This window comes from Martinezella sp. CNPSo 3964 (assembly GCF_057784375.1).
The window spans coordinates 1-227,799 of record NZ_JBXSOW010000009.1 but is presented as its reverse complement, the minus strand read 5'-3'; the positions used below and the strand labels follow the sequence as shown (position 1 = coordinate 227,799).

The window sequence follows — 227,799 nt, the reverse complement described above, 5'->3', positions numbered from 1 at the left end:
GGCCCTGATAATCGATGATGGTGTAATCCTCCGCGCCCCTGGCGTTGATGACGTGACCGCCAACCCGGATTGCTGCGTCGAATATATTCTTGGCCGTCAACTGCCGTGTCAGGCTGCGCCCGCCGTGCAGGAGATAGAGGAGGCGCATTTCTCGCCAAAGATCCTGATCATCGTCCAGCCCGGTGCCGTCGAGGCCTATGGCGAAGGCGGGGCCGTCGCGTTCGACCGCCGATGCGATCGGAGCGACGCCTGAGCGAAGACGCAGATTGGCCGTGGGGTTGCTGACGAGCCGCACGCCGCGTTCGGCCAGCAATTCCAGCTCATCGGGACGCAATTGGACGCCATGAGCGACCGCGAGTCGAGGCGACAGGAAGCCTATCCTATCGAGATAATTGACGACGCCCTCAGGAAAGCGGCGGTCGAGCCACAGGCGTTGGCGCGGGCTTTCGAGCAGGTGCATATGAATGCGCCGATCATGGCGCTCCGAGGCCTCGGCGATGGCCTCCAGTAGCGCATTGGAGCACCATTGCGGCCCGATCGGCCCATACTGCACATCGATCAGCGGACTGGCATTGGCAGCAGCAACCGCCTCGACGGCGGCTAGCTGTGTAGAGATCGGCGCGTAGATCGGAATGGTCTGCTCCAACGCCTGCCAGTCGCCCGCCGAGAGAAAGGGCTTGAGGCGCTGCGGCCCACCATCATAGGCCCAGGCATCGTGGTCGAGTAGTGGACAAGAAAGCCCAAGCCGGATGCCGATATCGCCGGCGGCCCGCATGACGGCGCCTGCCTCGTCGACAAGACGATCGACATTGAGCGAGTTATGGCAGTGCATGGTCGCGCCGACGCCGGTTCTGGCAAGCCGGCCGAAGGCGACGAGCGCTTCAAGATAGGGATCCGTGCGTGGCCGCAGCCTCAGGCCCGGTATCCACACTTCCAGCGCGTCATCGACGGCGCCAAAATCGAGCGTGCGGATGCCATAGCCATGATCATGGGCGTTGACGGGCGAGGGGAGAATGAGATCGCCGGGCTGCGCAGCTATGACGCCGAATTGCGGTGGCAGGTCTGCCAATCTGTCGAAGCGCGTAGCCGGACCATGGCCAGGAGATTCCAGAAGGCGGATCTTTGACATGCTTTCCTCATCTGCCGGCAATGGTTCTTAAATTCTCACCGAGCTTGCGCAATTCGGTATCTAGAAGCGTGATGACTGCTTGGCTGGCATGAGTCAGATGCCGGTCGCGTGGCACGAAAATGCCGATATCCACAGCGCTGAGCTTGAAGTCCCGGATCGGGATGGCAACGATTTCGCCCGTCTGGATTTCCGGCCAGAGTCCCACCGGGGTAAAAAAGCCAACGCCGTCACCTGACATGATCAGCGGTTTGAGGAGGATCGGATTGTTGGATGCGACCAGCGTTCGCCCCACGCGATTGAGCGCTGCAAGTTCGATTGCTATTGCCGAACTGACGACTTCGCTGTCGAGCGCCAGAAGGAGCTTGTATTGGGCGCATTCCGGCAGAGTCACGGATTTCGCCCGCGCCAGTGGATGCGATGAGGCGACCATGGCCATGAAGGCCGTGCGGATCGAGCCGACAAGCTTCAGATCATGCGGGGTCGCAAGGTCGAAGCTGATGCCGATATCGATGTCGCCGGCCGCCATGAAATGGAAAATATTGTTGTAGGCTCCTGCTCGGACGCGAAAATCCACCGCGGGATGCAGCCTGTGAAACTTCTTGATGAAATCGGGAAGAAACGTGATGAGTAGACTGTCAAGGGCCGCGATATGGACGCGACCGGTATTCTTTCCCTGAAGGTCGCCGAGATTGGACTTCATTACCTCGAAGTCCTGCAGCGTCTCCCTCGCATGCCGTAGCACGATTTCGCCGGCTGATGTCAGCCGCAGCCCGTCGGAGAAGCGCTCGAACAATGGCGTCCCGAGCTCGTCTTCCAATTTCTTGATCTGACGACTGACGGCGGAGGTCGCAACGTGCAGTTCATCGGATGCCTTGCGGATCGATCCGGAGCGGGCGACCTCGGCGAAATACTTCAGAATGCTGGCATGCATGAAAAGCCCTCGGCAATCTCGAAGCTATAGCATGCCTATCTGCCCTGCCAAACCGGCGCCCGCTTCTCGCGGAATGCCGCGACACCTTCCATCGCATCCTCGCTTTTCAAAGCCTTGATCAGGGCCGGCGTCCTTAGCGCCTGCGCCTCGGCCGGGCTCAGATGCGCCGTGCGATTGACCGTCTGCTTGATTGCCCGCAGCGACAGCGGTGCACAGGCGACGATGTCTGCAACCCAGCGATCGACGACAGCGTCGAGTTCGCCGGCGGAGACGACTTCGTTGACGATGCCATAGCTCGCCATTTCCTGCGCGCCGAACTGCCGTCCCGTCAGCATCACGGCCATGGCACGATTGAAGGGAATCTTGCGCTGCAAAAGTACCATGCCGCCATCAAGCGGCATGCGTCCGACGCGCGCTTCCGGCAGGCCAAAACGTGCCGTCTCCACGGCAATGACGATATCGCAGCCAAGCACCATCTCGAAGCCGCCACCCAGCGCATAGCCGTTGACGCGCGCGATCACCGGCACGTCGAGCGAGCGGCGGAAGGCGAGGCCGCCAAAGCCATTTTCGCGCCCGACCGTCCAGTAGTCGACACCGGAGCTACCACTTCCGCCCTTCAGATCGGCACCCGCGCAAAAGGCTTTCTCGCCGGAACCGGTCAGGACAACGCAGCTGATGTCGTCGCGCTGTTCGATCTCCGTCCAGATTGCCTCGAGCCTCGCTTCGGTCTCGGCATCGACAGCGTTCATCCGCTCCGGCCGGTCGAGCGTGACGCGGGCGACGCGATCCTCTACGGTGAAGGAGACGCTCATGCGGCGTCTCCCTGCACCTCGGAAAGCGAAGCCAGAATTTCCTCGTTGTGCTGGCCGAGCTGGGGCGGTGCGATCCGCACGGTGACGTGGGCGGCCGACATGTCGATCGGCGAACCGATGAGGCGGATCGGGCCGGCGGCCGTCTCGCCGGCCTCGAGGATCATCTTGTTGATGATCGTCTGTTCGTCCTTCAGCGCCTCGGGGAGTGAACGGACCGGCGCGCAGAGAATGTCGACGCCTTCCAGCCGCGCGATCCAGTGCGCGGTGCTGTTCTTGGCGAAATTCTCGCGGAAGATCGCCTGCAATTCCGGCCGCCGCGCCATCTGCGCATCGAAATCCTTGTATTGCGGATATTGCGAGAGGTCTTCGATCTCAAGAGCCTCACAGATATCGCGCAACGGGTTCGGCTTGAAGGCGCCCACCATGACGATTGCGCTGTCCGTCGTCTCGAAGACGCCCGTCAGCGGGAAGGCGCCCCAGTTCAGGTCCTTCTGACGCATCAGATGCGTCGTGCCTTCCTGCATTTGCATGGCGATCATGGAGTTGTAGAGGCTGACGGCGACCTGCTGTCCCTCTCCCGTCTTGTCGCGTTGCAGAAGTGCAAGGAGAATGCCCTGGACGAGGTGCATGCCAGCCGAATAGTCGGCCAGCGGCGTGGCATAGATCGAGGTGGGGTGGCTGTTGTCCGACTTGCGACGCATGACTCCGGAAACGGCCTGCGCCAGGACGTCCTGGCCGCCCTTGTGCTGGTAGGGACCTGTCAGCCCGAAGCCGGTGCCGACGGCATAGATCAGCCGCGGATTGATCTTCTTCAGATCTTCATAGCCGAAGCCCATGCGCTCCATGACGCCAGGCCTGAAGTTGTTGACGACCACGTCGGCCGTTTCAAGCAGGGCCTGGACCGTCTTGCGGGCGCTGGCTTCCTTCAGATCGAGTGCCAGGCTCTTCTTGTTGCGGTTCAAGGAGCAGAAGACCGGGTTGTTGAGGCCATCGGGGTCGGAGCCGAGCGACCAGCGTGAGAGATCGCCGATCTTCACCTTCTCGATCTTGATGACTTCGGCACCATAGTCGGCCAGCACCTGCGTGCAGGATGGACCGAGCATGACCTGCGTGAAGTCGATCACGCGGATTCCGTCGAGTGGCAAGGTGGTCATTCTGCTGCCTCCAAATATGTCGCGTTCTCCGAGGGGATGTCGCCGGGATCGGCGCCCTGGGCTCGCATCTGTTTCTGAATTGCCCGGATATCGGCCTTGCGAACGGTCGTCCCGGTATTGAGGGCGACGGTTGCGGCGACACCCGCCGCTTCGCCCATCGCCATGCAGGGCGGGATTTCGCGGCTGGATTTCTGCGCCTGCGGCGTTGAAGAATAATGCCGGCCGGCGACGATCAGCTGGTCGATTTCCTTCGGCAGCATGGAGCGGTAGGGCGTGTAATAATCGCGGCCGCGGCAGACCGTGTCGACGAAATGGCGGCGGGTCATGACGTCGTCCTTCGTCACGACATAATCCCCCTGCAGCAGCCGCGTCTGGCGTACACCGGTCTGCGGCGCGAAATCGACGACATAGGCATTCTCGAAGCCGGGCATCTTTTCCCGTGCGAAATCGAGGAGTTTTGCGATCCGCGAGCGGCCTTCCATCTCGGCCTTGGTCAGGTCGTCGACCTTCAGACCGCTCAAGGTCGGCATATGCGGGCAGTTCAGCCAGACGACACCGGGCAGCGGCGTCTTAAGCCACCAGAAGGACCAGCAACCGCCGATCAGCCGTTTGGCTTCGTGATCGAGCGCCTTGAAGGCTTCCGGCTCCTGCTGTTCGAAACGTTCCGCCGCGTCCGTATCGATCCCGCCCCAGCGCGACACCGTCGTCAGGATGAAGTTGGATTCGATGTGGGAAGCACCTGCGCTTGCGGCGACATCGAGATCGCCCGTCGTGTCGATGACGACATCGCCGAGGATCGCCTGCATGCCTTCCTTCGTCTGGCAGATGACGCCCTTGATCGCTCCACCTTCGACGATCGCCGAGGAGAACCAGCTATGCGTTCTGAGTTTGATCTTGGATTCCGCGATCATATCGTAGGCGGCACGCTTGAAGGCGTCGGGATCGAAGGCAGCCGAAAAGCAGATCGGATGCGGCATCGACTGGGTGTGGAAATCGAAAAGCCCCCAGCGCGCCCAGCGCTGCCAGGCCTCCGGCGTGTCGCGGAATTCGATCAGCCGATCGCGGTCGGTCGGCGTTACGCAGAGCCCCCAGCGCTTCATGCGCTCGATCATCTCCATGCAGATGCCGCGCACGGTAATTTCGAGCTCGTTGATCATGTCGTCGAGCACCAGCACCATGCCGCCGGCGGCAAGCCCGCCGACATAGGGATAGCGTTCGAGAAGCGTGACGCTGGCGCCATTGCGTGCGGCCGACACGGCCGCGGCAATCCCTGCCGGGCCACCGCCGACCACGACGACATCGGAGCGATCGACGACACGGATATCCCGTGCAGGCTGATGAATAACCTGTTCCATTGGAGTTCCCTCGATGTTTTAAGCTTTAGTGTTGGCCGGCCGGCTTCCAGCGGATCATCTTCGCCTCGGCGACCGAGACGATGAAGAAGAGGATCACGGCAAGCAGGGCGGCGATCACGACCGTTGCGTAAAGCAGCGGCGAGCGGAAATTATAGGTCGCCTCGATGATGAGAGCGCCAAGCCCGAAGCTGGAGCCGATCCATTCCGCGACGATCGCCCCCATGACACTGCTGGTCGCAGCGATCTTCAAGGCAGCGAAGAGGAATGGCAGGGAGCTGGGGAGGCGAACCTTCCAGAGGATTTCGGAGTTGCTGGCCGAAAGCACGCGCATCAAGTCGAGCATGGCCGGGCTGGCGGAGCGAAGTCCCTGGACCATGTTGACCAGCGTCGGAAAGAAGCAGATCAGGCCGGCGATGATGATCTTCGGGGCGACGCCATTGCCGAAGATCAAAACGAGGATCGGGGCGAGCGCGATGATCGGGATCGCCTTGACGAAGACGGCGATTGGATAGAACGCCTTTTCGGCAGTTGCGCTGTGGACGAACCAGATCGCCAGCAGGATGGCGACGAGATTGCCGAAGACGAAGCCGAGAACGGCCTCGAGCACCGTCGGCAGGACGTTTCTCGTCAGCGTCGCGGCATTGTCGCGAAAGGCATAAAGGACGTCGAGCGGGCTTGGCGCCATGAAGGTCGGGATCTTGAAGATCCAGATGACCGCTTGCCACAGCACAATGCAGCCGAGTGCGGCAAGGATTGCCGGCATGTGCGAAGAAAGAACGCCGACCGTCGCGTCGAGGATGGCAACCTTGCGCGGCGCCTTGGCCACGCGACTGAAGTCAGAGTGCACGGCGTTGCTCATATGCATTCCTCCAGCAGCGCGCGCAGATGCGCCGTCGCCTTGATGAAATCGACCGTGTCGCGCATCGCAAGCGAGCGCGGATAGGGAAGATCGACCTTCATGAATTCCTTCACCCTGCCGGGGTGGGCCTGGAGCATCAGCACATGCTGACCGAGGAAAACCGCCTCCGGGATGGAATGGGTCACGAAAACGATGGTCGTGCCCGTTTCGCGCCAGATGCGCAGGAGTTCCTCGTTGAGCTTGTCGCGGGTGATCTCGTCCAGCGCGCCGAAGGGCTCGTCCATCAGCAGGATTCGCGGCTTGGTCACCAGGGCGCGGGCGATAGCGACGCGCTGGCGCATGCCACCCGACAATTCGTGCGGCAGGGCCTTCTCGCGTCCCTTGAGGCCGACAAGCGCCAGCAGCTCCATGGGATCGGCATAGGAACTCTTGTCATGTCTGCCGACTTCCAGCGGCAGGCGAACGTTGTCAATGACGCTTCGCCACGGCAAAAGCGTCGCTTCCTGGAAGACGAAGGCGAAGTCACGCCCCTGGCGCGCCTCGCGTGGCGGGCGGCCGAAAACCGAGACCGAACCGGCGCTGATGTCAACGAGGTCGGCAATACAGCGCAGCAAGGTCGACTTGCCGCAGCCGGACGGCCCTAGCATCGTCACGAACGACCCTTCCGGAATATCGACGGAGACATTGGAGAGGGCGGTGAATTCATTGCCCTTGTCGCCGAAGCGGATGTCGAGATCGCGAATGGAAACGGCAAGCCTTGCCGTTTCGGCTGCCGGTAGCGGCTGCGGCTGCTTGATGGTGGCGGCGCTCATCATGGCGTTCACCCGATCTGCTTGCGGATTTCTGTCGTCGCGTCGAGGATCGCCATGGTGGCGACATCGTCGACGGTCGGTGTGGCGCCGGTAAACTGCTTGAGATCGGCATAGGCCTTGATCTGCGCTGCCCAATTGTCCTTGTTCATCGCGCCCCAGCCGGTCTGCTTGGTGCTGTCGCCGAAGGAGAAATCGATGACGGGGTGGACGGCCTCGAGTTCGCTCGCCTTGTCGAGATTGGGATAGGCATCGACGAGCATGTCGACCGCCTCTTCCGGATGGTCGCGGACATAGCCCCAGCCCTTGGCGGCAGCCGTTGTGAAGCGCACCAGCACATCGGAATGTTTGTCGAGCTGCTCGTCGGTGGTGTAGTAGACGTTGGCGTAGAGCTGCAAGCCCGCATCCCAGAGCATCATGTCGACGCGCTCGTCGCCGAGCACCTTCAGTGCGTTGGTATTCGTCACCCAGCCGGTGACGGCATCGGCCTGGCCGGTGATCAACTGGTTCATGTCTGAACCCATGTTGACCATCTTCACCTTGTCTTCCGGAATGCCGTTTTTGGCGAGCAGCGCGCGCAGAAGAATGAAGGCCGTCGGCTGCGTGGCGATGGTCTTGCCGATCATGTCCTTCGGCTCGCGGATCGGCGCCTTCTTCAGCGAGAAATATGTAAAGGGATGCTTGCGATATCCGGCAAGAAACGCCTTGACCGGCATGCCGGCCGAGCGCGCGAGCATGACGGACGGGCTTGAGGAAATCTGGCCGATGGTGGATTGTCCGGCTGCCACACCGGCGACGCCATCGACATTCGGACCGCCGGGGACGATGGTGAGATTGATGCCCTGCTCGGTGAAGAAGCCCTTCTTCTGGGCTGCGACCTCGCCGATCAGGCCGTTCGAGGCAAGCCAGCCGAGCTGCATGCGAACCTCGGCGACATCGGCCGCCTTGCCGGCGCGAATGCCGACGAAAGTCTGCGTTGCGGCGAGACCTCCGACTAAGGCAGCGTTGGACAGGAAGCGGCGGCGATTCATCATGAATTGTGACATTCTGACAGTTCCCCTGTTGATTGGGCGATCGGACTTTGCGTCTCGTTATCCACCAATGCCGGGATGATGGGGGAATTCAGTGTTCTAATAAAGAACAATTATGCGCACTATCGATTGCCGAAAAGGCAACGGTCAGCATGCGCCAAGATGCTGCAGATCGATCTGCAGCCCGATAACAACTGGAGAGTATGCGGCCCTGCGGCGCCTTCAGCCGAGCGTCTTGCTCCGGCCAATCCCATAGGTGAGCGCGAGTGCACCGACAAGGACAGCACCCTTGATGAAATCCTGTGTGTAATAGGGCGCGTTCAGCATCGTCAGGCCGTTCAGAAGCACGCCGACGAAGACTGCGCCGATCGTCGTGCCGAGGACGTTCGGACGGCGCAGGCCAAGAACGGCAAAGCCGATGAGCGAGGCTGCCACCGAATCCATCAATAGCGAGGCGCCGGAGGAGACATCGCCACGGCCGACGCGAGCGGCGACAATGATGCCGCCAAGGGAGGCGAGCACACCCGAAAGCACATAGGCGAAGGTCTTCAGGCGCGCGATATTGGCGCCGGCCAGCCGTGTCGCGGCCTCATTGCCGCCGGTGGCGTAAAGAAGGCGACCGAGGCGCGTGCGTTCGGTCAGCACGAAGAGCACGAGCGCCACGACGAGCATCAGAATGACCGGGAAGGGAACGGTGCCGAACAGGCTCGATCGGCCGATCGTCAGGAAGGCCGGATCGACCTTGCCGGTCGCCTTCGTCCCATCGGGAAGGATCAAGCCCACCGAGATCGAACGTCCCGCTGTCGGGATCAGCTGCAGCCCGGTGAGCAGGAACATGGTGGAGAGTGTCGCGAGCAGATCCGGCACCCTCAGTCGAACGATCAACAGGGCATTGGCGAGCCCGACGCTCGCGCCGAAGGCAAGCACCAGCGGCACGGTCTCATAGACATTGAGGTTCCATACGATCATGGCATAGCTCGCGGCCATGACGCTGGAGGCAGCCACGGCGCCGACGGAAAGATCGAAGCCGCCGATGGCGAGCGTCACCGTCACCCCGGCGCCGATGATGGCGACGACAGAAACCGCCTGCAGGATGCTCATCAGATTGTTGATGTTGATGAAGGCCGGCTGCGCGAAGCTGAAGACGATGACGAGGGCAAGGAGGAGCAGAAATACCGCTCCCCGCCGCACCAATTCCTGCGGCGATATCGTATGGTTCGCCTGCCTGATCTGTTCGGGGATCTCGGCGGTGCCTTCACTCATCAGACATATTCCTTGTTCTGCAGGCCGCTGGCCGTCACATCGGCGATCTCTCTCAGGCCATGATGTTCCATCACCAGCACTCGGTCGGCGACTTCGAGCGCCTCTTCCGGATCGGATGTGGCGATCAGGGTGGCGCGGTCGGTATGGGCGCGTATGGCGGCGATAATGTCCTGGCGGGCGCCGACATCGACCCCTTGGAATGGCTCGTCGAGCAGCAGCAGTCGGCTCGCCTCGGCCTCCCAGCGTGCGAGGACGACCTTTTGCTGATTGCCGCCGGAAAGCGACCAGACGGATGCCTCGGGGCCAGAGGCCTTGATGCCGAGGCGCCGGATGGCTTTTTCCCCCTCGCGGCTCTCCCGCGCGGAAAACAGGAAGCCCGAAGGATACCATTGCTTCAGATGCGGCAGGCTGATCGTCGCTGCAATGCTCTCCCCCGGCCAGTCCGACGGCATGAGCGAAGAGCGATGCCGGTCGGCGGCGGCCATGACGACGCCACGCGCGATTGCATCGGCAGGCGAGGCTGGTTGAAATGCGGTGCCATCCAAACGTGCGGTGCCCGCCGCAAAACGGTCGAGGCCAAAAAGGGTTGATAGGAGCCGGCTCTTGCCGGCGCCGAGAACGCCGGTAATGGCGACGACCTCGCCAGCATGAAGCCTGAGATCGATCGGTGGGCTGTCGGCAAGCAGCTGCGCACCCTGAAGTTCCAGTATGGTTCGGTCGAACTGCCCCCGACGCTGCGGGCGAGCCGCTTTCATCGAACGGCCGATCATGGTTTCGATGGCCGCATCGAAGTCGATCGGTTGCGAGAAAGCGCCGACATTGCGGCCGCCCCGCAGGACAACCACCCGATCGGCCAGCGCATCGAGATCGGCCGTGCGATGCGAGATATAGAGAATGCCCAGACCGCGCGCCTTCAGCCGGCGCACGATGTCATAGAGTCTAGCCGTCTCGCGTGCAGACAGGCTTGCGGTGGGCTCGTCCAGGATCAGCAGCTGCGCCTTGTTGGCAAGGGCGCGGGCAATGGCGACCATCTGCCGGTCGGCCGTGCCGAGATCGCCAAAATCCCGGTCGAGCGGCAGATCGAAGCCGGCTTCGGCCAGGATGGCTTCCGCCTTTCTCCGCACCGAACGTTTCGACAGAAAGAAAGGCTGGCGTCCGTCGACGAATTGATTGAGCAGCAGCGCGTCTGCGACCGAAAGGCCGGCCACGCCGACGACGTCGGTCGACTGATGTACGGTGACGACGCCCCGCGCCGTTGCCTCGGCTGGGCTTTCCGGGCGATAGTCCGAGCCATTCCAATGGATCCTGCCTGAATCGGCTCGGTGAATGCCGGACAGGATTTTTACCAGTGTCGACTTGCCCGCGCCGTTGGCTCCCATCAGTGCGACGATTTCGCCGTGATCGACGATCAGGGACGCTCCTGCCAGGGCCTGTGTCGAGCCGAAAGCAAGCGAGAGATTTTGGGCATCAAGCAAGGTCATGAGCAAGGGTTCGGTGATCGTTTGCGATACTCGTAAGCCGCCGACCGTCAATCACAAGGGCGCGCCTTGCTTTGTTCACTTAATCTATAGAATAAATTTTTACTGGGCTTTGGTTCGCCTCTGTCAGGGGGCCGGATGGGTTGATGGCGAGGTCGATCAAACGCCGTCCGGGTCAGCTAACCGGGAGTTTAATTTGTCCGAAAGTTCGAGAGAGCCGAAAAACTCTCCCTTTAATCTACTAATTTTATAGATAATATAAAACGCTTGAATATCAAGAATTTCCGTGATCGCGACGGCGTACGTTTCGCCCATGTAGAAACATTTGGCAGGAGTTTTTATGGATACAGTGCTCTACCTCGCTTCTCTCGCAACTCGGCCAAGCCTTGCCGCGACCAAGCGCATCTGGTCGATCTTGCAGCATTTCCTGGCAGGCTTGATGGTCCTCTTTTCCCTTTTGGTGCTGCTGCACGCGCTTTGCGGAAGCTGAGGCTTCGAGCTTGGATCAAGAGTTGGCGAGACGAGACAAAGAAAGGCCCGGCGTGCCGCATCTGAACGCCGGGCCTTATGTGTTTACTTGATGCTGTTCAGATCGACGCCCTTGGTTTCGCGAACGAAGATCAGGCCGATGACAAGGGTCATCGCAGCGATCGCGATCGGGTACCAGAGGCCATAATAGATATCGCCCTTGGCGGCGCTCATGGCGAAGACCGTTGCGGGCAGCAGGCCGCCGAACCAGCCATTGCCGATATGATAGGGCAGCGACATGCCGGTATAGCGGATGCGGGTCGGGAACATTTCCACGAGAATGGCGGCAATCGGCCCATAGACCATCGTCACATAGATGACGAGGATCGTCAGGATAGCGATCGTCAGAGGCCAGTTGATCGCCGCGGGATCGGCAACCATCTTGAAGGCACCACCATTGGCGATGGTGTAGACCGGCATGTCGGTAGCGCCACCAGCCTGATCTGCCGTCAACAGCTTCGCCTTGACGAGGTCCGCAACCGGTGTGACCGTCTTGTCACCCGCCCGCACGGTTGCCGCGTTGAGCCCGAGTTCGGGGTTGGCGGCGATGAAAGCATCCAGCTTGGCGTCCGGCACCTTGGCGGCGTCGCGTGCCAGCGGGAAACCGGCCTTTTGCAGGGCGAGGTTCATGTCATGCGTGAATACCGCGCTCTTTGCCGCCGCACCGGCACCTGCCGCCGTGGCATCATATGACGTTATGGTCGTATCGCCGACTTTGACGGTTGCCGGCTGCCCGGCTGGCCCTTCGGCGATCGTGTAGGGCACGGACGACTTCGACAAGAAGGACGTGGCAATGTCGCACGAATTGTTGAATTTGGCGGTTCCCACAGGATTGAACTGGAAGGTGCAATCGCCAGGCGCAGCCGTCACGGTGGCCCGGATGGTTTGTTCGGCTTGGGCGAGCGCTGGATTTGCGGCATGGGTCAGCGCCTTGAACAGCGGGAAGTAGGTCAGGATCGCCAGTGCAAGGCCCGCCATGATGATCGGCTTGCGACCGATCTTGTCGGACAGCCAGCCGAAGACGACGAAGAAGCCGCTGCCGATCAGAAGCGCAATCGCGATCATGATGTTGACCGACTGGCCGTCGACCTTCAGCACGCTCTGCAGGAAGAATAACGAGTAGAACTGGCCGGCATACCAGACGACTGCCTGACCAGCGGTAAGGCCGAGCAAGGCGATCAGGGCGATCTTCGCATTCTTCCACTGGCCGAAGGCCTCGGAGAGCGGAGCCTTGGAGCCTTTGCCTTCTTCCTTCATCTTCTTGAATGCGGGCGATTCACTGAGTGACAGCCGTATCCAGACGGAGATGGCGAGCAGAACGCAAGACAAGAGGAAGGGGATGCGCCAGCCCCAGGCGGCAAAGGCATCCTTGCCGACGGCGTTCTGCACGACGAGGACAACGATCAGCGACAGGAACAGGCCAAGCGTCGCCGTCGTCTGTATCCAGGACGTGTAGTAGCCGCGCTTATTGTCGGGTGCATGCTCGGCGACATAAGTCGCAGCGCCACCGTATTCGCCACCGAGCGCCAGACCCTGCAACAGGCGAAGGATAATGAGGATGACCGGTGCGATGATGCCCCAGCTCGCCGAGCCGGGAAGGACGCCGACCAGGAAGGTCGAAAGGCCCATGATCAGGATCGTGACGAGGAAGGTATATTTGCGTCCCACGAGGTCGCCGATCCGCCCGAAGACAAGGGCGCCGAACGGCCGCACGAGAAAGCCGGCCGCAAAGGCCAGCAAGGCAAAAATGTTACGGGTTGCTTCCGGATAGTCGCTGAAGAAGGCTGTGCCGATAAAGGCAACCAGCGCTCCATAAAGATAGAAATCGTACCATTCGAACACGGTTCCGAGGGAAGAGGCGAAGATGACCTTCTTCTCCTCCCTGGTCATGCCTCGACCGTTCGTCTCGGCCACTGACGTGGTTGCCATGAATCAATCCTCCCAATTGCACCAGGGACATGGTCAAAAAGACCCGTGTCATGTCCCCCATAATGACGTTACGCAGGACTTTCGTGCCGATGGGCGCGGAAAGTCGCGCCAGTGGATGCTCTCCTGATTTCCTCCCCCAGGAGATCAAGCACCTGATGCATGTGCGAGTGTTGGCTAAAAATTGAAAATTGCAATGGCTGCAACCGCGGCCGCTTATGGAAATCTGTGTGTAAGTATCAAGAAATATGAATATGTCATTGCCCCGTCTAATGGCCGGGGCGTGTCGCCGACAAAAGCCATGCCGGGCGCGGCGAAATATGACGCATCCGGCACGGTTCGCAGATGTGATTCCAGGCCTTTTCGGCCCGTCTCAGGCCGTCTGCAGTTGCAGGCGCCGCATTGGCGGAAAGGCAAGCGCGATGGCGGCGGCCCCCAGTCCCACCATGGACGAACCGATGAAGAGCCAGGAATAATTGGCGAAGGTATCGAATATCCACCCGCCGATCAAAGGTCCCGCGGCCATGCCGATGCTCGAGAGCATCGATGCCGCGCCGAAGACGGTGCCGATGACGCGCGGCCCGAAATATTCGCGTGCGAGCACAGCGTAAAGCGGCATGACACCGCCATAGGCACTGCCGAAGATGACTGCCAGCGCATAGAACTCACCGAGTTCGCTGACCAGCAGATAGGTGGCAAGTGCTGCCGCCTGCACCAGCAGGCCAGCGACCAGCACCGGCTTGACGCCGAGCCGATCGGCCAGTGTCCCGTAGAGGAGACGACCTCCAAGACCCGCAAGGCCCTCGACGCTATAGATGCTGACGGCGGCCATAGGCCCCACGCCGCAGACGGTGGCGTAGCTGACCATGTGGAAGATCGGCCCGGAATGGGCAGCGCAGCAGGCAAAGAAGGTGGCGCCGAGGACAAGGAATTGTGGTGAGCGAAAGATCCGGCCAAGCGGCAGGCTCTGCTCCTCCCTCTGTCCGCCCAAACCGGTGGCTTCGGCAAGAACGGGTGCTCGCCGCACAAGCAGTGCCGCCGGTATCAGCAGGACCCAGGCCATGATGCCGATAACGAGCATGGCGAAGCGCCAGTCATAGGCCGAAATCAGGTAGCGGGCAAAAGGCGATACCGTCATCGGCGCAACGCCCATGCCGGCTGAGACCAGCGAGACCGCAAGACCTCTGCCTTCGTCGAACCAGGCTGTCGTCGCCGCGATCATCGGCGCGAAGAAGGCGCTGGCGGCAAGGCCGACGAGAATGCCGTAAGTCAGCTGGAATTGTAGAAGCGAGCCGGCCCGGCTTGCCAGGACAAGCGCAAGCCCGAGCAGCAGTGCGCCGATCACCACCACGATGCGGACGCCGAAACGATCGCTCGCGGCGCCCCAGGCAAAAGCACCAAGGCCCATGGTCAGGAAATTCAGCGTCATGGCGGCGGCGATGCCGGCATGCGACCAGCCTGTCTCGGCAGCGATCGGTACCTGAAAGATCGCCAGGGAAAACATCGCGCCGAGCGCAACACAGGTCATCAGCGCGCCGGCGCCGACAATCACCCAACGATAGGACGAACTCATTTGCAGCTCCCTTCATCCGGTTTAGCCCAGGGCGCGAAAGATCGGATCGTCGTCTTTCGCGGTGTGTTCGCAATAAAGACGATTGCATCGCGGTGATTTCGACATTGCCACCCGAAAAATTTTGATCGGCATCGCGGGCGATGCGTTAAATGCGGGCGATGCGTTTAATAAGACGCCCGCCGACAAGATAGCCGGGACGCAATGGTACGGTTAAACAGCGGTGGCATTCTACAGACATGCGGATGTCGATCCATGGGCATCGCGTCACAGTCGCAGCCGGCATTCCGCCGCCCGGAATTTAATATTGAGCTCATATAGGGCTGCTAAGACAGCCGCCTCGATGCTGGAAGACCCTGCTTCGCCGCCGTAGGGTGGGTGAGCAGCTGCAAATGACATACAGGCTCAAAGCAATACCGAACCAGATCTTCATGTCATGGAGCGGCATATTCATATGGCTCATATCGTCATCATCAATCCGCGTTTCGAAACCTCTTACTGGGGCATGGAGCACGCTCTGCCGCTGTTCGATGTCAAGGCCAATCTTCCGGTGGCCTGCCTGCCCTTGCTGGCGGCGCTGACGCCGGCCGAACATACCGTTACTCTGGTCGATGAAAATATCGAGCCGATAGATTACGGCCTGTGCGAAAAGGCCGACATCGTTGCGCTGACGGGCATGATCGTCCAGCGCTTCAGGATGACGGAAATCCTGACCGAGCTCAAACGGCGCAATTGCTTCACCGTCGTTGGCGGACCATGGGTTACGGTCAAGGAGGATTATTTCGGCAATCTCGTCGATGTCTCCTTCATCGGCGAGGCGGAAGAAACCTGGCCGAAATTCTTGGTTGAATGGCAGGAGGGGCGCCATGCGCGGCGCTATGAACAGTCCGACAGGACGGATATGAGCACAGTCCCTGTGCCGCGCTTCGATCTTCTGAAGATGGATGAATATGCGGTCGGCAGCATCCAGTTCTCGCGCGGCTGTCCTTTCACCTGTGATTTCTGCGATATCATCGTGGTCTTCGGCCGCAAGCCGCGCATCAAGACCAGCGTCCAGGTCATCGCCGAGATGGAGGCCCTGCTCGCCTCCGGAATGGATACGGCCTTCATCGTCGACGACAATCTGATCGGCAACAAGAAGGCGATCAAGGAAGTCCTGCGCGATGTCGTTGCCTGGCAGGAGCGCCATCATTATCCGATGACGTTCCTGACGGAGGCGTCGATCGATCTGGCTGACGATGCCGAGCTGATGCAGCTGATGGTCGACGCCAATATCCGCACCGTCTTCATCGGCATCGAAACGCCGAACGAGGAAGCGCTGCGCGAAACCAAGAAGCTGCAGAACCTGCGCAAGGGCGGGACCATGCTGGAGAAGATCCACACGATCCAGCAGACCGGTATGGAGGTCTGGTGTGGCATGATCCTGGGCTTCGACAGCGATGATGCGACTATCTTCGATGCGCAGCGGGTTTTCATCAAGGATGCGCGCATCGTCAATGCCATGATCGGCATGCTGGCGGCGATCCCGAAGACGCCGCTTTATACGCGCCTCGCCAAGGAAGGCAGGCTCGATCATGACGATCCACCAGCCTACGGCACCAATGTCATTCCGCTCAACCTCTCGCGGGAAACGCTGCGGGACGGATATCTTTCGGTCTTGAGCGATCTGCATCAGCCGGCCGCCTATTTCGATCGGTTGGATGCGCTTTACATCGATGCGCGCATCGAACCGGAAAGTACCCGCTTACGCCACCTGCGCCGCCATCCGCTGCGTTTGCTGGCGCTCAACGCGACATGGGCGTTCGAGGCGGTCGGGATTTTCGTTCGGTTGATGCGCCGGGTGCAGGAGGCGGATTTGCGTGCCACCTATCGCGCGCGGATTTTCAATCTCCTGCGGCATCGGCGATCCCCCGTGGTGCTGCAGATCTACGCGATCAAGTGCGCCATGCATTATCACGCCCATATCATGGTGCAGCAGATGCGCACTGGCGGCGGCATCGTCAATTCGTTCTGATGCAATTTGGCGGCCCGGAACCTCGGTTCGGATATTCGCCCCCTTTTGTCGACAGGTTCTCTTGCGTCGAGAATGGGAGATATCGACTGTTGCCATGAAGCAACATAAGGGCTGCAAATCTACAATTCGAAATTGTGGGCTTGCCGAATCCGAGATCTTGCGTATTATATGCTCATCCGTAAATCAAACACAGGAGGCGTGATATGCAGCATACACACATGTTTACCTACGCCTCTAGCGGAATGCTCGTTACTGGTTTGGTATGTGCCATGCCAGCTACACGACGAGCAGCTATTTAAAGCCCGAAATAGCTTTGAATGCCGCCACTTAGGCGTTTTTTCCCATAAACACATCGTGACTTGCTGATGGAATGAACAGACGCATGTTTCATGCGTCAACTCCTGATGCCGGTCGAGCTTCAAGAGGCCTGGCTGCGTCATTGCGCCAGGAAAAACAATGACGAACTCACAATTTTTAGTTGCTGACAATTTAGCGGCAACGGTCGATGAACTGTGCCTGAAATTCGGTGCCTGGAGGACCGCACGAGCCCTCCTGTTTGTCGCCTGGAGACGGCGACAGACCTACAAGCAGGTATCTGAGCTATCGAACTATCAGCTTCGTGATATCGGCCTTCCCGAGCGGGAGGATGCTCTCGGCTATCACAATTTGCTGGCGCTGCATGTGACCCGCCTCAAATGAGGTGGGCGTGATGCAAGTGGACATTTCACAGCTCATCGTTCTCGATCCCGATTGGTTCGAGCAGGATGGTGCGGCAGTAAAATCACAATGGAAGGGAAGCTATCCCCGTGTCGGGATCACTATCCTGTTCGCTATAGCTTACCTATCGAACGCTCTGCAGCGGACATGGCAGGGGGAGGCGATGCCTTCCCCTGCAACATTGCCGATCTAGAAGGTCGAATGTGGCTAACATCTTCCGTACTGGCAGGATATCGGTCCGAGCTCCCCAATAAGTAACGGAGCGTCGTCCGGGGGAGGGTCGCAATCTTCCCGCAATCCGCCTATGCAATGTAGCTGTTCCATTTGTGGGGGTGGTTCATTGCGAATCTTGTTGCTTGAAGACGAGCCGGAAATGGCTGCGGCGCTGGGCGCTGCATTGCAGGCGCGCGATGCCGTCGTCGATCACGTGTCGACGCTGGCCGATGCCGAAGAGGCTGCGATAAATCTCCCCTATGATGTCATCCTTCTCGACCGCCAGGTTCCGGACGGAGATGGCTTGTCGATCGTTCCGAAGCTGCGCGTGGCCGGTGTCGGCACGCCGGTGATCATATTGACGGCGCGCGGCGATCTCGATGACCGTATTGGTGGCCTCGATACCGGCGCCGACGATTATCTCGTCAAGCCCTTTGCCATGGAGGAGCTTCTGGCGCGACTGCGTGCCATCCTGCGTCGCCCGGGCGAGGTGCGGACCGAGGTGGTGAACTTCGGCAGGCTATCCTATGACTTCGGTTGCCATGATATTTTGATCGAAGGCGAACGGCTTGAATTGCCGCGTCGCGAAGTGCTGGTCTTCGAGGCGCTGGTGCGTCGCATTGGCCGCACAGTGCCGCGGCATGCGCTGGAAGAGGCCGTTTACGGCTTTGCCGACGATATCCAGTCCAATACGCTGGATGCGCATATCTCCCGTCTTCGCCGCAAGCTCGCTTCCGTGGAGGCTGGCCTTGAAATCCATCCCGTCCGCGGCATCGGCTATCTGATGAGACCGATATCATGAGCGGAGCCCAGCCTTCCTTACGATGGCGGCTCGTATCGCGCCTGTCTTTGCTGCAGGCAATCTTCCTCTCGTTGCTTGCGGTGCTCATCGTCGCCGCGCTCTGGGCGACTGGCAGTTTTATTTCTCTTCAGCCGGAAGACGAGACCATCAATGCCATCTCCCAGTCCGTCGGGCGCGACCGGAATGGCGCTCTTGTGCTGAGGGAGACGCCGGCACTTGCGGCACGGCGCGGTAATTTGCCAGGCCTCTGGTTCACCGTGCGGGATCGAAGCGGCGCCGTGATCAAAGACGGAAGCGTGCCGCCTGCCTATGAGGCGATTGGCGGCGCACTTGACGGCATTGGACAGGCCCGTTTCGGCAGCAATCTCGGTGGAAATGCCGTGCCCGCCGCCCGGCTGCAATGGGTATCGTCTCCGGCCGGCGAGGTGCAGGTTCTGACGGGCGTGGACGGCAGCGTATCGCCGCTTCGCGTCCTTGGTGCGATGGGTATTGTGTTCTTCAGCGCCCTTCTGCCTTTGCTGATTGTCACTGCCATCGCAACGGTGATCGCCGCGCCGCTTGTGGTTCGCCGCGCCTTTTCCTCGCTCGATTCCGCTGTCGCCAGCGCCGGGCAGATCGACATCAATCGCCAGGGTACGCGGCTGCCGGTCGACGATGTCCCGCGTGAGATCCTGCCGCTTGTCGAAGCCGTCAACGATGCGCTGAGCCGGCTGGACGAAGGCTATGAACGGCAGAAACGTCTCTTCTCCCATCTTGCCCATGAATGGCGGACTCCGGTTGCGATCCTGCAGGCGCGTCTCGACGGCCTGCCTGCAGGCCCTTTGAAGGAACGGCTCTTCGAGGATACGGTGCGTCTTGCGACCCTTGCCGAGCAGTTCCTTGACCTTCAGCGTCTCAATCATCGCTTCGAACCGGCTCCCATCAATCTCGTAGACATCGCCGAGCACGTCGTTTCGGAGCTGGCACCGCTCGCGATCGCTACCAACTACGAGCCCTGTTTCATCAAGGACGAAGAGGCCGTGGAAGTTCTCGGCGATCGCGTGGCTATCGAGCGAGCCGTTGCCAATCTCGTGCAGAACGCTATCCAGCATGGCGGCCGTAGTGGCAGAATAATTGTCCATGTCGGTCGTGCCACCGGCATCACCGTAACCGATGAGGGAAGCGGTATTCCGCAAGAGGAACGGGACCGTATCTTCGAGCCGTTTCATCGCCTCCCCGGACAGGGCAAAGGGTTCGGTCTCGGGCTCAATCTCGTCCAGGAAATTGCCAGGCTTCACGGCGGAAAGGTTTGCGTTATCGACGGACCAGCCGGTGGTGCAGCCTTCAGATTGAGCTTCCCGGCGGCCGGATAAGTTATCACGTGTTCCCCGGTGCAATGTTCTCGCAATCGGCTCCCCGTAGGAAAAGCCTGCCGCGCAGGCGAATCTCCTGCGGCCTTGCTGGTGGGAACACATGTCAAACGCTTCATTATTTCTGCGAACTCTGTTGACCAATCCGCGCATGGTGGGAGCGATAGCTCCTTCCGGTACGATGTTGGCCAACCTGATTACAAGCGAAGTCGATCCAGAGGCGGGCCCAGTTCTGGAGCTTGGCCCTGGAACGGGAGTGTTCACACAAGCCTTGCTCGCACGCGGCATATGTGAAAGCGACATCACACTGATTGAGTCTGCTCCTGGTTTTGCCAGCCTGCTGCGACAACGGTTTCCCAATGCTCGTCTCGTCTGCGCCGATGCCGCGCAGCTTCGCAGTCATCACTTGCCGGAAGGCGTGCAGTTTGGCTGCGCGATCAGCGGGCTACCGTTGCTGAATATGTCGCCGAAGACGGTAATTGCCATTCTGACCGGGGTCTCGTCGCTGCTGCGTGAAGGCGGTGCACTCTACCAGTTCACCTATGGTGTTCGCTGTCCGGTGCCCCATCGCCTGCTTGACCGGTTCGGCTTCAAGGCAACGCTGCATGGCCAGGCACTGCGCAACTTTCCTCCTGCCAGGGTCTATAAGATCGCCCGGCGCAGGCCGCTTCATTATCAGGCCGTTATCAGATGAGCGGCTCTTCTTATTTGTTAGATATTCTACCCGAACTGGCGGCATGGGGGCTGCTTGGCCTTGCGCTATGCTCTGCCGTCGAGAAGCTTGTTCCTATCATACCGTCCGCCGGCATGTTCCTGATGCTGGGCATGCTGGGTATCGCCCATTTCGCCGATCTTCCCATGGTGATCGCCGTTACCGCCGCTGGCTCAACGGTAGGCTCGCTGTTCTGGTATGGAATGGGCCGATGGCTGGGACCTGCACGTGGCGAGGTCTTCGTACTGAGGATGATTAGGCGTCTGGATATTAAAGAAGAGTGGTATCTGCGTCTGAAGCGCAGTTATCGTGGCAATCTGATACAGGTCGCGTTCTTCGGCCAGCTTGTGCCTGTTATCAGGGCCTATATGGCATTTCCGGCAGGCGTGCTTGCCATGCCGGCGCCAAGCTTCGCCATCGCAACATTCTGCGGCGCATTGATTTGGAATACACCGTTTCTGGTATCGGGCTACTTGCTGCGCAGGCAGATAATTGCACCAGATACGGCAGCACCTGCGGCTGTCGCAGCTATCGTCTTGGTTAACCTTCCGCTGTTTGCCCTGTTCCGACTTCGCCGGCCAAGCCGCAACGCGGCCTAGCCGGTCAAGTCGTTTGCCGTCGACTATACAGTCAGAACGGCATATATGACGCCGCCATTCTCGCCGCGCGTAACGGAAACATCGGCAATCGGATGCTTGACCTTGTCGATGATCGACTGGACATCCTCATCCGTTCGCCAGATCAACGGCCAATTCATGAAGGTTTCCATATAACCTTCGACACCGATATCCTTGGCGAAGTTTGCGAGCAGGAACTTGCCACCGGGCTTCAGCATCTGCAGGCAACGCTCCGTCAGACGCACGGCTACACTTTCGGCCAGATAGTCGTAAAGACCTGCTGCATAGATGAAGTCGAACGTGCCGAGCTTCTGCGCGCGCCCCAAAATGGTGCGAACGGAACCGTTGATCGCTTCGATGCAGCTGCCATGGAAGGCCGAACTCACGGTCCCGACGCTGACCGGATCCTGGTCAAGTGCAACCCAGCGCTTGAGCCTGCCGCTCTGCAGAGCTTGGGAGCGCTCCGCTTCGCGCAGATGGCCGGCTGCGATCGCCAGGATCTCGGCGCCGTCCGTCGCCTCCGCCACCGCATCGACATGCGTGGCCAGGATCTCGCGCCTTTCGCGCACGGCAACGGCGGATGCTGCACGCCGGGTGAAATCGTAAACTTCAGCGCCCAGCGCCGAAGCCTCCGCCACCTGTGCGGCAACGGCCGGATGTTCGTAAATGAAATCCAGCAGGTAGGCATCCCCACTATAGCCGCGCGGCTTTTCGAAGGACCATCGCGTCAAAGGGTCCTGCAGCAGGAAGGACGACACGGGATGACCCTGCGCAACCGAGGCCAAATGGGTCCAGGTCAGGGGTGTCGTCTTGCTTTTCAGCGCCTGCAGACGCTCGGTCAAGGCCTTCATCGTGCCTGGAACGGGTGCGTTTGCTTCGAACGCCTGCTGCGTCAGGGAGAGAATGAGGGCGAGTTCGGCCTCGCCCTCCTTAATTTGGTCGGTTGCGAGGTTGTTACCGGACGATCTCGTATGTTCCGAGATGGACTGGGAGGTAACGAGGCTGAAGCCATCAAGAGCGGTTTGAAATTGTTTCAATTTTAAATCATTCCGTGAACACTATGCAAACCATATCTCATATAAAAATTGAGCGCTATGGTTTTGTTAATGTCGCTACGGCAACGCTGTCGTTATCAAACGGATCAAATTAGCCGCCGTGGTGAAGCGAGCGATTTGTTCATTCGAGCGACGCAAAGGTAACGCGGTGGACATGAAGTCTCGGCTAACTCGGGTGATGATGAGCATGCGTCGATTGTCGGGAAGCAGGGATCTTGGTCAGGGCGAAGCTCGCATGACTAACCGCTCCGATGAGCTGCGCGCGCTCTACAAAGCCTATAGCAACGATGCGCGGCGTGCCTTGGCTCGCAGCGGTCTGTGGCTAGCCGTGCCCGTTTATGTCCTCTTCCTGATCACGGATCTGGTCTTCATTCCCGACGTCTCGCACGTGACGATCCCTGCGCGGTTTCTGATCGGTGGCTTTTCGCTTCTGATCCTGGAAATGCAGTTTTCGCGGCAGCGTCGTGCCGGCGAGCTTGAGGCGACATGTGCTGCGGCTGTCGTTCTTGGATATGTCGTGTGGCTGCTGCCGGCATTGCAGACGACCAATGCCGAGGCATTCTCTTATTATGCCGCCTTCGGCGCCATCTTCATGATGGGCGTTAACCTTTTCTTCAGTCTTGAATTCGGCTTGGCACTGGTTTCGTCCGGTTTGATCTTTGCGTTTTTCCTGCTATCGATGACGGAATTTCACTACAGTGCCGCCTATTGCCTGGCCTTCACGACCTTCTATCTGTGCTGCTTCGTGTTCACCTCCTATGTGAACTGGAAACTGAACAAGGAACGTTTCAACGTCTTTCTCAATGCCAGGGAAGCGGAGCTGCAGCAGCGCCAGGCGACCGAACGCGGCGAGGCGCTTCTGCGGCTTTCCATTACCGATTCCCTGACCGGAATGGAGAACAGAAGAGCCGCCGATATAAGGCTGAAACAGTTTTGGGATCGCTGGCGTGAGAAGGGCGCAGCATTCGCCATCCTGCTGGTCGATGTCGACTTCTTTAAGAAGTATAATGACTATTACGGCCACCAGGAGGGCGATCACTGCCTCGTGACGGTTGCCAATGCGCTATCGAACATCGTTGCTCCCCTGGGGGCGACGGTCGGACGTTACGGCGGCGAGGAATTCATCGTTATCCTCGATCTGGAAAGCAGCTCGGATGCGCTGGCGCTGGCTGACGCCATTTGTCAGGGGATCGAAGCGCTCGATATCGTCCATGCGCAGCGTCTGGACGGCTTCCGGCATGTCACGGTGAGCGTCGGAGCGACCATTACGAGAGATGTCGTCGGTACGAAGCTGGAGAATGTGATCAACGAAGCCGACCGCGCTCTCTATTCCGCAAAGGCGAGCGGCCGCAATTGTGCAAGAATATTTGATCCGAACGAGTTGCCCGGCGGCGATGCGAGCGAGAATATCGCAGCCATTCTGAAGATCGCCATCCAGCAGAATCTCGTTTCGCTGGTCTATCAGCCGATCCAATATCTCCAGACCGGAGAGATCGGTGCCTATGAAGCTCTCATGCGCCTGCAGCTGCTCGATGGATCGAATGCTTCTCCGGCAGTCTTTATCCCGATAGCGGAGCGTACCGGCGCGATCATGGAGCTCGGCTATTGGGCGATCAGAAGGGCCTGCTGTGATTTGCTGACCCGCGACATCGTCGACACTGTCAGCATCAACGTCTCCCCGATCCAGCTGAGAGCTCCGGGTTTCGCCGCGCAGGTCGCCGCTATTCTGGCGGAAACGGGTGTTTCCGGTCACCGGGTGGCATTCGAGATCACCGAGGGCGTCGATATGGAGATACGCCCCGATGTCCTCGACAGCATTCAGGATCTGAAGAAGCTCGGTATCAAATTCTGGCTGGATGATTTCGGCACAGGTTTTGCCGGACTGTCATGGCTTCGCCTGATGGAGTTCGAAACCGTCAAGATCGACAAATCCTTCCTGCATGATGCGGCAAGCAACGACGGTGCGAAGATCCTTCTCGAGGATATCATCGGTCTGGTGCGCAATCGCGGCCATCGCATCCTGGTCGAAGGCGTGGAGGACGAGGAGCAACTCAATCTCGTCAAATCCTTTGGCATCGATGCCGTTCAGGGATACCATATCGGCCGTCCGGCACCGGTGCTCAAGCATCCGATTACAATGATGCATGCAGGTCGCCGCCGTCTGCAGGCATCTGCCTGAGACGCCGACGGTCACCAGGCCAAGGGCGATGGGAATGGCAAGCGTCGACCTGTCCGAGATCTATAGAGGCTATATTGCCTGTCTGAATGAGCAGGATTGGTCACGCCTAGGCAAATTTGTCCATGAAGACGTGCACTATAATGGCGGCCATGTCGGGCTATCAGGCTATCGGCAAATGCTCGAAGGCGATTTTCGCGCCATTCCCGATCTTCATTTCGATATCGCTCTGTTGATTAGCGAACCGCCGCGCATCGCAAGCCGCCTGCAATTTGATTGTAGGCCGACGGGAATGCTGTTCGGTATGGCGGTAAACGGCAGAAGGGTGCGATTTGCCGAGAATGTCTTCTATGAGTTTCTGGACGGGCGAATCCGGAACGTCTGGTCGATCATCGACAAGGCGGCCATTGCGACCCAGCTGTAGGGCCATTCTAGGAAAAGTGCGCAACGGCTTTCCGTCCGGAATTGCATGAAAAGCTCGGCTGCTCCGAGGATGCTTATCCGCTTTGATAATCCTCGCCGATAATCGCGCTATTTGTGTCTGAGGCGAAGCGCCATGAAACCGGCTGCGAACGCGGCAAGGCCGCTTGCGATAATCGGGCCGGAATAGCTGCCCGTATGGTCGAAAATGAAGCCTGCGGCCGTGGGGCCAATCAAGGCTGCGATACCCACCGCCGTATAGAGGTATCCGATGACGGCGCCGATATTGCGTGTGCCGAACAGATCGGCCGCCACAGCGGGATAAAGGCCAACGCAACCGCCATAGCTCATGCCGAATGTCAGCGCGAACAACGCGAGCTGGATCATGCCTGATGCCGATGCCCATAGCGCAAAGGACCCAGCGACTGCGAATGTCAGCGCGGCCAGCAGCCGGCGTCGTCCGAAGCGATCGCCGAGGCCGGCCAGGAAAAAGCGCCCGACGACATTGCCGACGCCGATAAGACCAACAAGAGTGGTTCCGTCTTGAATGGAAAGACCCATGTCCTGGGCCGCTGCAACGATATGGACATACGGGATGAAGGTGCAAAACGACGACAGAATAAGCACGACATAGAAAAGATAGAACCGGCTGTCTCGCCATATAGCGGGAGCATTTGCAGAGTTGCTCGCTCGGTTCGAGAGCGGGTTTGCATGGTCGCGCCTCTTGCGGATGACCAGTGCGGCTGGCAGTCCAAACCCGGCAAAGAGGCAAGCCAGCGCGATAAAGCAGCCCCGCCAGCCGATCGATGGAAGAGCCTGACCGATCGCAAAGGGCAGGATCAGGGTGCCAAGGCCAATTCCGGCGGTCGCGATGCCCGATGCCTGGCTCCGTTTGCGGACAAACCACGATTGCACGGCGCCAAGAGCCGGAACGTAAGAGAGGCCGATCCCAAGGCCAACGCCGAAGCCGTACCAGATGTAGAGCGACGAGAGGGACTCGGCGCGACTGGCGCCGATATAGCCGAGGATCATGGCGGCAAGCCCCAGAAGAACCAGGCCGCGCGGCGACCATCTGTCGGCGAGCGGCCCGGCAATCGCGCCCAGGGAATAGAAGAGGAACGCGGAAATGGAGAAGACGAGGGCGATCTCGCCGCGAGAGGCGCTGAACTCTGCGGCAAGCCCAGGCAAGGTGGCGGAGAAGGAGTAGGCGGCTCCAAACGTCACGGCCGTCAGCACATGGGTGGCGGCAACGACCTTCCATCCCTCCCGCGTATCGGCTTCTTCATGGTCACGCGAAAGGGCAAGGTCGGACATCGGTGCGCTCGGTCAAATGATGCTGTTGCCCAATATGGCCCAGGGGGCGGCATTGGAAAAATGAATAGCGTTGATGTCTTTCATTGATTCTCTTGATCCATGCCGAAGGTGAGGGTCGGCCTATTCACGAATTGCCTGCGAAGAGGAGGCGAGGTCGGTTTCTATGAAAATACAGGATCTGTCGGCCGTCTGCAGCAGCGTGTCGGCCACGCTGCCATAGGAGAGGCTGCCGCTCGCCCGCTTGCTCACGCCAAGCACGATCAGGTTATATCCGCCGCCGCGCGCATGGCGCAGGATCGAGAGCTCTGGGGACGGTCCCTGCTGCACGACTTTTTCGACCTGCACACCATAATAATCTGCGATGGTGCCGACCTTGTTCAGAATATCCCGATGGTCGTTGCCACGATCGCTGATGCGCGGGATGGCGCTGGCCTGACGCGGCTCGACGATCAATAAAAGCGCGCAGTGCACATTTGCCGCCTTGGCAATTGCTATCCCGAATTCGGCGGCGCGGATGGAGCGCTCCGTGCCACTGACGGGAAGCAGGATCCGCAGATCACCGGGATGCTTCGGAAGCGAACCGCGTGCCGTTATGATCGCAGGAGTTCCCTGGAATGCCGTTGTCATGACCTGCAGCGACGGGCTGAAGCGGCCATCTTCTCCCATGGTGGGTTCTATGCCCGCGAGGAGAAGATCGTGGCCGGTGCCGGAGACGTCTTCGACCACGGTTTCGAGCTTGTCGCTCCTTTCTCGGACTGTGACATGGATATCGCCTTCGCTGGCCATATCCTGCTCGGGCGGGGCCGAGGCAAGCAGGTCGGTTGCGCATTGGCGCAGATATTCGGCTATAGCCTTGGCTTGCGAGGCTGGTGGCGTGGTTCTCGTAGCGTCGGGCGCGCCTGCAGTTTCATCGGCTTCTCGTGCATCCAGCACCGTGACCGGCATCTTGCGCGTCACTGCGAAGAAGGCGGCAATCCAGGTCGCGAGGCGGCCGCTTTGCGAACCATCGACGGTCAGCAGTATGCGTTCGAAATTTCCGAGGAAGCTTTTGCTTTCAAATTCTTCACGTTCGAGCCGGTCACGTTCCTCTTCGCGCAATGGCAGGCGAGCAAGCGCCCAACGAAGTGTGGGCGGCATCGCCATCGTGGTGATGACCGCCATGGCGACAATGACGGAGAAGAGTTTTTCGTCCAGCACACCGATGGATAGGCCGATGGTCGCGACGATGACTTCCGTCGATCCTCTGGCGTTCATGCCGCAACCGAGCGCCAAGGCCTCGGAAGCCGAATAGCCGCCAAACCTGGCGGCGGCAAAAGCGCCCCCGAACTTGCCGATGCTCGCTATGACAACGACGGCAGCCGTCAGCAACAAGATGGAGGGATCGGCAAGCACGGTCAGATCGGTCTGCAGACCGGTCAGCCCGAAGAAGACAGGCATGAACAGCGCCGTCGTCAAGCCGCGAAGCTGCACGTCGATCTGGCGCGTGAGGATTGGAGATTCTCCAACGAGAATACCGGCGACGAAGGCGCCGAGCACGGTATGGACGCCGATGAGATTGGTGATAATCGCCATCCCGCCCATGATCGCAACGATGGCGCTGAGCACGGGCAGGTCGCTGCGGAAATTGTCGTTGGTCCAGCGGATGATTTCGAACACGATCCGCCGTCCGACAGTGAAGCTCACGACCATGAAAGCCAGCGTCCCGATCACGCTGGTTGCCAGCGTCGTGAGATCGACGGTTCCTTTTTCCGCAAGCCCGAAGGTTATGGCGATGATGACCCATCCAACAGTATCGTCGATGATGGCGGAAGCGACGATCAGTTGGCCGACGTTCCGGCGCATGAAGTCCATTTCGCGGACGACGGAGGCGACGATCTTCACCGAAGAGATGGAAAGCGCCGTTCCAAGAAAGAGAGAGGTGACCAGCCGCTTCTCGGGATCTGGAAGCAGTGCGTCCGGAATAAGCTCGCCGAGCGCAAAGCCTGCCGCAAACGGAATGACGATGCCCGTCAGCGAGACGCCGACCGCCGATTTGCGCAGGCGCTTTGCGAGACCCAGATCGGTTTCCATGCCCGCGAGCAGCAGCAGGAAGAGGATACCGAGCTGACCAACCGCATCTGTCATGCTCTTCTGGGCTGCATCCGATGGGAAAATGCTTGCCTGCACGCTGGGAAATACGAGACCCAAAAGTGAGGGGCCGAGAATGATGCCGGCAATGATCTGACCCATGATCGACGGTTGGCCGATGCGCACCATCCATTCGCCGAGCAACCTGCCCGATACGACAAGCAGAATGATCTGGACCAGAAATAGCCCTTCCGAGGGATGGGCGGCCTTCTGTCCCTCGGCTGCGAAAGCGGTTTGCGCGATCAACAGCGACAGGATGGCGGCAATGAGAATGATGGAGGCGCTTGACGGAAATGATTTCAGAAAATTCTGGCGTGACGGCATGGATTGTTCCCACTGAGCAGCAGGAAAACGCGCCAGCGGCTTTGCCGTTCCAGATATTGCCGACAATTGCCGGTTTGCTCAGGCTAACGGTCCGCCGCTCATGCGGCGGCGGACGACAGCTGATGGTGCCGATCAGACCCGTTCCAGTGCGATGGCAATGCCCTGGCCGACGCCGATGCACATGGTCGACAACGAATAGCGTCCGCCGGTTTCCTTCAACTCGAGAGCTGCTGTACCGGTTATGCGTGCGCCGGACATGCCTAAGGGATGGCCAAGCGCGATTGCGCCGCCGTTGCGATTGACGCGAGCGTCGTCATCGGCAATGCCGAGTTCGCGCAGCACTGCAAGCCCCTGCGAGGCAAAGGCCTCGTTGAGTTCGATGACGTCGAACTGTTCCTGGCGCATGCCGAGCCGCGCCATGAGCTTGCGGGAGGCCGGAACCGGACCGACGCCCATGATGCGCGGGGGCACACCGGCGGCAGCGCCGCCGAGGATGCGGGCGATCGGCGTCAAGCCGTATTTTTTGGCTGCTGCTTCGGAGGCGATGATGAGCGCGGCAGCACCGTCATTGACGCCGGAGGCGTTGCCGGCCGTTACCGTGCCACCTTCCTTCTTGAAGGGAGTGCCGAGCTTGGCAAGCGCTTCCATCGAGGTTGCGCGGGGATGCTCATCCTTGCCGACGATGATCGGATCACCCTTGCGCTGCGAGATCGTGACCGAGGTGATTTCCTTGGCAAGTCGGCCGTTTTCCTGTGCTGCGGCTGCCTTTGCCTGCGAGCGAACGGCGAAGGCATCCTGATCTTCGCGGCTGACCTTATAGTCTTCGGCGACGTTTTCGCCGGTCTCCGGCATGGAGTCGACGCCATACTGCTTCTTCATGACGGGATTGATGAAGCGCCAGCCGATTGTGGTGTCGTAGATTTCGGCATTGCGCGAAAAGGCGCTGTCGGCCTTGGGGATAACGAAGGGCGCGCGCGACATGCTTTCGACGCCGCCTGCGATCATCAATTCGGCTTCGCCGGCGCGGATGGCGCGGGCCGCAGCAATGACGGCATCCATGCCCGAGCCGCAAAGACGGTTGATCGTCGTGCCCGGCGCCGAGATCGGCAGGCCGGCAAGAAGGCTCGCCATGCGCGCGACGTTGCGATTGTCCTCGCCGGCCTGGTTGGCGCATCCGTAGATCACGTCCTCGACTGCTTCCCAATCGACGGAGCCGTTGCGCTCGATCAGCCCCTTCAGCGGTACGGCGCCGAGGTCGTCGGCACGAACGGAGGACAGCGATCCGCCAAAACGGCCGATCGGGGTGCGGATATAGTCACAGATGAAAGCGTCGGTCATGGTCTTTCTCCCTACTGCATGTCGCACAAAAACGTGTGGCGGCGTGCGATAACGACATGCGAAATATTATAAGCTTAAAGCATATCGGGTGGATCTGAAAGATCGCGATACGCTTTAGAGCGTCGGCACGACGAGGTCGGCAACGGGACGGTCGGTATGGAGCGGCGCGCCGGTCATTGCCTGCAGCTCGTCCATGGTCATGGCAGCGAGTTTCTCGCGAACGACGAAACCTTGCTTGGCGATGTCGATGACGGCGTGGCTCGTATAAATTCGCGTGATGCAGCCGACGCCGGTCAGCGGGAAAGTGCAAGCCTCCACCAGTTTCGGCTTGCCGTCCTTGGTCACATGTTCGGTGATGACGAAAACCTGCTTGGCACCGTGTACCAGGTCCATGGCACCGCCGACGGCGGGCACGCCCTTCGAGCCGACGCGCCAGTTGGCGAGGTCGCCATTCTGCGCCACCTGATAGGCGCCGAGGATCGCGACATCGAGATGGCCTCCACGCACCATTGCGAAGCTATCGGCGTGATGGAAGAAGGAGGCGCCTGGTTTCAGCGTGACGGCTTTCTTGCCGGCGTTGATCAGATCCCAATCTTCCTCGCCTTCCGCCGGCGGCTCGCCGAAATTCAGGATGCCGTTTTCGGTGTGGAAGATCGCCTGACGACCCGGAGGCTGGTAGCGGGCGACCATTTCCGGAAAGCCGATGCCGAGATTCACGTAGGCGCCATCCTGGATATCCTGAGCCGCGCGCCAGGCGATCTGGGCGTTGGAGAGTTTGATGTCTTCGCGTGTGTCGATGGTCATACGTATGCCACTCCGGCTCGAATGAGATTTTCTTCCTGCTGCGGATCTGCGACCTCAACGACACCATTGACGAAGATGCCGGGGGTAATGATGTGCTCTGGATCGAGCTCGCCGGCGGTGACGATTTTCGAGACCTGCGCGATCGTCGTGGTCGCGGCCATGCACATCAGCGGATTAAAGTTGCGGCCGGCCTTGTTGTAGATGAGATTGCCCTGCACATCGCCGATTTCAGCCTTGACGATGGCGAAATCGGCTTTGAGCCAGCGTTCCTGAACATAGTGGCGGCCATCGAATTCCGCGATGACCTTGCCGTTGGCAAGTTCGGTGCCGTAGGCGGTCGGTGTGTAGAAAGCCGGAATGCCCGCGCCGCCGGCCCGGATGCGTTCGGCAAGAGTTCCCTGCGGCACCAGCTCCAGCTCGATTTCTCCGGCCAGATAGCGGTCCGTGAAAGCGCGTGGATCGGATGAGCGCGGGAAGGAGCAGATCATCTTTTTGACCATGCCCGCATCGATCATGGCGGCGATGCCGATCCGACCATTGCCGGCATTGTTGTTGATGACGGTCAGGTTCTTCGGGCCTTTGTCGATCAGCGCATGGATGAGCTCGATCGGCGCGCCAGAGCCACCAAAACCGCCGATCATGACGGTCGCGCCATCGCCGATGTCCGAGACGGCAGCCGCCGTGCTCGCGATTGTCTTGTCCATGCGGATTCTCCCGTTTGCCATTGCGGGCGGATTGAGACGACCCGTCCTCTTCCTTTCGAATAGATCAGCATGGGCTAGGCGGCAATCATTTTGTGCGATATTTGATATTTGTTCATATACCGCACAAAACGATTGCGAACTGGGAGGTCAAAAAATGCTGGTGCCAGCACGAAGAAGGCCAGCTTGCCTTTCGATCATTCACTATGAGTTGATGTTGCATCAACCAAACGCACCTTGATCAATCATTGATTAACAATAGCCTTTCGTACCGACCACGCCGGAGCCTTCGGCCGTAACTGATATTTGGTACGCAGAGGATGTGATGCTTGATTTTATAAACAGCTCGCCGCGGATATGCGCTCGTCATCAACAAAGGCCGATCCGCGATCCAGATTTGTTTCATCGGCACGCATATTCTGGTGACGGGGAACAGGGGCATGTGCACTCAGCACGAGCCGCCGGCAATGCCTGAAACTGACTAAGCCCACATCTCTCACTGACGGTTCTGTGTCCCGCCTAATGTCGGTCCTCCGCGTCTGATGACGCAAATGCCTTGCGAAACATTCTCCCTCGGAGCTTCAGAAAATGCATTTTGAATTGAAACCGATACCTCGGCCTCGTCGCTCGCTCCTGAAAGGCTTCGTCGGAGGCGTAGCGATCCTCACAGCATCGTCTGGCTATACGAAAGAAAAGCCGAGCTCTCCTGTTCATCGCGTCGTCTTCCAAGTCGACAGCAATGACGAGACGCTGATGAAGCATGCAATCAGCGGTGCGGTCAACATCTCGCGCAATTACGACCAGCTGAACGAACCCTACGCCGTTGAGATTGTCGCCAATGCAGCCGGAATCGCCATGTTTAGAAGCGATATCTCGCCTGTCGGTGAAACGTTGAATATGCTGCGGAAAGCAATCCCGACGTTGAGCCTCTCGATGTGTGGCTCTTCAAAAACGATTGCCGAGCAAAAGGAAGGACACGAGCTACCGCTGATCGACGGTGTCGTGGTTGTCCCTTTCGGCGTTGTTCGGCTCGTCGAGCTTCAAGAGAAAGGCTGGAGCTATATTCATGCCTAACAGCAAGAAAGACGCGGTCCTCGGCAAAATAGACAGGCGGACGGCACTTGCGTCTTTGCTTCTCCTTTTGGCCACCAGGCCGTCCAGCGCCGTTTCCAGGTCATTCGATAACCCTCCGGTGCTGGAGACCGTTCGCAGCCAATTCACCATGATGGCACCCCCGCAAAAGATGCCTGATGTGCGCCTGCCGTTGCTGAACGGCAAGCCTGGATTGCTTACCGCCCGCGCTGGCGAAGTCCTCTTATTGAACATATGGGCGAGCTGGTGCGTCAACTGCAGGGATGACCTGCAACAACTCGCAGAGCTTGCCCGACAACGACGACGCGGGCTTTCGGTTCAGACGGTCAGTGTCGATACGATCGAGGCCGACAGGGTGCGCGATTTCGTCGACGAGCTTCAGGTTGGCGACCTGCCTATATTTCTGGATCGTGCCGGAGTCCTTAGCGGTCACGCGGAAGGAACCCAAGCGCTTTTGCCGGCCTTTGGGATGCCGATAACGTTTCTAATTCGGCCCGACACGATTATCGCCGGATATATCACCGGAAGTCCGGATTGGTCGAGCAAAGCAGCTTCCGATCTGATTTCCTACTATATGTAGCGAACACGCCGTCGCAGGACGCCTAGCCCAGCATTCCTGAAGAGGAGAGCGTCGGGTTGTCGCTGCGCAGGAAGAATGCTTGGCAGTAGCTGCAACTCACACAGTTTTTGGCCAGCTGGCGTCGACAGATCCGCGGCGCCGGATTTATGTTGACGGATCAATTGGATCAAAGTGACCAAAGCAAAATGATGCGCACTGTGAATTTTGCAGGAAAGACAGTGTTGAGAATCTGCGTAATGGACACAACAAAAGTGCGGGATCAGATGCGCGAAACGGATTTCGTCAGCGGCTTTGCCAAGGGATTGAAAGTCATCGAGGCCTTTGGCGAAACTCAGCGGCGACTGACGATCGCCGAGGCGTCGAAGCTGACCGGGCTCGACCGCGCCACCGTGCGCCGCTCGCTGCTGACGCTTTCCGAGCTCGGCTATGCCATCTATGACGGGAAGTTCTTCACGCTGACGCCGAAGATCCTCAGGCTCGGCCACGCGTATCTTGCCGCGACGCCGCTGCCGATCATCATCCAGCCGCATCTCGACCAGCTGGCCGAGCGCGCAGGGCAGAATGCTTCGGCTTCGGTGCTCGACGGAACGGAAGTCGTCTACATCGCCCGCGCCTCGCAGCGCCGGGTGATGTCGATCAACCTGACGCCGGGCAGCCGTCTCCCGGCCTTCTGTGCCTCGATGGGCCGTGTCTTGCTGGCGGCCCTGCCCGAAAGCGAGGCGCGTTCGGTGCTTGAACGGACCGAGCTCAAGGCGAATACGCCGAATACCAAGACCGACCCGGAGGAGCTGATGGCCGAATTTCGTCGGGTGAGAGAGCAGGGCTATGCCGTCATCGACCAGGAGCTGGAAATCGGCCTTTGCTCCATTGCTGTCCCGGTGGAAAACGATCGCGGTCAGACCGTTGCCGCAATCAATATCGGCGCGCCCGCCGCCTATGTCGCGGCGTCCGACATGGCCGAGCGCTTTCTGCCGCTGCTCAAAGAGACGCAGAAGGCGCTGCGGCTGGTGCTGCCTTAACTTTCGGACCATCGAGGCCATCCTCGTCCTTCGACAAGCTCAGGATGAGGATGGAGCGAGCGGCCTTTTGATGTCACTTCCGCTTTCTTGGCAATGGAGTGAGGGGATCAGCCCTCATGGTAAGGAGGCCCAAAGGGCCGTCTCGAACCACGAGGGCGGGTGGTTGCTCGATTGTTTTCTGCTCAGATAGCTGTCACATTCCGAGCCTCTCCCGCTCCTCGATACGCCAGGCGCGAGGTGTCTGGCCTGCCTGCTTCACGAAAAAGCGCGAGAAATAGGCGGGGTCGGCAAAGCCGAGGCGGTAGCTGATTTCCTGGACGGTCGCGAAAGTGAAGACCAGTTCGCGTTTGGCCTCATCCAGCAGCTTGCGTGCAATGAGTTCATGCGCGCCGTGCCCCGTCCGGCTGCGTACGATGCGGCTGAGATGGGCAGGAGAGATGCCGAGGCTTTCGGCATAGAAGGCGGCAGGCTTGTGCGAGCGGAAGTGGCTCTGGATGAGACCCTGCAGCATCTCCATCCGGCGTTCACTTTCGTCACCCGGGTTGGATTCTTCATCGGCCTTTTGGGCGATGCGCGCTGTCAGCAGCAATGCCGAGGTCAGATAGGCGTCGAGCAGGTCGTTGCGGCCGTTGCGGTGGCTGGCAAACTCTTCGCCGAGGCGTCTCAGCGTACTGGCGACGTGGGCTGCGTCTTCGTCGCGGGCGTCGAGCAAGGTCAGATGCGGATCGGCAAGCCAAGCTCCGAGCCTGCTGCGATCACCCGGAGATGTCTTCAGATGCGAGATCAGCACCGTGATGACGAAGCCGTCTACATCGCGCGAAAACCGGAAGCCGTGATTGAGATGCGGCGGCACTGTGATGACGGCAGGCGGCGTAAAAGCATGCGCGATGCCGTCGAAGATCGCGTCGCCAGAGCCGGCATCGATGTACAAAATCTGAAAGAAGCTCTCATGCCTGTGGGGGCGGATCTCCCAGTGATGAAGGCTGCTGCGGGAGGGGATCGTCTCGCAATGCAGCCAGAAATCCGGCTTTCTGCCGGTATTTTCGCCGTAGAGCGCATAAATCGGAACAGTCTTCGTCATGGCTCTTCTCCCTCGCCATGTTCGATTAGTGCAATTTCTTGCTTGAAATGTCCATTGCGGACCTGCCGCGCGCCGAGGAGACTTGAGCCAAGAGATACGCATGGGAGGAGACGATGCGCACTCAAGTCGCCATTATCGGGTCTGGGCCGTCCGGGCTGCTGCTCGGCCAGCTGCTGACGGAGGCCGGCATCGACAACGTCATTCTCGATCGTGTCGGCAAGGATTACATTCTCGGCCGCGTGCGTGCCGGTGTTCTCGAGGAAGGCACCGTCCGGCTGCTGGACCAGGCTAAATCCAGTGCGCGCCTGCATGCCGAGGGCTTGCCGCATGATGGTTTCTCGCTCGCCTTCGACGGCCGCGACCATCGCATCGACCTACATGGGCTGACGGGCGGCAAGCGCGTCGTCATCTACGGCCAGACGGAAATGACCCGTGATCTGATGGCGCGTCGCGAGGAAAGCGGCGCTCCGACCATCTACGACGCTGCCAACGTCCAGCCACACGGTTTCGATGGCGACACACCCTATCTGACCTATGAAAAGGACGGGGCTTCCCATCGCATCGATTGCGATTTCATCGCCGGCTGCGACGGCTTCCATGGCGTCAGCCGCAAACAGGTTCCTCAAAAGGCGGTCCGCAGTTTCGAAAAGGTCTACCCCTTCGGTTGGCTCGGCGTGCTTGCCGAAGTTGCCCCCGTTAATCATGAGCTGATCTATGCCAATCATCCCCGCGGCTTTGCGCTCTGCTCGATGCGGTCGATGACGCGCAGCCGTTATTACATTCAGTGTCCGCTCGACGAGAAGGTCGAGGGCTGGAGCGACGACCGCTTCTGGGACGAGCTGCGGCGGCGGCTGCCCGCCCACCATGCGGAGGCTCTGGTCACGGCGCCATCCTTCGAAAAATCGATCGCGCCGCTGCGCTCCTTCGTGGCCGAACCCATGCGCTTCGGCCGTCTCTTCCTTGTCGGCGATGCCGCCCATATCGTGCCGCCGACCGGCGCCAAGGGACTCAATCTGGCGGCCAGCGATGTGCATTACCTGTTTTCGGGTCTTGCCGAGCATTATCAGGACCGCTCGAATGCCGGACTGGATGCCTATTCCGCCCGTGCGCTCGCCCGCGTCTGGAAGGCAGTGCGCTTCTCCTGGTGGATGACGACGATGATGCACCGCTTTCCCGATACCAACGATTTCGACCAGAAGATCCAGGAAGCCGAGCTCGACTATCTCACCCATTCCCGCGCTGCCTCGACCGCACTTGCGGAAAACTATGTCGGCCTTCCGCTCTGAAGCAGGGCAATCGCATATGGAAGGGGTAAGCCCCTCATCCGTCCTCTCACAGTTCGCTTCGCTTGACTGTTCAAGTCCACCTTCTCCCCGCACGCGGGGCGAAGGGGTTTGGCGAGGCCGCTCCCTCGCCCCGTAAACGGGGAGAGGGGCCCCTTTTATTTCATATGCAACTGTCCGGCCTTCTGAGCCGGCCTCAAAGCTTCCTAGCAACCTCGCTGGCCGCTTCCCGGATGGTCTGCATAAGGATCGACAAGGGCAGGGTGGGGATGGCGTCGGTACGAACGGTCAATCCCACGGGACCCTTCGTTTCGCTGGTATCGATCGGCAAAAGCGCCAGCAGCCCGTCATCGACATCGCCGGCGACGACGCCGGCTGAGATGATCCAGATGGCGTCGCTCGAGCGCACGAAGGCTCGGCCGAAAGAGTCCGAAACGGTTTCGATCTGGTTGGGCAATCCGCCGGCGCCATTGGCGATCAGAAAGCTCTCGACGAAAGGACGGATAATCGAACCGCGCGTCGGCATCAGGATTGTGTAGCGGTTGAGATCGGCAAACAGCGATTGCCTGCCGGACAGCAACGGGTGGCCCGCCCTGACGGCAAAGACAACTTGCTCGGAGTAAAGATGCTCGAAGGAAAAGCCCGTCATCTTGTCGGGGCTCGCCAATCGGCCGACGACGAGATCCAGATCGCCGATGCGCAACTGCTCCAGAAGTACCGCGTTCTCGCCCGTCACGATCTTGATGCGGCTCCAGGTCTCCTCCTTGAGAAACAATTCCATCGCCCGCGGCATGATCCGTGTCGAAACCGTCGGCAGCGCGCCGACGCGGATCGGTGGTGCTTCGCCGGAGCGCTCCTGCGAGACGGAATCGAGACCCTGCCTGAGTGCCGTTAGCGCCGCGCCGGCATGGCGGAGAAAGACTTCGCCGTAGCGGGTAATGCGAATGCCGCGCCCGTCGCGTTCGAAGACGGCGACGCCGAGCGCTTCTTCCAGTTCGCGGATGGTTTTCGTCACCGCCGGCTGGCTGATGTTCAGCAGCCTCGCCGCCTTGATCACGCTTTTCTGGCGCGCAACCTCGACAAAGGTTTGCAGATGGCGGAACTTGATGCGTGCGTCGAGCATACTCACTCATAACCCTGGAGTTATCGTAGAGCAAAGAAATATCATTTTACCTAACCAGATTATACATCCAATCTCGCCTCCGAGGAGATTTCCAGTGCAGTTTGCCCGCATCAACGACGTCACGATCCATTATCAGATCATTGGTGGCCCCGCCGACAAGCCGGTTCTTGTCTTTGCCAATTCGCTCGGTACCGATTTCCGGATCTGGCGGGATGTGATCGTGCGCCTGGCCGGCGATTTCGCCATCGTGCTCTACGACAAGCGCGGCCATGGCCTCTCCGATGTCGGCCAGATGCCCTATTCGATCGAGGATCACTCCACCGACCTTGCCGGCCTGCTCGACTTCCTCTCGGTCAAGAATGCCATCATTTGCGGCCTGTCGGTCGGCGGGCTCATCGCGCAGTCGCTCTATCAGCGTCGCCCAGATCTGGTGCAGGCGCTGATCCTCTGCGACACCGCTCACAAGATCGGCACGGCCGAAAGCTGGAACGCTCGCATCGCCAAGGTCGAGGCTGACGGCATCGAATCGATCGTCGATGCGGTCATGGAGCGCTGGTTCACGCCCGCCTTCCGCCGCCCGGAAAACATCGCGTTTGCCGGCTATTGCAACATGTTGATCCGCCAGCCGGTTGCGGGCTATGCCGCCACCTGCGCGGCTCTTCGCGATGCCGACTTAACCGAAGCCGCGGCCAAGATCGCCGTGCCCACCATCTGCATCGTCGGCGATCAGGATGGCTCGACCCCGCCCGAGCTGGTGCTTTCGACGGCAAAGCTCATTCCGAATGCACGTTATGAAGTGATCAAGGACGCCGGTCATATCCCCTGCGTCGAACAACCCGAGGCGTTGACCGAAGTCATCCGTGCCTTCGTTGACGTCGTCTTGCATGGAGAACAAGCCTGATGAATGACCCCACTGCGCCGTCCGAGCGCTATCGGCAAGGCATGGCGACCCGACGCGCCGTTCTCGGCGACAGCCATGTCGATCGTGCCCAGCAGGGAGTGACGGAATTCGATCAGCCTTTTCAGGATCTGATTACCGAAGCGGCGTGGGGACATGTCTGGTCGCGCCCGACGCTCAGCCGGCGGGAACGCTCGATCGTCACGATCGCGCTTCTGGCCGCACTTGGTCAGGCTGATGAGGTGGCCATGCATGTGCGCGCCACGCGTAACACCGGCGCAACGCGCGACGATATCTGCGAGGCGCTTCTGCATGTGGCGATCTATGCCGGCGTGCCGGCGGCCAACCATGCGATCAAGATCGCCAAGCAGGTTTTTGAACAGATGGACGCCGAACAGGCGGCATGAAGCGAGGCAGACATGTCCGATAGAAGCAACAGCAAGCCCGAAACGGGCGCCTTTTTTGCCCGGGATCGCGCCTGGCATCCGCCGGCCTTTTCGCCGGGCTACAAGACCTCCGTGCTGCGCTCTCCCCAGCGCGCATTGCTTTCGCTCGACGGCACCATCTCCGAAATCACCGGGCCGGTCTTCGGCCATTCCATATTGAACGAATTGGACAACGACCTCATCCATAATTTCGCCAGGCCCGGCGAAAGCGCCATCGGCGAACGGATCATCGTGCATGGCCGCGTGCTCGACGAGCGCGGCCGGCCGGTGCCGGGCGTCCTGCTCGAGTTCTGGCAGGCCAATGCCGGCGGTCGCTATCGCCACAAGAAGGAAACCTATCTCGCCGCCATCGACCCGAATTTCGGTGGCTGCGGCCGCGCCATCACCGATGACGAAGGGCGCTACGCCTTCCGCACCATCCGCCCCGGCGCTTATCCCTGGCCGAACGGCGTCAACGACTGGCGCCCGGCGCATATTCACTTCTCCGTCTTCGGCCATGGTTTTGCGCAACGGTTGATCACGCAGATGTATTTCGAGGGCGACCCGATGATCTGGAAATGTCCGATCGTCGGCACGATCCCCGACAAACAGGCGATCGAGCAGCTGATTGCTCCGCTCGACTGGGGCAATACGATCCCAATGGATGCCCGCGCCTATAAATTCGATATCGTGCTGCGCGGTCGCCGGTCGACCCTGTTCGAAAACCGGCTGGAGGGCAATTGATGGTACAGGAACTCGGCTACCTCAAGGAAACGCCGTCGCAGACGGCAGGCCCTTACGTCCACATCGGCCTGACGCCGAATTACAGCGAGATCGGCGGTGTCTACGAAACCGATCTCGGCTCCGTCATGGTCAACGACAAGACGCTCGGCGAGCGCATCACGGTGACGGGCAGAGTCCTCGACGGTGCGGGAGCACCGGTCAAGGATGCCGTTCTTGAGATCTGGCAGGCCGACAGCGCCGGCTTTTACAACAGCCCGTCGGAACTGCGGGGTACGGCCGATCCGAATTTTACCGGCTGGGGACGTTGCCCGACCAATTCGGCCGACGGCGTTTTTCGTTTCGAGACCATCAAGCCCGGCCGTGTTCCCTTCAAGGATGGCCGCAAGATGGCGCCGCACATTACCGTCTGGATCGTGGCGCGCGGCATCAACATCGGCCTGCACACACGCATGTATTTCCCGGAAGAGACTGCAGCGAACGCCGAAGACCCCTTGCTTGCGCGCATCGAACACAAGGAACGTTTGGCAACGCTGATCGCCCACAAAGAAGACTCCGTCTACACCTTCGATGTCCATTTGCAGGGCGACAAAGAAACGGTTTTCCTCGATATATAGACCATGAGCGTTTCTCCCTTCGACCATCCGTTCCTGTCTGGTCTCCTTGGTGACGAGGAGATTGCCGGATATTTCTCCGCCAAGGCGGAGATTCGCGCCATGCTTGCCTTCGAAGCGGCCCTTGCCGAGGTCGAGGCGCAGCATGGGATGATCCCGCAGGACGCGGCTGCGCATATCGCCGAGGTCTGCAACGGGTTCGAGCCCGATCTGCAGAGCTTGAAGACGGCAACGGCGTCGGATGGTGTCGTCGCGCCGGATCTTGTTCGGCAGCTGCGCGAGGCGGTCGGCGAAGATGCAGGCAAATATGTCCATTTCGGCGCCACCAGCCAGGACGTGATAGACACTAGCCTGATGATGCGGCTGAAGGCGGCGGCTTTCATCCTGAGTGGACGTCTCTTCGCCGTATCCTCCGCGCTTGCCAAACTGGATGAGCGTTTCGGATCGAACAGGCTCATGGGCCGCACCCGGATGCAGGCGGCGATTGCGATCACGGTGTCCGATCGGCTGCGGGCATGGCAGCATCCGCTCGATCAGTATCGGGACCGGCTGACGCAGGAGACCTTCCCACTGCAGTTCGGCGGTGCGGCCGGTACGCTTGAAAAATTCGGGCCGCAAGCGGCCGAAATCAGGAGCTCGCTGGCACAGGCGCTCGGCCTGACGGACGAGCCACAATGGCAGAGCCAAAGGGCGCGCATTGCCGAGCTTGCCGGGCTCTTATCCATGATCTCGGGCAGTCTCGGCAAGATCGGCCAGGATGTCGCACTTCTGGCGCAGGCGGGCGACGAGATCGAGCTTGCCGGCGGCGGTGGCTCATCGGCAATGCCGCACAAACAAAACCCGGTCGCGGCCGAAACGCTGGTCACGCTTGCCCGCTTCAATGCGGTGCAGCTTTCGGGCATTCACCAATCACTTGTGCACGAGCAGGAGCGCTCCGGCGCCGCCTGGGCATTGGAATGGCTGTTGTTGCCGCCCATGGTGGTGGCGACGGCAGTGTCGCTGCGCCATGCCCTGCAATTGATCGGCATGATCAAGCGTCTGGGAACTGTCGCGGCGTAGGATATTTACCGCTAATCATAACCGAATAAGTATGGATGGAAGGTTTTATTTCATTTTACATCACCTTTTCCTATGAGAAATTGGCGATGATCAGAATTTAAACGATCAAGGGCGGCACAAGAAACGGCTGCCGGGAGGAGAAAAAATGAAACGGTTTGTGTTGGCCGCCATTGCGGCCGTTGCTCTTGGCGGCGCTGCCTATGCCGACACCATCAAGGTCGGTGTCATCGGTCCGTTTTCCGGCCCGTTCGCGCTGCAGGGCAAGAATTTCAAGGCCGGCATCGACGCCTATATGGCCATGAATGGGAAGAAGGTCGGCAACGACGAGGTGGAGGTGATCTATCGCGATTTGCCTGCCGCCGATCCGGCCCAATCGAAGTCGCTCGCCCAGGAACTTGTCGTCAAGGAGAAGGTCCAGTATCTCGCCGGCTTCTACTTCACGCCAGATGCCATGGCGGTGACGCCGATCCTCAAGCAGGCCAACGTGCCGATGGTGATCTTCAATGCCGCGACCTCGGCGATCGTCACCAAGAGCCCGTTCGTGGTGCGCACGTCCTTCACCACCTGGCAGACCTCGACGCCGATCGCCAAGGTTGCCTATGACGCCGGCGTGAAGAAGGTCATCTCCGTCGTCAGCGATTACGGTCCCGGCGTCGATGCAGAAAATGCCTTCAAGGCGGGTTTCGAGAAGCAGGGAGGTCAAGTGGTCCAGGCGATCCGCATGCCGCTGTCGACCAACGATTTCAGCCCGATCATGCAGCGCATCAAGGATTCCGGCGCGCAGGGTGTCTTCGCCTTCCTGCCGTCAGGCCCGACGACGCTTGGTTTCGTCAAGGCCTATAACGAGAACGGTCTGAAGACGGCGGGCATCAAGCTGTTCGCGCCTGGCGACCTGACGCAGGAATCCGATCTGCCGGCGCTTGGCGATGCGGCGCTTGGCATGCAGACGACCTTCCACTACGCGATCTCGCATGACTCGCCCGAAAATAAGGCCTTCGTTGCTGCTGCCGGCAAGGCGATCGGCAATCCCGCCGAACTGACCTTCCCGGCCGTCGGCGCCTTCGATGGCATGCATGTCATCTACAAGATGATCGAGGCGACCGGCGGCAAGCAGGATGCGCAGAAGGCAGTCGATGCCGTGAAGGGTCTGTCCTGGGTCAGTCCGCGCGGTCCGGTGAGCATTGATCCGGAAAGCCGGCATATCACGCAGAACATCTATCTGCGAGAAGTCGCCAAGGGCGGCGACGGCCAGTACTACAACAAGGAAATCCAGACTTTCGAGAAGCAGGGCGATCCCGGCCTTGCCGCTGCGAAGTAAGGGCTGCTGAATGTCATGCGCCTGGGCGGACATCTCCGTTCGGGCGTGTGATTGCAGCCGCCGCGCTACAACAACCGGACCAGCGATATCAATGCAAACCGTGCTCAGCATAGCAGTCGATGCCCTCGCTTATGGCATGGTGCTGTTTGTCATCTCCATCGGGCTCTCTGTCACCATGGGGCTGATGCGTGTCGTCAATCTGGCCCATGGCGCCTTTGCCATGATCGGTGGCTATATCGCCTCTTATGCCGCGCACGACCTTGGTCTTGGTTATGCAGCTGCCGTATTGCTGGCGGTGGTCGGCACGGTGATCATCTCCATCCCGATCGAGCGGCTGCTTTACCGCCGTATCTATGGCGCGCCGGAGTTGACGCAGGTGTTGATGACGATCGGCATCACCTTCTGCATCATCGGTATCGCCAACTACGTCTTCGGCCCGACCTTGAAGACCATTCCCCTGCCGGGCAGCCTGCAAGGCTCCGTCGATCTCGGCTTCCGCACCATCGGCACGCATCGCATCTTCGCGATCGTCTGCGGCCTCATCGTCGCCCTGGCCCTTTGGTACACGATCGAGAAGACCTCCTTCGGCGTGAAGCTCAGAGCCTCCGTCGATAACGCCGCGATGGCGGCCGCTCTCGGCGTCAGGACGGAAATCGTCTACGCAGTCAGCTTCGCGATTGCCGTTGGACTGGCCGCCTTCGGCGGCGTCGTAGGTGCGGAGCTTCTGCCGGTCGAACCCTATTATGCCCTGCGCTACATGGTGACCTTCCTCGTCGTCGTTTCCGTTGGCGGCGCCGGCTCGATCTCGGGCGCGCTGCTCGCCTGCCTCATCCTTGGCTGCATCGATACGACTGGCCGTTACCTCATGCCGGAATATGGGGAATTCTTCTTCTATCTGGCCGTCATTGCCATCGTCTGCGTCTTCCCGCGCGGCTTTGCCGGGAGAATGAAGTAACATGGCTCTGACCCTTGAAAGAGAGGCCACACCGATCGTGAGCAGACATCGTACATTGGGGCAGGATCTGATCGCTGTTGCAGTCGTTATCGTCGTGGCTGCGGCCGGCTATCTGCTGTTTCCGGATAATCTCGCGCTTTTGACCCGCCTGATCGCGATCGCGCTTCTCGTCTTGTCACTCGATCTCGTCACTGGTTATTGCGGTGTGGCAACTCTCGGTCATGCCGCGCTGTTCGGTGCCGGCGCCTATGCGGCTGGCATCGCATCAGCCCAATATGGCATTAATGATCCCTTGTTGATGACGCTTGCCGGTATCGTCGCCGGAGCCGTCGCCGGGCTGATCTGTGGCGTCGTCATCCTGAGAGCACACGGACTGCCGCAACTCGTGCTGTCGATCGCGCTGGTCTATCTCTTTCATGAATTCGCCAACAAGGCATCGAGCTGGACGGGCGGCAGCGACGGATTGTCGGGCATTTCAGCCGATCCGCTGTTTGGTGTTTTCGAATTCGATCTTTACGGGCATACGGCCTATTTCTATGGCGTTGCGCTGCTGTTGATCGTGCTCGTGCTGCTGCGCTTTCTGGTTCGCTCGCCCTTCGGCATGCTCTGCCGCGGCATCCGGCAGGACCCTCTGCGTATCCGCGCGATGGGCGCCTCGCCGAAGATGACGCTGATCAAGATGTATATGATTTCCGGCGCCGTAGCCGGCGTCGGCGGTGCGCTGAATGCCATCTCGACGCAGGTCGTCGGCCTCGACAGCCTGTCCTTCACGCAATCGGCCGAGGCGCTGGTCATGCTCGTGCTCGGCGGCACCGGTTCGCTGTTCGGGGCGCTTGTCGGCACGCTGATCTTCATGCTCTTCGAGGACTACGTCTCCGCCGCCAATCCCTTCCATTGGCTGACGATCGTCGGGGCGCTCTTGATCCTCGTTGTGCTTTTCGCGCCCAAGGGCATCTACGGCACCACCGCCGCCTATGTCGCCCGTCGCAGGGAGGCGCGGGTATGAGCGCGATTTTCGAGGTCAGCAACCTGAAAAAGGCGTTCGGCGGCCTGACGGTGACCAACAATGTCAGCCTGTCGATGGCGCCGGGAGACCGCGTCGCTCTAATCGGCCCGAACGGTGCCGGCAAGACCAGCTTCGTCAACCTCGTCACGGGCAATCTGCCTGCCGATTCCGGCGAGGTCCGCATCGCCGGGCAGAACGTCAACAGGATCGATGCCATCGGCCGGGTCCGTCGCGGTCTGGTGCGCTCCTTCCAGGTGACGCGGCTGTTTCAGGACATGACGCCGGCCGAGCATATCGGAATGGCGGTGCTGCAGCGGACGGGCCGTTCCGGCCGCATGTTCGGCAATTTCCTCTCCATGGCCGATGTCATGGCCGAGACCGAGGAACTGCTCGGCACGCTCGGCCTCGCTGTGCTTGCGCATCGCAGGGTCAGCGAGATCGCCTATGGCCAGCAGCGGTTGTTGGAAATTGCCGTTGCCATGGCCCTGAAGCCGAAAGTGCTGTTACTGGATGAACCCGCCGCCGGCGTGCCGCAAAGCGATACCGGCCGCATCGAGCAGGCGCTGGCCGATCTGCCCGCAGATCTCGCCGTGCTGATGATCGAGCACGACATGGATCTCGTCTTCCGCTTCGCCAAGCGCGTGGTGGTGCTGGCCGCCGGTACGATCATATTCGATGGTTCGCCAAAAGACGTGACGCAGGATGCGCGTGTGCGCGAAGCCTATCTGGGGAGCTACGCCAATGCCGGCCACGCCGCTTGAAGTCGAAAATCTGTCGGCCGGCTATGGGCCGACACGGGTGCTGGAAGGAGTTTCCTTTTCCGTGCCGGCCGGCGGCAGGCTTGCCGTGCTCGGCCGCAACGGCATGGGCAAGAGCACGCTGCTTGCCACGCTCGCCGGTCAGACCCGGCGCTACGATGGCCGCATCCGGCTGGGTTCGGCCGATATTGCCGGTCTGCCAAGTGCCAGACGCGCTCATCAGGGCCTCGGCTATGTGCCGCAGACACGTGACGTCTTTCCGACGCTAACGGTGGAGGAAAATCTCTCCGTTGGGCTGAAGGCGCGGCCGAGGAGCGCCCTGCAGGAGGCCTATGATATGTTCCCGCGCCTGAAGGAGCGTCGCCGCAATCTCGGCAGCCAGCTTTCCGGTGGCGAGCAGCAGATGCTGTCGACCGCTCGCACCATCCTTGGCCGTCCTTCCGTCCTGCTTCTGGACGAGCCGTTGGAAGGACTTGCCCCTGTCATTTGCGAGGAGCTGATGGCCGCCTTCGCCAAGCTCGCCAAGTCGGGCGATATGACCATCTTGCTCGTCGAGCAGCGCATTCAGAGCGCACTGGATTTTGCAAGCGACGTCATCATTCTGGAGCGCGGCCGGCTGGCCTGGAAGGGGACGCCCGAGGCGCTCGCTCAGGATCATCACGCGGTCGAGCGCCTGCTCGGCGTTGGCGGATTGCATTAGCGCACCCGCCTTTTTCGGCTGAGCCAATAACAACACGTCTTTGCGATAGAGCGATGCCGCGATGCGCAATTGCGGCGACTGTTCCGTTTGTCGTAAACTTTCCGCCTGCTTGCTTATGGAGGAGGTGTGGCATGGACCGTTTCACCGGCGGCTGCCTGTGCGGCAAGGTACGAATAGCGGCGTCGGGGCGCCCTTATCGGGTCGGGATTTGCCATTGTCTTGATTGCCGCAAGCATCACGGAGCGCTTTTCCATGCTTCCGCAATTTTTCCCGAGGATGCGGTGACGATTGACGGTGAAACACGCAGCTACGCCGGCCGGTTTTTCTGCCCTCAGTGCGGCTCATCCGTTTTCTCAAGGAGCGCGGACGAAATTGAAGTGAATCTCGGGTCTTTCGATGCCCCTGATCAGTTGAAGCCGACTTACGAGCTCTGGACCGTTCGCCGCGAATCCTGGTTGCCGCCGTTTCCGCTCGCCAGACGATACGACGGAGATCGCGAGGGAACCAGCCGCTCCGAGGAATAGATCGTGCTTCACCAGGAGTGATGCGGACAAAAACTGTCAACAATGATCGAACTCACCAATTCATGTTGACGACAAAACGTTGACGATTTATCGATATATTATCATTGTTGGCGTCGTTCTGCTGGAGGCGGGTTTGTCGGAGAACATTTCGGGTCGTTGGGATTTCTGGATCGATCGCGGCGGCACCTTTACCGATGTGGTCGGACGCGATCCGTCTGGCGCTCTCCATGCCCGCAAGGTTCTCTCGGAAAATCCCGAGGCTTACCGCGATGCGGCCGTTCACGGCATCTGCCTCCATCTTGGTCTCGGCAAGGGCGAGCCGGTTCCCGAAGGGGCGATCGGCGAAGTCCGCATGGGCACGACGGTCGCCACCAATGCGCTGCTCGAGCGCAAGGGCGAACGGCTTGCGCTGGTGACGACGAAGGGTTTCAGGGACGCGCTGCGCATCGGTTATCAGGAGCGCAAGAAGATCTTCGCGACCGAGATCGTCAAGCCGGAAGCGCTCTATGAAGAGGTCGTCGAGATCGAGGAGCGCGTGCTCGCCGACGGCACCGTCGAGCTGGCTCTGGATGAGAAGGCAGCAGAAGCGGCACTGCGTGACCTCCTCGCCAAGGGCTATCGCTCGGTCGCCATCGTATTCATGCACGCCTATAAATTCCCGGCGCACGAGGCTGCCGTCGCGAAGATTGCGAGATCCATCGGTTTCGAGCAGGTCTCCGTCAGCCATGAGGTTTCGCCTCTGATCAAGCTCGTCGGCCGCGGGGATACGGCTGTTATCGACGCCTATCTCTCGCCGGTGCTCGGCCGCTATATCCGCCAGGTCTGCGACGAACTCGATGTCGAGCGTACCGGTGCGCGCGTCATGTTCATGATGTCCTCCGGCGGATTGACGGCCGCCGATATGTTCCAGGGCAAGGATGCCATCCTTTCTGGCCCGGCCGGTGGTGTGGTCGGCCTTGCAAAGACCGGCGAACAGGCCGGCTTTGCCAATGTCATCGGCTTCGACATGGGTGGCACGTCGACGGACGTGGCGCATTTCGACGGCGAATATGAGCGTGCCTTCGAGACGGAAGTGGCCGGCGTCCGCGTGCGCGCACCGATGATGCTGATCCATACCGTGGCCGCAGGCGGCGGCTCGATCCTGCATTTCGATGGCGATCGTTTCCGCGTCGGCCCGGATTCGGCCGGCGCCTTTCCAGGACCGGCCTGCTATCGCAATGGCGGCCCGCTGGCTGTGACCGACGCCAATGTCATGACCGGCAAGCTGCTACCGGAATTCTTCCCCTCCATCTTCGGGCCTAACCAGGATCAGCCGCTCGATGTCGAAACGGTGCGCGCCAAATTTGCAGCACTCGCAGCTGAGATCGGCGATGGTCGCAGCCCGGAAGACGTCGCCGATGGTTTCATCCGCATCGCCGTTGCCAATATGGTCGAGGCGATCAAGAAGATTTCCGTTCAGCGCGGCTATGACGTAACGCGCTATGCGCTTAACTGCTTCGGTGGAGCTGGCGGCCAACATGCCTGCATGGTTGCCGACGCGCTCGGCATGAAGAGCATCCTTCTGCACCCAATGTCCGGCCTTCTGTCCGCCTATGGCATGGGGCTTGCCGATATCAGGGCAACGCGCCAGAAGGCGCTCGGCGTTTCGCTCGATGATGCTGCACCGGCGGCCATCGCAGCACTCGGCACCGAATTGCGCTGCGAATGCGTGCCCGAACTGGAAGCGCAGGGCGTCGCAACGGCTGAGATCAAGACGGTTCAGCGTGCCCATATCCGCTATGCCGGCACCGATACCCTGTTGGCCGTCGAGACGACCTTCCTGGAAATCGACGATCCGGCACGGTTGCGTAGCCAATTCGAGACGCTGCACAAGCGCCGCTTCGGCTTCGTTGCCGAAGATAAACCGCTCGTCGTGGAAGCTGTCGAGATCGAAACCATCGGCGGCGCGGCTGCCGATATCGCCGTCGAGCTCGAAGCCGAGGCCGAAGGTGAGGCGCAAGCTGCAAACCGCACCGCCTTCTACTCGAACGGCGAGAGCCACGAAGCGGCTGTTGTCTTGCGCGAGGCGATCAAGCCCGGCCAGACCGTTACAGGTCCGGCCATCATCATTGAGCCGAACCAGACGATCGTCATCGAAGATGGCTGGCAGGCGCAGCTGACGGTCAAGGATCACATCGTCCTCAAGCGCGTCAAGGCTCTGCCCGAACGCAATGCCATCGGCACCAAGGCCGATCCCGTCATGCTGGAGATATTCAACAATCTCTTCATGTCGATCGCCGAGCAGATGGGCATGACGCTGCAGAACACCGCCTATTCGGTCAATATCAAGGAGCGGCTGGATTTCTCCTGCGCTGTCTTCGACGCCGAAGGCAATCTGGTCGCCAACGCGCCGCATATGCCGGTTCATTTGGGATCGATGGATGCGTCCGTCGCAACCGCGATCCGTGAAAACGCCGTCATTCATCCGGGCGACGTCTTCCTCATCAACGCGCCCTATAATGGCGGCACGCATCTGCCCGATCTCACCGTCTGTACGCCGGTCTTCGACGATGCCGGTAAGAAGATCCGCTTCTGGGTCGCGAGCCGCGGCCATCATGCCGATATCGGCGGTATCTCGCCGGGATCGATGTCGCCGCTCGCCACGCATATCGAGGAGGAAGGCGTCTATATCGACAATTTCAAACTGCTCGATCGCGGCCGGTTCTGTGAGGCAGAACTTACCAAGCTGCTGACGGGTGCGCGCTATCCGGTGCGAACGCTCGCGCAGAACATCAACGATCTCAAGGCCCAGGTCGCCGCCAACGAAAAGGGCGTCGCCGAGCTGAAGAAGATGATCGTGCACTTCGGCGAAGATGTCGTCGATGCCTATATGGGGCATGTTCAGGACAATGCGGCGGAAAGCGTGCGCCGCGTCCTCGACCGTCTGTCGGATGGCGAATTCAGCTATGAGATGGACCAGGGCTGCAAGATCGTTGTCAAGATTGCGATCGATAGGGACAAACGCGAGGCGACGGTCGATTTCACCGGCACGTCCGCGCAGCGCCCGGATAACTTCAACGCACCGCAGCCGGTCACGCGCGCCGCAGTACTCTACGTCTTCCGCGTGCTCGTTGAGGCGGACATTCCCATGAATGCTGGTTGCCTCAGGCCGATCCGTATCATCATTCCCGAAGGCACGATGCTGACACCGAAATATCCGGCTGCCGTCGTTGCCGGCAATGTCGAAGTCAGCCAGGCGGTGACCAACTGCCTGTTCGGCGCGGTCGAGGCGCTCGCAGCTGCCCAAGGCACGATGAACAACCTGACCTTCGGCAACGATGCCTATCAATATTACGAGACGATCTGCTCCGGTGCGCCGGCAGGGCCGGGCTTCAATGGCGCCGATGCGGTCCACACGCATATGACCAACTCGCGCCTGACCGATCCCGAAATTCTCGAGACACGGTTCCCGGTCGTTCTGGAGGATTTCCACATTCGCCCGAACTCCGGCGGCCGCGGCAAGTGGAATTCGGGCAACGGCACGCAGCGTACGATCCGCACCCGCGAAAAGCTGGAATTCGCGGTCCTGTCCGGCCATCGGCGCGTAGCGCCCTTCGGCGTCAAGGGCGGCGAAGCCGGACAGACTGGCCGCAATTACGTCCGCCGCAACGATGGCAAGATCGAAGAGCTGATCGGTTCGGCGCACACCGTGCTTGAGGCGGGCGAAGCCTTCACGGTCGTCACCCCCACGGGCGGCGGCTATGGAAAGCGGGACGAATAGGAACGTAAAGCCGGAGCCGAGCGGTATTGCCTGCTCGGCCTGTCGAATCTGCAGGGCCTTGATCCGGTTCGAAGGAGTTTTCAGGTGACGTCCGAGGAAAAGAGCAAACGTCGAGAATTGATCGTTTCGTCAGCCCATCTTGCCGGTGGCAGCTCGCCGGCCCTGTCGGAGCTGGAATACGGATCGATCCTCTTTTCCCACGCGTTCAATCGATGGCTCGTGCGCTGCATGGCGGCCGCCGGCGTGCCTGGCCTTTCGCCGATCGAGATCCTGATCATTCATTCGGTGCGGCATCGCGACAGGCCGAAGACGCTTGCCGATCTCTGCCTCGTCCTCGATATCGAAGATACGCATGTGGCCAATTACGCCATCAAGAAGCTGGAGGCGGGGGGCCTCGTCAAAAGCGGCAAGGCGGGCAAGGAAAAGACGATCAGCGTTACAGACAAGGGCCTGGATGCGCTGAAGCGTTATACTGAAATTCGCGAGCGGCTGCTCGTCGAGGCGACGAAAGTATCCGGTCTCTCGCAGGACGGCCTCTCCGATATTGCCTCACATCTCAGGGCGTTGTCCGGCTATTACGAACAAGCCGCACGGTCGGCCGCGACGCTGTAGGACAAGGGGAGCGCAAGTTTCCCCAAATCTTCTTGGTACCTCCCAAGATTCGTCTTTCATTGCTAGCTAATATAACTCGGGCTTGCCTGCAAATCCCCGCCCCTTATCTATTCTGCCATTTCATACCTATATTAGGTCTGTGCGATCCGTTGGCGGCAACCCGTCCGACGATCTGTGTCGGTTGACCGATGAGATCCAGTTTTTACCACAGCACGACTTTTAGAAATTGCTGGCTTCGCACGATAGCAAAAGTGTGCTTTTTTTGACCGAAAGGGGAATGGTGTAAAAACTTCCATGAACAACGATAGTTTCGAGCTGAAATTTTGGGGCGTACGGGGGAGCATTCCTGTATCGGGACCGGAATTTGAGCGGTACGGCGGTAATACGTCGTGCATTGAGTTACGGCATGACGGCAGGCATATCCTATTCGACGCCGGGACCGGTCTGCGCGAAGCAGCCGCCTCCCTTGCCAAAGAAGGGGTTCGCAATATCGATCTCTTCTTCACCCACTCACACTACGACCACATCATCGGTCTGCCTTTCTTCAACGCGATCTATGATCCGCGCGTCAGCGTCGATCTCTGGTCGGGCCATCTGGCGGGCAAGACGACGACGCGACAGTTGATCGGCCAGTTCATGCGGCCGCCATGGTTTCCCGTTGAACCCGATATCTGTCGCGCGACGATGAATTTCCGTGATTTCGCTGCCGGCGATACGTTGAAGCCGCATCCGGGCATTGTCATCCATACGACGAGGCTGAACCACCCCGGCGGCTGCATCGGCTATCGCATCGAATGGGCGGGCCGGGTGATCGCCATGGTCTATGATACCGAGCATGTGACGGGGCGGCTGGATGAAGCCGCGCTTGCGCTGATGGCCGATGCCGACCTCGCCATCTATGATGCGACCTATCTGGAAGCGGAGATGCCGAAATATCTGGGCTTCGGCCATTCAACATGGCAGGAGGGCATCAAGCTCGCCAAGAAGGCCGGCGCCAAGCGGCTTGCCATGTTCCATCACGCGCCCGGCCGCACGGACCGCGAACTGGATGACATGCAGCGCGATGCGCAGAAGAGCTTCCCCGAAGCGTTCTTCGCCTTTGACGGACAGTCGCTGCAGCTCTGAAATGCCGTTTGGAGACGGGGTGCCTCAGGCGTCCGTTATCGGGCCAAGGGGCACCTTGTAGACTGAAACGATACCCCGGAGATTGCGGAAATGGCCGTCAAACGGATGGATAATGTAGGAATTGTCGTCGAAGACCTCGGAAGGGCGATTGATTTCTTTCGCGAACTTGGCCTTGAGCTCGAAGGGCGGGCTACCATTGAGGGAGAGTGGGCCGGGCGTATCACAGGACTGGGCGATCAGCGCGTCGAAATTGCCATGATGCGTACCCCGGATGGACACAGCCGGCTCGAGCTCTCCCGTTTTCTTGCGCCGCCTGTCATTGCGGATCATCGGGATGCCCCGGTCAACGCCCTAGGCTATCTCCGTGTCATGTTTGCCGTCGACGACATGGACGACACGCTTGAAAGGCTCAGCACACGCGGCGCGCAGCTCGTCGGCGAAGTCGTCCAGTATGGTAACGCATATCGGCTCTGCTACATCCGTGGGCCTGAAGGGCTTCTCATCGGACTTGCCCAAGAACTCGGCTAAGCGCAATACGACGACTAGTGCACGAAGTTGCCGACCGGCCGCCATTCGATGGCGGCATGGCCGGCCGTCTCCTCGAACAGGGTCTCGACGAAATTCCAGGCGAGATCGTCATGGACGAGATGGTGCGTCATCACCCCGATCGGTTCGTCATGGCCATCGAAACGAATCTGGAGTTCTTCCACGAGACGTCCGATCACTTCGGCATGTGGTAAACCGCCACGCACCCCATGCCATCTCATGATGTCGATATGCGTGTTGATCAGGCCGACAGGAGCTCGCTTTGCCAATCCGAAGACGGAGACGGCGCGATAGCCGAAGGGCGCGAGATGCGGCAGCAGCGCATCATCGATCCTGTTCCACGGCGGCACCAGCAGCGGCACGAACTGCCGTGGATAGAGGGCCTTGAGCTTGTCGAAGCCGCGATGCAGTTCGTCGAGCACGATCTCCTGCGGCCGGTGCAGGCCGAGTTCCTGCTTCTTGGTGTCGTCAGGCGCATAGTTCTGATGCGTCCAGCCATGCACCGTGGCGGTGACGCGGTTTTCGCGCGCCAGGCGCTCGGCGAGTGCCTCGCCCGTCGGTCCCGGAATGATCGCAAGAGCCATCGGCACGTCGAAACGATTGGCAAGCGAGAGAAGCCGGTCGAGAGCAGGGGTCGGCTCGATGGCATCGTCGTCGCGGAACCAGAGTTTCACCTTTCGTCCGGCCTCGCCCCATCGCCGCAGTTCGTCGCGCAGGGGCTGCCAATCGGCTCTATCGCTCATAATAGGTGTCTCCCAGATAGTTTCGAAGAATGGTTTCCAAACGTTTTGACGCGGCGGTCAGCGAGCGCTCGTGATGAACGAAGTCATAGGCTGCATCTGCCATGGCCTGTCGCCGGCTCGGATCGTTCAAAAGCTGGGCGATGGCGTCGGCATAGGCCTCGATATTGCCTTCCGGCGTCAAAAGTCCGGTCTTGTCCGCCATCACCACTTCCGGCACGCCGGCCGTTGCCTGCGCGACGACGGGCAGTCCCGCCGCCTGCGCCTCCAGATAGGCGAGGCCATAGGCTTCGTTGCAGCCGGGCCAGACGTAAAGGCCGGCGGTCGCCAGCTCTTGCGCGATCTCTGCGGTGGAACACTCTCCGCGCCAGAGGATGCGGCTTTCGTCGAATGTGGAAAACATCGACCTGACTTCGGCCCGCATCGGCCCATCGCCGATGATAGTCAAGCTCCAATCCTGATCGCGGATAAGATCGAGCGCGCTCGCCAGCATGGTGTAGCTGTCAAACTTGTCGCCCTTCCGCAGCATCGCCACGGCAATCAGTCGTCGCGGATCTGGGGAAGAGCATGCAAATGGCGTGGCGTCGATGAAGGGCAAGAAGCGCTCATAGCGACCGTCGGGGATCGCGTCGAGCAACCCGATCCGGTCCCGCGCGGTAAAGCACAGATTGACGGCGGCAAGCCTTACCGCGTCGGCAATAAGGCGCTGGTTCTCGCTCCAGCCTTTCTCATCATGACGGCGGGAGTAGGAAGCCTCGGCCGTCACATAGGGGATGCCCAACCTCCTGGCGATGGGTGGGCCGATGAGATCGGGTGTCTTGTAATAGGGATGATAGGTAAACCATAGATCGGGTACCGTTCCGCTCTGCAAACGCTCGAGCAGACGCGCTACTTCGGCTTGCGCTTGTCTCGCGATCGCCTTGCGTGGTTCAGCTTCAGGACCCGGCGTGAAACTGCGCAGTTCGGAAGCGACCTCGACCTGATGTCCTGCCATCTTCAATACCGCGATGATCTGGCGCGCCATCAGCCGGTCGCCGGATGGAACCGGATGGGCGGGGGACTTCAAGGGGGCGTAAAAGGCGATCTTCATGGCGTCGTCGCACAGTTGACGATTAAGTGATGACAGGAACCCGAATTGTGAGAGGATTGCCCGAATTCCGACCGGTTGCGTGACAATAAGGTCCCTGCTTCAAAAAGCCGCATCCTCGACAGCATGCGGCGTTGCGGCTAGATGAATAGGCGATAGCCGTTTTCCGATCTGTTGTGAACGGGCAATATACATTGGGTTTGATGACCACCGAGGCAAGAAAGCCAATAATTACCGATCGCCTCGTGCGAAAGCTCCGTCTCGGCTCCGGTCTGATCGTTTTTGCCTTCGTGATCATGCATCTGGCCAACCATTCCCTCGGGCTGATCTCGCTCGGCATGGCTGAACATGCGCAACATTGGTTCATGGCCGTGTGGCGCAATCCAGTCGGAACCGTGCTTCTCTATGGAGCGCTGATTCTCCATATCCTGCTCGTGCTGCGAATGCTCTACAGGCGCAGAACGCTCGTCATGCCTGCCGGCGAAGCTTTTCAGATCGTAACCGGTCTATTGGTACCCCTGCTGCTGATCGATCACATCGTTTCCACGCGCATCGTCCATGAAGTCTACGGCTATCACGATACTTACAAGGCGATCGTGCGCAGCCTGTGGGTGACCGCGCCACTCAACGGCCTGCGCCAGTCGTTCGTACTCCTGATCGTTTGGCTTCATGGATGTATCGGCGTTCATTTCTGGCTGCGCTACCGCCCGTGGTATACGGCGATCGCGCCCGTCATACTGTCGCTTGCCATCGTTCTGCCGGTTCTCGCTTTGCTCGGTTTTGCCGCAATGGGCAAGACCGTGGCGTATGAAGTCGCCCAGGAAGATGAGCGTGGCTATCCCGGCGGCTACTACAGCGACATGCGAAGCTTCGGCGAGTCGGGTTCGGTGCCGGGCAGTAAAATGGCGGGAGCCTTATGGCCGTATCGTGCGGGGTTCTATGGTGCCTTCAGCCTGTCGATCGCCGCCCTTTTCGCGTTCCGGGCGCATCGCAGACTAAGAGAGCGGCAATATCAGGTCGCCATCCGTTACGCAGGCGGGGAAGTCGTGCACGCGCCACGTGGCTTCAGCGTGCTCGAAGCAAGCCGTCTCGGCGGTATCCCGCATTACTCGGTCTGTGGCGGCAAGGGGCAATGTTCCACCTGCCGTGTGCAGATCATTGAGGGGGCCGAAAACCTGCCACCGCCTGAGGCGCTGGAGCAGAAGACCTTGAACCGTATCGGCGCCACGCCGGATGTCAGACTTGCCTGCCAGCTGCGTCCGACCGGCAATGTCAGCGTTGTGCCGCTGCTGACGCCGATGGCCGAGGCGACGGTTCCCGTCTATACCCAAGCCGCAAGCCCCGGCCGTGAGCGTGAGATTGTCGTCTTCTTCTGCGATCTTCGCCATTTCACGTCGTTGACGGAATCGCGACTGCCCTTCGATATCGTCTTTCTCCTCAATCGTTATTTTGCCATCGTCGGCCGCATCATCGAGGAGAATGGCGGCCGGATGGACAAATTCATCGGTGATGGTGCCATGGCGCTATTCGGCCTTCGCACGACCCCGAAGGAGGCCAATCGCCAGGCATTGAAGGCCGCCGCCGCGATCATCAAGGAGATCGACAAGCTCAGCGACGAGTTGGCCGACGAGCTGGCGGCACCGCTTGAGATCGCCATCGGCATCCATACAGGCCTCGCTGTGGTGGGCTCGATGGGGTATGGCACCGTCAAGAACGTGACGGCGATCGGCGATACGGTCAATGTCGCCAGCCGTCTTGAAAGCGTCGCCAAGGAATTCAACACTGCGCTCGTCTTTTCGGAACCGGTGGCACAGCTTTCGGAAGCAGATATAGCAGGCACCGAAAGCCGCGAGATCGCCGTTCGGGGCCGGGGCGAGCCCTTGCGGGTCTATATCGTTTCGAAAGAGGCGAGCGGCCACTTTGCCTGATTTTCCGAGGCTTGCGTTGCCGATCTTCGCCGTTTGCAACGGAACGGCGCTGGTGTAGGGATGGCGCTCATGTTCGACCGCAAGATCCTCACGAGAAAATACTGGAAACGAGCGTTTCGCCGCAAACGGGATGCGATCGCGACGCGCCTGTTCGACACCAGGCTCGGCCGGGATATCCTCATCAGCGCGATCGGCTCCCGGGTGAAGACGATGACGGTCGACTGCGGCGATCACGTCCTCAGTTTCTCGCCGGCCGACTACATCGGCCGCAAGGTTTTTCGCAAAGGGCATTTCGAGCGCGACCATGTCGACCGCCTACTGAGCGTATTGCGCGAGCGCGGGCTGTTGCGCAAGGGATCGGCGCTTCTGGAGCTCGGCGGCAATATCGGCACGCAGACCTGCTATTTTGCCCTCAGCGGTGCCTATGACCATATCATCGCCGTCGAGCCGGACCCGCGCAATTTTCGCCTGCTGGCGACCAATATCGCCGATAACGGCCTGCAGGCGATGGTGACCGCGGTCAATTGCGCCGCCGGCGATCGCGAAGGCCAGCTCGATTTCTATCTCAACCACAAGAATCATGGCAAAAGCAGCGCATTGCGGCAGAGCGAAACCGACGAGAAGATCTCGGTACCTGTCCGGCCCGTTAGCGATATTCTCCTGCAGGCAGGCGTCGATCCCGCCAATATCGGGCTGATCTGGATGGATATTGAAGGCTACGAGCCGGTTGCCTGCCGTTCGATGAGCGCGCTGATGGCCCGCAGGGTGCCGCTCTATATGGAATTCACGCCGGCCTTCTACGGCAAGGATCAGACAAGAGACTTCATTGCCGATCTTGCCGGACACTACAGCGAATGTCTCGCCTTCTTCGAAGACGGCGAGCAGGTCATGAAGGTGGTCGAATTGCCCGTCGAGGGCGAACAGTTCGACGTTCTGTTTCTGCGCTGAGCCTATTTGCGCCGATAGATGAAATAGCGCCCGTCCTTGACGGTCGAGGGCAGGGGCAGTGCCTCGAGATCTGGATGATCGAGGGGAAGGCCGCTGACCGCAAGCCCGCCCGATGCCAGCACACCAGCCATGATCCGGGGCAGCCAGGTCAATGTTATCGCATCCTTGTCTTCGTAGCCGGTGCCGATATCGGCATGGGCGAGCGAGGCGTCGGTGCCGATGAAGGTTTTCGTCGTGTCCTTGATCTCGCCGAGAACGAGATTGTCGGCGGACGGCATGGAAGGACCGTAGGCATTGACCGCCCGGTCGAAGGCAATGATGCGGCGATCGGGGAAGAGTTCGCGCAGATGATCGAAGGTGCGACCGTTGCCGAGGCCGAGCTCCAGCACGGGGCCATCAAGCATTCTTACCTCGTCGGCAACGGCATTGAGGATGTCGCGCTGTGCGCTGAGGCGGCGAATGAAACTATCCAGGCGGCTCATCGTATTTGAAATATCCTTGGCGTCTTGTGCCTCTCCCGCAGTGGGCGTAGCACGGCGGATATCGCGGCGTCGACCGCCCGCTGGCTTTTCGATGCATTTGCTGTAGGGATAGATTGTCGCGGCGCTCAATGAAGGGGGACATCATGGCCGAGCCATCCAATGATGATTTCTTCCATAAGCTTGCGGGTTTCACGCGTTTCGAAGGTGTGACCGACAGCGCCAATTATCAGCCCCTCCCGGGTGACTGGCTGATTGCGATCGCCGACATCGTCAGCTCGACAAAGGCGATTGCCGCCGGCCACTACAAATCGGTCAATATGGCAGGCGCCAGCGTGATTTCCGCCGTGCTCAACGCCTTGGACCGAGGCGACTATCCCTTCGCCTTTGGCGGGGATGGCGCATTGGTGGCCGTACCGCCCTCCGGTGGGGAGCGGGCGCGGCAGGCGCTTGCGGCCGTGCGGGGCTGGGTGAAGGAAGAGCTGCAGCTCGATCTGCGCACGGCTCTGGTGCCGATGGATGCGATTCGCGGCGAGGGGTTCGACGTGCGGGTCGCTCGTTTCAGTCCAAGCGACTATGTTTCCTATGCCATGTTTTCCGGCGGCGGTACGAGCTGGGCGGAGCGGCAGATGAAGGCGGGCCGCTTCATCGTCGAGGCGATGCCGACAGGGGTGGAGCCTGATCTGACGGGTCTTTCGTGCCGATGGAATCCGATCGAGGCGCAGAATGGCGAGATCGTCTCGATCATCGCCATACCCGGCGACGCTGGAAGTGGTCCGAAATTTCAGCAACTGGTTGCCGATATCATTGCCATATCTGCAGAGCAGAACCGCGACAGCCACCCCGTCCCTGTTGAAGGTCCGACGCCGGCATTGAGCTTCGGTGGTGCTGATATCGAAGCGCGGGCTTTGGCCACTCCGGCCAATCGCTGGTGGCGCAAACTTGTCATCGATGCCCAGATCGTCCTTGTCTGGGTTCTCGACAAGTTCGGGGTGAGGACCGCAACCTTCGATGCCAAGATCTACCGGCGTGATCTCGCGGCGAATTCCGATTTCCGTAAATTCGACGATGGCCTGAAAATGACCATCGACGTCGACGCCACGCATCTTGAACGCATCGAGGCGCGCTTGCGCCAGGCGGAGGCGGAGGGCGTCTGCCGCTTCGGTCTGCATCGCCAGGATAGCGCGTTGATGACCTGCTTCGTGCCGACGCCCCTCATGCGCGACCATATGCACTTTATCGATGGGGCGAGTGGCGGTTATGCGATGGCGGCCATGGCGTTGCGGGAAAAGCGGCCGCCCGAGCTTGCCGCGGGCGAGTGACTTTCGGATGCCACACGCAGCCGCTCCGGTCGCAGTTGTGATTTTTATCGATCCATTTCGGTTTACGCCATTGTTTCCGCTGAATATGCGCCTTATCTGAAAGAGAACAAAACGAGAGTCGCCGGTTGCGACGGCTATCCTTTTGCTGCATTTCTGGTGCGGGGGCCGTGAGAAATGCAGTCGATTTTCTGGTGCTTGCGCGATCCAGGGGTAGCAACAGAACGCGCCGGCGCTATTGAATGATTGTTTCATCCAGCCTTGGACGATAGGCCGGAAATTCCGGAGATGGCGGTCGGCGAAAGTGACGGCGTCCATAACCGGCGAGACATCGGGCATTGTTAAGATAGGCCGCGGGGACAATGACTATTCATTCGAGTGTTTCTGATCTTCTTCTCGATAAAGTTGCTGAATGGCTGACGCAGGCGGCGCTGACGGGCGAAAACCTGGAGACCATCGTTCGCGGCTTTTGCGAACGCATGGCTGCGACAGGAATGCCGCTCAATCGCGTGCATCTGACCTTTTCCATGCTTCACCCGTTATATGATGCGCTTGGCTTTACCTGGCGACGCGCCGGCGGTTTGATGATCGAGGGCTACCGGCATGGAAACGAAAAGCCGGAACGCTTTGTGCAGAGCCCCTATTATTATCTCCTGTCCAACAATCTTCAGCACCTGCGTCGCAGGATCGATGTCGACGGCACGGTCGAGTTTCCGATCTTCGAGGACCTGCGAAAAGAGAAGGTCACCGACTATATGGCCTTCGTGCAGACTTTCGGCGCGGGCTCGGTGCAGGGCATGATGGGCTCCTGGTCGACCGACAGCATCGGTGGTTTCAGCGAAGAGATGATCGGCGCGCTGATGCGCATGCAGAACCATCTGGCCATGGCTGCCAAGATGGCGGTTCTCGGCAAGCTTGCCAACAATATGCTGACCACCTATCTCGGCGGCGACGCCGGAAAGCGCGTGCTGAACGGCCAGATCCGCCGCGGCGACGGCGAGACGATCCGTGCGGCGCTCGTCATGGGCGACATGCGGCAATCCACGGTTTATGCCGAAAAGGAAGGACGCCAAGCCTATATCGATACGCTGAACGAGTTCTTCGATGCGATCGCAGCGCCGTTCAATCGCAATGGCGGCGAGATTCTGAGCTTCCTTGGCGACGGATTTCTCGCGGTCTATCCATGCGGCAGGCACAAGGACCCATCCAAGGTTGCGTGTGAGGCGGCGCTTTCGGCCGTTTTCGAGGCGCAACGCCGGGTCACGGCGCTTAACACTGATCGCCAGTCGCGCAATTTGAGCGAAGTGCGTTATGGGATCGGGCTGCATGTCGGCAACGTCATGTTCGGCAATGTCGGATTGAAGGATCGGTTGACGTTTTCCGCCTTCGGCGCGGCGGTCAACGAGGTTGAGCGGCTACAGTCGCTGACCAAGAAATATGCGACCGAAGTCGTCGCGAGCCAGGCTTTCTCCAGCTACACCGATTGTGAATGGGGAAAACTCGGAGAAGAGAAGCTGCGCGGCGTACGCCAGCGCTTTACCGTTGTCTCTCCGAAAGCAGCGACGTCAGCCAATGGCGCGCTCGAGATCTTCCAGGAAACAGCGCCTGACAGCCTTTCCGAGGCCGAGCAGGTCATTCTCTTGCACAGGGATGCCAAGAAGTTCGAGGGCCGTCTTCAAGTTGAAAACCTGACTCCGTAACGCAGATGCGTCCCGCTTCAGCATAAGCCGATATATCACTGGAAAGACGACAGTTTTTTTACAGTCGCGGCATTGCTTTGACCAGCTAGACACCCGTTATGGCCTACGTTAGTGTGCCTTATAAGGCCACAAAGGTCATGTGAGCGGGAAGTAATATGTATGGCGTCAGGGACTGATCTACTGCGTATTGAGAACCTCGACGTCTCGTTCTCCCTTTATGGAGATAGTCTGCGCGTCGTCAAGAATGCCGGCTTGAGAGTGCTTCCGGGTAAGGTTACGGCGCTGGTCGGCGAATCCGGTTCCGGCAAATCGATCATCAGCCAATCGATCATGGGCATCCTTCCGACGGCGGCGAAGGCGACCGGCCGGATTCTGTTTACCGATCCGCTTGACGGTCAGACGACCGATATTCTTCAGCTGCCGCGCGACGGCGCAGCAATCCGCCGGCTGCGCGGCGCACGCATGGCGAAGATCTTCCAGGAGCCGATGACCTCGCTGTCGCCACTGCATACGGTCGGCAACCAGATCAGCGAAGCGTTGCGCATTCACAGCGCCGGCACCAGCAGAGCCGAGCAGCGCGAAAAGACGGAAGAGATGCTGAACCTTGTCGGCTTTCAGGACCCGGTTCGCACTTTCGACATGTATCCTTTCGAGCTTTCCGGAGGCATGCGCCAGCGTGCGATGATCGCCATGGCGCTGATCTGCAATCCGGCGCTGCTGATTGCCGACGAGCCGACGACGGCGTTGGATGTCACTATCCAGGCGCAGATCCTCGGCCTGCTGCGCAATCTCCAGCAGACTTTCAACATGGCGATGCTGCTGATTACCCACGATCTCGGCGTCGTTGCGAACATGGCCGATGAGGTCGTGGTCATCTATCACGGCGAGATCATGGAAGCAGGCCCGGTCGACACGATCTTTCGTCAGCCGCAGCATCGCTATCTGAAGGCGCTGATGTCGGCGGTGCCGCATTTCGATATGAAGCCGGGAGAGCGATTGAAATCCTTGCGGGATGTCCCGGTCAATCTCGGCACCTTCTCCGGCAAGAAGAAGCTCGTCGGCAATGGCGTGCCGGCGGTGGGCACGACACCCGATGTTCTGCTCAGTGTGCGCAACCTGACCAAGACCTATACGTCGAAGGCCGGCGGGCTGTTTGGGCGACGGGATGGCACGAAGTTCCGGGCGGTCGATGATGTCAGTTTCGATATTCGCCGCGGCGAATGTCTTGGCCTCGTTGGGGAAAGTGGCTGCGGCAAGACGACGGTGAGCAAGATCCTGATGCGGGGTGTCACCGCTGACGGTGGTTCCGTCAGCTTCGATGATGGCAGCGGCAAGATCGATGTGCTTGCTGTCAAGGGCGACGAGTTGATGGATCTGCGCACGAAGATCCAGATGGTCTTCCAGGACCCGGTCTCTTCGCTTTCTCCACGCATGACCATCCGCAACATCCTGAGTGAGCCCCTGGAAATCCATAGGCATGGCGACAGCGCCGAGCGCACGGAGAAGGTCAAGGCGCTGATGCAGGCGATCGGCCTCGACAAGCACTATCTGAGCCGTTATCCGCACAGCTTCTCCGGCGGCCAGCGCCAGCGCATCGGAATTGCGCGCGCTTTGGCGCTGGGGCCGAAGCTTCTGATCCTTGACGAGCCCGTCTCGGCGCTCGACGTGTCCGTACAGGCGCAAATTCTGAACCTTCTCAAGGATCTGCAGAAAGAGCTCGGCCTGACCTACCTGTTCATTTCGCACAATCTCGCCGTGGTCGACTATATGGCCGATCGGATTGCCGTGATGGCACGGGGACGCATCGTCGAAATCGCACCGCGCGAGATCATCCTGCGCGATCCCGTTCATCCCTACACGCGCTCGCTGCTTGCAGCCGTTCCGTTCCCCGATCTCGACCGGCCGCTGGATTTCTCCGCCCTGAACAGCGAAGGCCCTGCAGCCAGGCAGAAATGGGGGCCGCAATTCTCTGAGGGAGCGGATGGAGATCTGGCCTATGCCGATTTGGGTGGAGGACATTTCGTGCGCGCCCGCCGGGGTCTCGGTGCCCAGGAGCTGCGCAAATGATTAATCGGCGCACCTTTCTCGGCCTGCTGGCCACCACCGTTTTGCCTCAGCCCGTTCTTGCCGCGGATGTCGACAACGAGCCGGAATATTTTGCCGATTGGCTGAGGGCTGGCCAGATGCCGCATCTCGCCAAGCGTCTGCCGAAGTTCCCGCGCATCGTCAATGTTGCGGCCATGGGGCGCACGCCGGGTCACTATGGTGGCTCGGTGCGCACCATTGTCGGCAGCCAGAACGACATCCGCTTCATGACGATATACGGCTATGCCCGTCTCGTCGGCTATGATCGTACCCTGTCGTTGCAGCCTGATATTCTGGAGTCATTCACCTCCGTCAACGACATGGTTTTCACCTTCAAGCTGCGCGACGGACATAAATGGTCGGATGGGCATCCTTTCACCGCCTATGACTTCCGCTATTGGTGGGAAGACGTCATCCTCAACAAGGAACTGACACCGGGCGGTGGCGCCTTGGAGTTGCGCCCGCATGGTAGCCTGCCGCGGTTCGAGTTGCTCGATGAGCTGACGGTGCGCTATTCCTGGGATGATCCAAATCCCGATTTCCTGCCAATTCTGGCCGCGCCGCAGCCGCTCGTCATTGCTGGGCCTGCGCATTATCTGAAACAGTTCCACAAGAAATATCAGGATAGCATTCGCCTTTCTTCGCTGATGAAGGAAAACCGCGCTAAGAAATGGCAGGATCTTCACATCAAGATGGCCCGTTCCTACCGGCCTGAAAATCCTAATCTGCCGGTGCTCGATCCCTGGCGCAACACGACCGCGCCGCCGGCCGAGCAATTCGTCTTCGAGCGCAATCCCTATTTCCACCGCGTCGACGAAAATGGCCGGCAGTTGCCCTATATCGATCGGATGATCCTGAGCATCAGCTCTTCCGCAATCATCGCCGCCAAGACCGGCGCGGGAGAAAGTGATCTGCAGGCAAACGGCATAGACTTCAACGACTATACCTTCCTCAAGGAAGCGGAGAAGATCCACCCGATCAAGGTCAATCTCTGGAAAGCGGCACGTGGGTCGCGGGTCGCGCTATTTCCCAATCTGAACAGCGCCGATGCCGTATGGCGAGACGTTCTGCGCGATGTGCGCGTACGGCGAGCCCTGTCGCTGGCGATTGACCGCCATGAGGTCAATATGGCCGTCTTCTACGGCCTCGGCACCGAGAGCGCCAATACCGTCCTGCCGGACAGCCCGCTCTACAAGCCGGAATATGCGTCGGCCTGGATTGCGCACGATCCCGATCAGGCCAATGCTTTGCTCGACGCCGCCGGTCTTGCCAAGCGCGATGAAGATGGCATTCGCCTGCTGCCGGATGGGCGGCGCATGGAAATCACAGTGGAAACACCGGGCGAAAGCCCGTTGGATGCGGACGTCCTGGAGCTGGTCACCGATCACTGGCGCAAGGTCGGTATCGCACTGTTTACGCGTGTGTCGCAACGCGACATTTTCCGCAGTCGCGCCATGGGCGGACGTATCCTGATGTCCTTGTGGTATGGTCTGGACAACGGCGTGCCGACGGCGGACATGAACCCGGCGGAGCTGGCGCCGACGACCGACGACCAAATGCAATGGCCGCTTTGGGGCATGTACTATCTTTCGCGTGAGACGCAGGGTGTTGCGCCTGATGTTCCGGAGGCCGCCAAACTCGTCAAGCTGCTTCGAGAATGGGAAGCCGCGGCATCTTCCTTCGAGCGCGCCGAGATCTGGCACGAAATGCTGTCGATCTATACGGACCAGGTTTTCTCCATCGGCCTCATCAACGCCACGCTGCAGCCGATCGTGCATTCGGCGCGCATGCAGAACGTGCCGGAAAAAGCGCTTTACGGCTTCGATCCAACCTGCTTTCTCGGTGTCTACATGCCGGATACCTTCTGGATGAAGGAGGATCGCCGGAATGCTTAGATATATCCTTTGGCGCATCGCCGTTATGATCCCGACCCTGATCGTCATTTCGATGCTGGTCTTCACGATCATCCAGCTTCCGCCCGGCGACTTCTTCGAAAGCCAGATCGCCGAGCTGCGCGCCCAGGGCGAGACGGCGAATCTTCAGGAGATCGAGAATCTTCGTCACGAATACGGCCTCGATCAGCCCATGCCGCTTCAATATGTCCACTGGGTTGCCGGGATGCTGCATGGCGATTTCGGCTATTCCTTTGAATATCAGCTGCCGGTTTCGGATGTCGTCGGCGACCGCTTGTGGCTGACCATTCTCGTATCGATGACGACGATCCTCGTGACCTGGCTGATCGCCTTCCCGATCGGCATCTATTCCGCCACCCATCAGTATAGCTGGGGCGATTACGGCCTGACCTTCCTCGGCCTGCTCGGCATTGCCATCCCGAATTTCATGCTGGCGCTGATCCTGATGTATTTCGCCAATGTCTGGTTCGGCGTGTCGATCGGCCACTTGATGGATCAGCAATATCTCTCGCAGCCGATGAGCTGGGACAAGGCACGCTCAATTCTGTCACATCTGTGGATTCCGGTCATCATCGTCGGCACGGCCGGGACGGCGGGCATGATCCGCCGCCTTCGCGCCAATCTGCTCGACGAGATGCAGAAGCAATATGTCATCACCGCGCGAGCCAAGGGGCTGCATCCGCTGAAGGCTCTGGTGAAATATCCGTTGCGCATGGCATTGAACTTCTTCGTCGCCGATATCGGTTCCATCCTGCCGTCGATCATTTCGGGCGCCGAGATTACCGCGATCGTGCTGTCGCTGGAGACGACCGGTCCGATGCTGATCCGGGCCTTGCAAAGCCAGGACATGTATCTTGCCGGTTCATTTCTGATGTTTCTCGCCTTCCTCAATGTTATCGGTGTGCTGATCTCGGATATCGCGCTCGGCTTTCTCGATCCCCGCATCCGCTTGCAAGGCAGGAGTACAAAGTGAGCGTATCCCTGCCAAAACCCGGTGCCCCCCTTGAGCATTATGTCTCGAACGCGGATTTCGATCCGGATCAGTTCGAAGCCACGTCCGCTGGCCAGCAGCGCTACTACATGGCCTCGCAGAAGAAGCTGATGTGGTGGAAGTTCAGGAAGCACAAGCTTGCGCTCGCCTCCGGCATCTTTTTGTTGCTGGCCTACGGCATGATCCTGATTGCCGAATTCCTGGCGCCTTACGGGCTGCACAGCCGTAATGTCGACTATATCCACTCGCCGCCACAGATGGTCCATTTCTTCGACAAGGGCGAGTTCGTCGGGCCATTCGTCTATGGCCGGAAAATGACGCTCGATATCGATACGCTGCGCCGGATCTATGCCGACAATCCTTCGGACGTGCAGCCGATCCGCTTCTTTTGCCGCGGCGACGCCTATCGTTTCTGGGGCTTGGTGGATTCGAACCTTCATCTGGTCTGCCCTTCCGTCGGCGGCCAAATGTACCTGCTTGGAACCGATCGCCTGGGCCGGGACGTGCTGTCGCGCATCATCTACGGCGCGCGCATATCCTTGACGATCGGGTTGATCGGCATAGCGATCAGCTTCGTGCTCGGCGTTGTCATCGGCGGTCTGGCAGGTTATCACGGCGGTCTTTTCGATCTCCTCGTTCAGCGCGTGATCGAGGTACTGCAGTCGCTGCCAAGCTTGCCATTGTGGATGGCGCTGGCGGCGATCATGCCCGTGAGCTGGAGTCCGATCATCGTCTATTTCGGTATCACCATCATTCTCGGCATCCTCGACTGGACCGGCCTTGCACGCGCCGTGCGCTCGAAGCTTTTGTCGCTGCGTGAGGAGGATTACGTGCTCGCTGCGCAATTGATGGGCGCAAGCACGCCGCGTATCATCGGCCGCCATCTCGTTCCCGGCTTCATGTCGCATCTGATCGCCACGGCGACGATCTCTGTTCCAAGCATGATTCTCGGCGAAACCGCGCTTAGCTTCCTCGGACTGGGGCTTCGCCCGCCCATCACGAGCTGGGGCATTTTGCTGACCGAGGCAAGGAGTGTCAGCGTCATCGCCTTCTATCCATGGCTCCTTTTCCCTATGATCCCGGTGATTTTGGTCATTCTGGCGTTCAACTTTTTAGGAGACGGCTTGCGCGATGCCGCCGATCCCTACAAATAGCAGGATGAACGGCGAAGACAGGATTGCAATTCGAGAAGCGGCCCGCGGATGTCGTTTGCCGACACACCGCGTACAACTTTCACCCCCAGAGGTTTTTGCCTATGAAGCGGCGCTTAGAAGATGCTCGAATCCTCATGTATAGCCACGACACGTTCGGTCTCGGCCATTTGAGGCGGTGCAGAACGATTGCCCATGCGCTTGTTGAGGACTATCGCGGTTTGAACGTGCTGATCATTTCCGGCGCGACGATCGCAGGGGCATTCGATTATCGTGCTCGTGTCGATTTCGTCAAAGTGCCGAGCGTCATCAAGCTGCGCGACGGCGAATACACGTCTATGGCGAGCCATGTCGCGCTGCAGGAAACGTTGAAGATGCGGCAATCGATCATTCGCCATACGGCCGAAACCTTCCAGCCCGACGTCTTCATCGTCGACAAGGAGCCGATGGGGCTGAAAGGCGAAGTCGAGGAGACGCTGACCTATCTCAAGGCGCGCGGCACGACGCTTGTTCTTGGCATGCGCGACGTCATGGATGCGCCGCACCTGCTGGAGGCCGAGTGGAAGAGGAACAATGTCCTGCAGAAGATCGATCAATTCTATGATCGCGTCTGGGTCTATGGGCCGCCGGATTTTCACGATCCGCTCGTTGGCCTTGATGTTCCCCCTGGCGTGCGTCGCAAGATGGAGTTCGTCGGCTTCCTGCAGCGTAGCGTTTCCACTCTGGGCACGAAGTCCGAACATGTGCCGGATGAAGATTATATCCTGGTGACGACCGGCGGCGGTGGCGACGGTGCCGATCTTGTCAGCGATGTCATTGCCGCTTTCGAAGATGACAGTTCTCTCACGCAGAAGACGTTGATCGTGCTTGGCCCCTATATGCCGGCCAAGGAGCGCAGCCAGTTGCTGGAGCGCGCCAGCAAGATCGGCTGTCTGCAGGTCATCGAGTTCGACAACAAGATGGAAGAGCTGATTGCCGGCGCCAAGGCCGTCGTCGCGATGGGGGGCTACAATACCTATTGCGAGATCCTGTCTTTCGACAAGCCAGCGCTGATCATCCCCCGCACGCGGCCACGCGAGGAGCAGCTCATCCGCGCGCAGCGGGCAAGCGAGCTCGGTCTCGTCGATATGCTGCTGCCGGAGGAATCGGCCGATCCGAAGCAACTTGCCGCTGCCCTGAAACGCCTGCCGAACCGGGCGCCGCCCTCGGCGAGCGCCAGCAACATGCGCCTGGAAGGGCTCGTGCATATTTCGCGCACCGTCGGCGAATGGTTCGATGACCGCGAGCGCTATACGCCGCTATCGATCGTTGCCGAGTAGATCACCGGAACCTGTCGATGCGGAAGAAAATACTGGTGGTCCTGAAAGGCTATCCCCGCCTGTCGGAAACCTTCATTGCGCAAGAGCTGCTCGGCCTGGAGAAGGCCGGCTTCGACCTGACGCTGATTTCCATGCGCAAGCCCACGGACAAGAAGCGCCATCCCGTCCATGACGAGATCAGGGCGCGCGTCCTCTATCTGCCCGAATATCTGCACAACGAACCGCTGAGGGTGCTTCGCGCCTTCTTGGCCGGCATCGGCAAGCCTGGGTTCAAGCCGCTCCTGAAGCAATTTCTCGCCGATCTCAAACGTGACATCACCCCAAACCGTGTGCGACGCTTCGGTCAGGCGCTCGTATTGGCGCATGAGTGGCCCGATGGCGGCGAGTGGCTTCATGCGCATTTCATCCACACGCCGGCTTCGGTAACGTCCTATGCCAGCATCATGACCGGCATTCCCTGGACCTGCTCTGCCCATGCCAAGGACATCTGGACGTCGCCGGATTGGGAGCTTTCGGAAAAGCTCGCCCGCGCCCGCTGGACCGTGACGTGCACGCGCACCGGCTTCGAGCACATGCGCGATCTGATCGGGGCAGATGACAAGGTTCATCTGAGCTATCACGGTCTGGACCTCGATCGCTTCGGCTCGTTCACAGGCGAACATTCTAGCCGTGATGGTAAGGACGCTTCCGATCCCGCCTTCATTCTCAGCGTCGGCCGCGCTGTCGAGAAAAAGGGATACGACGTGCTATTGAAGGCGCTGGCGTTGCTTCCCGGTGATCTCAGCTGGCGTTTCACCCATATCGGCGGCGGCGACGGCCTTTCGAAATTGAAGGCATTGGCAGATGCGCTCGGCATTGCCGATCGCATCACCTGGAAGGGTGCGTTGGCGCAGGAGGATGTGCTTGCCCATTATCGCCAGGCCGATATCTTCGCGCTCGCCTGCCGGGTAGCCGCCGACGGCGACCGTGACGGGCTGCCGAACGTGCTTGTCGAAGCCTCGAGCCAGCGTCTTGTCTGCGTCTCCACCGATGTCTCCGGCGTTCCCGAACTGCTCGAAGATGGTACGAACGGTCTTGTTGTTGCCCCGGAGGACCCGCAGGCGCTTGCCGTGGCGCTGGAATCTGCCATTCGCAATCCGGCACTGCGCCATAGGCTGGGCGAGGCGGCCGAAAGGCGAGTGCGCGAGCATTTCGACTATCACGCCAGCATCCGGCAACTGACCGGGCTGTTCGAGGAGCAATGGCAGAAAGAAGATCAATGGCGGAAATCCGCATGACGGCCTTGCGTAATTCCCCTTTGCGGGTCTTTTTCTACGTTCAGCATCTGCTTGGCATCGGCCATCTGGCGCGGGCGAGCCGCATTGCCAGCGCGCTGGCGAAAGACGGTTGCCGGGTGACGGTGGTCACCGGCGGCGTGCCGGTGAACGGCTTTCCGGGGGCAGATGTCACCTCCGTCACATTGCCGGCCGTGGTTGCCAGCAGTGCCGGCTTCTCCGGCCTTGCCGATCAGTCTGGCAATGCCGCCGACGAGGAGTTCCTGTCTCGGCGTCGCGACTTGCTGCTGGAGGCATTCCGACAGGCGGCACCCGATGTCGTCATCATCGAGGCCTTTCCCTTCGGTCGCAGACAGATGCGCTTCGAGCTTCTGCCGCTGCTCGATGCCATTTCGGAAGCCGATCCGAAGCCGAGGCTCTATACCTCGGTGCGCGATATTCTGCAGCAGCAGAAGAAACCGGGGCGTGACGAAGAGACGGTGGGCCTCCTGCGCGATCACTTCGATGGCGTGCTCGTTCACGGCGATCCGCATTTCGTCCGGCTGGAAGAGACCTTTCCCTTGACCGAGGCGATCGCTGCCAAGATCGTCTATACGGGTCTTGTCGCACCCGCTCCGCCGCCGGAACCCGTCGAAACCTTCGATATCGTTGTTTCGGCTGGCGGCGGCGCTGTCGGGCGCGATCTCATCCGCGCCTCGCTCGAGGCGGCAAGCCGCGTGGCGACCGATCGTCGCTGGCTATTGATCGCCGGACCGAACCTGCCCGACCAGGATTATGCCGATCTCGCCGTGGACGCGCCTGACAATGTCGAGCTCGTTCGCTTCCGCAAGGATTTTCCCTCTCTTCTGCGTGGCGCCGAGCTGTCGATCTCGCAGGCCGGCTACAATACGGTCGGCGATCTTCTCGTGGCCGGCTGCCGCGCCATTCTGGTTCCTTTCACCGCTGGCGGCGAGACGGAGCAGTCCGTCAGGGCCGAGCGGCTGGAGAGATTGGGGTTGGCATTGGCCCTGCCGGAGGCGGGATTGACGGCGGATATGCTGGTCGAGGCCGTGAAGACGGCACTGTCCCGACCCAAGCCAGGCAACCCGGATATCGATCTCGGCGGCGCCGCCAGAACATCCGCCATTCTGCGTGAGGTCAGGTAGGAACGTGTGCGCCGGCTATCGGAGACATCCTGTCGTTTTATCCTCCTGGATTCCCGCAATCTTGTGATATAAATCGAAAAATCGATGAATCGGGAGGAGCGTGGACGAAAGACCGGGCGGCGTCCCCTTTCAGATATGGGGCCACGCATCCGTAACGAAACCTTCCCGCATCTCTGCAACATCGGTGCCGGCGTCGCGCTGGCGCTGGGCGTTGAATTTGAAAGCCTGCAGTAAGCAATGGAAAAAAGCCTAGCGCGCTACATTTGGTCGAATACCCGGCTGGAGCAGATCTGGATACTGCTTGTCGTCGCGGCCTCGATGATCCCGTACTTCCTGTCCTTCGACTTGCCGAAGCAGATCGTCAACGGGCCTATACAGGGCAAGGGTTTCGAACATCCCGGCGATACGCAGACCTTCATGCATATCGCCTTCGATATGCCGCTCATCGGTCATGTCGAGATTTTTCAGGGCGTGCAGCTGACGCGCATGTGGATGCTCGTTGCGCTGAGCATGGTGTTTCTGGCGCTTGTCGTCCTCAACGGCCTCTTCAAGCTCTATATCAACACCTATAAGGGACGGCTGGGCGAGCGTATGCTTCGCCGCATTCGCTTCGAGCTGATCGATCGCGTGCTGCGGTTTCCTCCAGTGCATTTCAAGCGGGTAAAGCCCGCCGAAATCGCCACCATGATCAAGGACGAGGTGGAGCCGATGGGCGGCTTCACGGGCGACGCCTTCGTACAACCCGCCCTTCTCGGCGGTCAGGCGGTCACCGCGCTCATCTTCATCATCATGCAGAATTTCTGGCTCGGCATGATCGCCGCCGCCATCGTCGCCGTGCAGGCGATCGTCATTCCCCGCATGCGCAAGCGGCTCCTGGAACTCGGTCGTCAGCGACAGTTGACGGCGCGCGAGCTTTCCGGCCGCGTCGGCGAGATTGTCGATGGTATCGGCACCATCCACGCCAACGATACCACGAACCTGGAGCGTGCCGACATTGCTCACCGGCTCGGATTGATCTTCTCGATCCGCTACGACCTCTACCAGTGGAAGTTTCTGGTGAAATTCATCAATAACTTCCTCGCTCAGGTGACGCCATTCCTGTTCTACCTGATCGGCGGCTTCCTGGCGTTGCAGGGTCGCCTGGACATCGGTCAGCTTGTTGCCGTCATCAATGCGTACAAGGATCTGCCGGGACCGTTGAAGGAGCTGATCGACTGGGATCAGTCGCGACAGGACGTTCAGGTGAAGTACAATCAGGTGGTCGAGCAGTTCAGCGTCGACAATCTGATCGACCCGAAAATCCAGGTCGTCTCGCATGCGCCGGCGGGCCGCATCACTCATGCCCTCGTTGCGACCAATCTGACTGTCGTCGACGATAGCGGCGCGCGCGTGCTGGATCACGTCTCAGTCGAGATTCAGCCAGGTGAAAGGGTGGCGATCGTCGGCGATAGTGGTGCGGGTGGTGAATATCTCGCCGAGGCATTCGGGCGCCTGATCTGGCCGGATAGCGGCCGCGTCTCGATCGACGGGCGCGATATCCTCGAACTACCGGAATCGCTTACCGGGCGACGCATTGCCTATGCTTCTTCCGAGACGTTCTTCTTCCACGGCACCTTGCGCAGCAACCTGCTCTATGGCCTCAAGCATGCGCCGCTCGTTGCTCCGGTTTACAGCGAGGATGAGGCTATAAAGGCCAAGTGGAGCGTGGCCGAGGCCCGGCGCGCGGCCAATCCGGAATTCGATCTCAATAGCGATTGGGTGGATTATGCCGCCGCCGGCGCAACGGGGCCGGATGATATCTATTCCGCCATCCGTCCGGTTCTCGATGCCGTTACCATGTCGCAGGATATTTTCGACATGGCATTGCGTTCGAATGTGGACGCTGCCGCGCATCAGGATCTGACGTCGCGCATCGTCGAGCTGCGGCAGGCATTGCGGTTGCGACTTGAAGAGGAAAAACTCGAGGATCTCGTGGTTCCCTTCGAGTTTGATGCTTACAATCTGCAGGCGACAGTCGGTGAAAATCTGCTGTTCGGCACGCTGAAGCGGCCGCAGATGACCAATCGCAAGCTGGCGGCACACCCCTACTTCCGGCAGATATTTGCCGAGACGGGCCTGGTGTCCGACTTGTACGATATGGGTCTCGAGATCGCCGAGAACGCGGTCGAGCTCTTTACCGACCTGCCGCCGGACCATCCGTTCTTCCAGCAGCTGACCTTCATGACGGCGGAAGACATCCCGACCTACGAGGCGCTGTTGCAGAAGCTCAATGGCAAGGGCTATGAGGCGGCCACCGACGACGAGCGAGCCGCCATCATCCGCCTGAGCTTCTCCTATATTGAACCACGTCACCGCTTCGGCCTTCTGACACAGGTACTCATGGAAAAGATCGTGCAGGCGCGCGCGAAATTCTATGAGAATATTCCAGCCGATCTCGCCAAGGTCATCGAGCGCTACGATCCGGAGCGCTTTACCGCCTCGGCCACCTTGATGGATAACGTGCTGTTCGGTCGTATCGCTCATCAGCAGGCAAATGCGCCGGAACGTATCCATCAGATCATGTATGATGTGTTCGGGCGTCTCGGCATGCATGACGGCGTTCTGTCGATCGGCCTGGATTTCGATGTCGGCTCGGGTGGCAAGCGCTTGACAAACGTGCAGCGCCAGAAACTCAATCTCGGTCGCGCCCTTTTGAAACGTGCCGACTATATCATCTGCAATCGCCCGCTGCCGGCGCTCGACCACCGCGTTCAGGATCAGATTGCTAGGGCTATTCTCGGCGAGTTCGATAGCGACGGCTATGCGCCGGCGATCATCTGGGTCCTGTCCAATCCCAGCTTTGCCGAACTATTCGACCGTGTTCTGGTCTTCGACCACGGCAGTCTTGTCGAAAGTGGCTCCACTACCGATCTTTTAGAGAAAAACGGTATGTTCAAAGAACTGTTATCGTAATATCCTATCTCAACAGTGGCGTCTGGGGCCGAACACTGGGGGTACCGAAGCTCATGCTTCTGAAGGACGAAGTTGAAATGCTGAAGCGGGTGCCGATTTTTTCGCGCATTGCACCCGCAAAATTGAAACTCTTGGCGTTTACGTCCGATCGGGTCAGCTACAATGCTGGCCAAATCCTGTTTCATCAGGGCGATCAAGGTGATGCGGCCTATGTTGTTCTTTCAGGAACTGCTGATATTCTCGTCGATAGCCCAGCCGGCGAGATCAAGGTTGCCGAAGTCGACCTCAATTCCATCGTGGGCGAAATTGCCATCCTCTGCGATGTCTCCCGTACAGCCACGGTGAAAGCGACTTCCAGGCTGGAAGCCCTGAAGATCAGCAAGGAGCATTTCCTGAAGCTACTCAGCGATTTCCCGGAAATGGCCGTCGAGATCATGCGCGTGCTGGCAGACCGCCTCAACCACACGACCTCGGAACTGACCGCCGTCCGCAGCCGCCTCAACCAGCCACAGTCGATGTCCACCCATTGAGATTGAGGGGGCAGGTGCCCGTGCTTTTGAGAGGCGGGAGCCCCATTTCAATATGGCGAACTCAATTCCGAAATATGCCCGACCCGAATATGAACGCCGTTTTCTTCTCAGCGACATTCCAGATCTTTCCGGAATAGCATCCCGGCTGATTGAAGATCTTTATCTCGACGGCACCAGGCTGCGCCTGCGCAAGATTATCTGCGAGGATGGAAACGAGCAATACAAGCTCTGTAAGAAGTACCCCGGTCCGAGTGCCGATCCCCTCGCAATCGTCAATATCTACCTGACATCGCAGGAATATGATCTCCTTTCAGCACTGAGCGGCAAAGGCATTCGCAAGAGGCGGGACAACATCGCCTTGTCCACGCTTTGCCTTGATGTTTTCGAAGGTCAGCTTGACGGCTTGGTTCTATGCGAGATCGAAGCGGAGTCGGCCGCCGTGCTGGACGAGATCACGCCGCCGCCATGGGTCGGGCGCGATGTTTCCAACGATGCATTTTTCGCCGGCGGCAATCTTGCCTTGATCGATGCCGCGCAATTGACGGCAAAACTGTCATCCCTCCAGTCTTGCGTTCGCCGGCCGACGCCTTAAATTAAACCGCGCCGAGCGAGATTGCGCATCAGATGCGACGCGCCGAACGTCCAGGGCGGGCACTCGGTTGACAGCAGCACGCGGTTTTTGAGTGATCCCAGCTTCTCGTTGGAGATGGTGACGATGTCGCCGATCTTATGGGTGAAGCCCTGGCCGGGTGTGTCGCGATCCTCGACAGGCGCGAAAAGCGTTCCCATGAACAGCACGAAGCCGTCGGGATATTGATGATGTCGGCCGATGGTCTGCGAGACGAGGTCGAGCGGATCGCGGCTAATCTCCTTCATAGACGAGCGGCCGTGCAGCACATAACCATCCTCGCCTTCGACCTTCAAATCGAGATCGGCATTGCGCACGTCATCCAGAGCGTAAGTCTCGTCGAACAGACGGATGAACGGCCCGATCGAGCAGGAAGCGTTGTTGTCCTTGGCCTTGCCGAGCAACAGGGCCGAACGGCCTTCGACGTCGCGCAGGTTGACGTCGTTGCCAAGCGTTGCGCCCTTGACCCGGCCCTGGCTGTCGACGGCAAGCACGATTTCCGGCTCGGGATTGTTCCATTTGGAGATCGGATGCAGACCGACATCCGCGCCTGGCCCGACCGAAGACATGACCTGCGACTTCGAAAAGACTTCGGCGTCCGGCCCGATGCCGACTTCGAGATATTGGGACCAGACACCTTCCTCGATCAGCGCTGCCTTGACCTTGGCCGCTTCGGGCGAGCCGGCCTTGAGGTTGCGCAGGCTGTCGCCAATCAGTGCAGTCACCTTGCCGCGGATCGCTTCGGCAAGATCGGGATTGCCGGCGGCGCGCTCCTCGATGACACGCTCCAGCATTGAGCGGGCAAAAGTGACGCCACAGGCCTTGATCGCCTGCAGATCGATGGGTGCGAGGAGATGGAGAGCCGAGCGGTCGGCCTTGCCGGCGAGCAAATCGTCGAGCCTAGCAACGGCCTCGCCCTTTTGCGCGCGAACGAAAGCAACCGGATCGTCCTTTTCCAGAAGGTCGCGCATGGTCGGCGTTTCCTTCGACGTGATGTCATAGAGCATACCGTCGCGGACGATGACGAGGGCAGGGCCATCAACATCCGGGCGCCAGATGCGGCCGACGAATGTTCCGGTGGTGAATGTTTCCGAGCTGGCCATGTCGTTCGTCTCCTCCAAACTGCGAGTGTTTTCTAACCCAGGCGAATGCGCTTTGCCATCGGCTATCGATGCGACATTCGCCCGCGTTTTGGATTTTCATTTTCTCCGGCACGGTAAAAATGTAAGGCCCCGCGGCAGCACCGCGAGGCCTTTGGGCCGCAAGCCGGGAGAGAATGGCTTCAGGCGGCCTGAACCTTGCGATTGCCGCGCGCCCATTCCGGTAGCCAGTCGCCGTGGGCGACGAGCAGTTCGTCAACCAGCGACCAGATCTGGTCGAGATCCAGTTCGGCCGCCGTATGCGGGTCCATCATCGCGGCGTGATAGATGTGCTCGCGATTTTCGGTCATGAGGGCCTTCACCGTCAGCTCCTGCACGTTGATATTCGTGCGGATCAAGGCGGTCAGCTGTGGCGGCAGGTCACCGACATAGGTCGGCTGGATGCCGGAGGCATCGACGAGGCAGGCGACTTCGGCTGCGCAATTGAACGGCAGCGAGGTGATGCAGCCATTGTTGCGGACATTGCCGTAGATCACTGAAGGTTCGCCGGTCCAAACCGAATTGATGATCGAAGAGGCATATTCCTTCGATTGCTTGACCTCGATCTTCTCGGCGGTGCGATATTCCTCGGCCTGATTTTTCCAACGCGCCACCTGCTCGATGCAGCGCTTCGGATATTCGTCAAGGGGAATGCCGAACTTCTCGATCAGGTCCTCGCGGCCTTCCTTGATGAAGTAGGGCGTGTATTCGGCGAAGTGCTCCGAGCTTTCGGTGACGAAATAGCCAAGGTGGGTCAGCATTTCGTAGCGTACTTTATTCGGGCAACGCGGGTTCCAGCCGGGCTTCGGCGCGCGTCCCTCGCGATAGGCGCGCACGAGATCCGGATAGAGATTGCGATAGGAACCGTCGGCCTGGCGATGCTCGAATTCGAGATAGAAGGCCATGTGGTTGATGCCGGCCGAACGGTAGCGGATCTCGTCATAGGGAATGTCGAGATCGTGCGCCAATTCCATGGCCGTACCCTGGACCGAATGGCAAAGGCCGACCTGCTTGATCGTTGGGTACTTCTCGCCGATCGCCCAGGTGTTGATCGCCATCGGGTTCACATATTGCAGCATGATCGCATTCGGGCAAACGGCGAGCATGTCCTCGCAGATCTTCCAGAGATGCGGAACCGTGCGCAGGCCGCGCATGATGCCGCCGACGCCGAGCGTATCGGCGATCGTCTGGCGCAGGCCGTATTTCTTCGGCACTTCGAAATCGGTGACGGTGCAGGGCTCGTAGCCGCCGATCTGGAAAGCGACGACGACAAAGTGCGCGCCGTCAAGCGCCTTGCGCTGATCGGTAAAAGTCTCGACCGTGGCCGAGGCGCCGAGCGTCGAGGCCAGCTTGCGAGCGACGATGGCGCTTTCGTCCAGCCGCTGCTGGTTGATGTCCATCAGCGCGATCCTGGCGCCTGCTAGGGCAGGGCGCTGCAAGACGTCGCCGATGATATTCTTCATGAAGACGGTCGAGCCGGCGCCGATGAAGGTGATCTTGGGAGTTGCTGTCATTTCAAAATCTCCTGGATGCTATGAAGCCACCTCGAACGCCGCTCTGACAAGGCGTTCGGTGTAGGCCGTCTTGGGATGCGATAGAACCTCTTCGACCGGCCCTTCCTCCATGATCTTGCCATGCTGCATGACGATGACACGATGGCAAAGGGCGCGGACGACCTTGAGGTCGTGTGAGATGAAAAGGTAGCTCAGACCTTTTTCGTCCTGCAGCTTGCGCAGGAGGTCGATGATCTGGGCCTGGACGGAAAGATCGAGCGCCGAGGTCGGCTCGTCGAGCAGGATGAATTCCGGCTCGAGCGCGATGGCGCGGGCAATGGCGATGCGCTGGCGCTGACCGCCGGAAAACTCGTGCGGGAAGCGCGAGAGGATATTGGTCGGCATGCCGGCACTGACGAGCGCTTCCTTGACGCGCTCCAGCCGCTCGGCCCTGTTGGCGCCGAGATTGTTGACCACCAGTCCCTCGGAAATGATCTGGCCAATGGTCATGCGTGGGTTCAGCGACGAGAAGGGGTCCTGAAAGACGATCTGCATGCGCGAGCGCAGCGGCCGCATCTCGGCGCGAGACCGGCCATGAATAGGTTGCCCGTCGAAAAAGATCTCGCCGCTATCGGCATCGATCAGGCGCAATAGCGCCTGGCCGAAGGTGGTTTTGCCGGAGCCGGATTCGCCGACGAGGCCGAGCGTTTCGTGACGACGCAGCTCGATATTCAGGCTATCGACAGCGACCAGCTCGCGCATGTCAGGCTTGAAGAAACTGCCATGGCGCAGCATGAACGCCACTTTCACGGACTTGCCTTCGAGCACCGTATCGCAGTTCGGCGGCAGCGGCTTTGCCTGCCCGCGCGGCTCCGAGGTCAGCAGATGTTGTGTGTAGGGATGCTGCGGATTGGCGAACAGTGCGTCGGTCGTATTGTGTTCGCGCATCTCGCCGTGTTGCATCACATACACATAGTCGGAGAATTGCCGCACGACCGTCAGATCATGGGTAATCAGGATCACCGCCATGCCGAGCTGCTTCTGCAGATTGCGGATGAGGTTCAGGATCTGCGCCTGCACGGTGACGTCGAGCGCTGTCGTGGGCTCGTCGGCGATCAGTACATCGGGATCGTTGGCAAGTGCCATGGCGATCATCACGCGCTGACGCTGCCCGCCGGAGAGCTGATGGGGATATTGCTTCAGGCGCGCCTCTGGGTCAGGGATCTGCACCTGCTTGAGCAGGTCGAGCGCCCGCTTCTCGGCGTCGCGTCGGCTGACCTTGCGGTGCACTCGGATCGCTTCGACGATCTGGCTGCCGATGGTGTAGATCGGATTGAGCGAGCTCATCGGCTCCTGGAAGATCATCGAGATGCGGTCGCCGCGCAGCTGTCGGCGCGCGCGCTCCGAGAATTTCAGTACGTTCTTGCCGTCGTAATGAACGGCGGACTTGTCCGAAACCACCGCGCGCTTGGTGAGCAGCCCCATCACAGTGCGGGCTGTCACTGATTTTCCCGAGCCGGATTCGCCGACAATCGCGATGGTTTCGCCACGATAGAGCTGGAATGTGATGTCCTTGACGGCATCGACGATGCCGTCCTCGACCTTGAATTTGACGGCGATGTTGCGGGCGTCGATGACGGGCGAGGTCGTCTTTTCGCCGGCATCGTGCCTGACGTCGGGGGCGAAGGGATTGACGAGTGCGAGAGCCATGGCCCTTCTCCTCTCAATAAGGGTCGATCGCGTCACGCAGCCCGTCGCCGAGCGCATTGAAGGCGAAGACGGTGACGAGAACGAAGGCGACGGGCGAGAGAATCCAGGGATAGGAGCCGATGACCGAATAGGTCGACGTATCCTGCAGCATCAACCCCCAGGAGATCAGCGGCGGCTTCACCGCAAAGCCCAGGAAACCAAGGAAGGATTCCAGCAGAACGACGCTGGGGATTGCCAGCGTCACCGTAACGATGACGTGGCTCATGACGTTCGGGAAGATATGCTGGAGAATGATGCGCCGGTCGGTGGCGCCCACCGCCATGGCGGCCCGAACATAATCGATCCTTGCCAGTGCCAGCGTCTTGCCGCGAACCTCGCGGGACATCTGCGCCCAGCCGAGCGCCGACATGACGATGATGACGAAGGCAAGGAAGACGTTGGTGGGCGCCGTCACCGGAATCAGCGAGGTCAGCGCCAGATAGAGCGGCAGCTGCGGGAAGGCCAGAACCACTTCGACGAAACGCTGGATCCAGGCGTCGAGCGTGCCGCCGAAATAGCCCGATATCATACCGACTGTGGTGCCGACGATGGTGACGATGGCAACGACTGTCAGCGCGATCATCAGCGAGATGCGCGAGCCGTAGATGGCGCGCGACAGCACGTCCCGGCCGAATTTGTCGGTGCCGAGGAAATGAACCGGGCCGCCGTCGGTCGTGCCGAACAGATGCCGGTCGCCGGGGATCAGGCCGAAGAGATAATAGGGATCGCCCTTGACGAAGAAGCCGAGGAGGCGCGGGTGGTCATAGTCCGGTCCGACGATCGGCTGGAACGTGACCGGGTCGAGATCGGTGGTTTCGACGAGCGCATAGACCCGTGGCTGGAAGGCGAAACCGCCGTCCTTGTCACGGAAGCTTACGACCTGCGGCGGCGCAAAGCCGGTATCGGTCGCCTTCGGATCGAGCGGCGCGACGAATTCGGCGAAGATCGCCATCAACAGCAGCAGAATGACGAGGGTGAGGCCGCCCATGCCGGTCCAGGAGCGCTTGAGGCGGCGCCATACCAGCGCGATATAGCTCTCGTTGCCACTCTTGTGCTTGATTTTTTCTTCCGGCGGCGGCGGGGAATTACTGAAGGCGAGCATCAGTGGATCCCTCCCTGTTGACGCACACGTGGATCGAGCAGGGCGAGCAATACGTCCGCGATGATGTTGCCAATGATCAGGGTCGCCGAAAGCACCATCATGAAAGTTGCCGTGACATAGACGTCGCCGACCGCCATGGAGCCGACGATCGCCGGCCCGACGGTTGGCAGCGTGAAGATGATCGCGGTTTCGATTTCGCCGGTCAGCATGTAGGGCAGGACGACGCCCTGATACATGATGAGCGGATGCAGCGCGTTCGGCACGGCATGGCGCATGACAACGGCGCCGCCCGAAAGACCCTTCGCGCGTGCTGTCTCCACGTACTGGGCATTCAGCGTGTCGAGCAGATTGCCGCGCATGATGCGCATGTTGTAGGCGAGGCCGCCGAAGGTGGCGATCGCAACGACCGGCCAGACGTGTTTGACGAGATCGACGAATTTACCCCAGGACCACGGTGCGCCACCATATTGCGGCGAGAAGAAGCTGCCGATTTCCGAGACGTTGAGCTGGAAGACGAGGATATAGACGATGATCAGCGCCATCAGGAAGCGCGGCACCGTCATGCCGAGGAAGGAGATGCCGGCAAGCAGATTGTCGATCCAGCTATATTGCCGCGTCGCCGCCCATATGCCGAAACCAATGCCGAGAATGGATGCCAGGATGTGGCATACCAGCGCCAAAGCCAGCGTGCGCGGCAGGCGCTCGCCGACGACATCGGCCACCGGCTTGTTGTAGACCATACTGTAGCCGAAATCACCCTTGGTGACGATGCCGCCAACCCAGTTGAAATACTGGACGATCATCGGCTTATCGAGGCCATGTTCCTTGCGATAGGCTTGCGCCTGAGCGTCAGCCTGTTCGAAGGACGCGCCGCCCTGGTTCATCAGCTGCGAGCGGATGTAATCGGCATAGTCACCCGGCGGTGCCTGGATGATGGCAAACGTCACCACGCTCAGGATGAAGAGCACGGGGATCGCCGAGGCTATGCGAACGAGCAGGAATCGTAACATCGGACGGTTCGCTTCTCTTGATGCTGTCGGCAGTCTCCCTCTCTGGGAACGAGATGCGCCAGCGCTTCATTTTACCCGGCGATAGCTGATCGCTGGATGTTTCAGGTCCCATGGCAACCGGCGTCATGACGGCTGCCATGGGGTGTTTCATGCGATCTTACTTGATCGGACCGGCACTGCCCGGAGCGCCGGGAAGCTCATTGGGGAACAGCTCGTACTTGCCTTGCTTGTCGGCAGCCACCCACAGTCGCTCGCGGATGATCGAGTCTTCCGCCCAGTTGAACAGGAAGATCGGCGTGCCTGAGGGAACATTGGAGAAGCGCTTGTTGATTATGAGCGCGCCCGGATATTCGGTAAGGCCAATATTGTAGAGATTGCCGGTCGAGATCTTCTGGAACTGCTTCATCAGGGCCACGCGCTCGTCATTATCCTTCGACGTCGTGAACTTGTTGACGATGTCGACCATGTCCTTTTCGAAGGGCATCAGGTCAAGCTGACCGCTTTCCGGGGCGCGGTGGTTCCAGCTGGTGCGCGGGCCGACGGGAGCAAGCTGCTCGGTATTCTGGACCACCGACGCAAGTTCCGTGCTGTTGCGGCGGACCATCCAGTCGAAGCGACCGCTGTAGTTGGCATCGTCGCGTTTCGGACCGACGAGCGAATTGATGATCACCCGAAGTCCAAGCTTTTCCATCTGGCTGACGACGCCCTCGGCAAGGCTCTTGTCGGTGGTGTAATCGCTGCTGACCAGAAGGGTGATTTCCACATCCTTGCCGCCGTTGACGCCGGCCGGGAAATTGACGATGCCGTCGCCATCGGTGTCCTTCAGGCCGGCTTTTGCGAGCTCGGCCTTTGCCGCTACGAGATCGAACGGATAATAGACCGTGGAATTGCGATCATAGAAGCTGCTGCCCGAAGACAGGCCGCCGGGATAGATCGCGGTGAACGGTCCCTTGACCAGCGATTCCCCGAGCGCCTTGCGATCGAGCGCCATGGTAACGGCCTTGCGGAAATCCTCGTTGCGGTTCAGTTCGCGCACAGCCTGCGCACGCTCGTCCGGATTGCCCCAGCCGTTGGCGGAGAAATTCATCTGCAGATTATAGCCGATGAGGCGAGGGCCGAAGGCGAGACGGGCCGGTGCATCGGGCTGTGCTGCGCGCTTCAGCGAAGCGACGAAGTTTTCCGGCTGCTCGAGGTTCGACAGGTCGGCCGAGCCGGCGACGGCCTGGACGTCACGATCGGCCCAGGTGGAGAGCTTGTAGTGCAGCTCGTTGAGGTAGGGCAGCTGGTTGCCCTTCTCGTCGACCTTCCAGTAGTAGGGGTTGCGGCGCATGACGATGATATCGTCGGAGCGGTACTCGACCGGTACCCAGGCGCCCATCACTGGAATGTTCATATATTCTGGCGGGAAGGCGTTCTTGAACTGGTCGTAGGTATTCTTGGAATATTTCGGATGCTGCGGCTTCAGGATATGCGATGGACCCGGGCAGAAGTTCGGATAGGCCATCGTGTATAGATATTGCTTCGGGAAGGCATCCTTGAAGGTCCATTCGATCGTGTAGTCGTCGATCTTCTTCAGCGTCGTTCCCTCGCCGAAGGCTTCCGGCGATGCGCCGCCGCCGAGTGGCGACACGTTCGGGTCGATGACCTCGTCTTCCCAGTAGAACATGATGTCGTCGGCGTTGAAGGGCACGCCGTCGGACCATTTCGCGCCCTCGATGAGGTGCATGGTGAGCTTGTGGCCGTCCGCCGACCATTCCCAGCCTTTGGCAAGGTTCGGCAGCGGTTCGGTGTCCTTGGCCTCGACCTGGAAGAGCGGTGCGGTACGCGTCAGGCACTCGGACAATCCGATGTCGATGCCGCCCCAGCCCTGCGTCTGACCAGCGCCGTAATTCCAGCCTTCCGGCCGCCCGCCGATGACATGGCGCAGCGTGTCGCCATAGACGCCGATGCCGTCGGGCATGTTGCCGGTCTTGTAGACCAGCGGCTCCTTCGGCAGGCGATCCTTGACGGGCGGGAGCTTGCCCGTCTTGACGAAATTATCGGTGACCCAGGCGGGTTCGTGATATTCGGGCAGCGCCTTGAACTCCAGAATGGAGCTGCGCTCGACATATTTGATCTTGCCTTCCGCCGGAAAGACCGGTGGAACGGGTGGCGCAGTCGGCTCGGCCGCATAAGCGGTCATGGCGATTGCGGATGTGGCAATCGTCAACGCGGCCAGAAGGCCGATCGGTCGAAAATGTCTCATCTTGTTCTCTCTCCCAAAATCGCGAGCGCTCCGTTCGAGGCCTCGCGTTCCTCCTTTGAAACGAAAGATGGCTGGTTGAAGCGGGCTATCCCCTTAAGATCCCGCCTCAACCTCCGTCTTCCGGCCTGCTTGCTCGTCAGCCCGCCTGTTTCAAGGCGGCTTTCTCCGCGCGCAACTCCTCGATCGAGCGAACGTTGCGGCTCGCTGCACCCTTCCAGTCGCGCGTCTTGACCTTGCCGCGCGACAGGCGCTCCTTCGCCTCGTCCACGGCATGGGCGTATTGCGGCAGCCAGCGCGCTTCCGCGACGACCATTTCATCGACCATCTGCCAGACCTCCTCCGGCGTGGCGACGGCGCCGACCAGCGGGTCGTGCAACACGGCAAGTTTCAGCAGGTCGATATCGCCGCTGATCGCCGCATGGACCGACATGCGCTGGACGTTGATCGAGGAAATGCATGTCGCAGCGCACGCCTCAGGCAACGTGATGCCTGCCACCATGTTGATGCCGAAGCGATCGACGAAGCCGGGCGACTCGATGATGGCATCGCTTGGCAAATTGGTGATGACACCATTGTTCTTGACGTTGAAATGGCCGCGATAGATGCGATTGGTTTCCAGCGCTTCGAGAATGTGGCTCGCATGTTCGTTGGAGCGGCGCGCGGGATCGATCGGCTGCGAGGCGCTGTCGAGAATCTGCGGGAATTCCGTCTCGAACCAGTTGCGCGTCTCGGTGGAATGGCGCAGATAGCCGCCGGTTTCGCCATGGATCCAGTCCGACATGTCGATCCATTTGTTGATCTCGTCGGGACGCTTGCGATACCAGGGCAGGTATTCGGACAGGTGACCATTGCTCTCGGTCGAATAGACGCCGAAGCGCTTCAACACATCGATGCGCAGCTTTTCCTGCTGCGAGAAGACCGGATGCGCTTCGAAGGCGGCGATCAACTCGTCCTTGCCGATCTTGCGGCCGTTGAGGCGCAGATCGACGAACCAGGTCTGATGGTTGATGCCCGAGCAGATATAGTCGAGTTCGCTCTTGTCCTTGGCGCCGAGCACCTCGGCGATCTGTTCAGCGCCGTGCTGGACGCCGTGGCAAAGGCCGATCGTGTCGACCTTGCCATATTCGATCGCCGCCCAGGTGTTCATCGCCATCGGGTTGGCATAGTTCAGGAATTTGGCGCCGCTTTCGGCGACCTCGTGGATATCCTTGCAGAAATCGAGGATGACCGGAATGTTGCGCTGGCCATAGAGAATGCCGCCGGCGCAGATGGTATCGCCGACGCACTGGTCGATGCCGTATTTCAGCGGAATGCGGATATCTTCGGCGTAAGCCTCCAATCCGCCGACCCGCACGCAGCTGATGATATAGCGCGCGCCTTCCAGTGCTTTGCGGCGATCCGTGGTGGCGGTGACGCGCGTCGGCAGCTTGTTGGCTTCGACGATCCGGTCAAGGATTGCCTTGATCATCGTCAGATTGTGCTCACTCATGTCGGTCAGCGCGAATTCGACATCGCGGAATTCCGGCACGCAGAGAATGTCGGTGAACAGCTTTTTCGTGAAGCCGACGCTGCCGGCGCCGATAATAGCGATTTTGAAACTCATGATCCTCACCTTCAAGTCGATCGAACGCGCAGCAGCAGGGAAGGTAACAGCATTTTCGTCCCATGGTCGCACCGGTTGCGAGACGGGCCGAAATCGTGGGTTTTCCTCCAATCGCCGGTCCTCGTCGGCGGTCAAGCGCTGTTTTCTGGGCGGGATTATGCCTATAATCACCGAAGCGAACAGAGAACTATTATGCTTTTAGGGGTAATTTTGTGCTGCATGAATTGATCGACAACGGACAGGTCATGCGGACGGTTTCGCTGCCGCGCGGACGCCACCGCCTGCATGCCATGCCGACCAGCGCTGGCTATGAAGTCAGGCACGACGAGCCCTATGACTGGGACGGGCGGCGGCGCGGCCAGACGCCGTTCACCGTGCTGCAGCACACGATCAGCGGTACCGGGCGATTGCGCTACGAAAATCGCAGCTATCGCGTGGATTCAGGCGATACGCTCCTGGTGCTCGTGCCGCACAATCATCGCTACTGGCTGGAGAAAGGGGAGCGCTGGGAGTATTTCTGGATCTCCATGAATGGCGAGGAGGCATTGCGCATCCATCGCCTGATCCTCGCTGCGGCCGGTCCTGTCTTGAAGCTGCAGCAGGCAACCATCGATCATCTGGCCGATTGCAGCCTGCGGCTGGTCAAGGGTGCCAAGACACCTGCTTCGGCTTCGGCTATCGCTTATGAGGCAGCCATGGCGCTTTATGACGACGTCTTCGGCTCGCATGCCTTTGCCGCCGACCGCTCCGTCATGCAGATTGTCATCGACCATATCAACGCCAATCTCGACAAACCCCTGCCGGTCGATGAGCTTGCAAAGGTGAGCGGCCTCAGCCGTGCACATTTCTCACGCGTCTTTGCCGAGAGCGAAGGTGTGCCGCCGGCGGAATTCGTGCTGCAGCAGCGCATGCAACGCGCCGCGAAGCTGCTGACCAAGGCAGCCTTCATTCCGGTCAAGGAAGTGGCGATCATGTCAGGCTTCGACGACGCCAACTATTTCTCAAAGGTATTTCGCCGCATCTATGGCATCAATCCAACCGAGTTCCGCACGACTGGCATGTATGCCGCGGTGCGCAGCCCGGTCGAGGAGGCGAGGAGCGGACGGAGCCGCTCGTGAGGAAACCGCTGTTTCAATCGCTTGCTTGTCCTGAAAATGGAAATCCGCCAACCGGTCGCATTGCGCAACGGCGGCGAGCCTGTATAGATATCGCCCCGCGGCGTCCCGCCTGCCTCGCCGCGCGCCTGACTCCCCAGCAACATCTGTTCGTCACCCGATGCGACGGGCTTAATCGATAGGATTGAATATGCGTTCTGTTGTCGCCTTCAACGAATCCTGGACGTTTCATGAAGGATTTTCGCCTGAGAATGTCGGTCGCTCGCAGGAAGGACAGAGCGTTACGCTCCCGCACACCGCCGTCGAACTGCCTTTCAACTATTTCGACGAGAAATCCTACCAGCGCGCCTTCACCTATCAGAAGATTATCAATTGGGATGAGACCTTCACCGGGCGCGAAGTATCGCTGATCTTCGATGCGGCGATGGCCAACGCGGTCGTCTATCTGAACGGCGAGGAGATCGTCGTGCACAAGGATGGTTATACGCCGTTCGAGGCGCGTCTGACCGGCCGGCTGCGCGAGGGCCAGAACCTGATCACCGTCAAGATCGATGGCAGCGAGAATCCCGAGATCCCGCCTTTCGGTGGCCGGATCGATTATCTCACCTATGCAGGCATCTATCGCGACGTCTGGTTGAAGGTTGCCGCTCCCGTCTCGATCGCCAACAGCAAGGTTGAAACGACGGGCGTCCTTTCCGACAGCAAATCCGTGACGGTACGCTGCGACATCGCCAATCCGCAAAAGCTCGCTTTCAAGGGCAACGTGAAAGTTACCCTGCGGTCCAGCGACGGCGCGGTCATCGCTTCTAGTCAGGCCGACACATCCGACGAGAGCGTGACACTCAGCTTCAGTGGCCTTGCAGGCCTTTCGCTCTGGGAGCTCGACAATCCCGTTCTCTATTCGGCCGAGGTGAAGCTTGAGAGCGATCACGGGATGGATCGACTTGTCGCGACTTTTGGTTTCCGCACGGCGAGCTTTACCGCCGAAGGTTTTCTGCTGAACGGAAACAAGCTGAAGCTGCGCGGTCTCAACCGCCATCAAGCCTTCCCCTATGTCGGCTACGCGATGGGACGCTCGGCGCAGGAGCGCGACGCCGAAATCATGAAGCGCAGACTGAAATGCAACATCGTGCGCACCTCGCACTATCCGCAGTCGAAGTGGTTCCTCGATCATTGCGACCGCATCGGCCTGCTGGTCTTCGAGGAAATCCCCGGCTGGCAGCATATCGGCGATGTGGAGTGGCAGCAGGAATCGATCCGCAACGTCCGCCGCATGATCGAGCGTGACTGGAACCATCCATCGATCGTCATCTGGGGCGTGCGCATCAACGAATCCCAGGATTCCCACGATTTCTACGCCGAGACGAACCGGCTGGCACGCGAGCTCGACCCGACGCGCCAGACCGGCGGCGTTCGCTACATCACCGAGAGCGAAATGCTCGAGGATGTCTACACGATGAATGATTTCATCCTCGGCAACGAGGAATTGCCCGGCGCCAACCGGCCGCGCACGCCGCTCAGGCCGCAGCAGGAAAACACCGGCCTTTCCAAGGACGTGCCGTATCTGATCACCGAATTCGGCGGCCATATGTATCCGACGAAAATCTACGATCAGGAACAACGCCAGGCCGAGCATGTGCGCCGGCATCTGGAAGTTCTGAATGCCGCCTATGGCGATCCGTCGATATCAGGCGCCATCGGCTGGTGCATGTTCGACTATAACACCCACAGCGATTTCGGTTCCGGCGACCGCATCTGCTACCACGGCGTGATGGACATGTTCCGCGAGCCGAAGTTCGCTGCCTATGTCTATGCCAGCCAGTGCGAACCTTCCGAAGAAATCGTCATGAAGCCGGTAACGATCTGGGCGCGCGGCGAGCGCAATATCGGCGGTGCCCTGCCACTGATCGTGCTCACCAATTGCGACGAGGTCGAGCTGCGTTATGGTTCGCTGACCAAGCGTCTCGGCCCGGACCGGGAGACGTTCCCGCATCTGCCACATGCGCCCGTCGTCTTCGATCACCGATCCTTCACCCCGGATGAGCTCGGTGTGTGGGGTATGGAGTGGGAAGACGTGCATTTCACCGGCTATATCGGCGGCAAGCCGGTGGTGGAGCAGCATATGGTCGCCAATCCGCTGCCGACGTCGCTTCAGGTCGAGGCCGATGTCGATACATTGCGGGCAGGCGAGCGCGATACGGTGCGCGTCATCGTGCGCGCACTCGATCAGGCCGGCTCGCGTCTGGCTTTCCTCAACGAAGCCATCACGATCAAGGTCGATGGTCCGGCCAAGCTCATTGGGCCGCAGACGGTGGCATTCCAGGGTGGAACCACGGGCTTCTGGTTGCAGGCGACGGGTAAGGCCGGGGCGATCAAGCTCGACGTCTCGTCCCCACGCTTTGCCAGCCAAAGCTTGAGCTTCACTGCAAAGTGAGCGAACAGCCGGCTCTTGCCGTCAGGCGGCCGAGCCGGCAACTTCGCCTGCACCCTGCGGGATCGACTGTAACAGCGTTTGCCGTGCCGAAGCGAGATGCCGGCGGCAGGCAGCATCGATCCTTTGCTGGTCGCGCGATTGCAGCGCTTCGATATAGTCGAGATGCTCCGCTACGGCGCGCGCATTACGGTCGCGTGCGAAAGCTTTGTTCCACTGGTAGTGATAGTGAAAAATGATGGCGATGACGTCGTAGAACTCGGTGATGAAGCGGTTCTTCGAGGCACGATGGATGAGAAGGTGAAACTTTTCGTCGAGGCGCGAGAAGTCCCGGTAATGCGCGTCGAAATCTCTGAGCAGCTCGTGGTGCTCCTGCTCAATCGCCTTGAGATCCTCCCAGGCGTGATGATTGGCAGGCAGGCGGCCGAACTCGGCGGCTGAATGCAGCTCGAACATCTCGCGCACATCGGCAAGCTCGAGCGCAAATTCGCTGGTGAACCCCTTGAGTATCCAATGGCTGTTCGGCCGCTTCTCGATCAGGCCGAAACGGCTGAAACGGATCAGGAATTCACGCACGACCGATGTGCCGGTGCCGATTTCACGGGCGAGTTCCAGCTCGTTGATCTGCATGCCCGGCTGGGCTTCATCGGACATGATGCGTATCATGAAGCTGCGCTCGATGATATCGTGCAGTGAATCGGTTTCTTCCTTGGGGAAGAAATCTGACTGTGTCGGCAGGCGCAGCACGGTCTTCTGCCGCTTGTTCCAGAGAATGATGCCAGCGTCACTTAGACGCATAAGGATCGCGCGCGCCGTGCTGCGGCTGACGCCGAGTTCGGCTGCGATCTCCGGCTCGCTCGGCAGCTCTGTATCGGGCTTCAGGCGCGCCGCATAGCGATTGTACGCCTCCTTGAAGAGCGTGTTTTGCCTTGCCATTTCCCCCTCGCGTATCGTCGCCGCTCTTTACCGGCGGCGCTGTCTGAACCATGATCGAATGGCAGTCAATTGCAGGAGTGTTGACGGAACCGCACCAGCCACCTTCCTCCCAGGCATGACGCGATTTGCTCGTTGACACCAAAATGTTTATTGTAGATAAAAAACAAAATCAATTGGCGGATGGACTATCGGGAGTTGACCGTCGCCAATAGAGAAGAGGAGACGGAGTGACCGGTTTGAGGCCACTCCGAAGCGGATCTGAGATCGGCGGAAATGAAATAAAGGCCATCACAAGGGAGAGGTGATGCGAAGAAGAACAATCGGCAGGACGGGCCTCGAGGTCACGGAGATCAGCTTCGGCGCCGCAGCGCTGGGCGGCCTCTATCGTGCCTGCCCTCGCGACCAGGCGATGGCGACCCTGCAGGCGGCCTGGGATAGCGGTATCCGTTATTTCGACGTAGCACCCTGGTATGGTTTCGGCCTTGGCGAACGCCGCGTCGGCGATTTCCTTCGCGACCAGCCGGAAGATAGCTATGTGCTGTCGACAAAGGTCGGCCGTCTCATGCGGCCGGTGCCGACTGACAAGGTGCCGAATTACGGCTATGTCGACCCTCTGCCCTTCGATGCCGATTATGATTACTCCTATGACGGCATCATGCGCTCGGTCGAGTTCAGCTACGCCCGTCTCGGGCTCAATCGCATCGATATTCTCTACGTTCACGACATCGGCGGCTACACCCATGGCAAGGCGCTCAACGAGCGCTATCTGGGCCAGCTTCTGGGGTCCGGATTGAAGGCTCTGGAAGAGCTGAAATCATCGGGAGCGATCAAGGCCTATGGTCTCGGCGTCAACGAGGTGCCGGTCTGCCTCGATGTCATGAGTGCGGCCGATATCGACTGCATCCTGCTCGCAGGCCGCTATACGCTGCTGGACCGCTCGGCGGTCGCCGAATTGCTGCCGCTTTGCGAGAAGAAGGGAACGTCGCTGGTCGTGGGCGGCGTCTTCAATTCCGGCATTCTGGCGACCGGCCCTGTGCCCGGCGCACACTTCGACTATCTGCCGGCGACGCCGGATATTTTGGCCAAGGTGGGGGCGATGGAGGAGATCGCCCGCAAACATGGCCTGCCGCTTGCCCAGCCGGCGCTTCAGTTTCCGCTGCACAGCCCTTGCGTGGCTTCGGTGCTGATCGGCACGGCAAAGCCGGAAAGTCTTGTCCGCAACATGCAGCTGGTGGAGCCTCGGCTTCCCGACGGCCTCTATGCGGAGTTCGAAGGTTTGACTGTGGTCGCGCCTCCGTTGGGAGACGAGGCGGTCAGAGTCTAGCAATTCCAGGAAAAGTGCGCAGCGGTTTTCCGTCCGGAATTGCGTTGAAATAGCAGATGGAGCGGGTTTGCGATTCCTAAACCGCTCCAACAGATTGGGAGCTATCGAGCCGTCGGGAGAGACGGCTTCGAAGAGGAGGAAAGCCTGTTTTGGCGTCGGTGGCCTTTCCGCCGCGCGATGCGTGATGCCGCAAGGCGTTGCGATACCGAGCCGTAAGCGTTCAGCGGCGGGTGTACAGGAGAACAGAGCGCGTTGAGAGGAGAAGCAGATGAAAATTGCCAAGTCACTTCTGTCCCGCCGCAGCTTTACCGGCCTTGCCGGCGCTGCCATCATCGCCATGGCGATGCCAGTGCAGTCCTTCGCGGCCGACGTGACCATTCCGATCATCGTCAAGGATACGACATCCTTCTACTGGCAGATCGTGCTTGCCGGCGCCCGCCAGGCGGGCAAGGATCTCGGCGTGAAGGTGCCGGAACTCGGCGCACAGTCGGAATCCGATATCAACGGCCAGATCAGCATTCTCGAAAACGCCGTTGCCGGCAAGCCGGCCGCTGTCGTCATTTCGCCGACCGAATTCAAGGCGCTCGGCAAGCCCGTGGATGAAGCCGCCAAGTCCGTGCCGGTCGTCGGCATCGACTCGGCCGCCGATTCCAAATCCTTCGTGTCGTTCCTGACGACGGACAACACGCAAGGCGGACGCATTGCCGCCGACGGCCTTGCCGCTGCCATCAAGGGCATGACCGGCAAGGAAGAGGGTGAAATCGCCATCATCACCAGCCTGCCGGGCGTCGGTTCGCTCGACCAGCGCCGTCAGGGCTTCCTGGAAGAGGTCAAGAGCAAGTATCCGGGCCTCAAGGTCGTTGCTGATAAATATGCGGACGGTCAGGCCACGACCGGGCTCAACATCATGACCGACTTGATCACGGCCAATCCGAAGCTCGTCGGCGTCTTCGCCTCCAACCTGATCATGGCCCAGGGTGTCGGCCAGGCGATTGCCGAAAACAAGCTCGGTGACAAGATCAAGGTCATCGGCTTCGACAATGACGACAAGACCGTCGGCTTCCTGAAGTCGGGCGTTCTTGCCGGCCTCGTGGTGCAGGACCCGTATCGCATGGGTTATGACGGCATCAAGACGGCGCTCGCCGCTTCCAAGAAGGAAAAGGTCGAGGCCAATGTCGACACCGGCGCCAACCTCGTCACCAAGGCGAACATGAGCGATCCGAAGATCGATGCCCTGTTGAACCCGAAGGTCAAGTAAGGCTTGAGGCCGCGCCCGTGCGATCGGGCGCGGCCTTTTCGTCTGGCCGCCTTCTCAAGGCGGTTGCGCGGCGATGCGAGAGGGAGGAGACCTCATGACGAGCCTTGAAGAAATCAGCCATCGGCACGACGACACCGTCAAGACGGAAGCAAACCGCATTCCGGCCGGCTCGCCCATCCTCGAGCTTAAAGGTCTGCAGAAGCGCTATGGCTTCGTCGAGGCGCTGAAGCCGGCGACGGTTACGTTTCTGGCCGGCGAGATCCATGCGATCGTCGGCGAGAACGGCGCGGGTAAATCGACCCTCATCAAGCTCCTGACGGGTGTCATCACAAGAACGTCCGGCGAAATCTTCTGGTGCGGTCATCCCGTGGCGCTCGCAACGCCGAATGAGGCGATCGCTCGCGGTATCAATGCCGTGCATCAGGAAGTCGTGCTCTGCCCGCATCTGACGGTCGCGGCCAATCTTTTCCTTGGCGATGAAGTTAACCGCTTCGGCCTGATGCGCAAGAAGCAGATGGTGGCGATGGCGCAGACCGTGCTCGACGATCTCGGCTTCGGCCTGCCCGCCGGCGAGCTCCTGAGCTCACTCACGATCGGCCAGCAGCAGCTGGTCGCGACCGCGAGGGCAGCGATGCGCGGCACGCAATTTCTGATTTTCGACGAGCCGACCGCCTATCTTACCCGCCAGGAATCGGCGCAGCTGTTCAAGCTGATCCGCCGCTTGCAGGGCGAGGGCGTGACGATCGTCTATATCAGCCACCGCATGGAAGAAGTGTTCGAGCTCGCTGATCGGGTTTCCGTCTTACGCGACGGCACGCATGTCGGCACCCGCACGATCGCGGAAACCAATGAGGACGAACTAATCAAGCTGATGATCAATCGCTCCATCGAGCAGATCTACCACAAGGAAGAGATTCCGATCGGCGACACCATTCTCGAGGCGCGAGGTCTTTCCGGCCCTGGTTTCGAGAATGTTTCGCTCAGCGTTCGTGCCGGCGAGATCGTCGGCCTTTATGGGCTGATCGGTGCCGGCCGCAGCGAATTCGCGCTGGGTCTTTACGGTCGCCAACCGCTCTCCGCAGGCGAAATCTACTGGCAGGGGCGCAAGGTCGACATCCGCAACGAGCGCGATGCGATGGATCTCGGCATTGCGCTGGCGCCGGAAAGCCGCCGCGATCAGGGGCTCTGCCTCAATCTGCCGATCGGGCTCAACATCAATCTGCCCGTGTTCAAGCGGCTGAGCCGCGGCCCGGTCATCAACAATAAGGGCGAAGCGGCCAATGCCGACAAGCAGATCCGCGATCTCAGCATCAAGACGCCGAGCCGGCGGGTTCTGGTTTCCGCCATGTCCGGCGGAAATCAGCAGAAAGTGGTCATCGGCAAGTGGCTGAGCCACGGTGCCAAGCTCTTTATATTCGATGAGCCGACCGTCGGCGTCGATGTCGGCACGAAGGCCGAGATTTATAGACTGTTTGCCAAGCTGCTGCGCGATGGCGCCGGCATCATTGTCATCTCTTCCTATCTGCCTGAGGTTTACGAGCTCGCCGATCGTCTGCACGTCTTCCGCCACGGCCAGCTGGTCGCCAGCCATGATTTCCATGCGGCAACGCATGAGGAAGTCCTGGGCGAGGCAATCGGCGTTTGAACAATAAACAAGTCTAAAGAGGGAGAACAAAAATGGCCGCGAATACGACAGAAGGCCCGACCGTTGCGCCGCGGCGCAAGATGAACATCCTCTTCAGCTTGACGCTGATCCTACTGCTGCTGGCGCTGTGGGTTGTCCTGGGCTTCTGGACCGACAAGTTCTGGACGCCGCTCAACATCACCAACCTCATGCGTCAGGGGTCGATGACGGCCATTCTCGCGCTGGGCCAGACCTTCGTCATCATTACGGCGGGCATCGACCTTTCCGTCGGCGCGATCGTCGGCTTTTGCACCGTCATTATCGCCTGGCTGCTTCAGGCCGGGTTTCCGGTCTGGGCGGCCATCCTCATCACCTTGCTATTCGGGGTTTTGATCGGCGCGTTTCACGGCTTCGGCATCGTGCGCATGGGCCTGCCGCCCTTCATCATCACGCTCGCGACACTGACGTCGCTTCGCGGCATCGGCCTTCTCATCACCAACGGCTCCACGATCAACATCGTCAATGACGATTTCACCAATTTCGCGGTGTCCGATTTCTTGGGGATACCGAGCCTGTTCTGGATGGTGATCCTGGTGGCGATCCCGGCCGTGATCTTCCTGCATCTGAGCCGTTGGGGGCGCTACCTCTTCGCTGTCGGCTCAAACCGCGAGGCTGCGCGCTTGTCCGGCGTCAACGTCAACTGGATGATCTATCTCGCCTATATCCTGTCGGGAACCTGCGCGGCCTTCGTCGGCGTTCTGCTTGCCTCGCGCATCGCCATCGGCAATGCCACCCAGGCCGATGGCTGGGAGCTGCAGGCGATCGCCTCGTCGGTGATCGGCGGAACCAGCCTGTTCGGCGCGGTTGGCACGGTCTACGGCCCGCTGATCGGTGCCTTCATCCTGGCGACCATCAACAACGGCGCCAACCTGCTGAACCTCAATTCCTTCTGGCAGCGCATTATCACTGGTGTCCTGATCATCGTCATTGTCTATTTCGATCAGCTGCGTCGTCGCCGGGCCTAGGCGTACGACCGGACATGAAGTGACAATCGAGCGGGAGCAATCCCGCTCGATTGTCGCCCCGCTTGTTGCTAGAGAGTGACTTCGCGGCTGACATTGGAATTCCAAGGGCACCAATGGCTTCCTGGCAGGAATGCGCCGCCGGCTTCGTCAAGATGATCCTCGACATATGTCATATCCGCATCGCAGACCTCGATCATCATCTCGAAGAAATTAATCGTCTGCGGATCCAGATAGAAATTGAACTTCTTGTTGTAAGATGCCTGCTTCTTCAAGATCCTGCCGTGCACATGCACTTCGTTCCGCTCTTCCCCCGAAATAATTCTTCGAGCATGGGCGATCTTATTTTCATCTGTGAGTTCGAATATGAATTCGACACCTGGGGACGATGGCTGGGTCAGGGCGAAATACGGCATGAATTTCCTCCATGTTGAAAATTGAAATAGAGCAAGGTTGGATTAATGAGCTTCCACTTGTGGAAGTGGTGTGAAAATTAGTTTTTGCTAAACTTATTTCAATCCTTGGATTTTATTGGGTTTTTTGCAATTCTTCCGGCCAATGTGCGGGTATTTTTCATGCGCCGTCGGTATTGTCGATTTTGAGTGGAGGACGAGGGCTCCCGGGGTGTCCGTGGCCTTGTCATGAGCGGCCGGTGCGCCATGATCTTTCTACTGAAAGAGCGCGGAACGGGAGGCGGTATTTGTTGTTTTGGATGTCGCCCGGAAGCCGTCTGTGATAACAGGCTTCGTCCGAGCGGAAATCTGGAACAAGGGGCCACAAGGCCTAACGATCGGGTCGAACGATCGCCCAGAAAGTGGCACCGACCACGGCCCATACCGTCCCGAATGCAAGCGGCACATAGGGGCGATGGATGATGATATCCAGCAGGTATGAGAGCGAGAAGCCCAGCCCGAGCGTGGCGAAGGCTGCTGTGAAGCCCATCACCCACGCGATGACCGCAAGCGCGAACCATGTGACCAGATAGGCTCGAAGCGAGCGGCTGCTCCGCCTCCTCAACCATATGTGCGCCGGCAGTCCGATGGTGAGGATGGCCGCATATGCCAAGAGCGCGCCTGCCGCGATCGCCGTCCAGATCCATGACAGCCTGCTGATATCGCCCAGGACATGTGGCACGGGCCAGAAGAGGGCGGTCGCGATGGCGAGAAGGCAGGGGGCCCAGAGCGGAGCCAGCAGCAAAGCGGTTGCCAAACGTTTCATATGGGGTCCGTGAACCGGGGATAGCGAAGGCGGATCGCGATCGTCGCGGAGTTTCGAATTTCGCGTTCGCCCATACGACGTTTTCCGAGGCGCGTCGTCAAGTGCCCGCGAGCATAGGCGCGCGGGACTGCGCAGAGGTTGTATGGAGCGGGAGCCTCAGGCTGGCGAGGGGCGCGATCTCTGCCAGCTCAGGTTCTTTAGAAGATTGCGCAACGGCTTTTCGACGGCTTCGTAGGCGCAGATACCGAGAATGGTGCCGCTGATGACGCCGATGAAGGTAATGGCGTCAGAGGGTATCTGCATCGACGCCATCAGCTTGACGACCACCGAAATGGCTAATGTGTGCCAGAGGTAGATCGAATAGGAGCTGTTGCCGAGATAGGTAAGGAGGGGGATGGAGGGCAACTTGCCGCTGCGCTCCACTGACACCATGCCGAGCACGAGGGCAACAGCGAGCGGTCCGCAGGTCACCTCATTGAAGTCCAGGCCGAGAATCTGGATCGCGGCAAAGCCCGACAAGGCGACGGCGATCAGGGTAAGGCCGAGGCCTGCCCTCGGCACGTGTCCGGATAGCCAGAGACGCCCGAGGATGGCGCCGGCGACGAATTCCAGGATGATGGGACGCGTATAGGTCAGAAGCAGAGGCGACTGTGGATCGATGATGCCGCCAGCAAGGACAAAGGCGAGGAAGATCGCCGTCATGCCGGCAAGCCGCAGCCGTTGCGGCAGAAACAGGCAGGCCGCGAAGATGACGTAGAAGAACATCTCGAAATTCAGCGTCCATCCTTGCACCAGAACCGGCCAGATCTCGCCACCGCTCGTGCTTGGCGAGCGAACGGGAATGAAGAGCAGCGAGCCGAGAATGTGGCTGGCCGTCAGCTTCATGTTCGGAAACAGGCCGATAACGGCGCCTGCAATCATGATGGCGGTCACGATCCAGTAGGATGGCGCGATACGTTGCAGCCGGTCGAGCGCAAAGCGCAGCGGCGTCACCGGCCGACGCTCGCTCATGGTCCACATGATGAAGCCGCTGATGACGAAGAAGACGTCGACCCCCGCGGCTCCAATGCGAAAATGGCCGCCGCTGCGTTCGGCGGCGTGAAACAACACTACGGCGAGCGCAGCAAAGGCACGGAGATATTGAATGCCATAGAGTGTCTTCATTGGCCCGTTCGCGGCTCCCAGTTGACGGGAGATGCGAATTGTATCTGCTCATCCATTCGCAATGGCGCGTTCGCTGGCATGCGCGCTCGCATGGAAAGCTTTCCTGCTGTGAAGTAGAACAGGAAGGAACCGACATGGTACGGATTGAGAATGTCGATCTCCACGAAGGAGCGGATCAGCAACAGGGTCGCGACACCCAGAAGGATGTAGGATTCATCGTTTCGGATGTCGCTCAGAAAGCGGCTGATATGGCCGACGAAAGCCGTCAGCAGGATTGAGGCGAGCAGGAAGACACCGATGAGCCCGGTTTCCACCGCGGTCTCGATATAGGTATTATGGAAGTGGAAGCCTGCGCGGGAGGCGATAAAAAACTCATCCCACAGTCGCTCGGGCTCGGAGAAACCCTGGACCCAGTAAGCTTGATAGCCGACGCCGAAGAAAGGGTTCTGCTGCGCCGCCGCGATGCCCTGCTGCCAGAGATAGGTACGCCCGGTGAGCGTGGAATCCTTGCCAAAGGCGCCGAGGACAAGATCGACCGCACCGAGATAGACGCCGGCAACTGCAAGGACGATGCCGGAGACAGCCGCTGTCACAAACAACCTTTTGCGCTGCTTGGGCGATAGATACAAGATGACACGCAGGCTTATGCATAAGACCACGACTAATCCCGTCGTCAGCACCGATGTTGCCGATGCCGAAGCATGGAGGCAATAGGCCGACAGCAAGCCGGCAAATCCTGCGCCCAGCATCCAGATCCGACGTTCTCCGAGGACAAAGACGGCTGCGAAGGCGAAGTAAATGCCGAGCGAGGCATAAAAGCCGAGCTGGTTCTTTGAGTCGAAGGCGCCGACGAAGCTGTAGCTTCCGTCGATCGGATCATAGGCGTAATAGCCGAACAATATCGAATAGATGAGTACGATGGCGGTACCTGCGATCGCGCCGCGCGTCAGCGTGCGGATATCGAGCGTGCGCATGGCGACCAGGGCGCAGAAGATATGTGTCATGTACTGGATCGCCGCGCGCGCCGTCGCGGAAGGGACGACCGACCAGAAGATCGACAGACAGGTGAAAACGCCGAACGCGAAGAGCCAGAGCTGTCTGTTGTAACTGCCGAGCACATTCCGGTAGTCGATCATAACGAGCGGAAACCAGAGGGCATAGTAGAGCAGGATGGAGGGCTGGCCGAAGCGGGAAGAATAGGCAAAGACGAAGAAGGAGAGAGCAATCGCCACCGCGCCATAGGTGGCGTTGCTGCCTGGACGCACGAAGATCGATTTGGCTATCCGCATCGACTTTCCTATCGGATGGCAAGGCCGGTATTGACCTTGATCAGATCACCCGGCAGTACCTGCGTGTTTTCCTGAGCCTGAATTTCCTTCGACTGGCCGTTTTCATCACGGATGATCGTGTAGGAAATGCTCACACCCGGTCCGTTTGGATCGAGGTTGCCGGCGTCGGCCGATTGAGCCACGGCTTCCTGCATGAGTGATTGGCTGGTCGACAGCTTGAGCTGCAGCGTTTCCAGCTGCGTGTCTGTATCCTGCATGTCCTGGGCCAACGAGCTCTGCCAGTCGTTATGGAGAGTAATCTCGTCCTGATTGGCCTTGTTGATATCCTGCTTGGCTTTCAGGGACGCGGTTTCCGTATCCAGGAGCGTTGCTTCCAGATCGGAGGCACGCTGTTCAGCGGAGATTCTGCGGGAGGCAAGCTCCAACCCGCGCTCGGTCAGGCTTTCCACTTTGTCGCGGTCGGCCTTGGCCAGATCAAGCTGACGGCTCTGCGTATCGTTTTTCTTCGAAAGGGCCTCGACTTCGTTCTGCAAGAGCGCCTTCAAGTCTTCCAGGGACTGCAGCTGCGTCTTCATGCGCTTGCTGCGTGTATCCATCAGCGCTTTCTCGCTGGTGAGCAGATCTGCTGCCTGAGGCAATTGCTTGAGCTCTGTCGGCACATCGATATCATCCTTGCCAGCCAGCTCGGCCAGCAGGCGCGCCTTGCGCATCAACAGGCGACCGCGCTCCGCCATATAGACGACGGCGTCGCCCTTGGCATTGATGAAATCGCGCGCAAAGCGTTGTCCGGCGTCGGCACGGCGCATGCCGCCACCGAGGCTTACGGCCTTCAACACGGTCAGGCTGGGCGCGAACGGATATTCACCGGGATTCTGGACTTCTCCCGAAAGATAGATCGGCCGGAACTGCGACATTTCAACGGAGGCTGACGGACGATCACGCAGACCGAACTGCTTCTGCAGCCCAAGGCCGATAGCGTCGGCAATCTGATCCGTGGTCTTGCCGACGGCAGGCATGTCGCCGATGAAGGGAAGTGAAATCGAGCCGGAAGGTCCCACGGTATAGTCGCCGGTGACCACCGACCAGTCGCGAATGGTGCCTTCAGCGGTCTGCCATTCGGCAACGCGCACATGCAGCTTGTCCATGACGCCCAGATGATATCCGGGAAGGTTTTCGGCCGAGGCCGAGACGGAAGCTACGCAAAGGCTGAGAGCGACGAGCGATGCGCAGCACAGCGATGTATTGGCGCGTACAAGCCTTTTGGAAGGCCGAAATTCAATCATGCAGGATCTTCCCTGTTATTGGTAGGCAACCCGCAAGATGCGGGAAAACCGCAGGAAACCTCCCGCGGTATCTGCCAGTCATCATCAATAGCTGCCGCGCGAGAGGCAGACCGCAGGAATGGTTTTGGCGATGATCACCATGTCGCTGCTGAGCGACCAGTTCTTCACATAATGCGTGTCGAAGGCGACGCGACTTTCATAGGAGACGTCGTTGCGACCGCTGACCTGCCAGAGGCCAGTCAGGCCCGGACGAGACTGCAAATAATAGATTGCCGCGGTCTCGTAGCGCTCGAGCTCGTCTTCCACGACCGGGCGTGGTCCGACAACGCTCATTTCGCCGCGGATGATGTTGATGAGCTGTGGCAGCTCGTCGAGGCTGAGTTTGCGCAGGACGGCACCGACGGTGGTGACGCGGGGGTCGTTCTGCAGCTTGCGCGTCGCGCGCCACTCTTCCATCGCCCTCGGATTGGACTGCAGGTGAGCATGGAGCACCTTGTCGCCATCGATGACCATGGTGCGGAACTTCAGGCAACGGAAAGCCTTGCCATTATGGCCGATACGGCGATGGCCATAAAAAGCGGGGCCGCGGTCTGTAAGTTTCACCAGGAGCATCAGCATTAGAAAGAGCGGGCTGATGAAAATCAAAGCGAGCATAGCGGTAGAGACGTCGAAAACGCGTTTCAGTACTCCACCAGTGGGCGGAAAGACGTCGCTTTCCGCGGCGCTGAAAAAAGCCGATGTGGCCGATCTCGTCGCAGACTTCATAGAGAAAACTCCATTCATGTTGACGATTGGTCGGAAATTCTCGGACGCGTAATTAGAGCCGGGATGATCGGAGTGTAGGTTCGGATTTGGACTTTTTAAGCCAAACTTTTGTAGCGATATGGCATGGCGGTATATATTTACCGCATCAATGGTGACTTGGTTTAAATCAGCGATCAGTTATAGATGGGTTCTACTGTATCGTGCTGCGTATAATGGCGCCGCTGGCAGCTCTGCCGCATCATAGTCGACGATTTCTAAGGATGTTATAGGCATCCAACGGTAAGTTCTTCATTATCATTGGCTTCGATAGCCTGTGCTCGGTTTCCCTTCAGCTATACGCCATCCTGATTTCTTCATAGGATATATTGCGCTGCAGCAATATTTTGCGGTGCACATACTGAGATTGGGTTTTTCAGGACTTTGTAATAAAAGTTGATTGAGTTGACGATGAAACCATGGAGGTGCAGTCGCCCTCATGCGTCGCTAAGATTGCATTATTTCATCATGTCTCCATATAATTGCAAAGAGAAAGATGAACAAATTCAATTGTAATTATAATCGAGGTGTAGTTTTAACAGGCCCGGCGTTAGGGTCGTCTCAAATCGCAACGGATCATCGTGACTTGGTTGAATCTCAATGAATCATAAAATATATTTGAGTTTCAGGTCTGATAAGGGAGGAAAGACCTTGATCGTTTTTTACATGATGGCAGAGCGGGCGAGGTAAGATTATGTATGCGCCCCGCGTTTTCATCAGCATGTTGGGCACGCTGATCGTATTTGCTATCGCAACATATTTTCTGACGAACTCGCTTTCGACCACACTGATCGAAACGGTCATCTGTGCCGTCCTTCTGCAGATCGGCTATTTCCTGGGCGTACTCTACCTTGTCTGGAAAGAGCGCAAAGCGCACGAGTCCCTGTTGAACGAAGACAAGGTGCCGGGATCGGTCCAGGAGGACAGCAAGGTCGCTGGTCTGTCCGCATCCAGTTTGAAGCGGTCCGAGCCGTTCAACCCCTGAACCGGGTAAACGATCCGATCTTTTGATGATCCGGCGGTTGTCGGATCCGAGCGATGTCCTAAGTCTCCGCCTGAACCATTGGAGGCTGACGTGACCGACCGTGCAGAAAAAAGTGTCTGCGTAATCATTGCCGCGAAGAATGCCAGCGACACGATCGGGCTGGCCGTTGCCTCGGCCCTTCGGGAGCCTGAAGTGGCGGAAGTCGTCGTCATCGACGATGGCTCGACGGATGGAACTGCCGCCGCCGCCGCCAAGGCCGATGACGGCAGCGGCAGGCTGACAATCCAGGAGTTCGAGAAGAACCGTGGTCCCGCCGCCGCACGCAATCACGCGATCGAGATATCCAAGGCTCCGCTGATCGGCATTCTTGATGCCGACGATTTCTTCTTTCCGGGTCGTTTCGCTGCGCTGCTTGCCGCTGATGATTGGGATTTCGTTGCCGACAACATCGCCTTCGTCAGTGCCGATACTGTTCCCGATGCGCATGCACGGCTCGATCATTTCGATGCAAAGCCGCGCTTTCTCGATCTTGCCGCTTTCGTCGAGGGAAATATTTCCAAGCGCGGCGTGCGCCGCGGCGAGATCGGCTTCCTGAAGCCTTTGATGCGGCGCTCCTTTCTGGATGCGCATGGCCTGCGCTACAATGAGGCGCTGCGCCTTGGCGAAGATTACGACCTGTATGTTCGTGCGCTGGCCAAGCGCGCACGTTACAAGATCATCCATAGCTGCGGTTATGGCGCGGTCGTGCGCAGCGATTCCCTGAGCGGCCGGCACAAAACAGACGATTTGCGCCGCCTCTATGAGGCTGACCGGACCATTCTTGCCAAGGGCGGGATCTCTTCGGAAGATGCCGCCGTGATCCGCCGCCATGAGCAGCATATCCGTGATCGCTACGAGCTGCGGCATTTCCTCGACATCAAGTCACAATCGGGGTTCTTGTCTGCCGCGATCTATGCGCTTTCGCATCCCCTGGCCGTTCCGGCGATTGCCGGCGGCATTCTGACAGACAAGACCGAGCGCTTCCGCAAGCGGAGCGGCGCGCCCATTGCCCATGCCGGTGCGAACGGCCTGCGCTATCTTCTGCAGGCCGCTCCGAAATAGCGATATCGAAGCTTACAGATAATCGCGGCGCACGCCCTCGATCACACTGAGAAGGCGTTCTTTGCAGGCCGCAAGTGCGCTGTCCTTGCTCAACTGCGGTTTTGCCTTGCTTGCCTGCCAAAGACCCAGGGCCGAGGGCACCGCAAGTGCCTGCTTTGCCATGACGCGCAGCGTGGTCTGCTCGGGATCGGCAAGCATCACGTTTTCCCCGTAGCGCTGCTTTCCAAGCTCGGCTGCCGCGAGGTTGCTGCGCTCGAAGCCGACGCCCCAGAACTTCGCGCCCTTGGCGATCGCCTCGGCGCGGGTCGAAACAGGAATGTGCTTCGGCTGATAGGTGACGCCGAGCGAGCGAGCCCAGTCGTTCCATTTGAAACTGTTGATGGAGCGCGAGGAGCTGACTGCAATCCATGGAACGCGGAAAGCATCGGCCAGGATGGCGCCGTGCATCGATTCCGCAACAATCAGTTCGGAGGCGGCAATCTCGCGGATCACGGCCTTCGCCTCGCCGCGGGGGTCGAGATAGGAAAGGCCGACGGTCTTGCAGATTTCAGGCCAAAGGCCTGCGGCAGCCGATTCCCAATGCGGGATGAAGGTGCGCTTGCCGTTTTTCGAAATATTCTGGAATTCGGGCATTTCCGTCACCAGGACGGCGGGATCGACAATGCCCATTGCAGCAGGCAAGCCGGCTTTTTCCGCGGTCAACGGGCCGCGTACGCTGCGAACGTCCCATTGCGAGGTGTCGCGCATATCGGGAAGGGAGCCATAGCCGAAGCCGCTGCCGATGACGAGCTTGCGTCCTTCGTCAGGCAGGATCTCCGTATTGAGGACGGTTCCGACGCCGACCAGCAATGTTTCCTTGTGAACATCGCGAAGGCCGGGAAGTAGGAAATCCCAGAGCCAGAGATTGAGATCGTCACCGAAATTGCCATGGGTGGATTCCCAGTGGAACGGCTTCATACAGGACTCCTTGCTGATCCAAACGATAGCGGGGCATGCCGTGGCTCTTCGATACGGCATGCGCAGCTCATGCTGCGCTGCAAAATCTAGGGCGCGAGTTTGCCCACGGCAAGCTGCATGACGCTTTGTAAAATCGCCGGGTCGCGCAAGGCCCATTTTGCCAGCAATCCAAATTGCGGCATACGCCGCTGTCGCATCTGTCTCGCCTGGCTCCAGAGCGCCTGCCGCCGGGCGCGATTTTTATAGAGGCGGATAGACTCGACATCCTGCGGCCGGCGCGAAAATCTCTGTTCCAGCGTATTGAGCGCCGTCCATGTGTTGAATTGCTGACGCAGGAATTGCGGGGAATCATTGTCGATGCTGTGGAAGATGTTCACGCCTTCGCCACGCAGTGCACCGGCGTTTTCGCACAGCAACACCCGCTTGGCTGCGAGAACGCAGTCGCAGAAGAACAAGACGTCCTCTGCCGCCAGCCGCAATGACGGCTCGAAACGGATCTTTTCGAAGAGCGGCCGCCCGATCACCATGCAGGACATATGCAGAAAGCTCCAGTCCTGCAGCATGACGCTGGCGATGTTCGGGATTTCGACGACGGCTGGCCTGTCCGACAATCGTATCGTATCGGCCGATTTTCCGAGTTCGGCGATGCTGAAATGATAATAGAACTCCTTGCCGCCATCGATGGAGTCCCAATAGCAATCGGCATTGTAATGGGTCAGCGTTCCGAAGGCGTTGCTGAGATGCTCTGGTGCCCATTCGTCATCGGAATCCAGGAAGGCCACGAACCGGCTCTCGGCCGGCACGCTGTTAAGGCCGGTATTGCGCGCGCCGCCTGGACCCGCATTGGCCTGGCGGATCACACGGATGCGCTTTCTTTCCTCGCTGCTCAGCGACTGCAGCTCGCCTTCTGCCGGAAGTGGCGATTCATCGTCGACGATGAGGATATCGAAATCCTGAAATGTCTGCCGGGATATCGATTTCAACGCGCGCTGCAGAACGCCGGTTTGCTTCTGATAGAACGGAATAACAATCGTGATAGACGCCATTTTCCCGCCTTTACGGTTTTGATTCAAGGGCTTGCGGTCTCATCCCCCGAGGGCATGATCATTGGCTTTCCAACGGCGTCCGCGGCAATTTTCCGGCCGATTGACCCATAACGGATGTCGTTGTGACGCCAACAGGTAGCGTCCAATCGGTGTCGAGCAATGTTGAGAAACGAGATTTTCTGAAACTTTATCCAAGCGCGGCAGCACTCTGACCATTCCGCCGATGGATCATTGTGGCACGTTGCGCACCATGATCGCACGTTTGCGCATCCATGAGAGGAGCGATGCGGATTGCTTTTCTCACAATGATTGAAATGTCGTCGCATTTTGGTCATGGTTCGTCTGTCGGGCTCTGCTGCGCTGCAAAAAATCTTCACCTTCCGGTAAAAAAACAGAGCCGTTCGAACTCATCGCTGGAAGCCAGCATCGAAATATTGAGCGGGCGTCTAAGTGCTTTTCGCAACAGAGCTTTTCTCCGATTCAAATCGATTATTTCATGCTCAAAGGCGTACAAATCGGTGTTTTCAGCACTGATCCGCATATGATTTTTCGCTCATTTTTGCTGCGGTGCCATATTCCCTTTCCGAAGAGCGCCCTAGGTTACCTTTGCGAGCTCTGCTCTGTTTGAAATGGCTGCGAGGGGGGATGCAGCCCGAAGAAGGGGTGACAGACATCGTGAATGTGACTGCCAACGTGTCTTCGCGGATAAACCTCATGCGTATCGTGCTCATCTCGGGCATAATCTTTGTCCATATACCTTTCGATCCGCATAGCAGCCCGTTCAACGGTGACTATGGCTTTTTCGATTGGTTGCGCGTGTTCCTGCGTGACAGTTTGTTCCGTGTAGGTGTCCCCTGCCTGAGTGTGATCTCAGGATACTTGCTATTTCGTAATGGAAAGGCGCCAAAGAGCTATAAAGAGACCGTTGGCCGGAAGACAAAGACAGTTATTCTGCCGTTCCTGTTGTGGAATGGTGCATTCTTCCTGTTTGTATTGCTTCTTCAGTATTACGGCATTGGCGATGGATATCTGCCGGACCTGTCGGAAGCTACTCCGCATACGATCTCGAATCTCTTGCTCGCCATCGACGGCGAACCAATAAATCTGCCGCTCTATTTTTTGCGCGATCTTTTCGTTTGCATTTTGCTGTCACCGGTGTTGGCGTTTCTTATTCGTCGTGCTCCGTTACCGACATTGGTCTTCCTGCTTTTGCTTGCAGCTTGGCCCGTATCTATCGGAATCGTGCTGCGGAACTCTATTCTCTTCAGTTTCAGCTTCGGAATCTACCTGAGTCTCCATCGTATCGACGTGACGGTCATAGATCGCTATGCCGCCTTGATCGCGCCTGCCTTCGTTGCGCTCGCAGCGCTTCTGGCAACGGCTGCCTACATGACGGGGCCAGGATTGCCGTTGTGGCTCGAGGTTTGTCGCAATCTGATGGTGCTCGTCGGTATTCCAGGCTTCTGGGCACTATCGGCAATCTTCATCCGCAGCCGGATCGGGCAGGGCTTGGCAGGAACCGGCAGCCTCAGCTTCTGGATCTTTTGCGGCCATTATCCGCTGCTCTTCTGCCTCTGGGTTCTTTGGAACCGCGGTGGCAGCGAGCTCTACCCGATTTTCTATCTTCTGGCGGCGGCACTTGCCTTGCTGCTGCTGCCCTTGACCAATGGCATGGCGCGCCACGCCCTGCCAAGCTTCCACAACCTGCTGACTGGCAGCCGGGCGCGCCCGCAAGCCGAAATCCGTGCTGTCCAGAACCGCGCTGCCGAAGATCGGCAAGTGCGTTCGAAGCAAAGGTGATGCCATGACGACATCGAAAAGCTACATGCAAAGACTTGGTCTTGTCTCAATCGCTCTGATGAGCGCATGCTTTCTGCCACAGGTCGTGTCTGCTCAGGATGATCAGGCGTCCGGCCGGTCATTCGTCGACAATTTCGAACATCTGGATACCAGCCGCTGGTATATTTCCGATGGCTGGAACAACGGAGCGTATCAGAATTGCACCTGGTCGCGAAAACAGGTGAACGTCAAGGACGGAACGCTGCAACTGCAGTTCATCCAGTCCAAGACTGGCGATCGCAATTATGCTTGCGGCGAAATCCAGACGATGAAACGTTACGGCTATGGCACCTATGAAGCGCGTTACCGCACAGCCAAGGGGCCTGGTCTCAACTCTGCCTTCTTCACCTATATCGGCCCGACCGACAAGAAGCCGCATGACGAGATCGATTTCGAAGTGCTCGGCAAGAATCCCGGCCAAGTTCAGGTCAACCAGTATATTTCCGCCAAGGGCGGCAATGAAAAGCTGGTGCCGGTTTCAGGTGGTGCCGACCAGAATTTCAACGATTATGCCTTCGTCTGGGAAAAGGATCGTCTGCGCTACTACGTGAACGGCAAGCTCGTTCAGGAAGTCACCGATCCTTCGAAGATACCGACGAATGCGCAGAAGATCTTCTTCAGCCTCTGGGGTACCGATACCCTCAGCGGCTGGATGGGCAAGTTCGCCTATGGCGGCGAGCCGGCAACCATGGAGATCAAGCGCGTCGCCTTCACTGCGCCGGGGGAGAAGTGCCTGTTCCCGGAATCGATCACCTGCAAACTCGATTGAACTCAGCCGGCCGCGTGGCATCTCTCGCGGCCGGTTGCAATGCCACCATGCAACACCAACCACACAAGGTGCCCGGTCCTGGCTGGGCGCAAAAGCGGAAATTTTGATGCTGCATATACTGTACTTCGTCCACGATCTTGCTGACCCCGCCGTGCGTAGGCGGGTGCTGATGCTGCAGGCCGGCGGGGCACTCGTAACGCTCGCGGGGTTCCGGCGTGACGACAATGCGCTGGCTGCCATACACGGCGTCGAGCCGATCGAACTCGGCAAGACGCAGGATGCCCAGTTTGCGCAGCGTATCGCGGCGGTGGCCAGATCGGCGGCGAAACTGCGTGGGCTGCTGCGCTCGGTCGCAAGGCCGGACCTCATCATCGGCCGTAATCTCGAAATGCTGGCGCTGGCCAATCGCGCCAAGTCCGTTTTCGGCGGCGACATGCCGATCGTCTATGAATGCCTCGATATCCATCGGCTGCTGCTGCGTGACGATGTGGTGGGCAGTGCGCTTCGCAGCGCGGAGCGTCACTTCGGTTCGCAGGCGTCATTGCTGGTGACCAGTTCGCCCGCCTTCATCGAACGTTATTTCCGTCCGCGCTCCGGGCTCAATGTGCCGGTCATGCTGCTCGAAAACAAGGTGCTGGCGCTTGAGCCTGCGGCGCGTGCCATAGCATCAGCCGCACGGCCGCCGGCTGCGGACAAACCATGGAAGATAGGCTGGTTCGGCGCCCTTCGCTGCCGTAAGTCATTGGCTTTGCTCGATCAATTCTCCCGCAAGATGGAAGGTCGCTTCGAAATCGTCCTGCGGGGTCGCCCGGCTCATTCAGAGTTCGACGACTTCGATCGCACCGTCCGCGATGCACCCTTCATGCATTTTGCAGGCGCCTACAAGAACCCCGAGGATCTCTCGGCGATCTACGGCGAAGTCCAGTTTTCCTGGGCCATCGACTTTTTCGAAGAGGGATTGAATTCCAGCTGGCTGCTGCCGAACCGCCTTTATGAAGGTGGCCTTTACGGCACCGTGCCGATTGCGATCAAGGGTACGGAGACGGCAAGATTTCTCGCGAGCCGAAGGATCGGGCTTACGCTCGACGAGGCTGATGCCGAACATCTGACGGCGCTTTTGGGAGAGATGGACGCGAAGCGCTATCTCGCCGCTTTCGAGGCGGTGGCGTCACAGGATCGCAAGCAATGGATGATGGATCGCGCCGACTGTCAGGGGCTGGTGCAACGGCTGGCGTCGCTGACGCGCGCCAATGAACAGCTCGCCGAAATACAGGCCCTCCCACAACTGCATCGCAATAGAGGTGGATTGCAATGACGACCGAAAGTTCAGGGGACATGCGTTGCATAATCGTTATTCCTTGCCTCAACGAGGAAAAGCATATCGAGCCGCTGATCGAGAAGCTCGGTCAGGCTCTGGACGAACTCGATGCCAGGATCGTGGTGGCTGATGGCGGCAGCACCGATCGCACGCGCGAAATCGTTCGGAATATAGCGGAGGGAGATCCGCGCGTTCTGTTGCTCGATAATCCGAAACGATTGCAGAGCGCAGCGATCAATCTCGCTATCGACACATTCGGTGACGATCATGAGTATTTCATCCGTATCGACGCCCATGGCGACTATCCGGACGACTACTGCCAGACGCTGGTACAGGAGGCAGGCGCGACGGGCGCGGATTCCGTCGTCGTTGCGATGCGCACTATGGGTTTCAGCGCCTTCCAGAAGGCAACGGCCGTGGCACAGAACTCCAAGCTCGGCAATGGTGGTTCCAAACATCGCGAAGGCGCGAAGGGCCATTGGGCTGAGCATGGGCACCACGCGCTGATGCGCGTTGCCGCCTTCCGTGCGGTCGGCGGTTATGACGAAACCTTTAGCCATAACGAGGATGCCGAGCTGGATTATCGACTGAACAAGGCGGGGTATCGGATCTGGCTGACCGACAAGACGGCCATGACCTATTATCCGCGCTCCAGCGTCCCGACGCTCTTCAAGCAGTATCTCGGCTATGGCCGCGGCCGCGCGCGCAATATTCTCAAGCATCGCAGCATGCCGAGCCTGCGCCAGATGCTGCCGCTTGCGGTCGTGCCGATTTTCATCGGTGCTTTCCTGGCCGTCCTTAACTGGATTGCGGTTATTCCGGTTGGCCTGTGGGCGGTGGCCTGCATCGCCTACGGCTTCTGGATCGCTCTCGGCCAGAAGAATCCTTACGGCCCGCTGGCCGCAATTTCCGCTATGGTCATGCATTTCGCCTGGTCCATGGGCTTCTGGATGGAAGTCTTCAGCTTCCGCAATCGCAGGGTGGCGTGATGACACAAGTCCATCGACGCCCGATAAGGATCGACATCGCGGTCTGCACCTATCGGCGGGCAGAGCTCGATCAGACGCTGCTGTCGCTGGCCGTACTCAGCGTCCCCACAGGTGCGATCATCCGGATCATCATTGCTGATAATGATGTGACGCCGAGCGCGCGGGGCCGCGTCGACGCCATGCGTTCGGCCGTGCCCTTCGAGATTGTCTATGTCCATTGCCCGGCTTCGAACATCTCGATTGCCCGCAATGCTTGCCTGGATCATGCGAGCGGCGATTTTCTCGCCTTCATCGATGACGACGAGACGGCCTCGGAAGACTGGCTGACGGAAATGCTGATCATGGCCGACACGACCGGCGCCGACGCCGTTCTCGGTCCCGTGCAGGCGGTGTATGCAAACGTCGCCCCGGCCTGGATGCAGCGTGGCGACTTTCATTCGACCTTGCCTGTTTGGGTCGCCGGGGAAATCCTGACCGGCTACACCTGCAATGTGCTGCTGCGCCGCGGTGCGCCTTCGCTTGCCGGCCGGCGGTTCAATATCGCGCTCGGGCGCAGCGGCGGCGAAGATACCGAGTTCTTCACCCATATGCACAAGGCGGGCGGCAGGATCGCTTATGCGGCGGACGCGCTCGTCTATGAGCCCGTCCCTAACACGCGCGCGAGCGTCTCCTGGCTCTCCAAGCGCCGCTATCGCATGGGGCAGACGCATGGGCGCATGTTGCTGGAAGCCAGGGGGGGCTTCGGGCGCTGGCGAGCGATTGCGCTCGCGGGCACGAAGTCCGCCTATTGCTTTGCTGCCGCGGCGCTGCTTTCCGCGTCCCCGATCAAGCGGCATCGCTACGGTTTGCGCGGCATCATGCACGCCGGCGTCGTCAGCGGTCTCTTTGGAGTTCGCGAGATCGAACAATACGGAAATCTGGAGAAGGCACCGCAATGACGGATTTCATCCCTGATGTCAGCTTCGTCATCGCTGCCTATAATGCCGAGGAAACGCTTGAGCGCGCCATCGACAGCGCGTTGGCGCAAGGCGCCGTCAGCATGGAAGTGATCGTCGTCGACGATTGCTCGAGCGATGGTACGCGGGAGATTGCCGGCAACCATCCTGATCCGCGGGTGCGTCTCGTTGCCATGGCCCGCAACGGCGGTCCGGGCGCGGCTCGCAATGCCGGGCTCGATGCGGCCCGGGGTCGCTGGGTGGCCGTGCTCGATTCCGATGATGCCCTGCGGCCGGACCGTATGGCACGTCTGATTGCTAGGGCGGAAAAGGCCGATGCGCAGATCGCGGTCGACAATCTCGATGTCATTCGCGAGGACGTCGGCACGATGCTGCCGATGTTCCCGGAGGCGATGCTGGCACGCATGCCGACGCTGACGCTGGCAAAATTCATCGCCTCGAATATGATTTTTCAGTCGGAGCACAATTTCGGTTACATGAAGCCGGTCTTCGAGCGTGCCTTCGTCGAGAAGCATCGCCTACGCTTCGATGAGACCTTGCGGATCGGCGAGGATTACATTTTCCTCGCTTCCGCTCTTGCTCGTGGCGGCGTCTGCGTCGTCGAGCCGACCGTAGGCTACTTGTACTACATTCGCGACGGGTCGATCTCGCGTGTTCTCAAACAAGACCATGTCGAGGCCATGCTTGCTGCCGACAGCAGATTCTTCGCTGATCATCCCTTCGGGGCCGCTGCCCTTGCCGCACAGCGGCGACGCACGCGCAATCTGAGGGACGTTATCGCATTCCTGAAGCTGGTCGACAGCATCAAGGAGCGCGAATTGCAGGCGATGCTCAAGATCGCATGCCTCAACCCGCGGGCGGTGCGCCATCTCAGCATGCCGATCTTTGCGCGTTTTCGTCGGTTGGCCGCGTCTCTGCGGAGCGGCCGCCAGCCGTCGCCTACCTCTTCACTTTCCTCCCCCCTGCCCAATATGGGCGCAGGCCCTCACTCTAACAAAGGATAGAGCCATGGACCCCAAACATCGTGTGAGAAAAGCAGTCATCCCGGTTGCCGGCAATGGAACACGCTTCCTGCCCGCCACCAAGGCGATGCCAAAGGAGATGCTGACGATCGTCGATCGTCCGGTCGTGCAATATGCCGTCGATGAAGCCATCGAAGCCGGCATCGAGCACATCGTCTTCGTCACCAGCCGCAACAAGTCGGCGATTGAAGACCATTTCGACGACACGCCGGAGCTGATTTCCTCACTACAGAGGGCAGGCAAAAGCCACCAGGTCAGCGAGCTGGAACGTCTTCTGCCGCGGCCGGGCGCCGTCAGCTTCACCCGCCAGCAGGCTCCGCTCGGCCTCGGCCACGCCGTCTGGTGTGCCCGCGATCTGATCGGCAACGAGCCCTTCGCCTTGCTCTTGCCTGACATGCTTTGCTACGGCATGCGCGGCTGCATGGCCGGCCTGATGGACCTCTATAATGAGACCGGTGGCAATATCGTCGCCGTCGAGGAATGCGCTCCAGAAGAAACCTCGAAATACGGCATCATCGGCAAGGGCGAGTCCGTGCGCCATGGCTTTGCCGTGACCAAAATGGTCGAGAAGCCGCATCCGTCCGAGGCGCCTTCAAACTTTTACCTCAATGGCCGTTATATTCTGCAGCCTGAGATCTTCGACATTCTGGCCCGTCAGGAGCGCGGCGCTGGTAATGAGATCCAGCTGACCGACGGCATGCTGCGCCTCTCCGAGACGCAATCCTTTCATGCCCAGGTCTATAACGGACGCACGTTCGACTGCGGGTCCAAGCACGGCTTCATCGAAGCGAACGTTGCCTTCGCGCTCGCTCGCTCCGATATCGGCGGCTTGGTCTATGACTCGATCCGCAACCTGGTCGTCTCGCACGAAGCGCAGATGACCGCCGCTTAAGCCTGTTCACATTGTGGCCTGCGGCCGGTAAGGCCGCAGGCCATGGCTATTGTTCATTCGGGCTTCTCCGACAAGGTGGTCGCCATGCATCAGAAGAACTTCACTTTCCACAGCGCTCTTCCGCAAGCGGAGTCGCAGGATAGCTTTATCGATCTCGACCGGCTGATGGCCGTCGTGGTCCGGCGCATCCGCACCATCATTTTTGCCGTGGCCGCTTTTGTCATTCTGGCCGTCGCCTATCTGCTCACCGCCACCTCGAGCTATACGTCGATGACGCAGATATTGCTCGACGAAACCATGACGAAATATGCCGAGGATCAGCCGCCGGCGGCGAGCAGCCAGCAGGCGGATATGGAAATCGCCAGTGCAGTGGAAATCCTCAAATCGAACGAAATGGCGCTGCGCGTCGTCGACACTGCCGGCCTTGCCGACAACAATACATTGCTTAATCCGCCGGTATCTCCGGCGGCGTTGCTCAAATCCGGCGTCAGCCTGATCGTCAGCGTCTTTACGCCCGGTCGCCCGCCGATGACGCCCGAGGAGCAGCGCGAGGCTCAACGTCAGAAGGTTGCTGCCGTTTTGCAGGACAATCTGAAGGTCGAGCGCGTCACGCGAAGCTCGGTCGTTGCCGTCTCCTACAGCTCCACCGACAAGCGTCTTGCCGCCGCGGTTACGCGCGCCTATGCCGACGCTTATCTGACCGATCAGCTGAACGCCAATTTCGACGCTACTGAGCGCGCCTCGGTCTGGCTGCAGGAACGCTTGAACGATCTGCGCCAGCGCGCCCAGGAGGCTTCGCTTGAAGTCGAAAAATACAAGGCTGACAATGGGTTGACCTCCACGGGTGGCGAGCTGATGTCGGAACAGCAGATTTCCGATCTGAACAAGCAATTGATCATCGCACAGGCCGATACCGCCAGCGCAGCCGCCCGCTACAATCAATATAAGTCGATCATCGACCAGGGCCCAGACAACGCCGTCAAGAACGCGACCATCTCGTCGAGCTCGACCGACAACTCGGTGTTGCAGGATCTGAAGACACGCTATCTCGCCGTCGAAAAGCGCGAGCAGGACGTTACGCAGAACTTCGGCGCCGACCATCCGCAAGCCGTCGCGCTCAAGGCCGAGCGGCAGGACATTACCCGGCAGATCTATCAGGTCCTTCAGCAGCTGACTGCCAGCTACAAGAACGAGCTTGATGTCGCGCAGTCGCGAGCGGAATCGCTGCGCGAAAGCATCGACAAGGTCGTCGGCAAGAATTCCGAGGCTAACAAGTCGCTAGTTCATCTCAATGAGCTGAACCAGAAGGCATCGGCGTTGAAGACGCTTTATGAATCCTATCTTGGCCGTTTCGAACAGGCGACCCAGCAGCGCTCCTTCCCGATCGCCAAGGCGCGCGTCATCTCGGTTGCCGGCGTACCGACGGCGCCGTCCAGCCCGAAGAAGACGCTCGTCATGGCGCTTTCGGTCATCCTCGGCCTGATGGTCGGTTGCGGTGTTGCGGCATTCCAGGAGTTCCGTGATCGCTTTTTCCGCGTCGAGGCCGACGTGCGGGCTGCTCTCGGATTGAAATTCCTGGGCTATCTGCCGCTGCTCGGCCAGCAGAGCAAAAACAAGAAGAAGCCGCGCAAGGCCGATGCCGGAGCGGAGCCGACAACGGCGGAAGAGGGAGAGAACGGCGTCGCCTTCGAGCGCATGATGCGCATCTCCGTCGAAGCGCCGCGCTCGATCTTCGCCGAGACCTTGAGGAACGCAAAGCTCGCCAGCGATGTGATGCTGCAGGGCCGCGCCGACCGCGTCATCGGCGTTGTCTCGGCACTTCCCGGTGAGGGCAAGTCGACAACCGCTGCCAACTTTGCCGCCCTGCTTGCGAGCAGCGGCAAGCGCACGCTGCTCATCGATGCCGACTTGCGCAACCCGGGTCTCAGCCGGACGCTGAAGACGCCACCGCAGGCCGGCCTGATCGAGGCTGTGCTTGGCGAGGTGCCCTGGACGAGTGCCGTGAAGGTCGATCCGCGCACCAAGCTTGCCATTCTCCCGGTCGCCGTACGCGATCACCTGCTGCACACCAGCGAGCTTCTGTCCTCGCAGGGCATGCAGCATCTGATGGAAAATGCACGCAAGATGTTCGACTACATTATCGTCGACCTTGCACCGCTTGGCCCTGTCATCGACGCAAAGGCCTTCGCGCCGCAGGTCGATGCCTTCCTGCTGGTTACCGAATGGGGCGCGACGCCGACCAATCTGGTGCGTGATGTTCTCGAGCAGGAGCCGCAGATCAACTCGCGCATCCTCGGCGTCATCCTCAACAAGACCGACATGTCGGAACTGCCGCGCTACAGCGATTTCGGCGGAACGGAACGCTACCGGCAGAAATATGTGAGCTACTACACGGAGGCGCAGCCGCGCGCCCAGGTGGACGCTTAGAGCAATTCCAGGAAAAGTGCGTAGCGGTTTTCCGTCCGGAATTGCGTGAAAACAAAGAGATAGAGCGGTTCGGAGATTCCGTGAAAAGCTGAACCGCTCTAGCCTGCCGATGCCTTGTCGGCCTTGAGCCGGGTTCTCGCCAGGGCATGTTCGCGCCAGATCGTGAATATGCCCGCCGCAACAACGATGAGCGCGCCCGCAATCATGGGCGCGCTCAGCTTCTCGCCGAATATCGTGACGCCGATAATGGCGGAGAAGACGAGCTGCAGATAGGTCAGGGGCTGGATGACCACCGCGTCGAGCATGTCATAGGCGCGGATGAGGAAATAATGGCTCGAAACGCCTGTCAGACAGAGAATGCCCATGAAGATCCAGTCATGTGGGGCCAGCGATGTCCAGAAGAACGGCCCGATGCAGGTCATGGCGACCGCACCCACAACGCCCGTATAGAAGAAGCTGGTCATGGCGCCGTCCTCGCGGCTGACATAGCGTGTCAGGACGACATAGAGCGAAAATAGCAATGCGCCGAAAAGCGGCACCAAGAACCGCGCATCGAAGACGCCGCTTTCCGGCTTCAGGATCAGCAGCACGCCGATGAAGCCGAAGCAGATTGCCAGCCAACGCCGCCAGCCGACCTTCTCGCCGAGGATCGGTATGGATAGCAGGGCTACCATCAGCGGGCCTGATGAAAAGATCGCCTGCGAATGGGCCAGACCGACGATGACGAAGGACGAGATGGCGACGACGATCTGCGCGGCGAGCAGTAGGCCTCGGGCAATCTGCAGGACAGGACGCTTGGTCCGGACATTGCGTCGCAAGCCCCCCGGTGCGCGTGAAGCCATTGCAATTGCGAAGAGCATGAAGGCCCAATAGCGGATCATCGCCACCAGAAGCGGCGGATAGGCGCTGACAAGGTGCTTGGAGATGCCGTCCTGTATGGCGAATATGCTGATTGCCAACAGCGTGAAGACGTAACCGGTACTATTGGATTTCATGGCTTTCGAAGGAAGAAGATGTGCGAGGCCCCAGAGGTGCCGGGACCCGGCACCGCATTCACATTAGGTCATTCATCGGTTCAATCATAGGCTTTGTATCCGCCTTGCCGAGCGGCACATCAGCCCTTCTTGCGATCCCCAACGAAAGCCGTGAAGCCATCGATGAAAGCCGCAAGATTGTGTTTCACTTTCTCGTCGACGATCGCCCCGTCCGCATCGAAGACGCTGCCGGCGCGCGACACCATCAGCCGGCCGCCGAACCATGCGTCGGCGCCGAGCGTGTGCAACACTGTCAGCCAGGCATTCTGGCTGAGGATAGTGCCGAAATTGCCAGGCGAAGCGCCGAGAACAGCGATCGGCTTTCCGCCGAAGACCCGGGCGATATCCGTGGAGGGGCGGCTCATCCAGTCGATAGCGTTTTTGAATACGCCCGGAAGCGAGTTGTTGTATTCCTGCGTAAACAGGATCAGCCCATCGGCGGATATGGTCAGATCCTTGAGTTCCTGTACCTTTTCCGGAATGCCTTCTGCCGCCTCGAGATCGGCGTCGTAGAGCGGTACGCCGTGAATGGTGCGGGCAATCAGCTCGACGCCATCCGGCGCCAATTCGACGGCCGCGTGGAGCAGGGCCGTGTTGAAGGAGCCTTTGCGCAGGCTGCCCGATATGCCGAGTATCTTCATCGCTTCCCCCATTTGCCGTGATAGGAAGACATTTATGCTTCGCCGTCCTTCGTCAAGGCCTACTGCATAATTTCCGTTAAATCGGAATCGACTAAGAGAAATTATGTAGTATTTCAATGCGTTACAGCGTCATTGGCGCGTGTTGAAAGACGCGCGGTGCTGTACGCGAGATCTCACGCAGCGAGCAGTGACCTCAGCTTGAGGGTGCTTGCCATGCTCAAGGAAAGCATGACCTATACGGTAGGGTTGGCTTCGACTGAGTAGTCCGCGGGCAACTCGCCCGCCCTCTCAGTCATGCAAATGCGTTTCGGCGCTATCTATACCATCGTCCGATGGGATGATGTGCAGGTTCCCGAAGCGTACGCCGCGCTGCGTCACGACGCTGTCGGCAAAGGTCTTGATCTCGTCCGCCTTACCCTTCAGCACGGAGACTTCGAGGCAATCTTGTCCATCGATGTGAACATGAAGCGTCGAGATCGAAAGATCGTGGTGATCGTGCTGCGCCGTCGTCAGCCGGCGTGAGAGGTCGCGGGTTTCATGCTCATAGACGTAGGTGAGGGCCGCGTAACATCTGGCTTCGCCGTCTATGATCGGTTGCGCACGGGTTACTGCATCGCGGACGAGATCGCGCAAAGTCTCCGAGCGGCTTGCATAGCCGCGCTGTGCACTGATCTTGTCGATGGTTTCGAGAAGATCGTCATCAATGGTGATGGTAATGCGCTGCATTTCCTGATCCTCTTTTGCCCCACGGCTTGCCGCGATCGACTAGAGCGTGATGCCGAAAAGTGTAGGCGGTTTTCGGACGACATCACGCTCTACTTCTTTGATGCTAGAGCGGATTCAGATTTTAGGTCGATTCGACCTAAAATCATCCGGCTCTAGAGAAAATTTCGAGGCGATTTGCAACGGGGTCGAAGCTTATTCCCGGCCGCGGAAACGACGCTGGTAAGTGGGGTCGTAGAGCGAGCTTTCGCGAAAATCGCTGGTGCCAAGCGACGGGCCGACGAAGATCAATGCGGTGCGCTCGATCGGCTCGGCCGCCACCTGCGCTTCGATCGTCGCGAGCGTGCCTCGCACAATCCGTTCGTCCGGCCAGGATGCCTTGACGACGATCGCGACCGGGCAGTCCGCGCCGTAAAGCGGCGTCAGGTCCCTAACGACCTTTTCAAGTGCGTGGATTGCCAGGTGAATGGCGAGTGTCGCACCCGTCGCGCCGAATTTTTCCAGCGTCTCGCTGTTTGGCATCGGCGAGGCGCGGCCTGATACCCGCGTCAGCACAAGGCTCTGGGCGACGGCCGGGATCGTCAATTCGCGCCCGAGCGCCGAGGCGGCGGCGGCGAATGCTGGAACGCCTGGGGTCAGCGTATAGTCGATGCCATGCTGTTCTAGCCTGCGGATCTGCTCGGCGACCGCGCTCCAGACCGAGAGGTCGCCGGAATGCAGGCGCGCGACATTCTCGCCGGCGGCGGCCGCCTTCAGATATTCCGCCTCTATCTCGTCAAGCGACATCGGCGCCGTGTCGATGATGCGGGCGCCGGGCGGGCAATATTGCAATAGTTCCGGCGAAACGATCGATCCGGCATAGAGGCACACCGGGCATTTGCCGATCAGATCCCGGCCGCGCACGGTGATCAGGTCGGCGGCCCCGGGGCCCGCGCCAATGAAATGCACTGTCATCGGTCTACCTCATTCTGAATTATGGCTTCACCCACGACCATTGCGTCACCGGCATGGCTGGCCGCCAACCGGTCATGCGGCCGACGGGTGCGGCGCGGGCAATATCGATGCGGATCAGCGAGCCGCCCCGGCGTGCCTGTGCGGCCAGCAGTAGCGCTTCCATTTCGGTGGTGACGGCATTGGCAACCAGCCTGCCGCCGCTTTTCAACTGGCCGATCGCGGCCTCGAGCACGCCAGCGTCGCTGCCGCCGCCGCCGATAAAGATCGCGTCCGGAGCCGCAAGACCGGAAAGAGCCGCCGGTGCCTCGCCTTCGACAATCGCCAGGCCCGGCACCCCGAAATTTGCGGCATTGCGGCGGATGCGCGCTGCGCGTTCAGCCGATGCCTCGATGGCAATGGCGCGCAGCGAGGGATCGGCCAGCATCCATTCGATGCAGATCGAACCGGAGCCGGCGCCAATATCCCAGAGCAGCTCGCCATGGCGCGGCGCAAGCGCGGACAGCGTGATCGCGCGGATCTCCCGCTTGGTGATCTGGCCGTCATGTTCGAAAAGCTCGTCGGGCAGCCCAGCGCTCAGCGGCAAGATCCGAGCTCCGGCCTCCGCCTTGACCTCGACTGCGCAAATATTCAGATCGTTGATGTCGGAGAGGGTGAAATCAGCCGCAATTTGCCGGGAGACCCTCTCGTGCGGGCCGCCAAGCGCCTCCAGAACCGTAAGCTCGGAGGAGCCGAAGCCTGAGCCTTGCAGTAAGGCGGCCAAGTCGGCGGGGCCTTTGCCATCGGATGTCAGCGCCAGGATCTTGCGGCCGGCATGGAGATGCGGCCGGATGAGATCGATCGGCCGCCCGTGGAGCGAGAGAACCGTCGTTTCCTGCAGAGGCCAGCCGAGGCGCGATGCGGCAAGGCTGAAAGAGGAGGGCGCCGGAATGACAGCCATTTCAGAAGCCGGAATGCGTCGTGAAAGTGTTACCCCGACGCCGTAGAAGAAGGGATCGCCGGAGGCGAGAACCACTGTCGGCTTGCCCTGGCGGGCGAGCACTGTCTCGACAGACTTTTCGAATGGTGAAAGCCAGGCCTGCGTTTCGCCTGTTATCAATGGGCTCATCAGGTCGAGATGTCGCGTTCCGCCAAAGACCATTGGCGCTGCAGCGATCAACCGCTTGGCCTCGTCGCCAAGCCCGGCTGGACCGTCCTCGCCGATGCCGATAAGAGTGAGCCAGCGTTGAACTGAAGGTGTCTCAGCCATGGGCAAGGCCCGCATTCTGATTCTGGGCGGTACGACGGAGGCCCGCGCGCTCGCGACGTCGCTCGCCTCCCGCGACGATCTCGAGGTCGTGCTCTCGCTTGCCGGCAGAACCGCCGATCCGGCCCCGCAGCCCGTTCCGGTGCGCAGCGGCGGTTTCGGTGGCGCTGAGGGGCTTGCTCGCTATGTCAGTGATGAAGCGATCGATCTGGTGGTCGACGCCACCCATCCCTTTGCAGCCCGCATTTCGACCAATGCCGCGCAAGCGGCTGTTGAATGCGCCGTGACCGCTTTTGCCCTGCGCCGTCCGGCCTGGGTGTCGGTCGAAGGCGATGACTGGCTCTCGGTGCATAGCGTTTCGCAGGCCATCGCCGCGCTCGGCGCAGCACCCTTGCGCGTTTTCCTGGCAACCGGGCGGCAAGAGGCGCATCAGGCGAACGCCGCGCCGCAGCACCTTTACTGGGTTCGCAGCGTCGATCCCGTCGAGCCGCCGCTGACGGTGCCTCATGTCAGCTACATCCACAGCCGGGGGCCGTTCCGACTGGCCGACGAACTCGACATGCTGCAACAGCATCAGATCGAGGTTGTCGTCGCCAAGAACAGCGGCGGCGAGGCGACTTACGGCAAGATCGAGGCAGCAAGGCATCTCGGCATCAAGGTAATCATGGTCGAGCGCGCCGAGACCGCCGGCTTGCCGGTGGTCGAAACGGTGGACGCTGCGCTCGATCGGATCGATCATTTCGTCTCTTCCCTGATGAACCGCGGCGTATAGACGAGATCCGGGCGTCCTTCGCGGGCAATGACGCGCGTCTCGGCCGAGCCGATGATGACACAGGTCGCCATATCGGCTTGCGAAGCTTCGGCATCCGCTAGGCGCGCCACCGTCATGCGTTCGTCGGGCCGGCCGGCGGCGCGGCCGAAAATCACCGGCGTGTCAGCAGGCAAAATGTCATGGACAATTTCGAAGGCTTTGCCGAGCTGCCAGGGTCGCGCCTTGCTGATCGGATTGTAAAGCGCGATCACGAAGCCTGCCTCGGCGACGGCGCGAAGCCGGTTTTCGATGAGCGGCCAGGGCTTCAGATTGTCCGACAGTGAGATTGCGCAAAAATCGTGCCCGAGAGGAGCGCCGATGCGGGCGGCGACTGCAAGCATGGCCGTAATACCGGGCACGACGACGAGGTCTACCGAGCGCCATTCAGACGGACCGTGATCGATCGCCTCGCAGACGGCCGCTGCCATGGCAAAGACGCCGGGATCCCCGCCCGAGACGACGCAGACATTTATGCCGGCCGCAGCCCGCTGCAGCGCCACCTTGGCCCGGTCCAACTCCTCGCGATTGTCGGATGCCTGACGGATCTGGTCGCTGCGAAGCGTCAGACGGTCCAGATAAGGGCCGTAGCCATAGAATTCGTGGGCATCCGCAACGGCAGCCAGCGCCTCCGGCGTCGTCTGCTCAGGCTTGCCGGGACCGGTACCGATCACATAGAGACGCCCGCTCATGGCCTGCTTTCCCAGCCTGGCACCAGAACCAGCGAAAAATACGGCGCCTCGGCATCGTCGCGGCTGGCAAGCGGCGTCATGGCGCCGTTCGCCATCGTGCCGCGCTCGACATAGATTGCTTCCCCTAGCCGGCCGGCGGCATCAAGCGCGCGGCGGATTTTTGGCAGGTTGCGGCCGACTTTCATGATGACAGCGGCCTGCGTATCAACCAGACGGCGGGTAAGCTCGGCTTCCGCCATCGTTCCCGGCAGCACCGAGAGAACGTCGTCTCCCTGCACCATCGGTAATCCGGCAAGAGACCAGCAGCCGGACATGGCCGTCACGCCGGGTATGACTTTTGTTGGAAAGCGATCGGCAAGGCGCACATGCAGGTGCATGTAGGAGCCGTAAAAGAGCGGGTCGCCCTCGCTGAGCACGGCAACCGTCTTTCCCTCGCGCAGATGCGCCGCCACCATTTCGGCCGAGGCGTCGTAGAAGGCGGTGATCTGGCTGAGATATTCCGGCGCGTCCTTATCGATCTCGGTGGTGACCGGATAGTAGAGCGGCAGCAGTTTTACGTCTGCTCTCAGAAACTCGCCGACGATGGCCTTGCCGTTGCCGCCTCTGCCCTGCTTGGCAAAGTAGGCGACGACATCGGCACGTTCGAGGGCCTTGACCGCCTTGACCGTCAGCAGTTCGGGATCACCGGGGCCGGTGCCGACACCGATCAACTGTCCATTGGATGGCGCGCTCATAGGCCCGGCCTCGCCAGGGCATTGAGGGCGGCCGCCGTCATGGCGCTGCCACCAAGCCGGCCGCGCACGATGGCAAAGGGAACGCCGTATGAGTTTTCGGCGAGCGCATCCTTCGATTCCGCCGCGCCGACGAAGCCGACGGGCATGCCGATGATGGCGGCTGGCTTCGGCGCACCGTCACGCAGCATTTCCAGAAGGTGAAAGAGGGCCGTCGGCGCATTGCCGATGGCAACGACAGAACCAGCTAGGCGTTCGGTCCACAGGTGCATGGCAGCAGCGGAGCGCGTGTTGCCGATGGTCTTTGCGATCTCGGCCGTGCGCGGGTCCTGCAAGGTGCAGATTACTTCGTTGGCGGCCGGCAGGCGGGCGCGGGTAACGCCGCGAGCGACCATTTCCGCGTCGCAGAAAATCGGCGCGCCGTCAGTCAGCGCCTTGCGGGCGGATGCGACGAAATCGGGGGAGAACAGGAAATGCTCTGCGGCTTCCACCAATCCGCAGGCATGGATCATGCGGACTGCGACATCGGCCTCGGCTTCGGGAAAACGCGACAAATCGGCTTCGCTGCGGATGATCGCGAAGGAGCGTTCATAGATCGCATCTCCCTCGCGGATATAATCATAGTCAGGCATTTCTATCCCTGTCGTAAAGCCGTCGCGATTGCGTCCCGGCCGAGCCGTTTAAGACACTGCTGCGCCGATTCGCCAGCAGCTTTGTTGTTTCGTACCAGTTCTCCGAGCGCGACCAGCGCCGATTTCAGGCCCTCCTTGTGGATGTAAGCTACGGGCTCGGCTGATGATGACCCATTTACGACAATAGCATAGCCTGTTGCAGCACCGACGATGGTGAGCATTGCCGGGGATGGGTGGGCGCAGCCCTTTGGGCAGCCGGACAGATGGACCTTGAGCGAACCGTCAAGCAGCTCGGCTCCGACATCGACCAGATCGGCGGCCGCCTGCTTCGTTGCATAGTGGGCCGAGGCGCACGCGCCGGCGCCGGAGCAGGGGACCACGTAATTTGCCGGATCGTCGGCATGCGTCTGGAGGCCGCAATCGGCGGCCACCGCCAGGATATCTTCGATGTTATCGCGTTGGAGTCCGAGCAACAGCAGGCTATGCTCCGGTCCCGTCCGAATTTCATGCACTCCGGCAAGCTCGGCTACGTCGAGAAAGCGGATGAGGTCCTGGGAGTGGATCTGACCGAAAGCAGGCCGCAGGCCGAGGGCAGAATGCTGTTTGTCGAGCGGGATAAGGCCGACAGAGGAGGTCAACGGGGTGTTTTCGGGGAGTGAGAAACTGCGGACGGTGGGAAGCTGCGCCTGCACGTAGGCAATGTCCAGATCGCGGCCACGGGCGCGGGGTCCGATTGCGGTCAAGGCTTCGAGCAATGTCACAACACCGGCTATCGCCTCTTCGCCAGGCAAGGTGGCAAGCCGCGGGGCCGTCGCGCTTGTTCCGGCGATGGCGAGCGTCCAAAGCTCTCGGCCATCGGCGGTATTGGTGGCTTTCAGCCGGATATCCGCCGTCAGTTCGTCGAGTGTGAGCCGACCGCCGGCGTCGACGATGATGGCGAGCTTGGCAGCCAGCAATGGCTTGGGATGAAGTGCATCGATGGCGCTCCGCAGACGTTCAGTGAGCCCGCGCGCGTCAGCGATCTCCGACGGATCGACGCCGCTGAGCGGCGGGACTTCGATTGCAACACCGCTCTCCGGCACGATGCCGGCGCGATCGATATCGGCGGCCAGTCCGGGCATGCTCTCGGACGTCATGCCGCGAAGCTGAAAATTGCCGCGCGCGGTGATCTCGATCAGGCCGTTGCCATGTTCTTCAGTGGCTTTGGCCAGCGCGCGCAATTGCGCGACGGCGAGGCCTGGCGTCGATGGCCGCAAGCGAACTAGCAGACCGTCGCCCGTCGGCATCGGCGCGCTCAAGGAGGGGCAGGCGCCGCGAACCATGGAGGGTACGGGCGATGCAACGTCATCGTGACCGGCCTCTCCTTGCGAGAGGCACGTTTGTCCCTTTACCGTCTGCGTGTCAGCCGCAACCATAAGACTGCCCTTCATAAGGGACATTTCCTTGCACAAACCGGATCGGCGGGCAAACGATTTGGCATTTGGCTTTTATGCGAGATCGTCGAAATCCTGCCCCTTGCGCATGAGGTAGATATCCATGATCCACCCATGCCGGGCACGGGCCTCCGCCCGCGTCGCAAGAATCCGCTCGGAAACGTCGGCAAGCCTGCCGGCGATGGTGATCTCGTCCTTGGTGCCGAGATAAGCTCCCCAATAGATATAGGCATCGGGATCTTCGATCTTGCTGAAGGCCTGCTCGCCATCGAGCATGACGACGGCCGTTTCGGCAATGCCGGGAAAGCTTTCAGCGAGCCGCCTGCCTGTGGTGATCTGCACCGGCTTGCCGACGAGATTGAGGGGGATGCGATGGCTCGCCGTCAGCGCCTGGATGCTGGTGATGCCGGGAATAACGCTGTAATCGAGGGCAATATTCCCCCGACCAACGACACGCTCGAGAATGCGCAACGTGCTGTCGTAAAGGCCCGGATCGCCCCAGACGAGGAAGGCAGCGCTCTGACTTTCCGTCAGGTGCTCCAGAAACAGCTGTTCATAGGTCGCGGAAATCGCGTCATGCCATTCGTCGACGCTCTGCACATAGCTGCGGTCCGCCGTCTGGCGTGAAGGCACGTCATAGCTAACGAAGCGCGTGGCTTTATTGGTGACATAGCGCTCGCAAATCTCCTTGCGGACATCGGCGAGTTCGGCCTTGGCCGCGCCCTTGCTGGGGATGAGGATGACGTCGGCTGCATTCAGTGCATTGATCGCCTGCACGGTCATATGTTCGGGATTTCCGGTGCCGATACCGACGATGTGAATATGCCGCATATGCTTTGCCCTCGCTCTCAAGCGCTGTTTGCCGGAAGCGCTCGACCATTTCAAGAGCAGACGCTCAAGCCGATTGCCGGTCGAAGGTCCAGCGGCTGGCCATATAGGTGCGGGGTGACGTGCCGAGCATGCGGCGGAACATGGTGGTGAAGGCCGCCACGCTCTCGTAACCCGCTTCGAGCGCGACGTTGGTGACGGGCTGGCCCTCCGCAAGCTGCGGCAGGCAGGCAAAGACACTCGCCTGCTGACGCCAGGTCGTGAAGCTGATGCCGGTTTCCTTGCGGAACTGTCGGGTGAAGGTGCGGCGGCTCACCGAAAGCTTCTCGGCCCAGTCGTCCAGTCTGGCGTTGGGTGATGGATTGGCGAGATAGTCTCGGCAGAGTGCCGTCAACCGGCGGTCGGACGGGAAGGGCAGGCCGAGCGGGCGCTCAGGCAGCGTCGCGATCTCCTCGACAAGAAGAGAAAGGACCAGCTTGGCCTTGCGATGGCTGACGGGCGCTTCACCCAGCCGAATGGCCTCCAGAAGCAGGCTGCGGGCAAGATCCGTCACCTCGACGACGCGCGGCGCTTCATCCTTCGGCGGTTGGCCACGTGGCGTCACATAGACGGATTTCATGCTGACATCGCTCAGGATCTCGATCGAATGCTCCATTCCGACCGGGATGAAGAGAGCATGGCCCGGCGGCACCATCCAGCGGCCGCGCGCCGTCATGATCAGGGCGACGCCTGAGAAGATGCAAAGCAATTGCGTGCGGCGGTGATGATGCCAGGGAACAGTGTAGCCCTGTGGCGGCTCGGCACTATGGACGAGCACATCGGCGGGCGACTCCTCCATCCAGCGCACGTTCCGGACATGGTCGTCGTCGAGCGTTGCCAGCAACTGTTTCGATAGCTTTTCCATTTTGGCCCAATCGAGAAACTATTGGACCAAAACACGAAAGAAGGACACTCGCAAGACGTGTTAAAGGCGGATCAAGTCATATCGTCGGCAAATCTCGCTGACGCAGGAGGATTCCTCACATGGTTGCGGAAATTTCGGGTGCGCAGGCCCGATATCAGAAGACGACGATGTCGATCGTCATGGCGGTCAGCACGTGCCATCTGCTGAACGACACGATGCAATCGCTGCTGACGTCGCTCTACCCGATGTTCAGGGAGAATTATGCGCTCGATTTCGTGCAGATCGGCCTGCTGACGATGATGTTCCAGATCACGGCATCGCTGCTGCAGCCGGTGGTCGGCATCGTTACCGACAAATGGCCGATGCCCTATTCGCTGCCGGCCGGCATGGTCAGCACCTTTGCGGGCCTGCTGCTGCTCGGTTACGCCAGCAGTTTCAGCGTACTTCTGATCGCTGCAAGCCTGATCGGCTTCGGCTCTGCCATCTTCCATCCGGAGGCGTCTCGCGTTGCCCGTCTGGCGTCGGGCGGTCGCCACGGCTTGGCGCAGTCGCTCTTCCAGCTGGGCGGCAATGCCGGTTCGGCGATCGGGCCGCTGATCGCTGCATTCTTTGTTCTGCAGCACGGCCAGAAGAGCGTCGCCTGGCTTTCCGTGCTTGCTGTTATCGGCTTCATCGTTTTGAGCTGGGTCGGCAACTGGTTCATCAATCATCGTCGCCAGCAATCGGCGCGTCCGGCACCGAGCCGCGCCTTGCCGATCGCGCGCAACAAGGCGATGTGGGCGCTTGCAATCCTCATCCTGCTGACGGCAACGAAGAACGTCTACATGGCGAGCATATCGAGCTATTTCACCTTCTACGTCATCGACAAGTTCCATCTCGATGTCCGCGACGCGCAGCTGATGCTGTTCCTCTTCCTCGGCTCCGTCGCCGTTGGCACGATCATGGGCGGCCCGGTCGGCGATCGTCTGGGTGCGCGCTTCGTGATCTGGTTCTCGATCCTCGGCGTCATCCCATTTGCGCTGCTCATGCCCTATGCGAACCTGTTCTGGACCTGCGTCCTGACGGTCATCATCGGCCTCGTGCTGGCTTCGGCCTTCCCGGCGATCGTGGTCTTTGCGCAGGAGCTGATCCCCGGCCGCGTCGGGCTGATCGGCGGTATCTTCTTCGGCTTTGCCTTCGGTGCCGGCGGACTTGGCGCGGCCTGGCTCGGCGATTTCGCCGATGCGCGCGGCATTCCCTTCGTCTACACGATCTGCTCGTACCTGCCGCTCTTGGGGTTGTTCACGATCTTCCTGCCACGAATTCCGCGGCATTGATCGAAATCGGCGGGCAATAGGCCCGCCGCTTTTCTCATACGCTTAGCGAAAATCCTGCTTGTCAGGCATAGCGGCTTATCGCGAGGTCGGTCGCGTCGATATCCGGCTTGCGGCCGCTGACGAGATCGCTGATGACGCGCGCCGAGCCGGAGCTCATGGTCCATCCGAGCGTGCCGTGGCCGGTATTGAGGAACAATCCCTTGATCTTCGTTGGCCCGATGACGGGCGTGCCGTCCGGCGTCATCGGTCGCAGGCCCGACCAGAAGGAAGCCTTGGCGACATCGCCGCCGGGGAAGAGATCGGTGACGGAGTGTTCGAGTGTCTGCCGGCGGGGAAGGCCGAGATCATTGGTATAGCCGGAGATTTCAGCCATACCGCCGACGCGGATGCGATCGCCGAGGCGGGTGATCGCGATCTTGTAGGTCTCGTCCATGACCGTCGATTCCGGCGCGCGCGAGGCATCGGTGATCGGGATCGTCAGCGAGTAACCCTTGACCGGATAGACGGAGAGGCTGATGCCGAGCGGCTTCAATAGGAGCGGCGAATAGCTGCCAAGTGCGACGACGATCGCATCGGCGTCCATGCGCCCACGGTCGGTCATGACGGCGCGCACCTGCCCGCCCTCAACGTCGAGCCCCTTGATCGTCGTGCCGTACTGGAACTGGACGCCAAGATCGACCGCCTTCGCCGCAAGCGCATTGGTGAATTTGAAGCAATCTCCGGTCTCGTCCTTCGGCGTCAGGAGCCCACCGACGATCTTCCCGCGCACATGCTTAAGTGCCGGCTCGACCCGAATGCAGCCGTCGGGATCGAGCACTTCATAGGGAATACCATCGGCCGCCAGGGCCTTGACGTCCTTGGCCGATGCGTCGAGCTGCTGTTGCGTGCGGAAGAGCTGCAGCGTGCCCTGCATGCGTTCGTCATAGGCAATACCCGTCTCCTCGCGAACCTCAGCCAGCGAAATGCGGCTGTAATCGGCAAGGCGCAGCATCCGGCTCTTGTTGATCGCATAGCGTTCCGAGGTGCAGTTCGACAGCATCTTGACGAGCCATGACAGCATGGCGCCATCGACCTTCGGACGCAGGATCAGCGGCGCGTGGTGCATGAATAGCCACTTGATCGCCTTCATCGGAATGCCGGGAGCAGCCCAGGGCGAGCAGTAGCCGAACGAGACCTCGCCGGCATTGGCAAAACTCGTTTCCAGCGCCGGCCCTTGCTGTCGGTCTATGACCGTGACTTCGTGACCCGCCTTGGCGAGCTGATAGGCTGACGTCACGCCGATAATGCCGGCACCCAGAACGACGACTTTCATGATGTCCTCAGAGAATTGAGCTTTGGAAGATCAGCGATATTGACGGTGGAAGCGGTGGCCGAGACTGGTCAGGATTTCATAGGAAATCAAGCCGGCATCCCGCGCAAGATCATCCAGTGTCTGATGATCTCCGAGAACTTCCACCATGCTTCCGAAGGAGAGAGTGCCTTCGGGCAGAGCGCTGATATCGATCGTTGTGCTGTCCATCGACACACGGCCGACGATCGGCAGGCGCACGCCGTTGTAATAGACTGCACCGCGATCGCTGAGGCTGCGCGGAAGGCCGTCGGCATAACCGGCGGCGATCGTCGCAAGCCGGGTCTGGCGCTTCGTGACATGCACGCCGCCATAGCCGACACGCGCGCCTTCCGGAACGGTCCGCGTCTGCACGACGGCGACATCAAGCCTGACGATAGCTTCCATGGGGTTGGTAACGCCGCTCGTGGGCGCGCCGCCATAAAGAGCGATACCCGGCCGCGCTAGCACACCGTGAAAATCGCCGCCGAGGAAGATGCCGCCGGAGTTTGCGAACGAAACATCGTACTGCGGAAACTTCGCTGCGACACGGCGCATTTCGGCAAGCTGGTCGGCGTTTTGTCCGCTGCCGGCCTCGTCTGCGGAGGCGAGGTGGCTCATGATGAAGAGAATGTCGATGTCGTCCGATGTCTGCAGATGAGCAGCGACGGCGCTTCTGTCTTCCGGCGGGATACCCACCCGCGACATGCCGGTATCGAATTGCAGAACCGCTGGCAGCCTGCACTGAAGAGACCGCGCCGTCTGCGACCATTGCTGCAGCTGATCGAGCGAATTGATGACGGGCACGATGCCGCCGTCGGCGCAGGTGGCCTCATTACCGGGCAGCAGGCCGTTCAGCACGAAGACCGTTGCGTCGCCCGGGAGCTGTGGACGCAGCCGCAATGCCTCGATGAAGTGGGCGACGAGGAAGTGGCGGCAACCGCGCGCATAGAGCGCTTTCGATACTTGGCTGGCGCCAAGCCCATAGGAATCGGCCTTGACCACGGCAGCTGTCTTCGCCGGCACGACGACGGCGGATAGCTTGTCGTAATTCCGGCACAGCGCGGCCAGATCGATCGTCAGATAACCACACGCTCCGTTGTCGATCGCCAATTTCAGCGCTCGGGAATCCACAATGCCGCCGTCCATGTTCGCCCTCGTCTTTCAAAACAAGAGTATTGAAAGGATCGTGAAATTGCTCGCCAAACTGTGATTGATTATTGTGTAATTACGTTGATATTGAAACGATCTGCGAATTTTTGAAAGAATCCACATGGCCGCTCTCGATGCGATCGATCGCAATATTCTCCGCCTGCTTCGCCTCGACGCTCGCGTCAGCAATGCCAAGCTGGCAAGCGAGGTGGGGCTGTCGCCATCGGCCTGCCTGCGGCGCATCAAACTGATGGAGCAGGCGGGCGTGATCCGGGGCTATACGGCGCTGGTGGACACCTCCCAGGCGGAGGCATCGATCGCCGTCATCATCAACATCACGCTCGAACGGCAAACGGAGGAACACCTCGATCGCTTCGAGGCAGCGGTACGTAAACACCCCGAGATCAAGGAGTGCTTTCTGATGACGGGCGGCTCCGATTATCTGTTGCGTGTCGAGGTTGCCAATCCCGGCGATTTCGAGCGCATCCATAAGGATATTCTGTCGACCATGCCGGGAGTGCTGCGAATCCACTCGAGTTTCTCGATCCGCAATGTACTGGCGACGCGGCCGAAGAGCCTGCGTTGAATAGGCCGAGATTGTTTCGGCCTATCGAGGACGCTATTTTGCCGTATCGCGGGCTTGGTCCCAGCCTATGCCTGCTGCAGCGTCGACCTCACAGATCAAGCCGCTGGGCTCGTAACTGACATGGACTTTGCCATTCAACTCCGCCGCCAGCAGGCTTTCGATCAAGCGGGAGCCGAAGCCCTTGCGGGTCGGGGTGTTTACCACCGGCCCTCCCGATTCCTGCCAACGCAGCTTGAGCTGGTCGGTCTCGCCCATTTCCACGGACCAGGTGATCGCAACACGGCCATCCGCCACTGAAAGCGCACCGTATTTGGCGGCATTCGTCGCAAGCTCATGCAGCGCAAGCGATATGGAAACGACGGCTCTCGGCGCAAGCTTGATCGCCGGCCCGGAAATTTCGAACCTGTCCTTCGGATAGGGTGAAAGCGCCTGAGCGATGACGGCGGTCAATTCCGCCTGCTCCCATTGGCCGTGGATCAACAGGTCATGGGCGCGCGCCATGGAGGAGAGCCGCGCTTCGAATGTCTCGACGGATGCCTTGTCGACATCATCGCGCCCGAGGGTCTGACGTGCGATGGCCATGACGGTCGCAAGCACATTCTTGACGCGGTGATTGAGCTCGCCGACCAGCACCGTCTGCAGGCGTTCAGCTTCCTTCTTCGCACTGATGTCATGGGCGGTCTTCGAGGCTCCCACGATCCGGCCATAGGTGTCATAGATCGGCGAGACGCTGAGCAGGACGTCGACAAGTTCGCCGTTCCTGCGGCGCCGCTTCGTCTCATAGGGCTCGACCCTCTGACCTGCGCGGATCCGGGCGAGGATCGTCGTTTCTTCTTCGCTTCGGTCATCTGGGAGGAGCATCGTGACCGATCTGCCGACGGCCTCTTCGGCGGAGTGGCCGTAAAGCCTTTCCGCACCGGTATTCCAGCTTCTGATCACCATGTTGAGATCGATACTGAGGATCGCGTCGTCCGACGAGGCGATGATGGCTGCCAGACGCCGTTCGATTTGCTGTGCCTGCTTGCGTTCGGTGATGTCCGTGACCACCCCGGCGACGCGCTGGATGCGTCCGGAACCATCCCGCAGGCCGGAAACGGCGTTTGCAACCCATACGAGGCTGCCGTCCTTGCGGATATAGCGCTTTTCGATCTCGAAGTTCTCGCCGGTCGCCATCATCGTCTCGAACAGGCGCCTATTCTCGCGCAGATCGTCCGGGTAGGTGATGTCGTCCATCCGCATGCCGAGAAGCTCGGTTTCGGAGTAGCCGACGATCTCGCAGAAGCGCCCATTCACCTGAATGAAGCGGCCATCGAGTTCGCATTGGGCCATTCCCGTCGCGGATTGGGAAATGACGGCGCGGATCCGTTCCTCGCTTTCGCGCAATATCTGTTCGGAACGAACACGCTCCGTCGTCTCATTGACAATGCAGAAGACGCCCAGCACCTTGCCGTCCGCATTGCGAACAGGCGAATAGGAAATGTCGAAGTAGACCGTTTCGGGATAGCCGTAGCGCTCGATGTAGAAGGGGCGATCCTTGGCGACGACGGTCTGGCCGTCGTGAAGGACGGAGCGCAAAAGCGGTTCGAGGTCGTTCCAGAGCTCGGCCCAGTTTTCCCGTGCAGGGTGCCCCAAGGCGTGGGGATGCTTGTCGCCTATCGTCGGTGCATAGGCGTCGTTGTAAAGCGCAACAAAATCCTCGCCCCAGAACATGACGATCTGGGCTCGCGCGGAGAGCATGATATCGACGGCGGCGGTCAGACATGGGGGCCATGCCGATTTTGGACCGAGACTGGTCGCCGCCCAGTCGAAGCCAGAGATAAGCGCTGCCATCTCGTTGGTGTGACTTGCCAGTTCGGGCACGATATTCAGGATGCATCCTCTCTTGAGCGACAGTCATCCTCTAAAGGATGCTTTGGTTCCGCCCACGCTCGCGAGGACTCATAGCATATTCCCTGTCGCGGAGTGCAGAGAGAAAATTCGCTGATTTCAAAGTATTTTAAATAACATAGTAGATACTATAGTAGATCGTTCGTCGCGATCGCAAGTCTCAGTAAACCGCTCGTTTTGACTTTGGATGAGCATCGATCTGTTGCCGATCCGCTTGCGGCGGTCAGGTGTCGGGCCTTGCATGCATTTCGGCCGTCAGCCACCTTTCGAGCGCCAGGGCATCGGGCCTTCCGGCAATGTGCGGTGCGATCCAGAGCACCATGCGGCGCGGTCCCGGCAGGAAACCGAAAGGTGCCACAAGCCGGCCCGACGCCAGCTGATCGAGCACGAGCATCTGCGGCACGACCGCCATGCCGAGCCCGCATGCCGCCGCCTGGATCAGCAGATAGAAATGGTCGAAGGCCGCTTGCGGCGTCAGACGCAGATCCGCCTGTCCGGCTATGGCCTGCCAATCACTCCAGGCTTGCGGTCGTGTCTGCGTGGAGAGGATCGATGCATGTTCCATATCATCGGGACGCAAAATGCCAGAGCGGCTCAGATATTCGGGCGAACAGACAGGGCCGATGGCCTCGCCGCCGAGCTCCCGGATGATCGCATCCTTCGGGGGATCGATGACGCTCGAGCGGATGGCGAGGCTGATCTTGTCCCGGACAAAGTCGATCTGGTCGTAGTTCATGTTGAACTGAAGGGCGATGTGCGGATGGCGCTCGTGGAACTGGCCGATGCGCGGAATGATCCAGCCCATCATGATCGAGGAAGAACAGGACAGCGTCAGCGGGCTCGGGCGCACACGCTCGACGCTTGCCTGCATCAGGCCGAAGGCGCTCGCCAGCCCTTCCGCCAGACGCAGTCCTTCCGGGGTCGGCTCGGTCGAATGCGCCCGGCGGGTCACGAGGATGACGCCCAACGTCTCCTCGAGCCCGCGTATATGCCGGCTGATCGCGCCATGTGTGACGCAGAGTTCGTCTGCGGCCAATGTCATCGACCGGTGCCTGGCAGTCGCTTCGAATGCCTTAAGGGCATTCAAGGATGGAAGAGGGCCGCTCATTCTTTCGATTCCGCTGTCTCGTGATGTGATTTTTCCTCACATGATCGGGAGATTAAATCGTTTGCTTGCGGCTTGTCCATCCCGTTAGAGATCAAGGCTATTCGAGGGCGTATGCGGCCGAAGGCAGGAGCTGGAAGGGAAGTCGGAGTTTCCGTTCTGTCATCAACGCAAGCGGATCGCTGCGTCGTAAGGATTTCAGCACGGGGGGAGGGATTTTCATTGCAGCCCGGTAATCAGGAAATGTCACAGGTCGAGCGCTCGGCCATATCAAAGGTGTCGAAGCGGCTGGTGCCGTTTATCGCCTTGATGTTCTTCATCAACTTCCTTGACCGCACGGCGATTTCCTTCGCCGGGCCGAATGGCATGACGACGGACCTGGCGCTGACGGCAGCGCAGTTCGGTTTTGCTGCCGGCATCTTCTTCTTCGGCTACATCGTTCTTGAAATCCCGAGCAATCTCGCGCTCCATAAATACGGTGCGCGCCGTTGGCTTGCCCGCATCATGGTGAGCTGGGGCATTGTTGCGCTGCTCTTTACCTGGGTATCAAGCGCGACGGAGCTCTATGTGCTGCGCTTCCTGCTCGGGGTTGCTGAAGCCGGTTTCTTCCCGGGGGCGATCCTGTTCTTGAGCATGTGGGTGCCGGCCAAGCATCGCAGCAAGATCCTGGCCCTGTTCTATCTCGCCCAGCCGCTCACGACGGTCATCGGTGCGCCCTTCGCGGCGATGCTGATCCAGATGCATGGTCTCTTCGGTCTGGAGGGCTGGCGTGTTATGTTCTTCGGGGTTGCCGTTCCGGCTGTCATCGTCGGTATCATCACCTGGTTCTATCTTGCTGATCGGCCCGATGACGCAAAATGGCTGACGCAGGCCGAGAAGGATTGGCTGAATCGGGAGCTCGCCGGCGAGGAAAAGGCCAAGGCGGCCGTGCATGGCAAGATGACCGGTCTCGCCTTGACGGATGGCCGCGTCTGGCTGCTATCGGTCATCTATTTCGGGCTGATCTATGGCCTCTATGCGCTGGCCTTCTTCCTGCCGACGATCATTGCCGGTTTCGAGACGAAATTCGGCACGAAGTTCGATGTCTTTGACAAGGGGCTGATCACAGCCGTTCCCTATCTGCCGGCGGCGTTTGCCCTGTTCTTCTGGAGCCGTGATGCGTCCAGGCGCGGTGTGCGGCCGTGGCACATCGGCATTCCGGCTCTGGTTGGTGCCTTCAGCATTCCGGCAGCACTCTATATGGGCTCGCCAGAAGCGACGATCGTCATGATCACCCTGACGGCCTGCGCGATCTTTTCTGCTCTGCCGAACTTCTGGGCCATTCCGTCACGCTTCCTGACCGGACCGGCGGCCGCGGCCGGCATCGCGCTGATCAATACGATCGGCAACATTGCTGGCTTTGCCGCGCCCTATGTGACTGGCGTCGTCAAGGATGCGACCGGCCTTTATCAATTGCCGATGTTCATCGTCGGCGCGCTGATGCTACTGTCGGCGCTGTTGGCCTTCTCTTTGAATGGCAAGGTGCGGGAACCGCAAATTGCCGCTTCAGTCGGCAAGGGTTGAAATCGCCTTGGCGAATTAGTGCAAAGGCGGCCAAAGCTTGGCCGCCTTTGTTGTATCCATTCGTTGCCTTTGTGGGCCTAGCCGCGTGGGGTGAGATGGATGCCTGCCAAGGTGCAGCGCACCGAGCCGCCGGCGCGTTCGATAACGGGAATATCGAGGGCAACGATCTTGGCATGCTTTTCGATTGCCGTTCGCTGCTTATCGTTAAGTGCGACCAGCGCAGTCGTCGAAAGCGCGAGTATCCGGCCTTCCTTGCCTTGAAGCTCAATGGCATTGCCGGCGAAACTGGCGATCTGGGCATTGGTCAGATGTACGATGTCACGACCGGAACGCTCCAGACGGGCGACGATTTCGTCGCGCCTCCGGTCATCGGTCATCATGCTGGTTCCGATCATCGCAAAGTAGGTCGCGACGCACATCAATACGTTAGTATGATAGATCGGTACGGCGTTATCGTCGCGGGCATCGAACACCATCGGCTCGAAATTGAAGTGGGTACAGAAGCGTTCGAGGGCGATCGGATCGGTTCGGTCGGAACGCGCGGCATAGGCGACACGGTCGATGTGATCGAGCACCATCGCGCCGGTGCCTTCGAGAAACAGCCCATCCGGTTCAAGTCCGGAATAATCGACAACATCCTGGACACGGTAACGCTGCTTCAACATCTCGATGATGTCGCCACGCCGTTCGCGGCGCCGGCTCGGCGCTTTCATCGGATAGATTGCAACGTGGCCGCCAGCATGGGTCGAAAACCAGTTGTTGGGAAAGACCGAATCGGGCGTATCGGTACCCTTGTCTTCGAACAGATGAACGACGACACCATGGCCCTCGAGCGTTTCCGAAGCCCGCGTGATCTCGTCGAAGGCCTTGGATGCGAGATCGTCGCCTGCGTCGGAGGGAAGCTGGAAGCTGTTATCGGCTGCCGTTTCGGTGTTGACGGAAAAATGGTGTGGACGAATCATGACCACGGCCGCAGGTGCCTGCGTCGAATAGGCTGCCGGCATGGATGTTTCCTTACCCTGCGCGCTGCAACATGCCGAAGAGATCGCGCGGATCGTCCGGGTCGGCGATGATGTCGAGTTTCTGGAAATAGTCCGTGCTGGCGAGCTTTTCGCGGACGTAACGCAGGGCGGAAAAATCCTCGATCGCGAAACCGACGCTGTCGAACAGCGTGATCTGCCTGTCGCTGCTGCGGCCTTTGGCGCGGCCGCTCACGACCTGCCAGAGTTCGGTGACCGGATAATCCGGGTCCATCTGCTGGATTTCGCCTTCGATGCGGGTCTGCGGCGGATATTCGACGAAGGTGTCGGAGCGCAGCAGGATATCGCGGTGGAGCTCCGTCTTGCCGGGGCAGTCGCCGCCGATGGCGTTGATGTGGACGCCGGCGCCGACCATGTTGTCGGTGAGGATCGTGGCATACTGCTTGTCGGCCGTGCAGGTCGTGATGATATCGGCGCCTTCGATGGCGGCTTGAGCCGAGGTGCAGGGCACAAGCTTCAGGCCGGTCTTCGCAAGATTGCGCGCTGTCTTTTCCGTCGCTCTCGGGTCGATGTCGTAGAGGCGGACTTCCTCTATACCGAGAACCGCCTTCATCGCCAGTGCCTGGAACTCAGCCTGTGCGCCGTTGCCAATCAGGGTGAGGCGGCGCGAATTGGCAGGCGCCAGATGTCTTGCCGCCATCGCCGAGGTTGCCGCCGTGCGCAGCGCCGTCAGCAGCGTCATCTCGGTCAAAAGCACGGGGTAGCCAGTCGAAACCTCTGCAAGCAGGCCAAAGGCCGTCACTGTCTGCAGTCCCTGTGCCATGTTCTTCGGATGGCCGTTGACATATTTGAAGCTGTAGACCGCCCCATCCGAGGTCGGCATCAGTTCGATGACGCCGTCATGCGAGTGGGAGGCGACGCGGGGCGTCTTGTCGAATTGGTCCCAGCGGCGAAAGTCGGCTTCGATGGCATCCGTGAGTTCAATAAGCACGGTTTCGATGCCGACATGATGGACGAGCCGCATCATGTTCTCGACGCTGACGAAGGGAATGAAAGCTCTTTCCGATGGGAGCGGTGCGGACATTCTCGTATCCTCGATGGAAATCATTTGCCCTAGGGTACCAAGCGGATCGATTGACTGAAATCGCAAAACTGTGCCAGTTTTGGCATGGCTTTGTACAAATTACCCATAATTTTTGACGAAATGGACAAGATCAGGATCGCGCGATGACGCTCGCCAAATATATTCCCGATGACCTCGACCGGCGTATCATCGCTCATCTGCGCGCCGATGGCCGTGCTTCGCTCTCCAAACTGTCGGATGCCTTGGGTGTGGCGCGCGGCACGGTGCAGAACCGGTTGGATCGGTTGATCGATACGGGCACGCTGCTCGGCTTCACCGTAAGGGTCCGGGAAGACTATGAAGAGCAAACCGTTCACGCCGTCATGATGATCGAAGTCGTCGGGAAATCGACGACGCAGGTCATTCGTAGGCTGCGGGGCCTGCCCGAAATTTATTCGCTGCATACGACGAACGGCAATTGGGACCTGGTCGCCAATATCCGTGCGACCAGCCTGTCCGACTTCGACCGCGTGTTGCGCGAGGTGCGGATGATCGATGGTGTTGCGAACAGCGAGACCAGCTTGTTGCTGAGCAGCCTCTGATAGGCACATTAAAGGTTGCCGCTCGTAACCGGCCTGTTATGAGCGGCGCGCACGCAATATGCGCTTCCATAGGGTGCCGCCCAGGAAGCGATTGAACAGGATGAAATAGGCGACGATCAGAACGAAAAGCAGCAGCGCCGGCAGGCCATTGAGCTGGAAGCCGTCCGCCGTCTTGCCGCCGAAGACAGATGCAATAATGTAGCCGAAAACCAGGAAGGCGGTCAGGAAATCAAAGATGGCGGCAAGCACGATGCGCCAGGTGGCTGGCTGCGCCGCGGGATTTGTGTCAGACATCGTTGGACCCTATCTCATTTGCAAAAGATGTCGGTAGGAGCGCACGGCCGCTAGCCGACGGACCACATCGCCGATACATCCAATATGGCAGAGCTTTGTCAATCGCGCTGGCGGCCATGGCCGATATAACGAGCCATTTTGGTTCTCTTGCGCGGGGATCGGCCATCAGGCAGTCGAGCCGAACGGAAGCGCAGGCACGCCGTGCCACGTAGCTTGAAAACTCGCGGCTTGTTGTTATGATTTCGTATGGAACTTACGTTACTCGCCTACGCCCTTGCCTGGACCGTGCTCGGCCTGATCGTTGTGACCACGGTCGTCCCGGTCGGGGCGAAGTATCCGTTCATGGCAATGGCGAGCATCGACAGCGTCATCCCGTTCGGCCTTTTGGGATTTCTGTTTGTCATGGCTTACCCCGAAGACCGCCGCATCATTGCTCTTGCGTGCATACTGGTCGCAGCTGCAAGCGAGGCGCTCGCGTTGATCCTGCCGCAGAAGTGTCTGCGGATCGAGCGTGCGATCTTGAAAGTGCTTGCGACGGTATCAGGTCTGCTTTTGGGTGCATTGTTCATGGAGTGCATGCTGCAGGCGTCGTAATTTGCCCGCAGCACATTAAGCCAGTCGACCTTATGCATCCACCGTGCTTTCGCAGAGCAAATGAATGCTCATATCTTCCATATACAACTAGCGGTCCGATGGCTTGCCGCTTTGGCTCTCCAGCCGATAGCGATGTCCTGGATAAACCAGCCGTGCCGTAGAGACGATGCCGCGCGCCGACCATGTGCGTCTCCAGATCGTCAGGCAGGGTTCGGTTTTCAGGATCGTCAGCAGCTTGCATTCCCAGGCCTGCGGCATGACGGCTTCGACGACATGTTCTGAGCCGCTGAGCGGAGCGACAGCCGAGAGATAGGCGTTCGGCGTCATGTCGGTAAAATCCTGCTGCAGGTAGTCGGGTGCAGCGTCTGGGTGGACATGCCGGTCCTCGATCTGCACCGGCACGCCATTCTCGCTATGCACGATCAGCGAATGGAAAACCGGTGATCCGATGCCGAGTTCCAGTGCGTCGGCGACGTCCGGCGAGGCGGCTTCCTGGGCAAGGACAATGACGGTTGCCTGGTGGGAATGGCCGCGTTCGGCGATTTCCTCGGCGATGTTGCGAACCTCGAACAGGGCCGATGCGCCCTTGCGCTCGGCGACAAAGGAGCCGACCCCCTGAATGCGGACAAGCTCGCCTTCATTGGCCAGTTCCCGCAGTGCGCGATTGGCCGTCATCTTGCTGACGCCAAGTTCGACCACCAGTTCGTTTTCGGAGGGAACGCGATATTTGGGCGGCCACTCGCCACTATGAATGCGGTCGAGTATCATCTGCTTGACGCCGGCATAGAGAGGTGCGGCATCATTTTCCGCCAGTTCGCGTTTCATCTCGCCGGAACGCTTCATTGCCTATTCCCTTCGCACCGGGTGAATCTGCCTCGAAAACAACTTTCCCACTTGCATATCATAAATTATCACATATGGTACCCTATACAACCTCGCAATCAACCCTAAAAATTTAATTGGGAAAGCGGGCAAGCCGGCGAAGATCGGTAGGAAGTGCTGCAAGGCCTGTTTCAACCTCAGAGGAGCTCTACACAATGAAATTCAGTGCAATTCTCTTGTCAGGCGTCATGGCTGCCGCCGCGTTTGCGGCTCCGGCTGTCGCCAAGGACTGGAAGACGGCGACGATCACCTTGGAAGGTGCCTACGCCCCCTGGAACATGACAAATGCCGATGGCACGCTCGGCGGCTTCGAGCCGGAGCTTGCCAAGGTTCTGTGCGAACGCGCCAAGATCGACTGCAAGCTCGTCGCCTCCGACTGGGACGGCATGATCCCGGCGCTGAACGCCGGCAAGTTCGATGTCATCATGGATGCTCTCTCGATCACCGACGAGCGCAAGCAGGTCATCGGCTTCACCATTCCTTACGCTGCAACGCCCGCCGCCTTCGCGACCGCCAAGGATAGCCCGCTTGCAAATGCTGCAGGCACCGGCGCCACGATCAAGATGACCCCCGGCCAGACCGGCGTCAAAGAAATCGACGTCCTGAAGGAAGCCTTCAAGGGCAAGACGATCGGCATCCAGGCCGCAACCGTCTATGCCAAGTTCGTCTATGACAATTTCGGCTCGATCGCCACGATCCGCGAATACAAGACCGGCGCCGACCGCGATCTTGATCTGCAGAATGGCCGTATCGATCTTGGCTTCGACGATGCCGTCTACTTCGCGAACGCCTTTGCCAGCGCCAACGACTCGCTTGCCTTCACCGGTCCGGAAATCGCCGGCTCCATCTGGGGCGAGGGCGAAGGCCTGGGCATCCGCAAGGCCGATACCGATCTGCGCGACAAGTTCAACGAGGCGATCAAGTCTGCACTTGCAGATGGCACCATCAAGACCCTGTCGATGAAGTGGTTCAAGGTCGACGTCAGCCCGGAATGATCCGTGCGGCCTGCGGGCCGCTATTTTCGGTCTCCGGCTTTGCTGCCGGGGACCGCATGATATCCTGACGCCTGAAACTGCCACAGACAGGGATTGGATCTATGGCAAGCTTGCAATTGCTGGGCTTCGGCTCGAACGGGTGGGGCGCGCTGCTGCTCGTGGCCACTTTGATGACGCTCGCCGTCACGGCGACGGCTTTGGCCATCGGGGCCGTGTTGGGTGCGATCATTGCTTTCGCGAAGCTTTCCGGAAGCCTGGTGCTGAAGACGCTCGGCAATATCTACACGACAGTCTTCCGCGGTGTTCCCGAGCTTCTGATCATCTATCTGATCTATTTCGGCGGTTCGTCGGCTGTGACATCGATCGGCAAATGGCTTGGTTACGAGGGTTTTCTCGGCCTGCCGTCCTTTGCCGCGGGTGCTCTCGCCGTCGGTATCATTTCCGGCGCGTATCAGGCAGAGGTTTTTCGTGGTGCCTATCTCGCCATTTCCAAAGGCGAGCTTGAGGCGGCGTCTGCAATCGGCATGCATCGTGGCTTGCGTCTTCGCCGCATCATCATTCCGCAGGTCTTCCGCTTCGCCATTCCCGGCCTCGGCAATGTCTGGCAGCTCAGCCTCAAGGATTCCGCTTTGATCTCGGTGACCGGCCTTGCGGAATTGATGCGCACCAGCCAGGTGGCTGCGGGCTCTACGCGCCAATATTTCCTCTTTTTCATCGCCGGCGGCATTCTGTATCTGGTCCTGACCAGCCTGTCGGACCGCATCTTCAACAAGGCCGAACGACGCGCCAATCGCAGCATGCCGGCTGCGACGATCGGCCAGGCTTGAGGAGGAAGATATGGATTTCGATTTTCTCTCGAGCACGATGGTCACGCTGCTGAAAGCAGTGCCGATGACGCTTCTGCTGTTCTTCCTGTCGATTCTGTGTGGCGGCATTCTTGCGCTTGTCATCGTCGCCATGCGCGTCAGCGGCAATCCGATCCTGTCCGGCTTTGCCAAGGGTTACATCTTCGTGTTCCGTGGCTCGCCGCTGCTGATCCAGATGTTCCTGGTGTTCTACGGTTTGGCGCAATTCTCGATCATCCGCTACTCATTCCTCTGGCCGTTCCTGCGTGAACCGGTCGTCTGCGCGATCCTGTCGCTGGCACTTTGCACCGCCGGCTATTCGGCCGAGATTTTTCGCGGCGGCATCCGTGCCGTCTCGCCAAAGGAGATCGAGGCGGCGCGCGCCATCGGCATGTCTGGCTTCCTGCTCGTTCGCCGCATCATTGCGCCGATCGCCTTTCGCCACGCGCTGCCGGCCTATTCGACCGAGATCGTGCTGATGATGAAGTCGACGGCGCTCGCAAGTCTCGTCACGGTCTGGGAGGTCACGGGCGTCGCCCAGCGGCTCATCTCGCAGACCTATCGCACGATGGAAGTCTTCATCTGCGCCGCGATCATTTACCTTGTGCTGAATTTCGTCATTCTGCAGGCCATGGCCCTGCTGGAATATTCTCTGTCCCGCCATCGCCGTGCGATCCCGCCGGCGCTGAAGGCCTAAAGCTTACTGGAGCAGGCAAATCATGCCAGGTGTCACCCGACTTTCCGTCCGCAACATCCGTAAGAGCTTCGGTACTCATGAAGTCTTGCGCGGCATTTCCCTCGATGCTCAGGATGGCGATGTGATTTCGCTGCTCGGCGCTTCCGGCTCGGGCAAATCGACCTTCCTTCGCTGCATCAACCTCCTCGAAATCGCCACCGATGGCGAGATCTGGGTGGATGGCGAGCAGATCCGCATGGTTCACAAGAATGGCAAGAGCTATCCGGCGAGCCACAAGCAGGTGGATCATATCCGCTCCGAACTCGGCATGGTGTTCCAGAGCTTCAATCTCTGGTCCCACATGACCATTTTGCAGAATGTGATCGAGGGTCCGGTTCACGTTCTGAGGCGTCCACGCGCTGAATGCATTGCCGAGGCCGAAGCGCTGCTGGAGAAGGTCGGCATTGCCGACAAGCGCCACGCCTATCCCGCCCATCTCTCCGGCGGCCAGCAGCAGCGTGCGGCGATCGCACGCGCCCTTGCCATGAAGCCGAAGCTGATGCTGTTCGACGAGCCGACTTCGGCGCTCGATCCCGAGCTTGTCGGTGAAGTGCTGCGCGTCATGCGCTCGCTTGCCGAGGAAGGTACGACGATGCTGGTCGTGACCCACGAAATGAGCTTTGCTCGCAACGTTTCCAACCGGGTCGTCTTCATGAAGGAAGGCCTTGTCGAAAGCAGCGGCACGCCGGACGAGATGTTCGGCGGCGGCGCGTCGCCAGCCTTCCGCCAGTTCATCGGTCATTTCGGAAACGGGCAATGACCGTCACCATCGACAAGCTATTGTCCTGGCGCGACGTCGCGCGCGTCGGTGCCGGTGAGCCTTTGTCTCTCTCTGATGTTGCCTGGGAACGAGTTGTCCAGGCAAGCCGTATCGTCGAGCGTATCGTCGAAACGGGCGTGCGCGCCTATGGCATCAATACCGGCGTCGGCGCCTTGTCCGATACGGTTGTTGATCGAGACTCGCAGAGCCGGCTGTCGCGCAACATCATCCTCAGCCATGCCTGCGGTGTCGGTCCCTTGTTGCCGGCGCGCGAGGTGCGTTCGATCATTGCGGCGCAGATCGCCAATTTCGCCCATGGCCATTCCGGCGTCCGGCCCGAGATCGTCCGCCACCTTGCGGCATTTCTGGAACATGACTGCATTCCGGAAATCCCGTCCAAGGGTTCTGCCGGCTATCTCACGCACAATGCCCATACGGCGCTCGTCCTCATCGGCGAGGGCCAAGCTATCGTGAAGGGCAAGTCGATGAGCGGCGCCGAGGCGCTTGCAGCAATTGGCCTCAGCCCCCTGGTGCTCGGCGCCAAGGAAGGCCTGAGCCTCGTGAACGGCACGGCCTGCGCCACCGGATTGTCCGCGCTCGCCGTCTCCCGCGCCGACCGCCTGCTGGATTGGGCCGATGCCATTGCCGCCCTGACGCTGGAGGCCGTGGGCTGCCAGATGGCGGCTTTCGACGAAAACGTGCTGGCGTTACGCCCATCGGCAGGCATTGCCAAGGTCGGCCGCAGCCTGCGCAACCGCCTGAATGGCAGCGGCCTCGTCGCTGCGGCTCTTGGCCGGCGGACACAGGATGCCTTGAGCCTGCGGTCGGTCCCCCACGCGCATGGCGCAGCCTGGGATGTCTTCGAGCAGACGGCTCGTATCGTCGATCAGGAACTGGCTTCGGTGACGGATAATCCGGCTGTTTCGGGCACGCCGGAACAGCCGATCGTCTCTTCCGAAGCGCATGCGGTGGCTCCGGCCCTCGGACAGGCCGCCGATAGCCTGGCGATTGCCATCGCTCAGATATCAGCCATGAGCGAGCGCCGGACGGATCGCCTCGTCAATCCATTGGTCAGCGGCCTGCCGCCCTTCCTCGCGAGCGATCCCGGCAGCCATTCCGGCTTCATGATCGCGCAATACACGGCAGCCGCGCTCAGCAACGACAACAGGCGCTTGGCCGCTCCCGCATCGCTTGATGGCGGCCTGACCTCCGGCCTTCAGGAAGATTTCCTTGCCCATCCGACAGCGGCCGCCGGCAAGCTGCTCACCATCCTCGACAATGCCGAATACATCCTGGCGATCGAGCTGATGGCGGCGGCGCAGGCTCACGATTTTCTCGTCTCGCAGGGAACACGGGCGGCGGGAACCGAACGTGTCTACACGGCGGCTCGTTCATGCGTGCCGATCTATGGCGACGATCGCCCGCTGAATGCGGATATGGAAGCCTTGCGGGACATGATCGCTCAGGTCGCGCCACCTGCCAAAAATGAAACTGGAGCATAAGATGCCTGCGGAATTCGACGTTGCCGTCGTCGGCCTCGGCGCGATGGGAAGTGCTGCCGTGTCTTTTGCCGCCGCTCGCGGTGCGAAGGTAATCGGCATCGAGGCGCATTTCCCCGCTCATGCGCTCAGCTCCTCGCATGGCGACAGCCGTCTGATCCGCCTCGGCTATTTCGAGGACCCGTCCTATGTCCCGCTCTTGAAACGAGCCTATCAAAATTGGCGCTCGCTCGAGGCGCGGTTGCGCGCCGAGATCCTGACGGTGACCGGCGTTCTGCAGATTGGCGCTCCCGGCAGCAAGATCGTCAGTGGCACACGTGCCTCCTGCGATATGCATGGATTGTCGCATGAAATACTCGACCGTGACGCCATGAAGCGCCGCTTTCCGGCCTTCGCGCTGGAGGAAGGCGAGGTCGGGCTGCTTGATCCGCAGGGCGGGTATGTGCGTCCGGAAGCGGCGGTCATGGGCTATCTGAAGCTTGCGGCGGAAGATGGTGCTGTGCTGCATTTTGGCGAACGCATTGTTGCCATTGAGCCCGATGATGCAGGCGTGACGGTGGTTTCCTCGACAGGACGATATCGCGCTCGCAAGGTGATCGTGGCAACCGGTGCATGGATCGCCGAGCTGGTGCCGCAATTGCAGGCGCATGCGCAGCCGATCCGGCAGGTGGTCGCCTGGTACCAGCCAAAGGGTGGCTTCGTCGCCGAGCCGCAGCGCATGCCCTGTTTCTTGCGCGACGAAGGGGCAGACGGCTCCTATTTCGGTTTCCCGGCCATCGGTGTCGATGGCGTCAAAATCGGCCGCCACGCGCATTTCAGGGAGCCGATCGACCCGACCATGCCCAATCCGCCGGTCAATGACGCCGACACCGATCTGCTTGACGGCTTTGCCCGCAAGCGCTTGCCGGAGGCAGCATCGTTTCGCGCGCGGGCGACGACCTGCCGTTACACCATGTTACCGAGCGAGGATTTCCTAATCGATACAATGCCAGGACAGCCAAATGTCGTGGTCTCGTCGGCCTGTTCCGGCCACGGCTTCAAATTTACGAGCGTTGTCGGCGAGATTCTCGCCGACCTGGCGCTTGAAGGCGGCAGCGCACTGCCGACGGCTCTCTTCTCCTTCGAGAAGCACTTTGGCGGCCAATCGGCTTAGCCGCCAATCTCGCGGACGGTCTAGCCGATTGTCATACGTCGCAGGACATCCGATTTGAAATAGAAGTGCTGAGCAAACGCTCCGAAGATGTGCAGCACGACGACAATCCAAAGCAGCGTCTTGATCGGGCCGCCATGGACGAAGGCGGCGGTATCGATACCAAAATAATAGGCGGCTATTCCCGATAGGGGCATTGCGAAGATCAGTGCATAGAGCAGGAAATGCGTGATACTTGCGATGTAGTGCAGAAACGCGGGCTGACCGTCCGGCAACGCTGGGACATCGGACACCAGTCTCAAGCCAAGGCGCACGATAGCCAGCAGCAGGATCGCGATCCCGGCATAGGCATGGATATTGGCGCTGGAGATATCGGCCGGCGTCGGGATCTGCCCGTGGCGCACGAGACGCCGCCAGGCGTTCATGCCATCGGGAAACAAGAGATTGAAGAAGATGAGGATGGCCATAAGCCAGTGAAGAATGCGTTGCGGAACAGAATAGGTCGATCTGGCAGGCATCGGATCTCCTTAGATTGGAATTGTTCTAAAGGTAGAACATGATTCTAACGATAACCTGAATGCGAGCACTTTGGGGGCTGAGGCGGTCCGCTCTGCGTTGCTAGCCAGGGAGATATCCCGGAGAGCTATCAAGCTTCTCCGGGACTTCGTTGCATCAGCTCAACACGGCGCGTGGCTCGAGAAAGGACTCGAGGCCGAAGACGCCGAATTCGCGGCCCACGCCGGATTGCTTGAAGCCACCAAAGGGGGCTTGCGGCTCGTGCGGCGCACCGTTGATGACGACGCGGCCTGCGTCGATCTGCTCGGCGATCCGCTTTGCCCTGGCGACATCGGAGGAAAAGACATAGGCCTGCAGGCCGTAGACCGTGTCGTTGGCGATTTCGAGCGCATCTGCTTCATCACGATAGGGGATAACACACAGCACGGGTCCGAAGATCTCTTCGCGCGCGATCCTCATGTCATTGTTGACGCTGGAGAAGATCGTCGGGCGAACGAACCAGCCGCGATTGAGCCCTTCGGGCCGTCCTTCGCCGCCGACGACGAGCCGGGCGCCTTCCTCCTGGCCGAGGCGGATATAGGATTGCACGCGATCCCACTGCTTCTGGCTGACCATCGGGCCGACGCTGACCGTCGGGTCGTTGGCGTTGCCGACCTTGAGCGTCGCAACTGCCTGGGTCAGTCGATCATGGATTTCCGCCAACCGGCTTTCGGGAGCGAGAATGCGGGTGCCGGCGATACAGGCCTGACCGCTATTGGCAAAGCCGGCTGCAAGGACCTGCGGAATGACGGTATCGAGCTCGGCATCGTCCAGAATGATGTTCGGGCTTTTGCCGCCAAGTTCCAGTGTCACGCGCTTCAGGGTCGCAGATGCGGCTTGAAGGATAGCCCGGCCCGTTACCGTCGAACCGGTGAAGCTGATCTTGGCGATGTCGCGATGGCTGCTGAGAGCGGCACCCACGACATGGCCGTAGCCATTGACGATGTTGAAGACACCATTCGGCAGGCCGGCCGCGTGCAGGCATTCGGTGATGAGCTGCGTCTGGATCGCGCTCATTTCCGAGGGCTTGATCACCATGGTCGTGCCGGCTGCAATGGCAGTCGCGAGCTTGCTGCAGATAAAGCCATAATTGCTGTTCCAAGGGGTGATGGCGGCGGCGACGCCGGCAGGTCGCATCTCGACTTCGGCGTGGCCGATGCGACGGCGAAATTCGTAGGTCTCGAGCGTCTTCGCCATATTGAGGAAGGCGCCGGCGGCGTGCGGCACCGAAAAGCCGATGAAGGATGCCGGCGCGCCATATTCCTCGCGCATGGCGTCGGTGAGATCGGCGGTACGTGCTGCGACCGCATCGTGCAAGCTTTGCAACATGGCGATACGCTCGGCTTTCGAGCTTTGCGACATCGTCGGAAATGCCGTCTTGGCAGCGCGGACGGCATTGTCGACATCCAGCTCGTCGCCAAGATGTACGATGCCGATCTGTTCTTCGGTGGCCGGGTTGAAAAGAGGGGCGCTCTCCGTGCCGTGCGGCCGAACGAAGCTGCCGTTGATATAGATGGTTTCTATCCTGCGCATATGCGTCTCCTTTATCTTTTCGAAAGAGGTAAGACGCGCTATCTGTTCGGTCTAGTAGGACAGAAATGGACAGGCTGATGAGAAAAATCGCGCAATGAAGGCAAGTCTGGCGGAGCTTGAGGCGATCGCGGCCGTTGCGCGCCATGGCGGCTTCCGCGCGGCTGCGCGCGAGCTCGGCATGTCCTCCTCCGCGCTCAGCCATGCGGTTGCTGCGCTGGAGGAGCGCCTGTCCGTGCGGATATTCAACAGAACAACGCGCAGCGTGACGCTCTCGGATGCCGGGGAACGTTTCGTTGCGGAGGTGGCTCCGGCGCTGGCTGTGATCGACAGGGCGATCGAAAATGCGGGCCTATCTTCCGGTGCGGTATCGGGCACGCTTCGCCTCAACATGGCGCCGGGTGCCGCGCGCATACTTCTTGCGCCGCTTATCCTCGAATATGGCCGGCGCTATCCCGATGTCGAAATCGAGATCGTCACCGATAACGCCCTCGTCGACGTCATCGGCAAAGGCTTCGATGCCGGTGTGCGCCTTGCCGAGTCCGTGCCAACGGATATGGTCGCAATACCCATCCTTCCGACGCTGCGCTCGCTTGTGGTCGGCTCGCCTGCCTATTTCGGCAACAGGTCGCGCCCGCTCGTTCCCGACGATCTCCTGCAGCACCGTTGCATTCGTGCCCGCATGGCGAGCGGCAAGCTTTATCGCTGGGAGTTCGAGCGGCACGGTCAATCCATTCTCATTGATGCGCCGGGAAGCCTCATTCTCGATGCTTCCGACCTGATGCTGAGCGCCGCACTCGATGGGGCGGGGCTCGCCTATATCAGCGAGGGTGCCGTTGCCGACCACATAGCCGCCGGCGAGCTGATCTCCGTGCTGGAGGATTGGAGCCCACCCTATCCGGGGCTCAGTCTGTATTTCGCCCAGCGACGCCAGATGCCGGCGCGGCTGCGGGCGCTGATTGAGCTGATCCGCGAGCAGAACGCCTCCAGCGGAACGCCGAGGAAAGATTAAGTTTCGGACATAAATCTTCATGGCGCTTGAGCGCCGCCACATCGGGAGGTAGCCATGTTCCCTCGGAGATTATCGAAACGATTGCTTGGAAGGTGAGTTTGCCATGGACCAGAACATCGAAGCCGTTCTCGAAGCCTATCATGAGCTTATTCGCGAGGAGCACAGCAAGCCACGGGAAATTCCGGCAGGCGGGCGCGATGGCGGCCAGGATCGACGCCTGCGCGCCGTCGGACCGGAGACCGGTCGTCTGCTCAATATTCTGGCGAAAAGCCTCAAGGCGCCCATCATTCTCGAGCTTGGGACCTCCTTCGGCTATTCCGGCATCTGGTTGGCCGAAGCCGCGCGCGCAAGCGGCGGGAAGCTCATCTCAATGGAGCTGCACGCCTACAAGACCGAATTTGCCAGGGAGATGGCCGAAAAGGCAGGGCTGTCGGAGCATATTGATTTCCAGATCGGCGATGCTGTGGAGATGATCAAGGCGCTTCCCGGCGGCGTCGATTTCGTTCTGGTCGACCTGTGGAAGGATCTCTACATTCCCTGCCTGGAAGCCTTCTACCCGAAGCTCAATCCTGGCGCGATTATCGTTGCCGACAATATGTTCATGCCCGGCAATGAGGACGTGAAGCGATACGGCGAGGCCGTTCGCGCCAAGCCGGGGATCACGTCCATTCTGTTGCCGGTCGGCTCCGGGATCGAAGTCAGCCGCTACGATCCCGCATAAGGGAAAACGGCGGCCCCATTCATGGGGCCGCCGGCCGTTTGCTTTACTTGCCGGCTTCCTTGGCTGCTTTTTCGATCACGGCCGCGACCTTTTCCGGCTGTGAAGCGAAGACAGCGTGGCTTCCCTTTATTTCGGTGACATCGCTGCCGGCGCGCTTCGCCATATCACGCTCAAGGTCCGGATTGATGGAGCGGTCGTTGGTCGCGACGACGGCCCAGCTCTTCTTTGCCTTCCACGAGGGATCGCCGACTTTGGCGGTAAAGGCGGCCTTCGATGCAAAGACTTGCGACCTCGCCAGGAAAGCGGCCTCGTCCTTCGGCAGGTCTGCGGCAAAGTCGGCTGCGAATGTCGCCGGATCGAGATAGAGATATTGACCGTCCTTGGTCTCGCGGATGTTCATGCTACCTGCCGGCTTGGAGCTCGCGAGGCTGATCAGGCTCTCGCCCTTGTCCGGCTGAAACGCCGCGACATAGACGAGGCCGGCTACATCTGGGCGATTGCCCGCTTCGGTGATGACCATGCCGCCATAGCTGTGGCCGACAAGCAGGCTCGGCCCGGTCTGAAGGTCGAGTACGCGGTTGGTGGCAGCGACATCGTCGGCAAGCGAGGTAATCGGCTCCTGCACCACAGTGACGTTGAAGCCGTCCTTCTCAAGGATATCGGCGGCCTTGCGCCATCCCGAACCATCGGCAAGGGCGCCGTGGACGATGACGATGTTCTTGACCTCGGCTGCCTGTGCGGCAAAGGCAAAAGTGCTTGCGGCAAGACCGAGGGCGAAGAGGGAAAGAAAACGGGTCTTCATGGGTGTAACTCCTGTCAGTTGAGGTTCATGCTTGGGGTGAAGAGGGAATTTCAGCCGAAGGTGAAGGCGTAGGCCTGGACCCCGGGATCGAGGAAACGGATTTCGAAGTTGCGGGCGGTGACGTCTCCAGACTGGCGGACGAGCTGGTAGAGCTTGGTTGCCGTCACGGTGCCATTGCCGTCGGCGTCGATATCGGAGCCATGGTTGGCGCCGGGCGCCTTTCCGTCCACGGTCACCTGAAAGCGGATCGGCTTTCCGTCAGCCGAGGGTCCAAGGACGAGGTGCAGGTCGCGGGCGCTGAAGCGGTAGCTGATGCCACCGCCTGCCTTGTTCAGCGATGCCTCTTCCGGGCCGACCGTCCAGGTGCCCGCCAGACCCCATTGGTTGAGGCCGGGATTGGCAACGGAATAGTCGGCCGCGGTATCTGCCTTCAGGCCTTCGGGGGAGACGAAGCCGGTTGCCTGGCTATAGCCGACATAGGTCTCGCCGGAGCGGATATGACCGAGGTCCGGGCTTGCTTCCGCACCCTTAGCATCCGGAATAACCGAGCCGCTCTGGGCCATGTCGCTGCCGGCTTCGCGCAGGAGATCCTGAATTGCCTGCTCGGTCTGGCGATAATTGCCTTCACCGAAGTGCTGGTAGCGGATCTGCCCCTTGGCATCGATCAGGTAGTGGGCCGGCCAGTAATTGTTCTCGAAGGCGCGCCAGATGCGGTAGTCGTTGTCGATTGCGACCGGATAGCCGATCTTGAAGTCGGCGATCGCCTTCTTGACGTTATCGACGTTCTTTTCGAAGGCGAATTCGGGAGCATGGACCCCGATCACGACAAGACCCTGATCCTTATACTTTTCCGCCCAGGCACGAACATAGGGGATAGTGCGGATGCAGTTGATGCAGGAATAGGTCCAGAAGTCGACCAGCACGACCTTGCCGCGAAGCTCGGCCGTCGTCAGCGGTTGCGAATTCAGCCAGGTGACGGCGCCATCGAGGGAAGGGGCGGGGCCTTCGATGGGAAGGTCGCTGCGGAAGGGGCGTCTGGCGTCGGTTGCAACCTTCATGGCGCTATTGCTGGCAACCTCGGTTTCCGGAGCCGAAGCCTTGCTGTGCAGCTTCTCGAGCAAAGCCTGTTCGAACGAGCCAGTGCTTGCATAGGAAAGGCGGGCGAGCAGCCCGGTATCGAATCCAAGCGCGATGGCCGCAACGCCGGCCAGAACGGCCGCTCCCGCGAACTGGCGGATGCGTTCGCTGACACCAAGGGACTGCTTCATGCGCGCAAAGATCTTGCCGCCGGCAAAGAGGGCGACGGCAAGCGATGTCGCAGCACCGGCACCATAGGCAAGCAGCAGGAATGTCGTCTGGAGATTGGCACCCTTCAAGGCGGCGCCAGTGAGGACAAGCCCGAGAATCGGGCCGGCGCAGGGCGCCCAGAGCAGGCCTGTCGCAATGCCGAGTACGAAGGAGCTTCGGACGCTTGCAGTCGCGCGCTGAGCACCGGCGGCATTCAGGAGATTGTTGCCGAGATCGACGACTGGCCGCGAAAGCGCAGTCGCGATGCGCGGTGAAATCAAGCTCAGGCCGAAGAGTCCAAGCAGCACGATTGCCGCGAGGCGACCATATTCATTGGCACGGATCGCCCAGGCACCGCCGACGGCGGCAAGGGTCGCAACAGCAGCAAAGGTGAGCGCCATGCCCGCCAGCATGGGCAGCGTGCTACGGACGAAAGGCTGTCCGGCGCGGGCAAAGACGAAGGGAAGGATGGGCAGGATGCACGGACTGAGGATCGTCAGCGCACCGCCGAGATAGGCAATGATGAGAAGCGTCATCGTCTTGTTCCTTTAGAAGCGATTGACCGGCTACCAACGGCGACGTGCCGTGTTCAGCAGTGACGCTATCTGCCGTCGACGACGTATCTCGAATGTGTCTGGTTGGATGGGAGAATGTACCGAAACGTCGATGTTCCCGGCTTCGATACATTGCGATACAAACTGGCGGATTTGGGTGCGATTTCGCTGGTGGTTCAGCTGCTTGCCGATGCGGTGGGAGAAAAGGGACCGGATTGTATCAGACTGTATCTGTGCGGCCTGAAGCTACACAGATATTCAAAAGGCGGCCGTCTGCGACACATCGGCGATACATGCGGCTGGCTTTCTTAAGCTCACGATCCAATCCACAGGAGAGACAGATGTCCGACGAAATCAATCACAACCGCCGCCGCTTCTTCGGCATTGCCGCAATCGCTGTCGCAGCCGCCGAGTTCGGCCTGCCTGGCATCGCCGGCGCACAGGAAACCAAGGCTTCCGCTTCGGCTCTGCCTGCCGTCAAGGCCGGCACCCACACTTCCTTTGGTGCGCTGAAGCAGATCAACGCGGGCGTGCTCAATGTCGGCTATGCGGAAGCTGGTCCCGCCAACGGTCCGGTCGTGCTGCTGCTGCACGGCTGGCCTTATGACATCTACAGCTTCGTCGATGTCGCTCCGCTCTTGGCGGATGCCGGCTATCGCGTCATCGTTCCCTATCTGCGCGGCTACGGCACCACCACCTTCCTTTCGAAGGATACACCGCGCAACGGTCAGCAGGCCGCGCTTGCCGCTGATATGATCGACCTTCTCGATGCGCTGAAGATCGAAAAGGCTGTCATTGCCGGCTACGATTGGGGCGGACGTACCGCTGACATCATGGCAGCGCTTTGGCCCGAGCGTTGCAAGGCTCTGGTTTCGGTCAGCGGCTATCTCATCGGCAGCCAGGAAATCAACCGCAAGCCGCTGCCGCCGAAGGCCGAGCTTGCCTGGTGGTACCAGTTCTATTTCGCCACCGAGCGCGGCCGTCTCGGCTACCAGGAAAATCGCCACGATTTCGCAAAGCTGATCTGGCACACCGCCTCGCCGCAATGGGCTTTCGATGACGCTACCTATGATCGCTCGGCCGCCGCATTCGACAATCCCGATCATGTCGATATCGTCATCCACAATTACCGCTGGCGGCTTGATCTCGTCGAGGGCGAAGCGAAGTTCGATGCCTATGAAAAGAAGCTTGCCACCGGGCCGGTGATTTCGATCCCGACGATCACGATGGAAGGCGACGCCAACGGCGCGCCGCATCCGGAACCGTCGGCTTATCGCGGCAAGTTCTCGGGCAAGTACGAGCACCGCACCATCACCGGCGGCATCGGCCACAACCTGCCCCAGGAGGCCCCGCAGGCTTTCGCCCAGGCTGTGATAGATGTTGATCGTTTCTAGTTCAGCGGTAGCGTGCGGGAAGGCGCCGGCTTAAGCTGGCGCCTTTAGCTGTTGGCGCCGTAAGGGAAGAATATTCGTAGCTTGATGCTTACGATGATGAGTGGGAAATCGAAATGGAACATGTCGACCATATCCTGATCGTGGATGACGATCGGGAAATCCGTGAGCTGGTGTCGAGCTATCTGAAAAAGAATGGCTTGCGGGCGACGACGGCTGCCGACGGCCGGCAGATGCGCAGCTTCCTCGAGGCTAATTCGGTCGATCTGATCGTGTTGGACGTGATGATGCCGGGAGACGACGGCCTTGTGTTGTGTCGCGAGCTTCGCGCCGGAAAGCACAAGGCGACACCCGTCCTCATGCTGACGGCGCGCGATGATGAAATGGATCGCATTCTCGGCCTCGAAATGGGCGCGGATGACTATCTGGCAAAGCCCTTCGCCGCTCGCGAACTACTTGCCCGTATCAAGGCGGTTCTGCGCCGCACACGCATGCTGCCGCCCAACCTGCAGATCAGCGAAGTCGGCCAGATGCTGGTCTTCGGGGATTGGCGGCTCGATACCGTTGGGAGGCATCTGCTCGACAAGGACGGCACGGAGATCACGCTCAGCGGCGCGGAATATCGTCTGCTGCGCGTCTTCATCGACCACCCTCAGCGGGTGCTCAATCGCGATCAGCTGCTGAACCTGACGCAGGGCCGCGACGCCGATCTCTTTGATCGCTCCATCGACCTGCTCGTCAGCCGTCTCCGCCAGCGGCTGGGGGATGATGCACGCGAGCCGATGTATATCAAGACGGTTCGCAGCGAAGGCTATGTTTTCTCCGTTCCGGTGGAAATTGCGGAGCTTCGCTCATGAGCATGGTCGACCTCTCAGGTCACCGGCCGTGGTGGCCCAGAACCCTGCGTTCGCGCATCTTTCTGATCCTGCTTGCCGGGCTTGCGATCGCCTACGGCTTGTCCTTCAGCGTGCTCTATCTGGAGCGCTACATGTCGGCCAAGGCCGTCATGCTCGGCACCTTGGAGAGCGATGTTGCAACGTCGATCGCAGTCCTTGATCGTCTGCCGGCGGATGAGCGGGCGAACTTCGTCGATTGGCTGAGTCGCGGCAATTACAATTTCGAACTGGGCGACGGCCTGCCCGGCGTGCCGGATACGTCGGTCCGTGGCGGAGAAATCGCCTCCAAGATCGAGGATGCCGTCGGTCATCGCTTTCCCATCACAATGGAATCGATACCAGGCCCCGTCATGCGCTTGCAGGCGCATCTTAACCTGAGCGATGGCAGTCCGCTGACGATCGATGTCACGCCGAAGGGCATTATGCCGATTGCGGCCTGGCTGCCCTATGTCTTCGTCGTGCAGATGCTGTTGATTGTCCTTTGCACTTGGTTTGCGGTGCGACAGGCGATCCGGCCGCTCGCCGAATTCGCCGCCGCCGCCGATGCCCTCGACCCAAACAAGAAGGGGCCGGCATTGAGCGATCGGGGGCCAAGCGAGGTTGCGCATACGGCCAAGGCCTTCAACGCGATGCGCGACCGGATCGCGCATTATCTTGAAGAGCGCGTGCAGATTCTCGCAGCCATCTCGCACGATCTGCAGACGCCAATCACCCGCATGCGCCTGCGCGCCGATATTGCCGACGATTCGCCCGAGAAGACCAAGCTTTTGCAGGATCTCGGCGAGATCGAGCGTCTGGTACAGGACGGGATCGCATATGCGCGCAGCGCCCATGGCAATGGCGAGAAGAGCGCGCGCATCGATCTTGCCTCCTTCATCGAAAGCATCAGCTACGACTATCAGGACACCGGCAAATCCGTCGAGATTCTCGGCCTCATCCAGGGGACGGCGACAACGAAGCCGCATGCGCTGCGTCGCATCCTCACCAACTTCATCGACAATGCCCTGAAATTCGCCGGCGCGGCGGAAATCGCGGTGGAACGCAGGGAGACGGGCCAGATCACTATAACGGTGCTGGACCGTGGCCCCGGCATTCCGCAGGAGCAGATCGAGGCGGCCATGCAGCCCTTCTTCCGGCTGGAGCAATCGCGCAACCGCAACACCGGCGGTGCTGGGCTTGGGCTGGCGATTGCCCAGCAGCTCGCCCAGACGCTGGGCGGTTCCGTGAGGCTTTACAATCGCGAAGGCGGTGGTCTTGCAGCCGAGGTCGTTATTTCCTGATCGGTCTCAAAAGATTTTCGGGCGATTTGTAAGCGTTTGTATCCGGCCTGTTAGGCTCTACGTTTTGTAACACTTCCGGCGATTTCGGAAACATGCCGGATACGTCGATCCATCAAAAACAACTCCGTCAACAGACGTTGCCCCACGCCACAACAGAGCGGGCGACGCAACAAAGGAGTGTTCCGTGACCAAGATCGATAAGGTTCTCTATACCGCCAAGACCCACACCATCGGCGGCCGCGATGGCTCTGCCCGCAGCGATGACAATCAGCTGGATGTCAAGCTTTCGCCTCCGGGCAGCGCCCATGCCGGCACCAATCCCGAGCAGCTCTTTGCAGCCGGCTGGTCAGCCTGCTTCATTGGCGCTATGGGCCTTGCCGCGGGCAAGCGCAAGGTCAAGCTTCCGGCCGATCTTGCTGTCGATGCAGAAGTGGACCTCGGCACCACGGAAGGCGCCTACTTCTTGCAGGCCCGCCTGACCGTCAGCATGCCCGGCATCGAGCCGGAGCTCGCACGCACGCTGGTCGAAGAGGCACATCAGACCTGCCCATATTCGAAGGCTACCCGCGGCAACATCAATGTCGAGCTGAAGCTCGCCTGAGAATCACCCACGCCTCGCAATTGCGCGCCGCGCCGGAAAGGTGCGGCGCGCAGAATCGTTAATTTTTATCACATCGAATTTCAGGCAGGGCAGGTCATGCCTTGCGCATGGAGGATCACATGAAGGCTATCATTCTTCTCCTTGCAGGAGCTGCGATTTTCGCCGCTCCATGCGTCTACGACCCCGGTTCGAACGAGCCTTCGGCACTCGCGAGCATCGCTGTTTTATGGGGCGGTTCGGGCGCGAATGAAGCCCAGTATTAACCACTTGTTAACCATATGAGCGGTACACAGGATCAACGATTTATTCACATAGATGACCAAAGTGCTAACAGACGCTCGTTCGATCCGTATCAAGGGCCGCTCATTTCTTGCGGTCATGCTTTCGCCGGATCTTCCGCTGGATCAGTGGTTGACAAGGCTTGACGATCTAGCAGCCCGTTCGGCCGGCTTCTTTCTGGGGCGGCCGGTCGTGCTCGACATCACCGATCTGCCGATCGACAAGGCGCAGCTCAAGGAGCTGATATCAGAGCTTTCGGCCCGCAATGTCAGCATCATGGGCATCGAGGGCGGTCGCCCGTCGATATCAGGGCCTGGCATGCCGCCGATCCTGAAGGGCGGGCGTCCTGCCGCTGATTTCGAGGTCTCCGAGGCCGAGCCGGTGGTGGAGCGCCGCAACAGCGAACCCAAGGCACCGCCGCCGGAAATCCGGCCGGTCACGCAGTCGCTGATCATCCGCGAGCCGGTGCGTTCCGGCCAGTCGGTGATCTTTCCGGAAGGTGACGTCACCGTCATCGGTTCGGTGGCATCAGGCGCGGAAGTCATCGCCGGCGGATCGGTCCACATCTACGGCGCCCTTCGCGGCCGCGCCATGGCGGGCTCGATCGGCAATGCCTCGGCGCGAATTTTTTGCCGCAAGCTCGAGGCTGAGCTTCTGGCGATCGATGGAATCTACAAAATGGCGGAAGACGTATCACCCAGCCTCAGAGGGCAGCCTGTCCAGCTCTGGCTGGATGGTGAAACGATCATGGCTGAAAAACTAATCTGAGCCGAAGCCGGCCAAAACAGGAGAGCGAGATGGGCAAGGTAATCGTCGTCACATCGGGCAAGGGCGGAGTTGGGAAGACAACTTCGACGGCCGCATTGGGGGCGGCTCTGGCACAGAGAAACGAAAAGGTCGTCGTGGTCGATTTCGACGTCGGCCTGCGCAATCTCGATCTGGTCATGGGCGCGGAACGCCGCGTGGTTTATGACCTCGTCAACGTCATTCACGGCGATGCCAAGCTGCCGCAGGCGCTGATCCGCGACAAGCGGCTGGAGACGCTCTTCCTCCTGCCGGCTTCGCAGACCCGCGACAAGGACAATCTGACGCCCGAGGGTGTCGAGCGCGTCATCAACGAGCTCAAGAACTATTTCGACTGGGTGATCTGCGACAGCCCGGCGGGCATCGAGCGCGGCGCAACGCTTGCCATGCGTCATGCCGACGTTGCCGTCGTCGTCACCAACCCGGAAGTCTCGTCGGTGCGCGATTCCGATCGCATCATCGGCCTGCTCGACTCCAAGACGCTGAAGGCAGAGCGCGGCGAGCGCATGGAAAAGCATCTTCTGCTGACCCGCTTCGATGCCGGTCGCGCCGAACGCGGCGACATGCTGAAGGTCGACGACGTGCTCGAAATCCTCTCCATTCCGCTGCTCGGTATCATCCCGGAAAGCACGGACGTCCTGCGCGCTTCCAACCTCGGCTCGCCGGTTACGCTTGCCGATGCGCGCTGCGCGCCGTCGCTTGCCTATTTCGAAGCCGCACGCCGTCTTGCCGGCGAGCAAGTGCCGATCACCATCCCAGGCGAGAAGCGGGGTATCTTCGGCAAAATCTTCGCAAGGAGGGCCGCATGAGCATTTTCGGACTGTTCCGCAAGCAGAGATCTGCACCGATGGCGCGCGAGCGCCTGCAGATCCTCCTTGCCCACGAGCGCGCCTCTGTGGGCTCGGATCTCGTATCCGTGCTGAGAGAGGAAATTCTCGCCGTCATCGCCAAGCATGTACAGGTCGACCGTGACAAGGTGCAGGTGAAGATGGATCGCGACAAGGACGTCTCCATGCTGGAGATCGACGTCGAGATCCCGCGTGATGCGGCGTTGCAGGCTGCGTGACGGCCGCCAAGGCGCCGCTCCTATGTGCGAATGATGCCACATGGTTTTTGCCATGTGGTGGAACTTCGACTTTTTCGAAGTTTACCCTTGCAAAGGGTGTGATTCGCTATTATTTGCACGTCATCACCTGTAACGATGGCCTGCCGCGCTGACATTTTTGTGTCGAGTCGGTGTTCGCTGTCCGGGTTAAAAAGCAAGGGCGCTCCCCAGAAATGGGTAGAGCGCCCTTTGCTTTTGTCGCATTCGCGGCGCTTTTCTTGTCCAATCCGATATGCCAGTTTGCAGCGATCATGCGGGAGGCGGTTGGCTTGGACGGATTGAATCAACTGTGGAAGGCGGTCTTCAGATGCTTGCTCGCCGGCATCCTTGCCGCGGCTTGCGCCATCTCCGCCCAGGCGGCGGACAAGACGATCTACCTGACATTCGATGATGGGCCCTTGCCGGGAACGCAAAATGTCCTTTCCGTGCTGAGCCAGGAAAATGTTCCCGCCGCCATGTTCATGGTCGGCCTGCACGTGGAAACCATCCCCGCCGGCCGCGACCTTCTGGCCGAAGCCAAGGCGATGCCGCTGGTGACGGTCGGCAATCACAGCTACAGCCACGCCAATAATCGCTACAGACGATACTATTCCAACACCCAGGCCGTGGTTGCCGACATGTTGCACGCCAACCAGGTGCTCGGCTTGAAGCCGATCGTCAATGCGCGGCTGCCGGGTAGGGACGTCTTCCGGCTTCCGACCGTGTCGCGGGAGGATCTCTCCATCAACGTCGCCCAATGGGAGCGCGAATGGCTTGACTACGAGCTTGTCGCCGAGGCGGGGTTCTATCTCTACGGCTGGGATTTCGAATGGGTGCACAGCGACGACGGCAAGCCGGTTCAGTCGGTGGACCATCTGGTCAACGAGATCGACCATCTATTCCAATACGGTCGCTTCACGCAGCGCGGAAAGATGATCCTGCTGATGCACGATCAGATGTTTCAGGATCAGTTCAACGGCCGCGAAAACCTGCAGTCGCTGATCCGCAAGCTGCGCGATCGCGGCTACGCTTTCGGCGACATCCGGAATTATGCGCCCTCGAGCCCATGATTGCCAGGATTCCGGCTAGCCTTGTCTCGCCGCAGCGCCGGCCGCGACCGTCAGGATGAAATCGTCGAGCTCCTGTTCCAAGCTTTCGATCGGCAGGCCGACAAACCGTCCCTCAAGGCTGATGCTGACGACGCCATGCACGGCACCAAACAGGGTTCTCGCGCGGATGGCGCGCGCCGTCTCCGACATGTTCGGCTGCAATTCGGCCAGTGGCTCGGCAATGACGCCCATCAGGAACATATGCTCCTCCAGATGCCATTCCGGGCTCGGCCGGTTATCCGGCGGTCGATGGTCGAAAAGAGCCTTCCATAGATTGCGGTGGGTGACTGCGAAGCGCAGATAGCCGCGCGCGAGATTGCGCAATCGATCCGTCGGCGTGTGATCCTTGACTTCCGCCAACGTCAGGGAGGCTTCGAGCCCCTTCAATGTCGCCGAGTTGACGTGAATGACAAGATCGTCGAGATCGGCAAAGACCGTATAGAGACCACCGAGGGCGCAGCCGACATCCTGTGTGACATCGCGCGCCCTGAGGTTGGAGAGCCCGTCGGCCGCGATGCGATTGCGCGCCGCCTCGATCAGCCTGAGCTTCAGATCCTCGCGCTTTTCCAGTGTTTTTCTCGCCATTTTCAATTCCAGTTCGATTTTTTGAACGTTGTTCAAAATTTTCCTTGAACGCCGTTCATGATTCTGGCATACATCGTTTTGTGAACATCGTTCATAAACGGGAGACGACAAATGTTCAATTCAATTCTGACGCTTATTCGCGGTCGGGCCTTCGATGCGGAGCAGGCGTTCATCGATCGGAACGCCGTGCCGCTGCTGGCGCAGCAGATCCGCGAGGCGGCCAGCGCCATCCAATCGGCACGGCGGGCAGTGGCGATTGCCATTGCACAGAATGAGCAGGAAAAAAGCCGTCACGCAGCGGTCGCCGGCCGCATTACGGATCTGGAAACACGCGCCGTTGCCGCCCTGCAGAAGGGCAGCGACGAGCTGGCCCGGGAGGCGGCCGAGGCGATCGCCCAGCTCGAAGCCGAGCGCGATGCGTCGGAGAAGGCGCAGGCGCAATTTGGCCAGACGATCGGCAAGCTCAAGGCAACCGTTCGCACATCGGAAGCGCGGCTACAGGAATTGCAGCGCGGCGAACGCCTGGCGCGTGCAACCGAGCAGACTCAGAAGCTCAATGCCGCCTGCGACGACAATTCCGGCTTGGCGACGCTCGACGACGCCGAGGAAACGCTTGCCCGTCTTCAGGCCTATCAGAGCCGCTGCGAGATCGCAGCCTCGGCCATGAAGGAAATGGATGCCGCCAGCCGGCAGGCACATATCATCGAAAAACTCGCCAATGCCGGTTGCGGCGCACCGCTCGGCCCGTCTGCCGACGACGTGCTGGCCCGCCTGCGTGAGCGTATGAATTCAGCCGCCTGAAAACGAACACATCAAACACATTAGATCATCGAGAGGATACGATCATGAACGACAGCTTCCAGAAACATTCCCAGGCTTGGGTCAGCTTCTCCTACATCTCTTTTGCCGCTGCCGCTTTCATGCTGCTCGTCGGCCTCTACATGATGCCGATCGATCTCTGGGGCAAAGGCTATCTCGCCATGGGCATCCTGATGCTGGTGCAGACGGCGGTCAACGTCACCAAGACGATCCGTGACAATAGCGAGGCTGACAAGCTGATCCGCAAGGTAGAGGATGCCCGCACGGAGAAGCTTCTGGTTAAGTTCAATCGTGACGGTCAGGACTAATCTTTATTAACGACGCTGCAGAGTTGTATCCGCGCTCAACCTTTGCGTAACAACTCTGTGGCGTCTTGTTGGCTGAATGAGGGATACGCCATGCAAAAGCACCTGATGAGATCGAGGAAGTTCGCTCCGCTGTTCTGGACGCAATTCCTGACTGCCTTCAATGATAATTTCCTGAAGCAAACTCTGGTTTTCGTCATCCTCGCGCAGATGGCGACAGAGGGCGCGGCGCTGGTGACGCTTGCCGGCGGCATCTTCATCGTGCCGTTCCTGCTTCTGTCGGCGATTGCCGGCGAGCTTGCCGACAAATACGACAAGGCCAAGATGGCGGAGCTTCTGAAGCGCTGCGAGCTTCTCGTGGCGGCGATCTCGGTCGTCGGCATTGCCTTCTCCTCGATCTGGATCCTGATGCTTGCCCTCTTCGGCTTCGGCGTCATTTCCTCGCTCTTCGGGCCGATCAAATACGGCATCCTGCCCGATCACCTGGAAAACCGGGATCTCCCCAAGGCCAATGCCTGGATCGAGGGCGGCACCTTCATCGCCATTCTGACGGGCACAATGGTCGCGGCGGTCGCCTTCCGCGAGGGCGAAAATGTCTGGATCTTCGGCCCGATGATGATGGGGCTCTCTATTCTCTGCTGGTTCTCCGCCCGCATGATCCCTTCGACCGGTTCCAAGGCGCCTGATCTCGTCGTCGACAAGAATGTGGTGCGCTCCAGCTATAGACTGGTCAACGAGCTTCGTGCCGATAGCCGCATCTGGCGCGCCTCGCTGATGAACTGCTGGTTCTGGTTCGTCGGCGCCTTCATCATGTCGATGCTGCCGGTCATGGTCACCGATATTCTCGGCGGCTCGGAAATCGTCGTTCCCGCCTATCTGGCAATCTTCGCCATCTCCGTCGCCATCGGCTCGGCCATTGCCGGATGGATGGCTGCCGGCCGCATCGTGCTTTTGCCGGCGCCGATCGGCATGCTGATAGTCGCGCTCTTCGGCCTTGATCTCGCCTGGAACCTCTGGGGCCTGCAGTCGACCAGCCACGCCGAAACCATTCTTGCCTTCTTTGCCGGGCCGAAGACCATCCGTGTTGCCATCGATCTCGCCGGCATGGCAATCGGCGGTGCCTTCCTGGCTGTCCCGACCTTCTCGGCCATGCAGAGCTGGGCAAACGAGGATCGCCGCGCCCGTGTCATCGGCGCCTCGAATGTGCTCTCCGCTCTCTTCATCGCGGTTGGCCTCGCCCTTGTCGCCGTGCTGCAGGCCGTGGGTCTGTCGATCCCGGTCATCATCCTCAGCATCTCCGTGCTCAACGTGGCGATTGCCTGGCTCATGCTGAAGATGCTGCCGACCAACGCCTTCCGCGATCTCATCTCCATCATCTTCCGCGCCTTCATGCGGCTGGAAGTCGAGGGTCTGGAAAACATCCGCAAGGCCGGCCCGGCGCCGATCATCGCGCTCAATCATGTGAGCCTGCTTGACGGTGCGCTCGCGCTTGCCATCACCGAGGAAGAGCCTGTCTTTGCCATCGACACTGCATTTGCCAAGAAATGGTGGGTGCGGCCGCTTTTGAAGATGTGCAAGTTCCTGCCGCTCGACCCGACCAAGCCCATGGCGACGCGCTCGCTGATCAAGGTCATCCAGGACGGCAGCCCGGTCGGCATCTTCCCCGAGGGTCGCCTGACCGTCACCGGTACGCTGATGAAGGTCTATGACGGTGCCGCCATGGTCGCCGACAAGACCGGCGCGATGATCGTGCCCGTCCGCATCGACGGCCTGGAAAAGAGCTACGCCTCCTACCTGACCTCAAGCCATGTGCGCCGCCGCCTCTTCCCTAAGGTCAAGGTGACGATCCTCGAGCCGGTCAAGCTCGACGTTCCCGCAGAACTCAAGGGCAGGAAGCGTCGTATCGCCGCCGGTGCCGCTCTCTATCAGATCATGTCGGCGCTGATGTTCCGCACCGCCGATACGAACAACACCGTCCTCGGCCGCGTCATCGAAAGCGCCCACGAATATGGCGGCAAGAAGCTCGCTGTCGAGGATCCGATTGCCGGCAAGCTCTCCTATGCCAAGCTCCTGACTGGCGCCGCGGTACTCGGCGCCAAGTTCAAGAAGATGTTCCCCAACGAGAAGACGCTGGGCGTCATGCTGCCGAACGCCAATGGCACGGCCGCAACCGTCCTCGGCGTCATGTCGGCGGGCAAGGTTCCGGCCATGCTGAACTTCACGGCCGGCGCTGCCAACATCCTCTCCGCCTGCCGGACGGCCGAGGTCAAGCATGTGCTTTGCTCGCGCGCCTTCATCACGCAAGCCAAGCTCGGCCCAGTGGTCGAAGAACTCGAAAAACATGTGACATTCGTCTGGCTGGACGAACTGCGCACGCAGGTGACCTTCCTCAACAAGATCGTCGGCCTCACGCGTAAGTATCGGCCGCTGGTGAAGCGCACCGCGGACGATCCGGCTGTGATCCTCTTTACCTCTGGCTCGGAAGGTGCGCCGAAGGGCGTGGTGCTGACGCACCGCAATATCCTGTCGAACGCTGCCCAGGCCGCTTCGCGCATCGACTTCCACCCCGGTGACAAGGTGTTCAACGTCCTGCCGATGTTCCATTCCTTCGGCCTGACGGCGGGCACGATCCTGCCGCTGGTCTCGGGCGTGCCGGTGTTCTTCTATCCGTCGCCGCTGCACTACCGCATCGTGCCGGAGCTGATTTACGTCTCGAACGCGACCATCGTTTTCGGCACGGATACGTTCCTGAATGGTTATGCCCGCACCGCGCATCCTTATGACTTGAGATCGATCCGCTACATCTTCTCGGGCGCCGAGCCGGTGAAGGCATCGACCCGCGAAGTGTATATGGAGAAATTCGGCCTGCGCATCCTGGAAGGCTATGGTGTCACCGAGGCTGCTCCGGTGATCTCGCTGAACACGCCGATGTATAATCGCACGGGAACGGTCGGCAAGATCATGCCGGGCATGGAATGGAAGCTCGAGCCGGTTCCCGGCATCGACGAAGGCGGCCGGCTTGTCGTCCGTGGCGCCAATGTGATGGCCGGCTACCTGCGCGCCGACAATCCCGGTGTCCTCGAACCCCTGCCGGAAGGCTGGCACGATACCGGCGACATCGTCACTATCGACGAGGACGGCTTCGTCAAGATCCGCGGCCGCGCCAAGCGCTTCGCCAAGATCGGCGGCGAGATGATCTCGCTCGCTGCGATGGAAACCCTTGCCGCACAACTTTGGCCGGGCGCGCTGAGCGTCGTCTCGGCCGTGCCTGACGCCAAGAAGGGCGAGCGCTTGGTACTCCTGACCGATGCGCCGAACGCCACACGAAGCGACTTCCTGGCCTTTGCCAAATCCAAGGGTGCCACGGAAATGATGGTTCCCGCTGAAGTGACCGTCGGCAAGGTGCCGGTTCTCGGCTCAGGCAAGGTCGATTTCGTCACGGCGCGTGCCATGGCTTTGGAAGCTCAGGCGCAGTCACAGGCGGCGTAGGCTCCCGATCTTACAACAGTGGAGCGGCCGGTGGTTTCAGCCATCGGCCGCTTTTTGTTATTGCCGCCAGATCATGGCGGAGCGCGCCTATTCCCTTTCAGGCCGCATTTGGAAGGACGATCTGAAAGGCCGTGCCATCCTTGCCGCTATCGAGCAATTCGATGCTACCCCCATGCGAAGCGAGCATCGCTCTGACGATCCCGAGGCCCATGCCCGTGCCGCCATCGTCCCGCCGAGTTGAGAAGAAGGGCTCGAAGATGCGATCCCGATTGCCGTCGGCAATGCCGTGCCCATTGTCGCGCACCCGGATCGTCGTCCGTCGTCCCTCGTCGCTTGCCTTGATCGCAAGGGTCGTGGCGCCGTTCTGAAAGGCATTTTCGGCCAGATTGCTGAAGATGATGCCTGCCGCTTCGCTGGGCAGCGCCAGTATTTCCTCGGCGTTGCTTTCGTCACTGATAGCCAGTTGGCGAAACTGTATCTCCAGCTGGGCGACGATGTCCCGAAGGCTGGTGGATCCTCGCTCGGATGGAAGTTCGGCTTTGGCCAGTTCGCGCAGGCGCGACAGGAGCCGGTCCAGCCGCTCGGTGTCGGCGATGATGTTTTGGAGGAAGCGGTTGCGCTGCTCCAGGCTCATCGGATTGGTGTCGTCATCGTCGCGCAGCAGCTCCGCTGCGCCCTTGATCGAGGTCAACGGCGACTTCAGCTCATGGGAGACGTGGGCGGCGAAGGAGCGGACGTAGTCTGAATGATCGACCAGCTTGCCGGCGAGATCGAGAAAGCTCTGCGAGAGTGTCGCGACCTCGCGCGTGCCGTAGATTTCCAGCGGCCGGATTGCGGAGCGTCCGCCGCGGGCGATCTCGTCCGTGCGCGCGATCAATGCGTTGATCGGCACGGTCAGGGTGCGTGTCAAAACATAGGCGACGATGAGGGTCAGGATCAGAACCGCGGCAAGTGTCGCAATCTCCGCCGGCGCCATGGCGCCGGAGGCGGCGCGCACAACGCGAAACCATATGACGGTCAAGACCGGTAGCATCATCACGGTCAGAAGCACGGCATAGACGATGAGGGCGAGAGGCGGTCGCCATTTCGACTTCACCCGTGGCGCGCGCATCAGGCGCTTCCTTCGATGTTTGCCGTCAGCTTGAAGCCGATGCCGTGCACCGTGGCGATGATGCCCCTGCCGCCGGCGGCCGAAAGCTTGGCGCGGAGATTGCGAATATGGCTGTCGATGGTGCGATCGGCCACCTGCATGTCGACACCATAGGCTGCCTCCATCAGCTGATCGCGGCTGAAGACCATCTCCGGGCGCGTCAGCAGCGTGTCGAGGATCGCGAATTCGAGTGCTGTCAGGGTAAGAGGCACATCGGCAAAACTCGCCGTGCGGCCGCCGCGATTGAGCCGCAGCGATCCCATGGCAACGGAGCTGCTATTCGCATCCGCTTCCAAGCCATGCCCACTGCGCTTCAGGATGGTCCGGACCCGGGCGACCAGCTCGCGCGGGCTGAAGGGCTTGGTGACGTAATCGTCACCACCGATTTCCAGGCCGAGGATCCGGTCGATTTCCTCGTCGCGCGCCGACAGGAAGAGGATCGGAAGGTTCGATGTCTTGCGGATGCGGCGGCAGACTTCCAACCCGTCCATCTCAGGCATGCCGATGTCAAGGACGATGAGGTCGAGACCGCCCTTGTGAAAGGCCATCATGGCCTCGGTGCCGTTGCGCGCGGTCGTCGTCTTCATGCCGGCGCGGTCGAGCGCGAAGCAGATCACGTCGCGAATATTCGGTTCGTCGTCAGCGACAAGGATGCGCGGTGCCATGCGATGCCTGTTTTGGTTATTCCGCTCTTTGTCTTCGTTTCCGCCTCATCTGACAAGGGTTGCATCATTTTTGAGGTAAGCGTCGAGGCGGGCATCGCGATATGTCCAGCTGCGCCAATCGTGCGAGTGTCCGAGATGCTGCCAGAAAAGTGCTTCGCGCACTTTGCGGGCTTGGGTGTCGGCAGGCAGCGATATCAGATAGGTGTCGAGTGCCGGGATGGCCGCAGGCCCGAGTGTCGAGAGATAATCAAGGTCGAGCACGATGCCTTCGCCCGATATCTCGCGGCTGTGGGCAACGTTGAAGCGGGCGATGAAGGCGGGAATGTCGATCAGCGCGGCGGCATACAGCGTGACGACGAGCGTTGCGGAACTGAGTGCGACCAGCCATTCGTTGGACCGACGCAGCAGGATGCGCAGGAGGATGAGAAAGAGGCCGATCGCGACGAGGCCCATCCATATGCCGGCCGCAACGCGCAGCTCCGTTAGCGAATAGACTTCGACATAAAGGTCGAGACGCAGAATGGAGGAAAGGCAGAGCAGGATGTTCTGTATGATCCAAAGGTGCACCAGGCCGCGAAGCAGCGGGCTTCTGTCGCCTGGGCCGCCGCGGCGCATGGCGGCAAGCACGAAGATGGCGGCGAGGATTGCGGTGAGCATCAGTGGATAGGCACCGCGATGGGCATATTCGGCATGGGTCATGCCATCGGGCAGGCTCGCGCCGCCCCAGAGATAGGTGAGATCGAGCAGCGTCTGCACGGCAAACAGTGCGTTGAAGACGAGCAGCGAGCGCAGCAGCACACCATGGCCGAACAGCACATCTTCGGCTCCGGCGACGATATCGGGGACATCGCGCCGACGACGGCGACGGCGCATCAGGCGTGGACGAAGCAGCAGGGACAGGACGGCTGCGACCACAAGCCAGAAGCCGATGCGCCATGCATCCAGCAATTGCAGCAGGAAGGTAAGGTCGATGCTGCGCAGCGTCTTGTCGATCAGCGGATTGGCGGCTGCGAAGAGGGCGAGAAAGCCGGCGGCAAAAATCAGCGGTATGATCCAGTTGCGAAGATGATGCCGGATGCCGCGCGGTGACGGTTTTTGCAGGCGCTGCAGCCAGCGATAGCTGGTGCGGCGGAAAGGCCGTGCCGGCACGTCCAAAAGGAAGCGCAGCAGCATGAGCGGCAGGCGGGTCCATTGCCGTGGGATCAATCCGCCGGCGCCGAGCGAGATCAAGCAAAGGCTGAGAAGGCTGATTGTGATGCCCATCCAGGAGGTGGCTTCGGCAAGCGGCATGGACCCGACGAAGCTGAGGGCGACAAGTATCGCGACCTTTCGAGTGGATTGCCTTCTTCTGGAGGAGATCAGCAGACCGACGGCAACGGCATTGGTGAAGATAAAAAGATTGAGGCCAGGCTCCCTGTCGAAAAGTAGAAGGTCAGCCAGGGTGAGAAGGGCAATGAATGTGAGGAATTTGCGATTGGAGCTGTTTGTGGAGTTTGTGGGAAGGGCTGCTGCATCGGATAGGCTCATCGGTATCGGCTCCGTGCGAGATGTTCGGCGAAGGCGAAGGATATGATTTTGGCCCCTTGAGCGGGCGGATCGGCTTGAGGGTGACGGTCGTCCTCCAGCCACCAGCCTTCCTTGAGAAGACTGCGTGGCAGGCGGGCGGGCGGAGCTGTGATTGTCTCGGTCGTATTGTTCATGGCGCGACGATGTCGCCAGCCTTTGCAGAATCTGTGCAGAATCCGAGGAGCTATTCAGGAAAATGGGTTAAGTTGGAAAGTTCAAATCATCACCCTTGTATGAGATCCGAACAACAATTGCCGTGCGCAAGGCTAATCTTGGCAGGATAAATTTTAGCGTTGTATGAAACTTGTCTCAAAATGGGGCAGTCACTTGTGGAACTTAATCTTGTGTTTGCCAGCTTCCAGTCGGCCTATGGATTGCCGGTCTGAAAATCGATTTGTTGACGCGGCTGTCGTACTCACCCCTGACGACAGCCGGGAATCTCGGAAGCGGCATTCGGCTGCAACCGGGGTTCCCGTCAGAGGATCGCGACGCCTATAGCTCTCCGCGTTGCGCGATGCAGGCGAGGGTTCGTGCCTATGCACCTGGAATAAGCTTTCCACGCTGCATATTCTCGCTTGATCCCGTGGCTGGATGTCATAACTGAGGGCTCGGCAAGGCATGTAATTTAGGGGTGCCTGAAATGGGCGCAGAGGACGGCAGATGAGAATTACCACAATTACGAATTGGGCCTACGGCATCACCGTGGTTCTGACCGTGCTGTCCGCTGTGGCGTTCATTCTTTCGGCCCGAAGTGCCGTACAGGAACGGCAGGCGGTCGAGCAGCATCTGTTGCTGAACAGCATGGGCGAGGAGCTTGCGCTCGGCGCCGAGGAGACGACCGACGAGGCTCGCCTCTATGTCATGCGCGGCGAGGAGAGGCATCTGGATGCCTTTACCGTCGATGAGGGCGAAGAACGCCGCCGCGACACCGCCATCAACAACCTGCGCGGCCTCGGCATTCCCGATGCCGAGCTGCAGGTCATCGAGGAGGTGGCGGTCAATGCGCAGGCGCTCGACAAGGTAGAGGAAGCAGCAGTCGCAGCTTATACTGGCGGCAATCAGAGTGGTGCGCGCGATACGCTCTTTGGCCCCGAACACGAGCGCGCCCAGACGGCGCTGCTCAACAGTGTCAATCAGTTTCGCACTCTGGCGACGGCGCGCACCGAAGCGGCTTTCCGCTCTGCGCAGGCACGCAGCGATCTCTGGGCCAATATTGCCAAGGTGATGCTGGCATTGACCGCAGTAATATTCCTCGGGGTACTCTATTTCATATTGCGGCGCCGGGTTGCCTTGCCGCTGGTGCGCATGACCGGGATCGTCAACCGCCTGGCGAAGCAGGACTATGCCGTCGAAGTGCCGACTGACCGTCGCCGCGACGAGATCGGCGAGATGAACGATGCCATACAGATCTTCCGCGAGAACGGGCTCGAGCGGAACCGCCTTGACGCCGAGCGCAAGCGCGATCTGGAGACGAAGGATCTTATCCTGCAGATGATGCATCGCCTGCAGGCTTGCTACGCCCAGAACGAGCTCGCCGAAGTCGTTGCGCTCTTCGTGCCGCAGATCTTTCCCGGTGTTGCAGGATGCCTCTACACGATGAACGAAAGCAGGACGACGCTGAGCGAAGTCAGCCGGTGGCTGGAGCCCGAACATACCGAGCCTTCCTTTGCCGCTTCCGCATGCTGGGGCCTGCGCCGCGGCCGCCCGCATGTCAGCCACGTAGCCGACACGGACATTCCCTGCCAGCATCTGGACGAATCAGGAGTCCCCGGCCTCTGCGTTCCTTTGACGGCTCTCGGCGAGGCGATCGGCCTGCTTTACTTCGAGGACCGCACGAAGGATGCAACTGCGGCCGACGCGCCAAGGCTCTATCTGGAGCTGATTGCCGAAAATATCGGCCTTGCCATCGCAAACCTGCAGCTGCGCGACAGGCTAATCAATCTCGCTGTGCGCGATGCGCTGACCGGCCTGCTCAACAGGCGCTCCCTGGACGAGGCGCTCAATAATCTTCATCGGGATCAATCCGCCCGCACGGTCATCTGCATGATGATCGACATCGATCACTTCAAGCGCTTCAACGACGAGTTCGGCCATGACGCCGGCGATGAAGTGCTGCGACATGTCGGGCAGATCGTTGCCGATACGGTCGGGAAAGCCGGTACGGTCTACCGCTTCGGCGGGGAGGAGTTGACTGTTATCGCCACCGATCTCGCCGACGAGGAGGGCTTTGCGCTCGCCGAGAAGCTGCGCACGCGGGTATTCGCCACACCCTTCTCCTATCGCGCGCGGATTGTCGGTCCGCTTTCCGTCTCCGTCGGCATCGCCTCGTCCCCAGCTTCCGGGCCGACCACGACACTGATCAACCGTGCGGATGGTGCATTGCTGAAAGCAAAGTTGAACGGCCGCAACAGGACCGAAGCGGCGTTTGCGCTCGCGCCGGAAAACGACGTGAAGATGGGATAGGCCAGAAATATAGGTGCCCGCTCGCTTGAGAGCCGCCTTGCTGAATACATGCTTGGATTGTAGCCTGAGCTGAAGGTCGCATAGCGGAGGAGAGCGATTTCATGGCCGTGACGCAGAGCAATTCACCCTTGTCACCGGATAGCGAAACCTTGCAGGCGATGGGCTTTGATCCCGGGCTGCGCCGCAAGTTTGAAGCCGGCATCGAATCAGGCCTGCTGCGCGGTCTGCATGTCGTGCTTGCCGCCCGCTCAGGGAGCGTATGCCTGGAATACTATGCCGTTGGCCCCGACGAAAATTGGGGAGCGCCGCTCGGAGACGTCGCCTTCGATGCGCACACGCTGCACGATCTTCGCTCGGTCACCAAGAGCATTGCCGGTCTTCTTTATGGCATCGCGCTCGACAGGGGATTGGTGCCGCCGCCGGACGCACCCCTCTATGAGCAGTTTCCGGAATACGACGATCTCGCCCGAGATCCCGCGCGCGCCAAGATCACGGTCGGTCACGCCCTGACGATGACGCTGGGGATGGAGTGGGACGAGGATCGTCCCTATACCGATCCGCTGAATAGCGAAATTGCGATGGAGAACGCGGCGGACCGATATCGCTTCGTTCTGGAGCGTCCGGTGATCGTCGAGCCGGGAACGCGCTGGATTTACTCCGGCGGCAGCGTCGCGCTTGTGGGGGCGATCATCGAGCGCGGCACGGGCAAGCGCTTGCCCGATTTCGCACGAGAGGTTCTCTTCGAGCCGCTCAATATTGCAAAGTTCTACTGGTCGGCCGGTCATGACGGCGTGGCGTCGCCGGCATCCGGGTTACGTCTTACCGCTCCCGATTTGCTGAAGATCGGCATGCTTTTCCTGCAGAAGGGCGTGTGGAACGGCCAGAGGATCGTCTCGGAGGAGTGGACCACGCAATCCCTCGCGCCCGCGATTTCGACCGGGGACGGTTTGAGTTATGGCAGATTGTGGTTCTCAGGTGATGCGCCGGTGCCGGCGTTCGACGGTCCGCGCCAGTGGTATGCGGGTTTTGGCAATGGTGGGCAAAGGCTCTGGCTCATGCCTGATGCCGGCATTGCCGCCGTCATCTATTCCGGCAAGTATAATTCATGGGACGCTTGGATCACGCCCACCCGCGTCTGGCGCGAGATCATCCTCGCCAATTTCCTGAGAGCGTGAAAATGGCGCCGTCAAAAGCCGAGTTTCCCACACTTCTGACGGAGCGGCTGCGGCTTCGCGAAGCGAGCATGGAGGATCGCGACGACTTCCATGCGTTGATTTCCAGACCGGAGGTCACGCGGTTCTCGAACTGGGTCGATGCGCCGAAAATGCCGCAGATCGAGCGCTCGTTGCGATGGATGATCAAAATCTTCCCAAAGGGCGTTGGCTGTTCATGGATCATCGAGGATCGCGTTTCCGGCCGTTTGCTCGGCGCCATCCGTTTCAACAGTATCTATCGGCCCGCCAGGTGCGCCGAGCTTGGATATGAGCTGCATCCCACCGCCTGGGGCAAGGGGCTGATGAGCGAGGCGGCGAGAGCTGTCGTCCGGTGCGGCTTCGACGTCTTTTCGCTCAATCGCATCGAGGCATGGACGCTGCCGGGAAACACCGCATCCGATCGGGTTCTTGAAAAGGCGGGATTCCAATATGAGGGCACGCTGCGGCAGAAGGCGCGGTTCAAAGAGGCCTTCCATGATTTTCGTATGTTCGGCTGCCTGGCAGGCGATCGGCAGAAGTAACCCTTGGTCGGTACCTTTACCGGTCTAGCCAGTCAGCGTTGCGAGGTCAGTCGATTGGCTCGAGCCAGCCTCGATAGTGAACGACAAGACCGATGAACGGCAAAGCAATCGGCACGTCGAGCTGGAAACGACCATCCTCCGCCCATTCATGGGCGACGCTTTGCGGAGCCAGAAAGAGCGGCAGCGGGAGGCGCAGAAACGACCAGCGCCGTATCTCCATGCAGAATCCGTTATCGCGCATGGGGAGATCGAAGGAAAAGCGGAAGGGGCCGAAGCGTTCGACCAGATGCCCGTTCTCGTCGCTCAAATGGCTGCGAAAGCGCTGATCGGAAAAGTCTCTGGTCCATTGCTCAATACCATCGCGTTCCTCGAAGGAGACGTGCAGCGCGTACTTGCCGGCAGCGGGAAAGCCGAACACCCTGGCAACCAGCCGGGCAACAGGGGAATGTCCTCGGGTGACAATGGCCTCGCCTTTGGCGCCGCCATCGCCGAAGACTTCGTGCATGGCGCGCACCGACTTAGCCAGATGCGCGAATGCAGGCCCCATGATGCGCAGGTAAAGCGGTTTGTAGGACGTTTCCGTCGTCTCCTCGCTGATTGCCAGATCACGGAACAATGTCCGGAAATCCTCGAGCGATAGAAGCCCACCGGCATGACGGGCGCCGGGTAAAAGGCGACCATCGCGCAAGGCACGCGCCAGCAATTGCGCCGGAAGGGTCGGGATTTCCACGCCATCACCATTTTCGGCTATCAGCGTCCAGCGGCGGGCTCGCATGATGCCTTGCGCGATCCCTTTCGCTTCGATCGTGACGGCCGAGCGCGCCGTGCCGAACCGCGCCGTCAGGCCCTGCAAGGGCAGCAGAGAGCGGCTAATGCTTCCGAGTGACGCCAGCCAACCCCAGGCGACCAGCCAGGACAGCAGCCAGAGAGCGAGTGTCTGAAAGGTAAATTCAGGCCCGGCCCGAAAGACGACGCTTGGGCGTCCGGCGATACCCTCAACCAGCAGGTCGTGATCCGGCACGTCGGCGAGCGCCACCAGCCGGCGCAGAGGGCGATGGCCGGCGACCACATAGTTTTCGCGCTTCAACATGTGCCAGCCGGTCGCATTCTGCCAGCGCCGGCCGCGCCAGAGCCGCACCGGCTTGCCGACGTAGCTCAGGATCGCCGATGCGACCGAGGCGCCTGCGGTCGCACGATTGGAGGCGCTGATCGACATTTCTATCGAGCGGACTGCCTGCATATCCTTGCTCAACTCTGCAACGACGGCAGTCGATAGTGCCGGCACGCTCGACGCGCCCGAGATGACGGTGACGCCAGCGGCCTTGGCCTGTTCGTCAAGTGAGCCGATCGAACCGACGAAATCGCGCGCATCGGCAAGATCGATGTAGTGAATGCCGGTCTTGATACAGGCGCGAACCACCCGGTCGTCGCTGTGCTGGAAGGGGCCGGCCGCGTCGATCAACAGGAAGGGTTTGTGTTTGTCGAGGATTGCAGCGATATCGCCATTTCGATCGGCTTGCAGCCCAATCGCATTTGGCAGTCGAGAAGCAAGTGACTGTGCGGCTTCAAGATTGCGTCCGGTGACCAGAACCTCGAGACCATCGCCGGCAAGGCGCCGCGATAGCCGCGCGCCGAACCCGCCATAGCCACCGAGGACGAGGATTTTTCTCAAAGGATGCGGCTCGCCTGTTCAGGCGTCGGCAGCCAACATGTTTCCCGCTTGCCGAAGATGCGATAGCGATTGCGGGCAAGCCAGTGATAGATCGGGTTGCGCAGCATGCGGGGCACGATGCGCAGCACGGAAATCGCCTTCCAGGGCCAGCCGAGGCCGGCATAGATGGCAAGCACCGCGTCGCTGTCGCGTAGCACGTTTGCGCCGTCAACGATGATGAGGCTGTCCGGGTCGGCGGGGTCCATGCCGCAGCGGCGATAGAGGGCGATGCCGGTTTCATTCTGCATGGAGGCAAGACGGAAACGGCCAAGATGGTCATGGCGCAGCACGAACTGGGCGTTAGCGGTACACAGGACGCACATGGCGTCGAAGACGATGATAGGCCCCTGATGGTCGCTGATAGTGCTTTTGGTCATGCTGGCGGCGTTGTTTTCCGTGAACCGGTCTGGTCAAAGTTTTGACCGGCTGCATTGCCGCCGTCAATTGCACGTTTCCGTGGGCTGCCATGTCAAACTGACAAAGGATAATGAACTTTGCATCGTCCGCCCAGGCCGCGGAAGGATCGAGAGAAGCAATCCGATGGTCCGTCGGCTGGCACGCGGCCCGATCTTGAAGATCGGGCCGCACACATCGCTGAAGAGCGGCTTAGCGATAACGCCAGCCACCATGCCACCACTCGCGATGCACCCAATAGCGATGTCCATCCCAGTAGCCGCGACCGGGATAGAAAATGCCATAGGCCGGAACCGCCGGCACGACGACCACAGGCCGTCCATCTGGGCGGCAATAGCCATATGGTCCGCGATGCCAGCCGATGCCGCATCCGTCGCGAGCCTCGGCCGGCGAGATGACTGCAAAGCAGGCGGTCGCGGCAAAAGCCAGCAAAATGATCTTTTTCATGATGTCCTCATTCGTCCTTGAAGAGCTTCAAGCTGTTATCCCTTCAGCGCTTAAACGACAGCGATCTGCAAATCCGTCGCTGCATGTCGATCATTTTACATTCGGGGGAAGAGGCCGGCATTTGTGATATACAGGCCGGTGCGCCGTGCGGGAAATTGCAGCTGGCGCGAGGTCAGGATCGGATATCGAGAGCCCGCGATGAAAGCCGAGCCTGTTGCGGACATGACTTTGCCGTGGGCACCGCTTTCTTGCCGATGATCGGAATGCGTCGGATCAAAGCGCGCAGAACGGCCAGGATTGCCTTGTATTGCTCCCCGGGGCACAGGCGGCCATTAGAATCATAGGCAAAGAGCAGGCGGCGGCGGGCGAATGCGTGTGCCAGCCACAAGGCAAAAGCGACGCCGACGCCCCAGCCCATCAGCGTGTCGCTCGCCCAATGCGCGCCAACCCATTGCCGCGACAGGCAGATCAAGACGCCGACTGGCATGAAAACGGGGCGAAGCCGGGGGAAAACAAGCGCAAGAGACATCGCCATGGCGCCGGCCGTTGCCGAATGTCCGGAAGGAAAGGAGGCGAAGTCGGCATGGAAAGCAAAAGGCTTGAAGGAGAAGGCACCGTTCGTATCCAGGAGTTCCGGCCTGGCGCGACCGATGATGTTCTTGGCGAGCGAATCGACAATGCCGCCGCCGGCGACCGCCAGGAAAACGAAGGCAGCTGCCGTGGCGATGAGATCTGCCCCTGTTCGCACGGATTTTCGCAGTTTGTGCGCGGGCGCAAGGATGGCGAATATCAGCAGCGCGCCGCTGAATGAGAGCACCAATAGCCCCGTGCCAAGGCTGCTGAACCACTTCGCCGTCCCGCGCAACTGCGTGGGAAACGATTTCATCCACACGCCTAAGGGATAGTCGGCCGTCCACATGACGAGCAATGACAAGGCCAGGAAGATGGCAATGATAACGATCGGGCGCTCGAGAAATGCGCGATTCGCAGGAGGTTTAATGGTCGGCGTGCGAAAGAAGCAGTGAAGGCCGCCAGCCATGCGTCTGCGACCGGTGTCGGCGCAACGCCCCAGCATTTCCTTCATAGCCTCTCGGCCTTGCTGCCATGCCTGCATAGAGCCGACTTTCCATTGCCGTCGAGACAGCTGCCTGTGGAGCTCGGCTCACCAATCGCCTTCTGCTCCGTTTCCCTTGGAAAAAGCTGCTACAGCAACACGCTGACAGCCGCCTGAAAGGTCGGGATTGGCGGTCAGATCTCGCTCAATCCCGCGATCTCGGGCGAAAGCTGCCGGGAGGATTGCGTCAATGGCCATTTTTAGCGACAATTAGAGTAGCGTTCGGTGGGAGGAGCCAAATGCACGACTATTCCGCGCATGCGGATCAGGTTTACGCGTCCGCGCAATCGACCGCAGCGAGTTCTTCGGTCGTTGCCTCCTGGCGTCGATGCATGGTCATGCATCGCCTGGCGCCGGAAGAGAAACGTCTGCCGACGCGCCTGACCAGCCAGGAATTTCAAACGGCGCTGGAGCGATCGGAACGGCTGGTTGCCGAAGCTGCCAATGAACTGGATCGCCTTTTCCTTGCGGTCGGCAAGGCTGGCTGCTGCCTGCTTCTGACCGATCGCGATGGCATCGCGCTGGAACGCCGCGGCGCTGCCGGCGACGACAAGGAGTTCCACGATCTCGGTCTATGGACTGGCTCGGTCTGGACCGAGGCCAGTATCGGCACCAACGGCATCGGCACTGCATTGGCCGACGAGCGGGCCGTGGCGATCTTTCGCGACCAGCACTTCTTCTGCTCCAACATCGATCTCAGCTGCACCACGGCGCCGATCCGCGATCATCGTGGCCAGCTCGCCGGTGCGCTCGACATTTCGAGCTGCCGCGACGACGTGAACGATGCGACCCTGGCAATCCTGTCGCAGACGGTGCGCGACGCGGCGGTCCGCATCGAGCTCAATCTTTTCCGAAGTGCCTTTGCCGGCGCCCGCTTCGTCATGGTGCCGACGGACACGGCGTCGACTTCGGCCCTGCTTGCTGTTGACCGAAACGACCTCGTGCTCGGCGCGACCAGGGCTGCTCGCCTTGCGTTGAAGCTCGATGATCACCGTATTGCCTCGGGCATTCCTGCCTCCGACGTTCTTCGCGAGCAGGCGGCGATGGGTGAAGATCTGGCGGAGGCCGAACGTGCCGCCCTGCTCAGGGCACTTTCGCGCGCCAGCGGCAATGTCTCCCAGGCAGCGGCCGCACTCGGCATGAGCCGCTCGACGCTGCACAGGAAGATGAAGCGGCTCAATCTGCACTGAAGTGCCGGCGAGGGTACTTTGCGCTGGCCGGCTGTCGCAGAGTTGCGACACTGTGCGCCGCAGCATGTGAGGCTGCCTCTATCGCCTGCCGCCTTATGTCCTCAGACTTCTCCCATTCGGTTCGCTTATCGAACCTGCCGACCAAGGGAGGATGGCATGCTGCATCAGAAGATCGTCGAATCTCCGTTCAAGCTGAAATATGGCAACTATATCGGTGGCGAGTGGCGCGCGCCGATCGGCGGCAAATATTTCGACAATCTCACGCCGATCACCGGCGGCAAGATCTGCGAGATACCACGCTCCGACGAAAAGGATATCAACGCCGCACTCGATGCCGCCCATGCGGCAAAGGACAAATGGGGCCGGACGTCCACCACTGAGCGCTCCAATATCCTGATGAAGATCGCCCAGCGCATGGAAGACAAGCTGGAAGTGCTGGCGCAGGCGGAAAGCTGGGACAATGGCAAGCCGATCCGCGAAACCATGGCGGCCGACATTCCGCTCGCCATCGACCATTTCCGCTACTTTGCGTCCTGCATTCGCGCCCAGGAAGGCTCGATCGGCGAGATCGACCACGATACCGTCGCCTATCATTTCCACGAGCCTCTCGGCGTCGTCGGCCAGATCATTCCCTGGAACTTCCCGATCCTGATGGCTGCGTGGAAGCTTGCGCCGGCACTTGCCGCCGGCAACTGCGTTGTCATCAAGCCGGCCGAGCAAACGCCGGCCTCGCTTTTGGTCTGGGCCGAGCTGATCGGCGATCTCCTGCCGCCCGGCGTACTCAACATCGTCAATGGTTTCGGCCTGGAGGCCGGCAAGCCGCTCGCGACCAGCCCGCGCATCGCCAAGATCGCCTTCACCGGCGAGACGACGACGGGCCGGCTCATCATGCAATATGCCAGCCAGAACCTCATCCCCGTCACACTTGAACTCGGCGGCAAGTCGCCGAACATCTTCTTTGCCGATGTGGCAGCCGAAGACGACGATTTCTTCGACAAGGCGCTCGAAGGCTTCGCAATGTTCGCGCTTAACCAGGGCGAGGTCTGCACATGCCCCAGTCGCGCGCTGATCCAGGAGTCGGTCTACGACCGCTTCATGGAGCGGGCCGTCAAGCGCGTCGAAGCCATCAAGCAGGGCAATCCGCTTGACGCCGCTACCATGATCGGTGCGCAGGCATCGAGCGAACAGATGGAGAAGATCCTCTCCTATCTCGATATCGGCAAGCAGGAAGGCGCCGAAGTGCTGACGGGCGGCGCGCGCGCCGATCTCGGTGGCGAGCTGTCGAGCGGCTATTACATCAAGCCGACCATCTTCAAGGGCCACAACAAGATGCGTGTGTTCCAGGAAGAAATCTTCGGGCCGGTCGTTTCCGTGACGACCTTCAAGGACGAGAAGGAAGCGCTCGAAATCGCCAATGACACGCTCTACGGCCTCGGCGCCGGCGTGTGGACTCGCGACGGTAACCGCGCCTATCGCTTCGGTCGCGAAATCCAGGCCGGTCGTGTCTGGACGAATTGCTATCACGCCTATCCGGCTCATGCGGCCTTCGGCGGCTATAAGCAATCGGGTATCGGGCGCGAGACGCACAAGATGATGCTCGATCACTACCAGCAGACCAAGAACATGCTGGTCAGCTACAGCCCGAAGGCGCTCGGCTTCTTCTGATTTCTCCCAACGACGCCAGTGAGGCTCCCGGCTGCGGCCGGGAGCCTTCAAGCATTTTCAGGCGGTGACGGAGGGTCATCATGGACGATAATGGACCGGAGCCGCGGGTGCTTGCGACCGACAAGGCGCTCGAGCTCATCCGCGAGATACAACAGGACCATCCCGATATCCTGTTTCATCAGTCGGGCGGGTGCTGCGACGGCTCCTCGCCGATGTGCTATCCGGCAAACGAGTTCATGATCGGCGATAACGACGTCAAGCTCGGCGAGATCGGCGGTGTGCCCGTCTATATCGGCGGCAGCCAGTTCGAGGCATGGAAGCATACGCAACTCATCATCGACGTCGTGCCGGGTCGGGGCGGCATGTTCTCGCTCGATAACGGACGAGAGAAGCGCTTCCTGACCCGTTCCCGCCTCTTCGGCGGCGGTGAGGCCTGTGCAATCCCGGACATCCGTCGTCCGCCAGCGCAGTAAGCAGGATCATAAATGGCGTGTAGTATTCGCCTAATACCCGCGACCTCTGGTGCTTTGCTAAAGTGGTGTCTGTTGGTTTTGAGGGAGGACAACGATGCCAGCAGCAAAGATCCTGATGATTACAGGTGATTTCACCGAGGACTACGAGACCATGGTGCCGTTCCAGACGCTGCTTGCCTGCGGCCATACGGTCCACGCCGTTTGCCCGGGCAAGAATGCCGGTGAAACGGTGGCAACGGCCATCCATGATTTCGAAGGCGACCAGACCTATTCCGAGAAGCGCGGCCATAATTTCGCGCTTAATGCCACCTTCGCCAGCATCCGCGCCGAAGACTACGACGCACTCGTCATTCCTGGCGGCCGTGCGCCGGAATATCTGCGGCTGAATCCGGATGTCATCAAGGCCGTTCAGCATTTCTTTGAGGCAGACAAGCCTGTTGCCGCCATCTGCCATGGCGCGCAACTGCTGAGCGCGGCAGGCGTGCTCAAGGGACGCACCTGCTCGGCCTATCCGGCCTGCCGTCCCGAAGTGGAACTCGCCGGCGGCATCTATGCCGATATTGCCATTAATGACGCCGTCGCCGACGGTAATCTCGTCACCGCACCGGCCTGGCCGGCGCATCCGTCCTGGCTGCGGCAATTCATGGCCGTGCTCGATGCCAACGCATTGTCGGCAGCAAACGCCGCCTGAAATTTAAAGAGGGAGACGCGCATGTGCGAATTGTTCATCAAGGCCGATGCTAGGCTCTGGGAAAGCACCACGCGCTCCCTGCGCATCGACGGCATGGTGACCAGCGTCAGGCTGGAAAACTTCTTCTGGTCGAAGCTGGAGGAAATCGCGCGGCGTGACGGCATGAACGTGGTGCAGCTGATTACCAAGCTGCACCATGAATCGATCGATGCCGGCCACGATCTCGGCAATTTCACATCGTTCCTGCGGGTTTGCTGCGCACGCTATCTCGATCTGCAGCTTGCCGGCGACATTTCGAGCGATCTCTCCCAGCCGATCGCCGGTGTCGATGCTCCCGCCATCCTTGGCCGTGAGCGCTTGAAGTATCACTGAAGCATGGCTTACGCCGCGCCGGGGACGCGGCTCGCGTTTGCTCTTGCGTCGGACAATCGTTCGGCAATCAGTCGTATCACTGCATCCGCCGCTGTTTCCATGTAGCTTGGATCGCGATGAAGCAGAACGACGGCGAAGGAGCCATCGAGGAGCAGCATGACCTGGCGCGCGAGCGGCTGGGCGTCATTGCCGGCTCCGGCTTCCATGAAGACCGATCCCAGCCAGTCCTCCACGCGCTTCTTGTGAGCACGGGCCACGACCAGAGCCGGATGGCCGGGGAGGTTGATGAGTTCCACAGAGGTCCGCAGAAAGCCGCAGCCCTTCCATTTGGCGCTGCGTGCCGATTGTGCCAGCTGGCGGAAAATGCCTGCGGCCTTTTCCGCGATATCGCCTTCCGTTTCCTCGAACCAGCGTTTGAAGAGCGTAAGGTTCGGCTCGTCGCGCGCCTGCAGATGCGCGGCGATCAGGTCGTCCTTGCTGCGGAAATGATAATAGAGGGTGCGTTTGGTAATGCCTGCCTTCTCGGCGATGGCATCGACACTGATCGCGCGGATGCCGTCGCGATGGAAGAGTTTTCTGGCCGCCTGAAGAATGCGTTCGCGTGTCGGCTGCGAGCTGTCTCTCATGGCTCAATGTATACCGGGTAGTGAATATACACAACGTGGCAATGGCCCCATCTTGTCGCCCATGAGCGAGCAACCAATTCCACCAGCTGCAAAGCCGCGCAGCCAGCCGATTTCCATTCCCTGCCGGGACGGGGTCGTTCTCGGCGGCCATCTCTGGCTCGCGGAGACGGAAAGGCCGGAAGGTCGCATCATCATCAATCCGGCCACCGGCGTTCTGGCGCGCTATTATCATCGTTACGCGCAATTCCTGACGCGGCATGGTTTCGATGTTCTGACTTTCGATTACCGCGGCATCGGCCAGTCGCGTCCGCAGCAACTGCGTGGGTCTGGCTATCGCTGGCGGGATTGGGGCGAGCAGGACTTCGCGGCCGCGCTCCGGCTGATGATTGATCATGGTCGCAGCGGCCCGCTCACGGTGGTGGGTCACAGCGTTGGCGGCTTTTTGCCGGGACTGGCTGAGAACGCCAGGGTGATCGACAGGATGCTGACCGTCGGAGCTCAATATGCCTGGTGGGGCGATTACATGCCTCGCCGGCGCGCCGCACTCTTCCTCAAATGGCATGTCGTCATGCCTGCGATGACTGCGCTCCATGGTTATTTCCCGGGCCGCCGGCTTGGCTGGCTGGAGGATTTGCCGAAAGGCGTGGCAAACGAATGGTGCTTTCGTGGCCCCCGGTTCGAGCGCAGCCATCCTGCGGGCGAGAGGAGGGATGTGCTGCGGCGAATGGGCGCCGTCAAAGCGTCGATCCTGGCCGTTGCCGTTTCGGACGACGAACTTGGCACCGTGCCGGCAATTCACCGCACGCTGAATTATTATACCGGTGCGCAACGCCAGTCGGTGCTGCTCCGTCCGGCTGATTTCGGCCGGGACGCAATCGGCCATTTCGGTCTGTTTCACGACAGCCATGTCGCCGGTTTCTGGGTCGATACGCTGTCGTGGCTTCGGGAGGGCCGCAATCCTTGGCCAGCATCCGTGCTGAAATAGGAAAGCCGAGTGCCCGCATCGAGTCTTCGCTCCGTGCTTATTGCATAGGCTGATTGTCTCGGGTAGACGCCACTTATAGATCATGAATGAGATGGAGGTCAGGCATTTGCCGGCCTTGGAATAGTTAGAAAACTTGCAGGATGGAGTTTGGCATGACCAGCCAAAATGACGAATATATCTATGACGAAGTGACCGGCGAGTGGCGACCTGCTGCGGAGATGGCAGCCGTTGCTGCCGCCACGGAGTTTATCGTTCACGATGCAAGCGGCAACGTCCTTGCCGACGGCGACTCTGTCACCCTCATCAAGGATCTGAAAGTGAAGGGCGCCAATCAGACCCTGAAGCAGGGTACGGTTATCAGGTCGATTCGACTGACCGACAATCCTGAAGAAGTCGATTGCCGCTACGAGGGGATCAAGGGATTGGTTCTCCGCACCGAATTCATACGCAAGCGGTAGAAGAATTCGGCCTGACATCGCCAGACCAGCGATTTTCGGTGGAAGTACCGTGCTCCGGGCAGAAATCAACGACTTGCTCTTTGAAAGTCTATGGTCGCCGGTGCCAGGCCGATAGCGTATTTATGAACCGCGAATATAGCTTCATGCTGATTATGCCGCCTAATCACTAGATGCGGTCTCCCATATCTTATGTGCATCGAACCCGAAACGCTTGCGACAGCAGGAGAGATGCGATGAAGAAGCGTGTACTTGGAAAAAGCGGCCTTGAAGTTTCGGCCGTGGGCTTCGGCTGCATGGGCCTGAACTTCTGCTACGGCCATGCGCTGGCCAAGGATGACAGTGTCAGGCTCATACGTGATGCCGTCGAGCGTGGCGTGACCTTCTTCGACACGGCTGAAATCTATGGCCCCTTCACCAACGAAGAGGTCGTCGGCGAGGCCTTGAAACCCGTCCGTGATCAGGTCGTCATCGCCACGAAATTCGGTTTCAGGATCGAGAACGGCAAGTCGAACGGCTTCGATAGCCGTCCGGAGAATATTCGCGCCGTCGCCGATGCCTCGCTGAAGCGGTTGGGCATCGAGGTCATCGATCTCTTCTATCAGCATCGTGTCGATCCGGACGTGCCGATCGAGGATGTGGCCGGTGCGGTGAAGGATCTGATCGATGCGGGCAAGGTGCGGCATTTCGGCCTTTCCGAGCCCGGTGCACAGACGGTGCGCCGCGCCCATGCGGTGCAGCCGGTGACGGCATTGCAGAACGAATACTCGCTCTGGACGCGCGGACCTGAAACCAACGGCATCCTGCAGGCCTGCGAGGAATTGGGCATCGGTCTCGTCGCCTATAGTCCGCTCGGCAAGGGCTTCCTGACCGGTGCGATGGACAAGGATACGCAGCTTGGCGAGAATGACTTCCGCCGCATTCTGCCGCGCTTCACGCCCGAGGCGATGGAAAAGAACCAGGCGCTCATTGATCTCCTCAAGCAGATCGCCGGCGGGAAGCAGGCAACGACTGCCCAGATCGCGCTCGCATGGCTTCTGGCACAGAAGCCCTGGATCGTGCCGATCCCCGGCACAACCAAGCTGCATCGTCTGGAAGAAAATCTTGAGGCTGCGAATGTCGAGCTGAGCGCGGCGGAACTTGCCGAAATTAAGCGCGCCGCCGCGGACATTGCGATCGAGGGCGAGCGCTACCCCGAGCAACTGATGAAGACCACTGGCCGTTGAAACGAGCAATCCTGTGGCCGCCGATCGGCGGCCACAAACTCTCTGCCGCGTTTGCCAATAGATTCATCGTCAACATCAAGATGGGGTGACCGCATAACGCAGATGGATCGCGCCATGCGCCAGCGGCTCGCAGCTTTTGAGCGAGAGCTGGACTTTTCCCGCCAAACCTTCCTCACCATGTTCGATGATGCTCTGGCTTGCGGCGCGTCCGTCGAGAGCGGGCGCGATGATCAGGCTGATTTCATCGACAAGACCGGCAGCAAGGAAGGAGCCGTTGATCCCGGCGCCGCCTTCCAGCAACAGGCGTTTGATGCCGAGTTCGTGTTCCAGCGTATCAAGCATGGCGGCGAGGTCAGGCTGGGCTTGCTCAGAGACGATGTAGGAAATACCGTCGTCCGCGAGTTCGGCCAGATGGCTGTCCGGCACGTCACTGCCGAGAAGGACGACGATGTGATCGCCATCGATTTCATTTGCGATGAAATGCAGCCTGCAGGAAATATCCATGGCAATGGCGAAATTGGCTGCTTTTCGATTGGCGAAATGAAAGGGGCGCGCCATCTTGCCGTGCTCGCGCGGTGGATGCGGGCCGCCCTTGCTCATCTCGGCCATCGTGATGCGCCCGACCATCCAGGCATCGCCTTCAAGCTTCTCGTGGCAGGATTGGTAGAGTGCCGTCCAGTCACCGAGCTTGCCGTCAGGGCTATGCGTCCAGCGGCTGGGATGCAGGCCGCCGTCCAGTGAGGAGACCATGTGGCAGATGACATAGGGCTTCATGATTGTGCCTTTCCCAGATAATCCGTGTCGCTCACCTTCTCCAGCCATGTCATTGGTGAGCCGTTTTCTTTTTCGGCGATCGCGATATGGCTCATGGCGCAATGAGGCCCGCCAAATAGTTTTCCGGCCCTTTGATCGATGGCGGGAAACCGCTGCGCTTGGTGTCCATATCCTGCGCCTCTTGAGGGAACTTGCTGCTTTCACGCCGTTCTTCAAGGCACCTTAGACTTGCCGCATAACTGGGACCATACAATATAAATGGCATATAATTATATCTGGGGCTCATGAATGCAGCGGGAAGAACTGGTCGATCTCAACGCCTTTGCTGTTGTGGCCGAGGAAAAGAGCTTTACGCGCGCCGCCGCGAAACTCGGCACGTCGCAATCATCCCTCAGTCATACGATCCGACGTCTGGAGGCGCGGCTGGGCGTGCGCCTGCTGACGCGCACCACGCGTAATGTCGCTCCGACGGAAGCGGGCGAGCGCTTGCTTGCCACACTTGGCCCAGCCCTTGAAAGCATTGACAGCGAGCTTGCTTCTTTGCGCGAGCTGCGCGAAAAACCGACGGGTACAATCCGTATCACCACCTCCGAGCACGCCGCCACCACTATTCTCTGGCCGGCCCTTGAAAGGCTCCTGCCGCAATATCCGGACATCCATATCGAGCTCAGCATCGATTCGAGCCTGCGTGATATCGTTGCCGATCGCTTCGACGCGGGCGTCCGGCTCGGCGAGGCGCTCGCCAAGGACATGATCGCGGTCAAGATCAGTCCCGATGTACGCATGGTCATCGTCGGTTCTCCGGCATATCTTGCGAAGCATCCTGAGCCGAGAACGCCGAGCGACCTTGCCGAGCATAATTGCATCAATCTGCGCCTGCCGAGTTCCGGCGGCCTTTATGCGTGGGAGCTGGAAAAGGACGGGCGGGAGCTTCGTGCCAGGGTGGAAGGGCAGCTCGTCTTCAACAATGTCGGCATGATCGTGCGGGCTGCAAAGGCAGGATTGGGTCTTGGTTTTGTCATGGAGGACCATGTTGCTGCCGACGTGGCGGAGGGTCGGCTGGTGCGTGTCATGGAAGACTGGTGCGCGCCATTTTCCGGCTATCATCTCTATTATCCGAGCCGGCGACAGCCATCGGCCGCCTTCTCTCTGTTGGTCGAGGCGTTGCGCTATCGCGGCTAGCTGCTTCGTTGAGGGTCGAGCCGAGTTCGGTTGATCATAAATGGCGCTGCGTATGTGACCAAAGACATGTGGGCATGCGAGAGAACTGTTTCTCTCTGGCTACGCAGTTGCAAAATTGAACGATGCCCGGCTGATTATCCGGATTTCCGAATTGTAAAATTGCAAATTGCTGCTTAATTCCTTTGCTGGATGCTCTTACATAGCGTGTAAAGTTATGTATCGGCTGCTAGCCGGCTGGGGGACTATGCATGCATCTTGATGACTATGCCGCACTCGGCCGCTCGGAGTTGCGTGTCAGTCCGCTTGCGCTCGGAACCATGACTTTCGATGAGGGTTTTGCCCGGCAGTCGCGTGAAAATCAGCCCGCGGCGGTTTTGGCGCGTTATCTCGAACTCGGTGGAAATTATCTCGACACTGGCAACGGAGCTATGAAAGCGGGTGGCCAGACGGTTGTCGGCAGCTATGTCGCGCAGAACTCGATCAGGCGCGATCGTCTTGTCATCGCCGCTAAGTTCAATGTCGAGCGGCATGGTGGAACGTTTGGCCGCAAAGCCGTGATAGCTGGTTTCGAACAGGCCCTTCGACGGTTGCGTACCGACTATCTCGACCTTTATTGGCTGGACAACTGGGACATACAGGCGCCTTTGGAAGAAATGCTGGAGGCGCTCCACAATCTCGTCCAGTCGGGAAAACTACGCTATTTCGGCATTTCCGATACGCCGGCCTGGAAGGTGGCGCATGCCCATCTCTTGTCACAGTCCAACGGTTGGGCTCCGTTCATCGGTCTGCAGATCGAATATTCGCTGGCCGCGCGGCTATTTGAAATCGAGCTTATTCCTCTGGCGCGCGGATTGGGGCTTGGCGTCGTCTCGCACTCGCCGTTGAGCGGCGGTCTCATCAGTGGTCAATATACGCGCGCCAACAATGCGGGCGCGGGGATGGGACACGCGGCGCAACTGGCGCAAAGGCCTGATGCTCAGGATCTCGAGATCGTCGACGCCTTGTTCCGCGTCGCCGATGAACTCGGTACGACCACCGCACGCGTCGCTCTTGCCTGGGCAATGGCGCGGCTGGGTGTATCTTCAACGATTATCGGCGTCCATACGCTGGAACAACTCGATGAGGATATCGGCGCGCTAGAGGTCCAGCTTTCGCCGGAGCAGACCGCGACTTTGGACGCACTTACTATCCCCAATCCCGTTGTTGCCCTGCCATTGCAAAATGCAGCACCGCTGTGCTGCGTGGACTGAACCGCGGCTTGCCAATGGTGGCGGACGCCGGCATCTGCTGACGACGTGATAGCTTTCCTTATCGGCGGACTGGCCTATCTAACATCTCGGTCGTTTAAAGGAGGCTTTGCATGAGCGGCAGAGCACAGTCACCGAATGCCCATTGGAATGTATTGCGCTCACAGTTGCAGCCATCGACAGATGAATGCGCGCGATAGCCTCAAAAAGGCTATTTTCTACCAGCACCAATAGTACATTCTGCTCTGCAAGCCACGCATTGCCGCCCTACTTCGTTGTTCATGGTCTCGGTGGAACGCCGATACCTCCTCTTTTGAAAAGCTCAGGGAGATAAGAAATGGACAAGAACCGTGTCAAAGGCGCAGTCAAGGAAGCAAGCGGCTCCATCAAGGAGGCCGCAGGAAAGCTGACGGGAAATAATCGGCTCAAGATGGAAGGTGTCGCCGAGAAGGTCGAAGGCAAGATCCTGACGCAAGTCGGCAAGGCCAAGGACGCCATCAGACACGCGCTTCGCTGACGCCAAGCGCGCGAAACTTTGCGTCCGCGATTTATCGAGGCTTCCAATGCTTTTCCTGGCCAAGTCCCCATCGCTGACGACATCGTCGGATCGTTATGCAACCTGTGCGGCGATCCGCTGCCTCATCGCCTATGCCGAAGGACTTGAGGATTGTCATATCGATGTTGCCGCCATTGAAGGCGCAATCGTTCTCTCCGGCGTGGCATCGAACGATGAAGCGCGACAGCAGGCCATTGCGATAGCTTCCGGATATGTCAGGATCCGCATCGTCAGCAACATCACCCTCCGGGCTGATCGCGACCCTTTTAGCCATCCGCAGATCGACCTGTCGAATTCCCCCGCGCCGTCCGGGCAGACCGCGGCGCCAAAAACGCCGAAGGAGACGTCATGAAAAAATTCATTATAGCGACCGCGGCAATTGCAGTCGCCTTTGGTTCTGCGGCTTCCGCTGCCAGCACCCATTCCAAAAGGCAGTCGACACAAGTGGTGTCCGAGCCGAAGCAAAGGCTCGGAACGCTGTCCTGCGAGGTCGCCGGTGGCGTCGGCATGATCATCGGGTCGAACAAGGCGATCAGCTGCACTTTCAAGCAGCGAACCGGCAGAGTTGAACGCTATACCGGAACGATCGGCAAGCTTGGCATCGATATCGGGGTCACCCGCAAGACCTATCTGAGCTGGGTCGTCGTCAATACCGCGCCGACGCGTGTCGGCGACGGCGCTCTGGCGGGCACCTATGTCGGTGCTTCGGCGGGCGCTTCCGTAGGCCTTGGCCTCGGCGCGAATGCTCTGGTGGGCGGCAATTCCAAGAATTTCGCCCTGCAGCCGTTGAGCGCGGAAGCGGGAACTGGCCTGAACGTCGCAGCCGGCGTCTCGCGCCTGCAACTGCAGTCCGCCCGCTGAAGTCCGTAGTGCGTTTGGAAATCACCTCATGCTCGGACGCGACCTGAATTCGATCGCGTCCGGGCCTGTTATTCAGTCACTTCAAGCGATGTCGAAGCGGTCGGCGTTCATGACCTTGGTCCATGCCGCAACGAAGTCCTGCACGAACTTCTTCTCGGCATCAGCCTGGCCATAGACTTCGGCGATCGCACGCAGCTGCGAGTTGGAGCCGAAGACGAGATCGGCGCGCGTTGCGGTCCACTTCACGTCGCCGGTCGCGCGGTCGCGGCCTTCGAAGACATCCTTGGCGTCCGAAACCGCCTTCCACTCCGTGCCCATGTCGAGCAGGTTCACGAAGAAGTCGTTGGTCAGGGTTTCCGGACGCTTGGTGAAGACGCCGTGCTGGCTTTGGCCGACGTTGGCGTTCAGTGCGCGCAGGCCGCCGATGAGGGCCGTCATTTCCGGAGCCGTCAGCGTCAGCAGCTGTGCCTTGTCGATCAGCAGCTCTTCAGAAGAGACGGTGTAGGCCCGCCGCTGGTAGTTGCGGAAACCGTCGACGATCGGCTCGAGAACGGCAAAGGCCTCGACATCGGTCTGTTCCTGCGTCGCATCCGTGCGGCCTGCAGAGAAGGGCACGACCACGTCATGGCCGGCTTTCTTGGCGGCCTGTTCGATCGCGACCGAGCCGCCGAGAACGATCAGGTCGGCCAGCGATACCGTCTTGCCGTGGGCATCGTTGAACTTCTTCTGGATGCCTTCGAGCGTCTGCAACACGGAAGCGAGCTGGGCCGGTTGGTTGGCTTCCCAGTCCTTCTGCGGCGCAAGACGGATGCGAGCGCCGTTTGCGCCGCCGCGCTTGTCGGAGCCGCGGAAGGTAGAAGCAGAAGCCCAGGCCGTCGAGACCAGCTGCGGGATTGTCAGGCCCGATGCGGCAATCTCGCCCTTGAGGGCAGCGATATCGCCGGCATCGATCGATCCGTGACCGGCAGCCGGGATCGGGTCTTGCCAGATGAGCTCTTCGCTCGGCACTTCCGGGCCGAGATAGCGCACGCGCGGACCCATGTCGCGGTGGGTCAGCTTGAACCATGCGCGGGCAAAGGCATCGGCGAACTCGTCCGGATTTTCGAAGAAGCGGCGAGAGATCTTCTCATAGGCCGGATCGAAGCGCAGGGCGAGATCGGTCGTCAGCATCGACGGGGCATGGCGCTTGGACTTGTCGTGTGCATCCGGGATCGAACCGGCGCCGGCGCCGTGCTTCGGTACCCACTGATGGGCGCCCGCCGGGCTCTTCGTCAGTTCCCATTCGTAGCCGAACAGGTTCCAGAAGAAGTTGTTGCTCCACTTGGTCGGCGTCGAGGTCCAGGTGACTTCGAGCCCGCTGCCGATCGTGTCGCCGCCCTTGCCGCTGCGGAAGCTGTTCTTCCAGCCGAGGCCTTGTTCTTCGATACCGGCTGCTTCCGGTTCGGGGCCGACATGGGCGGCATCGCCAGCGCCATGGGTCTTGCCGAAGGTGTGGCCGCCGGCAATGAGAGCCACGGTTTCTTCGTCGTTCATGGCCATGCGGGCGAAGGTTTCGCGGATGTCACGGGCAGCTGCGAGCGGGTCCGGATTGCCGTTCGGGCCTTCCGGATTGACATAGATGAGGCCCATCTGCACGGCTGCGAGCGGGTTTTCCAGATCGCGATCACCGCTGTAGCGCTTGTCGCCGAGCCAGGTATCTTCCGCGCCCCAGTAGATATCTTCTTCCGGTTCCCAGATGTCTTCGCGACCGCCGCCGAAGCCGAAGGTCTTGAAGCCCATGGATTCCAGCGCGACATTGCCCGTCAGGATCAGCAGGTCGGCCCAGGAGATGCTGTTGCCGTATTTCTGCTTGAGCGGCCAAAGCAGGCGGCGGGCCTTGTCGAGATTGACGTTGTCCGGCCAGCTGTTGAGCGGCGCGAAACGCTGCGTTCCGGAGGAGGCGCCGCCGCGGCCGTCGCCCGTTCGGTAGGTGCCGGCGCTGTGCCAGGCCATGCGGATGAACAGCGGACCGTAGTGACCAAAGTCAGCCGGCCACCACTCCTGCGAATCCGTCATAAGGGCGGTGAGGTCCTTTTTCAGGGCCTCCAGATCGAGCTTCTTGAATTCCTCAGCGTAGTTGAACGCCTTGCCCATCGGGCTGGAAAGGGCCGAATTCTGGTGAAGAATCCGAAGGTTCAGCTGATTCGGCCACCAGTCGCGGTTCGAACGGGCCGAAACGCTCGTGTTTCCATGCGGAAACGGACACTTGCCGGCATTTTCGACTTTCGTATCCATAATTTTCTCCCTTACGATGATTTGAATTGTGATGACCGGAGAAGGAGCTTTGCCAGCCCGCCGGGAAGTGGCCCGGTTCTAAAACGGGTATGGCAGCGACATGTCGGACGCATGAATCTCTCGTTGTTCTGGCCTCGCATGAAACGGAGACGCGGAAGCAGGCAAAGCTTGGGTATCCTGCCTTCCAACCGGCCCGTGCATCGATGAACTGAACGCAGTCAATGCTCCCAATGTGAGCTTCGTGTGACAGGCGGCCGCATCTCATCTATGCCGCGGTACTATAGCCAAGGCTTTCCATTAATTTAAGTTGGATTTCCTGATTGGCGCGATAAGATGAGCTTATGGCAAACTTCACACTCAAACAGCTTCGCTATTTTGAAGCGCTGGCTCGGCTCGGCCACTTCGGACGTGCCGCCGATCTATGTGCGATCTCTCAGCCCGCCTTGTCGATGCAGATCAAGGAATTGGAGGAGCAGCTCGGCACCGATCTCTTCGAAAGAGGCGCGCGCCAGGTCCGGTTGACCAATTTCGGGGAAGCCTTCGCGATCCGTGTCCGCGACATCCTGCGCTCGGTCGACGAACTGGGAGACCTTGCCCGCGCGTCGCATAATCAGCCTGTGGGTAGGCTGCGTATTGGCATTATCCCGACGGTCGCGCCCTATCTGCTGCCGAGCATCATCGGCAATCTCTCCCGCATCTATGACGGGCTTGATATTCATGTGCGCGAAACCCTGACCTCGAAATTGGTCGAGGAATTGGAGGAGGGGAGGCTGGATACGGCGATCGTGGCTTTACCCATCTCCGAGGCATCCCTTACGGAAGTGCCGCTGTTTGCGGAAAACTTCGTGCTGGTGCGGCCAAGCGAAGATGAGGGCAAGCCAGTGCCCAACCGGGAAGCGCTTCGCGAAATGCGGCTGTTGTTGCTCGAGGAGGGGCATTGCTTCCGTGACCAGGCGCTTTCCTTCTGCAATATACAGTCGGCGCTCCCACGGGAATTGATGGATGGAAGTTCGCTGTCGACGCTGGTGCAGATGGTCAGCGCCGGCATCGGCGTCACCCTGATACCGGAGATGGCGGTTGCTGTGGAAACGCGCTCAGCCTCGGTTTCGACCGTGCGTTTCCAAAGTCCGCAGCCGTCGCGAACGATCGGCATGATCTGGCGCAGGACGAGCCCTCTGACCAAACAGCTCCTGCAGATTTCCGAAGTGGTGCGCGAAGCGGCCGACGCCATGCGCGAGCAACATGATTCGATCTGGCGTGCGCAGGATCTGGAGCTCAATGGCCGATTACAACTGCCGGCTGCTCGACGCCCAGGCTTTGGTGCCGTCGATGACCCAGCGTCGCGCCGGTAGTGCTCGCATCCCGTGTTAACGCTGTTCGAATCTTTTCCACAGGCCGGGATATTTCAAACGATTGAAAATATTTTAATCGTTTAAATAATTTAATGCCTTGATTTACAAAGAAACTCTTCCATGTCATGCCAGTGACGCATGACAATGGAGGTCGTGATGCAAGAGTTTGAAAACGTAAGAAATGAAATTCCTACGTATGTAATTGATCGCCTCGAAAATGAGTGGCGGGTGATGCAGACTCAGAATGTGCAGCTGGAAACCGGGCTGCGGGCTGAAACGTCGGCAGATACTGCGCCTGCAACGACCGATAGTCTCGCATCCCTCGATAAGTAGTATTTTTGGAGACGGCAATCGCACGGCGCTCGCGGGGCACGCGATGCTGTTGAAGGCATAGCCCGGTATCCACCATTTCCATTTCATCCAGAAAACGGACAAGCCCCGGCTTATTCCCAGGGCTGTCGTTCATTTGGCCGGCTTCAGGGAAACTTGGTCCCCGAAATTGCTTCAGGCATCGAGATAGCGCTCGGTCAACCGTGCCCACATGGCGGCGCCAGCGGTCAGGCTTTCGTCGGCGAAATCATACTTGGCGCTGTGGAGGATGGCTGAATTCAAGCCATTGCCGAGGCGCAGGAAGCTGCCGGGTTTGTGCTCCAGGTAATGGGAAAAATCTTCGCTGCCGGGGATCAGGCCGCAGGTGGTGACCTTGTCGGCGCCGACGAGCTCTTCGGCGACCATGCGCGCGAATTCCGTTTCCTTCTCGGAGTTGACGACGACCGGATGGCCGTGGACGTAGTCGATCTCGACACTGGCGCCATAGCCGTCAGCGATGGATTCTGTCAGCTTGCGGATACGAGCTTCGAGCAGTTCGCGCACCTTCGGATCGAAGGAGCGGACGGTGAGCAGCATCTTTGCGCTCTCCGGAATGACGTTCGAAGCCTCGCCGGCGTGGATAGCACCGACGGTCACGACGGCCGTCTGCGTGGGGTCGACGCTGCGGGCAACGATCGTCTGCAGGCTGACGACGAGATTGCACGCAACGACGACGGGGTCGATGGTCAGATGCGGGCGGGAGGCATGGCCGCCCTTGCCCGTGATAGTGATTTCGACCGTATCGGCTGCCGCCATCAGCGGGCCGGAGCGCAGCAACCAGGTGCCTTCCGGCGCGCCGGGGTGATTGTGCAGCCCGAAAATGACGTCGAAGGGAAAGCGTTCGAAGAGGCCATCCTTGATCATTGCGGGCGCGCCGCTGACGGCACCCGCTTCCTCGGCCGGCTGGAAGATCAGGTTCACGGTGCCGTTGAAGCGGCGGGTGCGGGCGAGATATTCGGCAGCCCCGAGCAATATAGTCGTGTGACCGTCGTGGCCGCAGGCATGCATCTTGCCCGGCGTCTTGCTGGCATAGGTGGCGCCGGTCTGCTCGGTGATCGGCAGGGCGTCCATATCGGCGCGGATGGCGATGCTCTTCTTGCCGGCTCCAACAGTCATGCGCGCGACGACGCCGTGGCCACCGACATTGCGCGTGACTTCATAACCCCAGGCTTCCAGCTTCTCGGCGACGAAGCGCGCGGTTTCCGCCTCTTCGAAGGAAAGTTCGGGATTGGCATGCAGATGCTGGCGGATGCCGGTCAGTTCGGCCTTCATCGGCTCGAAGTCCGACAGGCGGGCAAAATCGTTGTCGAGGGTCATGGCTATTCCAATGGTTCGCTTGAGCCGCCGTCCGCCATAGAGCGTACAGGCTTCACTGATGATGGAGCTGCCGCGCTAGATGAAGCGCGACAGGAAACTTCTGGTGCGCGGATGCTGCGGATTGCCGATCACATCCTCGGGCTTGCCCTGTTCGACGATCTTGCCGCCATCCATGAAGACGACGCGGTCGGCCGCTTCGCGGGCAAAACCGATCTCGTGGGTGACGACGATCATCGTCAGGCCCTGGCTGGCGAGATCGCGCATGGTCGACAGCACCTCGCCGACCAATTCCGGATCGAGCGCCGAAGTCGGTTCGTCGAACAGCATCAGCTTCGGCTTGATTGCCAAGGCTCTGGCAATTGCCACACGCTGCTGCTGGCCGCCGGAAAGCTGGCGCGGGTAATTATTGGCCTTGGCCGAAAGCCCGACACGGTCGAGCAGCGCCAGCGCGTTCTCGATCGCTTGGCTGCGGCTTTCGCCATGGATGCCGATCGGCGCCTCGATGACATTTTGCAGCGCCGTCATATGCGGATAGAGGTTGAATTGCTGGAACACCATGCCGATCTTGCGCCGCTGCAGCGCGATCGCATGATTGGACAGCTTGACCAGACGCCCCTTGTTCAGCCGGTAGCCGATCTGCTCTCCATCCACTTCGATCGAGCCACGATTGATCGATTCCAGATGGTTGATGCAGCGCAGGAAGGTCGATTTGCCGGAGCCGGACGGGCCGAGGATGACGACCACTTCGCCCGGCGTCACATCGAGGTCGATGCCTTTCAGCACTTCGAGATTTTCGAATGACTTGTGGACGTTGCGCGCCTGTACGAGCGGGCTCACCTTGGCGATTGAGTTCATAGGAGCGTTCATTGGCCCGCCTCCTGAGCCGGTACGAGCGCCGGCGCACTCTCCTTTGCAAGCTTCGTCGCGCCGGTGCGTCGGTCGGCTCGGCTATAGTAACGCTCGATATAACTCTGGCCGATGTTCAGCACCGAGGTAATCAGCAGATACCAGATGACGGCGACAAGCAGCATCGGGATGACTTCGAAGGTGCGGTTGTAGATCGACTGCACCGAATAGAGCAGGTCGGCCATGGCGATGACGCTGACGAGCGAGGTCGCCTTGATCATGCTGATGAGCTGGTTGCCCGTGGGCGGCACGATGGAGCGCATGGCTTGCGGGATGATGATGCGGCGCAGAGCGCGGATTCTCGTCATGCCGAAGGCTTCGGCGGTTTCGAACTGGCCCTTGTCGACGGAAAGCAAGCCGCCGCGAATGATCTCGGCCATATAGGCGGCTTCATTGAGCGCCAAGCCGGCGATTGCGGCCGTCATCGGACTGATAACGGAATTCGTATCCCAGCTGACGAAGGTCGGGCCGAAAGGGATGCCGATCGACAGCGTCGGGAAGAGCGTCGAGAGATTGTACCAGAAGATCAGCTGCACGAGCAGCGGCGTGCCGCGGAAGAACCAGATGAACAGGGAGGCAAGCGTGCTTGCCAGCGTGTCTTTCGACAGCCTGGCGATCGCCAAAAGCAGGCCGAACACGATGCCGAGCGCCATGGCCACTACAGTCAAGCCAAGCGAAACATAAAGGCCGCTGATGACGACGGGATCGAAGAAATATTGCGCGACGACGTGCCAGCCAAAATTCTCATTGTGGGCAACCGACCACGCCCAATAGGCCGCGATCGCAAGCGTGATCACCCAGGCTGCCACACGGCCCATCGGGAACGGTGTGTGGGCATTCGCCACATCCCGTTCCGCCGCATCGCCAGGTGGCGATGCGATGTCTTTGGTATTCGTGCTCATTTCGGCAATGTCCCGCCAAGATTGATACCCGGTTCCCTGATCATATTGTTCTCAAGGCCCCATTTCTTCATGATGGCGGCGTAGGTGCCATTATCCATCAGAAGCTTGACGGCATCTTTCAAAATCGGAGCAAGCGGCGAGCCCTTCGGCACGACGGCGCCTTGATAGAGATCCTCGAAGCCGTTCTTCTGGCCGACGCCGGTCAGTTCCAGCTGGCCGTTGGCCTGCGAGACGAAATAGGTGAGCGGGGCCTGCGAGGAGAAGAAGGCGTCGGAACGCTTCGAGCGGACGGCGAGGATGGAGCTCGGCTGATCGGTAAAGGACTGAACCTCGATCGCACCCTTGCCATCGGTCTTGCACTTCTCGGCCTGCACCTGGATCACCTTTTCTGCTGATCCACCGGCCATGACGGCAATGCGCTGGCCGCAGGCGCTATCGAGCGAGGTAATGGCCTTCGGATTGCCCTTCTGGACTGCGAAAACGACGAATTCCTGCACCCAGTCGACGAAGTCATTGGCTTCCTCACGGCTCTTGAAATCGCCGATCGGACCGAAGGCGAACTGATAGCGGCCGGAATTGATGCCCGCGAGGATGGCGGGCAGGCCGCTGACGCTTTCATGCTCGATCTTCACGCCGAGCACTTCGCCGATCGCGTCGGTCAGATCGGCGCTGGCACCGGTCAGCTTGGTGCCGGTGACGATTTCATAGGGAGGGAAAGAGCCGTTGTTGACGGAGATCATCTTGCCCGATGTGCGGATCGCTTCCGGCAGCTTGGCCTGCAGGTCCTTGTTGACCGAAAGTTTCGGCAGGCTGGCATCCTCCGCAAAGGCGGCGCCCGACATCATCAGGCTTGCCAGGGCGACGTAGGTCATTTTCTTCAGCGACATGTTCATTCCCCTTTTTGCTTTGTGTCTCTGATTTTTCAGTCGGTGGTCAGGCAGCGCTCGTCCGGCTGCCGTCGACGTCGAACGGAAACAGCTCCTCCGGCGTCATCAGCCGCGGCAGGATCCCCTGCACATGCAGCTCCCCAGCGAAATCTGTTATCATCTTCCGGTTGACGGCAAAGCCGCTCGCATCCCACCCTTCCGGCAGTTCTGTCGCTGATTTCAGCAGCTCATCGAGCATGAAGGGCGTGGTGTCGGCATATTTGCGCCGCTTGCTGAGCCACATACGCTGCGATTCATCGATCACCTTGCTCAATTCGGCCATGACCCAGGGATGCTCGGCGGCGATCTCCGCCTTCAATCCGATCAGGTGCATGCCCGGTACATAGCCCACATCGGCGAAATAGCGATGTTCGGCGCCGCGAAAATCCGAAAGCACCTGGCGGAAACCGGAATTGCCGGCGAAATAGCCGTCCGGCATGAAGGGCGTAAAGATCGCGTCGAGCAGGCCTTCCTTCAAAAGGTCCACCATCGGCCTCTCGCCGGGTGCGGCCTCGATGCGGCCGGGGCGGCCGAAACCGTCGAGGCGATCGGTGATCGGATGGGCTTCGGTAAGGCGGCCGGCATACCACATGGCATCCTCGACGCCGACACCTTCGCGGCGAAGTGCTGCGCGCGTCCAGGTATTGCCAGAGTCGCGCCAGCCGGTGACGCCGATGCGCTTGCCGGCAAGTTGGGCAAAGCTCGTGATCGGGCTGTCCTTGGTGGTGATGACGCAGCGGTGACGGAAGCCGCGCATGATGAAATTCGGAATGCCGACGACGCTCTCGTCACCGTCGATGCGCAATTGCGTGTAGCGGCTGAAGGAGGTTTCGGCCGCATCGTAGGCGTCGCTCTTGCCGACATGCGAGATCAGCGTGCCGACGCGATCCACCTTGATGTCGAGCTTGGGGGAGGAGACGTCACCCAGGACCAGAGGTGTCATATAATCCCAGTCGCGGAGAGCAAGTCGAAGAGTAAGGGGCATGAAATTCACTCGCGGGAAAACTTGTTTTCTAAACGAGTAAATGTTCAATATATGTCGATCAAATGTTATTACGTTATTGAACATTAAAAAATGGTGCGAAAATGAGCGAAGATCGGGACGCAAAATGGTTTGCCGAAAAATTGAGCGATCGGACCATCCGCGGCATAGCGCTCGAGACGAGCGCGCTCATTCGCGCCGGCGCCCTGCCTGTTGGCACCAAACTGCCGCCGATCCGCGATCTTGCCTTTGTGCTCGGGGTGAGCCCAGCAACCCTGTCCGAAGCCTGGAGCGAGCTCAGGCGTCAGAAGATCATCAGCGGGCGCGGCAGGAACGGCACATGGGTCAGCGGCGACCGCTTCGTCGCCAAGCCGGCGCGGCTCGCAAGCGTCGGCGATTATGGCAGTGACGCCCTGAACCTGACGGCCGCCGTTCCCGATGTGCAGCTGCTCCCGAAGCTCCAGGCGGCGATGGCCTACGGTGCCTCGGCCGAAAATCTCAACAGCTACGAGCGCAATCGCATCCTGCCGGAACTGGAAGGCGAAGTCAGAAAGACATGGCCCTACGAGCCGGAAGCGTTCCTAGCGACCAATGGCGGCTACAATGCCGTCTATACGCTGATCAATGCCCTCGTCATGCCGGGTGCTGCCGTTGCGATCGAGGACCCGACGGGCATGCGGCTTCTCGATATTCTGGAAGATCGGGGTGCCCGCATCGTCCCAGTGAAATGCGACGATGAGGGTCCGCTGCCGGCTTCGCTGGAAGAGGCGCTGAAATATCGCCCGGTCGCTTTTATCTTTCAGCCGCGCATCCATTCCGTCACCGGCCAGAGCGTAAGCCCGGCACGCATGGCAAGGATCGCCGATATCCTTCGCGACAAGGATACATTGATCGTGGAAGACGATGGTATTGCCGATATCTCGACAGCGCCGCGCCATTCGATGGGGCATCTCTTTCCCGATCGGGTCATCCATATCCTGTCGTTTTCGAAAACGCACGGACCGGATCTGCGCCTCGCCGTATTGTCGAGCTCGCGGGCGATCATCGACCAGATCCAGTCCTATCGAAGCTTCAGCTCCGGCTGGACCAGCCGCATACTGCAGGCCGCGGCTGCCTGGCTGCTGCGCGATCCGGCGACGGCGGCATGCCTCGATCATGCCCGCATGACCTATCGAGAACGCCGAGCAGGCCTCATCGGTGCGCTTCGTGAGCGCGGTGTCAATGCGCGACATGGGGAGGGGCTGTGCGCGTGGGTGCCGGTCTCGTCGGAGCCCTTCGCGATGGTGACGCTTGCTGCCAGGGGCATTGCAGTGCATCCCGGTGCCAAGTTCTCGATCCTGTCCAGCAGCCATTTGCGTGTCGCGACGGCCAAGCTCTCCGAGCGGCGTGACTATGTTGCGGATGCCATCGCACTTGCCGCCGTCCATACGTGAACGGTAGCGCTAGCGGCTCGAGGTCATGCCCACGCCTTTAGGCGCCTCCCTCCAGGGGAAAGCGTACTTGACGAGGATAGTCGCAAGCTTGGCCGAGATGAGCGCAATGATGGAAATCGCGACGAGATAGATTGCGATGTCGACAGGCTGCGGCAAGTGGATGTTGCGCATCAGATGCCCGTAGATCTCGGTGAAACCGCGATGGCACATATAGATCGGATAGGAGAGATAGCCGAGAAAGATGCCGAGCCGCTGCAGTTTCTCCGGCAGTTCGAGCATCGTGCCGGCAAGGACGATGAGCGGCGAGATCAGGATGCAGAACACCAGCGCGTATTTCAGCGAATAGGTGGGAAGAAACAGCAAGATTAGGATCGCCGCGATCGGCAGCAGGGCAGCATAAGTATTCGCCGTGTGGCCGAGCGCTGCGACGTTTCTAAGCCGATAGATGATCATTCCGAGCGTGAAGGAAAAGAAGACGCGGGCAAAGCCGCCATCCACCGAGCGCCATTCCCAGCCGAGATCGAGCGATTTGTGGAAGAAGACCGAGCCGATCAGCATTGCCAGAGATGCGGCGGCTATGAGGACGAGGCTCCGCGTTTTCAGCCTGAAAAGCACCAGTGCGAATACCAGATTGGCCAGCAGCTCCCAAAACAGCGACCAGGCTGGACCATTCAGCGGATAGAGCGCCCAGATATCTCCCGCCGAACGAGTCAGAAAGCTCGGCGAAGGCAGCATGAATACGGTCGTAAGGATGCTTGCGACAAGATCGGCCCGCCCGACACCGGATGCCTGCCAATGCAGCAGCAATTGTACAAGGCCGTAGACGCTGCCGATCAGAAATAACGGATAGAGACGCGCGTAGCGGGCCTTCATGAAGGCGAGCACGGTCATGCCGCTGGCAAGCTTTTCGCCATACGCTCTGGCGATGACGAAGCCGCTGAGCACGAAAAAGAAATCGACGGCGATATAGGCCGAAGGCGCATAGGGCCTGTCGAGGTGATAGACGACGACGGCGAATGCCGCCAGGCCGCGCATCGCATCCAGGGCCGCGTATCTATGTTTCGTTGCATCAGCCGGCATTGATCGAAACCTCGTTGAGCGGAAGGATTGCACCCGGCTATCCCGCAGCGCGCGCGCCGAAGAATTCGTTTCTCAAATTTCGATCGAGCGGGCGCACCCGCGAAAGGTTGCCCAGGAACTGGCGTGGACTTGTCAGTACCGACCGGTTCAGGAAATGGGTCCTGATGAGATTGGAGGATTTGCTGTGGGCGCCGGCATGGCCGACCCGATAGATTGCACCGCGGAAGGGCAACGATCCGAGCGGGGCGCCGGTGTCGGCAAGCAGCTTGCCGATGCGCACATGGCTGCCGAGCATGGATTTGATGTAATCGACCTCGGCATCCTCGAAGGTCGCGGGCAACTTGTAGAGGTCCGACCGGATGATGAGCGACGTCCCGCAATAATTGGCGAAGTCATTGTGATGCAGCAGTAACCGGCCGCCTTCGTTCCAGAGATAGCCCCGGTCGATCTTCCAGCCGTTGGCGTCGGAATTTCTGGCGGCGAAATCGACGATATTGGCGCTGACGAAATCATCATCGTCGACGATCATGAAGAAACGAGTGTCGCGCGCCGAAAGCATGCCTTTCAGCACGCGGCGGCCTTTGTCCAGCCGGAAGGCGTCGTAGACCTTCTCGCGGTCGGCGCCATCGATGTCGTGCAGCTGGTTTGGCGGGAAGGTTACGCGCTCCGACGTAAAATTCGGCGGCAGATCGGGCAGATCGGCGCCTTCGTTGGCGACGACCACACCGCGCCAGTTATTGTTGGATTGCCCGGCGATCGATGCGATTGTTTGCGACAGCCGCCGTTTCAGCGCAGGCCAATCATTGGAATTGGCCTGATGGCGAACGGGAATAATGAACGTAACCAGTGTCATGAGGCGCCTTTCCGACATTTGCTGTTGCTACCGCAGGGATCGAAGGCCCCATGTGGAATGCCATGCTTCGATCCGATGGCCACGATGCTTGCTACTGTGCCCTTGCACGGCGACCTTGCAGTGTCGTCCGCACGAGGAAGAGGACCCTTTCCCTGCATAAGAGAAGGATGAGGCCCGAATAGGTGAGACCGCCGACCAGGACTTCGCAGATGAGACGTGCTGCGAGGGAGCGGTCGTACAAGGCCGACGAGGCTGCCAGCACCACGACAAGCATGCCGAGATAGGCGGCTATGGGCCGCAGGAACTGGCTGAAATATTCCAGGATGCTCAGACCGATCAATCGCGAGACCATCCAAAGCGTCACCGGCCACAGCATCAGCACGCCAACCATGAGCCCGAAGACGACGGTCGCGACACCATATTTGTGGAGGATGAAAACGGTGAGGATCGAAACGACGTTGCGCACCAGTTGATAGTAGAACCACCAGTCGGATCTGCCCTGGCTGGTGATCAGGGAGGCCTGGATGATCCCAATGCCGGCCATCAGGCCGATCACGCAAAAGAAGCGAACCGGCCAGATGGCGGCCGCCCAATGCGGTCCGAAGATCAGCGGAATGGCATCATCTGCGACCGCTGCAAGTCCCATGAAGGCCGGGAACGATACCAGCGAGCAGCCAAAGGTCGCCATGAGAAAGGCTTCGCGCACTTTGTCCTTATCGTGCTGCAGCGAGGAGAGCAGCACGTGGCTGACCGAATTCAGTCCGCCGGCCACGACATTGTTGAGCATCTCATAGAGTCGCCGGGCGAAATTATAGATACCGAGAGCGGCTGGGCTTACCAGCGTCCCGATGATCAGCTGGTCGAGATTCATGGTCTGGAGGAAGCGGTTGCCAGAGGCGAAGATGCCGTAATGCAACAGTTCGCGCAGGCTTGAGAGCTTTACCCTGAAACCAGGCAGCCACCTTGCGCCCCAGAAAGCGGCGATGCAGGCAGCCGCCGGTGCGGCGATCTGGGCGATCGCAAGCGCCCAGAGCCCGAAACCCGCGAAAATCAGCGAGAGACAGATAACCGCCGAAACGGAGGTGGCGATCGCGGTGCGGGCCGCGGCAAGATGAAAGGACATCGTCCGGCCGATCAGGGCGTTGGGGACGATGATCATCATGTCGAAGAAAATCTTGAGGCCGATGATCAGCAGCAGCTTGACGATGTCGTCATGCCCGACCCAATGGGCGAGAAACGGCGAAAGCAGAAACAGCGCGGCATAAAGGATGGCTGCGGAGACGAAGGATAGCCAGAAGACCGTATCGAGATGGCTGCGCCGAATGGATTTCTGCTGGATCAGTGCCTCGCCGAAGGCCGTCGGCCCGAAGCCGGAGGCGAAACTGACGACGGCGAAGGCAAGTGCCACCAGACCGAAGTCCTGTGGCAGCAGAAAACGGGACGTGACGACGAAGACAAGGCTGTTGAGCGCCGTCGGGATAAGCGTATCCAGCGCCGACCAGAAGGCACCTCTCAATGCGGCCCGCGATCGGTTTTCGCTCAGATGTTCAAAGACGACTTCATCCGCTTCGGAAGCCAGCAAACGTATACCTCGCCATATAGACCGTCATCGGCGCCGGAGCTCCGGCACCCGCTATTGCCGCGGCGCCGTCGTTCGGTGCAACAGGACCACGTGTTGGATGCTTGATCTAGGCCAGCCCCTCGATTTGTCTAGGGAGGATTGTTGCATTGCAACATTGCGTTGCTGAAAGTGATCCCGCGATCAAGGCAAACGCGAAATCTGTCTCCTCAGGGCGACGAAAAAGCGCCGTCTCTATTGCGCGGCCGAGCGGACCCTTGGCTCGTCCCACTCGATTTCCGGAGCTGCATCCGCCTCATCCAGAGGCTCGTTCATCTCGTAAAGATAGCCTTCGAGCATGTCGCAGGCGCGTTCGCTGGCGCCGATCTTCGCTTCGGTTTCGCTAATCGCGGTGGCAATGGCCTTGATGCGGGCGCGCAGCATGTGGCCGACCACGTCCTTGCCGGGGCGCCTGCCCAGCCGGTCGAGGTGAAGGCCGATGCGGTTGGAGTGGCGCTCGAGCTCGCTCTTGCTGAAATTCGCCTTGCGAATTTCTTCCAGAAGGCTCGCACGCATCTTGGCGACGGGATCGAAACTGCCCGGCTCACGCTCGTCCAGCACCATCTCCGTAATCAGCTTTTCAATAGCGACCAGCGCCTGCAAGTCGACGGCATCGGTCAGTTCGACATCATAACCGGTATCGTCGAACACCTTGCGGCGTACGGGGTCGAGAAGAAGCTCATAGGCCTTCTGCAGCCGCGCGAAAGCATCGGTATCACCGCCGGAATCCGGGTGGGCCGCCTTGGCGCGCTTGCGATAGGCCGCCTTGATCTGCTCTTCGCTGGCATCGCGCGCAACGCCGAGAATATCGTATGGATCAGTCACTCCAACTCCTGCCGCCGCTTATTCCTGTTTCCGAAGCTTTCGCCGTTGATGCCGCCGGCGCGGTTTAAACTTCCCGCCAGTCTGTTTCAATCGGCCCTGGCGCTATGTGTACCATCACAAAGGCAGAGTTTGGACAAAAAGAGTCCTATGTCAAAGACGAACTGTCTCGCAGGCGGAAATGTGCCGGCCTAGATCGTCCGGTCGAAGAAGACGGTCGAGCGTGCCTGTTTCAGCCGATAGAGCTGGGCGGGGCGATTGCTGGCGCGGCGCATTTCTCCGACGATCGGCTCGATGAAATCGACTTCCGCGATGCGTTTGCGAAAGGCAGATTTATCGAGAAGGCGGCCGAGCAGCCGCTCATAGACGGCCTGCAATTCACTGAGAGTAAAGGCTTCCGGCAAGAGGTGTACCGGCAGGGTGGTATATTCGACCTTGTTGCGCAATCTGGTGATCGCCGCCTTCAAGATGGCTGCGTGGTCGAAGGCGAGGGGCTGCGCCGTCGCTTCGCCTGCGATCCGATGCCAGGCGGCATCCGTGACATTGCCGCCATGCTGCAGGATGACGGCATCCGGCGTGATCAATGCCATGTAGGTCACGCTCAGGCTCCAGCCGCGGGGATCACGCGCCGCATCCCCGAAAACGCCGACCTGCTCGAAATAGGGCGCCGTGACGCCTGTCTTGTCGCTGAGCACGCGCCTTGCCGCAGCCTCCAGGCTCTCATCTTCATCGACATGAATCCAGCCGCCAGGCAATGCCCAGTGACCAGTAAATGGTTCCGCACCGCGTCGGGCTAGCAGAACCTCAAGCCCGTCCGGCGTCAATGCGAAGATTGCGAGATCGACCGAAACGATCGGTCTCTGATGAAGGTCTTCGATGTTGTTCATGGCTGCAAACATAGCGCGATCGATCCTTAGTGTAAAGTTTCAACTAACTTAGTTGACAAAATACAATAAGTGGTATTTGTTCGCGTTATCGCAGTTTGCAACGCCGCTTTCAGGAGGCAGTCATGTTCGGATTTCGTTTCATCAAGGCTCAACCGACCCAGTATGTGATCCAGTATCAAGGAGGCCGGCCGCAGCGCGAGGGCGCGGGGCTCTCGTTCTGGTATTTCGCACCGTCGACCTCGCTGGTCGTGGTACCGACGGCCAGCGTCAACGAGCCCTTCATCTTCCCGGAGGTCACCTCGGACTTCCAGGAAGTGACGGTTCAGGGGCAGATCACCTATCGCATCGCCGAGCCGAAGCGGACGGCGGAACTGCTGGATTTCTCGCTCAACGCCAAGGGCGTTTACGGTTCGGAAGATCCGCAGAAGCTGTCGCAGCGGTTGATTGACCAGGTTCAGGTCGTCATGCGCGCCGAAGTGCAGGCCCTTTCGCTGAAGGAAGTGCTCGCTGCCGGCGAACTGCTGGTCGGACGCGTGGCAACCACACTGCACACTCATCCGGTGCTGCAGGCGCTGGGTCTTGAGCTCCTGAGCCTGTCGATCCTCGCGGTGAAGCCAAAGCCCGAAACCGCAAAGGCACTGGAAGCCAGTGCGCGTGAAGCGCTGCTGCGCAGTGCCGACGAGGCAATCTATGCCCGCCGCAATGCAAGCGTCGAACAGGAACGAACCATCAAGGAGAATGAGTTGGCGACCGAAATCGCCGTTGAAAACAAGAAGCGTCAGGTGCGCGAGGCGCAGATGGATGCGGAACGCTCGGTCCAGGAGCGCCAGCTGCAGATCCGCCGCGAGGAGATGACCGGCAAGATCGCGCTTGAAGAGCAGAACAAGGAGCTTGTTGCTCTCGCCTCGGGCAATGCGCGCGAAGAGGCCGATGCGAAAGCCTATGGCCTTGCCGCCATGATGAAGTCGTTCGGCGATGCCGATCCCAAGATGCTGCAGGCGCTGGCTTCGGTCGGCATGGACCCCGGTCAGTTGATGGCGCTCGCCTTTCGCGATCTTGCCGACAACGCCACCAAGATCGGCCAGTTGAACGTCACCCCGGATCTCCTGCGCGAGATGCTGCAGCCGCAGGCGAGGGGATGAGCCATGCCTGTCGCGAACAGCGGAAAGGCTGAAGACAGAAAGATCGTGCTCATCGTGCGCGACACCCGTCTCGACGAACTTATCGCACGCTTCAACACCGTTCAGCAGGCGCAGTTCTATGTCGAACATCTGGGCGCGGATTTCGGCGACTATCTGGCGGAACAGCAGCACTATCGAGCGGCGGTACGGGAGGTCGAAGCCAGCCTGCACGCTGTCGCCCGGGTGCAGACGCTCAACCGGCGCTATCTCGCAAACTTCATCTTCGGCGCCGACGATCTCGTCGTCGTGCTCGGACAGGATGGCCTCGTCGCCAATACGCTGAAATATCTCGACGGTCAGAATGTGGTCGGGGTGAATCCAGATCCGAAGCGGTGGGATGGCGTCTTGTTGCCCTTTCAGACGGCAGATGTTCGCAAGGTGATGCCGGAAGCTTTGGCGCAGCGCCGGCCGCTGAAGCGGGTCAGCATGGCCAAGGCCGCGCTCAACACGGGCGAAGTGCTCTATGCGGTCAACGACCTCTTCATCGGCCCGCGCAGCCATGTTTCGGCCCGCTACGATCTCCGGGTCGGCGAACGGCACGAAAGGCAATCGTCGAGCGGCATCATCGTTTCGACGGGCATGGGATCGACGGGATGGCTGAAAAGCCTCTATGCCGGTTGGGCTGGAGCGGCTGCAAGCTGCGGCGTGGAGCTGCCGGCGGGAATTGCCGACGCCGCGTTTCCCTGGGATGCAGACTTCCTGCACTATTTCGTGCGGGAACCGTTTCCGAGCCGTACGACGGGCGTCTCGCTGGTTTCGGGGCAGATCGGAGCGGAGATCCCGATGACGGTGATGTCCGAAATGGCAGAACATGGCGTCATCTTCAGCGATGGCATCGAGGCGGACTTCCTGCCTTTCAATGCCGGCACGCTGGCGACGATCGGCCTTGCGGAACGGCAGGGATTGCTGGTGACATAACGGCAATCGGCCCGCTCCGTCGAAAGAAGCGGGCCGACTGTAGAATGCCTCAGACTTTTTAAGCGGCCGAGAATGGCACGGCGACGAAGGTCTTGTCGCCATTGCGTTCGATCAGCAGCAGGACGGATTTGCGGCCGTCCTTGCCGGCCTTGGCAACGGCCGTCTGCACCTCATGGGCGTTGCGCACCGGCTGATCGTTGACCGAGACGATGATGTCGCCGGTCTGTATGCCGGCAGCCGCGGCTGGCTTGTCCGGATTGACGCTGGCAACGACCGCGCCCTCGACGCCATGCGGCAGGTTCAACTGCTCGCGCATGTCGGGCGTCAGATTGGCGAGGCCGACGCCGATGCTCGGCTGATTGGAGGGCTGGACCTTGCCATCGCCGGCATCATTGGCAGCCTGCTTGCTGTCGTCATTGCCGCCGATGGTGACACTGACGTCCATGCTCTTGCCATCGCGCCACAGTGTGACCGTGCGCTTGTCGCCGGGGGAAAGATCGGCGACCAGTCGCGACAGGTCCTTCGGCGTCTTGACGGTCTCATTGCCGACCGCCGTGACGATATCGCCGCTCTTGATGCCGGCACGTGCGGCCGGGGTATCGCTATTGACGCTGGCGACGAGCGCGCCCTGGGTCTGCGACAGGCCCATGGCATTGGCGATATCCGAGGTCACCGGCTGGATGGCGACGCCGAGATAGCCATGATCGATCGAACCGTTCTTCTCCAGCTTGGCGACGATTGCCTTGGCTTCATCGGACGGAATGGCGAAGCCGACGCCGACGCTGCCGCCGTTCGGCGAGTAAATAGCGGTGTTGATGCCGACGACATTGCCGTCGCGATCGACCAGCGGGCCGCCGGAATTGCCGTGGTTGATGGGGGCGTCGATCTGGATGAAGTCGTCATACGGGCCGCTGTGGAGGTCGCGGCCGCGGGCCGAAACGATGCCGGCGGTGACGGTCGTGCCGATACCGAAGGGGTTGCCGATCGCGAGGATCTGGTCGCCAAGCTTGAGCTTGTCGGAATCGCCCCAGGCGATGGTTGCGAGCGGCTTTGGCGCGTTGATCTTCAGGACGGCGAGGTCCGACTTGGCATCAGCACCGAGCAATTTGGCCGGCAGCTCGGTGCCGTCATCCAGCGTCACCTTGATATCAACCGCGTTCTGAATGACGTGGTTGTTGGTGACGATGATGCCATCCGGGCTGATGATGAAGCCGGAACCGAGCGCCATGGCGCGCTGGCTCTGTTGCTGCCGCGGCATCTGCTTCGGGAAGGGGATGCCCTGATTTTCGAAGAATTGCCGGAACTGTTCGTCCATCGGCGAATTGCTGCCGTCGGCGCTGGTGTCGGTCGCCTTCATGGTTGTGGTGACGGTGACAACGGCCGGCTTGTCAGCGTCGACGATCGGGGCGAAGGAGCCGCCGGGCGCGATGATGCCGGCCGGTTCGGCGGCCGAAGCGACGGTTGCTGATGTGCTGAAGGCAAAGGGCAACGCGCCGGCGCCGACGATGATGGCGGCGCCTACGATGGCGGCAGTACGATGTTTGCGGAGGAGAGATGACATGGCAAAAGTCCCTTGCGAGATTGTTGGCGAATTGGCGTCTTGTCCATGTCCGGGACAGGCGTCGAATGGAGCCGCGTCAGTTCGTTCCGGGAGCCCTGTTTCCCACCGTTACTTTGGGGAAGCGAAGTATAAAACTGAACTGGCGCTGAGGATTAATATGATCTGCCAGTTGTCTTTTACAAATTAAATATTGATCATGTTTATATTGCAAAATGTTAAGATATTACATGAATTTAATGTTGGTTAGCCGGAATTTTCCCATATTTAAGGCTGCGGCGCTGGCCACCGCTTGAGCGCTTCCGTTCCAAGATCTGTCAAAGCGTAGATGCCGCGGTCGACGCGCTCGAACCAGCCATAGACGTTATCTCTCAGAATTTGCGGGGCCTTTGGTGCCGCTTCGCGCATATCCTTCGGGCGTTGCACGCCGTTTTCGATGGCGGTGGCGCAGGCAAGGGCCTGCTGGCGATAGGCGGTCATGATCGGCTTTCGCGTGCTGCCCCCAAGTGCCGGATCCCCTTTGCGCCGGCGATGTTCTTCAACAAGGCGTGATCTGCGCCGCACATTCTTGCGTGGCATCGGGGCAACGGGGCTGACGATGACATCGACCTGGCCGTTGTCCGAGACGGTCAGCATGCCGAAGCCGAGCCGGCGGCAAAGATCGCGGAATCGGCGATCGCCTTCGCGCCCCTTGCCCTTTGCTGACACGCGCGCGGCGATCCAGACTTCGTCGCTGGCTGCGGCGCGGTCGACGGCTTGCAGGATCAGCTCGAGATTGAAGCTCATCTTCAGCTCGCAGATGACGACGACGGGCGGTTCGCCATCATTCAGCCCGACGAGATCGCAGCCGCCGACCTCGCCCTTGACCGCATAGCCGGCGGCTTCGAGAAATGACTTGATCGGGAGATAGAGCGCCGTTTCCAAATCCGCCTCCGGGCTTTGCATATCCTTACGAGATTAGCCGATTCGGTTAACCAGAAGGTCGATAAGCCGTGAATGTGGGCAGCAAAAGTCGAGCCTGGACATTGTTGCGGGCCGGTTCACCAAACAGGGAATTCCGTGCGCGTAAGATGCCTCTTCTGCCGCAATTCACCCAGCACTGACGTCATCGATATAGACAAGCCAAACCCGCCATAAAACAATGGGCTTCTAAACCGCGTCACTGTGCCGGGAAAATTCCAGCGGCGTAATTGTTCAGTATTTCAATAGGATAGTACGAAGTCCGCGTGTGGCTAGTTGGGATGGTTTTCGCATGGAAACATGGCTTGTGGTCTCGAATTGCCAGACATTCGGTCTCGCAAATTCCCTGAAGCTTCTTGGCCCTCGTTTTCATATCGACGCAATGGACATATGGGCATTCAGGAAAAACATCGAAAAATACAAGAAAGAACTGCCCCGCTATTTCAGGGTCGTCCTCCATCCGCAGTTCCGCAATCTCGACTTCGATTTCGGCCTTGCGCAGAATCTTGATTTCATTCCCTCGATCAATTTCGACGCCTATCATCCAGACATTTGCTATGCCTTTTCGGGTGGCCCGATCGAAGGCCCGATGGGGTCCTATCATTCCATGATCGTTCTGGCGGCATACGAGGCCGGGCTCGGGATAGAGGCAACCCGGAAGCTTTTCCGGCGGGATGTCTTCGAAGGCTGCGGCTTCTTCGCGCGATGGGAGCAGGAGCGGGCGCAGCTTCTCAAGCACTTTTCGGAGCATGGTTTGGATATTTCGCCCTCGTTCACGCAGTGGTCTCGTGGCGATGCCTTCATGTATTCCGTGAACCATCCAAAAGTTCATTGCATCTACGATATTGCCCGTGCCTTCCTGAAGCGGCTCGGGGTCGAGCCTGTCGATGGCGAGCTTATGCCAGCCGATAATCTCCTGAATGGGCCATGCTATCCGGTCTATCCTGAGATTGCCGAGGCCTTTGGAGCCCGCGGCTCGTATCTCTTCAAGCTGCCGAATGACTATCGGCTCATCACCCTGGAGCAGTTCATCGAATTCAGCTTCGCCGTCTATTCGCGGCTACCACCCGGCTCCATTCTCGTCGAAGGGGCGGTTCGTGCGCGTTATGAAAAGGTCAAAGCAGTCGTGGCGGAGGCAGCCTGATGACGAACCCCTATGCCGGAATAGAGAATTACCAGCTCTGGCGGCGATCCGTGGCGCGGATCGAGACGCATCTTTTCGATCCGGTCGTCAATCCGAAATTCCGCCTGAACAGAGCGACGAAGATCGCGACGGCCGGCAGCTGTTTCGCCCAGCACATTTCCCGGCAGCTCCAGCGTATCGGTTTCCACTACTTCGTTCCAGAAAATGGGGAGGGACTGCCGGAGGATGAGCGCACTCGCCGGAATTTCGGCGTTTTCTCCGGGCGCTACGGCAATCTCTACACCGCTCGGCAGTTGCTCCAGCTGTTCGAGGAGGTTTTCGAGAAAAGAAAGCCTGCCGAGAAGGCATGGCTGCGCGAGGATGGGCGTTATGTCGACCCCTATCGACCGCAGATCGAGCCGGATGGGTTCAAGACGATCAAAGCGGTGGAAGATGAGCGCCATAAGCACCTTTCCAGTGTCCGCGCGGTTTTCACCGAGGCAGATGTACTGGTCTTCACGCTTGGCCTGACCGAGGCTTGGCGGTCCAGGGACGATGGCTCCGTGTTTCCGCTTGCGCCGGGAGTGGTTGCCGGCTCTTTCGATCCAGAGCGGCATGAATTCGTCAATTTCGGGGTCGCCGATGTCGAGGCTGATCTCCTGGCTTTCCTGGAGAAGCTCAAGGACAAGAACCCGAGCATCAAGGTGCTGCTGACCGTCTCCCCGGTGCCCCTTATTGCCACTTATGAAGACAGGAACGTGCTTGTGTCGACGACCTACAGCAAATCGGTCCTGCGGGTGGTTGCCGATCAGGTCGTATCGCGTTTTGATTGGGTCGATTACTTTCCATCCTACGAGATCATCACGGGGAGTTATGCCGGTGGTCTCTATTATGAGGCCGACTATCGCGAAGTGAATTCACGCGGCGTCGCACATGCGATGCGTTGTTTCGTCAAGAACTACACCTCCGACCCATCGCCGGTGGTTCGGCGGGCCACAGAGCCACAAGCTGCGGCGATCGAGCCAACGCGCCGAGATATCATCTGTGATGAGGAAGCGATCGACGCCATCCGCGCTTAGTGCTTTCGGATCGTGCGAGGCAAGAAAAAAGGGCCGCTGATGCGGCCCTTTTTCCTGTCAACGATTGGCTCAGGCCTTGAAGTCCAGCTTGACCTCGCAAGCGCCGATCGAGGCTGGCAGGAGCGGCTTGCGGATACGCTGGCCGAACTGCCGCTTGAAGCCGAAGACGTTGCCGATCAGGCTCTTGGTGTAGAGACCGGGGCCGCTCGAATAGATGCGCCAGCCGCCATCGACGGCGATGTCACCCGCCTTGACGCGCGACCATTCCGCCGATGCCTGATAGCGATCGTCGAAGGCTGCGTCGCTGCTGCTGAAGTAGGTATTGCGCTGGCGCAGCGACGCATGTTCCACCCGGCCGCTGACGGCGATCGGGTTGGCAAGCGCCAGTGCCGCCCACACGGCCTCCGCGTCGTCGTCGAGGGCGAGCGCCTCGCAATAGCGCAGATGCGCATGCACATACATGAGCCCTATCTCGCGGCCGAAGAAGGACGATGACTCGGCGCGGCGGAAGAGCTTTTCCGGGCCGCCGGAATAGGTCGCCGGTTTTTCCATCAGCCGTACACCGTCCGGGAAGAGCAGGTTTTCGCGGATGAGCTTCATGTGGGCGTGGCGCTGATCGGGCGTGAACAGGCCGCCGATCATCGGCTGCGTCATCGCGATCAGCGAATAATGCAGGCCGGTGCGAGTATCCTCGGGATGCAGCAGCAGTTCGACGCCGTCATGGCTCGGATCGAACACGCCGTAGCCCGCAACGACGCCGTCCCGCATCAGAAGCCGGTTGAAATCGGCGCGCATGGCGACGGCCGTCGCCTGCAGCGACTGCGCTTCCTCGTTACGGCTGGCAAGCGTCAGAATGTTGGCGTAGCGCACCAGCTGTTCGTACAGGAGCGAAACGGTCCAGCTGCTGACCATCCAGTCGCGCAGATGCGGATCGGCGGGCTGCAGACTGTCGTTCCAGTCGCCTTCGCCGTAGCGGATGAGGCTTGTGCCGGGCACGAAGCGGCTGCGCACCGTGTCCAGCAGCTTTTCGATATGATCGGAGATCGTCGCACGTTCCGAGGTCAGCTGCATGGTATCGTCGGCACGCCATGGAACCGTTTCGGCGAGGAAGGTGATGTCGCCGGTCGCCTCGATGTAATCGCAGAGCGCCTTCAGCGGCCAGACGACGATATCGCCATGCGCCTCGCCGGCGCGGATGTTGGCGTAGGGCTCCAGCATGAACCATTGCGGCCAGTCGCCACGGTCGCGGTACTGCTCGGAAAAGAGCGTGGAGAGAATCTGACGGACTTCTTCGTCATGCTCGTAGGCGAGCAGGAATTCGATCGGTCCCTGGCAGACGTCGCGGGTCCCCCAGGCAGCTCCCGTATATTGTTCGAGCCCATGCGGTACACTCAAATGCACGATGGCGTCATGCGCGATCCAGGGCAGCATGACCGCTTGTGCCACCACATCGCGGCCATCGCCCTCGATGCGTGCGCCTCGCGTCACATGGCTCCAGAAGCGCAGCGCCGGCGCCAGCATCTCTTCGTTCTCGACACCGGCGCTGTAGCGCGCAGCAAGGGCTTCGGCCGCATCCGGATCGGTCATCGATCCCGTGACGGCAAAGCGAAGTGCCTTCGTCGGGTGCGATTTCAGCGCGATGAAGGGGCCGTTGCGAGCCGTGCCATCGCTATAGAGCAGCTCATCGCCGCCGACCGTCTCGAACGCGTCTGGCGTCGAGGTAACGAGGTGATAGCCGGCATTCGGGTAGCGATCCCAGAGCCAGGACGGCTGCGGCCGGAAGGAGATGCGCTTGCGCGCGGCGTCCACCGCAATATTGGCAATCGCTTCATAATCTCGTTCGCCGAGCACGATGTGGCCGAACACGAGAAAGCGGCAGGCTTCGCCCTCCACCGAGACGCTCCATTGCATGGCCGGGTCGTCGCCAGAGGCGATTGCCGAGACGGTAATGGTGCGGCCAGGAAGCTGGTAGATCCAACGCGTATCGCTCAAGCCCATTTCGAAGGCGGCGGGCACGCCGAGCAGGCGCCAGCCTTCGCCGAGGTCGACGAGGATGCGCAGACCGCTCGATCGCGTCAGGTTGTAGGGATCGCGGGAAACGGAGAAAAGCTTGTGGAAGGACGTGTTGCCGATGGTCAGCTGCGCGGCGAAGATGCCCTGCATCCAGCAGGTCGCGGCCAGCGTCTGGTCGTCGAGCAGCATGTTCTGGCCGCTGCGGACGATGGCGCCGTGGCGGCGCGCCACCAGCCGTTCCTTTTCACGAAGCACGATGTGCCTGTTATGCGGCCCATCCGGCACGAAGAAGGAGATCAGCTTCCCGTCCGCATGTTCCTCCAGCATCCGCGTGGGATAGAGCGCATCGATATCAGCCTGATCGAGGCTGTCGCTCTCTGCAAGCGGAGCATCCTGCACAAGGCTGCGCGCCGTTTGTGCGGTTGATATCGTGTCGACGACGAGCTCACCCTGAAGCTTCGGCAGGCCATCGAGATGGGCGAGATCGGTATCGCTGGATGCGGCCGGATGATCGGCGATGAAGAGGCCGAAGAAGGTCGTGGTGGCTGCATCGCCTGCCGCGAGCGAAAGCGGTTTCGATTGGATCGCCGGGCAGGCGACCTCGTGCTGGCGTCGTGTGCTTGGCAGATCGCTGCCGAAGTCCGGCACCATGACGCCGTCATTGCCCTTGGAGGGCACGAGGAGTTGGATTGCATCGGTCGCGTAAGCCGCGGCACCTTCGAGGCAGCCTTGTGCGAGCCACGGATTTCGTCCGCCACCCTGCTTGAGGTTCTGCCTGACCATGATGACAGGGCCGAAGGCTGCATGGCCGGCGATATGATGGTCGATATATTGCGAGGCATAGGCTTCGCTGTTCATCAGGAAGCCGCGATCGCCGAGGCCAACGTCCTGGACGAGAATAAGGTCGGCTGAAAGCGCTGCATTCGTGCCGTTTTCCAACGAGACTTGCCAGAACCATGCGGTCTGGCTTGGGTGCAGCCGCAGGCTGACCGTGTGCTTGACGCCGGCCGTTTCGCCGCTCCACGAAAAGCCGCTCTTGCCATGACCGAACTGAACAGCGGCCTTGGGGCCGACGATTTCGGCTGTTGCCGGCCTGGCGCCGCCGACACGCAGATAGAGCCGGCCAATGCCGCCATAGACAGGCGAACCAAGCACCTGATTGATCATGACGCCGCCCTGCTGGTCAGCGAAATCGATCGAAAACAATGTGCCGTTCGGCAGGGCTGAAGCCGAGAGGCCGGCCGTATTGTCAAGTGTGACAAGACCGAGTTCTTCGCGACGAGGCGTTTGAAAGCTGCGATTGGAGGCCGAGGACATAAGCGTGGTCTCGCTGATTCATGGATCGGATGAGGGGCACTAGATCACAAGGCGACGCTCGATCATAGGAGGCATTTTCCTATTGGCATCCGCAATTCCTGGCGATGAATCGCGGATGATATCAGGACATATCCGGCGCAATTCGCCGGATATTCTGATCGACACCATCCCCGATTTCACTGATGCGGCGGCTCGGCAACCTGATTGGCCGTGCGGAGAATGGCCGAAAGGTCGGCATCGTCGAAGGCGTCCTTGGAGATGCCTTTGACCTTGAAGGTCCTGCTCTCGCCGGGCGCGAAATTGACCAGCATATCGTCGACTTCGGCATTCGCGCCGATGCGGTCGACAAAGAGGCAGACATCGCGCAGGAACGACTGAGCGGTGATAGTCACGGTAATCCCGTCCGTCGTCTGGACGCTCTGGATATCAAAGCGCGGCTGCGGATACTGCAGCTTCATATCCTTCTCGAAGAACCACCAGGCTTCTGCATCGCCGAGACGCGCGCGCAGGAATTCCCGGCGCGGATCGCCGGGGGTGGCGACTTCGGCTGGAATCTCGATATCGGTATTCTCGAAGCGATCGCACAGGATGCGCCAGACATGGTGGCGGGCAAGCAGCTTGCCGGTGAAATCGAAACGCTCGACAGTGAAGGGCACGCGCCAGAACAGGGTTGCGTCGTTGACGGCGACAGCAGCCAGACCATCGCCGCGCGGCTGGATGGTGAGGAGATGCGGCGAGTAGCTATGCTTCAAGGCGTACCAGAGCGGTTTTTTCCTGCCGGCGCCGTCGACGGCTGCCCATGAGGTGACCGGCCAGCAATCGTTGAGCTGCCAGACGATGGTGCCCATGCAGGTCGGCCGATGCGAGCGCATGTGATCGATGCCGTAGCTGATCGCGCGTGCCTGGTTCAGCTGCGTGACGAAGAGCCAGTCGTCGAAATTTTGCGGGTGGGGAAACCAGCCTTCCAACCCTTGCAGAAGCTTGTCGTTGCCGCCGGTTGCCTTCTGGTGATGCAGGACCGCGGGAGAGGCCGGCGCACGGTCTTTCTCGCGCACGGACTGGGCAAGCGTTGCGAAGGTCGGCGGCGCCTGCCAGCCGAATTCCGAGCAGAAGCGCGGGATATAGTTGCGGTAAGTCTCGTAGCCCACCTCGTTCCAGACATCCCAGATGTGCCTGCAGCCGTGTTCATCGGCATTCGGGGCGATCTCCATCGAGCCGGAATAGGGGCTGCCCGGCCAATAGGGCCGGGTCGGATCGATCTCGGCCACCAGCTTCGGCAGCAGATCGAGATAGTAGCCGGCGCCCCACGGGCGATTGCCGAGTACATCCTGCCAGCCCCAGTCGAAATAGCCCCAGATATTCTCGTTGTTGCCGTTCCAGATGACCAGCGAAGCGTAGGGCATCAGCCTTGTGATCGCCTCGCGCGCTTCCGCTTCGATCTCGCTATAGACAGGCTCTTCCTCGGGATAGGTGGCGCAGGCGAACAGGAAATCCTGCCAGACCATGATGCCGGCGGCGTCGCATTCCTCGTAGAACGTATCGGTTTCATAGATGCCGCCGCCCCAGACGCGCAGCATGTTCATATTGGCATCGCGGGCCTGGCCGATCCGTTCGCGATAGCGCTCACGCGTCACGCGCGGCAGAAAGCAGTCGTCGGGGATCCAGTTGGCGCCGCGCGCAAAGACCGGCACATCGTTGACGACGAGCGTGAAAGCCGAGCCGATCTCATCCGGGGTCGTATCCAGCCGTACGGAACGGAAACCGACGCGCCGCTTCCAGCCGTCGAGCGCCGCGCCGTCGGAGCCGAGCAGCTGCAGGTCGAGATCGTAAAGCGGTTGGCCGCCCATGCCATGCGGCCACCAGACCTGGGGATTGTCGATGCGGCATTCGATCAGCGCATGGGTCTCACCTTGGGCAACGCGGACTTCCGCGCGCTTCCCGCCGATGGACAGGACGAGCGCCGCGCTATCCGTGCCCTTGTCGGCCCATTCGATCTCGACATGCAGGCGCGCCACGCCCTGGCTGCCTTGCAGGGTGATTTCCGGGCGGATGCCGCCGAGACGCGCCTTCGACCAGCTCTCGATAAAGATCGGCTTCCAGATGCCCGAGGTGACGACGGTCGGACCCCAGTCCCAGCCGAAATTGCAAGCCATCTTGCGGATGAGATTGCTCGGGCCGGGATAGTTCTGTGGGATATCGGCGGCGCTGCCGAGCTGCTTGCGGACCTCCTCGCCATGTTCATAGGCGGATTGGAAGTCGACGATCAGTTCGTTGCGACCGCTCTTCAGGTGATCGCCGATGTCGAAGCGATAGCTGCGATACATGTTGCGGGTTTCGCCGAGTGCGGTTCCGTTCAGCTCCAGGCGCGCCGCTGTATCGAGGCCGAGGCAGGCAAGATCGATACGCTCGTCATCATCGCCATCCCAGTCGAAGGCGAGACGATAGCGCCATGCGGAGCGGCCGATCCAGTCCTGCGAGATCTCGTTGACATCGAGATAGGGGTCGGTAATCAGCTGCGCGGCCATCAGATCGAGATGCACATTGCCGGGCACGGCGGCGGGGATCGAGTTGGGCAGGGCCGGGGCGCTGGAGGGCGCGCGAAGGCGCGAGATGGTCCAGCCGGTGTCGAGCGTCTGTCTTTTCATGTCATGTGTCCGTTATGAAATGGATGCCTCAAACAGCCTTTGGCGCGATGAACTGCAGGCCCGCCTGCAGGTGGCGGTTCATGTGATAGGCGTAGGCGATTCGATCCCGTTGTTCCAACGCTTCGATGATGGCGCGGTGTTCATCATAGGCGCTGTCGATGGCTTCGCGAGAGCGCTTGCCCGCCTCCATGAGCCGCTGCAACAATGGCTGGAGAATGCCATAGACTTGTGACAGCGTCTGATTGCCGGCGAAGCCGACGAGAGCGGCATGAAACCTGAAATCAAGTTCCGCAGCCCCGGCCAGTTCCGGCGCGGCTTTCATTGCATCGTTGATGGAGCGAAGCCTTTCGATGGCGGTTTCATCAATCGTTTCGAAGAGAAGATCGCTGAGATTGACCTCGATGAGGCGACGAAACCCCTGAATATCGAGAAAGCTTTCCGCCGATATATCGATGGTGAAGGAGAAAAGGTCCATCAATGCCTGCTGGCGGCGATCCGTTATGACGGCGCCGACCTTCTGGCGGCTTTCGACGATGCCATAGGCCTTCAGGATGCGGATCGCTTCGCGCACCGTATTGCGGCTGGCATTGAACATGGAAGCGAGTTCGGCTTCCGAGGGCAGGGCGTCGCCGAGGCCGAGATTGCGTTCGCGCATCAGTCGCCGCAGCGCGTCGACCACCTGATCGACCGCCGAACCTCTATCCTCGATATCAGCGGTGTCCGCCACTATCATTCCTCCACTCTCGGAACCATATTGTTGGTCAATAAGCGGTGTCAAGTAATGTAGCACGATGGACATTTCGCTTTTCAGCGGTATTTTGACCGACAAATGGAGGAGATGTCGTATGGAAAGCTGCTGGCGTTGGTTCGGTCCGAAGGATCTCGTTCCGCTCTTGCATGCGCGTCAGGCCGGCGCAACGGGCATCGTCACGGCGCTACATGAGGTCTCACATTCGCGCGTCTGGACTCCGGCCGAAATCGAGGCACGAAAGGTGCTGGTCGAGGTGGCTGGATTGCGCTGGAGCGTCTGTGAATCGATCCCCGTTCCAAACGCCATCAAGCTCGGTGGAGCAGGAGCAAGGGCGGCGATCGGCGTCTGGAAGGACAGCCTCGCCAATCTCGCTCGCGCCGGCATAAAGACCATCTGCTATAACTTCATGCCGGTCGTGGACTGGACGCGCACGGATCTGCGCTTCGAAATGCCGACCACCGCGCTCGCCCTGCGTTTCGACATGGTGGAGTTCGTTGCCTATGACGTTTTCGTCCTGGGCAGGAAGGGTGCGGAAGAAAATTATGCGCCGGACCTGGTGCAGCGCGCCGAGGAGCGACTGAAGGGGCTCTCGCCGGAAGCCGTGCAACGGCTGGAGAACAACATCATCGCCGGTCTTCCGGGCGGTGAGGACAGCTATGGGCGTGAAGCCATCCGCTCAGCCATAGCCCTCTTCGACGGAATGACGGCAGAAGATCTCCAGGCCAATCTCGATGCCTTCCTGCGGGAGGTCGTGCCGGTCGCCGTCGAATTCGGTGCCCGGCTCGCAATCCATCCAGACGATCCGCCCATTTCGCTCTTCGGCCTGCCGCGCGTCGTGTCGACGGCGGCAGATCTGCGTCGTATCCTCGGTACCGTCGACCATGCCGCCAATGGCCTGACGCTCTGCGTCGGCTCGCTGGGGTCCCGCGCCGACAATGATGTGCTTGCCATCGCAAGCGAATTCGCGTCACGTATCAATTTCGCGCATCTGCGCGACATTGCGATCGAAGCCGATGGATCATTCGTGGAAGCCTCCCATTTGGAAGGGCGCAGCGATATGTATGCCATTCTGCGCACATTGCTCGCGGAGGAGGCAAGGCGTCGCAAGGAGGGCCGGGAAGACCATGTGATCCCGATGCGGCCGGATCATGGACATCTTGTCGGCGATGATATCGATAAGCCGACCAATCCCGGCTATTCCCTCATCGGTCGCCTGAAAGGTCTTGGCGAGCTGCATGGCGTCATCCATGCGATCGGCAAGGCGGGGCTTTGAACTTCACGGCATTTGCCATGCCATATCGATGAAATCAGGCAGCCGGAATAAAGCCTCCCGTTGCATATTCGATAGGCTTTTGCCTAAAGTTTAATCTTGTTATAATTTTGATTTTATTTAGTTTTTTCGTCTATCAATGTCCAATTCGCTAGTCTTCAAACTCGAATTGGCAAGGTCGACCTTCCATGAATTCCGTTTGGCCCGCCGCCCCGAACGACGATTTTCGGTCGCTTTTCAAGACGCATCCGTCGCCGATGTGGGTCTATGATCCGCAGACGTTGAGGTTTCTGATCGTCAACGATGCGGCTCTCGACCTCTATGGCTATGGCCATGCGGACTTCGCGGTCATGACCGTGCTCGATATCAGACCATCCGTGGAACGCGAGCGCATGCTGGACGCGGTGCACCACCGCACCGACATTGAGACGGCGCAACGCTGGACGCATCTGAAGGCGGGCGGCGAGACATTCGAAGTTCTGACCTATGGGCGGGAGATCCGCTTCGACGGCAAGATGGCGATCCTCGCGATCGTTCAGGATCGCACCGAGGTCAATGCGGCCCAACGACAGATCGACGCCACCCAGTCGCTGCTCGACAGCATCGTCGACAATCTTCCCGTCGGCGTCTTCGTCAAGGATATGGAGCGGGATGGCCGTTATATTCTGTTCAACGAAGCCTGCGGCGGCATCGTCGGGCACTCGGCGCAGGATATGATCGGTAAATCGGACAAGGCCATATTCTCCGATGAGCAGACGGCGCTTTTTCGGGAGCAGGACAGACTTGCCTTCGAGACTGCCGCGACCGTCTACTTTGAGGAAACCATCCACACGGCGGATGGCGCGTTGCGTATCCTGAAAACGGCGAAGCGGGCTCTGCCCGCACCAACGGGGCAGGCGCCACGCTATGTTCTCGGCATTTCCCAGGATGTGACCGAGGAACGCAGCGTCGAGGCAAGGCTTGCGCATCTTGCCATGCACGATTCCCTGACGGGCCTTCCGAACAGAGCTTTCTTTTCCGAGAGCATCGTGCGGCAGGTGGCGGCTGCGACGCCAGCGAAGCCAATCGCGCTGCTCTATATCGATGTCGATCATTTCAAGCATATCAACGACAGCAAGGGCCATGCTGCGGGTGATATGCTCCTGCGCCAGGTTGCCGAGCGCCTCCAGCAGCTTGCCGAGAGAAGTGATCTGGTCGCGCGCCTGGGCGGTGACGAGTTCGCGCTGGTCTTGAGGATGACGGATGCCGGGCGTGCCCGCCGTTTCGCCGATCTGCTGTTGCAATCGCTTTCGGCACCCTTCGATCTCGACGGCGTCCGCGAACATGTGACCTGCAGCATCGGGATCGCCTTGGCACCTGAGCACGGCAACGATGCAGATGTCCTGATGCGGGATGCGGATCTGGCGCTCTATGCAGCCAAGGGCAGCGGCCGATCGACCTATCGCTTCTACCAGACCGAGATGCGGCTCGAAGCCGAACGGCGCCACCAGCTCACGCTGGAGCTTCGAGAGGCTCTGCAGAACGATGAATTCGAACTCCATTACCAGCCGATCATCCGGCTGGACGAGGACGCACTGTCCGGCTTCGAAGCCCTCATCCGCTGGCGTCATCCCAAGCACGGGCTCATCCCACCGGCTGAGTTCATTCCAGTCGCCGAGGAAACGGGCATGATCGTGCCGATCGGCGACTGGGTGCTGCGAGAAGCCTGCCGGACCGCCATGGAGTGGCCCGAAAACCTGAAGGTGGCCATCAACCTGTCTGTCTATCAGTTTCGTCATGCGAGCCTGCTGGCCACCGTTGTCTCGGCGCTGGGCGAGACGGGTCTTTGTCCCGGACGGCTGGAGATCGAGGTCACGGAATCCATCCTGCTCTCCGAGGTCGAGCAAAGCCTGTCGTTGCTGCGTGCCCTGAAGGAGCTTGGCATTCGCATCGCGATCGATGATTTCGGCACGGGCTATTCCTCGCTCAGCTATCTGCGCTCCTTCTCTTTCGACAAGATCAAGCTCGACCGCAGCTTCGTCGCCGGCATGGATGCCGATCCCGGCAATCTCGCGATCGTGCGGGCCGTGGTCGGCATCGCCTCCGGCTTCAACGCCGTGACACTGGCCGAAGGCATCGAGACGGAGGCGCAACTGGCGAAGTTGCGGGCAGAGGGCTATCACGAAGTGCAGGGTTTCCTGCTTGGGCGGCCAATGGCGCGCGAGGACGCCTTGGCGCGAATTCTCAGTGAGGCCTATCCCGCTCGGACTTTACGCGCCCGAAAGCCAGCGCGAGGGTAGTCTCTGCGTTAACGGATCGCGGCCTTCCTTATCCCCTTGCGCATCCCGGAAAATGGACCATCATGCAAGAATAGGTTGAGTGGAGGTGATAGGGATGAGGAGAGTTTCGGTAACCATGTTACTTGCGACTCTGATCGCGCCGCAGAGCTTCGCCGGAAATCGAGAGAATGCGATGCATCATATCGCGCAGGTGATGGCGGCGGCTTCGCTGTGCCACAGCATCGAGCCGCAGACGACCTTGCTTGCTCTGGTAGCAACTGGAAACGGTATAGACATGGAGCGCGATCAGCCCAAGATGCTGGATGAAGCTCTTCGGTTGAAGGCCTCAATGGCCAATTTTCCCGAGGATGCCGTCTGCAGCAGCGCACTCGCCCTTTATGGACCGGGCGGCCTGAATGTCAGCGGATTGGTGAGGAAGAAGTGACACCAGGTGCTCTCGTTGCCTATCGCGGGGTATGTCCCAGTTTCCGGAGAAATAATTCAAAAAAATCGACTCCTATTGTCGGAATGCGTTATCACGCAACGTCCTCGGGATGGCCCATCGAAAAGGGCATGATACGATGAACCGCTCCAAGGAGACGAACATGACCGATGCAACAGATCAAACGCAATCCCAGCAGCCCCGAGTGCCGGTTCGCGGCGGCGTCGTGGCCTATCTGACCGTCGACGGCGCTGTGAAGGCAGCCGAGTTCTACAGCCGCGCTTTCGGAGCAGAACAGGTCTTCATGTATCCCGTCGATGAAAAAGGCCGGACCATGCATGTCCATCTCTACATCAACGGTAGCTCCGTGATGCTCGGCGACGCCTTTCCGGAATACGGCCATGCGTTGGAAAAGCCGCAGTCCTTCACGATGCAGCTTGTCGTCGATGATCTGGATTTCTGGTGGAAGCGCGCCGTCGATGCCGGAGCCGAAGTCGTCGTCGAGCCGCAAGTGATGTTCTGGGGCGATCGCTGGGGTCAGCTGCGCGATCCCTTCGGCGTCGCCTGGGCGATGAATGCGCCGGTCAACGGCTGATAATATAACGCCCTCGGTGCGGATCGCGCCGAGGGCACTTCTCTCGATGCGGCTGCGAAGGCGCTATTCAGCGAGCAGGGTCCGCGTCAGTGGATGCGCAGCATCCATCAGACCATCCAGCACCGAGTAATGATGCTTGTCGGGCTCGATCACCGTAGCCGTCGCGGCACCAAGGCCGATCCAGATATTGGCAAGCAGGGCATTCAGGCGGATGAATTCCGCGCGTTCCGCGCCGCCGACCCAGCAGGTTAGGCGAATGCCGTCGATCGGCTCGAGAAGTGCGGGACTTTCGGCTCTCGCCTCGGCGTCATCGATGCGAAGCTCCCGGTTCATCTTGCGCCGCATGAGCGGGCGTAGGTCATGCACGCCAGAAATGGCAAGCACATGCCGGATGCGCTTGAGGACCGTTTCGCCGAGCGGCGATGTCGTCGTCATCATGCGGGCGACAAGCTGGCCGCCGGCAGAGTGCCCGGTCAGCACAATCGGACCTTCGACCAGATCGGCCGCTGCGGTAATGGCTGCCGCGATCTCCTTGCCGATTCCGCCGATGCTATTGTCTGGGCAAAGCGTGTAGGACGGGATCGCCACGGCATAGCCGGCCGCAATCGAGCCTGCGGCGAGGTGCGACCAGTAACTCTTGTCCAATTGCAGCCAGTAGCCGCCATGAACGAAAACCACCAATCCCTTGGGCCGGCTTTCGGGCAAGAAGAGATCGAAGCGATTGCGCGCTGCCGGGCCGTAAGCGAGATCGAGCTTTGCACGTCCTGTCGCCGTCGACCTGTCACGGAAAGACTTGGCTGGTTCAACCCATGCCGCCGGCCATTGATCGCCATCGACGATGTAGGCGCCGTTGCTATAGGCGGCCTCCCAATCGGTGACCTTGAAATAGCTCATATTCAGCTCCTTCTTTCTGCCGGTCGACGCTTGGGGGGTCAGGTCACGGCCGAACGCACGGCGAAGCGCGCTTCCTTCCACGATCCACTGCTCAGAATGTCCTCAAGGACCGTTACGGCTCGCCAGACGTCGCGATATGAGACATAGAGCGGCGTGAAGCCGAAGCGCAATGTCGAGGGTGCGCGGAAATCGCCGATGACGCCGCGCTCGATCAGCGCCTGCATGACTTCGTAGGCGTTGCTATGGATGAAAGATACCTGGCTGCCGCGCTTTTCGCTGTCGCGCGTCGTCTCAAGCTCCACGCCATATTGGCCGCATTTGGCCTCGACCAGGCGGATGAAGAAATCGGTGAGCGCTATGCTCTTCCGGCGCAAGGCATTCATGTCCACTTCATCCCAGATGGAGAGCGCCCCCTTCAGCGCCCGCAACGACAGGATCGGCTGCGTGCCGCAGAGAAAACGCTTTATACCGGCGTCACCGTCGAAGCTCTGTTCGAAGGCGAAGGGACGGGCGTGGCTCCACCAGCCGCTGAGAGGCTGAACGATCGATGCATGATGATGCTTAGCGGCATAGATGAAGGCCGGCGCGCCCGGACCGCCATTCAGATATTTGTAGGTGCAGCCGACGGCAAAATCAGCGCCTGCGCCATCGAGATCTACTGGAAGCGCGCCGGCGCTGTGGCACAGGTCCCAGATGACGAGTGCGCCCGCCGCCTGGATGCGCTTCGTCAGCGCCGTCATGTCACGCAGTTCGCCGCTCTTGTAGTTGACGTGATTGACGAGGACGACGGCAACATTCTCGTCAATCAGATCTTCGATGCTGTTGCCATCGCGGCCTTCGAGTCGGAGCGTCACGTCCGGCCGGGTGGAAACGACGCCTTCCGCCATGTAGAGGTCGGTCGGGAAACTGTCTCCTTCCGCCACGATGACGTTGCGATCGGGGCGCATCGCAAGGGCCGCGTGCAAGGTCTTGTAGATGTTGATCGAGGTGGAGTCGGTCACCACGGTCTGGCCTTCGGCGGCGCCGATCAGCCGGCCGATGCGATCGCCGAGTTCCAGTGGCAGATGAAACCATCCGGCGCTGTTCCAGCTGCGGATGAGGCCGTTGCCCCATTCTTCCATGGCGGCCTGGCGCACTTCGGCAAAGACCTCATGCGAGGCGGCACCAAGCGAATTGCCGTCGAGATAGATGACGCCGGCGGGCAGGGCGAAACGGTTGCGGAGGCCGCGCAGCGGGTCGGCCTCGTCCATGGCCTCGACGGCCGCGAGATCGGGAAGGCTATCCATATTGTCGTTGCCTCGTAAGCTTATTCGCGAATGGTTTCTCGGGTAGCGGCTCCGCCGCGGCTGCGACGGATACTCGGCAGTGCCAGCATGATGAGCACGAAAAGGCCGGTTGCGAGCTTCAGGTTCGGTGGCGGCATACCGGCGGCAAGGCAGAGCGATACGAGCTGGTAGTAGATGATCGAACCGACGAAGGGCGCCAGCAACTGACGAACTACGGTCTGCTTGCCGGTGAAGGCTTCACCGATCATGAGGGCTGCAAGTCCATTGATCAGGATGCCGATGCCCATGTTGACGTCGGCAAAGCCCTGTGACTGGACCATGAGTGCGCCGCTGGCGGCGGAAAAGGCGCTGGCGATGCCGACGCCGCCGATGGTGGCGGCCCAGACATTGATGCCCTGCGCCTCCGCCATGTCGGGATTGGAGCCGACGGCGCGCATGGCTGTGCCCTTTTCCGTCTTGAAATAGAGGTTGAGGGCGATCAGCACGATGACGGCAAGCAGGCCGGCGATGACGATCTTGCTCGCCGGGAAGCCGGGCTCGGTGAATGGTACGACATCGAACACGGTCGGCGAGCCGAAGACCGAGAGGTTCGACTTGCCCATGATGGCAAGATTGACGCTGTAGAGCATCGTCGACATCAGGATGCCTGCGAGCAGCGTATGAATGCGGAAGCGCAGGTGAATGAAGGCCGTGCAGCAGCCGGCGCCGAGGCCGACGACGAAAGCAGCGACAATCGCAAGCGGCGGCGCGACGCCGGCAGCAAGCAGGATGCCGCAGACGCAGCCACCGAGCGGAAACGCGCCTTCGCTGGTCAGATCCGGAAAGCTCAGCATCCGGAAAGGGATCATGATGCCAAGGACGACGAAGCTCAGGATGAAGCTCTGCGCCAGCGTCACCGGGATGAGCGAGACGAAGCTCGAAACGGTTGTCTGAATGAAGTCCATCATGATCTCAGCTCACCAGCAGCATGCGGTCGGTCTTGACGGCGAAGTGGCCGATCAGCTCGGGCACGGTGATGCGCCGCTTGCCATCGCCGGTGATTTCGAGATGGACGCGGCCGGCATCGAGCATGATGATGCTGTCGCCGAAATCGACGGCGTGCTGCATGTTGTGCGTCACCATCAGGGTCGTCAGCTTCAGTGTTTCGACGGTGCGCACCGTTGCCTGCATGACGATATCGGCGGTGCGCGGATCGAGTGCGGCTGTGTGTTCATCGAGCAGCAGCACATCGGGCGAACCGCCGACCGCCATGATGAGGGACAGCGATTGACGTTGACCGCCGGAAAGAAGTTCAACCTTGGTGTCCAGCCGGTTCTCCAGGCCGAGGCCGAGAACGGCGAGGCGCTCCTTGTAGGCGGCAAGGCGGGCGGCATTCAGGCCGGGGCGAAACCCGCGGCTCTTGCCGCGCAGTTCCGCCAGCAGCATGTTTTCGCCGACCGTCATGCTGGCGGCGGTACCCTTCATAGGGTCCTGGAACACGCGGGCCAGGCGCGCGGCGCGCTTGTGGACCGGCATGTTCGTCACGTCGTTGCCATTGATGAGGATCTGGCCGGAATCGAGGCCGAGAGCGCCCGAAATCGCGTTCAGCATGCTGCTCTTGCCGGCGCCGTTGGAGCCGATGACGACGCCGAATTCGCCAGTCTTGAGGGAGAGCGTCAGGCCGTTGAGTGCGACTTTTTCGTCAGGCTGGCCTTTATAGAAAACCTTGCGCGCGGATTTGATATCAAGCATCCGTGCCTCCCCTGCAGTATAGGGTTATGAAATGGCGGCGTCCCTGACGCCGCCATGGATCGGATTGATCCCTAGAAGATGCCGCCTATCACTTCGTGAAGCAATTGCAATCGGCAAGCGAAGCCGGGACTTCTGCGCCGAATGCCTTCAACACGGTCTTGTTGATGAGCGGCGCGTGGTCCTTATAGGCCGGAACGGAAGGCTTGATCGTCTTCGGATCGGCACCCTTGAGGATCTGCGCGGCGATCTTGCCGGCATTTTCGCCGACCTGCTCGTAGTTGACGGCAAAGCTTGCCGGCACGACGCCATTGCGGACAGCCGCGTCGTCGGAGTTGACGATCGGGATCTGTGCCTGGCGGGCGGCGGCGGCAACGGCCGGGATTGCCGGCTGCAAGAGGTTGGAAGCCGGCGTGTAGATCACGTCCGCCTTGCCGGCGAGAGATGCGATGCGCTGCTGGATGTCATTGACGTTATCGACGCCGACCGGAACCACTTCGAAGCCGGCGGCCGGAGCGGCTGCCTTGACCTTGTCGATCAGTGCGACGTCGTTGGCTTCACCCGGATTGTAGGGCACGCCGATGCGCTTGGCATTCGGGAGCAGCTTCTTGGTGAAGGTCAGGATGGCGGAGATGTCCTGCAGGTCGCTCGAGCCGGTAATGCCGGTGTCACCCGCGTCCCACGACGGGACGAGCTTGGCGGCGACCGGGTCGGTCACGGCGGTAAAGACGATCGGAATGCCGGAGCCGGCGAGCGCCTTCTTGGCGATCTGCGACACGGGCGTCGTCACCGTGTACATCAGCTTCGGATGTTCGGACTGCAGCTTGGCGATCATCTGCGGAACGAGCGAGGCGTCGAAGCTGGTGTTGCTTTCGGAATAAACGACATCCCTGCCTTCGACGAAGCCGTTGTCGGCGAGAGCCTTCTTGAAGCCGGCGATCGAAGCATTGAGCTGCGGATGTTCGCCGAAGTTGGCGATCGCGATCTTGATGGGCTCCGCCGATGCGGTTGCAACGCTTGCTGCGAAGGCGCCGACGACAGCGAGGCCGGCCAGCCATTTGGACGTAGATCTCAGCATATTTTCCTCCCGGATGTGACAAGGAGCCGTGTTCCCTCGGCTCTCTTGGCAGGGATCATAGCGGCTGCTGCAATCCTGTCAATTTGTGATATATGATATACACCACAGGCGCCTTTGATATATATTTTCTTGCTGCAGCCATATTATATATAATCTGCGGATGGGGAGGATCGGGACAAGCGCCATGCAGGACAAGGATGCGTTGAGCAAGACGGAGGCAGCTTATTGGCTGTTGCGGCGCGATATCCTCAACACCAAACTCAGGCCAGGCGCCTCCTTGCGGCTCGGGACTCTTCGCGATACTTACGGCGTTGGCTGGACGCCGCTTCGCGAGGCGCTGTCGCGGCTGGAAGCCGAGAAGCTCGTTACTGCGATCAGCAATCGCGGCTTCGCCGTCGCTCCGGTATCGCGCGCCGAACTGGAGGACCTGACTCGGGCGCGCATGGTCGTGGAGCTACCGCTTCTCATGGAGTCGATCGAAAAGGGCGGTCCGGATTGGGAATCGGCTGTTGTCACCGCGCATTATCGCCTCTCACGCTGCAAGATCGTACCCGACTCCGCCTCGGAGGAGATGGCGGACGAATGGGATGAGAAGCACAATGCCTTTCACGCTGCGCTTGTCAGTGCGGCAACGTCGAACTGGCTCCGACGCTTCCAGTCCACCATCTCGGATCAGCTTCGCCGTCACCATCGTTTTCTCGGCCTCGCGCCGACGCAGCGCGCGGCAGCTGGTCTTTCGATCGGCTATGAAAAAGCGGTTGCCGCCTTGCAGGACGCCATGGCGATCGAGCATCATACGGCACTGATGGAGGCGGCCCTCGACCGGGATCTGGTACGCGCCAGAGCGCTGATGACCGAGCATATCGGCTATACGCTGCAGGTTTATATCCGCTCGGAGAATGAAATTTAGGTACGCCACAATATCCGATCATTCCAAATAGCGTTACTATATCAATTAGTTAAATTGATGCGGTCGTCGAGTGGCCGCTACGATCATCCTTCAGTTTTCCTTTGCGGTGGTATCCCGTTCCAGGCCTTGGGGGTGATAGACGGGCAAGCGAAGTGCTGTACTGTTGACCAAGCGCACCGTCGACGCGGCTCGACCCGATCAGGACCGCTACCATATTTGGGATAGCGAGCTTTCAGGCTTTGGTCTTTGTGTTGTTCCCTCGGGGATGACGACTTTCATCATTAAATATCGGACCGATGGAGGCGGGCGATCCGCCAACCAGCGGGTCTTGACCACAGGACGGTTTGGTCCCGTTACTGTTGAGCAGGCAAGAAAACTCGCCAAGGTTAAACTCGGTAG

208 protein-coding genes and 1 pseudogene (1 of these 209 only partly in view) are annotated in these 227,799 nt (G+C 60.0%); 115 read left to right on the top strand and 94 right to left on the bottom strand.

Translation table 11 applies throughout. The annotated features are described in order from the left end of the window. From AC13Q5_RS25990 to AC13Q5_RS25945, 10 genes are all read right to left on the bottom strand, one after another. Window positions 1-1,129, bottom strand: partial view of an amidohydrolase family protein gene (locus tag AC13Q5_RS25990; protein WP_488503644.1) — the 5' portion only. 269 nt of this gene lie to the left of the window's left edge; 1,129 of the gene's 1,398 nt are visible here — the first part of the coding sequence; the start codon lies at window positions 1,127-1,129; its stop codon lies beyond the left edge, outside the window. 7 nt (window positions 1,130-1,136) lie between these two features. Continuing rightward, window positions 1,137-2,060 carry a LysR family transcriptional regulator gene (locus AC13Q5_RS25985; protein WP_075852747.1) on the bottom strand — a complete coding sequence of 308 codons (924 nt, stop codon included), beginning with the start codon at window positions 2,058-2,060 and terminating at the stop codon, window positions 1,137-1,139. Between the two features lie 35 nt (window positions 2,061-2,095). Further along, window positions 2,096-2,872 carry an enoyl-CoA hydratase-related protein gene (locus AC13Q5_RS25980; RefSeq protein ID WP_488503643.1) on the bottom strand — a complete coding sequence of 259 codons (777 nt, stop codon included), beginning with the start codon at window positions 2,870-2,872 and terminating at the stop codon, window positions 2,096-2,098. Next, window positions 2,869-4,026, bottom strand: coding sequence for a CaiB/BaiF CoA transferase family protein (locus AC13Q5_RS25975; RefSeq protein WP_488503642.1), 1,158 nt, complete (start codon window positions 4,024-4,026; stop codon window positions 2,869-2,871). The genes AC13Q5_RS25980 and AC13Q5_RS25975 overlap by 4 nt, the downstream gene beginning before the upstream one ends. Then, a complete protein-coding gene (locus AC13Q5_RS25970; protein ID WP_488503641.1) occupies window positions 4,023-5,381 on the bottom strand; it encodes an FAD-dependent oxidoreductase in 1,359 nt (452 codons plus the stop codon). The genes AC13Q5_RS25975 and AC13Q5_RS25970 overlap by 4 nt, the downstream gene beginning before the upstream one ends. Before the next feature lie 25 nt (window positions 5,382-5,406). After that, on the bottom strand, window positions 5,407-6,240 hold the full coding sequence (locus AC13Q5_RS25965; protein WP_488503640.1) for an ABC transporter permease: 834 nt from the start codon (window positions 6,238-6,240) through the stop codon (window positions 5,407-5,409). Continuing rightward, window positions 6,237-7,055: an ABC transporter ATP-binding protein gene (locus AC13Q5_RS25960; protein ID WP_488503639.1), complete on the bottom strand. Its 819-nt coding sequence runs from the start codon at window positions 7,053-7,055 to the stop codon at window positions 6,237-6,239. The genes AC13Q5_RS25965 and AC13Q5_RS25960 overlap by 4 nt, the downstream gene beginning before the upstream one ends. Before the next feature lie 5 nt (window positions 7,056-7,060). Beyond that, window positions 7,061-8,095, bottom strand: a complete 1,035-nt coding sequence (locus tag AC13Q5_RS25955; RefSeq protein ID WP_457882427.1) for an ABC transporter substrate-binding protein — start codon at window positions 8,093-8,095, stop codon at window positions 7,061-7,063. A 207-nt stretch (window positions 8,096-8,302) separates the two neighbouring features. After that, entirely contained in the window at window positions 8,303-9,343 is a 1,041-nt protein-coding gene (locus AC13Q5_RS25950; RefSeq protein WP_457882426.1) for an ABC transporter permease, read from the bottom strand. Then, entirely contained in the window at window positions 9,343-10,824 is a 1,482-nt protein-coding gene (locus tag AC13Q5_RS25945; protein ID WP_488503638.1) for a sugar ABC transporter ATP-binding protein, read from the bottom strand. The genes AC13Q5_RS25950 and AC13Q5_RS25945 overlap by 1 nt, the downstream gene beginning before the upstream one ends. Before the next feature lie 337 nt (window positions 10,825-11,161). Between AC13Q5_RS25945 and AC13Q5_RS25940 the strand changes: the two genes are divergently transcribed. Next, a complete protein-coding gene (locus AC13Q5_RS25940; RefSeq protein ID WP_159444774.1) occupies window positions 11,162-11,311 on the top strand; it encodes a hypothetical protein in 150 nt (49 codons plus the stop codon). A gap of 83 nt (window positions 11,312-11,394) precedes the next feature. Here AC13Q5_RS25940 and AC13Q5_RS25935 read toward each other — a convergent pair whose 3' ends face one another. Together AC13Q5_RS25935 and AC13Q5_RS25930 are read right to left on the bottom strand one after the other, a co-directional pair. After that, window positions 11,395-13,278 (bottom strand): MFS transporter, encoded by a 1,884-nt coding sequence (locus AC13Q5_RS25935; protein WP_075852739.1) that lies wholly within the window; start codon window positions 13,276-13,278, stop codon window positions 11,395-11,397. A 370-nt stretch (window positions 13,279-13,648) separates the two neighbouring features. Further along, window positions 13,649-14,848: an MFS transporter gene (locus AC13Q5_RS25930; protein ID WP_488503637.1), complete on the bottom strand. Its 1,200-nt coding sequence runs from the start codon at window positions 14,846-14,848 to the stop codon at window positions 13,649-13,651. 451 nt (window positions 14,849-15,299) lie between these two features. On the opposite strand from AC13Q5_RS25930, the gene AC13Q5_RS25925 reads away from it, so the two are divergent. From AC13Q5_RS25925 to AC13Q5_RS25900, 6 genes are all read left to right on the top strand, one after another. Then, complete coding sequence (locus tag AC13Q5_RS25925; protein WP_488503636.1) at window positions 15,300-16,859, top strand: B12-binding domain-containing radical SAM protein; 1,560 nt, start codon at window positions 15,300-15,302, stop codon at window positions 16,857-16,859. Window positions 16,860-17,315: 456 nt separating this feature from the next. Then, window positions 17,316-17,558: a DUF1127 domain-containing protein gene (locus AC13Q5_RS25920; RefSeq protein WP_488503635.1), complete on the top strand. Its 243-nt coding sequence runs from the start codon at window positions 17,316-17,318 to the stop codon at window positions 17,556-17,558. Between the two features lie 358 nt (window positions 17,559-17,916). Beyond that, window positions 17,917-18,591 carry a response regulator transcription factor gene (locus AC13Q5_RS25915; protein WP_488503634.1) on the top strand — a complete coding sequence of 225 codons (675 nt, stop codon included), beginning with the start codon at window positions 17,917-17,919 and terminating at the stop codon, window positions 18,589-18,591. Continuing rightward, on the top strand, window positions 18,588-19,943 hold the full coding sequence (locus tag AC13Q5_RS25910) for a sensor histidine kinase (RefSeq protein WP_488503633.1): 1,356 nt from the start codon (window positions 18,588-18,590) through the stop codon (window positions 19,941-19,943). The genes AC13Q5_RS25915 and AC13Q5_RS25910 overlap by 4 nt, the downstream gene beginning before the upstream one ends. 100 nt (window positions 19,944-20,043) lie before the next feature. Then, on the top strand, window positions 20,044-20,634 hold the full coding sequence (locus tag AC13Q5_RS25905; protein WP_488503632.1) for a class I SAM-dependent methyltransferase: 591 nt from the start codon (window positions 20,044-20,046) through the stop codon (window positions 20,632-20,634). After that, window positions 20,631-21,251 carry a DedA family protein gene (locus AC13Q5_RS25900; protein WP_488503631.1) on the top strand — a complete coding sequence of 207 codons (621 nt, stop codon included), beginning with the start codon at window positions 20,631-20,633 and terminating at the stop codon, window positions 21,249-21,251. Before AC13Q5_RS25905 ends, AC13Q5_RS25900 begins: the two co-directional genes overlap by 4 nt. 23 nt (window positions 21,252-21,274) lie before the next feature. Here AC13Q5_RS25900 and AC13Q5_RS25895 read toward each other — a convergent pair whose 3' ends face one another. Beyond that, a complete protein-coding gene (locus AC13Q5_RS25895; RefSeq protein ID WP_457882415.1) occupies window positions 21,275-22,306 on the bottom strand; it encodes a class I SAM-dependent methyltransferase in 1,032 nt (343 codons plus the stop codon). Between the two features lie 253 nt (window positions 22,307-22,559). On the opposite strand from AC13Q5_RS25895, the gene AC13Q5_RS25890 reads away from it, so the two are divergent. Together AC13Q5_RS25890 and AC13Q5_RS25885 are read left to right on the top strand one after the other, a co-directional pair. Continuing rightward, entirely contained in the window at window positions 22,560-24,503 is a 1,944-nt protein-coding gene (locus AC13Q5_RS25890) for a putative bifunctional diguanylate cyclase/phosphodiesterase (protein WP_488503630.1), read from the top strand. A 34-nt stretch (window positions 24,504-24,537) separates the two neighbouring features. Beyond that, window positions 24,538-24,924 carry an ester cyclase gene (locus tag AC13Q5_RS25885; RefSeq protein WP_457887981.1) on the top strand — a complete coding sequence of 129 codons (387 nt, stop codon included), beginning with the start codon at window positions 24,538-24,540 and terminating at the stop codon, window positions 24,922-24,924. 107 nt (window positions 24,925-25,031) lie between these two features. Here AC13Q5_RS25885 and AC13Q5_RS25880 read toward each other — a convergent pair whose 3' ends face one another. The 5 genes from AC13Q5_RS25880 to AC13Q5_RS25860 form a co-directional block, all read right to left on the bottom strand. Continuing rightward, a complete protein-coding gene (locus AC13Q5_RS25880; RefSeq protein WP_075852728.1) occupies window positions 25,032-26,234 on the bottom strand; it encodes an MFS transporter in 1,203 nt (400 codons plus the stop codon). 120 nt (window positions 26,235-26,354) lie between these two features. Then, entirely contained in the window at window positions 26,355-28,685 is a 2,331-nt protein-coding gene (locus AC13Q5_RS25875) for a cation:proton antiporter domain-containing protein (protein ID WP_488503629.1), read from the bottom strand. A 132-nt stretch (window positions 28,686-28,817) separates the two neighbouring features. Then, window positions 28,818-30,023 (bottom strand): 3-oxoadipyl-CoA thiolase, encoded by a 1,206-nt coding sequence (pcaF, locus tag AC13Q5_RS25870; protein WP_488503628.1) that lies wholly within the window; start codon window positions 30,021-30,023, stop codon window positions 28,818-28,820. Window positions 30,024-30,137: 114 nt separating this feature from the next. Continuing rightward, complete coding sequence (locus AC13Q5_RS25865) at window positions 30,138-30,827, bottom strand: CoA transferase subunit B (RefSeq protein WP_457882409.1); 690 nt, start codon at window positions 30,825-30,827, stop codon at window positions 30,138-30,140. Then, window positions 30,824-31,531: a 3-oxoacid CoA-transferase subunit A gene (locus tag AC13Q5_RS25860; protein WP_488503627.1), complete on the bottom strand. Its 708-nt coding sequence runs from the start codon at window positions 31,529-31,531 to the stop codon at window positions 30,824-30,826. Before AC13Q5_RS25860 ends, AC13Q5_RS25865 begins: the two co-directional genes overlap by 4 nt. Before the next feature lie 750 nt (window positions 31,532-32,281). Between AC13Q5_RS25860 and AC13Q5_RS25855 the strand changes: the two genes are divergently transcribed. The 3 genes from AC13Q5_RS25855 (at window position 32,282) to AC13Q5_RS25845 (ending at window position 34,219) form a co-directional block, all read left to right on the top strand. After that, window positions 32,282-32,602 (top strand): DsrE family protein, encoded by a 321-nt coding sequence (locus AC13Q5_RS25855; protein ID WP_488503626.1) that lies wholly within the window; start codon window positions 32,282-32,284, stop codon window positions 32,600-32,602. Next, window positions 32,595-33,200 (top strand): TlpA family protein disulfide reductase, encoded by a 606-nt coding sequence (locus tag AC13Q5_RS25850; protein WP_075852723.1) that lies wholly within the window; start codon window positions 32,595-32,597, stop codon window positions 33,198-33,200. Before AC13Q5_RS25855 ends, AC13Q5_RS25850 begins: the two co-directional genes overlap by 8 nt. Window positions 33,201-33,463: 263 nt before the next feature. After that, a complete protein-coding gene (locus tag AC13Q5_RS25845; RefSeq protein WP_457882463.1) occupies window positions 33,464-34,219 on the top strand; it encodes an IclR family transcriptional regulator in 756 nt (251 codons plus the stop codon). Between the two features lie 193 nt (window positions 34,220-34,412). Here AC13Q5_RS25845 and AC13Q5_RS25840 read toward each other — a convergent pair whose 3' ends face one another. Continuing rightward, window positions 34,413-35,300, bottom strand: coding sequence for a helix-turn-helix domain-containing protein (locus tag AC13Q5_RS25840; RefSeq protein ID WP_488503625.1), 888 nt, complete (start codon window positions 35,298-35,300; stop codon window positions 34,413-34,415). Between the two features lie 113 nt (window positions 35,301-35,413). Here AC13Q5_RS25840 and pobA point away from each other — a divergent pair, with 113 nt between their 5' ends. Next, on the top strand, window positions 35,414-36,586 hold the full coding sequence (gene pobA / locus AC13Q5_RS25835; protein WP_488503624.1) for a 4-hydroxybenzoate 3-monooxygenase: 1,173 nt from the start codon (window positions 35,414-35,416) through the stop codon (window positions 36,584-36,586). Between the two features lie 193 nt (window positions 36,587-36,779). Here pobA and pcaQ read toward each other — a convergent pair whose 3' ends face one another. Next, window positions 36,780-37,706 carry a pca operon transcription factor PcaQ gene (gene pcaQ / locus AC13Q5_RS25830; RefSeq protein ID WP_457882403.1) on the bottom strand — a complete coding sequence of 309 codons (927 nt, stop codon included), beginning with the start codon at window positions 37,704-37,706 and terminating at the stop codon, window positions 36,780-36,782. A gap of 94 nt (window positions 37,707-37,800) precedes the next feature. Between pcaQ and pcaD the strand changes: the two genes are divergently transcribed. The 15 genes from pcaD to AC13Q5_RS25755 all read left to right on the top strand — a co-directional run bounded on the left by pcaD (window position 37,801) and on the right by AC13Q5_RS25755 (window position 52,729). Next, window positions 37,801-38,607, top strand: a complete 807-nt coding sequence (pcaD, locus tag AC13Q5_RS25825; protein WP_488503623.1) for a 3-oxoadipate enol-lactonase — start codon at window positions 37,801-37,803, stop codon at window positions 38,605-38,607. Continuing rightward, window positions 38,607-39,011 carry a 4-carboxymuconolactone decarboxylase gene (pcaC, locus tag AC13Q5_RS25820; RefSeq protein WP_488503622.1) on the top strand — a complete coding sequence of 135 codons (405 nt, stop codon included), beginning with the start codon at window positions 38,607-38,609 and terminating at the stop codon, window positions 39,009-39,011. The genes pcaD and pcaC overlap by 1 nt, the downstream gene beginning before the upstream one ends. Window positions 39,012-39,023: 12 nt before the next feature. Continuing rightward, complete coding sequence (gene pcaH / locus AC13Q5_RS25815; protein ID WP_488503621.1) at window positions 39,024-39,773, top strand: protocatechuate 3,4-dioxygenase subunit beta; 750 nt, start codon at window positions 39,024-39,026, stop codon at window positions 39,771-39,773. Beyond that, complete coding sequence (gene pcaG, locus AC13Q5_RS25810) at window positions 39,773-40,387, top strand: protocatechuate 3,4-dioxygenase subunit alpha (RefSeq protein ID WP_488503620.1); 615 nt, start codon at window positions 39,773-39,775, stop codon at window positions 40,385-40,387. Before pcaH ends, pcaG begins: the two co-directional genes overlap by 1 nt. Window positions 40,388-40,390: 3 nt before the next feature. Further along, on the top strand, window positions 40,391-41,443 hold the full coding sequence (locus tag AC13Q5_RS25805) for a 3-carboxy-cis,cis-muconate cycloisomerase (RefSeq protein ID WP_488503619.1): 1,053 nt from the start codon (window positions 40,391-40,393) through the stop codon (window positions 41,441-41,443). A gap of 145 nt (window positions 41,444-41,588) precedes the next feature. Next, a complete protein-coding gene (locus AC13Q5_RS25800; RefSeq protein ID WP_488503618.1) occupies window positions 41,589-42,761 on the top strand; it encodes an ABC transporter substrate-binding protein in 1,173 nt (390 codons plus the stop codon). A gap of 91 nt (window positions 42,762-42,852) precedes the next feature. Then, window positions 42,853-43,716, top strand: a complete 864-nt coding sequence (locus AC13Q5_RS25795; protein ID WP_149635176.1) for a branched-chain amino acid ABC transporter permease — start codon at window positions 42,853-42,855, stop codon at window positions 43,714-43,716. 1 nt (window position 43,717) lies between these two features. Beyond that, window positions 43,718-44,722 carry a branched-chain amino acid ABC transporter permease gene (locus AC13Q5_RS25790; RefSeq protein ID WP_488503617.1) on the top strand — a complete coding sequence of 335 codons (1,005 nt, stop codon included), beginning with the start codon at window positions 43,718-43,720 and terminating at the stop codon, window positions 44,720-44,722. Next, window positions 44,719-45,483 (top strand): ABC transporter ATP-binding protein, encoded by a 765-nt coding sequence (locus AC13Q5_RS25785; protein ID WP_488503616.1) that lies wholly within the window; start codon window positions 44,719-44,721, stop codon window positions 45,481-45,483. The genes AC13Q5_RS25790 and AC13Q5_RS25785 overlap by 4 nt, the downstream gene beginning before the upstream one ends. Beyond that, window positions 45,464-46,180 carry an ABC transporter ATP-binding protein gene (locus tag AC13Q5_RS25780; RefSeq protein ID WP_457882393.1) on the top strand — a complete coding sequence of 239 codons (717 nt, stop codon included), beginning with the start codon at window positions 45,464-45,466 and terminating at the stop codon, window positions 46,178-46,180. The genes AC13Q5_RS25785 and AC13Q5_RS25780 overlap by 20 nt, the downstream gene beginning before the upstream one ends. Window positions 46,181-46,311: 131 nt before the next feature. Beyond that, window positions 46,312-46,704, top strand: a complete 393-nt coding sequence (locus AC13Q5_RS25775) for a GFA family protein (RefSeq protein ID WP_488503615.1) — start codon at window positions 46,312-46,314, stop codon at window positions 46,702-46,704. A 133-nt stretch (window positions 46,705-46,837) separates the two neighbouring features. Beyond that, window positions 46,838-50,464 (top strand): hydantoinase B/oxoprolinase family protein, encoded by a 3,627-nt coding sequence (locus AC13Q5_RS25770; RefSeq protein WP_488503614.1) that lies wholly within the window; start codon window positions 46,838-46,840, stop codon window positions 50,462-50,464. A gap of 84 nt (window positions 50,465-50,548) precedes the next feature. Further along, complete coding sequence (locus tag AC13Q5_RS25765; RefSeq protein WP_075852709.1) at window positions 50,549-51,076, top strand: winged helix DNA-binding protein; 528 nt, start codon at window positions 50,549-50,551, stop codon at window positions 51,074-51,076. A gap of 294 nt (window positions 51,077-51,370) precedes the next feature. Continuing rightward, window positions 51,371-52,201 carry an MBL fold metallo-hydrolase gene (locus tag AC13Q5_RS25760; protein ID WP_075852708.1) on the top strand — a complete coding sequence of 277 codons (831 nt, stop codon included), beginning with the start codon at window positions 51,371-51,373 and terminating at the stop codon, window positions 52,199-52,201. A 90-nt stretch (window positions 52,202-52,291) separates the two neighbouring features. After that, window positions 52,292-52,729 carry a VOC family protein gene (locus tag AC13Q5_RS25755; RefSeq protein WP_488503613.1) on the top strand — a complete coding sequence of 146 codons (438 nt, stop codon included), beginning with the start codon at window positions 52,292-52,294 and terminating at the stop codon, window positions 52,727-52,729. A 14-nt stretch (window positions 52,730-52,743) separates the two neighbouring features. On the opposite strand, the gene AC13Q5_RS25750 is transcribed toward AC13Q5_RS25755, so the two are convergent. Both AC13Q5_RS25750 and AC13Q5_RS25745 read right to left on the bottom strand, forming a co-directional pair. Further along, the gene (locus AC13Q5_RS25750) at window positions 52,744-53,490 is read right to left on the bottom strand and encodes a polysaccharide deacetylase family protein (RefSeq protein WP_457882389.1); all 747 of its coding nucleotides are present in this window, start codon (window positions 53,488-53,490) and stop codon (window positions 52,744-52,746) included. Next, window positions 53,480-54,577: a glycosyltransferase family 4 protein gene (locus AC13Q5_RS25745; protein ID WP_457882388.1), complete on the bottom strand. Its 1,098-nt coding sequence runs from the start codon at window positions 54,575-54,577 to the stop codon at window positions 53,480-53,482. The genes AC13Q5_RS25750 and AC13Q5_RS25745 overlap by 11 nt, the downstream gene beginning before the upstream one ends. A 200-nt stretch (window positions 54,578-54,777) precedes the next feature. On the opposite strand from AC13Q5_RS25745, the gene AC13Q5_RS25740 reads away from it, so the two are divergent. Both AC13Q5_RS25740 and AC13Q5_RS25735 read left to right on the top strand, forming a co-directional pair. Continuing rightward, complete coding sequence (locus AC13Q5_RS25740) at window positions 54,778-56,502, top strand: adenylate/guanylate cyclase domain-containing protein (RefSeq protein WP_075853233.1); 1,725 nt, start codon at window positions 54,778-54,780, stop codon at window positions 56,500-56,502. 69 nt (window positions 56,503-56,571) lie between these two features. Next, window positions 56,572-57,450 carry an FkbM family methyltransferase gene (locus tag AC13Q5_RS25735; protein ID WP_488503612.1) on the top strand — a complete coding sequence of 293 codons (879 nt, stop codon included), beginning with the start codon at window positions 56,572-56,574 and terminating at the stop codon, window positions 57,448-57,450. A 2-nt stretch (window positions 57,451-57,452) separates the two neighbouring features. Here the strand turns inward: AC13Q5_RS25735 and AC13Q5_RS25730 are convergent, their stop codons facing one another. Further along, the gene (locus AC13Q5_RS25730) at window positions 57,453-57,932 is read right to left on the bottom strand and encodes a class I SAM-dependent methyltransferase (protein WP_457882385.1); all 480 of its coding nucleotides are present in this window, start codon (window positions 57,930-57,932) and stop codon (window positions 57,453-57,455) included. A 143-nt stretch (window positions 57,933-58,075) separates the two neighbouring features. Here AC13Q5_RS25730 and AC13Q5_RS25725 point away from each other — a divergent pair, with 143 nt between their 5' ends. The 13 genes from AC13Q5_RS25725 (at window position 58,076) to AC13Q5_RS25665 (ending at window position 74,900) form a co-directional block, all read left to right on the top strand. Beyond that, window positions 58,076-59,251: a DUF3095 domain-containing protein gene (locus tag AC13Q5_RS25725; RefSeq protein WP_488503611.1), complete on the top strand. Its 1,176-nt coding sequence runs from the start codon at window positions 58,076-58,078 to the stop codon at window positions 59,249-59,251. A gap of 359 nt (window positions 59,252-59,610) precedes the next feature. Continuing rightward, window positions 59,611-60,948, top strand: a complete 1,338-nt coding sequence (locus AC13Q5_RS25720) for an adenylate/guanylate cyclase domain-containing protein (RefSeq protein ID WP_075852704.1) — start codon at window positions 59,611-59,613, stop codon at window positions 60,946-60,948. Window positions 60,949-61,107: 159 nt separating this feature from the next. Next, window positions 61,108-63,015 (top strand): ABC transporter ATP-binding protein, encoded by a 1,908-nt coding sequence (locus AC13Q5_RS25715; RefSeq protein WP_075852703.1) that lies wholly within the window; start codon window positions 61,108-61,110, stop codon window positions 63,013-63,015. Next, entirely contained in the window at window positions 63,012-64,928 is a 1,917-nt protein-coding gene (locus AC13Q5_RS25710) for an ABC transporter substrate-binding protein (protein WP_457882381.1), read from the top strand. Before AC13Q5_RS25715 ends, AC13Q5_RS25710 begins: the two co-directional genes overlap by 4 nt. Then, window positions 64,921-65,919, top strand: a complete 999-nt coding sequence (locus tag AC13Q5_RS25705) for an ABC transporter permease (RefSeq protein ID WP_075852701.1) — start codon at window positions 64,921-64,923, stop codon at window positions 65,917-65,919. Before AC13Q5_RS25710 ends, AC13Q5_RS25705 begins: the two co-directional genes overlap by 8 nt. Then, window positions 65,916-67,091 carry an ABC transporter permease gene (locus AC13Q5_RS25700; RefSeq protein ID WP_457882380.1) on the top strand — a complete coding sequence of 392 codons (1,176 nt, stop codon included), beginning with the start codon at window positions 65,916-65,918 and terminating at the stop codon, window positions 67,089-67,091. The genes AC13Q5_RS25705 and AC13Q5_RS25700 overlap by 4 nt, the downstream gene beginning before the upstream one ends. 101 nt (window positions 67,092-67,192) lie before the next feature. After that, the gene (locus tag AC13Q5_RS25695; protein WP_075852699.1) at window positions 67,193-68,407 is read left to right on the top strand and encodes a glycosyltransferase family protein; all 1,215 of its coding nucleotides are present in this window, start codon (window positions 67,193-67,195) and stop codon (window positions 68,405-68,407) included. 11 nt (window positions 68,408-68,418) lie between these two features. Next, the gene (locus AC13Q5_RS25690; RefSeq protein WP_488503666.1) at window positions 68,419-69,684 is read left to right on the top strand and encodes a glycosyltransferase family 4 protein; all 1,266 of its coding nucleotides are present in this window, start codon (window positions 68,419-68,421) and stop codon (window positions 69,682-69,684) included. Then, complete coding sequence (locus tag AC13Q5_RS25685; RefSeq protein WP_075853229.1) at window positions 69,681-70,826, top strand: glycosyltransferase family protein; 1,146 nt, start codon at window positions 69,681-69,683, stop codon at window positions 70,824-70,826. The genes AC13Q5_RS25690 and AC13Q5_RS25685 overlap by 4 nt, the downstream gene beginning before the upstream one ends. A gap of 84 nt (window positions 70,827-70,910) precedes the next feature. Beyond that, a complete protein-coding gene (locus tag AC13Q5_RS25680; protein ID WP_159444772.1) occupies window positions 70,911-71,060 on the top strand; it encodes a hypothetical protein in 150 nt (49 codons plus the stop codon). Between the two features lie 3 nt (window positions 71,061-71,063). Then, window positions 71,064-73,778 carry an ABC transporter transmembrane domain-containing protein gene (locus AC13Q5_RS25675; RefSeq protein WP_488503610.1) on the top strand — a complete coding sequence of 905 codons (2,715 nt, stop codon included), beginning with the start codon at window positions 71,064-71,066 and terminating at the stop codon, window positions 73,776-73,778. 53 nt (window positions 73,779-73,831) lie between these two features. Further along, a complete protein-coding gene (locus AC13Q5_RS25670) occupies window positions 73,832-74,308 on the top strand; it encodes a cyclic nucleotide-binding domain-containing protein (RefSeq protein ID WP_075852696.1) in 477 nt (158 codons plus the stop codon). Window positions 74,309-74,360: 52 nt separating this feature from the next. After that, window positions 74,361-74,900 (top strand): CYTH domain-containing protein, encoded by a 540-nt coding sequence (locus AC13Q5_RS25665; RefSeq protein ID WP_488503609.1) that lies wholly within the window; start codon window positions 74,361-74,363, stop codon window positions 74,898-74,900. On the opposite strand, the gene AC13Q5_RS25660 is transcribed toward AC13Q5_RS25665, so the two are convergent. The 7 genes from AC13Q5_RS25660 to melA (AC13Q5_RS25630) all read right to left on the bottom strand — a co-directional run bounded on the left by AC13Q5_RS25660 (window position 74,897) and on the right by melA (AC13Q5_RS25630) (window position 85,277). Further along, the gene (locus AC13Q5_RS25660; protein ID WP_488503608.1) at window positions 74,897-76,039 is read right to left on the bottom strand and encodes a fumarylacetoacetate hydrolase family protein; all 1,143 of its coding nucleotides are present in this window, start codon (window positions 76,037-76,039) and stop codon (window positions 74,897-74,899) included. The genes AC13Q5_RS25665 and AC13Q5_RS25660 overlap by 4 nt on opposite strands. Before the next feature lie 179 nt (window positions 76,040-76,218). Next, window positions 76,219-77,589, bottom strand: a complete 1,371-nt coding sequence (gene melA / locus AC13Q5_RS25655; RefSeq protein ID WP_488503607.1) for an alpha-galactosidase — start codon at window positions 77,587-77,589, stop codon at window positions 76,219-76,221. A gap of 18 nt (window positions 77,590-77,607) precedes the next feature. Next, window positions 77,608-79,278 carry an ABC transporter ATP-binding protein gene (locus AC13Q5_RS25650; RefSeq protein ID WP_075852692.1) on the bottom strand — a complete coding sequence of 557 codons (1,671 nt, stop codon included), beginning with the start codon at window positions 79,276-79,278 and terminating at the stop codon, window positions 77,608-77,610. A gap of 13 nt (window positions 79,279-79,291) precedes the next feature. Next, complete coding sequence (locus tag AC13Q5_RS25645; protein ID WP_488503606.1) at window positions 79,292-80,419, bottom strand: ABC transporter permease; 1,128 nt, start codon at window positions 80,417-80,419, stop codon at window positions 79,292-79,294. Further along, complete coding sequence (locus AC13Q5_RS25640; RefSeq protein WP_075852690.1) at window positions 80,419-81,429, bottom strand: ABC transporter permease; 1,011 nt, start codon at window positions 81,427-81,429, stop codon at window positions 80,419-80,421. Before AC13Q5_RS25640 ends, AC13Q5_RS25645 begins: the two co-directional genes overlap by 1 nt. A gap of 157 nt (window positions 81,430-81,586) precedes the next feature. Continuing rightward, window positions 81,587-83,674 carry an ABC transporter substrate-binding protein gene (locus AC13Q5_RS25635; RefSeq protein WP_075852689.1) on the bottom strand — a complete coding sequence of 696 codons (2,088 nt, stop codon included), beginning with the start codon at window positions 83,672-83,674 and terminating at the stop codon, window positions 81,587-81,589. A 136-nt stretch (window positions 83,675-83,810) separates the two neighbouring features. Then, the gene (melA, locus tag AC13Q5_RS25630) at window positions 83,811-85,277 is read right to left on the bottom strand and encodes an alpha-galactosidase (RefSeq protein WP_488503605.1); all 1,467 of its coding nucleotides are present in this window, start codon (window positions 85,275-85,277) and stop codon (window positions 83,811-83,813) included. Between the two features lie 212 nt (window positions 85,278-85,489). On the opposite strand from melA (AC13Q5_RS25630), the gene AC13Q5_RS25625 reads away from it, so the two are divergent. Beyond that, window positions 85,490-86,395: a helix-turn-helix transcriptional regulator gene (locus AC13Q5_RS25625; RefSeq protein WP_488503604.1), complete on the top strand. Its 906-nt coding sequence runs from the start codon at window positions 85,490-85,492 to the stop codon at window positions 86,393-86,395. 187 nt (window positions 86,396-86,582) lie between these two features. Beyond that, window positions 86,583-88,826 carry a glycoside hydrolase family 2 protein gene (locus AC13Q5_RS25620; protein ID WP_488503603.1) on the top strand — a complete coding sequence of 748 codons (2,244 nt, stop codon included), beginning with the start codon at window positions 86,583-86,585 and terminating at the stop codon, window positions 88,824-88,826. Between the two features lie 21 nt (window positions 88,827-88,847). Here AC13Q5_RS25620 and AC13Q5_RS25615 read toward each other — a convergent pair whose 3' ends face one another. Then, complete coding sequence (locus AC13Q5_RS25615) at window positions 88,848-89,759, bottom strand: GntR family transcriptional regulator (RefSeq protein ID WP_075852685.1); 912 nt, start codon at window positions 89,757-89,759, stop codon at window positions 88,848-88,850. Between the two features lie 304 nt (window positions 89,760-90,063). Here AC13Q5_RS25615 and AC13Q5_RS25610 point away from each other — a divergent pair, with 304 nt between their 5' ends. The 4 genes from AC13Q5_RS25610 (at window position 90,064) to AC13Q5_RS25595 (ending at window position 94,990) form a co-directional block, all read left to right on the top strand. Further along, window positions 90,064-91,083 carry an aldo/keto reductase gene (locus tag AC13Q5_RS25610; protein WP_488503602.1) on the top strand — a complete coding sequence of 340 codons (1,020 nt, stop codon included), beginning with the start codon at window positions 90,064-90,066 and terminating at the stop codon, window positions 91,081-91,083. A 268-nt stretch (window positions 91,084-91,351) separates the two neighbouring features. After that, window positions 91,352-92,341 carry an ABC transporter substrate-binding protein gene (locus AC13Q5_RS25605; RefSeq protein ID WP_349961043.1) on the top strand — a complete coding sequence of 330 codons (990 nt, stop codon included), beginning with the start codon at window positions 91,352-91,354 and terminating at the stop codon, window positions 92,339-92,341. 94 nt (window positions 92,342-92,435) lie between these two features. Then, window positions 92,436-93,986, top strand: a complete 1,551-nt coding sequence (locus AC13Q5_RS25600; protein WP_075852682.1) for a sugar ABC transporter ATP-binding protein — start codon at window positions 92,436-92,438, stop codon at window positions 93,984-93,986. Between the two features lie 32 nt (window positions 93,987-94,018). Further along, window positions 94,019-94,990 (top strand): ABC transporter permease, encoded by a 972-nt coding sequence (locus tag AC13Q5_RS25595; protein WP_075852681.1) that lies wholly within the window; start codon window positions 94,019-94,021, stop codon window positions 94,988-94,990. A 68-nt stretch (window positions 94,991-95,058) separates the two neighbouring features. On the opposite strand, the gene AC13Q5_RS25590 is transcribed toward AC13Q5_RS25595, so the two are convergent. The 6 genes from AC13Q5_RS25590 to AC13Q5_RS25565 all read right to left on the bottom strand — a co-directional run bounded on the left by AC13Q5_RS25590 (window position 95,059) and on the right by AC13Q5_RS25565 (window position 100,706). Beyond that, a complete protein-coding gene (locus AC13Q5_RS25590; protein ID WP_075856100.1) occupies window positions 95,059-95,403 on the bottom strand; it encodes a BP74-related protein in 345 nt (114 codons plus the stop codon). Window positions 95,404-95,770: 367 nt separating this feature from the next. Beyond that, the gene (locus tag AC13Q5_RS25585; RefSeq protein ID WP_488503601.1) at window positions 95,771-96,205 is read right to left on the bottom strand and encodes a hypothetical protein; all 435 of its coding nucleotides are present in this window, start codon (window positions 96,203-96,205) and stop codon (window positions 95,771-95,773) included. A gap of 156 nt (window positions 96,206-96,361) precedes the next feature. Further along, complete coding sequence (locus AC13Q5_RS25580; RefSeq protein ID WP_488503600.1) at window positions 96,362-97,369, bottom strand: acyltransferase family protein; 1,008 nt, start codon at window positions 97,367-97,369, stop codon at window positions 96,362-96,364. Continuing rightward, window positions 97,366-98,658 (bottom strand): O-antigen ligase family protein, encoded by a 1,293-nt coding sequence (locus tag AC13Q5_RS25575; RefSeq protein ID WP_075856103.1) that lies wholly within the window; start codon window positions 98,656-98,658, stop codon window positions 97,366-97,368. The genes AC13Q5_RS25580 and AC13Q5_RS25575 overlap by 4 nt, the downstream gene beginning before the upstream one ends. Window positions 98,659-98,666: 8 nt before the next feature. Continuing rightward, window positions 98,667-99,941 (bottom strand): polysaccharide biosynthesis/export family protein, encoded by a 1,275-nt coding sequence (locus AC13Q5_RS25570; protein WP_457878674.1) that lies wholly within the window; start codon window positions 99,939-99,941, stop codon window positions 98,667-98,669. 84 nt (window positions 99,942-100,025) lie between these two features. After that, on the bottom strand, window positions 100,026-100,706 hold the full coding sequence (locus tag AC13Q5_RS25565; RefSeq protein WP_075856105.1) for a sugar transferase: 681 nt from the start codon (window positions 100,704-100,706) through the stop codon (window positions 100,026-100,028). 730 nt (window positions 100,707-101,436) lie between these two features. Between AC13Q5_RS25565 and AC13Q5_RS25560 the strand changes: the two genes are divergently transcribed. After that, entirely contained in the window at window positions 101,437-101,727 is a 291-nt protein-coding gene (locus AC13Q5_RS25560) for an exopolysaccharide production repressor protein (protein WP_075856106.1), read from the top strand. 90 nt (window positions 101,728-101,817) lie between these two features. Continuing rightward, window positions 101,818-102,828, top strand: coding sequence for a glycosyltransferase family 2 protein (locus AC13Q5_RS25555; protein ID WP_075856107.1), 1,011 nt, complete (start codon window positions 101,818-101,820; stop codon window positions 102,826-102,828). Window positions 102,829-102,840: 12 nt separating this feature from the next. Here the strand turns inward: AC13Q5_RS25555 and AC13Q5_RS25550 are convergent, their stop codons facing one another. Further along, entirely contained in the window at window positions 102,841-103,785 is a 945-nt protein-coding gene (locus tag AC13Q5_RS25550) for a polysaccharide pyruvyl transferase family protein (RefSeq protein WP_075856108.1), read from the bottom strand. An 86-nt stretch (window positions 103,786-103,871) separates the two neighbouring features. Then, window positions 103,872-104,831 (bottom strand): glycosyltransferase family 2 protein, encoded by a 960-nt coding sequence (locus tag AC13Q5_RS25545; RefSeq protein ID WP_075856109.1) that lies wholly within the window; start codon window positions 104,829-104,831, stop codon window positions 103,872-103,874. 645 nt (window positions 104,832-105,476) lie between these two features. Between AC13Q5_RS25545 and AC13Q5_RS25540 the strand changes: the two genes are divergently transcribed. From AC13Q5_RS25540 to AC13Q5_RS25505, 8 genes are all read left to right on the top strand, one after another. Then, complete coding sequence (locus AC13Q5_RS25540; protein WP_244557972.1) at window positions 105,477-106,631, top strand: acyltransferase family protein; 1,155 nt, start codon at window positions 105,477-105,479, stop codon at window positions 106,629-106,631. 4 nt (window positions 106,632-106,635) lie between these two features. Continuing rightward, window positions 106,636-107,439 (top strand): endo-1,3-1,4-beta-glycanase ExoK, encoded by an 804-nt coding sequence (gene exoK, locus AC13Q5_RS25535; protein ID WP_075856110.1) that lies wholly within the window; start codon window positions 106,636-106,638, stop codon window positions 107,437-107,439. 106 nt (window positions 107,440-107,545) lie between these two features. Beyond that, window positions 107,546-108,754 (top strand): glycosyl transferase family 1, encoded by a 1,209-nt coding sequence (locus AC13Q5_RS25530; RefSeq protein ID WP_457878676.1) that lies wholly within the window; start codon window positions 107,546-107,548, stop codon window positions 108,752-108,754. Next, entirely contained in the window at window positions 108,751-109,746 is a 996-nt protein-coding gene (locus tag AC13Q5_RS25525) for a glycosyltransferase family 2 protein (protein ID WP_457878677.1), read from the top strand. Before AC13Q5_RS25530 ends, AC13Q5_RS25525 begins: the two co-directional genes overlap by 4 nt. Further along, window positions 109,746-110,684 (top strand): glycosyltransferase family 2 protein, encoded by a 939-nt coding sequence (locus tag AC13Q5_RS25520; protein WP_075856113.1) that lies wholly within the window; start codon window positions 109,746-109,748, stop codon window positions 110,682-110,684. The genes AC13Q5_RS25525 and AC13Q5_RS25520 overlap by 1 nt, the downstream gene beginning before the upstream one ends. Then, entirely contained in the window at window positions 110,681-111,706 is a 1,026-nt protein-coding gene (locus AC13Q5_RS25515; RefSeq protein WP_488503599.1) for a glycosyltransferase family 2 protein, read from the top strand. The genes AC13Q5_RS25520 and AC13Q5_RS25515 overlap by 4 nt, the downstream gene beginning before the upstream one ends. Window positions 111,707-111,710: 4 nt before the next feature. Then, on the top strand, window positions 111,711-112,616 hold the full coding sequence (gene galU / locus AC13Q5_RS25510) for a UTP--glucose-1-phosphate uridylyltransferase GalU (protein ID WP_075856115.1): 906 nt from the start codon (window positions 111,711-111,713) through the stop codon (window positions 112,614-112,616). 84 nt (window positions 112,617-112,700) lie between these two features. Continuing rightward, the gene (locus AC13Q5_RS25505; protein WP_075856219.1) at window positions 112,701-115,043 is read left to right on the top strand and encodes a polysaccharide biosynthesis tyrosine autokinase; all 2,343 of its coding nucleotides are present in this window, start codon (window positions 112,701-112,703) and stop codon (window positions 115,041-115,043) included. 98 nt (window positions 115,044-115,141) lie between these two features. Here the strand turns inward: AC13Q5_RS25505 and AC13Q5_RS25500 are convergent, their stop codons facing one another. The 5 genes from AC13Q5_RS25500 to cbiE all read right to left on the bottom strand — a co-directional run bounded on the left by AC13Q5_RS25500 (window position 115,142) and on the right by cbiE (window position 119,656). After that, on the bottom strand, window positions 115,142-116,038 hold the full coding sequence (locus tag AC13Q5_RS25500; protein WP_457878680.1) for a DMT family transporter: 897 nt from the start codon (window positions 116,036-116,038) through the stop codon (window positions 115,142-115,144). A gap of 119 nt (window positions 116,039-116,157) precedes the next feature. Continuing rightward, a complete protein-coding gene (locus AC13Q5_RS25495; protein ID WP_488503598.1) occupies window positions 116,158-116,718 on the bottom strand; it encodes an NADPH-dependent FMN reductase in 561 nt (186 codons plus the stop codon). A gap of 288 nt (window positions 116,719-117,006) precedes the next feature. Beyond that, window positions 117,007-117,444: a nickel-responsive transcriptional regulator NikR gene (nikR, locus tag AC13Q5_RS25490; protein ID WP_488503597.1), complete on the bottom strand. Its 438-nt coding sequence runs from the start codon at window positions 117,442-117,444 to the stop codon at window positions 117,007-117,009. A gap of 192 nt (window positions 117,445-117,636) precedes the next feature. Further along, complete coding sequence (gene cobM, locus AC13Q5_RS25485; protein WP_488503596.1) at window positions 117,637-118,395, bottom strand: precorrin-4 C(11)-methyltransferase; 759 nt, start codon at window positions 118,393-118,395, stop codon at window positions 117,637-117,639. 19 nt (window positions 118,396-118,414) lie between these two features. Beyond that, complete coding sequence (gene cbiE / locus AC13Q5_RS25480) at window positions 118,415-119,656, bottom strand: precorrin-6y C5,15-methyltransferase (decarboxylating) subunit CbiE (protein ID WP_488503595.1); 1,242 nt, start codon at window positions 119,654-119,656, stop codon at window positions 118,415-118,417. On the opposite strand from cbiE, the gene AC13Q5_RS25475 reads away from it, so the two are divergent. After that, window positions 119,640-120,410, top strand: a complete 771-nt coding sequence (locus AC13Q5_RS25475; protein ID WP_488503594.1) for a cobalt-precorrin-6A reductase — start codon at window positions 119,640-119,642, stop codon at window positions 120,408-120,410. The genes cbiE and AC13Q5_RS25475 overlap by 17 nt on opposite strands. On the opposite strand, the gene AC13Q5_RS25470 is transcribed toward AC13Q5_RS25475, so the two are convergent. The 6 genes from AC13Q5_RS25470 to AC13Q5_RS25445 all read right to left on the bottom strand — a co-directional run bounded on the left by AC13Q5_RS25470 (window position 120,374) and on the right by AC13Q5_RS25445 (window position 125,666). Next, window positions 120,374-121,138 carry a precorrin-3B C(17)-methyltransferase gene (locus AC13Q5_RS25470; protein WP_075856121.1) on the bottom strand — a complete coding sequence of 255 codons (765 nt, stop codon included), beginning with the start codon at window positions 121,136-121,138 and terminating at the stop codon, window positions 120,374-120,376. The two genes, AC13Q5_RS25475 and AC13Q5_RS25470, sit on opposite strands and share 37 nt — an antisense overlap. Beyond that, on the bottom strand, window positions 121,135-121,872 hold the full coding sequence (locus AC13Q5_RS25465) for a precorrin-2 C(20)-methyltransferase (protein WP_457878685.1): 738 nt from the start codon (window positions 121,870-121,872) through the stop codon (window positions 121,135-121,137). The genes AC13Q5_RS25470 and AC13Q5_RS25465 overlap by 4 nt, the downstream gene beginning before the upstream one ends. Further along, window positions 121,869-122,501, bottom strand: coding sequence for a precorrin-8X methylmutase (locus tag AC13Q5_RS25460; protein WP_457878686.1), 633 nt, complete (start codon window positions 122,499-122,501; stop codon window positions 121,869-121,871). The genes AC13Q5_RS25465 and AC13Q5_RS25460 overlap by 4 nt, the downstream gene beginning before the upstream one ends. A gap of 2 nt (window positions 122,502-122,503) precedes the next feature. After that, entirely contained in the window at window positions 122,504-123,931 is a 1,428-nt protein-coding gene (gene cobG / locus AC13Q5_RS25455; RefSeq protein WP_488503593.1) for a precorrin-3B synthase, read from the bottom strand. Window positions 123,932-123,988: 57 nt separating this feature from the next. After that, window positions 123,989-124,765, bottom strand: a complete 777-nt coding sequence (cobF, locus tag AC13Q5_RS25450) for a precorrin-6A synthase (deacetylating) (protein WP_488503592.1) — start codon at window positions 124,763-124,765, stop codon at window positions 123,989-123,991. A 64-nt stretch (window positions 124,766-124,829) separates the two neighbouring features. Then, on the bottom strand, window positions 124,830-125,666 hold the full coding sequence (locus tag AC13Q5_RS25445; protein WP_488503591.1) for an AraC family transcriptional regulator: 837 nt from the start codon (window positions 125,664-125,666) through the stop codon (window positions 124,830-124,832). A gap of 119 nt (window positions 125,667-125,785) precedes the next feature. Here AC13Q5_RS25445 and AC13Q5_RS25440 point away from each other — a divergent pair, with 119 nt between their 5' ends. Continuing rightward, on the top strand, window positions 125,786-126,982 hold the full coding sequence (locus AC13Q5_RS25440) for an MFS transporter (protein WP_488503590.1): 1,197 nt from the start codon (window positions 125,786-125,788) through the stop codon (window positions 126,980-126,982). 61 nt (window positions 126,983-127,043) lie between these two features. Here AC13Q5_RS25440 and AC13Q5_RS25435 read toward each other — a convergent pair whose 3' ends face one another. Both AC13Q5_RS25435 and alr read right to left on the bottom strand, forming a co-directional pair. Continuing rightward, complete coding sequence (locus AC13Q5_RS25435; protein WP_488503589.1) at window positions 127,044-128,294, bottom strand: D-amino acid dehydrogenase; 1,251 nt, start codon at window positions 128,292-128,294, stop codon at window positions 127,044-127,046. A gap of 30 nt (window positions 128,295-128,324) precedes the next feature. Continuing rightward, complete coding sequence (alr, locus tag AC13Q5_RS25430; RefSeq protein ID WP_488503588.1) at window positions 128,325-129,458, bottom strand: alanine racemase; 1,134 nt, start codon at window positions 129,456-129,458, stop codon at window positions 128,325-128,327. A gap of 124 nt (window positions 129,459-129,582) precedes the next feature. Between alr and AC13Q5_RS25425 the strand changes: the two genes are divergently transcribed. After that, window positions 129,583-130,047, top strand: coding sequence for an Lrp/AsnC family transcriptional regulator (locus tag AC13Q5_RS25425; protein WP_457878074.1), 465 nt, complete (start codon window positions 129,583-129,585; stop codon window positions 130,045-130,047). A gap of 33 nt (window positions 130,048-130,080) precedes the next feature. Here the strand turns inward: AC13Q5_RS25425 and AC13Q5_RS25420 are convergent, their stop codons facing one another. Both AC13Q5_RS25420 and AC13Q5_RS25415 read right to left on the bottom strand, forming a co-directional pair. Beyond that, window positions 130,081-131,877: a PAS domain S-box protein gene (locus AC13Q5_RS25420; protein ID WP_488503665.1), complete on the bottom strand. Its 1,797-nt coding sequence runs from the start codon at window positions 131,875-131,877 to the stop codon at window positions 130,081-130,083. Window positions 131,878-132,157: 280 nt separating this feature from the next. Further along, on the bottom strand, window positions 132,158-133,042 hold the full coding sequence (locus AC13Q5_RS25415) for a LysR substrate-binding domain-containing protein (RefSeq protein WP_075856130.1): 885 nt from the start codon (window positions 133,040-133,042) through the stop codon (window positions 132,158-132,160). A 240-nt stretch (window positions 133,043-133,282) separates the two neighbouring features. On the opposite strand from AC13Q5_RS25415, the gene AC13Q5_RS25410 reads away from it, so the two are divergent. Beyond that, window positions 133,283-134,602 (top strand): MFS transporter, encoded by a 1,320-nt coding sequence (locus AC13Q5_RS25410; RefSeq protein WP_488503664.1) that lies wholly within the window; start codon window positions 133,283-133,285, stop codon window positions 134,600-134,602. A gap of 77 nt (window positions 134,603-134,679) precedes the next feature. Here AC13Q5_RS25410 and ctlX read toward each other — a convergent pair whose 3' ends face one another. Continuing rightward, window positions 134,680-135,606: a citrulline utilization hydrolase CtlX gene (gene ctlX, locus AC13Q5_RS25405; RefSeq protein ID WP_488503587.1), complete on the bottom strand. Its 927-nt coding sequence runs from the start codon at window positions 135,604-135,606 to the stop codon at window positions 134,680-134,682. A gap of 10 nt (window positions 135,607-135,616) precedes the next feature. After that, on the bottom strand, window positions 135,617-136,666 hold the full coding sequence (gene ocd / locus AC13Q5_RS25400; RefSeq protein WP_488503586.1) for an ornithine cyclodeaminase: 1,050 nt from the start codon (window positions 136,664-136,666) through the stop codon (window positions 135,617-135,619). Between the two features lie 143 nt (window positions 136,667-136,809). On the opposite strand from ocd, the gene AC13Q5_RS25395 reads away from it, so the two are divergent. Continuing rightward, the gene (locus AC13Q5_RS25395) at window positions 136,810-137,247 is read left to right on the top strand and encodes an Lrp/AsnC family transcriptional regulator (protein ID WP_075856133.1); all 438 of its coding nucleotides are present in this window, start codon (window positions 136,810-136,812) and stop codon (window positions 137,245-137,247) included. Between the two features lie 36 nt (window positions 137,248-137,283). Here the strand turns inward: AC13Q5_RS25395 and AC13Q5_RS25390 are convergent, their stop codons facing one another. Next, complete coding sequence (locus AC13Q5_RS25390) at window positions 137,284-137,541, bottom strand: hypothetical protein (RefSeq protein WP_075856134.1); 258 nt, start codon at window positions 137,539-137,541, stop codon at window positions 137,284-137,286. Between the two features lie 246 nt (window positions 137,542-137,787). Here AC13Q5_RS25390 and AC13Q5_RS25385 point away from each other — a divergent pair, with 246 nt between their 5' ends. Then, window positions 137,788-138,135: a hypothetical protein gene (locus AC13Q5_RS25385; protein WP_488503585.1), complete on the top strand. Its 348-nt coding sequence runs from the start codon at window positions 137,788-137,790 to the stop codon at window positions 138,133-138,135. Window positions 138,136-138,222: 87 nt separating this feature from the next. On the opposite strand, the gene hutC is transcribed toward AC13Q5_RS25385, so the two are convergent. Further along, window positions 138,223-138,978: a histidine utilization transcriptional repressor HutC gene (gene hutC / locus AC13Q5_RS25380; protein WP_457878076.1), complete on the bottom strand. Its 756-nt coding sequence runs from the start codon at window positions 138,976-138,978 to the stop codon at window positions 138,223-138,225. A 194-nt stretch (window positions 138,979-139,172) separates the two neighbouring features. On the opposite strand from hutC, the gene AC13Q5_RS25375 reads away from it, so the two are divergent. The 6 genes from AC13Q5_RS25375 (at window position 139,173) to solA (ending at window position 145,005) form a co-directional block, all read left to right on the top strand. Then, the gene (locus AC13Q5_RS25375; RefSeq protein ID WP_075856137.1) at window positions 139,173-140,012 is read left to right on the top strand and encodes a transporter substrate-binding domain-containing protein; all 840 of its coding nucleotides are present in this window, start codon (window positions 139,173-139,175) and stop codon (window positions 140,010-140,012) included. 101 nt (window positions 140,013-140,113) lie between these two features. Further along, window positions 140,114-140,839, top strand: a complete 726-nt coding sequence (locus AC13Q5_RS25370) for an ABC transporter permease (RefSeq protein WP_075856138.1) — start codon at window positions 140,114-140,116, stop codon at window positions 140,837-140,839. A 10-nt stretch (window positions 140,840-140,849) separates the two neighbouring features. Beyond that, window positions 140,850-141,554 carry an ABC transporter permease gene (locus AC13Q5_RS25365; RefSeq protein ID WP_075856139.1) on the top strand — a complete coding sequence of 235 codons (705 nt, stop codon included), beginning with the start codon at window positions 140,850-140,852 and terminating at the stop codon, window positions 141,552-141,554. Window positions 141,555-141,576: 22 nt separating this feature from the next. Further along, a complete protein-coding gene (locus AC13Q5_RS25360; RefSeq protein WP_488503584.1) occupies window positions 141,577-142,353 on the top strand; it encodes an ABC transporter ATP-binding protein in 777 nt (258 codons plus the stop codon). After that, window positions 142,350-143,855, top strand: coding sequence for an HAL/PAL/TAL family ammonia-lyase (locus tag AC13Q5_RS25355; protein ID WP_488503583.1), 1,506 nt, complete (start codon window positions 142,350-142,352; stop codon window positions 143,853-143,855). The genes AC13Q5_RS25360 and AC13Q5_RS25355 overlap by 4 nt, the downstream gene beginning before the upstream one ends. 1 nt (window position 143,856) lies before the next feature. Beyond that, window positions 143,857-145,005, top strand: coding sequence for an N-methyl-L-tryptophan oxidase (solA, locus tag AC13Q5_RS25350; RefSeq protein ID WP_488503582.1), 1,149 nt, complete (start codon window positions 143,857-143,859; stop codon window positions 145,003-145,005). A gap of 20 nt (window positions 145,006-145,025) precedes the next feature. Here solA and AC13Q5_RS25345 read toward each other — a convergent pair whose 3' ends face one another. Together AC13Q5_RS25345 and AC13Q5_RS25340 are read right to left on the bottom strand one after the other, a co-directional pair. Beyond that, window positions 145,026-145,520, bottom strand: coding sequence for a cytochrome b (locus AC13Q5_RS25345; protein ID WP_488503581.1), 495 nt, complete (start codon window positions 145,518-145,520; stop codon window positions 145,026-145,028). 154 nt (window positions 145,521-145,674) lie between these two features. After that, the gene (locus AC13Q5_RS25340; protein ID WP_488503580.1) at window positions 145,675-147,090 is read right to left on the bottom strand and encodes an aldehyde dehydrogenase family protein; all 1,416 of its coding nucleotides are present in this window, start codon (window positions 147,088-147,090) and stop codon (window positions 145,675-145,677) included. Between the two features lie 94 nt (window positions 147,091-147,184). Between AC13Q5_RS25340 and AC13Q5_RS25335 the strand changes: the two genes are divergently transcribed. Both AC13Q5_RS25335 and AC13Q5_RS25330 read left to right on the top strand, forming a co-directional pair. Continuing rightward, window positions 147,185-148,099, top strand: coding sequence for a LysR family transcriptional regulator (locus tag AC13Q5_RS25335; protein WP_488503579.1), 915 nt, complete (start codon window positions 147,185-147,187; stop codon window positions 148,097-148,099). A 103-nt stretch (window positions 148,100-148,202) separates the two neighbouring features. Continuing rightward, on the top strand, window positions 148,203-148,820 hold the full coding sequence (locus tag AC13Q5_RS25330; protein WP_488503578.1) for an O-methyltransferase: 618 nt from the start codon (window positions 148,203-148,205) through the stop codon (window positions 148,818-148,820). Between the two features lie 43 nt (window positions 148,821-148,863). Here the strand turns inward: AC13Q5_RS25330 and AC13Q5_RS25325 are convergent, their stop codons facing one another. Then, a complete protein-coding gene (locus tag AC13Q5_RS25325; RefSeq protein ID WP_488503577.1) occupies window positions 148,864-149,622 on the bottom strand; it encodes an alpha/beta fold hydrolase in 759 nt (252 codons plus the stop codon). 50 nt (window positions 149,623-149,672) lie between these two features. Then, a complete protein-coding gene (locus AC13Q5_RS25320; protein ID WP_457879901.1) occupies window positions 149,673-151,445 on the bottom strand; it encodes a cytochrome c biogenesis protein DipZ in 1,773 nt (590 codons plus the stop codon). Between the two features lie 114 nt (window positions 151,446-151,559). Here AC13Q5_RS25320 and AC13Q5_RS25315 point away from each other — a divergent pair, with 114 nt between their 5' ends. The 10 genes from AC13Q5_RS25315 (at window position 151,560) to AC13Q5_RS25270 (ending at window position 158,868) form a co-directional block, all read left to right on the top strand. Then, window positions 151,560-151,775 carry a hypothetical protein gene (locus AC13Q5_RS25315; protein WP_457879900.1) on the top strand — a complete coding sequence of 72 codons (216 nt, stop codon included), beginning with the start codon at window positions 151,560-151,562 and terminating at the stop codon, window positions 151,773-151,775. 29 nt (window positions 151,776-151,804) lie between these two features. After that, the gene (locus AC13Q5_RS25310; protein WP_488503576.1) at window positions 151,805-152,857 is read left to right on the top strand and encodes an alpha/beta fold hydrolase; all 1,053 of its coding nucleotides are present in this window, start codon (window positions 151,805-151,807) and stop codon (window positions 152,855-152,857) included. 113 nt (window positions 152,858-152,970) lie between these two features. Then, window positions 152,971-153,711: a response regulator gene (locus AC13Q5_RS25305; RefSeq protein WP_075856151.1), complete on the top strand. Its 741-nt coding sequence runs from the start codon at window positions 152,971-152,973 to the stop codon at window positions 153,709-153,711. Next, the gene (locus tag AC13Q5_RS25300) at window positions 153,708-155,030 is read left to right on the top strand and encodes a sensor histidine kinase (RefSeq protein ID WP_075856152.1); all 1,323 of its coding nucleotides are present in this window, start codon (window positions 153,708-153,710) and stop codon (window positions 155,028-155,030) included. The genes AC13Q5_RS25305 and AC13Q5_RS25300 overlap by 4 nt, the downstream gene beginning before the upstream one ends. Before the next feature lie 184 nt (window positions 155,031-155,214). Next, window positions 155,215-155,631: an organic hydroperoxide resistance protein gene (locus AC13Q5_RS25295; protein WP_015343380.1), complete on the top strand. Its 417-nt coding sequence runs from the start codon at window positions 155,215-155,217 to the stop codon at window positions 155,629-155,631. Between the two features lie 119 nt (window positions 155,632-155,750). After that, the gene (locus AC13Q5_RS25290; protein ID WP_488503575.1) at window positions 155,751-155,894 is read left to right on the top strand and encodes a hypothetical protein; all 144 of its coding nucleotides are present in this window, start codon (window positions 155,751-155,753) and stop codon (window positions 155,892-155,894) included. Window positions 155,895-155,946: 52 nt separating this feature from the next. Then, the gene (gene minC / locus AC13Q5_RS25285) at window positions 155,947-156,678 is read left to right on the top strand and encodes a septum site-determining protein MinC (protein WP_488503574.1); all 732 of its coding nucleotides are present in this window, start codon (window positions 155,947-155,949) and stop codon (window positions 156,676-156,678) included. Between the two features lie 29 nt (window positions 156,679-156,707). Next, window positions 156,708-157,523: a septum site-determining protein MinD gene (gene minD, locus AC13Q5_RS25280; protein WP_075856155.1), complete on the top strand. Its 816-nt coding sequence runs from the start codon at window positions 156,708-156,710 to the stop codon at window positions 157,521-157,523. Then, on the top strand, window positions 157,520-157,780 hold the full coding sequence (gene minE / locus AC13Q5_RS25275; protein ID WP_075856156.1) for a cell division topological specificity factor MinE: 261 nt from the start codon (window positions 157,520-157,522) through the stop codon (window positions 157,778-157,780). The genes minD and minE overlap by 4 nt, the downstream gene beginning before the upstream one ends. Window positions 157,781-158,088: 308 nt before the next feature. Next, complete coding sequence (locus tag AC13Q5_RS25270; protein ID WP_488503573.1) at window positions 158,089-158,868, top strand: polysaccharide deacetylase family protein; 780 nt, start codon at window positions 158,089-158,091, stop codon at window positions 158,866-158,868. A 15-nt stretch (window positions 158,869-158,883) separates the two neighbouring features. Here AC13Q5_RS25270 and AC13Q5_RS25265 read toward each other — a convergent pair whose 3' ends face one another. After that, window positions 158,884-159,492, bottom strand: a complete 609-nt coding sequence (locus AC13Q5_RS25265; protein ID WP_075856157.1) for a TetR/AcrR family transcriptional regulator — start codon at window positions 159,490-159,492, stop codon at window positions 158,884-158,886. Between the two features lie 111 nt (window positions 159,493-159,603). Here AC13Q5_RS25265 and AC13Q5_RS25260 point away from each other — a divergent pair, with 111 nt between their 5' ends. The 3 genes from AC13Q5_RS25260 (at window position 159,604) to AC13Q5_RS25250 (ending at window position 164,105) form a co-directional block, all read left to right on the top strand. Then, complete coding sequence (locus tag AC13Q5_RS25260) at window positions 159,604-160,293, top strand: PspA/IM30 family protein (RefSeq protein WP_488503572.1); 690 nt, start codon at window positions 159,604-159,606, stop codon at window positions 160,291-160,293. 44 nt (window positions 160,294-160,337) lie between these two features. Continuing rightward, on the top strand, window positions 160,338-160,619 hold the full coding sequence (locus AC13Q5_RS25255; RefSeq protein ID WP_015343372.1) for a YiaA/YiaB family inner membrane protein: 282 nt from the start codon (window positions 160,338-160,340) through the stop codon (window positions 160,617-160,619). A 90-nt stretch (window positions 160,620-160,709) separates the two neighbouring features. Then, on the top strand, window positions 160,710-164,105 hold the full coding sequence (locus AC13Q5_RS25250; RefSeq protein WP_488503571.1) for an acyl-[ACP]--phospholipid O-acyltransferase: 3,396 nt from the start codon (window positions 160,710-160,712) through the stop codon (window positions 164,103-164,105). Between the two features lie 97 nt (window positions 164,106-164,202). On the opposite strand, the gene AC13Q5_RS25245 is transcribed toward AC13Q5_RS25250, so the two are convergent. Genes AC13Q5_RS25245 through AC13Q5_RS25235 form a run of 3 tightly spaced genes read right to left on the bottom strand, consistent with a single transcriptional unit; the run spans window position 164,203 to window position 167,447 of the window. After that, window positions 164,203-165,216 (bottom strand): HAMP domain-containing sensor histidine kinase, encoded by a 1,014-nt coding sequence (locus AC13Q5_RS25245; RefSeq protein ID WP_457879892.1) that lies wholly within the window; start codon window positions 165,214-165,216, stop codon window positions 164,203-164,205. Beyond that, entirely contained in the window at window positions 165,216-165,920 is a 705-nt protein-coding gene (locus tag AC13Q5_RS25240) for a response regulator (RefSeq protein WP_488503570.1), read from the bottom strand. Before AC13Q5_RS25240 ends, AC13Q5_RS25245 begins: the two co-directional genes overlap by 1 nt. 45 nt (window positions 165,921-165,965) lie before the next feature. Continuing rightward, window positions 165,966-167,447 carry a DUF4153 domain-containing protein gene (locus tag AC13Q5_RS25235; RefSeq protein ID WP_488503569.1) on the bottom strand — a complete coding sequence of 494 codons (1,482 nt, stop codon included), beginning with the start codon at window positions 167,445-167,447 and terminating at the stop codon, window positions 165,966-165,968. 699 nt (window positions 167,448-168,146) lie between these two features. Here AC13Q5_RS25235 and AC13Q5_RS25230 point away from each other — a divergent pair. The 3 genes from AC13Q5_RS25230 (at window position 168,147) to AC13Q5_RS25220 (ending at window position 171,684) form a co-directional block, all read left to right on the top strand. Beyond that, window positions 168,147-169,949 (top strand): diguanylate cyclase, encoded by a 1,803-nt coding sequence (locus AC13Q5_RS25230; RefSeq protein ID WP_488503568.1) that lies wholly within the window; start codon window positions 168,147-168,149, stop codon window positions 169,947-169,949. Window positions 169,950-170,050: 101 nt separating this feature from the next. After that, window positions 170,051-171,124 (top strand): serine hydrolase domain-containing protein, encoded by a 1,074-nt coding sequence (locus AC13Q5_RS25225; protein WP_488503567.1) that lies wholly within the window; start codon window positions 170,051-170,053, stop codon window positions 171,122-171,124. A gap of 2 nt (window positions 171,125-171,126) precedes the next feature. Continuing rightward, window positions 171,127-171,684, top strand: coding sequence for a GNAT family N-acetyltransferase (locus AC13Q5_RS25220; RefSeq protein WP_488503566.1), 558 nt, complete (start codon window positions 171,127-171,129; stop codon window positions 171,682-171,684). Between the two features lie 46 nt (window positions 171,685-171,730). Here AC13Q5_RS25220 and AC13Q5_RS25215 read toward each other — a convergent pair whose 3' ends face one another. From AC13Q5_RS25215 to AC13Q5_RS25200, 4 genes are all read right to left on the bottom strand, one after another. After that, entirely contained in the window at window positions 171,731-173,356 is a 1,626-nt protein-coding gene (locus tag AC13Q5_RS25215; RefSeq protein WP_488503565.1) for a saccharopine dehydrogenase family protein, read from the bottom strand. Then, window positions 173,353-173,772: a thiol-disulfide oxidoreductase DCC family protein gene (locus AC13Q5_RS25210; RefSeq protein ID WP_488503564.1), complete on the bottom strand. Its 420-nt coding sequence runs from the start codon at window positions 173,770-173,772 to the stop codon at window positions 173,353-173,355. The genes AC13Q5_RS25215 and AC13Q5_RS25210 overlap by 4 nt, the downstream gene beginning before the upstream one ends. A gap of 229 nt (window positions 173,773-174,001) precedes the next feature. Continuing rightward, window positions 174,002-174,256, bottom strand: coding sequence for a GCG_CRPN prefix-to-repeats domain-containing protein (locus tag AC13Q5_RS25205; protein WP_488503563.1), 255 nt, complete (start codon window positions 174,254-174,256; stop codon window positions 174,002-174,004). A gap of 172 nt (window positions 174,257-174,428) precedes the next feature. After that, a complete protein-coding gene (locus AC13Q5_RS25200) occupies window positions 174,429-175,340 on the bottom strand; it encodes a phosphatase PAP2 family protein (protein WP_488503562.1) in 912 nt (303 codons plus the stop codon). A 269-nt stretch (window positions 175,341-175,609) separates the two neighbouring features. Here AC13Q5_RS25200 and AC13Q5_RS25195 point away from each other — a divergent pair, with 269 nt between their 5' ends. The 5 genes from AC13Q5_RS25195 to AC13Q5_RS25175 all read left to right on the top strand — a co-directional run bounded on the left by AC13Q5_RS25195 (window position 175,610) and on the right by AC13Q5_RS25175 (window position 179,761). Further along, window positions 175,610-176,560 carry a helix-turn-helix domain-containing protein gene (locus tag AC13Q5_RS25195; RefSeq protein ID WP_075856168.1) on the top strand — a complete coding sequence of 317 codons (951 nt, stop codon included), beginning with the start codon at window positions 175,610-175,612 and terminating at the stop codon, window positions 176,558-176,560. A 156-nt stretch (window positions 176,561-176,716) separates the two neighbouring features. Next, window positions 176,717-178,225 (top strand): aldehyde dehydrogenase, encoded by a 1,509-nt coding sequence (gene adh, locus AC13Q5_RS25190; protein WP_457879881.1) that lies wholly within the window; start codon window positions 176,717-176,719, stop codon window positions 178,223-178,225. A gap of 80 nt (window positions 178,226-178,305) precedes the next feature. Next, window positions 178,306-178,698, top strand: coding sequence for a DUF779 domain-containing protein (locus tag AC13Q5_RS25185; protein ID WP_488503561.1), 393 nt, complete (start codon window positions 178,306-178,308; stop codon window positions 178,696-178,698). A 94-nt stretch (window positions 178,699-178,792) separates the two neighbouring features. After that, window positions 178,793-179,389: a DJ-1/PfpI family protein gene (locus AC13Q5_RS25180; protein ID WP_488503560.1), complete on the top strand. Its 597-nt coding sequence runs from the start codon at window positions 178,793-178,795 to the stop codon at window positions 179,387-179,389. A gap of 21 nt (window positions 179,390-179,410) precedes the next feature. After that, window positions 179,411-179,761: a ribbon-helix-helix domain-containing protein gene (locus AC13Q5_RS25175; protein ID WP_004124790.1), complete on the top strand. Its 351-nt coding sequence runs from the start codon at window positions 179,411-179,413 to the stop codon at window positions 179,759-179,761. A gap of 8 nt (window positions 179,762-179,769) precedes the next feature. Here AC13Q5_RS25175 and AC13Q5_RS25170 read toward each other — a convergent pair whose 3' ends face one another. Continuing rightward, the gene (locus tag AC13Q5_RS25170; protein WP_488503559.1) at window positions 179,770-180,387 is read right to left on the bottom strand and encodes a TetR/AcrR family transcriptional regulator; all 618 of its coding nucleotides are present in this window, start codon (window positions 180,385-180,387) and stop codon (window positions 179,770-179,772) included. 61 nt (window positions 180,388-180,448) lie between these two features. Here AC13Q5_RS25170 and AC13Q5_RS25165 point away from each other — a divergent pair, with 61 nt between their 5' ends. The 3 genes from AC13Q5_RS25165 to AC13Q5_RS25155 all read left to right on the top strand — a co-directional run bounded on the left by AC13Q5_RS25165 (window position 180,449) and on the right by AC13Q5_RS25155 (window position 183,053). After that, window positions 180,449-181,372, top strand: coding sequence for an alpha/beta hydrolase family protein (locus tag AC13Q5_RS25165; protein ID WP_488503558.1), 924 nt, complete (start codon window positions 180,449-180,451; stop codon window positions 181,370-181,372). Window positions 181,373-181,524: 152 nt separating this feature from the next. Further along, complete coding sequence (locus tag AC13Q5_RS25160) at window positions 181,525-181,830, top strand: zinc ribbon domain-containing protein YjdM (protein WP_075856174.1); 306 nt, start codon at window positions 181,525-181,527, stop codon at window positions 181,828-181,830. A gap of 233 nt (window positions 181,831-182,063) precedes the next feature. Then, complete coding sequence (locus tag AC13Q5_RS25155) at window positions 182,064-183,053, top strand: aldo/keto reductase (protein WP_488503557.1); 990 nt, start codon at window positions 182,064-182,066, stop codon at window positions 183,051-183,053. Between the two features lie 75 nt (window positions 183,054-183,128). Here AC13Q5_RS25155 and AC13Q5_RS25150 read toward each other — a convergent pair whose 3' ends face one another. Beyond that, on the bottom strand, window positions 183,129-183,827 hold the full coding sequence (locus AC13Q5_RS25150) for a dihydrofolate reductase family protein (RefSeq protein WP_488503556.1): 699 nt from the start codon (window positions 183,825-183,827) through the stop codon (window positions 183,129-183,131). Continuing rightward, window positions 183,824-183,937, bottom strand: a pseudogene (locus tag AC13Q5_RS25145) ((R)-mandelonitrile lyase); the annotation flags it as partial. The gene AC13Q5_RS25150 and the pseudogene AC13Q5_RS25145, both read right to left, overlap by 4 nt. A 178-nt stretch (window positions 183,938-184,115) precedes the next feature. Between AC13Q5_RS25145 and AC13Q5_RS25140 the strand changes: the two are divergent. The 5 genes from AC13Q5_RS25140 (at window position 184,116) to AC13Q5_RS25120 (ending at window position 187,673) form a co-directional block, all read left to right on the top strand. Next, a complete protein-coding gene (locus AC13Q5_RS25140) occupies window positions 184,116-185,009 on the top strand; it encodes a LysR family transcriptional regulator (RefSeq protein ID WP_457879874.1) in 894 nt (297 codons plus the stop codon). A 248-nt stretch (window positions 185,010-185,257) separates the two neighbouring features. Continuing rightward, window positions 185,258-186,259, top strand: a complete 1,002-nt coding sequence (locus tag AC13Q5_RS25135; protein ID WP_488503555.1) for an aldo/keto reductase — start codon at window positions 185,258-185,260, stop codon at window positions 186,257-186,259. A 334-nt stretch (window positions 186,260-186,593) separates the two neighbouring features. After that, complete coding sequence (locus AC13Q5_RS25130; protein ID WP_457879872.1) at window positions 186,594-186,773, top strand: CsbD family protein; 180 nt, start codon at window positions 186,594-186,596, stop codon at window positions 186,771-186,773. 46 nt (window positions 186,774-186,819) lie between these two features. Beyond that, the gene (locus AC13Q5_RS25125; RefSeq protein ID WP_457879871.1) at window positions 186,820-187,164 is read left to right on the top strand and encodes a BON domain-containing protein; all 345 of its coding nucleotides are present in this window, start codon (window positions 186,820-186,822) and stop codon (window positions 187,162-187,164) included. Then, window positions 187,161-187,673: a DUF992 domain-containing protein gene (locus AC13Q5_RS25120; protein ID WP_075856181.1), complete on the top strand. Its 513-nt coding sequence runs from the start codon at window positions 187,161-187,163 to the stop codon at window positions 187,671-187,673. The genes AC13Q5_RS25125 and AC13Q5_RS25120 overlap by 4 nt, the downstream gene beginning before the upstream one ends. Before the next feature lie 81 nt (window positions 187,674-187,754). On the opposite strand, the gene katG is transcribed toward AC13Q5_RS25120, so the two are convergent. Next, window positions 187,755-189,947, bottom strand: a complete 2,193-nt coding sequence (gene katG / locus AC13Q5_RS25115) for a catalase/peroxidase HPI (protein WP_488503554.1) — start codon at window positions 189,945-189,947, stop codon at window positions 187,755-187,757. A gap of 341 nt (window positions 189,948-190,288) precedes the next feature. On the opposite strand from katG, the gene AC13Q5_RS25110 reads away from it, so the two are divergent. Both AC13Q5_RS25110 and AC13Q5_RS25105 read left to right on the top strand, forming a co-directional pair. Further along, window positions 190,289-191,299 carry a hydrogen peroxide-inducible genes activator gene (locus AC13Q5_RS25110; RefSeq protein WP_488503553.1) on the top strand — a complete coding sequence of 337 codons (1,011 nt, stop codon included), beginning with the start codon at window positions 190,289-190,291 and terminating at the stop codon, window positions 191,297-191,299. A gap of 156 nt (window positions 191,300-191,455) precedes the next feature. Then, window positions 191,456-191,632, top strand: coding sequence for a hypothetical protein (locus AC13Q5_RS25105; RefSeq protein ID WP_167459848.1), 177 nt, complete (start codon window positions 191,456-191,458; stop codon window positions 191,630-191,632). Window positions 191,633-191,803: 171 nt separating this feature from the next. Here AC13Q5_RS25105 and AC13Q5_RS25100 read toward each other — a convergent pair whose 3' ends face one another. The 5 genes from AC13Q5_RS25100 to AC13Q5_RS25080 all read right to left on the bottom strand — a co-directional run bounded on the left by AC13Q5_RS25100 (window position 191,804) and on the right by AC13Q5_RS25080 (window position 196,704). Further along, entirely contained in the window at window positions 191,804-192,985 is a 1,182-nt protein-coding gene (locus AC13Q5_RS25100; protein WP_488503552.1) for a M20 aminoacylase family protein, read from the bottom strand. A 75-nt stretch (window positions 192,986-193,060) separates the two neighbouring features. Next, a complete protein-coding gene (locus AC13Q5_RS25095) occupies window positions 193,061-193,840 on the bottom strand; it encodes an amino acid ABC transporter ATP-binding protein (RefSeq protein WP_488503663.1) in 780 nt (259 codons plus the stop codon). Window positions 193,841-193,848: 8 nt separating this feature from the next. After that, entirely contained in the window at window positions 193,849-194,793 is a 945-nt protein-coding gene (locus AC13Q5_RS25090; protein WP_488503551.1) for an amino acid ABC transporter permease, read from the bottom strand. Next, entirely contained in the window at window positions 194,790-195,680 is an 891-nt protein-coding gene (locus AC13Q5_RS25085) for an ABC transporter substrate-binding protein (RefSeq protein ID WP_488503550.1), read from the bottom strand. Before AC13Q5_RS25085 ends, AC13Q5_RS25090 begins: the two co-directional genes overlap by 4 nt. A gap of 46 nt (window positions 195,681-195,726) precedes the next feature. After that, window positions 195,727-196,704 (bottom strand): ABC transporter substrate-binding protein, encoded by a 978-nt coding sequence (locus AC13Q5_RS25080; RefSeq protein ID WP_488503549.1) that lies wholly within the window; start codon window positions 196,702-196,704, stop codon window positions 195,727-195,729. 101 nt (window positions 196,705-196,805) lie between these two features. On the opposite strand from AC13Q5_RS25080, the gene AC13Q5_RS25075 reads away from it, so the two are divergent. After that, complete coding sequence (locus AC13Q5_RS25075) at window positions 196,806-198,134, top strand: aminotransferase-like domain-containing protein (protein WP_488503548.1); 1,329 nt, start codon at window positions 196,806-196,808, stop codon at window positions 198,132-198,134. Window positions 198,135-198,143: 9 nt separating this feature from the next. Here the strand turns inward: AC13Q5_RS25075 and AC13Q5_RS25070 are convergent, their stop codons facing one another. The 5 genes from AC13Q5_RS25070 to AC13Q5_RS25050 all read right to left on the bottom strand — a co-directional run bounded on the left by AC13Q5_RS25070 (window position 198,144) and on the right by AC13Q5_RS25050 (window position 203,406). Next, on the bottom strand, window positions 198,144-199,214 hold the full coding sequence (locus AC13Q5_RS25070; RefSeq protein WP_488503547.1) for an acyltransferase family protein: 1,071 nt from the start codon (window positions 199,212-199,214) through the stop codon (window positions 198,144-198,146). Window positions 199,215-199,251: 37 nt separating this feature from the next. Beyond that, window positions 199,252-200,067 carry a galactosyl transferase gene (locus tag AC13Q5_RS25065; protein WP_488503546.1) on the bottom strand — a complete coding sequence of 272 codons (816 nt, stop codon included), beginning with the start codon at window positions 200,065-200,067 and terminating at the stop codon, window positions 199,252-199,254. Between the two features lie 91 nt (window positions 200,068-200,158). Then, window positions 200,159-201,649 carry a lipopolysaccharide biosynthesis protein gene (locus tag AC13Q5_RS25060; RefSeq protein ID WP_488503545.1) on the bottom strand — a complete coding sequence of 497 codons (1,491 nt, stop codon included), beginning with the start codon at window positions 201,647-201,649 and terminating at the stop codon, window positions 200,159-200,161. 231 nt (window positions 201,650-201,880) lie between these two features. Beyond that, window positions 201,881-202,510: a J domain-containing protein gene (locus AC13Q5_RS25055; RefSeq protein WP_075856191.1), complete on the bottom strand. Its 630-nt coding sequence runs from the start codon at window positions 202,508-202,510 to the stop codon at window positions 201,881-201,883. A gap of 188 nt (window positions 202,511-202,698) precedes the next feature. After that, window positions 202,699-203,406, bottom strand: a complete 708-nt coding sequence (locus tag AC13Q5_RS25050) for an NUDIX hydrolase (RefSeq protein ID WP_457879862.1) — start codon at window positions 203,404-203,406, stop codon at window positions 202,699-202,701. Between the two features lie 110 nt (window positions 203,407-203,516). Between AC13Q5_RS25050 and AC13Q5_RS25045 the strand changes: the two genes are divergently transcribed. Continuing rightward, window positions 203,517-204,536, top strand: a complete 1,020-nt coding sequence (locus AC13Q5_RS25045; RefSeq protein WP_488503544.1) for an SPFH domain-containing protein — start codon at window positions 203,517-203,519, stop codon at window positions 204,534-204,536. Between the two features lie 3 nt (window positions 204,537-204,539). Beyond that, the gene (locus AC13Q5_RS25040; RefSeq protein WP_488503543.1) at window positions 204,540-205,493 is read left to right on the top strand and encodes a diacylglycerol kinase catalytic domain-containing protein; all 954 of its coding nucleotides are present in this window, start codon (window positions 204,540-204,542) and stop codon (window positions 205,491-205,493) included. Between the two features lie 58 nt (window positions 205,494-205,551). On the opposite strand, the gene AC13Q5_RS25035 is transcribed toward AC13Q5_RS25040, so the two are convergent. Both AC13Q5_RS25035 and AC13Q5_RS25030 read right to left on the bottom strand, forming a co-directional pair. Continuing rightward, window positions 205,552-207,054: a DegQ family serine endoprotease gene (locus tag AC13Q5_RS25035; RefSeq protein ID WP_488503542.1), complete on the bottom strand. Its 1,503-nt coding sequence runs from the start codon at window positions 207,052-207,054 to the stop codon at window positions 205,552-205,554. 264 nt (window positions 207,055-207,318) lie between these two features. After that, window positions 207,319-207,975 (bottom strand): DUF2161 domain-containing phosphodiesterase, encoded by a 657-nt coding sequence (locus AC13Q5_RS25030; protein ID WP_488503541.1) that lies wholly within the window; start codon window positions 207,973-207,975, stop codon window positions 207,319-207,321. Window positions 207,976-208,303: 328 nt separating this feature from the next. On the opposite strand from AC13Q5_RS25030, the gene AC13Q5_RS25025 reads away from it, so the two are divergent. Next, window positions 208,304-209,155, top strand: a complete 852-nt coding sequence (locus AC13Q5_RS25025; protein WP_075856196.1) for a WcbI family polysaccharide biosynthesis putative acetyltransferase — start codon at window positions 208,304-208,306, stop codon at window positions 209,153-209,155. Next, window positions 209,155-210,213 carry a GSCFA domain-containing protein gene (locus tag AC13Q5_RS25020; RefSeq protein WP_488503540.1) on the top strand — a complete coding sequence of 353 codons (1,059 nt, stop codon included), beginning with the start codon at window positions 209,155-209,157 and terminating at the stop codon, window positions 210,211-210,213. The genes AC13Q5_RS25025 and AC13Q5_RS25020 overlap by 1 nt, the downstream gene beginning before the upstream one ends. Before the next feature lie 69 nt (window positions 210,214-210,282). On the opposite strand, the gene AC13Q5_RS25015 is transcribed toward AC13Q5_RS25020, so the two are convergent. The 3 genes from AC13Q5_RS25015 to AC13Q5_RS25005 form a co-directional block, all read right to left on the bottom strand. Then, entirely contained in the window at window positions 210,283-213,543 is a 3,261-nt protein-coding gene (locus tag AC13Q5_RS25015; protein WP_488503539.1) for a GH36-type glycosyl hydrolase domain-containing protein, read from the bottom strand. A 176-nt stretch (window positions 213,544-213,719) separates the two neighbouring features. Beyond that, the gene (locus AC13Q5_RS25010; protein WP_488503538.1) at window positions 213,720-216,188 is read right to left on the bottom strand and encodes a glycoside hydrolase family 2 protein; all 2,469 of its coding nucleotides are present in this window, start codon (window positions 216,186-216,188) and stop codon (window positions 213,720-213,722) included. A 28-nt stretch (window positions 216,189-216,216) separates the two neighbouring features. Then, entirely contained in the window at window positions 216,217-216,921 is a 705-nt protein-coding gene (locus AC13Q5_RS25005) for a FadR/GntR family transcriptional regulator (RefSeq protein ID WP_457877908.1), read from the bottom strand. A gap of 112 nt (window positions 216,922-217,033) precedes the next feature. On the opposite strand from AC13Q5_RS25005, the gene uxuA reads away from it, so the two are divergent. The 4 genes from uxuA (at window position 217,034) to AC13Q5_RS24985 (ending at window position 221,504) form a co-directional block, all read left to right on the top strand. After that, a complete protein-coding gene (uxuA, locus tag AC13Q5_RS25000; RefSeq protein ID WP_488503537.1) occupies window positions 217,034-218,212 on the top strand; it encodes a mannonate dehydratase in 1,179 nt (392 codons plus the stop codon). 185 nt (window positions 218,213-218,397) lie between these two features. Continuing rightward, window positions 218,398-220,488: a putative bifunctional diguanylate cyclase/phosphodiesterase gene (locus tag AC13Q5_RS24995; RefSeq protein WP_488503536.1), complete on the top strand. Its 2,091-nt coding sequence runs from the start codon at window positions 218,398-218,400 to the stop codon at window positions 220,486-220,488. A 115-nt stretch (window positions 220,489-220,603) separates the two neighbouring features. After that, window positions 220,604-220,912 carry a hypothetical protein gene (locus AC13Q5_RS24990; protein WP_488503535.1) on the top strand — a complete coding sequence of 103 codons (309 nt, stop codon included), beginning with the start codon at window positions 220,604-220,606 and terminating at the stop codon, window positions 220,910-220,912. Between the two features lie 160 nt (window positions 220,913-221,072). Continuing rightward, complete coding sequence (locus tag AC13Q5_RS24985; protein ID WP_075856228.1) at window positions 221,073-221,504, top strand: VOC family protein; 432 nt, start codon at window positions 221,073-221,075, stop codon at window positions 221,502-221,504. A gap of 63 nt (window positions 221,505-221,567) precedes the next feature. Here AC13Q5_RS24985 and AC13Q5_RS24980 read toward each other — a convergent pair whose 3' ends face one another. The 5 genes from AC13Q5_RS24980 to AC13Q5_RS24960 all read right to left on the bottom strand — a co-directional run bounded on the left by AC13Q5_RS24980 (window position 221,568) and on the right by AC13Q5_RS24960 (window position 226,490). Further along, the gene (locus AC13Q5_RS24980) at window positions 221,568-222,398 is read right to left on the bottom strand and encodes an alpha/beta hydrolase (RefSeq protein WP_488503534.1); all 831 of its coding nucleotides are present in this window, start codon (window positions 222,396-222,398) and stop codon (window positions 221,568-221,570) included. A gap of 38 nt (window positions 222,399-222,436) precedes the next feature. Further along, window positions 222,437-223,684: a kynureninase gene (gene kynU / locus AC13Q5_RS24975; RefSeq protein WP_488503533.1), complete on the bottom strand. Its 1,248-nt coding sequence runs from the start codon at window positions 223,682-223,684 to the stop codon at window positions 222,437-222,439. A gap of 20 nt (window positions 223,685-223,704) precedes the next feature. Beyond that, window positions 223,705-224,628: an ABC transporter permease gene (locus AC13Q5_RS24970; protein ID WP_488503662.1), complete on the bottom strand. Its 924-nt coding sequence runs from the start codon at window positions 224,626-224,628 to the stop codon at window positions 223,705-223,707. A 7-nt stretch (window positions 224,629-224,635) separates the two neighbouring features. Further along, window positions 224,636-225,415, bottom strand: a complete 780-nt coding sequence (locus AC13Q5_RS24965) for an ABC transporter ATP-binding protein (protein ID WP_075856205.1) — start codon at window positions 225,413-225,415, stop codon at window positions 224,636-224,638. Between the two features lie 88 nt (window positions 225,416-225,503). Beyond that, window positions 225,504-226,490: an ABC transporter substrate-binding protein gene (locus AC13Q5_RS24960; protein WP_488503532.1), complete on the bottom strand. Its 987-nt coding sequence runs from the start codon at window positions 226,488-226,490 to the stop codon at window positions 225,504-225,506. 184 nt (window positions 226,491-226,674) lie between these two features. Between AC13Q5_RS24960 and AC13Q5_RS24955 the strand changes: the two genes are divergently transcribed. Further along, on the top strand, window positions 226,675-227,400 hold the full coding sequence (locus AC13Q5_RS24955; RefSeq protein WP_488503531.1) for a GntR family transcriptional regulator: 726 nt from the start codon (window positions 226,675-226,677) through the stop codon (window positions 227,398-227,400). 163 nt (window positions 227,401-227,563) lie between these two features. Beyond that, the coding region (locus AC13Q5_RS24950; protein ID WP_488503530.1) for an Arm DNA-binding domain-containing protein at window positions 227,564-227,799 on the top strand (236 nt) is incomplete at its 3' end.

Bases quoted from the DNA above. Each gene is read 5' to 3' on its own strand.
- AC13Q5_RS25985 (WP_075852747.1), bottom strand. From the start codon at position 2,060: ATGCATGCCAGCATTCTGAAGTATTTCGCCGAGGTCGCCCGCTCCGGA.
- AC13Q5_RS25980 (WP_488503643.1), bottom strand. From the start codon at position 2,872: ATGAGCGTCTCCTTCACCGTAGAGGATCGCGTCGCCCGCGTCACGCTC.
- AC13Q5_RS25975 (WP_488503642.1), bottom strand. From the start codon at position 4,026: ATGACCACCTTGCCACTCGACGGAATCCGCGTGATCGACTTCACGCAG.
- AC13Q5_RS25970 (WP_488503641.1), bottom strand. From the start codon at position 5,381: ATGGAACAGGTTATTCATCAGCCTGCACGGGATATCCGTGTCGTCGAT.
- AC13Q5_RS25965 (WP_488503640.1), bottom strand. From the start codon at position 6,240: ATGAGCAACGCCGTGCACTCTGACTTCAGTCGCGTGGCCAAGGCGCCG.
- AC13Q5_RS25960 (WP_488503639.1), bottom strand. From the start codon at position 7,055: ATGATGAGCGCCGCCACCATCAAGCAGCCGCAGCCGCTACCGGCAGCC.
- AC13Q5_RS25955 (WP_457882427.1), bottom strand. From the start codon at position 8,095: ATGTCACAATTCATGATGAATCGCCGCCGCTTCCTGTCCAACGCTGCC.
- AC13Q5_RS25950 (WP_457882426.1), bottom strand. From the start codon at position 9,343: ATGAGTGAAGGCACCGCCGAGATCCCCGAACAGATCAGGCAGGCGAAC.
- AC13Q5_RS25945 (WP_488503638.1), bottom strand. From the start codon at position 10,824: ATGACCTTGCTTGATGCCCAAAATCTCTCGCTTGCTTTCGGCTCGACA.
- AC13Q5_RS25940 (WP_159444774.1), top strand. From the start codon at position 11,162: ATGGATACAGTGCTCTACCTCGCTTCTCTCGCAACTCGGCCAAGCCTT.
- AC13Q5_RS25935 (WP_075852739.1), bottom strand. From the start codon at position 13,278: ATGGCAACCACGTCAGTGGCCGAGACGAACGGTCGAGGCATGACCAGG.
- AC13Q5_RS25930 (WP_488503637.1), bottom strand. From the start codon at position 14,848: ATGAGTTCGTCCTATCGTTGGGTGATTGTCGGCGCCGGCGCGCTGATG.
- AC13Q5_RS25925 (WP_488503636.1), top strand. From the start codon at position 15,300: ATGGCTCATATCGTCATCATCAATCCGCGTTTCGAAACCTCTTACTGG.
- AC13Q5_RS25920 (WP_488503635.1), top strand. From the start codon at position 17,316: ATGACGAACTCACAATTTTTAGTTGCTGACAATTTAGCGGCAACGGTC.
- AC13Q5_RS25910 (WP_488503633.1), top strand. From the start codon at position 18,588: ATGAGCGGAGCCCAGCCTTCCTTACGATGGCGGCTCGTATCGCGCCTG.
- AC13Q5_RS25905 (WP_488503632.1), top strand. From the start codon at position 20,044: ATGTCAAACGCTTCATTATTTCTGCGAACTCTGTTGACCAATCCGCGC.
- AC13Q5_RS25900 (WP_488503631.1), top strand. From the start codon at position 20,631: ATGAGCGGCTCTTCTTATTTGTTAGATATTCTACCCGAACTGGCGGCA.
- AC13Q5_RS25890 (WP_488503630.1), top strand. From the start codon at position 22,560: ATGACTAACCGCTCCGATGAGCTGCGCGCGCTCTACAAAGCCTATAGC.
- AC13Q5_RS25885 (WP_457887981.1), top strand. From the start codon at position 24,538: ATGGCAAGCGTCGACCTGTCCGAGATCTATAGAGGCTATATTGCCTGT.
- AC13Q5_RS25880 (WP_075852728.1), bottom strand. From the start codon at position 26,234: ATGTCCGACCTTGCCCTTTCGCGTGACCATGAAGAAGCCGATACGCGG.
- AC13Q5_RS25875 (WP_488503629.1), bottom strand. From the start codon at position 28,685: ATGCCGTCACGCCAGAATTTTCTGAAATCATTTCCGTCAAGCGCCTCC.
- pcaF (WP_488503628.1), bottom strand. From the start codon at position 30,023: ATGACCGACGCTTTCATCTGTGACTATATCCGCACCCCGATCGGCCGT.
- AC13Q5_RS25865 (WP_457882409.1), bottom strand. From the start codon at position 30,827: ATGACCATCGACACACGCGAAGACATCAAACTCTCCAACGCCCAGATC.
- AC13Q5_RS25860 (WP_488503627.1), bottom strand. From the start codon at position 31,531: ATGGACAAGACAATCGCGAGCACGGCGGCTGCCGTCTCGGACATCGGC.
- AC13Q5_RS25855 (WP_488503626.1), top strand. From the start codon at position 32,282: ATGAAGCATGCAATCAGCGGTGCGGTCAACATCTCGCGCAATTACGAC.
- AC13Q5_RS25850 (WP_075852723.1), top strand. From the start codon at position 32,595: ATGCCTAACAGCAAGAAAGACGCGGTCCTCGGCAAAATAGACAGGCGG.
- AC13Q5_RS25845 (WP_457882463.1), top strand. From the start codon at position 33,464: ATGCGCGAAACGGATTTCGTCAGCGGCTTTGCCAAGGGATTGAAAGTC.
- AC13Q5_RS25840 (WP_488503625.1), bottom strand. From the start codon at position 35,300: ATGACGAAGACTGTTCCGATTTATGCGCTCTACGGCGAAAATACCGGC.
- pobA (WP_488503624.1), top strand. From the start codon at position 35,414: ATGCGCACTCAAGTCGCCATTATCGGGTCTGGGCCGTCCGGGCTGCTG.
- pcaQ (WP_457882403.1), bottom strand. From the start codon at position 37,706: ATGCTCGACGCACGCATCAAGTTCCGCCATCTGCAAACCTTTGTCGAG.
- pcaC (WP_488503622.1), top strand. From the start codon at position 38,607: ATGAATGACCCCACTGCGCCGTCCGAGCGCTATCGGCAAGGCATGGCG.
- pcaH (WP_488503621.1), top strand. From the start codon at position 39,024: ATGTCCGATAGAAGCAACAGCAAGCCCGAAACGGGCGCCTTTTTTGCC.
- pcaG (WP_488503620.1), top strand. From the start codon at position 39,773: ATGGTACAGGAACTCGGCTACCTCAAGGAAACGCCGTCGCAGACGGCA.
- AC13Q5_RS25805 (WP_488503619.1), top strand. From the start codon at position 40,391: ATGAGCGTTTCTCCCTTCGACCATCCGTTCCTGTCTGGTCTCCTTGGT.
- AC13Q5_RS25800 (WP_488503618.1), top strand. From the start codon at position 41,589: ATGAAACGGTTTGTGTTGGCCGCCATTGCGGCCGTTGCTCTTGGCGGC.
- AC13Q5_RS25795 (WP_149635176.1), top strand. From the start codon at position 42,853: ATGCAAACCGTGCTCAGCATAGCAGTCGATGCCCTCGCTTATGGCATG.
- AC13Q5_RS25790 (WP_488503617.1), top strand. From the start codon at position 43,718: ATGGCTCTGACCCTTGAAAGAGAGGCCACACCGATCGTGAGCAGACAT.
- AC13Q5_RS25785 (WP_488503616.1), top strand. From the start codon at position 44,719: ATGAGCGCGATTTTCGAGGTCAGCAACCTGAAAAAGGCGTTCGGCGGC.
- AC13Q5_RS25780 (WP_457882393.1), top strand. From the start codon at position 45,464: ATGCCGGCCACGCCGCTTGAAGTCGAAAATCTGTCGGCCGGCTATGGG.
- AC13Q5_RS25775 (WP_488503615.1), top strand. From the start codon at position 46,312: ATGGACCGTTTCACCGGCGGCTGCCTGTGCGGCAAGGTACGAATAGCG.
- AC13Q5_RS25760 (WP_075852708.1), top strand. From the start codon at position 51,371: ATGAACAACGATAGTTTCGAGCTGAAATTTTGGGGCGTACGGGGGAGC.
- AC13Q5_RS25755 (WP_488503613.1), top strand. From the start codon at position 52,292: ATGGCCGTCAAACGGATGGATAATGTAGGAATTGTCGTCGAAGACCTC.
- AC13Q5_RS25750 (WP_457882389.1), bottom strand. From the start codon at position 53,490: ATGAGCGATAGAGCCGATTGGCAGCCCCTGCGCGACGAACTGCGGCGA.
- AC13Q5_RS25745 (WP_457882388.1), bottom strand. From the start codon at position 54,577: ATGAAGATCGCCTTTTACGCCCCCTTGAAGTCCCCCGCCCATCCGGTT.
- AC13Q5_RS25740 (WP_075853233.1), top strand. From the start codon at position 54,778: ATGACCACCGAGGCAAGAAAGCCAATAATTACCGATCGCCTCGTGCGA.
- AC13Q5_RS25735 (WP_488503612.1), top strand. From the start codon at position 56,572: ATGTTCGACCGCAAGATCCTCACGAGAAAATACTGGAAACGAGCGTTT.
- AC13Q5_RS25730 (WP_457882385.1), bottom strand. From the start codon at position 57,932: ATGAGCCGCCTGGATAGTTTCATTCGCCGCCTCAGCGCACAGCGCGAC.
- AC13Q5_RS25725 (WP_488503611.1), top strand. From the start codon at position 58,076: ATGGCCGAGCCATCCAATGATGATTTCTTCCATAAGCTTGCGGGTTTC.
- AC13Q5_RS25720 (WP_075852704.1), top strand. From the start codon at position 59,611: ATGACTATTCATTCGAGTGTTTCTGATCTTCTTCTCGATAAAGTTGCT.
- AC13Q5_RS25715 (WP_075852703.1), top strand. From the start codon at position 61,108: ATGGCGTCAGGGACTGATCTACTGCGTATTGAGAACCTCGACGTCTCG.
- AC13Q5_RS25710 (WP_457882381.1), top strand. From the start codon at position 63,012: ATGATTAATCGGCGCACCTTTCTCGGCCTGCTGGCCACCACCGTTTTG.
- AC13Q5_RS25705 (WP_075852701.1), top strand. From the start codon at position 64,921: ATGCTTAGATATATCCTTTGGCGCATCGCCGTTATGATCCCGACCCTG.
- AC13Q5_RS25695 (WP_075852699.1), top strand. From the start codon at position 67,193: ATGAAGCGGCGCTTAGAAGATGCTCGAATCCTCATGTATAGCCACGAC.
- AC13Q5_RS25685 (WP_075853229.1), top strand. From the start codon at position 69,681: ATGACGGCCTTGCGTAATTCCCCTTTGCGGGTCTTTTTCTACGTTCAG.
- AC13Q5_RS25680 (WP_159444772.1), top strand. From the start codon at position 70,911: ATGAATCGGGAGGAGCGTGGACGAAAGACCGGGCGGCGTCCCCTTTCA.
- AC13Q5_RS25675 (WP_488503610.1), top strand. From the start codon at position 71,064: ATGGAAAAAAGCCTAGCGCGCTACATTTGGTCGAATACCCGGCTGGAG.
- AC13Q5_RS25670 (WP_075852696.1), top strand. From the start codon at position 73,832: ATGCTTCTGAAGGACGAAGTTGAAATGCTGAAGCGGGTGCCGATTTTT.
- AC13Q5_RS25665 (WP_488503609.1), top strand. From the start codon at position 74,361: ATGGCGAACTCAATTCCGAAATATGCCCGACCCGAATATGAACGCCGT.
- AC13Q5_RS25660 (WP_488503608.1), bottom strand. From the start codon at position 76,039: ATGGCCAGCTCGGAAACATTCACCACCGGAACATTCGTCGGCCGCATC.
- melA (WP_488503607.1), bottom strand. From the start codon at position 77,589: ATGACAGCAACTCCCAAGATCACCTTCATCGGCGCCGGCTCGACCGTC.
- AC13Q5_RS25650 (WP_075852692.1), bottom strand. From the start codon at position 79,278: ATGGCTCTCGCACTCGTCAATCCCTTCGCCCCCGACGTCAGGCACGAT.
- AC13Q5_RS25645 (WP_488503606.1), bottom strand. From the start codon at position 80,419: ATGCTCGCCTTCAGTAATTCCCCGCCGCCGCCGGAAGAAAAAATCAAG.
- AC13Q5_RS25640 (WP_075852690.1), bottom strand. From the start codon at position 81,429: ATGTTACGATTCCTGCTCGTTCGCATAGCCTCGGCGATCCCCGTGCTC.
- AC13Q5_RS25635 (WP_075852689.1), bottom strand. From the start codon at position 83,674: ATGAGACATTTTCGACCGATCGGCCTTCTGGCCGCGTTGACGATTGCC.
- melA (WP_488503605.1), bottom strand. From the start codon at position 85,277: ATGAGTTTCAAAATCGCTATTATCGGCGCCGGCAGCGTCGGCTTCACG.
- AC13Q5_RS25620 (WP_488503603.1), top strand. From the start codon at position 86,583: ATGCGTTCTGTTGTCGCCTTCAACGAATCCTGGACGTTTCATGAAGGA.
- AC13Q5_RS25615 (WP_075852685.1), bottom strand. From the start codon at position 89,759: ATGGCAAGGCAAAACACGCTCTTCAAGGAGGCGTACAATCGCTATGCG.
- AC13Q5_RS25610 (WP_488503602.1), top strand. From the start codon at position 90,064: ATGCGAAGAAGAACAATCGGCAGGACGGGCCTCGAGGTCACGGAGATC.
- AC13Q5_RS25605 (WP_349961043.1), top strand. From the start codon at position 91,352: ATGAAAATTGCCAAGTCACTTCTGTCCCGCCGCAGCTTTACCGGCCTT.
- AC13Q5_RS25600 (WP_075852682.1), top strand. From the start codon at position 92,436: ATGACGAGCCTTGAAGAAATCAGCCATCGGCACGACGACACCGTCAAG.
- AC13Q5_RS25595 (WP_075852681.1), top strand. From the start codon at position 94,019: ATGGCCGCGAATACGACAGAAGGCCCGACCGTTGCGCCGCGGCGCAAG.
- AC13Q5_RS25590 (WP_075856100.1), bottom strand. From the start codon at position 95,403: ATGCCGTATTTCGCCCTGACCCAGCCATCGTCCCCAGGTGTCGAATTC.
- AC13Q5_RS25585 (WP_488503601.1), bottom strand. From the start codon at position 96,205: ATGAAACGTTTGGCAACCGCTTTGCTGCTGGCTCCGCTCTGGGCCCCC.
- AC13Q5_RS25580 (WP_488503600.1), bottom strand. From the start codon at position 97,369: ATGAAGACACTCTATGGCATTCAATATCTCCGTGCCTTTGCTGCGCTC.
- AC13Q5_RS25575 (WP_075856103.1), bottom strand. From the start codon at position 98,658: ATGCGGATAGCCAAATCGATCTTCGTGCGTCCAGGCAGCAACGCCACC.
- AC13Q5_RS25570 (WP_457878674.1), bottom strand. From the start codon at position 99,941: ATGATTGAATTTCGGCCTTCCAAAAGGCTTGTACGCGCCAATACATCG.
- AC13Q5_RS25565 (WP_075856105.1), bottom strand. From the start codon at position 100,706: ATGAAGTCTGCGACGAGATCGGCCACATCGGCTTTTTTCAGCGCCGCG.
- AC13Q5_RS25560 (WP_075856106.1), top strand. From the start codon at position 101,437: ATGTATGCGCCCCGCGTTTTCATCAGCATGTTGGGCACGCTGATCGTA.
- AC13Q5_RS25550 (WP_075856108.1), bottom strand. From the start codon at position 103,785: ATGAAGCCGTTCCACTGGGAATCCACCCATGGCAATTTCGGTGACGAT.
- AC13Q5_RS25545 (WP_075856109.1), bottom strand. From the start codon at position 104,831: ATGGCGTCTATCACGATTGTTATTCCGTTCTATCAGAAGCAAACCGGC.
- AC13Q5_RS25540 (WP_244557972.1), top strand. From the start codon at position 105,477: ATGCAGCCCGAAGAAGGGGTGACAGACATCGTGAATGTGACTGCCAAC.
- exoK (WP_075856110.1), top strand. From the start codon at position 106,636: ATGACGACATCGAAAAGCTACATGCAAAGACTTGGTCTTGTCTCAATC.
- AC13Q5_RS25530 (WP_457878676.1), top strand. From the start codon at position 107,546: ATGCTGCATATACTGTACTTCGTCCACGATCTTGCTGACCCCGCCGTG.
- AC13Q5_RS25525 (WP_457878677.1), top strand. From the start codon at position 108,751: ATGACGACCGAAAGTTCAGGGGACATGCGTTGCATAATCGTTATTCCT.
- AC13Q5_RS25520 (WP_075856113.1), top strand. From the start codon at position 109,746: ATGACACAAGTCCATCGACGCCCGATAAGGATCGACATCGCGGTCTGC.
- AC13Q5_RS25515 (WP_488503599.1), top strand. From the start codon at position 110,681: ATGACGGATTTCATCCCTGATGTCAGCTTCGTCATCGCTGCCTATAAT.
- galU (WP_075856115.1), top strand. From the start codon at position 111,711: ATGGACCCCAAACATCGTGTGAGAAAAGCAGTCATCCCGGTTGCCGGC.
- AC13Q5_RS25505 (WP_075856219.1), top strand. From the start codon at position 112,701: ATGCATCAGAAGAACTTCACTTTCCACAGCGCTCTTCCGCAAGCGGAG.
- AC13Q5_RS25500 (WP_457878680.1), bottom strand. From the start codon at position 116,038: ATGAAATCCAATAGTACCGGTTACGTCTTCACGCTGTTGGCAATCAGC.
- AC13Q5_RS25495 (WP_488503598.1), bottom strand. From the start codon at position 116,718: ATGAAGATACTCGGCATATCGGGCAGCCTGCGCAAAGGCTCCTTCAAC.
- nikR (WP_488503597.1), bottom strand. From the start codon at position 117,444: ATGCAGCGCATTACCATCACCATTGATGACGATCTTCTCGAAACCATC.
- cobM (WP_488503596.1), bottom strand. From the start codon at position 118,395: ATGACAGTGCATTTCATTGGCGCGGGCCCCGGGGCCGCCGACCTGATC.
- AC13Q5_RS25475 (WP_488503594.1), top strand. From the start codon at position 119,640: ATGGGCAAGGCCCGCATTCTGATTCTGGGCGGTACGACGGAGGCCCGC.
- cbiE (WP_488503595.1), bottom strand. From the start codon at position 119,656: ATGCGGGCCTTGCCCATGGCTGAGACACCTTCAGTTCAACGCTGGCTC.
- AC13Q5_RS25470 (WP_075856121.1), bottom strand. From the start codon at position 121,138: ATGAGCGGGCGTCTCTATGTGATCGGTACCGGTCCCGGCAAGCCTGAG.
- AC13Q5_RS25465 (WP_457878685.1), bottom strand. From the start codon at position 121,872: ATGAGCGCGCCATCCAATGGACAGTTGATCGGTGTCGGCACCGGCCCC.
- AC13Q5_RS25460 (WP_457878686.1), bottom strand. From the start codon at position 122,501: ATGCCTGACTATGATTATATCCGCGAGGGAGATGCGATCTATGAACGC.
- cobG (WP_488503593.1), bottom strand. From the start codon at position 123,931: ATGAAGGGCAGTCTTATGGTTGCGGCTGACACGCAGACGGTAAAGGGA.
- cobF (WP_488503592.1), bottom strand. From the start codon at position 124,765: ATGCGGCATATTCACATCGTCGGTATCGGCACCGGAAATCCCGAACAT.
- AC13Q5_RS25445 (WP_488503591.1), bottom strand. From the start codon at position 125,666: ATGGAAAAGCTATCGAAACAGTTGCTGGCAACGCTCGACGACGACCAT.
- AC13Q5_RS25440 (WP_488503590.1), top strand. From the start codon at position 125,786: ATGGTTGCGGAAATTTCGGGTGCGCAGGCCCGATATCAGAAGACGACG.
- AC13Q5_RS25435 (WP_488503589.1), bottom strand. From the start codon at position 128,294: ATGAAAGTCGTCGTTCTGGGTGCCGGCATTATCGGCGTGACGTCAGCC.
- alr (WP_488503588.1), bottom strand. From the start codon at position 129,458: ATGGACGGCGGCATTGTGGATTCCCGAGCGCTGAAATTGGCGATCGAC.
- AC13Q5_RS25425 (WP_457878074.1), top strand. From the start codon at position 129,583: ATGGCCGCTCTCGATGCGATCGATCGCAATATTCTCCGCCTGCTTCGC.
- AC13Q5_RS25420 (WP_488503665.1), bottom strand. From the start codon at position 131,877: ATGGCAGCGCTTATCTCTGGCTTCGACTGGGCGGCGACCAGTCTCGGT.
- AC13Q5_RS25415 (WP_075856130.1), bottom strand. From the start codon at position 133,042: ATGAGCGGCCCTCTTCCATCCTTGAATGCCCTTAAGGCATTCGAAGCG.
- AC13Q5_RS25410 (WP_488503664.1), top strand. From the start codon at position 133,283: ATGTCACAGGTCGAGCGCTCGGCCATATCAAAGGTGTCGAAGCGGCTG.
- ctlX (WP_488503587.1), bottom strand. From the start codon at position 135,606: ATGCCGGCAGCCTATTCGACGCAGGCACCTGCGGCCGTGGTCATGATT.
- ocd (WP_488503586.1), bottom strand. From the start codon at position 136,666: ATGTCCGCACCGCTCCCATCGGAAAGAGCTTTCATTCCCTTCGTCAGC.
- AC13Q5_RS25395 (WP_075856133.1), top strand. From the start codon at position 136,810: ATGACGCTCGCCAAATATATTCCCGATGACCTCGACCGGCGTATCATC.
- AC13Q5_RS25390 (WP_075856134.1), bottom strand. From the start codon at position 137,541: ATGTCTGACACAAATCCCGCGGCGCAGCCAGCCACCTGGCGCATCGTG.
- AC13Q5_RS25385 (WP_488503585.1), top strand. From the start codon at position 137,788: ATGGAACTTACGTTACTCGCCTACGCCCTTGCCTGGACCGTGCTCGGC.
- hutC (WP_457878076.1), bottom strand. From the start codon at position 138,978: ATGAAGCGTTCCGGCGAGATGAAACGCGAACTGGCGGAAAATGATGCC.
- AC13Q5_RS25375 (WP_075856137.1), top strand. From the start codon at position 139,173: ATGAAATTCAGTGCAATTCTCTTGTCAGGCGTCATGGCTGCCGCCGCG.
- AC13Q5_RS25370 (WP_075856138.1), top strand. From the start codon at position 140,114: ATGGCAAGCTTGCAATTGCTGGGCTTCGGCTCGAACGGGTGGGGCGCG.
- AC13Q5_RS25365 (WP_075856139.1), top strand. From the start codon at position 140,850: ATGGATTTCGATTTTCTCTCGAGCACGATGGTCACGCTGCTGAAAGCA.
- AC13Q5_RS25360 (WP_488503584.1), top strand. From the start codon at position 141,577: ATGCCAGGTGTCACCCGACTTTCCGTCCGCAACATCCGTAAGAGCTTC.
- AC13Q5_RS25355 (WP_488503583.1), top strand. From the start codon at position 142,350: ATGACCGTCACCATCGACAAGCTATTGTCCTGGCGCGACGTCGCGCGC.
- solA (WP_488503582.1), top strand. From the start codon at position 143,857: ATGCCTGCGGAATTCGACGTTGCCGTCGTCGGCCTCGGCGCGATGGGA.
- AC13Q5_RS25345 (WP_488503581.1), bottom strand. From the start codon at position 145,520: ATGCCTGCCAGATCGACCTATTCTGTTCCGCAACGCATTCTTCACTGG.
- AC13Q5_RS25340 (WP_488503580.1), bottom strand. From the start codon at position 147,090: ATGCGCAGGATAGAAACCATCTATATCAACGGCAGCTTCGTTCGGCCG.
- AC13Q5_RS25335 (WP_488503579.1), top strand. From the start codon at position 147,185: ATGAAGGCAAGTCTGGCGGAGCTTGAGGCGATCGCGGCCGTTGCGCGC.
- AC13Q5_RS25330 (WP_488503578.1), top strand. From the start codon at position 148,203: ATGGACCAGAACATCGAAGCCGTTCTCGAAGCCTATCATGAGCTTATT.
- AC13Q5_RS25325 (WP_488503577.1), bottom strand. From the start codon at position 149,622: ATGAAGACCCGTTTTCTTTCCCTCTTCGCCCTCGGTCTTGCCGCAAGC.
- AC13Q5_RS25320 (WP_457879901.1), bottom strand. From the start codon at position 151,445: ATGACGCTTCTCATCATTGCCTATCTCGGCGGTGCGCTGACGATCCTC.
- AC13Q5_RS25315 (WP_457879900.1), top strand. From the start codon at position 151,560: ATGTACCGAAACGTCGATGTTCCCGGCTTCGATACATTGCGATACAAA.
- AC13Q5_RS25310 (WP_488503576.1), top strand. From the start codon at position 151,805: ATGTCCGACGAAATCAATCACAACCGCCGCCGCTTCTTCGGCATTGCC.
- AC13Q5_RS25305 (WP_075856151.1), top strand. From the start codon at position 152,971: ATGGAACATGTCGACCATATCCTGATCGTGGATGACGATCGGGAAATC.
- AC13Q5_RS25300 (WP_075856152.1), top strand. From the start codon at position 153,708: ATGAGCATGGTCGACCTCTCAGGTCACCGGCCGTGGTGGCCCAGAACC.
- AC13Q5_RS25290 (WP_488503575.1), top strand. From the start codon at position 155,751: ATGAAGGCTATCATTCTTCTCCTTGCAGGAGCTGCGATTTTCGCCGCT.
- minC (WP_488503574.1), top strand. From the start codon at position 155,947: ATGACCAAAGTGCTAACAGACGCTCGTTCGATCCGTATCAAGGGCCGC.
- minD (WP_075856155.1), top strand. From the start codon at position 156,708: ATGGGCAAGGTAATCGTCGTCACATCGGGCAAGGGCGGAGTTGGGAAG.
- minE (WP_075856156.1), top strand. From the start codon at position 157,520: ATGAGCATTTTCGGACTGTTCCGCAAGCAGAGATCTGCACCGATGGCG.
- AC13Q5_RS25265 (WP_075856157.1), bottom strand. From the start codon at position 159,492: ATGGCGAGAAAAACACTGGAAAAGCGCGAGGATCTGAAGCTCAGGCTG.
- AC13Q5_RS25260 (WP_488503572.1), top strand. From the start codon at position 159,604: ATGTTCAATTCAATTCTGACGCTTATTCGCGGTCGGGCCTTCGATGCG.
- AC13Q5_RS25255 (WP_015343372.1), top strand. From the start codon at position 160,338: ATGAACGACAGCTTCCAGAAACATTCCCAGGCTTGGGTCAGCTTCTCC.
- AC13Q5_RS25250 (WP_488503571.1), top strand. From the start codon at position 160,710: ATGCAAAAGCACCTGATGAGATCGAGGAAGTTCGCTCCGCTGTTCTGG.
- AC13Q5_RS25245 (WP_457879892.1), bottom strand. From the start codon at position 165,216: ATGCGCGCGCCACGGGTGAAGTCGAAATGGCGACCGCCTCTCGCCCTC.
- AC13Q5_RS25240 (WP_488503570.1), bottom strand. From the start codon at position 165,920: ATGGCACCGCGCATCCTTGTCGCTGACGACGAACCGAATATTCGCGAC.
- AC13Q5_RS25235 (WP_488503569.1), bottom strand. From the start codon at position 167,447: ATGAGCCTATCCGATGCAGCAGCCCTTCCCACAAACTCCACAAACAGC.
- AC13Q5_RS25230 (WP_488503568.1), top strand. From the start codon at position 168,147: ATGAGAATTACCACAATTACGAATTGGGCCTACGGCATCACCGTGGTT.
- AC13Q5_RS25225 (WP_488503567.1), top strand. From the start codon at position 170,051: ATGGCCGTGACGCAGAGCAATTCACCCTTGTCACCGGATAGCGAAACC.
- AC13Q5_RS25220 (WP_488503566.1), top strand. From the start codon at position 171,127: ATGGCGCCGTCAAAAGCCGAGTTTCCCACACTTCTGACGGAGCGGCTG.
- AC13Q5_RS25210 (WP_488503564.1), bottom strand. From the start codon at position 173,772: ATGACCAAAAGCACTATCAGCGACCATCAGGGGCCTATCATCGTCTTC.
- AC13Q5_RS25205 (WP_488503563.1), bottom strand. From the start codon at position 174,256: ATGAAAAAGATCATTTTGCTGGCTTTTGCCGCGACCGCCTGCTTTGCA.
- AC13Q5_RS25200 (WP_488503562.1), bottom strand. From the start codon at position 175,340: ATGAAGGAAATGCTGGGGCGTTGCGCCGACACCGGTCGCAGACGCATG.
- AC13Q5_RS25195 (WP_075856168.1), top strand. From the start codon at position 175,610: ATGCACGACTATTCCGCGCATGCGGATCAGGTTTACGCGTCCGCGCAA.
- adh (WP_457879881.1), top strand. From the start codon at position 176,717: ATGCTGCATCAGAAGATCGTCGAATCTCCGTTCAAGCTGAAATATGGC.
- AC13Q5_RS25185 (WP_488503561.1), top strand. From the start codon at position 178,306: ATGGACGATAATGGACCGGAGCCGCGGGTGCTTGCGACCGACAAGGCG.
- AC13Q5_RS25180 (WP_488503560.1), top strand. From the start codon at position 178,793: ATGCCAGCAGCAAAGATCCTGATGATTACAGGTGATTTCACCGAGGAC.
- AC13Q5_RS25175 (WP_004124790.1), top strand. From the start codon at position 179,411: ATGTGCGAATTGTTCATCAAGGCCGATGCTAGGCTCTGGGAAAGCACC.
- AC13Q5_RS25170 (WP_488503559.1), bottom strand. From the start codon at position 180,387: ATGAGAGACAGCTCGCAGCCGACACGCGAACGCATTCTTCAGGCGGCC.
- AC13Q5_RS25165 (WP_488503558.1), top strand. From the start codon at position 180,449: ATGAGCGAGCAACCAATTCCACCAGCTGCAAAGCCGCGCAGCCAGCCG.
- AC13Q5_RS25160 (WP_075856174.1), top strand. From the start codon at position 181,525: ATGACCAGCCAAAATGACGAATATATCTATGACGAAGTGACCGGCGAG.
- AC13Q5_RS25155 (WP_488503557.1), top strand. From the start codon at position 182,064: ATGAAGAAGCGTGTACTTGGAAAAAGCGGCCTTGAAGTTTCGGCCGTG.
- AC13Q5_RS25150 (WP_488503556.1), bottom strand. From the start codon at position 183,827: ATGAAGCCCTATGTCATCTGCCACATGGTCTCCTCACTGGACGGCGGC.
- AC13Q5_RS25140 (WP_457879874.1), top strand. From the start codon at position 184,116: ATGCAGCGGGAAGAACTGGTCGATCTCAACGCCTTTGCTGTTGTGGCC.
- AC13Q5_RS25135 (WP_488503555.1), top strand. From the start codon at position 185,258: ATGCATCTTGATGACTATGCCGCACTCGGCCGCTCGGAGTTGCGTGTC.
- AC13Q5_RS25130 (WP_457879872.1), top strand. From the start codon at position 186,594: ATGGACAAGAACCGTGTCAAAGGCGCAGTCAAGGAAGCAAGCGGCTCC.
- AC13Q5_RS25125 (WP_457879871.1), top strand. From the start codon at position 186,820: ATGCTTTTCCTGGCCAAGTCCCCATCGCTGACGACATCGTCGGATCGT.
- AC13Q5_RS25120 (WP_075856181.1), top strand. From the start codon at position 187,161: ATGAAAAAATTCATTATAGCGACCGCGGCAATTGCAGTCGCCTTTGGT.
- katG (WP_488503554.1), bottom strand. From the start codon at position 189,947: ATGGATACGAAAGTCGAAAATGCCGGCAAGTGTCCGTTTCCGCATGGA.
- AC13Q5_RS25110 (WP_488503553.1), top strand. From the start codon at position 190,289: ATGGCAAACTTCACACTCAAACAGCTTCGCTATTTTGAAGCGCTGGCT.
- AC13Q5_RS25105 (WP_167459848.1), top strand. From the start codon at position 191,456: ATGCAAGAGTTTGAAAACGTAAGAAATGAAATTCCTACGTATGTAATT.
- AC13Q5_RS25100 (WP_488503552.1), bottom strand. From the start codon at position 192,985: ATGACCCTCGACAACGATTTTGCCCGCCTGTCGGACTTCGAGCCGATG.
- AC13Q5_RS25095 (WP_488503663.1), bottom strand. From the start codon at position 193,840: ATGAACTCAATCGCCAAGGTGAGCCCGCTCGTACAGGCGCGCAACGTC.
- AC13Q5_RS25090 (WP_488503551.1), bottom strand. From the start codon at position 194,793: ATGAGCACGAATACCAAAGACATCGCATCGCCACCTGGCGATGCGGCG.
- AC13Q5_RS25085 (WP_488503550.1), bottom strand. From the start codon at position 195,680: ATGTCGCTGAAGAAAATGACCTACGTCGCCCTGGCAAGCCTGATGATG.
- AC13Q5_RS25080 (WP_488503549.1), bottom strand. From the start codon at position 196,704: ATGCCCCTTACTCTTCGACTTGCTCTCCGCGACTGGGATTATATGACA.
- AC13Q5_RS25075 (WP_488503548.1), top strand. From the start codon at position 196,806: ATGAGCGAAGATCGGGACGCAAAATGGTTTGCCGAAAAATTGAGCGAT.
- AC13Q5_RS25070 (WP_488503547.1), bottom strand. From the start codon at position 199,214: ATGCCGGCTGATGCAACGAAACATAGATACGCGGCCCTGGATGCGATG.
- AC13Q5_RS25065 (WP_488503546.1), bottom strand. From the start codon at position 200,067: ATGACACTGGTTACGTTCATTATTCCCGTTCGCCATCAGGCCAATTCC.
- AC13Q5_RS25050 (WP_457879862.1), bottom strand. From the start codon at position 203,406: ATGTTTGCAGCCATGAACAACATCGAAGACCTTCATCAGAGACCGATC.
- AC13Q5_RS25045 (WP_488503544.1), top strand. From the start codon at position 203,517: ATGTTCGGATTTCGTTTCATCAAGGCTCAACCGACCCAGTATGTGATC.
- AC13Q5_RS25040 (WP_488503543.1), top strand. From the start codon at position 204,540: ATGCCTGTCGCGAACAGCGGAAAGGCTGAAGACAGAAAGATCGTGCTC.
- AC13Q5_RS25035 (WP_488503542.1), bottom strand. From the start codon at position 207,054: ATGTCATCTCTCCTCCGCAAACATCGTACTGCCGCCATCGTAGGCGCC.
- AC13Q5_RS25025 (WP_075856196.1), top strand. From the start codon at position 208,304: ATGGAAACATGGCTTGTGGTCTCGAATTGCCAGACATTCGGTCTCGCA.
- AC13Q5_RS25020 (WP_488503540.1), top strand. From the start codon at position 209,155: ATGACGAACCCCTATGCCGGAATAGAGAATTACCAGCTCTGGCGGCGA.
- AC13Q5_RS25015 (WP_488503539.1), bottom strand. From the start codon at position 213,543: ATGTCCTCGGCCTCCAATCGCAGCTTTCAAACGCCTCGTCGCGAAGAA.
- AC13Q5_RS25010 (WP_488503538.1), bottom strand. From the start codon at position 216,188: ATGAAAAGACAGACGCTCGACACCGGCTGGACCATCTCGCGCCTTCGC.
- AC13Q5_RS25005 (WP_457877908.1), bottom strand. From the start codon at position 216,921: ATGATAGTGGCGGACACCGCTGATATCGAGGATAGAGGTTCGGCGGTC.
- uxuA (WP_488503537.1), top strand. From the start codon at position 217,034: ATGGAAAGCTGCTGGCGTTGGTTCGGTCCGAAGGATCTCGTTCCGCTC.
- AC13Q5_RS24995 (WP_488503536.1), top strand. From the start codon at position 218,398: ATGAATTCCGTTTGGCCCGCCGCCCCGAACGACGATTTTCGGTCGCTT.
- AC13Q5_RS24990 (WP_488503535.1), top strand. From the start codon at position 220,604: ATGTTACTTGCGACTCTGATCGCGCCGCAGAGCTTCGCCGGAAATCGA.
- AC13Q5_RS24985 (WP_075856228.1), top strand. From the start codon at position 221,073: ATGACCGATGCAACAGATCAAACGCAATCCCAGCAGCCCCGAGTGCCG.
- AC13Q5_RS24980 (WP_488503534.1), bottom strand. From the start codon at position 222,398: ATGAGCTATTTCAAGGTCACCGATTGGGAGGCCGCCTATAGCAACGGC.
- kynU (WP_488503533.1), bottom strand. From the start codon at position 223,684: ATGGATAGCCTTCCCGATCTCGCGGCCGTCGAGGCCATGGACGAGGCC.
- AC13Q5_RS24970 (WP_488503662.1), bottom strand. From the start codon at position 224,628: ATGGACTTCATTCAGACAACCGTTTCGAGCTTCGTCTCGCTCATCCCG.
- AC13Q5_RS24965 (WP_075856205.1), bottom strand. From the start codon at position 225,415: ATGCTTGATATCAAATCCGCGCGCAAGGTTTTCTATAAAGGCCAGCCT.
- AC13Q5_RS24960 (WP_488503532.1), bottom strand. From the start codon at position 226,490: ATGCTGAGATCTACGTCCAAATGGCTGGCCGGCCTCGCTGTCGTCGGC.
- AC13Q5_RS24955 (WP_488503531.1), top strand. From the start codon at position 226,675: ATGCAGGACAAGGATGCGTTGAGCAAGACGGAGGCAGCTTATTGGCTG.